We start from the raw sequence: 224,001 nt of genomic DNA, 5'->3' as shown, positions 1-224,001 counted from the left end.
CGACACCGGCGGCAATGGCCGCGAACGGGTTGGTGCCCGAGGAGCCGCACAGGCGCACCGTGGAGGTGGAGGCGTTCTGCTCGTGGTCGGCGTGCAGGATGAAGATGCGGTCCAGGGCCTTTTCGAGCACCGGGTTGACCTTGTAGTCCTCGCAGGGCGTGCCGAACATCATGTGCAGGAAGTTGCCGGCGTAGGACAACTCGTTGCGCGGGTACATGAAGGGCTGGCCGACGCCGTACTTGTAGGCCATGGCCACCAGGGTGGGCAGCTTGGAGATCAGGCGGATGGCGGCAATCTCACGATGCTGCGGGTTGTTGATGTCGGTGCTGTCGTGATAGAAGGCCGACAGCGCGCCGATCAGGCCCGTGAGCACGGCCATCGGGTGGGCATCGCGGCGGAAACCGCGCAGGAAGAACTGCATCTGCTCGTGCACCATGGTGTGCTTGAGCACCAGCTTGTGGAAGTCGTCACGCTCGGTGGCGTTGGGCAGCTCGCCCTTGAGCAGCAGGTAGCAGGTGTCGAGGTAGTCGCACTTGGTGGCCAGTTGTTCGATGGGGTAGCCGCGGTACAGCAGTTCGCCCTTGTCGCCATCGATGTAGGTGATGGCCGACTGGCAGGATGCGGTGGACAGGAAACCCGGGTCATAGGTGAACATGCCCGACTGGCCGTAGAGCTTGCGGATGTCGATGACGTCCGGGCCAATGCTGCCCTGGTACACGGGAAGCTCGATGCTCGGGCTGCCGTTGCTGAACGATAGCGTCGCTTTGTTGTCTGCCAGTTTCATTTCCAGTTTCCTTGGGTTGGGTTGCTCGGTGTGGGGGTGTTGGCGTGCGCCCTGCGTCAGCTGCGCTCGCGCAGGCGCGCCAGTACCGCCCTGACGTCGTCGGTGGCGATCTCGCCTTCGGGTTCCTTGCGCCTGAGCAGCAGGTCCAGCAGATCGTTGTCCGACAGATTCATGAGCAGCGTCATGGCGTGAGCATCGCGCACCGTGAGGCGCGCGCCATGACGCTCGAAGAAGCGCTCGATGAACAGATCGTTCTCCACCAGCCCGCGCCGGCTGCGCCAGCGCAGGATGGAGACTTCGCGTTCGTCGAGCAGTGCGTCTTGCGACATTGCTGCCTCAGATGGCGCGGCGCACCATCAGCTCCTTGATCTTGCTGATGGCGGCGGCGGGCTTGAGGCCCTTGGGGCAGACGTCCACACAGTTCATGATGGTGTGGCAGCGGAACAGGCGGTACGGGTCTTCCAGGTTGTCCAGGCGCTCGGCCGTTGCCTGGTCGCGGCTGTCGGCGATGAAGCGGTAGGCCTGCAGCAGGCCTGCGGGGCCGACGAACTTGTCGGGGTTCCACCAGAAGCTCGGGCAGCTCGTCGAGCAGCTCGCGCACAGAATGCACTCGTACAGGCCGTCGAGCTCCTCTCGCTCCTCGGGCGACTGCAGGCGCTCCTTGCTCGGCGACGTGGGCGTCTCGTTCTGCAGGTAGGGCTTGATCGAGTGGTACTGGTTGAAGAACTGCGTCATGTCCACGATCAGGTCGCGAATCACCGGCAGCCCGGGCAGGGGCTTGAGGATGATGTCACCCTTGAGCGTGTTCATGTTGGTCAGGCAGGCCAGGCCGTTCTTGCCGTTGATGTTCATCGCGTCCGAGCCGCACACGCCCTCGCGGCAGGAACGACGGAACGAGATGCTCGGGTCCTGAGCCTTGAGCTTGACCAGCGCGTCCAGCAGCATGCGCTCATGGCCGTCGAGCTCGATCTGCACGGTCTGCATGTAGGGCTTGGCGTCCTTGTCCGGGTCGTAGCGATAGATCTTGAAAGTGCGTTGCATGGTGTGTTTCTTTCGTGGGACTGCGCAGGCTTAGAACGTGCGAACCTTCGGGGGAATGCTGTCCACCGTCAGAGGCTTCATCGTCACCGGCTTGTAGCTCAGGCTGTTGGTGGCGCTGTCCCACAGGGTGTGCTTGAGCCAGTTGGCGTCGTCACGGCCCAGCGGTGCGGTCGGGTGGTCGGCAGGGTGCTCGTAGTCGTACACCGTGTGTGCGCCACGGCATTCGTGACGTGCGGCGGCCGACACCATCGTGGCCTGCGCCACCTCGATCATGTTGTGGATCTCGAGCGCCTCCATGCGCGCGGTGTTCCAGACGCGCGACTTGTCCTTGAGCGTGAGCTGGCTCACCTTCTCGCGGATGGCGGCGATCTTGACCACGCCTTCGTCCATGCCCTTTTGCGTGCGGAACACGCCCGCATGCTGCTGCATGGTCTGGCGGATCTGGTTGCCCAGGTCCTGCGCGTACAGGCCGTCCGTGGACTCTTCGAGCTTGTTCAGGCGGGCCAGGGTGCGGTCGCTGGCGTCGGCCGGAACTTCGTGGTGGTCACCGAAGTTCTTCACGAACTCGACGATGTGCTTGCCGGCGGACTTGCCGAAGACCAGCAGATCGAGCAGCGAGTTGGTGCCCAGGCGGTTGGCGCCGTGCACCGACACCGCGGCGCATTCGCCCACGGCGTACAGACCGTTGACGACATTGCTCTTCTCGCCGTCCCAGGTCACGACCTGGCCGTGGATGTTGGTCGGGATACCGCCCATCTGGTAGTGAATGGTGGGCACGACGGGGATGGGCTCCTTGGTGATGTCCACGTTGGCGAAGTTGTGGCCAATTTCTTCCACCGAGGGCAGGCGCTTCCTGATGGTGTCCGCACCCAGGTGGTCGAGCTTCATCAGGATGTAGTCCTTGTTCGGACCGCAGCCACGGCCTTCCTTGATCTCCTGGTCCATCGAGCGGGACACGAAGTCACGCGGAGCCAGGTCCTTCAAGGTGGGCGCATAGCGCTCCATGAAGCGTTCGCCGTTGCTGTTGAGCAGAATGGCGCCCTCGCCGCGGCAGCCTTCGGTCAGCAGCACGCCCGCGCCGGCCACGCCGGTGGGGTGGAACTGCCAGAACTCCAGATCCTGCAGCGGAATGCCGGCGCGCGCCGCCATGCCCAGACCGTCGCCGGTGTTGATGAAGGCGTTGGTCGATGCGGCAAAGATGCGGCCCGCGCCGCCCGTGGCCAGCAGCACGGCCTTGGCGTGCAGCTCGTACAGATCGCCGGTCTCGAGTTCCAGTGCGGTTACGCCCACGACGTCGCCGGCGCTGTTGCGGATCAGGTCCAGAGCCATCCACTCGACGAAGAAGTTGGTCTTGGACTCGACGTTCTTCTGGTACAGCGTGTGCAGCATGGCATGGCCGGTACGGTCGGCCGCGGCGCAGGCGCGCTGCACGGGCTTTTCGCCGTAGTTGGCCGTGTGGCCGCCGAAGGGGCGCTGGTAGATCGTGCCGTCGGGGTTGCGGTCGAACGGCATGCCGAAATGTTCGAGCTCGATGACGACGTTGGGCGCCTCGCGGCACATGAACTCCACGGCGTCCTGGTCGGACAGCCAGTCGCCGCCCTTGATGGTGTCGTAGAAGTGGTAGTGCCAGTTGTCCTCGTTCATGTTGCCGAGGGATGCCGACACGCCGCCCTGGGCGGCCACGGTGTGCGAGCGCGTGGGGAAGACCTTGGTCAGGCAGGCGACGGACAGGCCGGCGCGCGAGAGTTCGAGCGAGGCGCGCATGCCCGAGCCGCCGGCGCCGACGATGACTACATCGAACTTGCGGACGGCGATATCTTTTTTGGTGTAACTCATGGTCGTGGGAATTCGGTACGAGGGGTTCTCAAATCAGGTGATCCGATCGGCTTACAGGCGCCACAGCACCTGAATGGCCCAGCCACCACAGCTCACCAGCCACAGCGCAGCCAGCGACTGCAGGAAGAGGCGAAAGCCGGCCGGCTTGGCATAGTCGTACAGCACGCTGCAGACACCGACCCAGGCGTGCCAGATCAGCGCGACGATGACGGAGAAGGTCAGCGCCTTCATCCACTGCGGTGCAAAGATCGCGGCCCAGCTGTCGTAGCCGATGGGGCCCTGGATCAGCAGCACCTTGGCCAGCAGCAGCAGCGTGAACAGGGTGATCAGCACCGCGGTGATGCGCTGCACGACGAAGTCGCGCCAGCCGTAATGTGCACCGACCACGGTGCGCTTGTAGCCGTAGGTTGCAGCCATGTGGTTACTCCTTGATTTCGATCAGATCAGTACAGGCCGAACAGCTTGGCGCCGAGCAGCACGGTGAGCACGAGGCTGAAGACGAAGGTGGCCATGGCCGAGCTGCGGCCGAATTCCTTGGTCGTCTTGTGCGTCACGTCCAGCACCAGGTGGCGCAGGCCTGCGCCGAGGTGGTGCAGGAAGGCCCAGATCAGCGCCAGGGCCACGAGCTTGACGAACCAGCCGGGAAACATGCCTTGGCCGTCGAAGGCTGCGACGAAGCGCGCGAACGAGTATTCCGACGACAGCGATGTGTCGAACATCCAGATGATGAAGGGCAGCAGCACCAGCATCAACACGCCGCTTGCGCGGTGCAGGATGGACACGATCGCGGCCGGCGGCATGCGGTACGTGCGCACATCACTGAAAAGGTTGAGGTTGCGGAATTCGGGCCGCTTTTTCTTGACTGGCTCTGTCATGGTGGGTGCTTTCGTGGATGTAACTGCGTTGTAATTGCCGAAGGCGGACAACCCAAAATTCTATTGCAATGCAGCAGACGTGTTGTGCGGGGACTGCGTATACATGGATTTTGGGCGCGGATGTAGGTTGTGTGTCAGCTCAGTTTGTTGTGATAGTGGTGCGTGTCCGTGCGGTACAGGCCGCGCCTGAGCTCCATGGGCACATCGTTGTAGGTGTAGGCCAGGCGCTCCACGCTCAGCAGTGGCGTGGCGGGCGATACATTGAGCCACTGGGCCTGCGTTTCATCGGGCAGGACGGCGCGGATCTTCTCCTCGGCGCGCACCATGCGCACGCCGAAGTCGAGTTCGAACATGGCGTAGGTCGGCCCCTGGTAGTGCGCCATCTGCTCGGCCGTCAGTCCCTTGAAGGCCTGGCCCGGCAGCCAGATGTCCTCGAGGATGGTGGGTACGCCCACGAAGGACAGGATGCGCTTGATCTGAATCACCGAGTCGCCCGCGCGCAGGGCCAGGCTGCGCGCCACCTCGGCGTTGGCGCGCAGCCGGCGGCATTCGAGGATGGTGCGCTGAGCGGGGCCTTCCTCGCGCGCGTCGCCGGCATCGGGAAGCAGCTTCAGGAAGCGGTACTGAACCTGGCGCTCGGCGTGGGTGGCGACAAACGTGCCCTTGCCCTGGCGGCGCGTGACCAGGTTGTCGGCCGCGAGCTCGTCGATGGCCTTGCGCACCGTGCCCTGGCTGACGCGAAAGCGTGATGCCAGCTCCATCTCGCTGGGGATGGCCTCGCCGGGCTTCCATTCGCCCTGCTGCAGGCTCTGCAGTATCAGGCCCTTGATCTGTTGATAGAGCGGGCTGAAGGCGGGCGTGATCACTCCCGCGCCGCCATTGATCTGTGGCGTGCCTTCGGCGTTGATCGGAGGCGGGGATGACATGGTGGTGCGCTGTGTGTCTGGGTTGCCGGTCGGGTGCAATCATATCTTATATAAGACATAAGACAAATTGACCATAGGGGTGATTCGGCAGTAAAATCCACAAGGTTTGCGAGGCATGGACTGCCGGTAGCTGGCGCCGGTGTTGCCTTGTCACCACCTTTTTTGTCACTTCCTTTCTGGAGTTTTTCATGAGCAAGAAGCCCGTTCGCGTCGCAGTCACCGGCGCCGCCGGCCAAATCGGCTATGCCCTGCTGTTTCGCATCGCCTCTGGCGAAATGCTGGGCAAGGATCAGCCCGTCATCCTGCAGCTGCTGGAAATCCCCGACGAGAAGGCCCAGAACGCGCTCAAGGGCGTGATCATGGAGCTCGAGGACTGCGCCTTCCCGCTGCTCGCCGGCATCGAGGCCCATTCCGATCCCATGACGGCGTTCAAGGACACCGACTACGCCCTGCTGGTCGGCGCCCGTCCGCGTGGCCCCGGCATGGAGCGCTCGGATCTGTTGGCCGCCAACGCGCAGATCTTCACCGCCCAGGGCAAGGCACTGAACGCCGTGGCCTCGCGCAACGTCAAGGTGCTGGTGGTCGGCAACCCCGCCAACACCAATGCCTACATCGCCATGAAGAGCGCGCCCGACCTGCCGCGCGAGAACTTCACCGCCATGCTGCGCCTGGACCACAACCGCGCCGCCTCGCAGATCGCCGCCAAGATCGGCTGCGCCGTGGGCGACATCGAGAAGTTGGCCGTGTGGGGCAACCACTCGCCCACCATGTACGCCGACTACCGTTTCGCCACGGTGAATGGCAAGTCCGTCAAGGACACCATCAACGACCATGAGTGGAACGCCAACGTGTTCCTGCCCACCGTGGGCAAGCGCGGCGCGGCCATCATCGCCGCACGTGGCCTGTCCTCGGCCGCCTCGGCTGCCAACGCCGCCATCGACCACATGCGCGACTGGGCCCTGGGCACCAACGGCAAGTGGGTCACCATGGGCATTCCGTCCAATGGCGAATACGGCATCCCCAAGGACGTGATGTTCGGCTACCCCGTGACCTGCGAGGGCGGCAAGTACACCATCGTCAAGGATCTGCCCATCGACGCCTTCAGCCAGGAATGCATCAACAAGACCCTGGCCGAGCTGCAGGGCGAGCAGGATGGCGTGAAGCACCTGCTGTAAAACCATAGCGGCTTGCGCTTGTCTGGCGGGGGATTGAAGGAAATTTGTACTTCAATCCCTTGAGAGGCAAGCGCGAGCAGCTATCAAAAATGATTCTTCGGTAGAGACATGCTGTAGCCATTGCGCCCCCGCAGCCGCAGTCGCCACACCATCTTTTTGTCGATACATCCGCCAGGCCCATGCCCCCCATGCCTCAAGTCGCACCCCATCCCCGAGAGATCCTGCTGGGCGCCCAGGCCGTGGCTCATGTGCTGCCGGTCTGCGACCACTACAGCGGCGTCGAGGTGCGGATGCGCAAGAGCCTGCAGCTGCAGGCCGAGATGACGGCGGAGTTCGGACACTGCGTGTTCGACGTCACGCTCGACTGCGAGGACGGCGCCCCCGTGGGCCGCGAGCGCGAGCATGCCGAGCTCGTGGCCTCCCTGGCCAGCCAGGCGGCGCAGGGCGCCAGGGTTGCCGCGCGCGTGCACACGGTCGACCACCCCGCGTTTGCGCAGGACATGGCCATCATCGCGGGCCAGGCCGGCCAGCGGCTCACGCACATCATGATCCCCAAGGTGGAGTCGGTGGACGATGTGCTCGTTGCAGAGCGCGCCCTCGCCGCCGCCGGGGCAGGGCAGTTGCCGCTGCATGCGCTCATCGAGTCGCCCGCGGCCGTACAGCGCGCCTTCGAGATCGCCGCTCATCCGCGTATCCAGAGCCTGAGCTTCGGCCTCATGGACTTCGTCTCCGCCCATGGCGGTGCGATACCGGCCTCGGCCATGACCTCGGCCGGCCAGTTCGAGCACCCCCTCGTCGTGCGCGCCAAGCTGGAGATCGCGGCCGCCTGCCATGCCAACGGCAAGGTGCCCTCGCACTGCGTGGTGACGGAGTTCAGCAACACCGCCGCCATGCAGGCGGCGGCGGAGCGCGCCGCGCGCGAGTTCGGCTACACGCGCATGTGGAGCATCCATCCGGCGCAGATCCGTCCGATTCTGTCGGCCTTCGCGCCCGAGGATGCCGAGATCGCCCGCGCCACGCGCATCATTTGCGCCGCCATCGACGCCGACTGGGCGCCCATCAGCGAAGACGGCGTGCTGCACGACCGCGCCAGCTACCGCTATTTCTGGCAGGTGCTCGAGCGTGCGCATCAGACAGGTCGCGCCCTGGCGCCGCAGGCGCAGGGCTGGTTTGCCGGCTGAGGGGAGAGTGACCATGCAAGCACCCGTCCGATGCAGGCATTTCGCCGCCACAATCATGGTTTTGTGCATATTTCTGCCGGAGTCATCATGAAAACCCTCGTCGCTACCGCCTTGCTGCTGCTCGCCCCCGCGTGGTCCATGGCGCAGTCCACCAGCAAGCCAGCGCCGGCCGCCAGCGCCAGCAAGCCCGCTGCCAGCAAGACCGTTGCCAAGAAGCCCGCCGCCAAACCGGCCGCCAAGGCGCCTGCGGTTGCCAAGGCCTCGGCCACCAGCAGCCGCACGCGCCTGCACAGCGGCGCCGCGCAGGTGGCCGCGGGCATCGTCGCCGCCGAGGCTGCGCTGACACCCGCAGAACTGGCGATCGCCAGTGAGGTCCATACCGGCCGCATTGCCTGCGAGCTCGGCGCCTATGTCCAGATCGAGGCCGATCCGCAGTCGCCCGGGCGCTTCTTTGTCGAGGGCCGGGGCTTCAAGTACCACATGGCCCCGGTGGTGTCGGCCACCGGCGCGGTGCGCCTGGAGGACCAGCGCGCCGGTGCCGTGTGGATTCAGATTGCCAACAAGTCCATGCTCATGAACCAGAAGCTTGGTCAGCGCATGGCCGATGAGTGCATGAGTCCCCAGCAGGTGACGGTGGCCGAGGGCTTCAAGAGGAATCCGCCCCCCAGTCTGCTGGATTCGCCTGCGAACAAGTAAGAATCCGCCGCCCGCTTGCGGGCCACAGGCATGGGCCGCCCTGGCGGTGAGCCTGCATGTGGCCGGCAGGCGATCGTCCCCACTTTGAAAACCCTGACCTTCCGGAGAAAGAAGACATGCTGCAAGCCTACCGAGCCCACGTCGCCGAGCGCGCCAAACTGGGCATCCCGCCCCTGGCGCTTGATGCCAAGCAGGTCGCCGAGCTGATCGAGCTCATCAAGAACCCGCCGGCCGGCGAAGAGCAATTCCTGATGGATCTGCTCACGCACCGCGTGCCCCCGGGCGTGGATGACGCCGCCAAGGTCAAGGCCAGCTTTCTGGCCGCCGTCGCGCATGGCGACATCCAGGTGGGCCTGATTTCCAAGGCCAAGGCCACCGAGCTGCTGGGCACCATGGTGGGCGGCTACAACGTGCACCCGCTGATCGAGCTGCTCGACGACGCCGAAGTGGCCCAGGTGGCCGCGGACGCGCTCAAGAAGACGCTGCTCATGTTCGACTACTTCAACGACGTGGCCACCAAGGCCAAGGCCGGCAACGCGAAGGCCAAGGAAGTCATGCAGAGCTGGGCCGACGCAGAGTGGTTCACGAGCCGTCCCAAGGTGGCCGAGAAGATCACCGTCACCGTGTTCAAGGTGCCCGGCGAGACCAACACCGACGACCTCTCGCCCGCGCCCGACGCGACGACGCGCCCCGACATCCCCATGCACTACCTGGCGATGCTCAAGAACACGCGCCCCGACGCGGCCTTCAAGCCCGAGCAGGATGGCGTGCGCGGCCCCATCCAGTTCATCGAGGACCTGAAGAAGAAGGGCCATATCGTCGCCTATGTGGGTGACGTGGTGGGTACGGGCTCGAGCCGCAAGTCGGCCACCAACAGCGTGATCTGGGCCACGGGCGAGGACATCCCCTTCGTGCCCAACAAGCGCTTCGGCGGCGTGACGCTGGGCGGCAAGATCGCTCCCATCTTCTTCAACACGCAAGAGGATTCGGGTTCGCTGCCCATCGAGGTTGACGTCTCCAAGATGGAAATGGGCGACGTGCTCGACATCTTCCCGTACGCCGGCAAGATCGAGAAGGCCGGCGAGAAGATCGCCGACTTCAAGCTCAAGAGTGACGTGCTGCTCGACGAGGTGCAGGCCGGCGGCCGCATCAACCTGATCATCGGCCGCGCGCTGACGGGCAAGGCACGCGAGGCCCTGGGGCTGCCCGCATCCACGGCGTTCCGCCTGCCGCAGGCGCCTGCCGAGTCCAAGGCCGGCTTCACGCTGGCGCAGAAGATGGTGGGCCGTGCCTGCGGCCTGCCCGAAGGCCAGGGCATCCGTCCCGGCACCTACTGCGAGCCCAAGATGACCACCGTCGGTTCGCAAGACACGACCGGCCCGATGACGCGCGACGAGCTCAAGGACCTGGCATGCCTGGGCTTCTCGGCCGACATGGTGATGCAGTCGTTCTGCCACACCGCGGCCTACCCCAAGCCTGTGGACGTCAAGACCCACCGCACCCTGCCCGAGTTCATCAGCAGCCGCGGCGGCGTGGCGCTGCGCCCGGGCGACGGCGTGATCCATTCATGGCTGAACCGCCTGCTGCTGCCCGACACCGTGGGCACGGGCGGTGACTCGCACACGCGCTTCCCGATCGGCATCTCCTTCCCCGCGGGCTCGGGCCTGGTGGCCTTCGGTGCTGCCACGGGCGTGATGCCGCTGGACATGCCCGAATCGGTGCTGGTGCGTTTCAAGGGCCAACTGCAGCCCGGCGTGACGCTGCGTGATCTGGTGCATGCCATCCCGCTGTACGCCATCAAGGCAGGTTTGCTCACCGTGGCCAAGGCCGGCAAGAAGAACATCTTCTCGGGCCGCATCCTCGAGATCGAAGGTCTGCCGGACCTGAAGGTCGAGCAGGCGTTCGAGCTGTCGGATGCGTCTGCAGAGCGCTCCGCCGCTGGCTGCACGATCAAGCTCAACAAGGAGCCGATCATCGAGTACCTGAAGTCCAACATCGTTCTGATGAAGAACATGATCGCGGACGGCTACCAGGACGCCAAGACCCTGGCGCGCCGCATCGAGAAGGTCGAGGCCTGGCTGGCCAACCCGCAGCTGCTCGAGGCCGACAAGGACGCCGAGTACGCCGCCGTGATCGAGATCGACATGAACGAGATCACCGAGCCCATCGTCTGCTGCCCGAACGACCCGGACGACGCCAAGTTCCTGTCCGAAGTGGCTGGCACCAAGATCGACGAGGCCTTCATCGGCTCGTGCATGACCAACATCGGCCATTTCCGCGCCGCGGCCAAGCTGCTGGGCGGCCAGCGCGACATCCCCGTCAAGCTGTGGGTGGCGCCGCCGACCAAGATGGACCAGAACGAGCTGATCAAGGAAGGCCACTACGCCGCCTTTGGCACCGCGGGTGCGCGTACCGAAATGCCCGGCTGCTCGCTGTGCATGGGCAACCAGGCGCAGGTGCACGAGGGTGCGACGGTGATCTCCACGTCCACGCGCAACTTCCCGAACCGCCTGGGCAAGAACACCAACGTGTTCCTGGGCTCGGCCGAGCTGTCGGCCATCGCCTCGCGCATGGGCAAGCTGCCGACCAAGGAGGAATACCTCAAGGAAATGGGCGTGATCGATCAGGACAAGGCCAGCGTGTACCGCTACATGAACTTCGACCAGATCGAGGAATACGCCGAGGTCGCCAAGGGCGTGACCGCCTGACGCAGGCGCTGCGTCATCTGCAGCAGGTCGGTCACGCACTTGCCTGTTGCATTCGAGAGTCTCGCAGTCTTGTCGCGTGCGGTAGACTCTCGATCACGGGCCGATAGCTCAGCTGGGAGAGCGCTGCGTTCGCAATGCAGAGGTCGGGAGTTCGATCCTCCTTCGGTCCACCAAAATTCAGCGCCCAACTGTTCTCAGTTGGGCGTTTTCATTTGTGCTTCCCGCATGACACGCGGGGTTCCCGCACATTCTGCGTGTGCGACCGGGGTCCTGTGGTCTGGCAGGAACATCCCCAGTTGCCCTCCGTTCCGCCCTCTCTTCTCTCGAAATCGGCGCTAACTTCTTCGCCGTGGCACACGCACATGGCCTTTCGCGACCATGATTTGTGCGCGTGCCATTGCCATTCGTTGTCGGGCTTGCTTGGAGCAGCAGTCCGTCACGCCAACACTGCCGCCGCGCAAGGCATGGAATACAAGCCTGCACGTTGCTGTGTGACGACGAGTGCCCCGTAGGCTGCCAGTCGAGCCTCGTGCTCCGGCTTGCCCTTGTCCTTCGACTTGATCTTGAACAGATCAATCGGCTTGTCGCTCTTCTGGCCAGCGCGCTGCATGATCCTTTCGCTGTCCACCTCGACTCCCTTGAACGACCACAGCGACTCGAAGACCTTAGCCTGACCATCGGTGAACCGGATCGGCGTGGCCTGCACGTCCGGCAGCGTCGCCCACTTGAAGTCCGCCGAGAATGGCCCGTTCACAGGTGCAGCCGGATCGGTCACTGCTGGCGCTGCAGACGGTGCCGAAGTGATGAACGAGATTCCGCCGCCATAGAACGTGAATCGTTCTTCCAGCGCCAGCCATTCCACACCGGAGCCGAAGGGCGATCCGCGAGTCGTGCGCGGCCTGGGGGTGATGACTCGGATGTTGCTTCCCGCCACCCGGACACGATCCAGCAAGGACGGCTCATGCAGCACTCTCGTCAGGTCTCGGGCCAGCACTACCGGAGAGCTGCGTGCGTTACCGAGCCGCCAAACACCGTCGCCCAAGTCATCGATGTCGTCGCGGCTCTCGATGTCGAGCGCGAGACGCATTTTCTGCCGCAGCCAGTCATCATCCAGGGCTAATGCCGCACCATCGATTGCCTCGACCGGCACCTGGCCACACTCCGGGCAACGGCAGATCCGGCCGCCCCGACCATCACTCCAGACCTGCGCGCGGTGCTGCTGGCAGTGCGGGCAGAGCACAAAAGACTGATCCAACATTGTTGGCCTGACCGCTTTGCCGAGCACAGGCAAAGTCGATACCTCTCGTGGCGACAGCGTGGAACGCAGCACCGGCGTGCCGCCCGCGAACAGGCGGCAAACCAGGGCCCAGGCATCGTGCGTCGCCATTGGTCAGTCCTCGAAAGCGGATGAGGAACTGACTGCGTCGGTCTCCGGCGGCAACTCCTGGGCGCTGAGGGTCTGGCCCTTCTGCAAGATGCCCACCGCAACCAAGTAGCCTTCCAGCTGCGCCTGCATCTTGGCGTCGAACTTGTGCAGGTTCAGCCGCCCTTTGCTGGTCACTTCGATGGTGACCACCTTGGGGCGAGTCCTGCCCGGCTCGGGTGGGTAATAGAGATTGACCTGTGCCGCTGTCACCGCCCACTGACCCTCCAGCGGGCCCGGCAGCTTTTCCTTCAGCAAATCGTGCACCGAGCGTTGCTGGCTGGACTGCATCGCCGTGCATTCGATCTTCAGCGCCGTGTCAGGGCTGAGCAGGGTGAGTGCCTTCAACTGAACCATCGAGAAGCCGTCCTCAAAGGCCTCCGGCACATCGAATCCTGTGCGCAGCATCGACAAATCCAGCGTCGGCGACTTGATTTTGTGAGCGCTCGCTTTCACGCCCAGCACGTGCTCTGCGAAGGCCTCGACCAGCATTTGCTGATACTTTGCGCCGCCGCGCACCAGCGTGCGCACCACACCGGTGGACTTGGCGTACTCCAGCACCATGTGGATGTTGGGGTTGCCGACCCGGCGTTTCAGGGTCGCTCCCTCGAACTCCAGACGCAGCATCGCCATGTCCTTGACATGGACCGACAGTAGGAACACGCCCGGGCTGCGCTCGACCAAGTGCGCCACGCTGCCGTCTCCGCATTGGAGTTCGCGCTTGTAGAAGGCCGCGATGGCGTGACGCAACGCGGTCAGATTGGCATCCGAACCGTTCGGTTGGCGTTTCAGGCCAAGATCGTATTGCTGTGTCTGTTGCCCATGCTGCTCCCAAAAACTGAAGTCATAGGCACGCTCGAACAGTGCCGGGTGGTGGACGTAGAGCCAGAAGGAACGGTGGATGTCACTTGCACACAGCGCCAAACCCGCCAGCGCAGCACCATCGGCCACGGCCGCCTCAAACATCGCCTGCTTACCTGCCGCATCGCCCAACTGAACGCTGGCCATGAGGTTGGCCGTCATCCGGTCGCGGGCAGCAATGTCGGCCCAGACTTTGACCGCTTCGACCAGAAACTGGCTGGTCTCCGGCGTGTCATCCCAGGCAAAGCCATCAGGCACCGGCAGGCTGTGGGTGGTCAGGAAGTCGCGCAGCGTGGCGTCCACCGGCAGCTCGAGCATCACGTCGACAAAGGTCTTCTTCATCTTGATCGTCCTTTCTGGATCGGCGTCGAAGGTCTGCGACCGATGTACGGACTGCTCTGGCCAGCGACTAGGTTACTGAACACGCACCTCGCACAAGTAAAGTAGCGAGATACAAGCGCGATTCTGAACCTCAGATTTCCGCTTGTCAATCAAAGCGGCACATCTAGACCGCATTTGTATCTCGCGGCTATACTGGCGGTCTTGTTTTTGTTAACTGACTGTTTTCCCCTACAGGAGCATCGCTATGGCTTCAGCGTTCGGAGCACGCCTGCGACGCTTACGCGAGGCAAAGAAATTGACCTTGCAACAGGTCGCCGACGAAGTCGGCTGTACCAAGGCGTACATATGGGAACTGGAAATGAAGGACGGTCAGCGTCCCTCTGCTGAACGGGTCCAGGCCCTGGCCAGGGTGCTGGGCGTGACGATGGAGGACATCATGGGCGAGCCCATGCCAGAGGCCCCCGACGCCAGTCCCGAGGACGTGATTTTCTTTCGGACCTACGCGGGTATGACGGAAGACGAGAAGGACCGGGTCCGTAAAGCGCTGAAGATCATCTTCCCCGACAAGAATCTGCCGGAGACGAAAGGATGAGCTCAACGCAGGCACTCACAGGCTCCATCGCCGCCAGCCATGTCCATAAGTGGCTGAGAGCATGGTATGGCTCGGACGTGCCTGAGGCGGTCGATCTCGATGTCGTGCGACGAATGCTTCCGACTACACCCTACGGAAAAGGTGTTCGGGAAATCCGTCCCCCAGTGCAATTTAATGACAATGCTTTCGAGGGCATGCTGGCGCGGGACTCCACCGATCCAGCGCTTTGGGGCATCGCATACAACGGCACGGTTAGCCCCGAGCGCCAGCGTTTCACTATCGCTCACGAACTGGGTCACTTCATCCTTCACCGCGATCAGCGGCAAAGTTTCAACTGCGACAAGGAAAGCGTGTACTCCGGCGCTGACACTATCCGTGTCATCGAACGTGAGGCGGACGACTTTGCCAGCAACCTGCTGATGCCTGGCGACTTGCTGCGCGAGTGGATCTCGAACCAGCGCATCGACTTGCATGTCCTGAGCGCCCTTGCCAAGCGGTTCCAGGTGTCGTTCGAGGCGCTGTGCATTCGGTTCATCAAATTCACCACGCAGCGGGCAATCCTTGTCTATTGGGACAACGGTTTCGTGAAGTACGAATGGCGCAGCAGCAGCGCGGTCAAGACGCGCGCCCGCATTCGGCGCACTGACGATCCGCAGGAACCATTAACCGGCACCCTGGCTGCTGATTCCACCGTCGAGCAGGAGTGGGATGGCACGGAGATGTCTGCCGCGATCTGGTGCCCGGAGGAGGCACCCCACATGAAGTTGCGCGAGTTCAAGCACAGCTACACCACAGGAGATCGCGTCCTGACCCTTCTGCTACTGGAAAGTGCTGAACCACGGTCATGGGATCGGTCTTGGCAAGACGGCGAGAGCTTTGACAGCTATGACCAATTTGTCGCCAACGGCCAGCGTCCCGTTCGGTGATAGCCCAAGTTCTAGACGTAGAGGGAAGCCATGAAAATCGAAGAACAACTGCTGACAGGGTTGAAGGCAGGCGTTGACCGCCATTGGCGCTACACCAAGGAACTCCTACATATCAAGCCAGAGTACCTCCTGACCGTGGCAGTCGCAGATGCGCTCACCGACGGCTTCGGCAACTTTCATGGACTAGATATTCAGATTCGATTGGAGGAACCGACGAAGTCAGTGCTGTTTGATCTCGTAACTAGTTCTGGCGGCTTGAAGAAGTGGTTCAAGGAAGAGAGACCGAAAATCTCCCGCAAGGGCAAAGTCGATATTTTCGTAATCACCGATACGACACGCCATGCGGTCGAGTTAAAGGGGTTCGATCCAAGTGCGCCGGAACTCGAGAAAGATCTCGTTCGGCTCCAGGAACTTCTTGCTGTAAACGACGGCGCTAACAGGCTGGCAAGTTGCCACATCGTGTTTCCAACGCTGACCAATCGCACCCAGTGGATCGAAAAGCGCACGAAGTCAGTCATTGATTCTTCGAAATCAAAGTTTCAGCTGACTCAGGTTAGACACGAAACCGACGAAGACCCTGAGGACGGGATACCTTGCTACTACGCCAACTGTTTGACACTAACCCACAGTTGAGAGTGTTCAAACCCGCGCACTCCCGCTAAATCACGTTACGCGAAGTGCCCTTGGTTTCTAGCATGAGCAGCGTTTTCCATCGGAACGCTTGCCATGACAGAAATCGAACCTATCTCCATTTGCACATCACCTGAACGGCCACGGCACGGGCATCAAGAAATCGCTGATCTCTTGGCTGCCGCGCTGCTGCGCCTTCGTGTCCGCCAATCGCGCGACATCCCCCAAAACAGCGAGCACGTTTGCCTTGGCTTCCCCGGCCAACAGCGCGTGAATGCGAACCCCGATCACAACAACGGAGTTCGCCCATGACAGCACACGCAACCTCACCAACGCCTGCCTCAGTCGCCGCCCGCGTCGCGGCTATTCCCCATCTTTCGATGGATGATCTTTGGGCTCTCTGGGACGACCATTTCGATGAACGGCCAAATCACCACCATCGGGTCTGGTTGGAAAGTCGCCTGGCCTACCGGATGCAAGAGCGCGCGTTTGGCGGTTTGAAACCGTCACTGCGCAAGAAGCTTGAGGAGGTTGGCGAAACCGGCATCTTGCCCAAGCAACTGCGCGGCGATAGCCAACGCCTACTGCCCGGTACCGTCCTGACACGCATCTACGACGACATTGAACATCGTGTGCTGGTGCGCGGATCGAATGATTTCGAGTACCAGGGGCAACGCTTCAAGAGCCTGTCCGCTGTAGCCAAACGCATCACGGGCAGTCACTGGTCAGGTCCGGTGTTCTTTGGCTTGAAGGCACCAGCTTCGAAGAAGGGGGCGGTATGAGCTCAGTGCGTCGAAATCAAACTCCCGCAGTCACACCAAAGAAGCGCTGCGCCGTCTACACCCGCAAGTCCACTGACGAAGGCCTCGATCAGGAATACAACAGCCTCGAGGCACAGCGTGATGCAGGCTTGGCCTTCATTGCAAGCCAACGGCATGAAGGCTGGATAGCTGTCGACGACGGATACGACGACGGCGGCTACTCTGGTGGCAACATGGAACGGCCCGGGTTGCGCCGCCTGATGATCGACATCGAGGCGGGGAAGATCGATACCGTGGTCGTCTACAAAATCGACCGCCTCACGCGCAGCCTGCCGGACTTCGCAAAGCTGGTCGAGGTTTTCGACCGCAACGGCGTCTCCTTTGTCGCAGTCACGCAGCAGTTCAACACCACCACATCGATGGGGCGATTGACGCTCAACATCCTTTTGTCATTCGCGCAGTTCGAACGCGAGGTCACCGGCGAACGCATCCGCGACAAGATCGCCGCCAGCAAGGCCAAGGGCATGTGGATGGGCGGAGTCCCGCCTCTTGGATACGACGTGGTCGAACGCAAGCTCGTCATCAATGAACGTGAAGCCGCGCTGGTGCGTGACATCTTCCGCCGCTATGCCGAGCACGGCTCGGCTGCGCGACTCGTCCGCGAACTGGAAATCGAAGGGCATACCACCAAAGCATGGGTCACCCAGTCCGGCCGGGAGCGATTGGGGCGCAGCATCGATCAGCAGTACCTCTTTACCTTGCTGCGTAACCGCATTTACCTCGGTGAAATCTGCAATCACGAGACGTGGTACTCGGGCCAGCACGACCCCATCATTACTCAAGAATTGTGGGACGCGGCACACGCCTTCATTGAGAGGCGAAAGCAGGCACCGCGCGAACACCGAGCCAAGCATCCGGCACTGCTGGCGGGACTTCTGTTTGCACCGGATGGCCAACGCATGTTGCACTCCTTCGTCAAAAAGAAAAATGGTCGGCAGTACCGCTACTACGTGCCTTACCTGCACAAGCGGCGCAACGCCGGTGCCAGCCTGGCTCCACATACTCCGGACGTGGGCCACCTGCCAGCCGCCGAGATCGAAGATGCCGTGTTGGCGCAAATCCATGCTGCGCTCTCATCGCCGCAAATGCTGATCGCAGTGTGGAGATCCTGCCAGCAGCATCCGGCGGGGTCGACGCTGGACGAGGCACAGGTGGTGGTTGCCATGCAGCGCATCGGTGACGTGTGGTCGCAACTGTTCCCCGCCGAGCAGCAACGGATCACACGGCTGTTGATCGAACGCGTGCAACTACACGGGCACGGACTGGATATCGTTTGGCGGGAGGACGGTTGGATCGGATTCGGTGCGGATATCAGCACGCATCCCTTGATCGAAGAGTCCCAGGAGCGTGTCGAGGAGGCTTTGGCATGAATACCACGACCCACCAGCGCCAGCGCGCCGTCCGCATCGAGGTCGGTGCCGAGGCGCGCAGCTATGTCAGCGAGGGGCAGCGGGTCACCTTGGTGCCCCTGACGATCAAGCGTCGCCAGAATCGGAAGCTGCTGATACCGCCAGCCCCCGAGATCGCGGACCGAATCGGTGGCTTCGATGTGCCGATGATCAAAACGCTGGGCAAGGCCTTCTACTGGAAGCGCTTGATCGACGATGGCACCTACTCCACGACAACGGATTTGGCGCACGCCATGAAAGTAGAGCCGGGCTGGGCTGCCGAGGTCTTGCGCATGACCATGCTGGCCCCCGATATCGTGGAGGCGATATTCGAAGGACGTCAGCCACGCCACTTGAATCTGCACACCTTGCGTGGCCGCCAAGAGCAACTACCGCGCGATTGGGCTGCGCAGCGTCGATTGCTCGGCTTTTCTGACGTCTGATCTGCCTCTAGACACACCCGATGACGGCGAGCCATGTGCTCGCCGTTTGCTTTTCTGCCCTGGGCCATTGGCGAACCAGGAGTTCCGTCGTGGTTCGCCATTGCGTCCCTTAAAGGTTCGCTACCCAAAGTTTGGAATGACACCTGTTACTCAACAACGTCACAGGAGCATTCCATGCAGACACCAACCAGCGGTATCCCCCGGTCGCCACAGCAGGCGATCAACACCATGTCACCCGGTGATCGCCGCGTGCTCAACGAGAACGAGCTCGCGCAACGATGGGGCGTGAGCCCCAAGACTTTGCAGCGCTGGCGCAGTGAGGGTCGCGGTCCACGCTACCTGAAGCTGTCCAAGCGTGTCGGCTACCCGGTCGACGCGATCCTCGAGTTTGAGCGTGAAGCGCTGCACGACTCGACATCCGAACGCGCGGCGGTTTGAGGAGAGATGCGATGAATGACATCACCATCTTCCCCGCCGACATCGCAGAGATGTCCGTAAGCCAGCTGGCCGCATTGCCACCCGTGCAGAAACACGAGATCGACAAGAACCTCGATGCAGCCATCGACTGGCTGAAAAAGGCGCGCACCAAGTTCGACGCGGCACTGGATCAGTGCTACGGCGAGCAGGCACGCACCGCGCTGCGCGAATCCGGCCGTGACTTCGGCACCGCACACATCAGCGATGGCCTGCTGCACCTGAAGTTCGAGCTGCCCAAGAAGGTCAGCTGGGATCAGAAGCAACTGGCTGAGATCGCTGAACGCATCGTCGCCTCAGGCGAGAAGGTTGAGGGTTACCTCGACATCAAGTTGTCCGTCTCCGAATCCCGCTTCACGAACTGGCCGCCTGCCTTGCAACAGCAGTTCGCCGCCGCTCGCACTGTGGATTCCGGCAAGCCGTCTTTCACCCTTTCCATCGATTCGGAGTAATGACCATGAGCACCAATCTCATCGCCTCGCTGCGTCAACAGCTGCCGTCCATCTACGGCGAACACCTCCCTGACGAAATCCGGTATCGCCGCGCGGACGGCAAGGACGTCGTTGTCCCGCTTGATGCCGCCACTGTGGACGAGCTGGCTTTTGCCATCCAGACGGCCAACGCGGAATCGCTGGCGCTCGGTCGCCGCCGCACCGCGCTGGAAGAACTCCACACCGAGGTACGCAAACGTGCCGCGCGTGGAGTCGACCGTATCGCCGACGTGTCGTGGGAGGCCTGATCATGAGCGCGATCCTTCCCTTCCAGTTCGAAGCGCACGCCGTGCGCGTCCAGGTCGATGAACTCGGGCAGCCGTGGTTCAACGCCACCGATGTCTGCGACGCCCTGGAGATGGGCAATCCGTCTCAGGCGATTAAGTCCCACGTCGATGCCGAGGATCTCCAAAAATTGGAGACCCTTACGGCGGGTGGCCGTCAACGCCAAAACCACGTCAACGAGTCGGGGCTTTACGCCCTGATCCTCGGCAGCACCAAGGATGCCGCCAAGCGTTTCAAGCGCTGGATCACCGGTGAAGTGCTGCCTGCAATCCGCAAGACAGGCGCGTATTCCGCCGCCGCCACGATGGCCGCCTTGCCCGCGCCGACCCAAGATCGCGTCACCGCCATCCTGCTGATCGGCGAGGCGGTCGCCAAGGTACCGGGCGTCAAGACCGGCATTGCAATGGCTGCCACGTTGACCTGCATTCAGGAAAACACCGGCCTGACCACGGAAGTGCTGCGCCGCGCTTTGCCTGCCGCCAACGAGCCTATCTGCTCGCTCAACGCCACACAGCTCGGCAAATTGCTGAGTCGCTCAGCCAAAGCCACGAACCAGTTGCTGGCATCCGGCGGCCTTCAGTTCCGCAACGACCGGGACGAGTGGGAGCTGACCGAGGCCGGTGAAGCATGGGCCGAAGCCATGCCGTACTCGCGCAACGGCCACAGCGGCTACCAGATCCTCTGGAATCCCGCGGTCGCGGAACAACTGAAGGAGGTGGCGTGATGTCCCTCCCGATCATTTCCGCGCAGCAGCGCTTGGCCGAACGCAAGGGTGTGAAATTGCTGATGCTGGGCAAGTCCGGCATCGGCAAGACCACCCGGCTCAAAGACCTCGACCCTGCCACCACCTTGTTCCTCGACATCGAGGCGGGCGACCTCGCCGTGGCCGACTGGCCGGGCGACACCATCCGCCCGGCCTCGTGGCCGGAAAGCCGCGACTTTTTCGTGTTCCTCGCAGGCCCGGACAAGTCACTGCCGCCGGAGAGCGCGTTCTCGCAGGCGCATTACGACCACGTCATCGAGAAATTTGGCAACCCGACGCAGCTCGACCGCTACCAGACCTTCTTTCTCGACTCGATCACGCAGCTGTCCCGGCAGTGCTTCGCATGGTGCAAGACGCAACCCGGTGCCACCAGCGACCGTTCCGGCAAACCCGATCTGCGCGCCGCATATGGCCTGCTTGGCCAGGAAATGATCGGCGCACTGACTCATCTGCAGCACGCCCGCGGCAAGAACGTGGTGTTCGTCGCCATCCTCGACGAACGTCTCGACGACTACAACCGCAAGGTGTTCGTGCCGCAGATCGAAGGCAGCAAAACCAGCCTGGAGCTGCCCGGCATCGTCGACGAGGTCGTGACGCTGGCCGAGATCAAGGCCGAGGACGGCAGTACCTACCGCGCCTTCGTCACCCACACCGTCAATCCCTACGGCTTTCCAGCCAAAGACCGCAGCGGTCGCCTCGACCTGCTGGAGCCGCCGCATCTCGGCGCACTGATCGCCAAGTGCGCAGGCCAGTCGCCATTGCCCATGCCCGGCAGCACCGGCATCCCCACCGCAGCAAACACCACCGAATCCAAGGAGTAATCGCCATGTCGTCCAACTATTTTGATTTCCAAGATGCCGATCCCCAACAGTCGGGCTTTGATCTGATCCCCAAGGGTGCTGTCGTGCCAGTGCGCATGACCATCAAGCCCGGTGGCTATGACGATCCGGAACAAGGTTGGGGCGGCGGCTACGCCACCGAATCCTTCGAAACCGGCTCTGTCTACCTCGCCGCCGAGTTTGTCGTCACGGCTGGCGACCATGCCAAGCGCAAGATGTGGAGCAACATCGGCCTGCACTCCAAGAAAGGGCCGACCTGGGGTCAGATGGGGCGAAGTTTCATCCGCGCCGCGCTCAACAGCGCCCGCAACGTCCACCCCCAGGACAACAGCCCGCAGGCCGCCGCCGCGCGCCGCATCCAAGGTTTTCATGAACTGGATGGCCTGGAGTTTCTGGCGCGCGTGGACATTGAGAAGGATGGCAAGGGCCAAGACCGGAACGTGGTCAAGATCGCGGTCGAGCCTGATCACCCCGACTACGCAAAACTGATGGGTGTGCCGCCCAAGGCTCCGGGCAGCGGACATTCCGGCGCTCCGGCGCAGGCGGCTGCGCCTGCGTATCAGGCACCGGCTCCGCAACGCGCACCCGTGACGGGCAAGCCGTCGTGGGCGCAGTGAGGGAGGCCGATGAAATGCTGGGTCTGCAAACGACAGGCCCGGGGGTTCGGCCACACCGACAACCGTCACGGTGTCGGCCATCCCCGGCGCTATCCCATCGACTGGGTGTTCTGCTCGCAACGCTGCCAAAACGCGTTTCACGCGCTGTACGGCAACTGGCTGCGGGTCAAGGAAGGTCGCGTCGACAGCAAGGAGGTCGTCATGATCGATCCGTCTGATGTCGAACTGGCCGCGATGAAGAGGTGCCTCAAGGCCTTCGGCGAGGCCGCGGGCGAGATTGGCTTCACCAAGCCGCTGGGCGACTACTCCGAAGCCGAGGCGCTGCAAGTGATCGACGCCATCGTCACTTGCTACACCGAGGCAATGGTGGCGCACCACGAGGCGAGCAAGTATCCGCCGGTACGCGGCATGACGCCTGCGCCCGACCCTCTGGCCAACCCGTTCGCGGATCTGGAGGACGACCTGCCCTGGGAAGAGCCGAAGGGGAAGAAGCCATGATCGACTTCAACTCCACATCAAGCATCTCCGGTCGGGTCACCTGCCTGGTGGATACGGGCATGCAGCAAGCCCGTGCTCGCCAGTCCGAGCGTCAGTACCTCGGGGCCTCACGTCTCGGCGTGGCCTGTGAACGCGCGCTGCAGTTCGAGTACGCCAAGGCACCCATCGACCACGGGCGTGACACCCCGGGCCGAATGTTGCGCATCTTCGAGCGCGGCCATGTCATGGAGGACTGTATGGTCGCGTGGCTCCGGGACGCGGGCTTCGACCTGCGCACCCGCAAGGCCGACGGCGAGCAGTTCGGCTTCTCGGTGGCCGATGGCCGCCTGCAGGGCCACATCGACGGCGTCATCGTCGGCGGCCCCGATGGCTTCGCCTATCCCGCGCTCTGGGAATGTAAGTGTCTCGGCAACAAGTCCTGGAGCGATCTGGACAAGAAGGGCCTGACTCTCTCCAAGCCCGTCTATGCCGCGCAAGTGGCGATCTACCAAGCCTATCTCGAACTGCACGAGCACCCGGCGATCTTCACGGCACTCAACGCCGACACGATGGAGATCTACACCGAGCTCGTGCCCTTTGACGCAGCACTGGCCCAACGCATGTCGGATCGGGCGGTCAAGGTCATCACGGCGACCGAGGCGGGAGAGCTCCTGCCGCGCGCCTTCCATGACTCGACCCACTTTGAATGCCGGATGTGCGCGTGGCAAGACCGCTGCTGGAGGACACAAGCATGAATACCTCGAATTTGAATCACGTACTGGGCGAGCAGCTGATCGACGTGCGCCAGGCTGCACTGATGTTCAATCTGCCGTCGTATTGGCTCTCACAAGCCAAGGAGCGACAGGAGCGTCGCATTCCGCATTACCGCGTTGGCAAATTGGTTCGCTTCAAACCCAACGAGCTGGAAGCCTGGATCGCTGCGCAGCAGACGTCACACGAGGGTGGTGCCGATGCTTGATTTCAATGACACATCACCACCGGGAGAAACGGGCCGGCGCAACGTCAATGACAGCGAGCGGGACGAGATTCGCACTGAACTGATCGCACGCATGGAATCAGTCCTGACCACGATGTTTCCGGCAGGAAAGAAGCGTCGTGGCAAGTTTCTGATCGGGGACATCCTGGGCAGCCCGGGCGACAGCCTTGAGGTGGTACTCGAAGGCGACAAGGCTGGTCTCTGGACGGATCGTGCCACGGGCGATGGCGGTGACATCTTTGCCTTGATCGCCGCCTACCTCGGGGCCAACGTCCACACCGACTTTCCCCGGGTGCTCGACGAGGCAGCTGATCTGCTCGGTCGTTCGCGATCAGTGCCGGTACGCCGCGCCAAGAAGGAAGCTCCGGTTGATGATCTCGGCCCGGCCACGGCCAAGTGGGACTACTTCGATGCCACCGGCAAACTGATTGCGGTCGTGTACCGCTACGACCCACCCGGGCGCAAGAAGGAGTTCCGGCCGTGGGATGCCAAGCGGCGCAAGATGACTCCGCCCGATCCGCGCCCGCTGTACAACCAGCCGGGGCTGGCGGCCGCTGGTCACGTTGTGCTGGTCGAGGGCGAGAAGTGTGCGCAGGCCCTGATCGCCATCGGCGTGGTGGCAACCACGGCCATGCATGGCGCAAACGCTCCCGTCGATAAGACCGACTGGTCGCCGCTGGCGGGCAAATCCGTGCTGATCTGGCCTGACCGGGACGCGCCAGGCTGGGATTACGCTGACCGTGCATCGCAAGCAATCCTGAACGCGGGTGCGACCACGGTCGCCATCCTGGTGCCACCCGATGACAAGCCGGAAGGATGGGATGCGGCTGACGCCATTCCGGACGGCTTCGATGTGAGGGGCTTCCTCGCCGTCGGCGAGCGGATGCCGGTGATGCGGTCGGTCGAGGAGACGCCACCACCGGATCTGCTGACCGGTGTCGACTGGACTACGGAGGACGGCTTGTCCTCGGCCTTCACACGCCGCTATGGAGAGGACTGGCGCTACTGCGCGCTTTGGGGCAAATGGCTGGTCTGGACCGGCGTGCGCTGGAATCCGGATCAGGTGCTCTATGTGTCTCATCTGGCGCGCGGTATCTGCCGGATGGCGTCACTCAAGGCGGACAGCCCTCGGCTCACAGGCAAGCTGGCCAGCTCCGCCACGATCTCGTCCGTCGAGAAAATCGCACGCTCCGATCCCAAGCACGCGTCCACCGCCGAGGAGTGGGATGCCGACGTCTGGGCGCTCAACACACCAGGCGGTGTGGTTGATCTGCGCACGGGCCGCATGCGACCGCACCGGCGCGATGACCGGATGACCAAGGTGACCACGGCCACACCGCAGGGCGACAGTCCGACGTGGCGCGCATTCCTGGCCGATGTCACAGGCGGCGACGCCGAACTGATTGCCTATCTGCAACTGATGGTCGGCTACTGCCTGACGGGCGTGACCAGCGAGCACGCGCTGTTCTTCCTGTACGGGACCGGCGCGAACGGCAAGTCGGTGTTCGTCAACGTCTTGACCACCATCTTGGGCGACTACGCGGCCAACGCGCCGATGGACACGTTCATGGAGGCGCGCACCGACCGGCATCCGACCGATCTGGCGGGCCTGCGCGGCGCACGCTTTGTGTCATCCATCGAAACCGAACAGGGTCGGCGTTGGAACGAATCCAAGGTCAAGGCCATCACCGGTGGCGACAAGGTGTCTGCGCGTTTCATGCGCCAGGACTTCTTCGAGTACGTACCGCAGTTCAAGTTGGTGATCGCAGGCAACCACAAGCCATCGATCCGCAACGTGGATGAGGCGATGAAGCGGCGACTGCACCTGATCCCGTTCACGGTGACGATCCCGCCCGAACGGCGTGACGGCAGGCTGACCGAAAAGCTGCTCAAGGAACGGGACGGCATTCTGGCGTGGGCGGTCGAGGGCTGCAGCCTTTGGCAACGCCACGGACTGAAGCCACCCGCCAGTGTGGTGTCGGCGACTGAGGAGTATTTCGAGGCCGAGGACGCGCTCGGGCAGTGGATCGAAGAGCGTTGCCTGCTGGCCAAGACCCACCGCGAAGGCGTTTCCGAATTGTTCGCCGACTGGCGTGAATGGGCCGAGCGCGCGGGTGAGTACGTGGGCTCGGTCAAGCGCTTCTCCGAACTGATGGCGGCCCGCAAGTTCGAGAAGTGTCGGCTGACCGGGGGCGCACGTGGGATCACGGGCATAGCCCTCAGGCCCAAGCCGTACAGCCATGGCTACCCCTACCGAGATGACTGAGCAATCCGGGCGAGTGACGGATTTGACGGGTTTCCTGATTGACGCGCTACGCGTGCGCGCACGTAAGGGCTGTTTTCCAATGAACCCGTCGCATCCGTCACTCGCCCCCGAACTGGAGCACGACGATGAACACGACAATCTTGGCCCTTGATCTGGGCACACACACCGGGTGGGCTTTGCTGCACCTGGACGGCACTATCACCAGCGGCACGGAGCACTTCAAGCCGCAGCGATTTGAAGGGGGCGGCATGCGTTTCCTTCGTTTCAAACGCTGGCTCAACGAATTGCTCTCGGCCAGCAACCACATCAACGCGGTGTTCTTCGAGGAGGTTCGACGGCACGCTGGCGTTGATGCGGCGCACGCCTACGGTGGCTTCATGGGACACCTGACCGCGTGGTGTGAGCATCACAACATCCCTTACCAGGGTGTTCCGGTCGGCACGATCAAGAAGCACACGACCGGCAAGGGCAACGCGGGCAAGGACGACATGATCGCGTCCGTCCGCCTGCGTGGTCACACCCCAGTCGACGACAACGAAGCCGACGCCCTGGCCTTGCTGCACTGGGCTGTCGAGACGCAGGAGGTGTGACATGAAGGTGCCGACACCCCAATACCGCTCCCCCCTGGGTCGTCTGCAACCTCAGGCCACGGATCTGGATGCGATCAAGGAACGTGACTGGCGTGACCAACACATCCTGGTGGTCAACGCATCCGACGAACGTCTGGACTTCATCGAGCGCGAGATCGTGCGACGCATCGGTGACCGGCTCTACGGAGGGCGACGCAATGACTAAGTGGACTATCGAGGACGTTGCTGCTCGGTTTGAAGAGGCCGCAAGCACCAGTCGACGGTTGCCTCCTGTTCGAGTGCAGGGTTACTTCAACTGCTGGCCCGCCATTGTCCGAAGCGAATGGGAGACCTTTGCAGCGGACGAGAGGGTGTACCGATCCTTTCCGCCGAGTCCAGAGGCAATTGAACGAATGCTGGAGGTTATGCGCTGGGTGCAGTGGCTCACCATCGAGCAACGTCATCTCGTATGGATGCGCGCGAAGCGCTATGGCTGGCGGGATATCACGATCCGCTTTGCCTGCGACCGCACGACGGCATGGCGGCATTGGCAGCGGGCATTGCAGACGGTCGCAGATCAACTCAATGGTGTGGTGGTCGCGTAGGGTTTTGGCGTGATTTGGCGCGTATGGTCGGGGATGTGCGCCATCACGCGGCAATCAGCGGTTTTTACCCCTGCAACAAAACGACCTGATCTTGCGTAGTATTCATCTATCGTCTGGACAGAGGTGACGGCAGAGGAAGCAGACCAGAAATCAACGGGTCCTTCCCGGCCAAAAGCCAATGCGGGGGGCGACAGCGCGGCGCTTTTTTAGCGTCAGGGTGCGAACCAAGGTTCGCACGGTTCGCAGTTCGCACCCCGTCAGTTCACACCAACCCCAAAACCCGCCCACGGTTGTCGTCGGCGGGTTTTCTATTTTCAGGACACCATCTTTGAATACGCTCAACGTCGAGTACCGCAAGGTCGAGGCGCTGATTCCCTACGCCCGCAACCCGCGCACACATTCCGAGGCGCAAGTCACCAAGATCGCCGCCAGCATCGTTGAATACGGCTGGACGAACCCGGTACTGGTTGATGGCGACAACGGCATCATCGCGGGCCATGGTCGTTTGGCTGCTGCACGCAAGCTGGGGCTGGATCAGGTGCCGGTGATCGAACTGGCCCATCTCACCACCGCGCAAAAGCGCGCCTTGGTCATCGCCGACAACCGACTGGCGCTTGACGCTGGGTGGGATGAGGAGATGTTGGCGCTCGAAATGGCGGAGCTTTCCGAAGCGGGTTTCGAACTGGCGCTGACCGGCTTCGAGAACATCGAGATCGATGCGCTGCTGGCAGATGCCCCGTCGACTGAAGGTGAACCGGCGGCGCAGGATGGTGCAAACGCCGATGAACCCGATACGACCGATGACGTACCTGACACGCCAGTGGTGGCGGTGTCGCGCGAGGGAGATGTCTGGGCCATCGGCTCGCACCGCTTGATCTGTGGCGACGCCACCGACCCAGCCGTGGTCGCCACGCTGATGCAGGGTGACACCGCGCAGCTTTGCTTCACCTCGCCGCCGTATGGCAACCAGCGCGACTACACCTCCGGCGGCATTGCCGATTGGGATGCACTGATGCGCGGTGTGTTCGCACATCTGCCGATGGCGGGCGACGGACAAGTGCTGGTCAATCTTGGGCTGATCCACCGCGACAACGAAGTCATCCCCTATTGGGACGGCTGGCTGTCCTGGATGCGTCAGCAAGGGTGGCGGCGCTTCGCGTGGTACGTATGGGATCAGGGGCCAGGCATGCCCGGCGACTGGCAGGGCCGATTGGCTCCCAGCTTCGAGTTTGTCTTCCACTTCAATCGCAGCACCCGCAAACCCAACAAGATCGTGCCTTGCAAGCATGCGGGCCAGGAATCGCACCTGCGCGCTGACGGGTCGTCCACTGCGATGCGCGGTAAGGATGGCGAGGTCGGCGGCTGGACGCACAAGGGTCAGCCGACGCAGGACACCCGAATCCCCGACTCGGTGATCCGTGTGATGCGTCACAAGGGCAAGATCGGGCAGGACATTGATCACCCGGCCGTGTTCCCCGTGGCGTTGCCGGAGTTCGCCATCGAGTCCTACACAGACGCCGGAGACATCGTGTTCGAGCCGTTCGGCGGCAGTGGCACGACGATGCTGGCCGCGCAGCGCACTGGCCGCATTTGTCGCAGCGTCGAGATTGCGCCGGAGTACGTGGACGTGGCCATCAAGCGCTTTCAGCAAAACCACCCCGGCGTGCCGGTCACGCTGATCGCCACCGGCCAATCTTTCGACGAGATCGCCACTGAACGCGAAATGGAGGTGGCGGCATGAACTGGCTGGCCGACAAGATCGAGCAGTGGCCGACAGCCAAACTGCTGCCCTATGCCCGCAATGCGCGGACGCACTCGGATGATCAGGTGGCGCAGATCGCCGCATCGATTGCCGAGTTTGGCTTCACCAATCCGATCCTTGCAGGCAGTGACGGCATCATCGTCGCTGGGCATGGCCGCTTGGCCGCTGCGCAGAAACTCGGGCTGGAAATCGTGCCCGTGGTCGTACTGGATCACCTGAGCCCGACCCAGCGCCGCGCCTTGGTCATCGCAGACAACCGCATCGCGGAGAACGCTGGCTGGGATGACGCGATGTTACGGATCGAACTTGAGGCCTTGCAGCTGGAAGGTTTCGATCTGGACATCACCGGCTTCGACGCCGACGCGCTGGCCGAACTTATCGCGGGCGACGAGCCGGACAACGAGGGTCAGACCGATGAGGACGCGGTACCGGAGGTTGGCGAGACACCCATCTCGCGCCCGGGCGATGTCTGGATCATGGGCCAGCACCGACTGCTGTGCGGCGACTCGACCGTGGCAGAGAGCTATGCCCGGCTGATGCAAGGCGACGTGGCAGACATGGTCTTCACCGACCCGCCGTACAACGTGAACTACGCCAACAGTGCCAAGGACAAGATGCGCGGCAAGGATCGCGCGATCCTGAACGACAACCTGGGTGACGGTTTCTACGACTTCCTGCTGGCAGCATTGACGCCCTCCGTGGCGAACTGCCGGGGCGGCATCTATGTGGCGATGTCATCCAGCGAGCTGGATGTGCTGCAGGCCGCCTTTCGCGCCGCCGGTGGAAAGTGGTCGACGTTCATCATCTGGGCCAAGAACACCTTCACGTTAGGCCGCGCCGACTACCAACGCCAGTACGAACCGATCTTGTACGGATGGCCCGAGGGTGCGCAACGCCACTGGTGTGGTGACCGCGATCAGGGTGATGTGTGGGCTATCAAGAAGCCGCAGAAGAACGATCTGCATCCGACGATGAAGCCGGTGGAGCTGGTCGAGCGAGCCATCCGCAATTCGAGCCGCCCGGGGAACGTGGTGCTCGATCCGTTCGGTGGTTCTGGCACAACGTTGATTGCGGCCGAAAAGTCAGGCCGCATCGCGCGGCTGATCGAACTCGACCCGAAGTATGTGGACGTGATCGTGCGCCGGTGGGAGGATTTCACCGGCCAGACGGCTATCCGCGAGGCAGCGGACCAGGAATTGTGCGCCAGTTGAATGGCTGGCCGAGCCGCTTGGCCTCTTCTTCCTCGGCGATGCGCCGCAGGATTTGCATCGTGGTGAGATCGCGCGGCAGTGCCGTGCACATCACGCGCACAGCCTGCTCGATGGAGACGTCTGGACGCCGGTTGGCAATCAGCCAACGCAGCGCCTGCTCCCGTTCGTTGGCGGGCGTTTTCATCAGGCAGCCATCTCTTCGCAGATTTCGCAGTGGATCACAAAGCCAGTCAGGTAAGGCAGGCCGCGCGGGATGCCGTACTGCTTGCTGGTCTGGCGGCCAATCGTCCAGCCCATCCAACGTTGGGTGGCGGCGTTGATCGCATCCTGCAAGACTTGGCCTTGGTACAAACCGTTCTGGACGTCGTCGGCAAAGTGGCGTCCGTGGCGACTGTCGAGGAAGGTCCGCACCGATTCGAGGGGCTGGTGGGTGGCGTCCGAAATGGCGTTCATGGCCAGGGGCCATGCGGCGCTGGCGTGTTCGTTCATCGTGCCCCAAAAACCCCAGGCTTCGTTCTGGGTGGTGGGGATCTGGTTGGTGGTCATGGTGTCTTCTCCGGGTTGATCGTTGCGACACCTGTAGTAACGCGCTGTTCGATTGAGAAGCCAAGCTGTTCCTGGCTTCTTTCTCGATCAATTTCGATCACCCGAAACGGGCTACGTAGCGGGCGTAATCACCGCCCTCGGGATTGACGTAGAGGTAAGGGCGTCCGGGAGCAGTGACCTCGACGCAGAGGTAGCCGTCGCCAGTGCCGCCACCCTTGCCACGCAGCCAGTCGCGTGACACCAGCAGGCTGCGCCCAAAGGCGTCGAATTCGGCAGGGGTGAGCTCCTTGGTCTCGGTGACGTAGACCTTGTGCTGGCCGCGACCGCCCAGTTCGCCGAGGTCGGCAGGTTTGCGTGCAAACGGCAGGCGGATACTCAACTCTTCGACCTGGAGGCTTTGACCTGCGAACTGCAGGGTGCGTGGGGTGCGTTCGATGGTGATGGTCATGGTGCTCATGGCGGTTTTCCTGGTATGGCGTCGTCAATCACGACATCTGTATGAACGCGCTGGTGGGGAGAGAAGCCAAGCTATTCATGGCTCCTCTCGCCGTCTTTTTGGCTTTGCCGAAACTCGCTGTGCTCGCTTTCAGGCGATGCGGTAGATCCGCTCGCCACCCTGCGGCTTGTCCGAGACGATGGTCAGGCCAAGTTTTTTCTTGAAGGCTCCGGCAAAGGTGCCGCGCACCGTGTGCGCCTGCCAACCGGTGGCGGTGCAGATCTGGCCGATGGTTGCGCCCTCGGGGCGTTGCAGCATCCGGATCACTTCGGCCTGCTTGCTGTTCTCGCGGGTGCGCGGCTTGACCCACGTTGCTTCGGCGGCGGTTACGGCCGCTTCCAGTTCGGGATCGCTCGCGGCCGCAGGCGCCCCTTCAGCGTTGGCGATGATCCGGTCGAGATTGGCTTCGAACTGACCGATGCCCTTCCTGTTCACGTCGGGACGCGGAATGCCCAGGGCGTCGTAGCCCTCCGCAGCGACAAACCAGTCGGTGCCGTCGGTGGTGATCAGTGCGCGGTTGAAAAGTCCGTCGAGCACCTTCTTGCGTGCGCCGCCTTTGATGTTGTCGGGGAACCAGTCGATCTTGCCGCTGGTGTGTTCAACCGCATGGGCCAGGATCGCGTGCTGGGCAGGGGTCAGTTGGGTGGTGGTCATGTTTTGCTCCTTCGATGTGGTGGACGGTGATGTGATGAACGCGCTGTTCCCAAGTGAAGCCAAGCGCTTTCTGCTTGGCTTCTTCACTTCGCAATCAGGTATTGGCCTTGTCTGACGGGTTGGCATTGCGCCCCTGCTCGAGACCCGCGTTGAAGGCGGCTTCAAGCGCATCGCGTAGGCACCAGACCGCTACATCGTGGAAATCGAGGCTGTCCGAGCGGCGGGTTTCCAGGGTTTCGATGCCCAGCTTGTTTTGCGCGATCTGGGTCAGGAGTTGTTCGAGCTTGCTCATGTCCGTGTCCTTTCATGGTGTTGATGACGAACGTATGAACGCGCTGTTCCAGATGGAAGCCAAGCTCAATCCGCATGAATGACGAACAAATGATTGAAGGTGCCCCGAAGGGGAAATATGGGTATTTCGATTCGTGCCTACGCACGCCACCGAGGGGTGTCCGATGCAGCGGTGCGCAAGGCCATCGCTGCTGGGCGGATCACGCCGGAGGCAGACGGAACGATTGATGCCGAGCGCGTCGACCGCGAGTGGGCGCGCAATTCCGATGCGCCGCGCAATGGCACGGCCACCCGCGCTGTCAAGGTCGCAGTCCCGGAGTCCAGCGGACCTACAGGAGATGGACAAGCAGCATTACCAGTAGGTGGAACGTCCTTGCTGCAAGCGCGGACGGTCAACGAAGTGGTCAAGGCGCAAACCAACAAGGTGCGTCTGGCCCGCCTCAAGGGCGAGCTGGTGGATCGGCCGCAGGCCATCGCCCATGTTTTCAAGCTGGCGCGCTCCGAACGCGATGCCTGGCTCAACTGGCCCGCACGCATCTCGGCACAGATGGCAGCCAAGCTCGGCGTCGATCCCCACACGATGCACATCGCCTTGGAGGCGGCGGTGCGTGAGCACCTGCAGGAGCTGGGCGAGATGCGCCCGAGGGTGGATTGATGGACATGGACTACGAAGGCGCTGCTGAGATTGAACGCGCGTGGCGCGAAGGACTGACGCCCGACCCGCTGCTGACCGTGTCCGAATGGTCGGATCGCCACCGAATGCTCTCCAGCAAGGCATCTGCCGAGCCCGGGCGCTGGCGTACCAGCCGCACGCCGTACCTGAAGGCAATCATGGACTGCCTGTCGCCGACCTCGCCGGTCGAGCGTGTGGTGTTCATGAAAGCGGCGCAGCTTGGCGCGACCGAGATGGGATCGAACTGGATCGGCTATGTGATCCATCACGCACCCGGGCCAATGATGGCGGTGTGGCCGACCGTGGAGATGGCCAAGCGCAACTCCAAGCAGCGGATCGATCCGCTGATCGAGGAGTCGTCCGCACTGGCTGAACTAATTGCACCGGCGCGCAGCCGGGATTCCGGCAACACCATCCTGGCCAAGGAGTTCCGGGGTGGCGTGCTGGTGATGACCGGTGCCAACAGCGCGGTCGGGCTGCGCTCGATGCCGGTGCGGTATCTGTTTCTCGACGAGGTCGACGGCTATCCGTTGGACGTCGAGGGTGAAGGCGATGCGATCTCGCTGGCCGAGGCTCGCACCCGCACCTTCGCGCGGCGCAAGATCTTCATCGTCTCGACGCCGACGATCTCAGGGGCATCGGCTATCGAGCGCGAGTACGAGGCCAGTGACCAACGTCGCTACTTTGTGCCGTGTCCGCATTGCTCGCACCGGCAGTGGCTGCGTTTCGAGCAGCTGAGTTGGGACAAAGGGCAACCGGAGACCGCCGCCTACATCTGCGAGTCATGTGACACCGCCATTGCCGAGCACCACAAGACGTGGATGCTGGAGCACGGCGAGTGGCGCGCGATGATCACCGATGGCACGGGCAAGACGGCAGGCTTTCACCTGTCATCGCTGTACAGCCCGGTTGGCTGGCGCTCGTGGCGGGAGATCGCCGCTGCGTGGGAAGCCGCAGTCAGTAAAGAGTCGGGATCGGCCGCCGCCATCAAGACCTTCAAGAACACCGAGTTGGGTGAAACCTGGGTCGAGGAAGGCGAAGCACCGGACTGGCAAAGGCTGGTCGAGCGCCGAGAGGACTACCGCGTCGGCACGGTGCCGCAAGGCGGCCTGCTCTTGGTCGGCGCGGCCGACGTACAGAAGGATCGCATCGAGGCGTCGGTCTGGGCCTTTGGGCGCGGCAAGGAGTCCTGGCTGGTCGAGCACCGCGTGCTGATGGGTGACACCGCCCGCGACACGGTGTGGAAGCGCCTCGCTGAAATGCTGGCCGAGACCTGGACACACGCCTCCGGCGCGGCGATTCCGCTGGTGCGCTTTGCCTTGGATACCGGCTTTGCGACGCAGGAGGCCTACGCCTTTGTGCGGGCTTGCCGCGATTCGCGTGTGATGGCGGTCAAGGGGGTGCCTCGCGGTGCAGCCTTGATCGGCACGCCGACCGCCATCGATGTCTCGCAGGGTGGCAAGAAGCTGCGCCGGGGCATCAAGGTGTACACGGTGGCGGTCAGCATCGCCAAGCTCGAGTTCTACAACAACCTGCGCAAGAGCGCAGATGTTGGCGAGGACGGATTGACCACGGTGTTCCCGGCCGGGTTCGTCCATCTGCCCAAGATCGACGCCGAGTTCATCCAGCAACTCTGCGCGGAGCAACTGATCACCCGCCGCGACCGCAACGGCTTCCCGGTGCGTGAGTGGCAAAAGATGCGCGAGCGCAATGAGGCGCTCGACTGCTACGTCTACGCCCGCGCGGCTGCATCGGCGGCGGGTCTGGATCGCTTCGAGGAACGTCACTGGCGGGAACTGGAGCGACAACTGGGGCTGGCCAGTCCGCCAGCCCTTGAAACACCTACTGAATCGATCAACGAGGCCACCCAACGCGGTGGCCTCGCTGTTTCTGGCAACCGTAACACCGGTCGGCGCGTGATCAAAAGCCGCTGGCTGTCCTGACACCTCAAGGAGAAAACATGAGTCTTGCTACCCGTATCGAAAGTCTGGTCATCCGCGTCGCGCAGGAGTTCAACGACGTCCGCGCCAAGGCAGGCAACCTGGCCAACCTCACCACCACCGACAAGTCGAATCTGGTCGCCGCCATCAACGAACTGCAGGCCGCCGTGGTGTCCTCGGCGGTGATCGACGATGCGCACATCGCGGCCACGACAACGTACTCGTCCAACAAGATCGTCTCCCTGCTCGATGCGCTCAAGACTGAGATCTTGGGCGGTGCCGATGCTGCCTACGACACGCTGGTGGAAATCCAGCAACTGCTGCAGAACGGCACCAGTGGTCTGGATGCGCTGCTCGCCGCCGTCAACAACCGCGTGCGCTTCGATGCGGCGCAGTCGCTGACCGTGGCCGAGCAACTTCAGGCACGCAGCAACATCGGTGCCGTCGCGGCCAGTGATGTCGGCAATACCGACACTGACTTCGTCGCGGTCTTTGTGGGTGCGCTGGTCTGATGAGCCTCGCATCGCGCATCAGTGCGCTGGCCAGTCGTGTCGGGCTCGAGGTCAAGACCAAGATCGACGCCACCCACCCCGGCGTGGCCCGGGTGTGGGTGTGTTTCGGCTATGTCGGCACGCAGGTCGTCGTGCGCGCATCGCACAACGTGGCCAGCGTGACCCGGACGGCGGCGGGCCGCTACCGCGTGACCTTCGCCGTTGCCATGCCCGACGCCAACTATTGCTGGACGGCGCTTGCCCGCAGCAGCACCAACAGCGGCACGCAGCGCATTGCCATCGTGCGATCCAGCACCGACCAGAAGACCGCCCAGTACGTCGACGTCAGTTGCGCCACCACGTCCGCATCGTTCGACGACTCCTCCGAAATCAACCTTACGGTGTTCCGTTGATGGCCTACACACAAGCACACCTCGACGCACTGGAAGCGGCGCTGGTCAAGGGCGAAAAGCGCGTGACCTTTGGCGACAAGACCGTCGAGTACCGCAGCGTCGATGAACTCCAGGCCGCCATTGCGGCGGTCAAGCGCGACCTCTTCGAGCAGGCCGTGGACACCGGACTGTGGCCCGGCGCGCCACGTCAGATCCGGGTCACCACCGGCAAAGGGTTCTGAACATGCAATGGTTTGACCGAATGCGTAAACGCGTCGGCATGAGTCTGCTTGGGGGCACGCCGTTCTATGACGGTATCGGTGGCGGCCGTCGCGCATTGGCGTGGCAGGTCGGCAATCCCGGTGTAGTCGCAGCACTGGCGTTCACCCAGAACGAATTGCGCGCCAAGAGCCGCGATCTGGTACGCCGCAATGCCTGGGCAGCGGCAGGCGTTGAAGCCTTTGTCTCGAACGCCATCGGCACCGGCATCAAGCCGCAGAGCATGCTGGCCGATCAGCCCCTGCGCGAAGCCATTCATAGCCTGTGGTGGGACTGGTGCGAGGAGGCCGATGCCGCCGGACTGACCGATTTCTACGGGCTGCAGGCCTTGGCCTGTCGCGCCATGCTCGAAGGCGGGGAATGTCTGGTGCGGCTGCGCTATCGCCGCCCGGAGGATGGCCTGCCGGTGGGCCTGCAATTGCAGTTGCTCGAACCCGAACACATGCCAGCCACGCTGAATCAGGAGTTGGCTTCGGGAAACGTCATCCGTGCGGGCATCGAGTTCGACAAGCTCGGACGGCGGGTGGCTTACCACCTGTATCGCTCGCATCCGGGCGATGGCTCACTAGCCCCGATGTCGGGCACCGGTGGCGTGGTGGGCGGTCTCGACACGGTGCGTGTCCCGGCCAGCGAAATCATTCACCTGTTTCGCCCGCTGCGCCCCGGCCAGATCCGGGGCGAACCGTGGCTGGCGCGCGCACTGGTCAAGCTCAATGAACTCGACCAGTACGACGATGCCGAGCTCGTGCGCAAGAAGACGGCGGCCATGTTCGCGGGCTTCATCACGCGTCTTTCACCCGAGGACAACCTGATGGGTGAAGGCCTGCCGGATGCCAGCGGGGCGGCATTGGCCGGGCTGGAGCCGGGCACGATGCAGATCCTGGAGCCCGGAGAGGATGTGAAGTTCAGCCAGCCCGCCGACGTCGGCGCGAGCTATGCCGAATTCCTGCGCATGCAGTTTCGGGCGGTGGCTGCGGCGATGGGCATCACCTACGAAATGCTGACCGGCGACCTGACGCAGGTGAATTACTCGTCGATCCGGGCCGGGCTGCTCGAGTTTCGCCGCCGCTGTGAGGCCATCCAGCATGGCGTGATCGTCCACCAGCTGTGCCGCCCGATCTGGCGTGCGTGGATGGAACAGGCCGCGCTGGAAGGCGCTCTGGTGTTGCCGAAATTCGCCGAGAGGAAGCGCGATTACTTCGCCGCCAAATGGATTCCACAGGGCTGGCAGTGGGTCGATCCCAAGAAGGAATTCGACGCGATGCTGACCGCCATTCGCGCCGGGCTGCTGTCTCGCTCGGAAGCCATCTCGGCCTTCGGCTACGACGCCGAGGACATCGACCGCGAGATCGCCGCCGATAACCAGCGTGCCGATGCGCTCGGTCTGGTCTTCGACTCCGACCCGCGCCACGACAAAGCGCCCCAACCATCGGCATCGGGCGCTCCCATGAATGCGGTCGCCACGGTGGCCGTGCCGCAAGACCAACAGGACAACTGACATGCAACTCGTTCATCTGGCGTCCCGCCTCTACGGGACGCCGCTCCTCATTGCGCGTCCCAAACTCGACGTGATCCTCTCCGTGCTGGGTTCCCGCATCGGCTTACCCGATCTGGACATGGCGATGCCGCTGCCCATGCCGCGCCAGAGCGCCACATCGGGTCAGGCGGGCATTGCCGTCATCCCGGTGGTCGGCACGCTGGTCAGACGTTCGATGGGTATCGAAGCCGCCTCTGGCCTGATGTCCTACGGCGAGATCGAAGCCCGACTGGACGCCGCGCTGGCCGACCCACAGGTGGCGGGCATCCTGCTCGATCTGGATTCACCCGGCGGCGAGGCATCGGGTGTGTTCGAACTGGCCGAGCGCATCCGCGCCGCCAGCACCATCAAGCCGATCTGGGCGCACGCCAACGACGCCGCGTACTCGGCGGCTTTTGCCATTGCGGCTGCCTGCCAGCGCCTGACGCTGTCGCAGACCGCTGGCGTCGGGTCGATTGGCGTGATCGCGCTGCACGTCGACCAGTCGGTGAAGGACGCCAAGGACGGCCTGAACTACACCGCTGTCTTCGCGGGCAGCCACAAGAACGATTTCTCCCCGCACGAGCCACTCACTCGCCAGGCCACTACCGCGTTGCAGGCCGAGGTGGATCGCCTGTACGACATCTTCGTGAATCAGGTCGGCCAGATGCGCGGCATCGACCCGGATGCCGTGCGCGCCACCGAGGCGGGGCTGTTCTATGGCGAGCAAGCGGTGGCAGTGGGCCTCGCCGACGCCGTGATGCCGTTTGATGCGGTGATGACCGAGTTCACCGACGCGTTGGCGGCCAAGCAGCGCTTGGCGCAGCCCGGCGTGGCCCGCGCCTCGCCGCGAAGCCTGTCCACTCAATCCATTTCAAACCCGCCCCGAAGAAAACCTTTCACCCTGGAGAACACCATGACCGACCCCAAAGACGACCACGAAAACCCGAGCCATCCGGCCGACACCGACCCACAGGGCGACCAGCCGCAGACCGACAGCGATCCGCAACCGACGCCTGCCGCCCAAGCCGCACTGGCGCAGTCCTTCGCCAGCGGGCGCGGCCAAGCTCAGGCCATTGCAGAGATGTGCCTGATCGCGGGCCAATCCCAACGCACGGCGGAATTCCTCGCAGCAGGCTTCTCGGAAGCGCAGGTGCGCCGCGCCTTGCTCGACGCCCGTGCCGACCAACCCGAAATTGCCTCGCGTATCACCGCCGATGCAGGAACCAGCCAGCACCCGGAAAACAGTCCGGTGGTCGCTGCCGTCAAGAAACTCACCGCCAAGGAGTAAGCCATGCCCACTGTCTCTCAACCCAAGAATCTCGGCGACCTGTTGAAGTACGAAGCGCCGAATCTCTACTCGCGTGACCAAGACACCGTCGCGGCCGCGCAGAACCTGTCGCTGGGTACCGTGGTGGGCCGCGAAACGGCTACCGCCAAGCTCAAGACCCTCGACCCGAGCGCTTCGGACGGCACGGAAACCGCCGTCGGCGTGCTCGGCAATGACGTCGATGCGACGCTGATTGACCGTGAGGACGCGATCCTGATCGCCCGCCACGCCATCGTCGCGCACGGCGCATTGATCTGGCCGACCGGCATCAGCACTGCGCACAAAGTGGCTGCCATCAAGCAACTCGCAGAACGTGGAGTCCTGGCCCGCGATAGCGCCTGACCCACTTCCAACGCTCCGTTTCACTCCCCCCAAACCCGCCGCTGGCGGGTTTCGTCATTTCTGGAGATCCCAAATGCAGAACCCTTTTGAAAACCCCGGCTTCTCGATGGCCAGCCTGACGGCCGCCATCAACCTCCTGCCCAACCGCTATGGGCGGCTGGAGCAACTCAACCTGTTCCCGGCCAAGCCGGTGCGCACCCGGCAGATCATCGTCGAGGAGTACGCCGGTCGTCTGAACCTGCTGCCCACCCGCGCGCCCGGTTCGCCCGGCACGGTGGGTGAACGTGGCAAGCGCAACCTGCGCTCCTTCGTGATCCCGCACATCCCCCACGACGACGTGGTGCTGCCAGAGGAAGTGCAAGGACTGCGCGCCTTCGGTTCCGAAACCGAAATGGAAGCCATCGGCGGTGTCATGGCCCGCCATCTGGAGACCATGCGCAACAAGCACGCGATCACTCTGGAGCATCTGCGCATGGGGGCGCTCAAGGGCAAGATTCTCGACGCTGATGGCAGTGAACTCGTCGATCTGTTCGACGAGTTCGACATCACTGCGCAATCGGTGTCCTTCGAGTTTTCGACTGCGGCCGACAACGGGCAAATCAAGACTGCCTGCCTCGAGTTGCTGGGCCTCATGGAAGATGGGCTCACCGGCGAGTTCTCGACCGGCGTGCATGTGCTGTGCTCGACCGAGTTCTTCCGGGCGCTGACCACCCACAAGGAGGTCAAGACCGCCTACCAGAACTGGCAGCAGGGCGCAGTGCTGATCAACGACATGCGCTCGGGCTTCAGCTACAGCGGCATCACCTTCGAGGAATACCGTGGCCAGGCGTCCTTTGTGCAGGCCGACGGCACGCTGGGGTCGCGCCGCTTCATTGCCGCAGGGGAAGCCCATGCCTTCCCGGTCGGCACGGTGGATACCTTCGCCACGTACTTCGCGCCTGCGGACTTCAACGAGACCGTGAACACCATCGGCCAGCCGTTGTATGCCAAGCAGGAGCCGCGAAAGTTCGACCGGGGCACCGATCTGCACACGCAGTCGAACCCGCTGCCGATGTGCCACCGCCCGGGCGTGCTGATCAAGCTCGTTGCAGCCTGATGGATGTCGCGACGCTGTACGAAGCGGCCCGCAATGCCGGACTCCTGACCGCCGTCACGGTGGCGGGCACCACCGTGCAATGCGCCTTCCGTGCCCCAGACGAAACCGTGCTGGATGGTTTTGCACTGTCGCGGGACTACCAGATCGACTACCCGGCGTCCTGGCTGACGCTGGCAGCCGGGGACACCGTCGAGGTGGCAGGCAATACCTATCAGGTGCGCGACGTGCGCGCCATCGGCGACGGCACCGAGCGTCGCGCCTCGCTCTCCCAACTCTGAGGAACTCCCCATGAACTCCGTCCGCGAGCGCGTCTTGCGGGAGATCGTCACGCGCCTGGCATCTGGGATTGCCCCGACACCGGTGCTGCGCATGCCTGCCGTGCCGGTCACCCGCGAGGCCAGTCCAGCGCTGCTGGTGTTCGTTGATGGCGACAGCATCACCGCCCACGCCAACCACCTGGTCGACCGGCTGCTGATCGTCCGGCTTGCCGTGGTGGCACGCGGTGCAGATGCCTTCGACGTCGCCGACCAGGCGCTGGTCGCGGCCCACGCGGCAATGCTCGCCGACCCGAATCTGGGCGGTCTGGCTATCGCCGTGCGCGAGATCGACTGCGAATGGGAGTTCGACGACGCCGACGCCGGGGCCGTCGCGCTCCCCGCCCGCTACGAGATCCGCTACCGCACCCATGCCATCGACCTCACCCAAACAGGATGAACCCATGCACATAGAACTACTGAAACCCCATACCCACGCAGGCAAGCGCCTCGCCATGGGTGATCGCCTTGATCTGAATGACGCCAGCGCCCGTTGGCTGATCACACAAGGCACGGCCAAAGCGGCCACCCCAGCCACCGATTCCAAACCCACCCGCCGTGATGCTACGTCTGGTGTTTCCACAACTGCAGCCACCCAAGGAGACTGAACATGGCTTACTTTTCCGGACAAGGCCGCGTCTACATCGGCGCACGCGATGACCTCGGCAATCCAGCAGGACTGACCTTCGTCGGCAACGTGCCCGAGCTGAAGGTGTCGCTGTCGGTGGACACCATCGAGCACCAGGAAGCGCAGTCGGGTCAGCGCCTGACTGACCTCCAGCTCATCAAGACCAAGAAAGGCGAGTTCGCCTGCACGTTGGAAGAGCTGATCGCTACCAACTTGGCGCTCGCGCTCTACGGCACCACGACCACGATCACCCCCGGCACGGTAACTGGCGAACTACTGCCCAACCCTGTCACCCCGGGCAGTCTGTATCCGTTGACCATGCAAAACGTGTCGGCGGTGCAGATCCAGGACTCAGATGCCACGCCAAAGACGCTCCCGGCCAGCCAGTACAGCGTCAATGCCAAGCACGGTTCACTGGTGGTGCTGGATGCCACGTCGGGCGGCCCGTACACCGAGCCGTTCACTGTCGATTACGCCTATGGCGCGGCGCAGAGCACGGCGATGTTCACCCAGCCCTTGCCCGAGCGATGGATTCGCTTCGAGGGGCTCAACACAGCCGACGGCAACCGCGAGGTGGTGATCGACCTCTACCGCGTGGCCATCAACCCGGCCAAGGAACTCTCGATCATCACGGACGAACTGCTGAAGTTCGAGCTTTCGGGCCAAGTGCTGGCGGATCTGACCAAGCCAGTCGGCGGTGATCTCGGTCAGTTCGGCCGTCTGGTGCTGCTGTGATGGACGGCTTCAAGACATTCCCCCCTGAGCCTGTGGTCGTGACGCTGTCCGGCACCGCGCTGGAACTGACGCCGATCCGTCTGGGTGAGTTGCCACGGCTGCTGGCCGTGGTGCGCCCGTTGGCCGAGGAAATCACCAGCGATCCGGACTGGATGGCGCTGCTGGGACGGCATGGCGATGCCGTGCTCGATCTGCTGGCGATCACCACCCGGCGTGAGCGCGCGTGGATCAACGACCTGTCGTTGGAGGACGCCGTGCTTCTGGCCGCCGCCGTGTTCGAGGTCAACGCGGATTTTTTCGTGGCGCACGTCGTTCCGGCGGTTCAGGGCGCGGCTCAGCGACTCGCCCCGACGCTGCGCTCGCTGACGAACTCGGCTGGGACGCTGCCGTCGCCCGTCTGATCCGCGCCGGGCACCGCCTTGGCGACGTGACGGCCTATACGCTCACGCAGGCGCAAGCCTTTCTGGATGTCGACGGACAGATCGAGCGGCAGCAGCTTGCCCAGCTGCTCGGCATTCATGCCGTGGCGGCCCAGGGCGAGAAGCGTGGCATCGAACAACTGCAACGCGATCTGCTCAAGGACTGAAAAACGTGCGCCTGTCACTGACCACCACCGGCCTGCTCGATCCACGCCAGTTGGCGGCTTGGAGCGCCGAGCGGCGTCGCGCCATCCACACTGCCGTCGCCAAGGGCATGCAATCGGGCGGGCGTGAAGTGCGTGATGCGGCGCGATCTGAGATGCGCAGTGCCTTCACCGTCAAGCGCAACAGCTTCATCTCCTCGATGGGCGTGAAGGTGTTCGACAAGAAGCCGGAGCAACTTCCTGCCTTGCTGGTCGGCAGCAAGATTCCTTGGCTCGGCCTGCACGAAAAAGGCGGCACGGTGAGCGGCAATTTGCTGATCCCGCTGCTGCCCGGGCGCATCGGCCCCAAGCGCTTCAAGGCGGTTATTGACGGCCTGATGCGCGCGGGCAATGCCTTCTTCATCGAGAAGAACGGTCGCGTGCTGCTGATGGCCGAGAACATCAAAGAGAACGCCGGGCAGCTGGGCCGCTTCAAGCGTGCCGAGCGTGGTCGTACCGGGGCCAAGCAGATCAAGCGTGGCCAGGAGATTCCCATCGCCGTGCTGGTCAAGCGCGTCGATCTCAAACGACGACTGAATCTGGCGGGTGGCGTGCAACGCGCACTACCTGCCTTGGTGCGGGCGATTCAACAAGAACTGGACAAAGTCTGATGGCAAGCAATCGTGCCCAAATCCTGATCAGTGCCGTCGACCAGACCAAGACCGCTTTCGACTCGATCAAGCGGGGCCTGGGTGGCCTCACCGACACCGCCAAGAGCGTCAACGGCGTGCTGGCCAACCTCGGGGTGGCTGTCTCCGTGGCCGGTCTGATCGCGATGGTGAAATCGGCCATCGACACTGGCGACGCGCTGGACGAGATGTCGCAACGTGTCGGTGTCAGCGTCGAGACTCTGTCGGTATGGAAACCGGCAGCCGAGCAGTCCGGTGTGTCTGGCGAATCGTTCGAGAAGGGGCTGCGCAAGCTGTCCACCACGATGCTGGAAGCCGCGACCGGATCGGAAGATGCCGCTCGCGGATTCTCCGCCGTAGGTATCGAGTTCAAGAACCAGGACGGCACCCTGCGCGCCACCGATCAGGTGCTACTCGATCTGGCCGAGCGCTTCAAGGCCATGCCCGATGGCGCGGAGAAAACCGCGCTGGCCGTGCAACTGTTCGGCAAGTCGGGAGCCGAGCTGATCCCGTTCCTGAATCAGGGGCGCGACGGCATCAATGAGCTCGCCGCTGAGATGCAGGCGCTCGGCGTGCAGATGAGCAGCGAAACGGCGGCGCAGGCGGGCAACTTCAACGATGCCCTCGACAAGCTGAAACTGGCCACCACCAGCATCGGCAACCAGATCATCGCGTCCTTGCTGCCCGCCCTGAACGATATGGCCGGTGGCATGGTCGAGTCGGCCAAGCAAGGCGGCACACTGCGCGCGATCCTGGATGGCGTGGTGCTGGTGCTAAAGACCCTGGCACTGGGTGCCGCCACCGTTGGCAAGGCCTTCGTCGCCTTGGGCGAGGCCATTGGTGCCGGTGTGGCGGCGGCGGTCGAGGCGCTCAAGGGCAACACCGATGGGGCCAAGGCCATCATTGCCGACCTCAAGGGCAATCTGGTCAAACGGCTGGATGAACTGGCGTCCTTTCGTGACAGCCTGTTCGACTCCAAGCCCATCGAGGTCAAGGCACCCAAGATCCAGGCCGATCCGGAACTGCTTCAGCGCCTGACCAAGCCCAAAGCCGTCAAGCCAGCGCAGGACACGACCGGCGCGCAGACAACGCTGATGAAAGCGCAGCTGGACGCCGAGTTCGCGCTGCTCAAGGACGGTCTGAACCGGCAACAAACTGCGCTGGATGCTGCACTCGAAGACCGTCTGGTCTCGGTGCGCGACTACTACACGCAGAAAACGGCTCTCGAACAGCGAGAGGTCGATGCCGAGATTGCCCGCAAGCAGCAGGAGTTGGCCCGCAGTCAGCAAGTTGCCGCCACGGGCAAATTGGAAAACGACCGCTTGAAAGCCAAGGCCGAGGTCGCGAAGGCGGAAGCCGACCTCATCACGCTCAACAACCGGCGCACGGACATCGAGCAGGCCAATGCGCGCAAGGCGGCACAAGCCGAGCGTGAGCTGGCCGATGCCTTGGCACAGGCGCGTGAGGAACTGGCACAGATCACCGGCACGGCGACGGATGCCGACCGGCAAGCAGCCATTGAGCGCAGCTACCGCGATCTACGGGCGCGACTGGCGGCAGAAAGCGATGCCGACGGCGTGTCGCTCGTTGATCGGCTGATCAATGTGAAGGCTGCACAGGCCAATCTGGCTGCGCTTGAAGCTCAGTGGCGGCAAGTCACTGAGCGTCTGCGTAATGCGCAGGAGGCCATTCAGACCCAGCAGCAGGCTGGGCTGCTAACCGAAGCACAGGCGCGTCAGCAGATCGTGGCCTTGCAACAGCAATCAGCCACCGAGATGGAGCGCCTGTTGCCGACCATGCAGCAAGCTGCGCAGGCCATCGGGCCGGATGCGGTGATTCGCGTGCAGGCGTGGCGCAACGAGCTGGATCGCACCAAGCTCACCGTCGATGAAATGGCCCCGCTGTGGAATCGCATCGGCGAGAGCTTTGGTGGCGCGCTCAACGGGATGATCACCGGCGCGCAGACCTGGCGCAGTGCCTTGGCGAGCATCTTCCAGCAGGTAGCCGATGCTTTCCTACAGCAGATCGTGATCCAACCCTTCCAGCAGTGGATCGCCATGCAGGCGCGGATGCTGGCGCTCAAGCTCGGCTTCATCCAGCAGGAACAGACCGTCGATGCGGCGGCCAGCGCCGCCAAGGTCGCGCAAAAGACCACCGAAACCACCGCCGTGGTGTCGATGGATGCGGCCAAGGCGGGAGCCGGGGCTGCAGCGTCGCAGGCTTCCATTCCCTACGTTGGCCCGGCACTCGCGGTGGCCGCGATGGTAGCCATGGTCGCCGCAGTAATGGCGCTCTTGGGTGGCATCAAGAAGTTCGCGGGAGGTGGCCTGGTCTCCGGGCCGGGCAGCGCCACCTCGGATTCGATCCCGGCGCGTCTGTCCGCAGGCGAGTACGTGGTGCGGGCGGCCGCCGTGCGCCAAGTCGGCGTGGCCTTCCTCGACTCGCTCAACGGCTTGTCGGCCGGCCCACGTTTCAAGGGTGGCGAACTGGCCTTCGCAGCGGGCGGGCTGGTACCGGAGGTGAAAGTGCCGCCCGCGCAGCCGCAGATGAATCAGGCGGTGCGCATCGTCAACGCGGTCGATCCGGGCGTGACCCACGACCACCTGCAGTCGCCTGCCGGAGAGAAAGTCATCGTCAACATCATCGGGCGCAATGCACGGGCCATCCGTGCGGCGCTGCAAGGCTGAATTTTCAGGGGAACGTCCAATGGCACTTCTGTTCATCGACGGTTTCGATCACTACGACCCGCAGGCCGTGGACAGCTTTGGCGATCCGTGGCTGGCGCGCGGCAAGGCAGCGTATCTCTCGCCCCAGGCCACCCGGATCAATGGCCGTCGTCCGTCCTCCTATGCCCTTCGATTGCCAGAAGGTTCGGGCGGCGGTTACGTCAAGAACCTCGACGCCACCAAGACCAGCCTGATCGTCGGGGCAGCCATTCGTGTGGTGCCGTACCAAAACACCTACACCGAGCCACTGCTGCTGGGCGTGCGCGATGCCAACTCGCAGGTCGCGCATCTCGTGAAAATCGGCGAGGACGGTCGGCTCAAGCTCTACCGCTGGCAGTACGGCTACGACCAGCTGATCTCTGTGTCGGTGGCAAGTGCTCCCGCACGCGGTTGGCACTACATCGAACTGCAGGTCACGCAAGGCACCAGCAACGGTGTCCTGTCAGTGCGCATCAACGGCATCCTGGCCATCCAGATGACGGCGCAGAACACCATCCAAGGGGGTGGCCAACTGCTCACGGCATTCGTGGGTGCGGTGCCCGGCCAGAGCTGCCCGCTGACCATCGACGTCGACGACTTCTACATCGCCGACACCACCGGCACCATCAACAACACCTTCCTTGGCGACGTGCGCGTCGATGCTTTGCAGGCGCAGGCCGATGGCAGCCTGAACCAGTGGACTGCCAGCCCAGTCGGTACCACCGCGTGGGAAGCAGTGAGCGATGAAGATGAAGCAACGGCGATCAGTGCGCTCAGTGCTGGGCTGCGCCAATCCTTCGATGTCGAGCCGCTGCCGGTAATGGCCACGCCCGCCATCTACGGTGTGCAACTGACCATGCTGGCGCGCAAGACCGACGCGGGGCTGGGCAAGGTCAAAGGACTCGTGGTCAGTGGTGCGCAGAGCGCCGTCAGCACCGACATCGTCCTGCAGGAGCAACTGGCGTGGCAGAGCACGCTGTTCGAGCGCAATCCGAACGGCAACGTGCAGTGGACGGAGGCCGCCTTCAATGCCGCTGAGTTCGGCCTGGAGTCGGCATGACGGAGCGTGTCGTCGTTCAAGACATTGCGGAGGTTTCTAGCAAGCCGACGCCGGGGAACGAACTGCCCGCCTTCCAGGGTGAAGTGCTCTCGCGCGCCACCTTCGGTGCGAGCGGAGCCAGCTTCACGACGGAAACAGCTGTCGCTCCGCTGCCGCCCAATCTGACGGCCAGCCTGCTGGCGGAATCCTTGGCGGGCCCCTGGCCACCCATCGATGCGCCGATCTTTCTGGTCGAAGTGTTGCGCCGGGACACGGCCTCAAGCGCCATCGTCGCCACCGGTATGGATGCCTTTGGCGACCAGCCTTGGCCGGATGCGCAACGCGGCGTGTTTGCCTTCCGTCATGATTGGATGGAGCCCCTCGTCGAACGGCTGGAGTGGCAGACCAGCGTCACGCGGCTGGCCAGTGGCAACGAATCCCGGCAGGCACGCCGACGCGTTCCTCGGCGCTGGCTCACCTACAAGGTGGGCAACGCCCGGCAGACCGATGCCCTGGTGGCCGACTGGATGGCCGATCATCTCGGTCAAATGGCGCTGTGGCCGCTGCCGCAGTACGCGGTGCACCTGACCCAGTCCTGCGAACGTGGCGCACTGGCACTCAATGTGATGGAGGCAGATGGGCGACAGTTCGGGCCACTCTCGGCCAATGTGCATCTGACCTACGACGGGGTGCAGGGCTGGCAGGAAACTGAGAACAATGGCCGCTGGATTTTGATCATCGCCGCCGATGGCTGGCAGATCGCCCAACTCAGCGATGTGGAAAGCGCTCTGCTGTGGCTGATGGAACCGTTGGCACGCGCCGCAGCCGTGGGTAGCACCATCATGCCCTTGGTGTGGGGCAAAGCCATCGATCCGGCGGATCTCACGCAGTGGGTACCCGGCATGGTCGGCGGCAACATTCCCACACAGATCCAGCCTGCGCCACTGCCCGAGCAGGATGTTCTCGATGACCCATGGCTCGACGAGATCCCGGTCTGGCCAGATGGCAACTGGCGTGACGATCCAACGGCCGCAGCGCAAACCACTATCACCCGCCAAGACTTCTCGCCTGCAGATCCGTGGGTGCGCCGGGACGATCCGTGGGCGACGACGACTTTGCAACGGCGCTATCTGGCCAGCTCACTCGATGAAATCGAGATCTGGCGGGCGCGGTTGTGGCGCACCCAAGGCCGTCTGGAAGCCTTCTGGCTGCCCGATGGCTTGGCCCCGATCCTGTGGGTGAACGTCGAAGCCGATCCCGAGGATGGCTTCCTGCGCGTGGATGGCAAAGACATCTCCGCGCGAATCTCGGATTTTTGGCATCGCCCCGCCGCTTGCTTGATCGTGCACCCAGACGGCTATCGGCAGTACGCCCTGACAGCGACCTGCCATCTGGATCAAGGCGGTGTGCTGGTGCTGCGCTCGGGCCTTGACGACTGGGTGCCCGCAGGCAGCCGCGTCATTCGCCTCGTACGCTGCCGCCTCGACCACGATGCCATCGATCTGTACTGGCACAGCCCGACGCTGCTGGAGATCACCCTGACAGCACGTCAGTTGCCCGAACCGCGCGGCAATGACCGTCAAACCTACGAGGGAGAGTAAGCACGATGAGCCAGAACCCATTGCTGGAAGTCGAGCTATACGCCTTCGCCAGCAACAGCGCGCAGTTCTATCTGACGCCGCACGAATTCGATGTTGATCTGGATGGCAACCTCTACAAGAGCCTGGCCTTGGAACGCAACGAACTGGCGCTGGGTGCTGAAGCTGCGAAGGCTGGCTTGGATCTGAAATTGCCGCCGAACTGTGATTTGGTGCGCCACCTGCTCGCCAACTCGCTGACCGGCGACACTACCTCGATCACCCTGCGCATCGGACGGCGCGATACCTGGGGCGACTACTGGTGGATCTCCGGCACGCGCTGGATGGGCCGGGTGCTGGGCGTCGAAGTCGCCGACGATGTGGCTCGTGTTCGCTGCGAATCCGCGCAAGTCAGTCTCAAGCGTATCGGGTTGCGGCGGCTCTACAGCCGCAAGTGTTCCCACGTGCTGTATTCGGCTGCCTGTGGTGCCTCACCGATTTCTGCCAGCGCCTTGGTGAGCAACAGCAATGGCCGTAACGTCGATCTCGACGGTGGCACGCCCGGCAGCGTCAGTGGTGGCTTGGCCGGTGGCTGGCTGCAAACCCCGGAAGGTGCGCGCCACATGATCGTCAATGACTACGGTGGTGGCGTCGAGTTGCTCTATCCGGTGGCCATTGAAGTCGGCACCGAGGTGCTGCTGACGGTCGGCTGCGATCACAGCACGGCCACGTGCGAGTCGCGCTTCGGCAACCTCGACAACTACGGCGGCTTTTCCGCCATCCCGAGCAAAAACCCGTTCTCGACGGGCGTGTTCTGAATCCCTGGAGAAATCGCCATGTGGTACCTCGTCGTCATCGTGGTGGCGGCGCTGGTTTCGGTCGCGCTCGCGCCGAAACCGCCCGAACCCAAACCGGCGTCCCTGTCTGACGTCGATGCCCCCACCGCAGAAGAAGGCCGACCGATCCCGGTCGTGTTCGGCACCGTGCTGTTGCGCGGCTCCAACGTCGTCTGGTATGGCGATCTCGAAGCCGATCCGATCAAGAAGAAAGGTGGCAAGAAATGACCACTCAGACCGTTATCACCATCGATCACGTGCGCGCCGTGGGCCTGTGCGTGAACGGCACGCGTACGTGGTTTGCGCGTCACGACCTGGATTTCCGCGCTTTCCTGCGTGAAGGCTGTGACGCCGAAACCTTGCTGGCCACCGGCGATGCAATGGCCCAACGTGTGGTCGAGCACGCCCGCAATCAATCCAGCCAGCGGGAGCAAGGCTGATGGGTGGCAGCAGCAAATCGCAAACCGTTGGCTACCGCTACCGGATGGGGCTGCATCTGGCCTTGTGCCAGGGGCCCGTCGATGCCGTGCAGGAAATCCAGATGGGTGACCGTACCGCGTGGGGTGATGCCGACCGCGCGCCGCTGTCCACCGGCCACGGGCTGACCAGCCTGAGCATCAACAAGCCAACCCTGTTTGGCGGCGACGAGCGCGAAGGCGGCGTGGTCGGCACCATCGATGTGCTTTCTGGTCATGCCGGGCAAGGACGTAACGACTATCTGATGAGTCGCCTCGGCAGTTCCATTCCGGCATTTCGGGGCGTGCTGTCCTTGGTGGCACGCAAGATCCTGTTCGCGGCCAACAACCCCTACATCAAACCGTGGGCAGTGCGCGTCCGGCGCTTCACGGCAGGTTGGTTCGATGCGCCGTGGATGGAATGGAATGCCGAAGTCCGCACCTGGGATGAAGAAGAAGGCCAGGAAATCAGCGTCGGAATGAACCCGGCACACATCCTGGTGCAGTGCCTCACCGATCCGCACTGGGGCATGGGCTATCCGCAGAGCACCATCGGCTGGAGTTTCTGGAACGCAGCGTGGGCCCTGTCGAGTGAGGGCTTCGGCCTCAATCTGATCTGGACACGGCAGCAGCCCATCGAGAGCTTCATCGGCCAGGTCATCGACCACATTGGCGGCATCCTCTACACCGACCCGGAGCAAGGCACGTTTGAGCTGAAGCTGCTGCGCGACGACTACTGGATCGACAGCCTGCCACAGTTGGGGCCGGACGAAATTGTGCGGCTGGAACGCTTCGAACGTGCCCAGTGGGGCGAACTGCCCAATGAACTGACCGTGGTCTACACCGACTGGCAGACCGGCGGTGATGCTGCCGTCACGGTCGAGAACCTGGCCGCCATCCAGTTGCAGGGCGGCGTGATCAATCAACGCCGCGACTACCCGGGCGTCAACTACGGGCCACTCGCTGCCCGGCTGGCCTTGCGGGATCTGCGCGCCTTGGGGTCGCCCCTGGCCCGAATGAGTCTGACGGTGGCACGCGACACGCTGGAGCGTGCGCCGCTGCCGGGCGATGTATTCCTGCTGAACTGGCCGCGCTTGGGTGTGGATCAGATGGTGGTGCGCGTCACCGGCATCGACACCGGCACCTTGGGTGCGGCCGAGTGGCGCATCGAAGCCATGGAAGATGTGTTCGGGATGAGCAACACCGTGCTGTCGCCACCGCCACCGCACGTCGAGGAGCCGACCATCGAACCTTTGCCGCCCACCGTGGTGCTGGCCGTCGAGGTGCCGTATTGGGAACTGGCCCGGCGTTTGTCGCGTGCAGATCTGGCCTACCTGACCGATACGGACACCTATCTCGGTGCGCTGGCCGCCGCCGGTGGCAGCGGGCAGTTGAATTGGCAACTGGCTACCGGCGCTTCAGGCGGCGACCTCTCTGCCTTGGTGGGCGAGGACTATGCGCCACTGCTGACGCTCGATGCAGCTTTGCCTGCCAGCGAGGTCGATGCCATCGGCGTGCCGGTGACGGCCATCAGCCAGCCGGAGAGACTGGCCGAGGGCGACTACGCCTATCTGGTGGATGCCAGTGGGGCGATTGCAGAGGCCGTTGCCGTCCTGGCCTTCGATGCTGCCAACGCGACCATCGATCTCGCACGTGGCGTGCTCGACACCACACCCCAAGCACATGCCTCGGGGACTCGGTTGATCGGTGTCGGCGAATGGCTGGCATCCGAAGGTGCGGAGCGCGCCCCGGGCGAATCGGTGTTCGTGGGCGCGATTCCTCGCACGTCGACCGATCAGGGCGATCCTGTGTTGGCTGCCAATGGTCAGCCGATGGTGCTGGCCGGTCGGCAGGCTTTGCCATATCCACCCGGTCGCATCCGCCTCAATGGCCAGACCGAGCCTGTCGTGGTGGCTGGTGACCTCACCGTCGCGTGGGCCCATCGCGACCGCACGCAGCAGACCGCCTACCTCGTGCAGCAGGACGAGGGTGATATCGGGCCGGAACCGGGCGTGACCTACACGCTGCGCATCCGCAATCGCAACGGCGCACTGGCTCACACCGAAACGGGTCTGCTCGGCACCGCCTACATCTGGACGGCAGCAGTGGCCGCGCTGGATGCCGGTGCGCTGGGCGACCGCATCACGGTGGAGATCAGTGCCGAGCGCGATGGTTTGAGTAGCTGGCAGCCGCAGGTGCGGGTCATGGATCGCGCGGGCTACGGCCTGCGCTGGGGACAGTATTGGGGAGGTGTGTGATGGAAGCGCCAATGGAACCACGCATCGATGTTCATCTGCTCACCCTGAACGAACCTGCCGAATGGCGTGAGGCCTGTATTGCCAGTCTCGACGGCGCACCGATCCAGTTGCACGTTTTGCCGGGCATTCCGGGTCGCATCGGTGAGGCACGCGCCGCTGGCTATGCACAAGGCACCTTGCCGCTGGTGTCCTTCGTCGATCCCGATGATCTGTACGAGGCCAGCGCCTTCACGCAACTGGCCGATGCACTGGATGCCTGCCCGCAGGCCGTGATGGCCTACACCGACGAGGCGCTGACCGACGAAAACGGCCAGGACATTGCGGTGCGGCGTCTGGCCTACAGCCGTTGGCAACACGCTAACAGCGCCAGCCACGTGCACGGCCTGATCGTGATGCGCCGATCTGCCGTCGAGGCCGTACTCAAGGAAACCACCGACCTCAACAACTTCGCCGACTGGTTGCTGACCCTGCTGGTGGCCAAGCGCGGCGGCGTGCTGTACCTGCCCATCGTTGGGCGTCACTGGCGACAGCACCCGCAGCAAAGCCATCGCACCGGCGATCCCGAAGCTGTCCGGCGCATTCGCCACACATCGAATCTCTGGAGATAAACCATGTCATCAACCGACCCGAACCTGGGACTCAACTACGGCTGGACGCTCGGCGAAAGCGGCTGGGACACCGGCATGGACGCCAACCTCAAGCGCCTCGGCGCGGTGGTCGGCCTGTCCGTGAAAGACCGCGACCTGACCACGCCACCGGCCAGTCCCGCCAATGGCGACCGCTACATCATCCCTGCCGCTGCCACCGGCGTGTGGGCAGGCAAGACCAACCAGATCGCCGTGCGCATCGCCGATGCCTGGGAGTACCACACGCCCAAGATAGGCTGGCTTTGCTACATCGAGGACGAGGTCAAGCTCTCAGCCTACAAGTCCACCGGCTGGAGCGCAGGCCTCGCCATCTGATTTCCCTTCCTTCGCCCCCACCAGAAACCCGCCCCCGAAGCGGGTTTCGCATTTCTGGAGAACGCCAATGACCGAACCCGAACAACAACAGCCTGCGCACGTAGAGAACATGCTGCTCTTGCGCCGCGAGGACTTCGACGAACTGCTGGACCGCGCCGCTGAACGCGGAGCCGAGCGTGTCCTGACCCACCTTGGCCTGGAAAACGGCCACGCCGCACGCGACATCCGCGAACTACGCGACCTGCTCGAAGCCTGGCGCGATGCCCGCCGTACCGCGTGGCAGACCACCGTCAAGGTCATCACCACCGGCATCCTGGCCGCGCTTCTGGTGGGGGCCGCCATCAAGTTGAAACTGATGGGAGGCCCGCAATGATCGAGACACTGCTTGGTGGCCTGCTCGGCGGGGCCTTCCGTCTCGCGCCTGAAATTCTCAAATGGCTCGACCGCAAAGGCGAGCGCGGCCACGAATTGGCGATGCAGGACAAGGCGCTGGAGTTCGAGAAAATTCGCGGCGCGCAGCGAATGTCGGAAATCGGCGCGGGTGCCGACGCAGCGTGGAATGTCGGAGCCATTGAAACCCTACGCGAAGCCGTTCGCTCCCAGGGCGAGAAAACCGGCGTGCGCTGGGCCGATGCACTGAGTTCCAGCGTCCGCCCCATCATCACCTACTGGTTCATGGCGCTGTACTGTGCGACCAAGACGGCAACAGTCGCAGCCGCCGTGACAGGTGGGGCTGGCTGGGGAGTTGCCATCCTGTATGCATGGACGGAGGCCGATCAGGCGCTCTGGGCTGGGGTGCTGAACTTCTGGTTCCTCGGGCGCGTGTTCGACCGGGTGCGGTCATGACCGTGCCGCAGGCCGCTGTCGAACTGGCCAAACGCTTCGAGGGTTTCGAGCGCAAAGTCAGGCGTGGCATCGAGATCACCGCCGTCCCCTACATCTGCCCCGCAGGCTTCTGGACGATTGGCTACGGCCATCTCTGTGATCCGAAGCACCCGCCGATCACTGAGGCCGAAGCAGAGGTCTATCTGGCGCGCGACCTCCAATCGGCACTCGCCGCCACGCTGCGCTACTGCCCGGTGCTGGCCACCGAGTCCGAAGGGCGGCTCGCCGCCATCGTGGATTTCACCTTCAACCTTGGCGCTGGGCGGCTGCAGACCTCGACGCTGCGACGGCGCATCAACCAGCGGGACTGGGCTGCCGCCGCGACAGAGCTGCGCCGATGGGTCTTTGGCGGCGGGAGAGTGCTGCCGGGACTCGTCACTCGGCGCGAGGCGGAGTGCGCGTTGCTGAAATCAATCTTTCATTCTCGCTCAGTCGTGATCACTATCGGAGACGCTGGAAATGTGGATCGCGTTCGCGCCATCGTCGCCAGTAAGATATAAGCGCAGCGCGTAGAGCAGGTCGTGGGTACGGTCGCCTTCTGGCTTCTCGATGGTGATTTGCACGCGGGAAAAGAGGCTGATGTTGGACTGCGCGACGATTTCTGTGACGCGCTCGACTTGCCTGGCCAGTTGCTTGGTGATTTTTTGATGCGGCTGAAGAAGCTTCTTGATTTCGGGATTGGAGGACGCACGGGTGCGAAGCAGGCCGAGTAGAAGTTCCAATGTCCCGGTGGTGACGCGTGACCACTCCTTCCCCCGCACCTGAGCTATTGGTGCGGAATTGATTTTTTCAAAGCGTTCAGTCAAGCCCCTCAAAATATCAGCCAAATCCGACAACGAAAATCGCTCAACAACACTGCGTTCGCGCCATATGGCATAGGCGAAAACACTAAGCGAATCGTTCGTCGGATTCGCCACAAGCTTGGATAACAGGACTTTTTGCCATTGCTCAGAGAGATTGCCAAGCGCGAAGCCGACTGCTTGCGTATTACGGACTTTCTGACTCTCAACCTGTCCGACTATCCACTGAGCGCACTCGTCCGGCGCGTCTTTGTGCATACAGGCCAACAGAAATCGAATCTCATTTTTCACTGCTTCAGGAATGTCGTGCTCTCTCAATAGAGCAACGAGGTACTCACTATTGACCCTCATCGCTGCAGAAAAATCTTTTGGGCATTCTGGGTCGCCAATAGAGCGACCATCCCTCCAAACTTGAATCACGGGAAAGTAAAGCCTCTTGCGTATGCTAGCAATCAGATTTCTTTCTGATTCTTCGTCAAAGTTTTTCAGACGTACTTCATCTTTGTATCTCGGCCCAGCCACTTTCCAGCCAGAGTATTTCCCATCCCGCTCTTGAAGCTCGAATGAAATGCTTTGGCCCTCTGAGAAGTCAGAGTAGTTGGCTTCACGAGAAAAACTATTCTGATGGATGAAGACCGATTCATTGGTGGCGTTGCAGGTGGCAAAGGTGAAGTGCCCCCCTTTTTTGTCGGTCAGCCACTTTTGGGCTATCAGGCCAGTAGTTCTTGGTTTTGGGCGGACATAAAAATCTCGGTCAAGCTGCGCAATCGCGTTCTGCACCCATTCCAGCAAGTCGGAGGCTTCATTGCTGCCGGGTTTTGGGACAAGTCGCAACTCTGCCCAAGTCATCGGATGAGGGTATTCCGGCGCGGGGGCATCGGTGATGATGATTTCTTCCGTGCGCCGCCAAGTAGCGCGGACGGGCGGAAAAGAGTTGTCGCGCGGTGTGAATACGAGCTTATAGGGGTCATCAGCGCCGTATTCAAAGGTCAGGTTCAACTCGCACTCGGCCTTATTTTTCAATGGGAAGGCGGGTGAATCGAGGCGTGCGGAGAAGCCAAGATCGTTGGCGTCGTCGCCAATGTAGAGAGGAAACGAGTAATGCAGCCGACCGTCTGGCAGCGTAAAGGCTTCTTCAACAGGGATGCTGACGGGTTTGCCGCGAGAGGGTTTGACAGTCGTGCCGCGCGAGACTAGTTGGAAGCGTTGCTGACGGCCATTCTTCATCACCTTGATTGAAAGCTCAGGAATTTGGTCGCGCCACAACGGAATGTCGGCCACCTGTTGTTGCAAGGCATGAAGACGGATGCCACCAACAACGGGGCTTTCCGTCAAATTGATACAGAACGCGAAATTCCCGATATCCGGAACACGCTTCAGGTGTGCCGCTTCGATGAATGGAGGTCTTGTCGGGCGAGTCGCATCGCGCCACTGCTCTTTGGCATCCAGCGTGGCGATATCGTAGCCGCTGCCTGTCGGTATTTCTGTTTCCCCGCCTGGGATGACGACCGGCGGGCAGCGCTCCCAATAAAAGCCCTTGGTGATAGGAAGGCGTTTCGCGAGGTCTTTGTCGAACTTGGCGACGACCTTGGTGGCGGTTGTCTTACCGCCAATGGAATCAACGACGACGATGGAGTAACCCTCGCCCGTGATTTTGGCCGGGTCGGCTTGAGCGAACACGGCCGCCACGCTTCGTGGCAGCGGCTCGGCATTAAGGAAACGGGCTCTGTTGCAAAGATTGGCGGCAGTCAGAGGTAGGCTGTCGCTCTGCGCCGATCAGGCGGCTGCTGCGAAATGGTGGTTGAGCATGCCCATGGCCTCCGTCAGCGCCGAGGGCCCAATGCCAAAAGCTCTCTCCACAAGGCGCACCTCGCCCCTGATGCCGGGCTGCAGGCACCAGGGGCGAGCCTGTCCTTTGCGCAGGGCTCGCATGACTTCGAATCCCTTGATCGTGGCATAGGCCGTGGGGATCGATTTGAAACCGCGCACCGGCTTGATCAGTATCTTGAGCTTTCCGTGATCGGCCTCGATCACGTTATTGAGATACTTCACCTGCCGGTGGGCCGTCTCCCGGTCCAGCTTTCCTTCGCGCTTCAATTCGGTGATCGCTGCACCATAGCTCGGCGCTTTGTCGGTATTGAGCGTGGCAGGCTTTTCCCAGTGCTTCAGGCCTCGCAGGGCCTTGCCCAGGAACCGCTTCGCTGCCTTGGCGCTGCGGGTCGGCGACAGGTAGAAATCGATCGTGTCGCCCCGCTTGTCGACTGCCCGGTACAGGTAGGTCCACTTGCCCCGCACCTTGACGTAGGTTTCATCCAGGCGCCAGCTCGGATCAAAGCCACGCCGCCAGAACCAGCGCAGCCGCTTCTCCATCTCCGGGGCGTAGCACTGGACCCAGCGATAGATCGTCGTATGGTCGACCGAAATGCCGCGTTCCGCCAGCATTTCCTCAAGGTCGCGATAGCTGATCGGATAGCGACAATACCAGCGCACCGCCCACAGGATCACATCACCCTGGAAATGGCGCCACTTGAAATCCGTCATCGTTCCGTCCGTCCAATCTCCGCCAAGCATGCTCAAGCTTCACGATTTTTGCAACAGAGCCGCCGCGAGCATGTGGAGCAGATCATGCTGACGGTTGCGGAAGGGAACGAAGCCGCTATAAACCTCTATCAGCGATCGGCTCGTTGCCCTGCGCCGCTCCAAAGCCCGCGACGCAGCGCCGGCAGGCAGAGCAAGTAGAGGGCAGCGCCTGCAATCCATGCCCACCCGTTCCACGTTGTTATAGAAGCCGCATAGATCGCCGTGAAGAGGAGGGGTCCGACGATCGAGGTCAGGCTGGTGAGCGCCGCCAGTGAGCCTTGCAGCTGCCCCTGACGTTCCTCATCCACCTGCCTGGACAACATTGCTTGCAGCGCCGGCATTCCGATGCCACCCGAAGCAAGCAGGACCATGATCGGGAACGCCATCCATCCCCGTGTCGCGAAGGCAAGCAGGATGTAGCCTGTGCCGTCGGCAATCATTCCGAGCATGAGTGCCCGCCTTTCGCCGAGCCGGGCGGCTACAGGGCCGGTGATCATTGCCTGGGCGAGTGAATGCAGAATGCCAAATGCGGCAAGCGAAATGCCGATCGTGGTCGCGTCCCAGTGAAAGCGATCCTCGCCGAAAATGACCCAAAGCGCGGCCGGCACCTGTCCGACAAGTTGCATGATGAAGAAGACCGCCATCAGGGCGGCGACGACGGTCATGCCCCGGGCCCACCGGAACGAAGCGAGCGGGTTGAGAGCCTCCCGGCGTAACGGCCGGCGTTCGCCTTTGTGCGACTCCGGCAAAAGGAAACAGCCCGTCAGGAAATTGAGGCCGTTCAAGGCTGCCGCGGCGAAGAACGGAGCGTGGGGGGAGAAACCGCCCATCAGCCCACCGAGCACAGGTCCCGCGACCATCCCGAACCCGAAACAGGCGCTCATGAAGCCGAAGTGCCGCGCGCGCTCATCGCCATCAGTGATATCGGCAATATAAGCGCCGGCTACCGCCCCAGTCGCCCCGGTGATGCCGGCCACGATCCGCCCGATATAGAGAACCCAAAGGAAAGGCGCCGTCGCCATGATGGCGTAGTCGACAGCAGCGCCGGCCAGCGAGACGAGCAAGACCGGCCGCCGCCCGAAACGATCCGACAGCGCGCCCAGCACAGGTGCGCAGGCAAATTGCATCAACGCATACAGCGCCAGCAGAATGCCATAGTGGGCGGTGACGTCGTTCGAGTGAACCAGATCGCGCAGGAGGCCCGGCAGCACCGGCATAATCAGGCCGATGCCGACAGCGTCGAGCGCGACAGTGCTCAGAATTACGATCAGGGGTCTGTTGGGTTTCACGTCTGGCCTCCGGACCAGCCTCCGCTGGTCCGATTGAACGCGCGGATTCTTTATCACTGATAAGTTGGTGGACATATTATGTTTATCAGCGATAAAGTGTCAAGCATGACAAAGTTGCAGCCGAATACAGTGATCCGTGCCGCCCTGGACCTGTTGAACGAGGTCGGCGTAGACGGTCTGACGACACGCAAACTGGCGGAACGGTTGGGGGTTCAGCAGCCGGCGCTTTACTGGCACTTCAGGAACAAGCGGGCGCTGCTCGACGCACTGGCCGAAGCCATGCTGGCGGAGAATCATACGCATTCGGTGCCGAGAGCCGACGACGACTGGCGCTCATTTCTGATCGGGAATGCCCGCAGCTTCAGGCAGGCGCTGCTCGCCTACCGCGATGGCGCGCGCATCCATGCCGGCACGCGACCGGGCGCACCGCAGATGGAAACGGCCGACGCGCAGCTTCGCTTCCTCTGCGAGGCGGGTTTTTCGGCCGGGGACGCCGTCAATGCGCTGATGACAATCAGCTACTTCACTGTTGGGGCCGTGCTTGAGGAGCAGGCCGGCGACAGCGATGCCGGCGAGCGCGGCGGCACCGTTGAACAGGCTCCGCTCTCGCCGCTGTTGCGGGCCGCGATAGACGCCTTCGACGAAGCCGGTCCGGACGCAGCGTTCGAGCAGGGACTCGCGGTGATTGTCGATGGATTGGCGAAAAGGAGGCTCGTTGTCAGGAACGTTGAAGGACCGAGAAAGGGTGACGATTGATCAGGACCGCTGCCGGAGCGCAACCCACTCACTACAGCAGAGCCATGTAGACAACATCCCCTCCCCCTTTCCACCGCGTCAGACGCCCGTAGCAGCCCGCTACGGGCTTTTTCATGCCCTGCCCTAGCGTCCAAGCCTCACGGCCGCGCTCGGCCTCTCTGGCGGCCTTCTGGCGCTCCTGCTGCGGCGTCCGCTCGTGGGCCGTGGCGCGGGTCCGCGCGCCGGCCTCGTGCGCCTGGCGCTCGCGGGCGAGGTCCAGGGCGGCCGTCTTCACGTTCTGCCTTGCGCAGATGAGATAGATCTAGCGTGGACTCAAGGGCTCTGTTGCAAAGATTGGCGGCAGTCAGAGGTAGGCTGTCGCTCTGCGCCGATCAGGCGGCTGCTGCGAAATGGTGGTTGAGCATGCCCATGGCCTCCGTCAGCGCCGAGGGCCCAATGCCAAAAGCTCTCTCCACAAGGCGCACCTCGCCCCTGATGCCGGGCTGCAGGCACCAGGGGCGAGCCTGTCCTTTGCGCAGGGCTCGCATGACTTCGAATCCCTTGATCGTGGCATAGGCCGTGGGGATCGATTTGAAACCGCGCACCGGCTTGATCAGTATCTTGAGCTTTCCGTGATCGGCCTCGATCACGTTATTGAGATACTTCACCTGCCGGTGGGCCGTCTCCCGGTCCAGCTTTCCTTCGCGCTTCAATTCGGTGATCGCTGCACCATAGCTCGGCGCTTTGTCGGTATTGAGCGTGGCAGGCTTTTCCCAGTGCTTCAGGCCTCGCAGGGCCTTGCCCAGGAACCGCTTCGCTGCCTTGGCGCTGCGGGTCGGCGACAGGTAGAAATCGATCGTGTCGCCCCGCTTGTCGACTGCCCGGTACAGGTAGGTCCACTTGCCCCGCACCTTGACGTAGGTTTCATCCAGGCGCCAGCTCGGATCAAAGCCACGCCGCCAGAACCAGCGCAGCCGCTTCTCCATCTCCGGGGCGTAGCACTGGACCCAGCGATAGATCGTCGTATGGTCGACCGAAATGCCGCGTTCCGCCAGCATTTCCTCAAGGTCGCGATAGCTGATCGGATAGCGACAATACCAGCGCACCGCCCACAGGATCACATCACCCTGGAAATGGCGCCACTTGAAATCCGTCATCGTTCCGTCCGTCCAATCTCCGCCAAGCATGCTCAAGCTTCACGATTTTTGCAACAGAGCCTCGCCGTTCTCGACCAGCCGTGCGAAGTGCTCAATGCTCTGGCGGCCGATGAAGGCATCGAGGATTTTTTGCTGGTGTTCGGGCAGTAGCTTGTTCTTGTTGCCGCTGCGTACGAACTCGGCACTGGCATCGATAAACAGCGTAGCGTTATCGTGCTTGGATTTCTTCAGGACGATGATGCAGGTGGCAATCGTGGTGCCGAAGAACAGGTCGGGCGGCAGCTGGATCACGGCATCGACATAGTTGTTGTCGATGAGGTACTGGCGGATTTTTTGCTCCGCACCGCCGCGATAGAGCACGCCGGGAAACTCGACAATCGCCGCCGTGCCGTTGACCGCCAGCCAACTCAGGATGTGCAGGGTGAAGGCGAGGTCGGCCTTGCTCTTGGGGGCGAGCACACCCGCAGGGGCAAAGCGCGGATCGTTGATGAGAAGCGGGTTGGCATCGCCATCCCATTTGATCGAGTACGGCGGATTGGAGACGATGGCTTCAAACGGCTCGTCATCCCAGTGCGCTGGATCGGTAAGCGTGTCGCCATGGGCGATGTGGAACTTTTCGTAGTTCACATCGTGCAGGAACATGTTGATCCGGCACAGGTTGTAGGTGGTCAGGTTGATCTCCTGCCCGTAGAAGCCCTGGCGCACCGCGTCATGACCCAAGACCTTCACGAAATTGAGCAGCAACGAGCCGGAGCCGCAGGCGGGGTCGTAGACCTTGTTGACCTCGCTTTTGCCGACCACGGTGATGCGGGCCAGCAGTTCGGAGACCTCCTGCGGCGTGTAGAACTCACCGCCCGACTTGCCAGCGGTGGAGGCGTACATCTGCATCAGATATTCGTAGGCGTCGCCGAACAGGTCGATGGTGTTTTCCGTAAACCCGCCATCGTTGCTGGCCAACGGCAGGTCGCCGATGGCGTCGAGCAACTTGACCAGTTTTTCGTTGCGCTTGGCCACGGTGGGGCCGAGCTTGCTGCTGTTGACATCGAGGTCATCGAACAGGCCCTTGATGTCGTCCTCGGAATCGCTGCCCGTAGCCGAGCCCTCGATGTCGGCAAAGATGCGGGAGAGTGTTTCGTTGAGGTTGGCGTCATGCCGGGCGCGGGCGCGCACGTTGGCAAACAGTTCGGACGGAAGGATGTAAAAGCCTTTTTCCTTCACCGTCTCGGCGCGACCGAATTCGGCATCGTTATCTGAGAGTTTTGCGTAGTCGAAGTCCGGGGTGCCCGCGCGGCGCTCCTGCTCATTGAGGTAGCTGGTCAGGTTCTCCGAGATGAAGCGGTAGAACAGCATCCCGAGCACGTAGGTCTTGAAGTCCCATCCATCGACGCTGCCACGCAGGTCATTGGCGATGCGCCAGATGGTTTTGTGCAGCTCGGCACGTTCGAGTTCTTTGTTGTTGCTCACGATGTCAAACCTCCCGCCGTTACCGCAGCAGCAGGAAGGCTGTTGTCAGCTGCAATCTCAAGATTCCAATGCGTGCTCAATACGTTTACAAGGCGCTTTTGCCGTGCAGTCAGCAGCGTGGGCGTCCACTCGCTTTCCGATCTGACTTCCTGCGTCAGCACGAAGGGTGAAGCGGTGCCCTTGCCTCTGAAGTAGGCATCTTTCTTCTTGGCAAAGTCGTAATTGCTGGCAGACGAGTTCTTGTTCCTATCCAGCGGAACCAGATTGGCCAAACGGTGCGTCCAGCCATCGCGCTCGTCTTCATCCGGGAACCACTTGATCCAGTCCGAACTGTCGGGCGGTGTTTGCGGCAGGACGTGCTCCAGCGACACGGCATCTTGAAGCTGCACGCCGGGCGCGCGCACCAAGGACTCAAGACGCAAGACGAGCGCCATCCGTGCCTTGGGCAGATCGTCGTACACGTCTCCATCGAGTGCCGCGACGAACTTGCGCTTTTGCGCGTCTGTCAGTGCCAGCGTGGTGAGCGCAACCAGATTTCCCTTGAAGGTCTCCGGTTCGATTTCCTTGGTGAGCGCAGCGTAGGTTTCGATGCGCTCGTTGATGCCGACCTTGGTGACCAGCAGGAAGTAGGTCAGGCGTTCCAGTGACTGGAAAAATTCGGCAAGCAGTTTGGGCTGCTGCCGGAAGCGCTTGAAATAAACAAGTGCTGGGGGCACCCAGTCCTTGAAGTCCACACGATTGAGCCACGACAAGTGCTCGTTGATGGTTTCAGCGTGCTCGGTGGCCTCGAAGTCGGCATCGCGCACGAAGTCCCACACTTCGGCATAGGGTTTGATGACCTTGTCGACGAGGTCGATAGGGGCCTTGTACTCGGTGACGTGCTCCTGGAACTCCTTGACCAGGATGTACTTCTGCTTCTTCTTGGCATAGATGCTGCGAATGTGGCCAAACAGGTCACCGAAGGCGTCACGACCCAGTGAGCTTTCGATCCGGCTCCACTCTTTCGCGTATGCGCGGCTTTTGACTTCGCCTGCCGTGGTACGGATCAGGCCAAGCACCTGCGCCTTGATGATGTCGATAGGCGCGAGGTCGAGCCCCCGATTGTTGAGTACGGAGAAGATGCGGTATGCGGCTTCGAGGTCGGGCGTGGAGATGACAACCAGCGAACAGTCGTTGGCGAGGAACTGCCACAGCGCAATGAGGTCGGCAGGCGGAAGCGCCTTGGCCTTTTCGAGCAGCAGCGTGGCGTTTTCACGGTAACGTAGACGGCTGTCTTTCAGCTTGTCCGTACTGGCGACCAACTGTGCGATGCCACCCGGTTCCTGAATGTTGGTGCGGAAGAAGTCGGCATCCTCCTCGCGAGCTGTCAGGCGGTACTCGTTCTTCTCGCCAAGACTGACCTTGCCCTTTTTGTAGAGGAAGTCGGTGATGTCGTCTGCAGCATCCGGCATCACGGTGCGCAACACGGCGAATAGCATCGTGAGCGTGGACAGGCGTTGCTGGCCGTCGACCACCGATGACTTCGGGTCCCGGTCGTTCTTGATCAGAACGATGCTGCCCAGGAAGTATTGGCTGCTGGCCCCCGAGACACGCGCGTCCTGCATCGCCGAGTACAGATCATCGAACAGCTCTGTGGCCTGCTCGGTTGTCCAGGCGTAGGGGCGCTGGTAGTCCGGAATCTCGAACTGGTAGCTGCCTTCGAAGATCTCCCGGATCAGTTTGTCGTGGGCTTCAAGTGTCTTGGCCATTGGTATTCTTCTTTCCTATCGTTTCTTTGGGCCGCTCGGGGCTTGGTAGCCTGGGGCCAGCTTGGCGTTCTCGACGCCGTACAGCGCCAGCGGATCGCTGAGCCACAGGCGGTACTGTTCTTCCTTGAGACGGTGGTCGGGCGAGCAGTCCACGCTCCAGCGCAGCAGCATGTACCCCGCAACGGCGGCACGAACGCGCATCCGGATCGAGCCGTCGGTCATCCCATAGTCCATCTTGATGATCTCGGGGCGTTCAAGGCGCGGGTGCGGCACGAAGTCCATCTCGACGATGCGCGTCCACTGGATGTCGTTGTCCGGCCGTTCGTTGACCTGTGGCTCCTCGTCGAGCAGCGTTGGCGCTTCGATGCGGGTGACGACGAAATCCCGAAACTCTCCGCTCTTGCGATCAAAGGCCCGGACGTGCCAGCGCAGGCCGGTATCCACCAGCGCAAAGGGCACGATGACCCGCTCGGACTCTCCGCTGCTCATCGAGTGGTAGCGAATGGCCACTGGCCGCTTGGCGTGGATGGCTCGGCAGACCGGGGCCAGCACATCCATCCTGGGGGTGCTCAGTGCGGTGGGCGACTCGCACGGCAGCAGCGGTTGCGTTGCGCCGTTCGCACCATCGCCGAAGCCCAGAGCTAGGGCCGACAGCACGCGCTGCGATGCGTGGTCGAACAGCGGGGAGAACGCCTGCCCGATCCGGTAGATCTTGTTGCTACCGTCAAAGGTGATGTTCTGTGGCGCGATTTCCCGGTACAGCGCCAAGTCGCGTGTCGCGCCTGCCGGAGCCACGCCGAAGCGCTCAATCAGGTCCGGGCGACCGATCTCACCGAAGAAGTAGAGCCGGAAGTCGATGTAGGCCAGCCGCTCGCGCTGGGCGTGGCTCAAGCTCTCGACGCGCTGGGGTTGAGTCACCGAAGGCTCCTCATCCAAGGCGGACGACCAAAAGACTGCGATTGGTGTTATGTTTGTCCATTGCTAGGAGGTTCATGTCATCAAACTGATGACATTATGCGCCACAACTTGGATTGCAACAACACAAACGTAGTCACGCCTCAGGAGGCTAGTTCGATTCCGTGTTTGAGGATTGAACTGCAGACGATTTGCGGCTAATGACAGTAAGTAAATGCGCGGGGGCACTTATTCTTACCGCAAGCTCGCCCATCGTATATAATCCGGCCCACGGTGACCTTGCTCGCAAGGCAGGGCGGTTTCCTGTAACGGGGAACTACACCACCAGACGTGAAGATGAAGGCCGCCAAGGGCAACCCCTTGGCGGCCTTTTTCATTGGCTCCCGTATTCGTGTGCCAAGTGTGTACGGGGACAGGGGTCGTCAGCCCGACCGGGGCCGCGGCACCGAGGGGTAAATGCGGTTTGCGTGCCGGACGTTGCCGCTTGTCATTGGCCCTTGGCGGAATAGAGCGACGGCAGGCTCCCTGTCGACCTGCAATCCACGGACTACGGCCTGGCGAAGTCGGGGATGCGAAAGCGTTTGCGGTATGCACCGGGCGCCATGCCGGTCGTGCGCTTGAACAAGCGTCGGAAGAATGCGGCGTCTTCGTAGCCCACGCGCCAGCTGATCTCGTCCACCGGTGCGTCGGTGCGCTCGAGCCGGCGCTTTGCGTCTTCCACGCGCAGCCGTTGCACGTAGTCGATCGGCGTCAGCCCCGTCGCGATGACAAAGCGGCGCTTGAAGGTGCGCTCGGCGAGCCTGGACTGGCGGACCATTTCATCCACGGCGTTGGCGATGGCAAAGTGATTCGCGAGCCAGCGCTGAGCTGTCGCGATCTCGGCGTCGCCATGGTCGAGCTTTCCCTCGAAGATCATGAAGGGTGTCAGACCGTCCTGATGCCATTGAAGCGCAAAGCGGCGTGCGAGCTCCTGTGCGTCGGCGGCTCCGACGAAGCGCGCGATCAGATACAGCGCAAGGTCGTGCCATGTATTGGATGCGCCAGAGCTGATCAGCTCCTCGTGATCACCGGCAACCACGAGCACCAGCTCCGGATGCGTTCGCACCGCGGGAAACGAAGCGCGGAACTGGCGCGCGTAGTCGAAATGCACGGTCGCATCCCTGTTGTCGAAGAGTCCGGTCTCGGCGAGCAGGAAGATGCCCGTGCAGGCCGAGCACAGCAGCGCACCATGCGCATGCATGCGCCGTACCCATTCGACGATGGGCGCGTAGCGCCCCTGGGTCCAGCCGGATTCAAGCACCCACAGTGACGGCACGATGACGATGTCCGTTTTTTCAATCGTGTCGATTGCGCGCTGTACTTCCACCGGCACGCCGCTGGTCAGCGTCAGCCGCCCGGCAGCTTGGCCGACCACCTGCACACAGAGTCCGTCTCCGAGGGAAGGGTCGGGTGGACGCAGCAGGGCCGGTGCGCGCAGCACGTCGAACAGCCCGGCCAGTGTCGATACCGCAGCTTCGGGCAATGCGACGAGCGAGACATGTCGGGGTGTCGGGCCCGAGCCATGGGCGGGTGAAGAGTCGGGTGAGGGCATGATCCAGGCATCCACTGCTGGCACGAACGAACCGATTTCGGGCCATTTCGCCACTGCTCCAATGCGCCGTGATTCACGACGATAGGGCTACTCCAAACCAACCTTGAGAGTAGCACCATGAGTACCGAAACCATCAACACTGCGAAACTTGAAAACTTTGCCGCGCGCGCGATCGGCGACATCGCCTCGGCGTACACGGGGGTCATGGTTGGCCTCGGCAGCAAGCTGGGGCTGTACCGCACGCTTGCCGGCGCCGGACCGATGACTTCGCGGGAGCTTGCTCGCCGTAGCGGTTGCGCCGAGCGCTACGTGCGTGAATGGCTCAATGCCCAGGCCGCGAGCGGTTACATCGACTACCACGCGAGCGGCGAGGCCTACGAGCTGTCTCCCGAGCATGCGCTTGTGCTTGCTGACGAGGAAAGTCCCGCCTACATCCCCTATGCGTGGGAGTTGCCGGCGTCGATGTGGGCCGATGAGGAGAAGGCGCTGGAGGCATTCCGAACCGGGCGCGGCGTCGCCTGGGGAGAACATGACGAGCGTATGGCATGTGGCGTCGCAGCGTTCTTTCGCAACGGCTACAAGGCCAGCCTGGTGCCGCACTGGCTGCCCGCGCTCGAGGGCGCCGTGGAAAGGCTCGAAGCCGGTATCGCCGTCGCCGACATCGGCTGCGGTCATGGCCATTCCACCCTGCTGATGGCGGAGGCCTACCCGAATTCGCGCTTCTACGGCTTCGACACGCATGCGGCCTCCATCGCCGCAGCGCGCGAACACGCACGCGCCGCGGGTCTTGACGGGCGAGTGCACTTTGAGGTGGCGCGTGCCAATGACTATCCCGGCCATGGCTACGGCTTGATCTGCTTTTTCGACACGCTGCACGACCTCGGTGACCCTGTCGGCGCGGCGCAGCACGCGGCAGACATGCTTGCTCCCGACGGTTCGGTGATGCTCGTCGAGCCATACGCCGGCGATCATGTCGAAGACAACCTGACGACCGTCGGCAGGCTGTACTACGGCGCGTCGACAATGATCTGCTGCGCGCATGCGATCTCCGAGGGCGGGCGCCTCGTCCTCGGGGCCCAGGCGGGGCCGGAGCGACTGGCCGAGGTGTTTCGCAAGGCCGGCCTCAGCCGATTCCGGCGCGCCGCAGAGACGCAGTTCAACCTGGTCATGGAGATCCGGCGCTGACCGACCTGGGTTTGGGGCCGTCGTACACAGAAGGGCCGACGGCCAAAAGGAAAAGGCCATCGCGACATGCATCGCGATGGCCTTGAGTGGCTCCTCAACCTGGGCTCGAACCAGGGACCTACGGATTAACAGTCCGGCGCTCTACCGACTGAGCTATTGAGGAATGTTCGGTTTTCTTGACGTTCCCTTGTGCAATTGCAAGGGCTGTACGGTGGCTCCCCGACCTGGGCTCGAACCAGGGACCTGCGGATTAACAGTCCGTCGCTCTACCGACTGAGCTATCGGGGAACAAGCCTTAGATTATATACATAAAACCTGGGGCGGCCGGAAATCTTGCGGCGCGCAGACGTTGCAAGTCTTCATCGCTCGGGTTCGGGGCGCAGCCACAGCCAGGTGAGCACGCAGGCCATGCTCACGCAGCCACTGACTGCGGCCCAGAGCGGGATGTCGATCAGCAGCAGCACGATGGCACACAGCGCCATCAGGCCCGAAGCGCTCCACTTGGCGTGGCGGCTGACCCTGCCGCCGTTGTGCCAGTTGCGCAGCATGGAGCCAAAGAGCCGGTGGTGCCAGAGCCAGCGGTACAGGCGCGGCGAGCTGCGTGCCGCGGCCCAGCCGGCCATGAGGACGAACACCGTGCTGGGCAGGCCGGGCACGATGACGCCTATCACCCCCAGGGCCAGGCACAGGCCGGCGAACAGCAGCAGCAGCCAGCGCGCCACGGCGGGCAGCGGGGGCTGCTCGGGGACGGGTGGGACGGGCTCGGGAGGCTGCGCCATGCTGGCTATTGTGCCGGTCTTGCGCGGGGGTATGCTCCATGGCCCGGATGCCATCAAGCTCTTTGGCGCACCATTGCCGCCAGCGTTTACCGACATGACCCAGCGCACCATCTTGAAGATGGGTGACCCGCGCCTGCTGCGCGTGGCCCGCCCCGTGACCGAATTCGATACCGACGAGCTGCGCGCCCTGCTGGCCGACCTGCTCGACACCATGCAGGCCGCCAACGGCGCGGGTCTGGCGGCGCCGCAGATCGGCGTGGATCTGCAGGTGGTGGTGTTTGGCTCCGATGCGCCCAACCCGCGCTACCCCGATGCGCCCATCGTGCCGCGCACGGTGCTCATCAATCCGATGGTCACGCCCATGGGCGAGGAGGAGCAGCTCGACTGGGAGGGCTGCCTGTCCGTGCCCGGCATGCGCGGCATGGTGCCGCGCTGGCAGACGGTGCGCTACACCGGGTTCGACATGCGTGGTGCCCCCATTGACCGTACCGTGAGCGGCTTTCATGCGCGCGTGGTGCAGCACGAATGCGACCATCTGTGGGGCATGCTCTATCCCATGCGCATGCGCGACTTCACGCGGTTCGGCTTCACCGAGGTGCTGTTCCCCAACCTCGATGCAACCGAGGATTCCTGAGGCGAAATATGCCTCCAGCGCCCTCTGGAAAAGCGCGAGCAGCTATGATTTTTGATTGTTTCTTGCCGGGCACTTGTGGATGGACTATTGATCGGCCAGGGCCTCGAGCAGTTCGGTCTCTATGCGTATCTGCTGCACATTGCTCTGCAGCTCGGGGCCCTGCACCAGAAAGGTGTCCTCCACGCGCTCGCCCAGGGTGCTGACCTTGGCCAGCTGCACGCTCAGGCCGTGGCGCGAGAGCACGCGCGCCACCATGTACAGCAGGCCGGCGCGGTCGCTGGCCGAGATGCTGATGAGCCAGCGCTGTGCCTTCTCGTCAGGGCGCAGCGTGATGCGCGGTGCGATGGGGAAGCTTTTCACGCGTCGGGAGACGCGTCGGCGTGTGGGCTCGGGCAGCGGTCCCTCGGCCTCGATGGCCTGCTGCAGGTCGTTTTCGACCAGGTGGATGAGCTCGCGGTAGGCGCCGGGCTGGCTGGTCGCCACGACCTGGAAGGTGTCCAGCGCATGGCCGTTGTGCGCCGTGTGCACGCGCGCGTCCAGGATGGAGAAGCCCGCGCGGTCGAAGTAGCCGCAGATGCGCGCGAACAGGTCGGCCCGGTCGGGCGCGTAGACCAGCACCTCCAGCCCCTCGCCGGCCAGCGACAGGCGCGCGCGCACGATGGCGCGGGTGCTGCCCACATGGCGCGAGAGGTGGCGCGTGTGCCAGGCGATGTCGGGCGCCTCGTGGCGCATGAAGTAGCTTACGTCCAGCGTGTCCCACAGGCGCTTGTGCGCCTCGTGGGGCAGGGCGCTCAGGGCCAGCAGGATCAGCGCCTCGCGCTTGCGCGCCTCGATCTCGGCGGCGGGGTCGGGCGCGCGGCCGCCCAGCACGCGCAGCGTGGCGCGGTACAGGTCCTCGAGCAGTTTGCCCTTCCAGGCGTTCCAGACCTTGGGCGAGGTGCCGCGGATGTCGGCCACGGTGAGCAGGTACAGCGCGGTGAGGTTGCGCTCATTGCCCACGCGGCGCGCAAAGGCCGCGATGACGTCGGGGTCGGACAGGTCCTGCTTCTGCGCCACCTGGCTCATGGCCAGGTGCTCGCGCACCAGGAATTCGGCCAGGCGCGCGTCGTCGCCGTTGACGCCATGCTGGCGGCAAAAGCGCCGCACCTCCTGGGCGCCGATCTCGGAATGGTTGCCGCCGCGGCCCTTGCCTATGTCATGGAACAGCGCCGCCAGGTACAGGATCCAGGGCTTGTCCCAGCCCGCGGCCAGCTGCGAGCAGAACGGGTACTCATGGGCGTGTTCGGCCAGGAAGAAGCGCCGCACGTTGCGCAGCACCATGAGGATGTGCTGGTCCACGGTGTAGACGTGGAACAGGTCATGCTGCATCTGTCCGACGATGCGCCTGAAGGGCCAGAGATAGCGCCCCAGCACCGAGGTCTGGTTCATGAGCCGCATGGCATGCGTGATGCCCGAGGGCTGGCGCAGGATCTGCATGAACAGCGCGCGGTTGACCGGGTCGCGCCGAAAGCCCGCGTCCATCACCGCGCGTGCGTTGTACAGCGCGCGCAGCGTGCGCGCCGACAGGCTCTTGAGCGCAGGCGAGCTCTGGTAGAGCAGAAAGGTCTCCAGAATGGCGTGTGGGTGGCGCTCGTACAGGTCGTCGCTGGCCACTTCCACGAGACCGGCCTTGTCGTAGAAGCGCTCGTTGATGGGGCGCAGCTCCTGCGTGCTGGGGTTGAGCCGCTCCTCCAGGCCCAGCAGCAGGATCTGGCTGAGCTGCGACACGGCCTTGGCCGCCCAGTAGTAGCGGCGCATCAAGGTCTCGCTCGCGCGCATGGGCAGGCCCTGGCCCTCGGGCGGCGTGGAGCGGTAGCCAAAGCTTTCGGCCACGGCGGTCTGCAGGTCGAACACCAGCCGGTCCTCGCGCCGCCCGGCCAGCAGGTGCAGGCGGGCGCGTATCAGGTAGAGCAATGCCTCGTTGCGCTCGATCTGCTGCACCTCGAACGGCGTGGCCAGGCCGCTGGCGGCCAGCTCGCGCCAGCTGCGCCCCAGGCCCGCGGCGCGTGCCACCCACAGGATGAGCTGCAGGTCGCGCAGGCCGCCGGGCGATTCCTTGCAGTTGGGCTCCAGCGCGTAGGGCGTGTCCTCGTACTTGGTGTGGCGCTGGCGCATCTCCAGCGTCTTGGCGACGAGGAAGGCGCGTGCGTCCATCTGCGCGTCGTAGCGCTGGCGAAACGCGTCGAACAGCGCCGCGTTGCCGCACAGCAGGCGCGACTCCAGCAGGGCCGTCTGCACGGTCACGTCGGCGGCCGACTCGCTCAGGCATTCGCTCACGGTGCGCACGCTCGAGCCAATGCTCAGCCCCGCATCCCAGCAGCTGCCGATGAAGGCCTCGATCGGCTGGCGCGTCGCCTCTTCCGTGGCAAGCGTGCCGTCGGGCAGCAGCAGCAGCACGTCGACGTCCGAATGCGGGAACAGCTCGGCCCGGCCATAGCCGCCCACCGCGACCAGTGCACAGTTCTGGTGCAGGCCGGTCTGGCGCCAGAGCCGGCACAGCACCTGGTCGGTCAGCGTGGAGAGTCGGCGCAGCAGGCTGCGTATGCCGCGCGTGGAGGCACCGCCGACCTGCAGCCGGGCGAGCAGGGCGGCTTTGTCCTGCTGATAGCCGTCGCGCAATGCGGACAGGGGTGCGGCGTCGGTGGCGATGGGCGTCGAGGGATGTGAAGACATGGAGCCGATCAAGCAAGAACCATGCGCATCGGCGTGAGTGCGGGCTCAGGTCGTCGTGGCGCTCACGAACGAGGGCAGGGCGGGCGAGCCCGCGGACAGCGTGAGCACGTCGTAGCCCGTCTCCGTGACCAGCACCGTGTGCTCCCACTGCGCGGACAGGCTGCGGTCCTTGGTGATGATGGTCCAGCCGTCGTTGCCCAACTCCTTGATGTCGCGCTTGCCCAGGTTGAGCATGGGCTCGATGGTGAAGGTCATGCCGGGCACCAGTTCCTGGCCCGTGCCGGGGCGGCCGTAGTGCAGCACCTGCGGGTCTTCATGGAACTTCTGGCCTATGCCGTGGCCGCAGAACTCGCGCACCACCGACAGGCCATGGCCCTCGGCAAACTTCTGTATGGCGTGGCCGATGTCGCCCAGGCGCGCGCCGGGCTTGACCTGCAAAATGCCCAGCCACATGGCGTCGTAGGTCAGGGCCGACAGGCGCTTGGCGGCGATCGAGCATTCACCAATCAAATACATGCGGCTGTTGTCGCCGTACCAGCCGTCCTTGGTGATGACGGTGACGTCCACGTTCACGATGTCGCCCTTCTTGAGCGGCTTTTCGTTCGGAATGCCGTGGCACACCACATGGTTGACCGAGGTGCACAGGTGGCCAGGGTAGGGCGGGTAGCCCGGGGGCTGGTAGCCGACGGTGGCGGAAACGGTGCCTTGGCTGGCCATGCACTCGGCGCCCAAGCGGTCGATCTCGAGGGTGGTGATGCCGGGCTTGATGTGGGGGGTGATGTAGTCCAGCACTTCGGAGGCCAGACGGCAGGCCTCGCGCATGCCGGCAATGCCTTGTGCGTCTTTGATGGTGAAACTGCTCATGGCGTAAATTATCCCATTCGCATCTGTTCCTTGCAGGCGTCGCCAGGCGTGTCAAGGTGGGCGCCGTTAAAATGCCGGGTTACCACGCATACGCGCCCTTGCGTGCGGCGGCCCCATTCAGCGGCCATGCGCGCGCAGCGGCAGCCAAGCCCATTCCTCCCATCATTCCAGGCCGCCATACCGTGACCTTGCACATCACCCAGCTGGAGGGCGGCAATGCCCTCAGCAACTTCCGCGCCCAGCAACTCCTGCCGCAGCTGCAGGCCATCCACCCGAAGATCGAAGGCCTGGCCGCGCGCCATGTGCACCTGGTGGCGCAGGATGACGCGCCCACGCCCGCCGCGCTCGAGCGCCTGGCCGCGCTGCTCTCCTATGGCGACCCGTACGAGGGGCCCCATGACGGCGTGGCGCTGCTGGTCACGCCGCGCCTGGGCACGGTCTCGCCCTGGGCCTCCAAGGCCACGGACATTGCCCACAACTGCGGCCTGGCGCTGCGCCGCGTCGAGCGCATCACCGAATACCGCGTCGCCGTCAAGGGCGGGCTGCTGGGCGGCAAGCCCGAGCTGTCGGCCGAGCAGCTGCAGCAGATCGCGGCGCTGCTGCACGACCGCATGACCGAATCGGTGGTCGCCACGCGCGCCGAGGCCGAGCGCCTGTTCACCGAGCTTGAGGCCGAGCCCATGGCCTTCGTCGATGTGCTGGCCGGTGGCCGCGCGGCGCTCGAGGCCGCCAACAAGGCCTGGGGGCTGGCGCTGGCCGATGACGAGATCGACTATCTGGTGAGCGCCTTCACGGGCCTCAAGCGCAACCCCACGGACGTGGAGCTGATGATGTTCGCCCAGGCCAACAGCGAGCATTGCCGGCACAAGATCTTCAACGCCCAGTTCACCATCGACGGCGTGGCGCAGGACAAGAGCCTGTTCGGCATGATCCGCAACACCGAGGCCTGCTCGCCCCAGCACACCATCGTCGCCTATGCCGACAACGCCTCCATCATGGAGGGCAGCGCCGTCGAGCAGTTTTATGCCAAATTCGACTCCAGCGCAGGCGGTGTAAGCGCACCCAGCTATCAAAAGCGAAGTGGAACCCACCATGTGCTGATGAAGGTGGAGACGCACAACCACCCCACGGCCATCTCACCCTTCCCCGGCGCGGCCACCGGCGCGGGCGGCGAGATCCGCGACGAGGGCGCGACGGGCCGCGGCTCCGAGCCCAAGGCCGGGCTGACGGGCTTCACCGTCTCCAAACTCTGGGGCAGCGAGGTCGGCCGGCCCGAGCACATCGCCAGCCCCCTGCAGATCATGACCGAGGGGCCGCTGGGCGGCGCCGCGTTCAACAACGAGTTCGGCCGCCCCAACCTCTGCGGCTATTTCCGCGAGTACGAGCAGCAGGTGGGGGACGTCACCCGCGGCTACCACAAGCCCATCATGATCGCGGGCGGCCTGGGCACCATCGATGCCCGCCACACCAGGAAGATCGAGTTCCCCGCGGGCACGCTGCTGATCCAGCTCGGTGGCCCGGGCATGCGCATCGGCATGGGCGGGGGCGCGGCCAGCTCCATGGCCACGGGCACGAACGCGGCCGAGCTGGACTTCGACTCCGTGCAGCGCGGCAACCCCGAGATCGAGCGCCGCGCGCAGGAGGTCATCAACCATTGCTGGGCTCAAGGAGCGGACAACCCCATCCTCGCCATCCACGACGTGGGCGCGGGCGGCCTGTCCAACGCCTTTCCCGAGCTGACCAACGACGCGGGCCGCGGCGCGCGCTTTGACCTGCGCGCCGTGCAGCTCGAGGAATCGGGCCTGGCGCCCAAGGAGATCTGGTCCAACGAGAGCCAGGAGCGCTATGTGCTGGCCATCGCGCCGGATTCGCTGGAGCAGTTCAAGGCCTTCTGCGAGCGCGAGCGCTGCCCGTTCGCCGTGATCGGCATCGCCACCGAGGAGCGCCGGCTGGTGCTCGAGGACACGGCCGTGGCCGCGGGCGACCAGAAATACCCCGTGGACATGCCCATGGACGTGCTGCTCGGCAAGCCGCCCAAGATGCAGCGCGACGTGACGCGCGTAGGCCGCGAGCTCGCGCCCATGCAGCTCGACGGCGTGGCGCTGCAGCAGGCCGTGATCGATGTGCTGGCCCACCCCACGGTGGCCTCCAAGCGCTTTCTCATCAACATCGGCGACCGCGCGGTGGGCGGCCTCACGCACCGTGACCAGATGGTCGGCCCCTGGCAGGTGCCCGTGGCCGACGTGGCCGTGACCCTGGCCGACTACCGCGGCTTTGCAGGCGAGGCCATGGCCATGGGCGAGCGCACGCCGCTGGCCGCCATCAACGCGCCCGCCTCGGGCCGCATGGCCGTGGCCGAGGCCATCACCAACCTGCTGGCCGCGCCCATCGACCTGCCGCGCGTGAAGCTCTCGGCCAACTGGATGGCCGCCTGCGGCGAGCCCGGCGAGGACGCCGCTCTCTACGACACCGTCAAGGCCGTGGGCATGGAGCTGTGCCCGGCCCTGGGCATTTCCATTCCCGTGGGCAAGGACAGCCTGTCCATGCGCACGCAGTGGAGCGAGGGCGGGGCGCTCAAGAAGGTCACCTCGCCCGTGAGCCTGATCGTCACCGCCTTTGCCACGCTGCAGGACGTGCGCGGCACGCTCACGCCGCAGCTCGACGCTACGCAAGAGGACAGCACCCTGGTGCTGATCGACCTGGGCCGCGGCAAGGCGCGCATGGGCGGCTCCATCCTGGGCCAGGTGCTGGGCCAGAGCGGCAACGAGACGCCCGACCTCGACGACGCCAAGGACCTCATCGCCCTCGTCAATGCCGTGAACGCACTGCGCGCACAAGGGCTGATCCTGGCCTACCACGACAAGGGCGACGGGGGCCTGCTGGCCACCGTGGCCGAGATGGCCTTTGCCGGCCAGGTGGGCGTGGCGCTCAACGTGGACATGCTCGTCACCGAGGGCGACGGCATTGCCGACAGCCGCATGGACAGCGGTGAGGGCAAGAACTGGGGCGCCCAGGTCAGCGGCCGGCGCGACGCCCAGACCCTGGCCGCGCTGTTCAACGAGGAACTGGGCGTGGTGCTGCAGATCCGCACGGCAGACCGCGCCGCCGTCATGCAGACGCTGCGCGACCATGGCCTCATCCAGTGCAGCCACACCATTGGCAAGACGCGCCCCGCGGCCTCGGCCATCGACGCCGGCAAGGGCGAGCTGCAGATCTGGCGCGACGCCAAGAAGATCTTTGGCGCCAGCCTGTTCGACCTGCACCAGGTCTGGGACTCCGTGAGCTGGAAGATCTGCCAGCAGCGCGACAACCCCGTCTGTGCCGACAGCGAGCATGCCGCCATGGGCGACCCGGCCAATCCCGGCCTGCATGTGAGCCTGGCCTTCGACCCGCTCGAGAACGTGGCCGCGCCCTTCCTGAACCTCGCGCGCCCCAAGGTCGCCGTGCTGCGCGAGCAGGGCGTGAACTCGCATGTGGAAATGGCCTATGCCTTCACCGAGGCGGGCTTCGAGGCCTACGACGTGCACATGACCGACCTGCAGGCCGGCCGCGCACATCTGGCCGACTTTGCCGGCGTCGTCGCCTGCGGGGGCTTCAGCTACGGCGACACGCTGGGCGCGGGCATAGGCTGGGCGCGCTCCATCACCTTCAACGAGCGCCTGTCCGAGGAGTTCCAGCGCTTCTTCGGCCGCGCCGACACCTTTGCCCTGGGCGTGTGCAACGGCTGCCAGATGTTTGCCGAGCTCGCCGACATCATCCCCGGCGCCGAGGCCTGGCCGCGCTTTACCACCAACCAGAGCCACCGCTTCGAGGCGCGCCTGTCCATGGTCGAGGTGCTCGATTCGCCCAGCATCTTCCTGGCCGGCATGGCGGGCAGCCGCCTGCCCATCGTGGTCTCGCATGGCGAGGGCTATGCCAACTTCGCGCGCCGCGGCAACGCGGCCGCCGTGGTGCCGGCCATGCGCTATGTGGACAACCATGGCCGCGCGACCGAGCAGTACCCGTTCAACCCCAACGGCAGCCCCGGCGGCCTCACCGCCGTGACGACCAAGGACGGGCGCTTCACGGCCATGATGCCCCACCCCGAGCGGGCCTTCCGCAACATCCAGATGAGCTGGACGGACCTGGCCGCCACCGGCGGGCTGGAGGCCCTGAGCCCCTGGATGCGCATCTGGCGCAATGCGCGCCGCTGGGTGGGCTGATTTTTTACTACTGAAACAATAGCTTCCAGCGCTTGTACACAAAGGGCTGGAAGCTTTTTTTATTCCAAGGCACTTGTCTGCTCCCGTCCCCGCTCGGTGCTGGGCGCGTGCATGGTGTGGGCATTTCGACACGCTCGCACAAATGCCTATGGACAAAGACATTTGAATATTGATCTGAAGCAAAATTGACCATTTTGCTCATGGGCCTAATGGATTGCACGGGGGGCGTCCCCGTTCAACCAAGGTAGCAAGACCCATGAAAAAGAATCTCCTGGCACTGGCCGTTCTCTGCGCAATGACTTCCGGTGCGGCCTACGCACAGCAACAGGATGGCCAGTGGCTGGTGCGCGCACGTGCCGTGCATCTGGACAGCAGCAACGGTGGCGCAGCGGGCGCGGCCGGCGTGAGCATCAACGACAAGTGGATCCCCGAAGTCGACGTGTCGTACTTCTTCACGCCCAACCTCGCGGCCGAGCTGATCCTGACCTATCCGCAGAAGCACGACGTGCGCCTGTCCGGCGCCAAGATCGGCACCGTCAAGCACCTGCCGCCCACGCTGCTGGCGCAGTACCACTTCACGGGCATGGGCGCGTTCAAGCCCTATGTCGGCGCCGGCATCAACTACACGCGCTTCTCGAGCGCTCACATCGCCGGCGGTGCCCTCACGGTCAAGAAGAGCAGCTGGGGCGGCGCGCTGCAGGTCGGCTTTGACTACGCGCTGGACAAGAACTGGTCCATCAACTTCGACGTGAAGAAGGTCTACATCGACACCACCGTCAGCGGCGGCGTCGGCAAGTTCAAGGTCGACCCCGTGCTCGTCGGCCTTGGCGTGGGCTACCGCTTCTAAACACGCAGCGTCACCCGCCCGAACCCCGCCCTGCCCTTGTGGGCAGGGATGAGGCCAACGGCCCCGGCGGCACCCATTGGGGGTTGCCGCAGGGGCCGTTGCCGTTTCGGAATGAGTCAGCCTCTCAGGGCCGACGGTGGCTTACCCGCGTGGGCATGAACACCGAGGCGCGGTAGTCGCACACCGTCTGGCAGAGCACGGGCAGGGCGGCCGACACGGGCCGACCCGCCAGCAATGCACCCATCTGCGCCGCATCGCGAAACCACCATTCGACGACGGCGTCGTAGTCGTAGCCCGCGGGGCGCTGGGGCTCGACGAGGTTGAGCACGGCCCTGCCGCTGCCGGCCCAGCCGGGGGCGCACAGGCGCAGCGCCTGCGCGAAGTCGGCGTCGGCCACGGCCGGGCGGCGCTTGAGAAACGCCACCAGCACCGCGTCGCCCGCGGCTCCGGCGTGCACGGTCTGCTCCCGCGCCACCAGGGCGCAGTCGCGCACGTAGCGGTCGAACACGCGCGGCTCGTCGGGGCGCATGATGGCCAGGGTCTCGGGGTCGCTCCAGATGGCGTCGGCGCTCTCGCGGTCACGCAGGCGCAGCAGGTTGACGCCGTCGTAGCGGGCGTCTGCGTCGCTGGGCCAGTGCGCATCGAGCAGGCGCACGCATTGCGTCACGCTGCGCACACGGTCCTGCACATTGCGGCATTGCCGCCCGAGGGCCGAATGCTCGCGCCAGGCCTGGGCGAAGTCCTCTGCCGCCAGGCGCGGGTTGCGCCGCGCCAAGTAAATCATCTTCCAGCTGTCGGCGTGCTCAGGCATGGGATTCACGTGGATGGGCATGGGCGGCCGGCACCTGCGCGGCGTCATTGGCCGCGCGTGCGGCCGGAAACAGCGGCAACGCCCGCGCCAGGGCCAGCAGCCCGGGCAGCAGCATGGACACGATGAGCATGAGCGCAATGCGCAGGCCATCGCCGGGCAGCATGCGCTCAATCACATCGGAGAGCCAGCCCGTGAAGATGGGGCCCAGGCCGTTGCCGACCAGCGATCCCACCAGCATGATGGTGGCATGGGCCGTGGCGCGGCGCCGGGGCGGCACGACAAAGCTCAGCGCGGCATAGCAGGGTGCGGCCCACCAGACGACGAAGAAGGCGTAGGCCACCATCAGCGCCGCCGCCGGCCCCACCGCTCCCGCGGGCATGAGCAGATACACCAGGCCGCAGGGCAGGGCCAGGCCCAGGCCCAGCACGGGCACGCCCAGCTGCCAGCGGCCGTCGCGGCGCGCAAGGCGGTCGGCGAGCGTGCCCGACACCAGCGCGCCGATGATGGAGGCCAGCGCGGCCGCACCCGAGATCAGCCCCGACTCCTGCAGCGACAGCCCATGGCGGCGGATCAACAGCGCGTTGTTCCACGAGCCGAAGCCATAGCCGGCCAGCAGCGCAAAGCCCGCGCCGACGATGAGCCAGCGCGTCACTGGCGCATGCCACAGCAGGGCCAGCGCGCCGTGGCGATCGGGCGCGGCGGCGCCGGCGGGCAGTGGGTGGCGCGGCGGCTCCTGCACCGTCCAGCGCAGCAGCAGCGTGGCCAGCAGGGCCGCGAGACCGATGACGCCCATGGTCATGCGCCAGCCATAGCGCTGCGCCAGCCACGACCCGAGCACCAGTGCCAGCAGCGAGCCCAGGCTGGCGCCCGTGCCAAACAGGCTGATGACGCGCGAGCGCTTCTCGGGCGGGTACAGGTCGCTGAGCATGGAGATGGAGGCGGGCGCGCCCCCCGCGTCGCTCACGGCGCCACCGGCGCGCGAGACCAGCAGGGTCCAGAAGCCCGTGGCCCAGGCGCCGGCGGCCCCGAGCAGTGCGCCCGCGCCGCGGCTCCAGGTGAGCACGCGGCGGCGCTCGCCCCGGTCGGCCAGCTTGCCCAGCGGAATGCCCAGCAGCACGAAGCTGAGCGAGAAGCCCAGGCCCGTGACCAGGCCGATCTGCAGGTCCGTGAGGCCGAACTCGGCCTTGACCGGCTGCAGCAGCACGGCCAGGATCTGCCGATCCATGAAGGCCAGGGCCGACAGCAGCGTCAGCAGCATCAGGGTGTAGCTGCGCCGGCGGGCGGCGGCCTCGGGGGGCATGCTCACTTCGGTTGGTACTCGCGCTTGACGGCGTTCTTGAGCAGCTTGCCCGCCGGGTTGCGCGGCAGCGCGGTGTCGCGCAGGTGCACGACCTGCGGCACCTTGTAGGCCGCCAGGCGCGCGGCCACATGCTGGCGCAGCTCCTCGCTGCTTGCCTGGGCGCCGGCGCGCAGGTGCACCACGGCGACCACGGCCTCTCCCGTCTGCTCGTCGGGCTGGGCAAAGACCACGGCATCCTCGACGGCCGCGTGCTGCAGCAGGCAGGACTCGACCTCGGCCGCGGCGATCTTCTCGCCGCTGCGGTTGATCACATCCTTGATGCGGTCGACGATGCGCAGGAAACCGTCGGCGTCGATGTGGCCGACATCGCCGGTGCGAAACCAGCCGTCGCTCATCGCCGCCTGGGTGGCGCGCGGCTGGTTCCAGTAGCCGTTCATCACGGTCACGCCGCGCAGCCAGATCTCGCCATCCTGCCCTGCGGGCTGGGGCTCGCCGAACACATCGGCGATGCGCAGCTCCATCAGGGGCGAGACCGTGCCCGCGCATTCGGGGCGCAGCGCAAACAGCGTGCCCGAGGCGCCAGCGCCCACGCCGTTGGTCTCGGTCAGGCCAAAGCCTATGCCGGAGAGCGAATCCGGGCGCGCGGCCAGCGTGGCCTCGATCAGGCGTTGCGACAGGCCCGCGCCGCCAAAGCCCAGGCCCATGAGCGAGCCGCTGACGGCCGGGTCGTGGAAGGCGGGCTGGTTGAGCAGCTGCTGCACCATGGAGGGCGCGCCGTTGAACTGCGTGACCTTCTCGCGCTGGATCAGCTCCATGGCCAGCGCCGGATCCCAGCGGTACATGAGCACCAGGCGCCGGCCGTGGCGCAGCGCGGCCAGCAGCTGCGCGTGCAGGCCACTGATGTGAAACAGCGGCACCACGGTCAGCGTGGTGGGCGTGAGGCCAGCGGCCATGAACTTCTGCACCGCCTGGGGCGACGTCATGCCGGCGAGCGCACCGATGTAGTCGATGTTGAACAGCGCCTGGCACACGGCGCGCTGGTTCGATTGCACGCCCTTGGCCTGGGCTGATGCGCCAGAGGTGAACAGGATCAGCGCCGGGTCGGTGGCGGCGAGTGTCGGCGGCTTGAGAGCCGGGCCGCCGGGCGCGACCAGGTCGGCCCAGCGCACGCTGCCCTGGTCGCTGTCGACCACGGTGCTCTGGCAGCCCTCGGGCAGCGGGTGCTGGGCCAGACGGTCCAGGCGGTCCTGGTCGCAGACCAGCCAGCGCGGATTGAGGTCGCGCAGGCTGGTGCTCAGTTCCTCGCCCAGGCCAAAGCTGTTGAGCGGCGCGGGCACGGCGCCCACCAGCGCGGCGGCGACAAAGGCCACGGCCCATTCGGGGCGGTTGCGCAGCGCAATGGCCACGATGTCGCCGGGCTTCATGCCATGCTCCTGCTGCCAGCGTCCGGCCAGGGCATCGACGGCGGCGAAGAAGCGGTCGAAGGTCCAGCGGTCCTCGCCATAGACCATGAACTCGCGCGCGCCATGGGCGCGGCCGGCGTTGATGAGATCGGGCAGGGTGCGAAAGGCGTTCTTGTAGGCCTTGGCCGGGTGGCCCAGGTGCTCCACCTGTTCGAGTTCAAACGGGGCCCCGGGGGCCACGAGTTGCGCGCGCGCCTGGTGTGCGCGCTCTACCAGTTCCGATGCATTCATGACGGTCAAAATCCTTTCAGGCGGGCGTAGCGGTCGCGGTGGTACAGGGTGTCGCCCAGCGTCTGGCCGATGACGCGGGCGCGCTTCAGAAACAGGCCCAGGTCGAACTCGTCGGTCACGCCAATGCCGCCATGCAGCTGCACGGCCTCGTTGAGCAGGCGCTCGCACAGGTCGTTGGCGCGCACCTTGGCCAGGCTGGCGAGCAGGGGCAGCTCGCTGCTGTCCTCGTCGATGGCCGAGAGCGCGGCGCGCACGCAGCTGTCGAGCAGCTCCACCTCGCAGTACAGGCGCGCCACGCGGTGCTGCAGCGCCTGGAACGAGCCAATCGGCACGTCGAACTGCACGCGCTCCTTGAGGTAGGCCACGGTGCGTTCGAGCACCTCACGCGCAATGCCATGGGCCTCGGCCGCAAGGCAGATGCGCGCGCAGTCCAGGGCACGCTCGAGCGCGGTTGCGGCATCGTGCAGCTCTAGGCGCGCGTCGGCGGGCAGCTGCACGGCGTCGAGGCGCACGCGCGCATGGTTGTGGCTGTCGGCCATGTGCAGCGGCGTGACGGTGACGCCGGCCGCGGCGGCATCGACGATGAACAGCGCGGCCTCGCCCGCGACCTGCGCGGCCACGAGCAGCCAGCGCGCGCCCACGCCGTCGATGACGAACCATTTCTCGCCATCGAGCCGCCAGCCGTCGCCGCTGGCTTGGGCCGTGGTCTTGAAGCCCTGCGGCAGGTGCCGCTGCGACTCGTCGATCGCGAGCGCCAGGCGCCCGTCGCCCGCGGCCAGCAGCGGCCACCAGCGCTGCTGCTGCGCGCCGTCCTGCAACTGCAGCAGCAGCTCGGCCGCCAGCACGCTGTGCGAGAGCAGGGGCAGGGCCGCGAGGTGGCGGCCCATGAGCTCAAAGATGGCGCCCAGGCCCGCATGGCCCATGGCCAGGCCGCCGGCGGACTCGGGCAGGGCGGCGATGGGCCAGCCCAGCTCCACGGCCTGCTGCCACAGCGCGGCGTCGTAGCCCAGGGGGGCTGCGTCGTCGCGCAGGGCGCGCTGGCGCGCCACGGGGGATTGTTCGGCGATGAAGGCCAGCGCGCTCTCGCGCAGCATGGTCTGTTCTTCGGTCAGCAAAAAGCCCATGTCAGTTCTCCGGCAGGCTCAGGCGGGCAGGCCGAGCACGCGCTTGGCGATGATGTTGAGCTGCACCTCGCTGGTGCCGCCGCCTATGGTGTAGGTCTTGGTCAGCAGCCACTGGCGGCAGATGTCGTGCTCGAGGGCCGTGAAGTCTTCGCCCTCCCAGGACAGGCCGTTCAGGCCCATGACCTGCACCAGCAGCTCGTACTTGGCCACCTCCTGCTCGGTCTGCACCAGCTTCATGATGGCGGCCGGGCCGCTCACGTCCTGGCGCGCCATGGCCTGGGCCGTGACGCGCTGGTGCGTGAGCGCAAAGGCATGGGCGTCCATGAGCTGCGCGGCCAGGCGGTCGCGCCACACGGCGGCCTGGGCCGGCGCGGCCTCCTGCAGGTAAGGCCGGGCCACGGCCAGCGCGTCGTGCGAGGGCGCGCCGCCCTCGGCAAACTTGGACATGGCGGCGCGCTCGTGCTGCAAGAGCTTCTTGGCCACGGCCCAGCCCTCGCCCTCGGGGCCGACGAGCTGGCGCACGGGCACGCGCACGTTGTCGAAGAACACCTCGCAAAAACTCGACTTGCCGCTGATGAGCTCGATGGGCTTGACGCTCACGCCGGGCGCGTGCATGTCGATGAGCACAAAGCTGATGCCCTGCTGCTTGCGTGCGCTGGCGTCGGTGCGCACCAGGGCGTACATCCAGTCGGCCTGGTCGCCATAGGACGTCCAGATCTTGGAGCCGTTGACGATATAGGCCTCGCCATCGGCGTCCTGCACGCGCCTGGCCGAGGTCTTGAGGCTGGCCAGGTCCGAGCCCGCGTTGGGCTCGGAGAAGCCCTGGCACCAGCGGCGCTCGCCACGCATCATCGGGATGAGGTGCTCGCGCTTTTGCTCCTCGGTGCCCACTTCGAGCAGCACCGGGCCCAGCATCCACACGCCCAGGTTGTACTGGGGCTGGCGGCAGGACAGGCGCGCCATTTCCTCCTCGACGATGCGCGCCTGTTTGGGTGTGAGGCCGCCGCCGCCATACTCCCTGGGCCAGCCGGGGGCGAACCAGCCGCGCTCGCGGCAGCGCTCGAACCACAGGCGCTGGTCCTCGTTCTGGAACTGCAGGCGCGAGCCGCCCCAGACCATTTCCTCGGCCACGATGGGCCGGCGCATGCTGGCCGGGCAGTTGGCCTCGAGCCAGGCCGCGACTTCGGCGCGGAAGCTGTTGTTGTCACTCACTCGTGTGTCTCCGAAAAATCGTAGGCCTGCGGCATGCCCTCCACCACCGGCATGCGCTCGAAACGATGGCAACCGTCGTCATGCAGCCAACGGCGTATCAGCCCCTGCTGGCGCAGCCAGTTCAGGTGGGCAATGGACTCGCCCATGGCCATGAGGTCGTCCATGGCGCCGCGCCGCTTGGGGAACTGCACCTGCATCAGCTCCCAGGCCGTGGCGGGGCCGCGCTCCTGCAGGCTGCGCAGCAGCAGGTCGAACTGCTGGCCGTGGTGGGCGTGCAGCTCCTGCACACGTGCGTGCAGGCCGCGAAACACGCCCTGGTGCGAGGGCAGGATCAGCGTGTCCTCGGCCAGCTGCTTGAGGCGGTCGAGCGAGGCCAGCCACAGGCCGAGCGGGTTGGCTTCGGGCTCGAAGGGCGTGACGAGCACGTTGGATGTGATGCGCGGCAGCAGCTGGTCGCCAGCGAGCAGGATGCGCTCGCTCGCGTTGTACAGGCACACATGCTCGGGCGAATGGCCCTCGCCCACGACGACCTGCCATTCGCGGGTGCCAATCGTGAGCCGGTCGCCGTCGCGCAGGCGCCGGTAGCACTGCGGCACGGGCGGCGCGAAGGAGTTGCGCCGCAGGCCGCCGAACATGTGCTCGATCTGCTCGGCGCTCAGGCCCGCGCGCAGATAAAAGCCCTGGTGCAGCGGCGGCAGCGGGTCGGGTGGCGGCGCGGCGTAGTGGCGCAGCATGAAATATTCGCCGTGGCTCATGTACAGCTCGGCGTCGAAGCGCTCCATGATCCAGGCGGCCAGGCCCGCGTGGTCGTGGTGGCTGTGCGTGCACACCAGGCGGCGGATCGGCAGGCCATCGAGGCGTGTGGCGGCGATCTGCTCCCACAGCGCGCGGCCGTCGGGCAGGTTCAGGCCGGTGTCCACCACCGTCCAGCCATCGCCGTCGCGCAGCAGGTAGACGTTGATGTGGTCCAGCGCCATGGGCATGGGCATGCGCGCCCAGAGGATGCCGGGCGCCACCTCGACCACCGAACCGTCGGGCGCGGGCGCGTTGAAGGGGTAGTCCAGCGCCGCGCTGGCGCGCTGGCGCTCGATGCGGCGGATGGGTGCGGGGGCGGCCGTCATTGCCGCCTCAGCCCCGCAGCGCCCGGGCCACGGCCTCGGCCGTCAGCGGCACGTAGGTCTGGGACGCGTCGTCGCGCACGAACAGCGGGTCCTTGACGATGGCGGTGTCGAAGCCCTCGCGCTGCAGGTCGACCTTGCGCAGCTTGTAGTTGCCAGTCATGTCGGCCGCGGCCGGCAGGCGCACGAACAGCGGCGCGGCGTAGCGCGGCAGGCGCTCCATGGCGAGCTTCCAGAAGGCCGCGGGGTCGAACTCGCTGCCGGGCAGCAGCACCACGGCGGCCATGCCGGCGCGGCCGTCGTTGTCGGGTACCTTCACACCGTAGATGGTCAGCGCCTCCAGGCCGGGGTAGTCGCCAAGCACGTCGGCCACCTCGGTGGTGGAGACGTTCTCGCTCTTCCAGCGGAAGGTGTCGCCGATGCGGTCCACGAACCAGCAGTAGCCATGCTCGTCGCAGCGCAGCAGGTCGCCCGAGGACCACCAGGCGTCGCCCTTCTGGAACACGTCGCGCAGGATCTTCTTCTCGGTCGCCTCGTGCGAGGTATAGCCCTCGAAGCGCCCGCCTATGGCCTCGGGATGCTGCACGATCATGCCGATGGCCTCACCGGGCTCGTTCACGCTGGCGAGCTGCAGAAAGCCGTTTTCGTCACGCGGGTGGCTGTCGGTCTCCACGTCGTAGCGCACCAGGCGCAGATTGGTCTTTTCCCAGAACGGCACGCGGCCGCACGAGCCGGGCCAGTTGTCCAGGTTCAGCGTGTTGGTGTTCGACTCGGTCGCGCCCCAGCTCTCGATGATCTGGAACTGGTCACCAAAGCGCTCGGTCCACTGCTGCCAGACCTCGGGCGCCATGCCCGTGCCCGAGAGCTTGCGCAGGCTGTGGTTCTTGTCGTCGGGGCTGGGCGGGGCGCTGAGCAGAAAGCGGCAGATCTCGCCCACGTACTGCGCCACGGTGATCTGGTGGCGGCGCACATCGGCCCAGAACGCGCTGCGGCTGAACTTGCGCCGCACCACCACGCGCGCGCCGCCGGCCAGCGCCGTGGAGCCGGCCGACATGGACGCCGCGCCGTGGTAGAGCGGCAGAAAGCAATAGAAGCAGTCCGCGGGCGTGATCTCCAGACTGATGCGCATCACGTCGCCCGCCATGAGCCAGCGGCCGTGGCTGACATGCGCGGCCTTCGGCAGGCCCGTGGTGCCCGAGGTGAAGATGTACAGCGCCGTGTCGCCGGCCGTGATGCCCTCGCGCCACTGCGCGGGCGGGTTGTGGGCGTCGGCCTGGTCCGCGAGCCGCTCGAGGTTCTGGCTGCACAGCGCGCGCAGGTCACCACTGGCGGGCTGGGCCGCGTCGGGCCAGAGCCAGTAGTCAAGGCCCGCGGGCAGGTCCTGCACGGTCTGGGCAAAGTTCTTCAGGCATTCCTCGCCCACCACCACATGCGTGGCGCCCGTGACCTGCAGCGCGTGGGCCAGTGGCTTGCCGCTCACATAGGTGTTCAAGAACGCCACCTTGGCGCCGATCTTGGTCAGCCCCCACCAGACGAAGAAGAAGGCCACGCGGTTTTCCATGGCCAGGGCCACCACGTCGCCCTTCTTCACGCCCAGGGCGCGCGCGGCGTGCGCCACCTGGTTGATGCGGCGGTTGGTCTCGGCGTAGCTGTAGCTCGCGTCGCCCTCCTGCAGAAAGGGCAGGTCGGCGAACTGCTCGGCCTGCTCCTGCAGCCGGTCGGCGATGGTGTAGGGCAGGGAGGCGCGGTAGCGCGCGCTGGCCTGGCTGCGCAGGTCCAGCTTGGCCTGCGTGACCTCGCGGGGTACGGGTTGGGCTGTGTGGTTCATGCTGTCTCCCTGGCTTGTCGTAGGGGGCAGAGGCGTCAGCGCACCGGGCGCGGCATGCCCAGGCCGAACTGGGCGATCAGCTCGCGCTGGATTTCGTTGACGCCGCCGCCAAAGGTGTTGATGGTGTTGGCGCGGATCTCGTACTCGAGCTCGCCGAGCAGGTAGGAGGCGCTGCTGCCCGCGCGCACCAGGGCGCTTGAGCCCACGATGTCCATCAGGCGGCGCAGGATCTCGAGCACGCTCTCGGTGCCATAGACCTTGGTGGTCGAGGCCAGGGCCACGTCCATGCCGCCGGCCTCCAGGTCGGCCGCGATGCGGAAGTTGGTGATGCGCATGGCCTCCAGGCGCGTGTAGCACTCGGCCAGCGAGCGGCGCACCCAGGGCTGGTCGATGGCGCGCTGGCCCTGCTCGTCGCGCGCCTTGGCCCAGGCCAGCACCTTGGCAAACGGGCCGAAGACCTTGTCGGACCATGAGCCCAGGCCCAGGCGCTCATGGTTGAGCTGCGCGGTGATGAGCTTCCAGCCGCCGTGCAGCTCGCCCACGAGGCGCTCGGCGGGCACCTGCACGTTGTCGTAGTAGGTGGCGGCCGTGTAGTTGCCCACGGTCTCGATCAGCGTGTGCGAGAAGCCGGCCGCGCTGGTGTCGGCAATCATGATGGAGATGCCCTTGTGGCGCGGCAGGTCCGCACTGGTGCGCACGGCCAGCCAGATGTGGTCGGCCGACTCGATGCTCGAGGTCCACAGCTTGCTGCCGTTGACGACGAAATGGCCCGTCTGCAGGTCGCCCTCCAGGCGCGCCTGGGTCTTGAGCGTGGCCAGGTCCGAGCCCGCCTGGGGCTCGGAGTAGCCGATGGCGAACAGCGTCTCGCCGGCCGCGATGCCGGGCAGGAACTCGGCCTTCTGCTTCGCCGAGCCATGGGCCATGAGCGCCGGGCCCACGGTGCTGATGGTCACGAAGGGCAGGGGGGCACCGGCGATGTTGGCCTCCTCGAAGAAGATCAGCTGCTCGGTGGCCGACAGGCCCTGGCCGCCGTACTCCTTGGGCCAGCCCACGGCCAGCCAGCCGTCGCGGCCCATCTGGCGCACGATCTGGCGGTACTCCTCGCCGCCCTCGGCGCCGCGCATGCGCACGCGCAGCTCGGGCGTCATCAGGGCGTTGAAATAGTCACGCACGCGCAGGCGCAGGCGGTGCTGCTCGGGGGTGAGATCGACAAACATGGGCTGGGGCCGCTTTCTTGTGCAATGGGGGCAGGCAGGGGTAGTCGTGATTACTACGTTGTTGATAGCTGCTTGCGCTTATCTGGTATGGGTTGGAGCCTGATTTGACTAAATAAGCCGGCCTTGGCTGCCCGCCCCCCGCGAGGGGCGGGTGGCGCATCAGGCCGCGCCCAGAATCAAACCGCTGGTGGGCACGCCGGTGCCGGCCGTGACCAGCACATTGCGTACGTCGGCCACCTGGTTCACGGCCGTGCCGCGCACCTGGCGCACGGCTTCGGCCACGCCGTTGAAGCCGTGGATGTAGGCCTCGCCGAGCTGCCCGCCATGGGTGTTGATGGGCAGCTTGCCGCCGCGTGCGTGGTGGCCGGCGCGCACGAATTCCTTGGCCTCGCCGCGCGGGCAGAAGCCGAATTCCTCGAGCTGCGCGAGCACAAAGGGCGTGAAGTGGTCGTAGATCACCGCGGTCTGGAAGTCCTGCGGGCCGAGGCCCGACTGCGCATACAGCTCGCGGGCGACCACGCCCATCTCGGGCAGGCCGGTGATGTCCTCGCGGAAGAACGAGGTCATGCTCTGCTGGCCCTCGGTGATGCCCTGCGAGGCGGCCTTGATGACCACGGGCCTGTTCTTCATGTCGCGTGCGCGCTCGCTGCTGGTGATCACCATGGCCACGGCGCCGTCGCTTTCCTGGCAGCAGTCGAGCAGGTGCAGGGGCTCGGCGATCCACTTCGATGCCTGGTGCTCGGCCAGCGTGATGGGCTTTTGGTAGAAGAACGCGGCAGGGTTGGTGGCGGCAAAGTCGCGCACGGCCACGGCCACGCGGCCAAAGTCCTCGCTGGTCGCGCCATAGCGGTGCATGTAGCGGCGCGCAAACATGCCCACCCAGGCCGCCGGCGTGTGAAAGCCGTGCGGCATGTACCAGCCGTAGTTCACGTTGTCGAAGATGGGCGTGCTGCCGAAGCCGTAGCTGCCGGTGCCGAAGCGGTACCAGCTGCGCTCGTTCATGGCGCGGTAGACCACGACGGTCTTGGCCAGGCCCGTGGCCACGGCCATGGCGGCGTGCAGCACCGGCGCGCAGGCCGCGCCGCCGCCATGCGGGATCTGCGAGAAGAACTTGACGCTCTTGGCGCCCAGCAGGCGCGCGATCTCGTACTCGGGCACCTTGTCCACGCTGTAGGAGCTGAAGCCCTCGACCTCGCTCGGGTCTATGCCGGCGTCGGCCAGCGCGGCCAGCGTGGCCTCCATGGCCAGGCGCAGCTCGGTGCGGCCGGAATTCTTGGAAAACTCGGTGGCGCCCAGACCGACGATGGCGGCGCGGCCGGAAATGTTCGGTTCACTCATTGCTTGTCTCTCCTGCGCTGTCGCTGTGGTCGGTCAGGCCAGGCCCACGCGCACCGTGCCGGTGACGTGGTTGCCGTACTGGTTCTTGCCCTTGAGCGTGACCTCGACCGTGCGGTCGCTCTCGCGCTTGTCGGTCACGCTGCCACTGAAGGTCATGGTGTCGCCGGGGTAGTTGGGCGCGCCCAGCTTGATCTTGAGGTCGCGCAGGGGAGCACCGGCGCCGCCGGCCCAGGACTCGACGAAGCGCTGCACCAGACCGTTGGTGGTCAGGATGTTCATGAATACATGGGGCGAGCCCAGGGCCTGGGCGGCGTCCTTGTCCATGTGGCCGGGGAAGTAGTCGCGCGTGGCGATGGCGCCGCCGGCGATCAGCTGCACCGTGATCGGCACGGCCAGAGTGGGCAGTTCGTCGCCCAGCAGCACGTCATTGAAGCGGCGTTGCTCAGAGTTCATCTTCGGCGAGGTCATATTTCCATCCCAGGTTGTCGTTGTCGGCCAGCCAGTCGCCCAGGGCGGCCAGGTGGTGCTCGGAGCCGCCCAGCGCGACGGCCAGCGCGCGGCTCCAGTAAAGGAAGCGGTGGATCGGGTAGGTCACATCGACCCCCATGCCGCCATGCACGTGCTGCGCGACGCGCCCCACGTTCAGGCCCGTGTCGTTGGCCAGGGCGCGCACGGCGTGGGCCTGGGGCTTGGCGCCCAGGCCCGCATCCAGGCGGTAGACGAGCTGCCAGAGGCTGCTGCGCAGGGCCTCGAGCGCGATGTGGCCGTCGGCCATCTGCCCGGCGACGAGCTGAAAGCTGCCAATGGGGCGGTCGAACTGCTTGCGCTCGCTCACGTATTCCACGGTGCGGCGCAGCTGCTCGGCCGTCACGCCCAGCTGAATGGATGCCAGCGCGGCGATGGCGCGCGGCTCAAGCCAGGCGATGGCCGCGGGCGGCAGCACGGCGTCGTCCGCGAGCGCCACGCCATCAAACTGCAGGTCGGCAATCTCCTGGTGGTGCTGGCTCTGGCCCGGCGTGCGTGTGATGCCCGCGGCATCGAGCGCGAGCCAGACCAGGCGCGGGCCGTCCTCGGCCTGGGCGACGAGCAGTGCGTGGCGGGCAGCAGCCGCCAGCGGCACGGCGGGGCTGCTTCCCTGCAGGATCCAGCCGTCCACCCGGCGCGCCAGGCGCAGCGTGCAGCCACGCGACTGCGCCAGGCCCGCGAGCGAGACGGCGGCGATCTCGCCCGCCATCAGGGCGGCCAGGGCCGGCTGCAGGGCGGCGCCGCCAAAGCGCGCCAGCGTGGCAGCGGCGAGCTGCTGCTCCCACAGCGGCACCAGGGCCAGGGCGCGGCCCTGTTGTTCGAGCACGGCCATGAGCTCGGTCATTCCCAGGCCCAGGCCGCCATGCTCCTCGGGCACGGTGATGCCGTGCAGGCCCGCGGCCACGCATTGCTGCCACAGCGCCTGCTGGTAGGGCGCGCCCGAGGTGTCGTGCGCGCGCAGCTGGTCGTCGCTGCAGTAGTCGGCGAACAGGCTCTGCGCCATGTCGGCGAAGGCGCGCTGGTCTTCGGTGAGTTGAAAGTCCATGGCGCTGGCCTCAGGCGGCGATGGGGCGGAACTGCGGCAGCACGAGCTCGCCGTCGTTGAAGGCGTTGAACTCCACCTGCACGCGCTGGCCTATCTGCACCTCGGAGCTCTTGATGCCGACGATCTGCGCGATCAGGCGTGTGCCCTCGTCGAGCTCGATCAGGCCCACGGGGTTGGGGTATTCGAACGGCGGCACCTCGGGGTAGTGCATGACGACGAAGGAGTACACCGTGCCCTTGCCGCTGGCCTCGACCGTGTCCCACTCGAAGCTGTGGCAATGCGGGCAGACCGGGCCCGGCGGGTGGCGCAAGGTGTTGCAGCCCTTGCAGCGCTGGATGAGGAGCTTGCCCTCGCGCGCGCCGTCCCAGAAGAAGCGCGTGTCGTCGCTGATGCCGGGGGCCGAGCGCGGGATGGCCTTCGGCTTTGCAGCGGGCGCGTCCGTGGCCGGCTTGACCGGGTTGGCCGGGCGGAACTTGAAGACGCGAAACAGCAGTTCGCCGACCTTCTCGTCCGGGGCGCCTTTGGCCTCGCCCTGCGAGAAGTAGCTCATGATGAGCGTGACGAAATAGCCCGTGCCCAGGCCCGTGGTCTTTTCCTCGCCCACGCTGTCCAGGCGCGTGGTGTAGTAGAGCTTCTCGCCCTCGCGCAGATAGCGCTCGAACGTCAGTTCGGAGTTCACGGCGACGACCGAGGGGAAGCCCTGGGCCTCGATGAGCTTGAGCGCCTCGTAGGGGTTCTCGGTGGTGGAGCCGGGCGGGTAGTTGTTGGCCACAGGCCCCTCCATGCACCACACCTGCAGCATCGCCGGCGGGGCGAGCACATTGCCATCCTCGTCGTACGGCACCTCGGTGCCCATGAGCTCGCACCACTGGCGAATCATCGGCGCGTTGACCGGGTCCCAGGCGTACACGCGCCCGTATTCCTTGCCCACCAGGGCGCGGACTTCTTGCATCCATGCGGGTTCAGCCACTGTTAGCTCCTTTGTCGTTCGGTGTGGTCGCAGGGTCAGGACTGACCATGCGGGGTGGTGTTGTGGGCTGCGGCCAGAAAGGCCGGCCGCTCGCCGCCGCCGTGCAGCAGCAGGTTGCTGCCGCTCATGTAGGACGCCTGGGGCGAGGCCACGAACAGGCAGGCGTTGGCGATGTCCTCGGGCTCGGCCAGGCGCCCCGCGGGAATGGTGGCGGCGACGTTGGCAATGCCCTGCTCGTCGCCGAAGTGCAGGTGCGACTGTTCGGTGCGCACCAGGCCCGGGCTGACGGCGACCACGCGCACCTTGGGCGCCCACTCCACGGCCAGCGATGAGGTGAGACTCAGCACCGCCGCCTTGGCGGCGCCATAGGCCGCCGTGCCGGGCGAGGGGCGCAGCGCGCTGATGCTGCCGATCAGCACGATCACGCCGCCGCTCTCCTGCTGCTGCATCACGGCATTGGCCGCCTGCGCCATGTGCAGCGCGGCCAGCAGGTTCAGGCGGATCACGCCCTCGTGAAAGCGCGGCGAGACGGTGGCGGCGTCCACGGCCGGGCTGCCGCCGGCGTTGTGCACCACCACGTCCAGTCGCCCATGGCGCTGCACGATGGTCTGCACCAGCGCCTGCAGGGCCGTGGCCTCGCGCACGTCGCAGGCCTCGAACTCGGCGCTGCGCGCGCCGTGGCTGGGCAGCTGCTCGGGCTGCTGGCGCGCGCACACCACCACGGTGGCGCCTGCGGCCAGAAAGCCCTCGGCAATGGCCCGGCCTATGCCCTTGGTGCCGCCGGTGACGAGCACGACCTGTTGTTGATAGTCCTGTTGCGGGTTCATGGAGGAGAAATATAGAAATCCACCCCCGGTCCAGATACGTCCAATCGGACGATGCCGCGTCACCCCTGCGAAACGACCATCACGCCGTCCCCGTCGACCACCTGTGGTGGCCGGCGGCTATCAAAATTGCCAACCCATCACTGGCCTGGCGCCCAGCCAGGAAGCGCCCATGCATGTTGCTGTCGATGAATATCTTGTGACCGATCTGTGTACGCCCGAGCTGCGCGTGCAGCTGCTCGACGGCGGCGTGGCCCTGGTCACGCTGCACCGGCCCGAGGCCACGAATGCGCTGAGCCTGCCGCTGCAGGCGGCGCTGTCGCGCGCCTTCACGGCGCTGGCCGAGGACGAGCGCGTGCGCGCCATCGTGCTGACCGGCGGCGACAAGGTCTTTGCCGCGGGCGGCGACATCAAGAGCATGGAGGGCTGCGGCCCCATAGAGATCATGCGGCGTCACACCGAGCGCGTGTGGGCGCCCATCGAGCGCTGCCCCAAGCCCATCATCGCCGCCGTGTGCGGCTACGCCTTCGGCGGCGGCGCCGAGCTGGCCATGCACTGCGACATCATCCTCGCGGGCGAGGGCGCAAGCTTTGCACAGCCCGAGATCCGCATCGGCATCATGCCCGGCATAGGCGGCACGCAGCGCCTGGTGCGCGCCGTGGGCAAGTTCAACGCCATGCGCATGCTGCTGTCGGGACGGCCCGTGTCGGCGCCCGAGGCGCAGGTCATGGGCCTGGTCAGCCAGGTGCTGCCCGACGCCGAGGTGCTGCCCGAGGCACTCAAGCTTGCCGCGCTGATCGCCGCCATGCCGCCGCTGGCGGTCATGCAGATCAAGGAAGTGGTGCTCGCGGGCATGGACGCGTCGCTGGATGCGGCGCTGATGCTCGAGCGCAAGGCCAATCAGCTGCTGTTTGCCACGCAGGATCAAAAGGAGGGCATGCAGGCCTTCATAGAGAAGCGCAAGCCGCGTTTCGAGGGGCGGTGATGGGCCCCAAGTGCGGCTAGGGAAACCGCCTAGTCCTGTTTGACGATGAGTGTGGAACCAGAGCAACCCACAATCATTCGCACCATGCATGCCAGTGGCCCTGGGGGTGCATGAGCTCAACCCCGCAAGGGCCATGGAACTCGGTCGGCACATGTGCCGGCGATCGCAGGAATTTGACGACAAGGAGACGATGATGAAGATGACCGTAAAGCCCAGCGTGCTGGCCGTGCTGGCCCTGGGCCTGATGGCCGGTGGCGCAGCCTGTGCCAAGGCCTCGCCCGAAGAGGTGGACAAGCTGGGCAAGTCCCTGACCTGCACCGGCGGTGAAAAGGCCGGTACCGCCAGCGGCGTGCCCGAGTTCACGGGCAAGTGGCTGGGCACGCCTCCGGGCATCGACTACAAGCCCCATGTGGGCCAGCATCCCGTCGATCCCTACAAGGACGAGAAGCCCCTGTTCACCATCACGGCAGAGAACCTGTCGCAGTACGCCGAGCGCCTGACCGATGGCCAGAAGGCCTTGTTTGCCAAGTACCCCAAGACCTACCGCATGCCGGTCTATCCGGGTCATCGTGACTTCCGCTTCCCGGACTTCGTCTGCGAATCGGCCAAGAAGAACGCGCAGAACGCCGTGATGGCTGCATCCGGCATGGGCGTGGAAAACGCCGTCAAGGGCGCGCTACCCTTCCCGATCCCGAAGACGGGCCTGGAGCTCGCGTTCAACAACCTGCTGCCGTTCCGCGCCTTCAATGAGAACACCATCCGCGACAACGCCAACGTGCTGGCGGACGGCACGGTGGCCTGGGGACGCATGTACAACCGCAGTCTGGATCTGCTCGATGCGCCCTCTGAGGCAGGCAAACCCCTGGTCGGCCTGATGGCGCAGGGCATGAACGTGACCATCCTGCCCGAGCGCGACAAGGGCACGGTGTCCGTGAACGCCGAGCCGGTCGACTTCGGCAAGGACAAGCGCCTGACCTGGAGCTATGACCCCGGCACGCGCCGCGTGCGCCAGGTGCCCGAGTACGGCTTTGACCAGCCCATGGGCGGCACCGGCGGCAAGATGACCATCGACCAGGATCGTTTGTTCAATGGCTCGCCCGTGCGCTACAATTGGAAGATGGTGGGCAAGAAGGAAATCTACGTCCCCGCCAATTCGTACAAGATCCACGCGAACACGGTCAAGTACGCCGACCTGCTCAAGCCCGGCCACGCCAACCCTGACTTCATGCGCTATGAGCTGCGCCGCGTCTGGGTGCTGGAGGCCACGCTCAAGGAGGGCTATCGCCACGTGTACGGCAAGCGCGTGCTGTTCATCGACGAGGACACGGGCCAGGCCCTGGTGAGCGACTATTTCGACGCACGTGGCCAGCTGTGGCAGCATGCGCTGATCAACTACTACTACGCATTCGACGCCAATACCTTCCACGCCGGCACGAGCTTCTACTACGACCTGAACTCCGGCGGCTACGCGGCCTACAACCTGTTCCAGGAGCGCCCCATCGGCCCGATCCTGAACAAGGGTGACTTGACACCTTCGATGTTCACCCCCGAGGCTGCGCGCAACGCAGGTACCTGACGAGGCATTGAGCTCGCCGCACGCACCGCGGCGGCCCACCATGCGCCCACCCTTGCGGTGGGCGCTGTGTTTTCTGGGGTTGGCTCGCCGTCGTGATGCGCGTCTCGTCCGATGCTCGAGGCGCCGGCGACCGCTTGAGATCGGCCATTGGAACGGCAGGCGCGCATGGGATTGCAGGGCCCCTCCAGGGGCGCCTGCTTTCCGGTTACTCGGCGCTCATGTTGTTCGGGCCGAAGATGGCGCGCATCGATTGAATCTTCCCGGACTCGTCGAAGCGGAACACGTCGATCGGTCGAATCGCGGTATTGCGGCCTTGCCAGTGCAGGCGCACGCAGAACGCAAATGCCGCTTCGTTGGCGGCCGCGCGGATCGGGCCTTCCAGGGTCACGTCGAGCTTGAGTGCAAGGGATTGGGCGTAGAACGCCCGGATCGCGGCGAGCCCACGGTGTACGGGACTGCCCACGGGGTCCTCGACCGTACCGTCCTCGGCGTAGAGGGCAACTATGGCCTCCAGATCGCCCGCGTTCAGTGCCGCGATGTAGCGGCGCACGACGGCTTCCATGGCTTGTGCGGTGTTGTTGTTCATCCGTCTGCCGTGATCAGAACTGCGTGGGCCGCACCATGGCATCCATGCCACCGTCGACGAACAGCTGCGTGCCATGCACGAAGCTGGCCTGTGCACTCATCAGAAAGACCACCGTGGCGGCAATTTCCGCTGGCTCTGCGCGGCGGCCCAGCGGTGCCACGAAGTCCTTGATGGCCTGGGCGTAGCGTGCGTCCTGCAGGCCCGCTTGCAGCAGCGGCGTCTCGACCGCGCCCGGCGCCACGGTGTTCAGGCGCACGCCGGCCTTGCCCCAGGCGGTCGAGCGCTGGCGCACGGCCACGGTGACGGCGTTCTTGGACCCGGCGTAGGCGAGCTGCCCCCCCTTGTCACCCGCACCATCGACGATCTGGCCGGCCTGTGCCTCGTCGCCGGCAGCGAGTGCGGCGGCCAGCGGATTGCGATCCCAGGACAGTTGTGCCGATGCCACCGAGGACACCACCACGGCGGCCGGACTCTGGCCCTTCTGCAGCGCGGGCAGCAGGCCGTCGAGCAGGTCGACCACGCCAAAGTAGTTCACGGACACGGCCCTGGATGCCGGTTGTACCTGCGGGCCGAGGCCGGCGCACAGTACCAGTCCGTCGAGCACGCCACCGGTTTTCTCCAGCGCCTGCTGCAGCACGGACTGGCGGCCGGCCGCGCTGGACAGGTCGCCGCAGATGTCGGCGTTGCGCAGGTCGACGCCGATGACGTGGTGGCCTGCGGCCTGCAATGCGGCCTGCGTGGCCGCGCCGATGCCGGATGCCGATCCGGTGAGCAGGGTGGTGGGCATGGGTACTCCTTGTGTGATGAGAGGGATTGCCAACGTGCCATCACACAACATGCGCACTCCCTGCGCCACATGCAAACGGACGATATGGAGTCGGTGCAACCCGCTGCGGGAAAGCCTCTAGTCTTTATAGACGATGAAGTTTGCAGGTGGGCTGAGAACAATGCGCTCCAGTCGCTGTCATGCGCGTCCCACCCACGTGAATACAAACAAGGAGACAACACTGTGAGTCATAGCACCCAACTCAGGCCGATCGCGGCCGCCGCACTGGCCGCGGTCCTGGCAGGGGGCACCCATGCTGGCGAGACCGTGGAACTGGGCAACGATGTCAAGCTGGACTGGAAGCTGACCGGCACCTATACGGCATCGCAGCGCATGAAGCATGCCGACCCCATTCTTGCCGGCGCCGCGGGCAGCAATGATGGTGACAACAACTTCAGCAAGGGCGCACTCACGGCCAACCGCCTGTCGGCTCTTTTCGAGAGCAAGGTGTACAAGGGCGACAGCGGCTTTGTGCTGTCGGGCAGCACGTTCTACGACGATGTCTATCACCGCACGAACGACAACGACCCCAATTCCAGGACCGTCAACAAGCCGCCACCGTTCAACCATTTCACGAGCCAGGCCAAGCGCTACCACGGTGGCTACAGTCGTTTCCTCGACGTCTATGGCTACACCTCGTTCCGACTCGGTGACAGCCGCGCGACGGTGCGCCTTGGGCGTCATGTGGTGAACTGGGGCGAGGCGACCTTCCTGCCCAACATGGCCCAGGCACAGGGTCCGTTCGACGGCACCAAGGTCGGTGTCCCGGGAACCGAGGTGAAGGACTCGGTGTTGCCAGAGGACCAGATCTCGATGTCCATCGAGATGAACCCGCGCTGGTCCCTGCTGGGCTATGCGCAGTTCGGCTTCCATCCCACGATCGCGCCCGCGCCAGGCTCGTTCCTGAACAGCTCGGACGCGGTAGGCCCCGGCGGCAGCTGCCTGGGGCCCTACACCACGATTCCTCCGGTACCTGCCGTGGGTTATGCGGGCTTCAGCGGCTGCTCCTTCGGGCCGCGCGGTTCCGACATCGAACCCAGCAAGACCGGGCAATGGGGTATTGGCACGCGGTATCGCGTCTCGGACGAAACCGAGGTCGGCGTGTACTTCATGAACTACCACGACCGTACGCCGCTGACGGAGATCAACGCATTCACCCCGGGCTCGCCGATTCCCCCGGCGCTGCAGGCTGCGATGGGCGGGCTCAAGCAGATCGGCAACGGCTCCTATCAGGTGCGCTACTTCGACAACATCAAGCTGCTCGGCGGCACGGTGAGTACCACGTTTGGGCCGGTGTCGGCCTACGGTGAACTGACCTACCGCGATGGCGCGCCGGTGCTGGTCGATGCCGTCATCGATCCGGCCAAGGGCACGACCATGGCGACGGCGACCCGGGCAAAGATCACCCAGCTGAACGTCGGCGGCTTCTACAACATTGGGCGCACGCCGATTGCCGATCAGGTGCAGCTGCTGGCCGAGGTGGCGGGCGTGGCCATCGGCAAGGTCGACAAGCGCGCGGCCGTGGGTTCGGAGTCGTTCCCGCCGGCATACGGCTTTGTGCCCTCGGACAAGCTGTCGTTCCGCTCCAAGAGCGCCTGGGCATTCTCCGGCACCCTGGTGCTGGGCTACCCCGGCATCTTCGAGGGCTGGGACCTGAACGTGCCCATCGCCTATCAGCACCAGCTCCGGGGCCGCAGCCTTGTCGGCGGTGTCGGTGGTGGCCAGGGCGACAGGCGTTACAGCGTGGGGGCCTCGTTCGTCTACAAGGGCAATCTGGCGTTGGGCCTGAGCTACTTCGGCTATCTGGGCAGTGCTTCGCTCGACATGAGGAACAACCGCTTGCTGACCGACCGCGACTATCTGTCCCTGACCATGAAGTACACCTTCTGACGATGATGCGGTCCTCCTGGGTGGCAGTGGCAGAGCGGCCACCCCGGGTCGTCAGGCACTGGCCAGCGCAAGCGGCCAGTGCCCTTTTTTTTGCTGCGTCGGCCGTGGGGTGGTCGTCCTTTTGGACGATGAAAGCTCCAGCGCATTCGTCAGAATGCTGTGCAATGGCCCATACCCGTTGAGAGCGCCACATGGCGCGACGAACTAGGAGACAAGCGTGCGAATACTCGTTGGCCTGACCATGTCGGCCGTAATGGCGGTTGCGGCGGTGCAAGCGTTTTCACCCCGGCATACGCAGCCGCTCGCGGCAACGCGTCTGGCGGTGGAGAAGATTCATTTCAATACGGTTGTGCAGTCCAAGGCCGCCCTGGTGGCAGGGGGTGAACTGGGCAAGCTGCTGTACTCGAGCGACCAGGGCAAGAACTGGACGCCCGCCAAGCTGTCGCAGGATCGCCAGGCATTGATCACCCAGGTGGTGTTTGCCCACGATGGTCTGCGTGGCCTGGCCGTGGGGCATGAGGGCTGGATTCTGCGCACCACCGATGGGGGGCTGAATTGGACCGAGGTGGCCTTCGACGAGAAGAACGGCGAGCCGATCATGAGTGCGGCAAATCTGCACGACGATCGCTGGCTGGCGGTAGGGGCGTTCGGGCGTGCGCTGCAGTCGCAGGACGACGGCAAGACCTGGCAGCCGCTGACGCTGCCCGAAGGGGTCGAGGACAAGCACATGAACCGGGTCGTGGGCTCGGCCGATGGTCGGGACTGGCTCATCGTGGGCGAGCGCGGACTGGTGTTGCGCTCGAAGGATCTGGGCGAGACATGGACTCAGTTGCCCGAGTTCTACAACGGCTCGTTCTACAACGCCCAGCCGCTGGCCGGTGATGGCTGGCTGGTCTATGGCATGCGCGGCAATGCCTATGTCAATCACGGCGGCGAGCAGTGGCAGCGCGCCGCGATTCCGGCGCCCATTTCGTTCTTTGGCAGCGTCGTGCTGCCCGGCGGCCAGATCCTGCTCGTGGGGCAGGGCAGCATGGTGGCGACCAGCGACGATGGCGGTGCGCATTTCAAGCTCCGGCACCTGAGCGGGCGCGCCACGCTGATGGACATTGCGCTGCAGCCCGACGGCACGGGATGGCTGGCCTCCGATGCTGGCCTCATGCCCTACAGCCCCGCAGAGGCATTGCAGCTCAGCGCAACCCAGACGAGCACCGAGGCCAAGCAGTGACGCTGGCGTCCCGCTGACGCGGGGCGGCGCCGATCAGCGCTTGGAGCCGGGCGGCCTCTGAACGCCTGCCCGATCGGTGCGAGGAACTTGGCGGGACGAAAGCTGCGGAATAGAGCGTTCCTGATCTTCAGCGCTTGCGCCTGGAGGGGGTGCCGCCCTTGCGCTTGGGTGCCGCCTTGGCGACCTGGGCGGAACGAGCGGCTGACGACTTGGCGCCGGCGTTTGCAGCACCGAGGCGTACCGGCAGGTACATCACGACCCGTGCTCCGGCCTTGAAGCTGCTGGAGACCTTGAGGTCGTTCCAGTCGGCCACATCCTCTGCCTTGACCTTGTAGCGCCTGGCGATGCTGGCGACCGTGTCGCGCTTGCCCGCGCGCACGCTGGTGCGGCGCGTGACGACTTCGGGCGTGAAGGCGATCTGGCCGTTGTCGGCCACATGCTCGGAGACGTCGGCGCGCGTGCCGGCGGCGCGCGGCACCATCAGCGCCGAGCCGGCCTTGATCATCATGCGCGGCGGGATGCCGTTGAGCTGGCGCAGCTCGGCTTCACTCATGCCGGCGCGCTGCGCGGCGGCCGCCACGCTCATGGTGCTGGGCACGGTCCAGACCGTCCAGCTGGCGTACTGGCCCTCGTCGTAGGCCGCGAGGTTCTTGCGAAACACCTGGGCATTGTCCCAGGGCAGCAGGATCTGCGGCATGCCCGCGGCCAGGATCACGGGCTTGTGCAGCGAGGGGTTGAGCGCGCGAAAGTCCTCCACGCGTATGCCGGCCAGGTTGGCGACCAGCGCCACGTCGATGTCGCGCGTGATGTCCACGCGCTGGAAATAGGGGTGGTTGTGGATCAGCGGCAACTCGGTGTTGAAGCGATCGGGGTCGGCCACGATGTTCTTGACGGCCTGCAGCTTGGGCACGTACATGCGTGTCTCGGCGGGCATGGTCAGCTCGGTGTAGCTCGTGCCCAGGCCCTGCTTCTCGTTGCGTGCAATCGCGCGGGCCACGCTGCCCTCGCCCCAGTTGTAGGCGGCAAGGGCCAGGTGCCAGTCACCGAACATGCCGTACAGCTTCTGCAGGTAGTCGAGCGCCGCGCGCGTGGAGGCCAGCACGTCGCGCCGGTCGTCGCGAAAGGCGTTCTGCTTGAGGTCGAAGTAGGTGCCCGTGGCCGGCATGAATTGCCACATGCCTGCCGCCTTGGCGCTGGAGACGGCCTGGGGGTTGAAGGCGCTCTCGATATAGGGCAGCAGGGCCAGCTCGGTGGGCATGCCGCGCATTTCCAGCTCCTCGACAATGTGGAACAGGTATTTGCTTGAGCGCTCGGTCATGCGCTGCATGTAGTCGGGGCGGGTGGCATACCACTGCTCGCGGTCGTGCACCAGATCGGTCTCCAGATCGGGCATGGCAAAGCCGCGGCGGATGCGATCCCATAGGTCGGACGGCGTGTGGATGCCGGCCACCATGTGCCCGCGTGCGCTTCCCGCGGTGATGGGGGACAGGGGGCCCGAAGGGTAGACCGCGGCCGCGTCGGGGCTGCCCTGCTGGCTTCCCGTGGCCTGGTTGCTGTCGGTGCCGGTGGTGGTGGCGCAACCGGCCAGCCACAACAGGCTGGCGAGCCACAGAAGGTGCAGCAGTCTCATCGGTATTCGTTCTTCCATTGGCGCAGTGCAGCCAGCACCGCGGCGGGGTTGTGTGTGTCGACATGCGTGTCGAAGCGATGCGCGGCCAGGGCCACGGCGGCTTCGCGCGTGCGCAGAAAGGGATTGATGGCGCGCTCCGTCGCCATCTGTGCGGGAAGTGTCGGCCTGCCGGCCTCGCGCAGCGCCTCACAGTGATTCTGGTATTCCTGCAGGGCCTCGTTGCCGGGCTCGACGGCGCGCGCGAACCGCAGGTTGGACAGCGTGTACTCATGCGCGCAGCACACGCGTGTGGGGTCGGGGAGGGCGGCCAGCGCGTCGAGCGAGGCCTGCATCTGCGCGGCTGTGCCCTCGAACAGGCGCCCGCAGCCGCCCGAGAACAGGGTGTCGCCGCAGAACAGCAGCGGCGCGCCATTCATGTCGGCGCAGTAGTAGGCGATATGCCCCGCAGTGTGGCCGGGCACGTCGAGCACCGTGAACCTGAGGCCCAGGACGTTCACCTCGTCGCCCTGGGCCAGGCGCGTGAGCGGCTCGGGGATGTCCTCGCGCGCCGGGCCATAGACCACGGCGCCGGTCGCGTTGCGCAACGCTGTCACGCCACCGACATGGTCACCGTGGTGGTGCGTGACTAGAATCGCCTGCAGCGACAAGCCCATGTCCTGCAGCGCCTGCAGCACCGGCGTGGCGTCGCCCGGATCGACCACGAGCGCATGGCGCGCATCGTGCAGCATCCAAATGTAGTTGTCGGCAAAGGCGGGCAACGGCAGCAAATTCATGAGCGGCGAAATTATAGGTTTACACCACTGGCTTGCCTCCCCCCCGGGGCGCTATCTGCTGGCCTGGGAACAGGAGCGCTACGACGAGCTGGTGGCCGACATCTTTGGCTACCACGCGTTGCAGCTGGGCATGCCGGACCTGGCCGGCCTGCGCGCCAACCGCATGCCACACCGCTGGCTGGCGCTGGGCGCAGAACAGGAGGTGCAGCCCCCTGCCTGCGACGACGCGCCCGCCCTGGCGCTGTGGGCCGAGGACGTGGCGCTGCCGTTTCCCGAGGCCAGTCTGGACCTGGTCGCCATGCCCCATACGCTGGAGCTCAGCAAGGATGCGCATGCCGCGCTGCGCGAGGTCTACCGCGTGCTCGTGCCCGAGGGCCGCGTGGTGATCAGCGGCCTCAACCCCTGGAGCCTGTGGGGCCTGCGCCAGTGGCGCGCCCGCCTGTACCAGCGCTGCGGGGGCGGCGGGCAGCTCTACCTGCCCGACGTGGGCGAGTTCATTGCGCCCGGGCGGCTGCGCGACTGGCTGCGCCTGCTGGGTCTCGAGCTCGAGTCGATGAGCTTTGGCTGCTATCGGCCGGCCTCGGGCAGCGAGCGCTGGCTCGAGCATTACGGCTGGATGGACGGTCTGGGCGCGCGCTGGTGGCCGATACTCGGGGCCGCCTATGTGATCGTCGCCGTCAAGCGCGTGCCCGGCATGCGGCTGCTTGAGCCCGCGTGGCGCAGGGCGCCCAAGGCCGCTGCCGCCCAGGTGCAGGTGGCGCGCAGGCATTGAGTGCCCACCGTGCGCGGTGGGTGGTTGGTTTTCTCAGGAGTTTTTTTTGAATCAGGTCGTGATCTATACCGATGGTGCCTGCAAGGGCAACCCGGGCCCCGGCGGCTGGGGCGTGGTGCTGCGCTCGGGCGCGCTCGAGAAGGAGCTGTTTGGCGGCGAGCTGGGCACCACCAACAACCGCATGGAGCTCATGGCCGTGATCCAGGCCCTGGCCGCGTTGAAGAAACCCTGCGAGGTGCGGCTCTACCTGGACAGCCAGTATGTGCGCAAGGGCATCACCGAATGGATTGGCGGCTGGAAGAAAAAGGGCTGGCGCACGGCGGCCGGCCAGCCCGTGAAGAACGTCGAGCTGTGGCAGCGCCTGGACCAGCTGGCGCACCAGGCGGGCCACCGCATCGAGTGGCATTGGGTCAAGGGCCATGCGGGCGACCCCGGCAACGAGCGCGCCGATGCCCTGGCCAACCAGGGCGTGGAGCAGGCACTCGGGCGCTGACCCTGGCTCTGACCCTGGAGCCGATCAGGCCAGCGCGCGCATCGCGTCGGTAAGCTCCTGCTGCGCCTGCGGGCGCACCAGGCGTGCGACCTCCTGGCCGTTCTTCAGAAAGATCAGCGTGGGCCAGAGCTTGACGCGGTAGCTGCGCCCCAGCGGCCGGCCCGGGCCGTCCTCGACCTTCAGGTGCTGCACCCCGGCCTGGTCCTTGAGGGCCTCTTCGATGAGCGGCTGGGCGCGCTGGCAATGGGTGCACCAGGGCGCGCCAAATTCGAGCACGGTGGCGCCTTGCATCTGATCGACCGCGTCGCGCGTGGGTGCTTCGGCCAGGTGTTGTGCGTGGTAGGGCATTTGTTCAGTTTCTCCTCAGATCACTCCGTCGAACATCATCACATCGACCATGTCGCCCGCGGCGACGTCGCCCTGCCCATGGTGCAGCACGATCAGGCCATTGGCCTGCACCATGGAGCTGAGCATGCCCGAACCCTGGTGGCCCGTGCTGCGCACCTGCAGCCGGCCGTCGGCCGTGCGGCTGACCACGCCGCGCTGGTACTCGGTGCGGCCGGGCTTCTTGCGCAGCGCCTCGGTGCAGGTCGCGCGCAGCGGCGGCGGGCCGGCGCGCGTGCTGCCCATCATGCGCAGCAGGGCGGGGCGCACAAAGGCCAGAAAGCTGACCATGGCCGCCACCGGATTGCCCGGCAGGCCAAACAGCATGCAGCCGCCGGAATCTTCATTTTGATAGCTGCTCGCGCTTGCTGGCTGGGCGCTGGAGGTCGATTCTGCTTGTAAATCTGCGTGGATGCGCCCGACCGCCATGGGGCGGCCCGGGCGCATGGCGATGCGCCAGAACACCACGTCGCCGAGCTGCTTCATCATGCGGCGCGTGTGGTCGGCGTCGCCCGCGCTCACGCCGCCGCTGGTGATGATGGCGTCGGCCTGGCCGGCCGCGTGGCGCAGCGCGGCCTCGAGCGATGCGGGCTCGTCGCGCACCACGCCCATGTCGATGACCTGCACGCCCAGGCGCGTGAGCAGGCCCAGCAGCGTGTAGCGGTTGCTGTCGTAGACCGCGCCCGCGCGCGGCGGCTCGCCCAGGCTCAGGAGCTCGTCGCCCGTGGAAAAGCAGGCCACGCGCAGGCGCCGGTACACCGTCACCGATGGAACGCCCAGACTGGCGGCCAGCCCCATCGCCGCGGGCGTGAACGGCTCTCCCTTGGCCAGCGCCACACGCCCCTGCATGAGGTCTTCGCCCGCCAGGCGCCGGTTGGCGCCGCGGCGCAGCAGGTCGGCCGCGATGAGGATGCAGCCGTCGGCGTCGGTGCGCGTGAGCTCGAGCGGCACCACGGTGTCCAGCCCCGCGGGCATGACGGCGCCGGTCATGATGCGCACGCATTCGCCCGCGTCCACCGGGCCCGCGCCGGCCTTGCCGGCCAGGGCCGTCGCGCCCACGGGGCGCAGCCGCAAGGGCTGGCCGGGGGAGAGCGCGGCCCCGTCGAAGGCATAGCCGTCCATGGCCGAGTTGTCGTGCGGCGGCACGCTGATGGGCGAGATGAGGTCCTGCGCGAGCACGCGGCCCAGGGCGTCGAGGAGGCCGACCTCCTCGGTCTCGGTGATGGGCGCGACGAGACGCTCGAGAAACGCGCCCACGGCGCTCGCGCGCAGCGCCTCGGGGTCGTAGTCGGGGAGTTCGGCGGCAATCTGCGCGGTGCGTGTCATGGCATGGCCTTGGGTTGCTGGCCCTCGAGCGCGTGCAGCTCGGCCAGGGTGTTGGTGTTGCGAAAGGCCAGCGGGTCGTCGCCGGGCCGGTCGAAATGGGCGAAGGCGCAGCGCTGCTCGCGCGCCCATTGCTCGACCTTGCGCCCGCCCCGCTCGGTGAAGCGCTCGAGGCTTTCGCGCAGGCTGGCGCGCAGCAGGCAGAACACGGGCTGATTGCGCAGGCGCGTGCCGCCGTCGGCCTGCGGCTCGGGCGCGCAGGCCATGGCGAGGTCGGCCCCCGCGGCGGCGGCCGCGTCGGCCAGGCGCCGGGCCAGGTCGGTGGGAAACAGCGGCGTGTCGCAGGGCACGGTGAGCAGCCAGTCCGTCGTGCAATGCGCGAGGCCGGCGAGAAAGCCCGCCAGGGGGCCCGGGTAGTCGGTCAGGTCGTCGGGCCAGACGGGCACGCCCATCGCCGCGTAGGCCGCGAGATTGCGGTTGGCGTTGATCATGACGGCGCCCACCTGGGGCGCGAGCCGCCTGAGCGCGTGCAGCGCCAGCGGCTGGCCGCGAAACTGCTGCAGGCCCTTGTCCACGCCGCCCATGCGCGTGCCGCGGCCGCCGGCGAGGATGAGGCCGGTGATGTCCTGCGGATCCGTCATGCGTGTCGATCTGTGTCCCGAAACTGTGCCATGGGACATCAGCCGCCGATGTAGCTCATCTCTATGCGCCGGCCGCGGCCCGTGCCCTGATCGGGCGGCAGGCTCGCGCGCAGCTCGGAGTAGCGGTCCGTGCGCTGGTGCCAGATGTCGCCGATGGCGGCGCTGATCTGCGCGTCGCTGGCGCCGCCGCGCAGCAGCCGGCGCAGGTCCCAGCCCTGGGTGGCAAACAGGCACAGGTACATGCGCCCCTCGGTGGACAGGCGCGCGCGGTTGCAGTCGCCGCAGAAGGCATGTGTCACGCTGCTGATGGCGCCGACCTCGCCCAGCCGCGGGTCGTGGCGGCCGTCGGGGCCGGCCCAGCCCCAGCGCTGGGCGGTCTCGCCGGGGCTGCTCGCCGCGAGCGGCACCAGCGGCCAGCGCTTCTGCAGGCGCGCGATGACCTGGTCGGAGGGCAGAACCTGATCCATGCGCCAGCCGTTGGTCGCGCCCACGTCCATGAACTCGATGAAGCGCAGCGTGATGCCCGTGCCGCGAAAGTGCTGCGCCATGGGCAGGATCTCGTGGTCGTTGGTGCCGCGCTTGACCACCATGTTGACCTTGGTGCGCTCAAAGCCCGCCGCGCGCGCGGCCTCTATGCCGGCCAGCACCTCGGCGACCGGGAAGTCCACGTCGTTCATGGCGCGAAAGACCTCGTCCTGCAGGCTGTCGAGGCTCACGGTCACGCGCGAGAGGCCGGCGTCGCGCAGGCTCTGCGCCTTGCGCGCGAGCAGCGATCCGTTGGTGGTGAGCGTGATTTCGAGCGACTGGCCGTCGGCGCCGCGCAGCGCGGCCAGTTGCGCGATGAGGCGCTCGATGTTCTTGCGCAAGAGCGGCTCGCCACCGGTCAGGCGGATCTTGCGCACGCCATGCGCCATGAACAGGCGCGCCAGGCGCGTGATCTCCTCGAAGCTCAGCAGGTCGGCATGCGGAAGGTACTGGTAGTCCTTGCCGAACACCTCCTTGGGCATGCAATAGGTGCAGCGGAAGTTGCAGCGGTCCGTGACGCTGATGCGCAGGTCGTGCAGCGGCCGGCCGCGCGTGTCGCGCAGCAGCCCGGTGGGGGCGGGCCAGTCGCTGCTGCGCAGGGGTGGCTGCAGCGCGCCGGCCTGGCGCGAGGGCTCGATGATGTTGATGGTGCGTTCACCCATGCGGAGATTGTGCCGCAGCCGCTCGCCGCCGGCGCCAGGAGCACCAGGGGCGGCAGGGGATTGGGCCGGGCGCCGTCGCCGGCTCTCAGACGCAGCGCGCGCCGTCGACCTCCAGGCAGATGCCGCTCACGAACGCGGCCTCGTCGCTCGCCAGGTAGAGCGCGGCGTTGGCCACGTCGAGCGCAGTGGAAAAGCGCCCCAGCGGAATGGTGGCCAGAAACCTGGCGCGGCGCGCCTCGTCCACGGGACCGCCGGCAAACTCGGCGGACAGGCCGGTGTCGGGGTTGAACACGGGGTTGATGCAGTTGACGCGGATGTTGTCCGGCCCGAGCTCGGCGGCCATGGACTTGCTCGTGGTGATGACCGCGCCCTTGCTGCCGTTGTACCAGGTCAGCCCCGGGCGCGGGCGTATGCCGGCCGTGGAGGCGATGTTGATGAAGCAGCCGCCGCTGCCGCCCGGGTTGGCACGCATGGCCGGCACGCCGTGCATGGCCGAGAGGTAGATGCTCTTGACGTTGACGGCGTAGAGCCGGTCGAACTCGGCCTCGCTCACCTCGAGCAGCGGGCGGTTTCTGTGCGTCCAGCCGGCGTTGTTGACGAAGACATCCAGCCGCCCGTGGAGCGCGAGGGCACGCGCCACCAGCTGCCGCACCTCGGCGCCCTGCGTCATGTCGGCATGCTGGTAGTCGGCCACGCCCCCGTCCGCGCGGATCTGCTGCGCCACGCGCATGCCGGCCGCGTCGTTGATGTCGTTGACGACGACGCGCGCGCCCTCGGCCGCGAGGCGCCGGGCAATGCCCTCGCCAATGCCGCTGCCGGCGCCGGTGACGATGACGGACTTGCCGGGTACGCGCATGGTGTTTGCCTGGTTACTACTGTATGTATAGCTGCCCGCGCTTTGTGGACAAGCGCCGGAGCCTGATTTCACTTGAAGAAATCCAGGCTCCGTCAGTCATGGCGTATGGCCACGGTCTTGAGCGTGGTGAAGCCGTAGAGCGCCTCGAAGCCCTTCTCGCGCCCATGGCCGCTCGATTTGACGCCGCCGAACGGCAGCTCCACACCACCGCCCGCGCCGTAGTTGTTGATGAACACCTGGCCGCTGGCGATGCGCCTGGCCATGCGCAGCTGGCGCGCGCCATCGCGCGTCCACAGCCCCGCCACCAGGCCGAAGGGCGTGCCGTTGGCCAGCGCCACGGCCTCGTCCTCGTCGTGAAACGCCATCGCGGCGAGCACCGGGCCAAAGACCTCCTGCTGGGCCAGGCGGTGCTCGGGCGGCACGTCGCGCAGCAGCGTGGGGGCCTGGTAGAAGCCGGTCTCGGGCGCCTCGTCGACCACCGTACCCTGGGCCACGAGGGGGATGCCGGCGACCTGGGCGTCGGACAGAAAGTCCCACACGCGCTGCTGCTGGCTCTGGCGGATCAGCGGCCCCAGATCCAGGTCCATGGCCGCGGGGCCCACGCGCAGCTGCTCGAAGGCCGCGCCCAGGCGCTCGAGCAGCGGCTCGTAGATCAGCGAGTCGATGAGCACGCGCGAGCCGGCCGAGCAGGTCTGGCCCGCGTTCTGCACGATGGCGTTGATGACCACGGGCAGGGCGGCGTCCAGATCGGCGTCGGCAAAGATGATCTGCGGGCTCTTGCCGCCGAGCTCCAGCGTCACCGGGCAGTGGCGTTCGGCCGCGGCCTGTTGGATCAGCGTGCCTATGCGCGGGCTGCCCGTGAAGCTGATGTGGCGCACGCCCGGGTGGCGCGCCAGGGCATCGCCCACCTCATGGCCGTAGCCCGTGACGATGTTGATGGCGCCCGCGGGCAGGCCCGCCTCGGCCGCGAGCTGGGCCACGCGCAGTATCGACAGGCAGGCGTCCTCGGACGGCTTGATCACGCAGACATTGCCCGCGGCCAGCGCCGCGGCCACGCAGCGGCCGAAGATCTGCATCGGGTAGTTCCAGGGCACGATGTGGCCGGTCACGCCATGGGGCTCGCGCCAGGTGAACACGCTCATGCCCTCCTGGTAGGGAATGGTCTCGCCATGCAGCTTGTCGCAGGCGCCGGCGTAGAACTCGAAGTAGCGCGCCAGCGCGGCGGCGTCGGCACGCGCCTGTTTCGTGGGCTTGCCGCAGTCGCGCTGCTCGATGGCGGCCAGTTCCTCGGCATGCGCGCTGATGCTGGCCGACACGCGCTGTAGCAGTCGCCCGCGCTCGGCGGGGCTGAGCCGGCGCCAGACGCTGTCGTAGCACTGCTGGGCGGCCTGCACGGCGGCGTCGATGTCCTCGGGCGTGCCGCGCTGGATCTCGTCATACGGCTGGCCGTCGGACGGGTCGATCACGGCGATGGTGCGCCCCGAGGACGAGGGCACGGCGGCGTTGGCGATGTGGTGGTGCTGCATGCGGATCATTGTGCCGTGGGATGCCCGCGCCGCACAGAAAATGCCCGCCGGCGGGCGGGCATGCACGACCGTGGCGGCCAGGGCAGGCCTACTGCAGCGTCACCTCGACGCGGCGCGCCTGCGGGCCGCTGCCGGCCTGGATGTCCTCGGGCTTTTGCAGCTGTATCTGCTCGTCGGCCACGCCCAGGCCCTTGAGCAGCGCAGCCACGGCCTCGGCGCGGCGCCTGGCGACCTCGGCGTTGGCCGCGGCGCTGCCGGTGCTGTCGACATAGCCGCTGATCACGGCCTTCCTGCCCGCATTCACGCCACTCACGATGGCGGCCAGCGCCCGCCCGCCGTCGGGATGGGGGTCGGCCTTGCCGGTGGCAAAGTAGAACAGCACCTTGTCTGCCTCGACGACCACGGAGGCCGCGTCGTCCGCCATGGCGGCCGGTGCGATCACTGCCGCAGGGGCGGCCGCGTCGGCGCTCCGCCCCCCGCCATGCATGCCCACCACCAGCGGCACGATGAGCAGGGCGACGATGTTGATGATCTTGATGAGCGGGTTCACTGCCGGGCCCGCCGTGTCCTTGTAGGGGTCGCCCACGGTGTCGCCGGTGACGGCGGCCTTGTGCGCCTCGCTGCCCTTGCCGCCGTGGTGGCCGTCCTCGATGTATTTTTTGGCGTTGTCCCAGGCGCCGCCGCCGGTGCACATGCTGATCGCCACGAACAGCCCGGTGACGATGGTGCCCATGAGCAGGCCGCCGAGCGCCTTGGGGCCCAGCAGCAGGCCCACGACGATGGGCACGGCCACGGGCAGCAGGCTGGGGACGATCATCTCCTTGATGGCGGCGCCCGTCAGCATGTCCACGGCGCGGCCGTACTCGGGCTTGGCGCGGCCTTCCATGATGCCCTTGATCTCGGCGAACTGGCGCCGCACCTCGACCACCACGCTGCCGGCCGCGCGCCCCACGGCCTCCATGGCCATGGCGCCGAACAGGTAGGGGATGAGGCCGCCGATGAACAGGCCCACGATCACCATGGGGTCGGACAGGTCGAACTTCACGGCAACGCCGTAGCTGTCGAGCTTGTGCGTGTAGTCGGCAAACAGCACCAGCGCGGCCAGGCCCGCCGAGCCGATGGCATAGCCCTTGGTCACGGCCTTGGTGGTGTTGCCCACGGCGTCCAGCGGGTCGGTGATGTCGCGCACGCTGCTGGGCAGCTCGCTCATCTCGGCAATGCCGCCGGCGTTGTCGGTGATGGGCCCATAGGCGTCCAGCGCCACCACGATGCCCGCCATGCTGAGCATGGACATGGCGGCCACGGCCACGCCGTACAGCCCGGCGAGCATGTAGGAGACGATGATGGCCGCGCAGACGAAGAGCACCGGCCAGGCTGTGGAGCGCATGGATACGCCCAGCCCGGCGATGATGTTGGTGCCATGGCCCGTGGTGGAGGCCTGGGCGATGTGGCGCACGGGCGAATACTGCGTGCCGGTGTAAAACTCGGTGATCCAGACCAGCGCCGCGGTCAGCACCAGGCCCGTGGCGCAGGCACCGAACAGCCGCATCTGCGCGCCCGAGCCGCCGAGCGCGTTGTCCGGGATCACCCAGCTGGTCACGAACCAGAAGGCGACGAGCGACAGCAGACCGGCGATGGCCAGGCCCTTGTAGAGCGCCGGCATGACGTTCTTCATGCCCGGGCTGGCCTTGACGAAGAAGCAGCCGATGATGCTGGCCACGATGGACACCGCACCCAGCGCCAGCGGATAGGCCACGGCCGCCGCGGGCGCGGCCGCCACCAGCAGCGCCCCCAGCACCATGGTGGCGATGAGTGTGACGGCATAGGTCTCGAACAGGTCGGCCGCCATGCCGGCGCAGTCACCCACGTTGTCGCCCACGTTGTCGGCAATCACGGCAGGGTTGCGCGGGTCGTCCTCGGGGATGCCGGCCTCCACCTTGCCCACGAGGTCGGCGCCCACGTCGGCGCCCTTGGTGAAGATGCCGCCGCCCAGACGCGCGAAGATGGAAATCAGCGACGAGCCGAAGGCAAAGCCGATCAGCGGATTGAGCGTGGCCGACAGCGCCGCGTTCGCCCCCGCCTGGCCGAGCAGAAACCAGGCAAAGCCGGTCACGCCCAACAGGCCCAGTCCCACCACCAGCATGCCGGTGATCGCCCCGCCGCGAAACGCCACATCGAGCGCCGGCCCCATGCCCTGCGTGGCCGCCTGGGCCGTGCGCACGTTGGCGCGCACCGAGACGTTCATGCCGATGAAGCCGCAGGCACCCGAGAGCAGGGCCCCGATGACGAAGCCGATCGCCGTGCGCGTGTCCAGGAACAGGCCTATGAGCACGGCCAGCACCACGCCCACCAGGGCGATGGTCTTGTACTGGCGCGCCAGATAGGCCGCGGCGCCGGTCTGTATGGCGCCGGCGATCTCCTGCATGCGGGCGTTGCCCGCGTCCTTCGACAGAATCCAGCTGCGGGCCCAGATGCCGTAGGCCACGGCAACGAGTCCGCAAACCAGAGCCAGGATGAGAGGGGCAGTCAGTGCTGAGGTGGAACCAGCCATTCGTTATCTCCATCATTGGTTGTGCTCGGACGGGAAGCGCAACGCGGGCGGTGGTGCTTCCCCCTGCGTTGCTTCCTCGTCATGCCGCTGCCGCTTGCGGGCTGAAGCGCTGGAGACGATTGGCCAACGAAGTCAATTTACCGCCAAATGCTGCACTGCAAGCTGGCTGCAAGCAGCCTGGGCCTAAAATCCAGGGTTAATCCCAGGCCGCCGGTCCATCCGCCGCAACGGCGCGGGAGTCACGCAGATCAACCACCACAATCCCCAACCATGTCGCTGAACAACGTCAAGCCCGGCAAGAACATCCCCGAAACCTTCAACGTGGTCGTCGAGATTCCCGCGGAAGCCGACCCCGTCAAGTACGAGGTGGACAAGGAGTCCGGCGCCGTCTTCGTGGACCGCTTCCTGACCGTGGCCATGTACTACCCGTGCAACTACGGCTACATCCCCCAGACCCTGTCGGGTGACGGTGACCCGGTGGACGTGCTGGTGATCACGCCGTACCCGCTGCTGCCCGGCGTGGTCGTGCCCTGCCGCGCGCTTGGCATCCTGAAGATGGAGGATGAGGCCGGCATCGACGGCAAGGTGCTCGCCGTGCCCACGACCAAGATCCTCAAGATGTACGAGAACTGGAAGACCGTGGAGGACGTGAACCCCATGCGCCTGAAGGCCATCAGCCATTTCTTCGAGCACTACAAGGACCTCGAGGAGGGCAAGTGGGTCAAGGTGCTGGGCTGGGACGGCATCGACGCCGCGCACAAGGAAATCGTGGACGGCGTTGCCAACTACCAGAAGTCCCTGGGCTGATCGCCGCCGGTCTGTGGCGTTCGATGGGCGCACGCACGGGCCACCAAAGGAGCCGCCGCAAGGCGGTTTTTTTGTTTCACGATGACTCCAGCCCGACATTTCGCTGGACTGCGCTGTAGCCCGATACAGCAGGTTTATCAATAACTTACGCGCGTCCATTATATGCCGGTGCTTTCCGAAACCTGACCCGGCTTCCGCTCTCATGGCTCCCATGTGGCTCTTGGAAATCGGGTCTTCCAAGGAGTCATCATGGCAAAGATCAAGCTCACCAAGACCGCCGTCGAGACGGCGCAACCCCAGGCGCAGGCCGTCGAACTGCGGGACACCGTGGTGCCCGGCTTCCTGTGCAAGATTACACCGGCGGGCCGCCGCGTGTTCATGCTCCAGTACCGCACGAACGCGGGCGAGCGACGCAAGCCCGCCCTGGGCCTGTTCGGCGAACTGACTGTGGAGCAGGCCCGCGTCATGGCGCAGGCCTGGCTGGCCGAGGTTCGCCGGGGTGGCGATCCTGGTGGCGCCAAGGCCGAGGCGCGCAAGGCGCCCACGATGGCCGAGCTGTGCAAGAAGTTCATGGAGGACTACTCCAAGAAGCGCAACAAGCCCAGCACTTGGCGCGGCTATCAGGCGGTCATCGACCGATGCATTGTCCCGATGCTGGGCCGCAAGAAGGTGGCTGACGTGAAGCGCCCCGACATTGCCGGGTACATGGAAAAGCTCTCCTACAAGCCCACCGAGGCGAACAAGGGCTTCGCCATCCTGCGCAAGATGTTCAACCTGGCCGAGGTGTGGGGCTTCCGCCCGGACGGCACCAACCCGTGCCGCCATGTTCCGATGTATCCGCCCGGCAAGAAGACCCGCCTCATCGTGGACGATGAAATGGTGCTGATCTTTCGCCAGTTGGAGACGCTGGAGGCGGAGGGGCTGGAGAACTACGTCATTCCGCTGGCGATCCGCCTGCAATTCGAGTTCGCGGGCCGCCGCTCCGAAATCTGCACGCTCGAATGGGACTGGATCGACCTCGCAAACCGGCGTGTGATGTGGCCTGACAGCAAGACCGGCGGCATGTCCAAGCCCATGAGCGCGGAAGCCTATCGGCTGCTTTCGACGGCGCCGCGTCGGGAAGGCAGTCCGTATGTCCTGCCGTCGCCCAACGACCCGACCCGGCACCTGACCTTCGGCGAACACTATGGCGGCTGGTGCCGGGTGCTCAAGGCCGCCGGCGTCCCGCACGTCGGAACGCATGGCATCCGCCACCGCTCGGCGACGGACATTGCCAATTCGGGTGTGCCTATCAAGGTCGGCATGGAACTGACCCAGCACAAGACCGTCGCGCAGTTCATGCACTACGTCCATACCGAGGACAAGCCCGTGCGCGATGCAGCCGAGCTGGTGGCCAGCCGGCGTCAAGCCATCACCGGGGCACGGCGAACTGATCCGGTGGAAACAGCGACTACCTAAGCCAACTTCTTGCGATTCATACCCGAACGGATATAATCATGATTCAGAAGCGCAAGATGCTGTACTGGGAAGGCTCCTCGAAGAAGGACTTCAAGAAGTTTCCCATCGACGTACAGAAGGACATGGGTGTGGCGTTGTTCATCGTCCAGTTGGGCAGCACGCCACATTCGGCAAAGCCCTGGAAGGGGTTGGGCCCCGGTGTGTATGAATTGGTGGAAGACCACCGGAGCGATACCTTCCGGGCGGTCTATACAGTGAAGATGGGCGATGCGGTACATGTACTACATGCGTTCCAGAAGAAGTCTAAGTCCGGCATCGCCACACCGCAGCCGGACGTGGAACTGATCGAGAAGCGGTTGAAGGCCGTGCTGGCCCGTCACAAGACGAGCGGGAGATAAACGATGAAGCGTAGTGACCATTCGCAAGGCACTGACAACGTGCTGCGAGATTTGGGCTTTGACGATGCTGAAGAGCTTTCGGCAAAGGCAGCGCTCGCGCTCAAGCTCAATGAATTGATTGACCATCGCGGCCTGAGCCAGACGGAGACTGCTGCGATCACGGGCATGACTCAACCAAAAGTGTCCCAAGTCCGCCGCTACAAGCTCCAGAACATTTCACTGGAACGGCTGATGCAGGCACTGGTGTCACTGGATCAGCGTGTGGAGATTGTGGTGCAGCCTGCGCAGCGTACTCATTCGGCGTGCATTACGGTTGCCGCATGAGTCGGTGGGGTCTGCATAGAGGGGGATGGGGAGAATGAAGTTTGCTTATGAAGATTTGAGCGACGATCAGTTTGAGGTGCTGATCGTGCTCTTGTGCCAACGCTTGCTCGGTATCGCCGTTCAGGGATTCGCAAAAGGGCCGGATGGCGGGCGTGACGCAAAATTCGTCGGCACGGCGGAACTGCACCCCAGCAAGGCCGCCCCGTGGGTAGGCACAGTCATTGTTCAGGCCAAGCATACCAACGGGTACAACCGCAGCTTTTCGGAACTGGATTTCTACAGCACATCTAGCAGCAACACGGTGGTCGGCAAAGAAGTACCACGCATCAAGAAACTGCGCGATGCCAAGCAACTCGACCACTACATGCTGTTTGCGAATCGCCGCCTGACCGGCAATTCCGAGACAGAAATCCGTGACCACATCGCCGCCGAATGCGGCGTCCCTGCTTCGTCTATCTATCTTTGCGGCCTGGAACAACTAGAACTGTGGCTGAAACGCTTTCCAGAAGTAGCCCAGGAGGCGAATTTGGATGCGGTGGACTCACCGCTGATTGTCAGTCCAGATGATCTTGCAGAGGTTGTCCAGGCGCTAGCACGTCAGAAGGATGGCCTCACGGCGTTACTCGACGACCCGCCCACCGTGCGCGTGACGTATGAGGAAAAGAACACGCTCAACAATATGACGGCAGCGTATGCGAAGGAGCAGCGGCGTAAATACCTTAAGGAAACGGCGCAAATTCGTACTTTCCTGGCTGCACCAGAGAACATCGAATTGCTGCGCATGTACGAATCTGTGGTCGATGAGTTTCAGCTCAAGATCCTTGCGAAGCGCAAGGACTACCAGACCTTCGACGAGATCATGGAGTATCTGGTGGATCTGCTGTTCAATCGTGACCCGGTTCTTCGGCAGCACGCCCACAAGCGACTGACGCGAGCCATTCTTTTCTACATGTATTGGAACTGCGATATTGGGGAGGTGGATGATGCTGCGGCCAACCAAACACTCACACCCTGATCGCACGGTCATTAATGTTTCTCTGCTGCTCCTGTCGCGGCTGAAAGATCGTCGCGTCGATGAGTACGATGTACTGCGCAAATTTGCAAAGAAGCACGTTGTGGGTGGCGACGTGCTTTTCCTGCCTGCGCTCAATTTTCTTTATCTAATGGGCTTGGTTGAATATCGCCCCAAGACTGACGCAGTGGAATACGTGGGGCCAAATGAAGCTATCTAAACTCTATTCCAACAAGCCGGATGTGTTCGAGCCCGTGGACTTTGCTCCTGGGCTGAATGTCGTCATGGCTGAAATCCGACTGCCGGAGAATCGAAACAAGGACACCCACAATCTTGGGAAGACCACGCTGGGGCGTCTTTTGGACTTCGGCTTCCTGGCTGGCAAAGACCCTAAGTTCTTCCTTTTCAAGCATTTTGACTTGTTCAAGGATTTCGTCTTTTTCCTTGAAATTGAACTGGAGGATGGTTCTTTCATCACGATCCGACGCAGCGTAGAGGACGCAACCAAGATCGCCTTCAAGCAGCATGAAGCAGGCCACCAAGATTTGTCGGCGTTGGCGCTCGCGGAATGGGGGCATCGGGACGTTCCTTTTGAACGTGCACGCGAACTGCTTGACGGCCTGCTCGACTGGCGTGCTCTCAAACCGTGGTCTTACCGCAAGGCGCTTGGTTACCTGCTTCGGTCGCAAGAGGATTTTCGTGAGGTTTTCCAACTTCGCAAGTTCGCCTCCAAACATGCTGACTGGAAGCCATTTCTTGCACATCTTCTGGGCTTTGACGCCAAGCTCATCGCTGACCACTATGCGAAAGAGCACGAACTTGCCAAAAAACAGGAGACAGCGCAAACCATTAAAAATGAACTAGGAGGTTCGGTCGAGGACATCAGCAAAATTGAAGGCATTCTTCTGCTTAAGCAAAAGGACGCAGAGAAGAAGCAAGTGCTGCTGGATGCTTTCGATTTTCGTGCCCAAGACAAGGATCGCACCAAGAAGGTGGTTGATGAAGTCGATGAGCGAATCGCGGCGCTGAATTCGGAACGCTATTCCTTGAGTCAAAATAGGAAGAAGGTGCAGGCATCGTTGCAGGAAGATCAAATTCTTTTCAGTCCCGATGAGGCGCAGAGGTTGTTTGGCGAAGCTGGCGTGTTGTTCCAAGGGCAGATCAAGAAGGATTTCCAGCAGTTGATCGCTTTCAATCGGGCTATCACGGATGAGCGCCGCGGCTACCTCCAGGAAGAATTTGCGGAAATCGAAGGAGAGTTGAAGCGGGTGAGTGCAGAGCTGAATGTGCTAGGGAAAAAGCGTTCGGAAATGCTCTCCTTTCTGAGCGGGACGGATGTTTTCACCAAGTACAAGCAGCTCTCGGATGAGATGGTGACATTACGCGCGGACATCACATCGTTGGAGCATCAGAAAGGCCATTTGCATCGCCTCCAGGAGTTGCGTACAGAGATTCGATCCTTGACGGAAGAGCGTGACCATTTGCAGGCACGGATTGAAGCCGACGTGGACAAGCAGAACTCCGATCAGGCAAGCCTGTTCTCCACGATTCGCGTTTTCTTCAGCGAGATTGTTGAGGAAGTCATTGATCGCAAGGCGCTGTTGAGCGTGGCGATCAACCAGGTAGGTCATCTGGACTTCAAAGCGGAAATTCTCGATGGATCAGGTAACGCCACCAGTGCTGACCTGGGGCATACATACCGCAAGCTGCTGTGCGTTGCCTTCGATATGGCCGTGCTGCGAGCGCACCTGGGCGAGAAGTTTCCGCGTTTTGTCTATCACGACGGAGTGTTGGAGTCGCTGGACGACCGAAAGAAAGAGAACTTGCTGACGGTTGTACGTCGCTATGCAGATTTAGGGTTGCAGCCGGTCATCACGTTGATTGACTCCGATTTGCCAGTACGAGCAGAAGATGATGCCCCTGTTTTTACAGCAAGTGAAATCGTCGTCACGCTGCACGATGAGGGGGATCACGGTCGAATTTTCAAGATGAGAGGGTGGTAACTCAATCCTCATTGGTTCACGCGATCAGTCAAGCCATCCTTCTAGCATTCAATGTGATGGCTTGTGCGCGTTAAGCAGGTCGATTGTCGTATCACTGGTACGACAATTCAGATACAGAAAATCTTCCCTCTATAAGCATCCGAGCGTCCCGGCGTACCGCCGTCGGGCTCGCGGGCTGCGCCCCGCGCCTCGTTCCGAGTCGCGGCCATTCGGCTTTGATCCCTGACGCCTCCGGCCAGTGAGGGCCTGCGCGCTCCGCTTGCCGCAAACCCCGTGTGCAGAGGTAGTGGTGAGGGGGCGGTCTTGCTGTGTCCCTTCACCGTATCACGGCGGTCTTGCCGTCAAGGGCGGCGCGCGCTGGTGCGCGCTTGCGTCCTGGCGGCCGGCTGCGCCCCCTGACTGCTGCGCTGCGCCGTGACTTCGACGGTTCCGGGCAATTCCGCCCTTGCAACCGGAGAGCAGTCATGAATGACAAATCACACGTTTCCCTCGAACAGCACGTTTGCCTGGTCTGCGGCACGGCGTTCGATACCGGCGCGATCCTGCTGGACAAGCGCCTGCGCGCAAGCATGGAGCGTCACACGGCGACAGGCTGGGGCCTGTGCCCCGAGCATCAGAAGCTGTCCGATGACGGCTTTGTCGCGCTGGTCGAATGCGATCCGCAGCGCAGCGGCTCGCAGGCTGGCGGGCGCATGAAGCCCGAGCAGGCGTATCGCACGGGTCGGCTGGCGCACCTGCGGCGCACGGTGTTCGCCCAGGTGTTCAACGTGCCGATCGAGGACAGGCAGGCTTGCGTGTTCGTAGAGCCTGGCGTGATCGACCAGTTGCAGTCGATGACGGCGCCGGCGGCGAGCTGATCGCGCCGCGCTGCCTTCGGTGCGTCGTCCCTGCGGGGGCGGCGCACCTTTCTTTTTGCTGCGCCCGGCGTCGATACCTTCGCGCCTGTGGCGCTGCGCACTTCGCTTGCCTCCAGGGGAAAGCCCTGCGGGCTATCCCCGCCGCACAGGCTTGGCGCCCCTGAACACCGCCGACCCGGCTGCGCCGGATCGGCCAGACAGCATCCGCAGCAGATCCACGATGCCTTGCGTGCGCTCGTCCTGACCCTGTTGTCCATTCGGATTTGAAGTCTGGGCGTCCCCGGCCACCTGGGAGATGGCCGGTCGCGCTGTCGTGCTGCGCATCGAGCCGCCTGCGGCGTCTCGCCCCTGTCGGGCTTCCATCGTTCCCTCGCTCCGCTCGGCTGACGCCTCCGGCCCGGCTTCCAGATCCGGGCCTGCGCGCTTCGCTTGCCGTGCGGTCGGCGTGGAAGGTGCCTGTTGCCTTGTCCAGCCGTCTCCCCTGACTTCATCACCTTGTCCGCGACTGTAGCCCGCTCCCGTGTGCCATCAAGGCGCGCAGGGCCGTGTCCTCGGCTGCGCCTGCGGGCCGCACCAACCCTGCGCTTTTCTCCTTGACGGCCCCCGTCCGCGCGCTCCTGACCGTCGCGGGCGATGAACTCAGGAAAGACGGTGGCAACAGGGCCAACCGGGTTCCTCGTGCCGACCGCACCGAACAGCCACAAAGGCTGGGCTCCGAATCTTGGAATCCGGTGTGCGTGAACAGCAAACCTCTTTTTGTCAGGAGAAAGACCATGCAACTCGCTTCCCGTTTCGCTTCCCATTCCCCCGCGCTGCGTTCCGACTATCCCCTGTCGGATGACCAGATTCACCGTGTAGCGCCGTCCATCTTTGCGGATGCCCCGCATGAGAGCCGTTCGCAGCGGTACGCCTATATCCCCACGGCGGCAGTGTTGACCGAGCTTCGCAAGGAAGGGTTTCAGCCCTTCATGGTGACGCAAACCCGTGTGCGCGATGAAGGCAAGCGCGAGCACACGAAACACATGCTGCGCCTGCGCCATGCCAGCCAGATCAACGGCGCGGAAGCCAACGAAATCATCCTGCTGAACTCGCACGATGGCACCAGCAGTTACCAGATGCTGGCGGGCCAATTCAGATTTGTTTGTAGCAATGGCCTTGTCTGCGGCGACACCGTGGCCGATGTGCGCGTCCCCCACAAAGGCGACGTGGCGGGCCAAGTCATCGAAGGCGCTTTTGAGGTGCTGCGCGGTTTCGACCGTGTGCGCGATTCCCGCGATGCCATGCGCGCCATCACGCTGGACGAAGGCGAGGCCGAGGTGTTTGCCCGCGCCGCGCTGGCCCTCAAGTACGACGACCCGAACAAGCCCGCGCCCATCACCGAAAGCCAGATTCTGATGCCGCGCCGGTTTGAAGACCGCCGCCCCGACCTGTGGAGCGTGTTCAACCGCACGCAGGAGAACTTGACCAAGGGCGGCCTGTCCGGGCGCAGCTCCAACGGACGTCGCCAGCAAACCCGCCCCGTGCAAGGCATTGATTCCGATGTGCGCCTCAATCGCGCCCTCTGGATGCTGGCCGATGGCCTGCGCCAGTTGAAAGCCTGACCCGTCCCCCGCAGGAGGGGCGGTTTCCCCTCCATTCCCTTGTTTCACTCGATTGGAGAACCACCATGAACGCCATCACCTACACCGAAGCCCGCGCCGTCAATGCCGCCGCCGCAATCCCGCTGGAAGCTGCCGACCCGACCAAGAACCTGATTCTGGTTCCGCTGTCGCGGCTGGTGCTGCGCCCCACGGGCCGCAACGTGCGCAAGACCTCGCGCATGTCCATCCCCGAGCTGGCCGCATCCATCCAGCGCGTGGGCCTGCTGCAAAACCTGATCGTCATCCCCGCCAGCGATGGCGAGCATTACGAAGTCGTGGCCGGTGGCCGACGCCTCGCAGCTTTGAAGCTGCTGGCGAAAAAGCACCGCATCGCCAAGGATTGGGAGGTGCCTTGCTTGCAAGTGGCCGACGGTACGGCCCGCACCGCCAGCCTCACCGAGAACGTGCAGCGCGAAGCCATGCTGTTGATTTCCACGCAGAAGTGACCCACTAACCCCCAGGATTTCCATCCAAACCTGACCCACGTACTAACCCTAACCTGCTGCTTTGTTGAGCAGCAGGAGACCAGGAGTGATAGACGTGGCAACACTGAGTGTCATCAGGCGCTGGGCCCTGCGAGAGCAGCTGTCCATCAGGGAGATCGCCCGCCGCACGGGCCTCTCGCGCAACACCATCCGCAAGTACCTGCGCGCAGGCGAGGCCGAGCCGCACTATGCCAAGCGGGTCAGTCCATCCAAGCTAGATCCCTTCGCCTTGAAGCTCGCCGGCTGGCTCAAGACGGAAGCTGGCCGATCCCGCAAGCAGCGGCGCACCATCAAGCAGATGTACCTGGATCTGCAGGCGCTCGGTTATGGCGGCTCCTACAACCGTGTGGCGGCCTTCGCCCGCCTCTGGCACGAGCAGCGCCTTGTGGCCCAGCAGACCACTGGCCGCGGCACCTTCGTTCCCCTGACCTTCGGCCCGGGTGAGGCCTTCCAGTTCGACTGGAGCGAGGACTGGGCTGTTCTCGCTGGCGTGCGCACCAAGCTGCAGGTAGCCCACTTCAAGCTCAGCCACAGCCGAGCGTTCTACCTGCGCGCCTACCCCCTGCAGACGCACGAGATGCTGTTCGATGCCCACAACCATGCATTCGTAGTCCTGGGTGGCGTGCCCCGTCGAGGCATCTACGACAACATGCGCACCGCTGTAGACCGGGTGCGCCGTGGCAAAGAGCGCGACGTCAATGCGCGCTTTGCGGCCATGGTCAGCCACTTCCTGTTCGAGGCCGAGTTCTGCAATCCGGCGTCGGGCTGGGAGAAGGGCCAAGTGGAGAAGAACGTGCGCGATGCCCGCCATCGCCTGTGGCAGGTGGTGCCGCCATTCCTAAGCCTGTCCGATCTCAATGCCTGGCTTGAAGAGCGCTGCGTGGCGCTGTGGCACGAGATCGAGCACGGCAAGCTGCCGGGCACCGTCGCGGATGTCTGGGCTCAAGAGAAGGCAACCTTGATGCCGATGCCCCGGCCCTTCGATGGCTTTGTGGAGCACACCAAGCGCGTCTCACCCACCTGCTTGGTCCACTTCGAGCGCAATCGCTACAGCGTGCCGGCGCCGTATGCCAATCGACCGGTGAGCCTGCGGGTCTATGCCGATCGCCTGGTGGTCGCTGCCGAAGGCCAGATCATCTGTGAACACCAGCGCCTGATCGAGCGCAACCACCATGGCGCTGGGCAGACCGTCTATGACTGGCGCCACTACCTGGCGGTGCTGCAGCGCAAACCAGGAGCTTTGCGCAACGGCGCCCCATTCCTGGAGCTACCAGCGGCCTTCAAGCGACTGCAGGCCACCTTGCTCAAGCAACCCGGCGGCGACCGGGAGATGGTGGAGGTACTGGCTCTCGTGCTGCACCACGATGAACAGGCTGTGCTCGCTGCAGTGGAGTTGGCACTGGAGTCAGGGGCTGCCAGCAAGACGCACATCCTGAACGTGCTGCACCGCTTGCTGGACGGCAAGCCCGCTCCAGCACCGGTCACATCGCCGCAGGCCCTCAAGCTGGCGGTGGAACCCCAAGCCAATGTGCGTCGTTACGACCAATTGAGGGAGGTGCGCTATGCGTCATGACCCTGCCATCGCTTCTATCGTGATCATGCTGCGCGAGCTCAAGATGCACGGCATGGCCCAGGCGGTTGCGGAGCTGGCCGAGCAAGGTGCACCGGCCTTCGACGCCGCACAGCCCATCCTGTCCCAACTGCTCAAAGCCGAGACCGCCGAGCGCGAAGTGCGCTCGGTGGCCTACCAGATCAAGGTGGCCAGGTTCCCTGCATACCGGGACCTAGCGGGCTTTGACTTCAGCCACAGCGAGGTTAACGAGGCACTGGTACGCCAGTTGCACCGCTGCGAATTCTTGGAGAACGCCAACAACGTGGTGCTGGTGGGTGGACCGGGTACGGGCAAGACCCACATTGCCACGGCCCTCGGGGTGCAAGCCATTGAGCACCATCACCGCAGGGTGCGGTTCTTCTCCACGGTGGAGCTGGTCAATGCACTGGAAGAGGAGAAGGCCCAGGGCAAGCCGGGGCAGATCGCGCACCGCCTGGCCTATGCTGACCTGGTGATCCTGGATGAGCTGGGCTACCTGCCGTTCAGTACGTCAGGAGGAGCTTTGCTGTTCCACCTGCTGTCCAAGCTGTACGAGCGCACGAGCGTCGTGATCACCACCAACCTGAGCTTTAGCGAGTGGGCCAATGTGTTCGGAGATGCCAAGATGACCACGGCGCTGCTGGACCGGCTCACGCATCACTGCCATATTCTGGAAACCGGCAACGACAGCTACAGGTTCAAGAACAGCTCCGCACAGCAATCACCACAGACCACCAGAAAGGAGAAGGCGGCCAAGAACTTATCCACAACGTGAGCGTGAAGCTCACGAACCAGGGTGGGTCAAGATTCGATGGAAATGGTGGGTCAGCTTTGCATGGAAATCAACAGTGAGGATGCCGAGAGCGACGACGAAGGCGAAGACGGAGACAGCGAGGGGCAGCCCAAGACCGCCGCCATGTCCGACCGGCTGGCGCAGCGGTTGAGCGCCCACCGTACCGCCGCGCTGCAAATCGAAGTCGCCCGGCATCCGCAAGTGGCGCTGGCCGCGCTGGTGCATGGCATGGTGCAGACCGTCTTGCAGGAAAGCCACTACGGCCCCCGTCATGATGCGTTGCCGCTGGGCGTGAGCCTGAAAGTGCAAGACCGGCTGGAAGGCATGGCCCCGGACTGGCCGGAATCGCCTGCTGCCGTGGCGCTGCGCGAGTTGCAACAGGTGGCGGGCGAAGCCTTGCCGCAGGACAGCACCGAACTGTTCGCCGCGCTGCTGGCGAAGTCGCAAGACGAACTCGTCAAGCTGCTGGCCGTGTGCGTGGCCTCCACGGTGGACGTGGTGATGCCCCGCGCCACGCCGCACCAACCCGGCGCGGAACTGGCGCAGGCCGTGGGCCTCGATATGGCTGCATGGTGGCAGCCGACCGCAGAAGGCTACTTCAAGCACGTTCCCAAGGCCGTGATTCTGCAAGCCGTGGGCGAGTACGCGCCGGACTCCATCAACCGGCTGGCGAAACTGAAGAAGGCCGATATTGCCAGCGAAGCCGAGCGGCTGGCCGATGGCACCGGCTGGATGCCTGCCATCTTCAAGGCCGAAGGCCCGGAAGCTGTGCCGGAGGAAGCGCAGGCGCAGGATGCCCCGAAGGATGCCGAGGCAATGGCGGATGAAACCGCCTTGGCGCTGGCCGCTTGACCCGCGCCGACAGCAAGCGCCCCGGCCTCGACCGGGGCGCTTTGCGTTGTGTGGCGGCTCATCGAGACGAAGGAATGACCCGACCAGCACCGCGCCCAGGCCGGTTCCGCCCTGGGCGCGGTGAACAGCAAAATCCGGGCGCGGCAGTGGCCGCGCCCGGTGTTCAAGGCCAACAGCCGAACCAGAACGCCGCCGCCTTCGCTGTAGCTCAGGCGGCGGCGTTAGAGGTGTCAGCCCCGGAAGGAGGCTGCCACCAGCCCTGGCAGCGCCTCCAGGTATGGGTGGCTCATGAGCTTCGAGCTGGAGGCGTCAATCGTGATTACCTCGCCCGTTCCTTCATCGGCAAAGATTCCAACCGCAGGTGTCACCGCAAATAGGGTGAAGCACCCGAACAGATCAACGGAAGTCACCACACCAACGCTGGGCATGACGGCACAGGTGATGGCATGTTCAGCGTGTCTTGCAGAACGAGCAAACCCGGGCGGTAGCGGCTGGAACGCGGCGCCGGCAATCTTGGTGCGAGCCAGAGCCTCATCACTCTCGGCCATCATCGCAGCCCGTAGCTGCTGACCACTTGGCCCTGTGATTGCCTCGTCACCGAAGATTTTCACTGTCGTGAGATAGGCGATTTTGAACAGTTGCCGCCGGATCATGAGCATGTCGGCGACCAGCCGCATGTTCAGTTGAGGCTGTCCCTGGCTTGTTTCTGCCCCAAGTTCGACGGCGATGCCCTTCTTTGCGTAGTTCGCTGCAATTTGGTTCGCCATCTGTCGGGCTGCATCACCAAAGCCGCGAACACCGATCACTCGCCCCTCGCTGTCGGTGTCCACTGGCTGATGGAACTTCAGATCCAGACCGTTCTGCGAGAACGTAGCTCTCACATCCTCGCCGCTACCGTGGACAGTTCCATTCACGGCTGCTTTGACGTTGCCAGACCGGGAGACCACTCCCTGAGACATAGCCAAAAAACGAACCATCGGATCGTTGACTGTCGGCTCGTCGATGAGGTCATTCATCCGACTGTTTTCAGCGGCTAGCGCGCGAACCGTGAAGCTGGCGGGAGCCCCCAGAGCCACGGGAAGTATGTGCTCGTCGTTGCTTTCTCCCGATGCGAGCGGCGTCAGGGCATATGGGCAAAGTGTCTGAGTCATCGTTAAACGTGTTGGAGTTGTTGTCTGCTATACGCTGGCACTGATTCCGAAAGCTCTATGGTGCCCGATGCTGGTTGTTTTGGGCGTGTCGGCGCAAGCGCCGCCGGGCTTTCGGGCTGCGCCCCGTGCCGTCTGTGTCGTCACGGCCATTCGGCTTCAATCCCTCACGCCTTCGCGCCTGCGGCGCTGCGCGCTTCGCTTGCCTCCGGGGAAAGCCCTGCGGACTATCCCCGCCGCGCGACGCTTGGCGCCCCTCGATACCGCCGAACCGGCTGCGCCGGATCGGCCCGGCCAGCGCCCCGCCGCGATGGACGGGGCGCTGGCGAACACGCTGGCACTTGCTGCGGCAGGTTGTGCAAATGCGTGCCGTCCTCAACGCTGGCAGTTCGTACCCATCACGTCCACGAAGGACGGTTCACGGACAACCCGCCCGGCATCGCTATGGAGCTTCCACGCCACGCCTCAACACCGGCGCCGCAAGGTGCGGTGGGGGCGTTCTCGCTTGTCATTGGGTGGTTGACTTGGCCCGCGTCAGCGGGCGAGCCGGAGCAGCCTTCGTGCGGGGATGCCGAGCCGGCCCTATCTCCTTGCGGTGCGGTTCGGCCCAAGGCGTCCTTGTGTTGTTGTGAATCCTGGCGGTGGCGCGGCTGCGCCTCGGGCTTCATGGCTGCAACCGTCCAGCGAAAACAATTTCCCCTCTGCTGCGCAGATTCCTCGCGGGACAAATTCTTTTCGCCTCCCGGCTCTCCACTGCGTTTCGACCGCAAGCGGTGCAGCCAGCCCGTCCCCCGCCGGCCGGATCACAACAAGGACGCGATGGGCGCGAACCTTGTTCCACCAAAAGGAGTTTCATCATGGCCAACATCGGCACCTTCACCGCAGACAAAGACGGCTTCACCGGCACGCTTCGCACCCTGACGCTCAACGTCAAGGTCAAGCTGGTGCCCAACGACAAGGGCGACAACGAGAAGGCCCCTGACTTCCGCCTGCAGGCCGCCAGCCACGACATCGGCGCGGCGTGGAAGAAGACCAGTGAGGCCGGGCGGGAGTACATCTCCGTGACCCTCGACGATCCTTCGTTCCCGTCCACTGTCTACGCCCGCCTGATCGAAGGCGAGAACGGCACGCACGACCTGATCTGGTCGCGCAGCAAGCCCCAGGCGGCGTAACCGCCGCCCGCAGCGCCCCGCTACACGGCGGGGCGCTGCGCTGTTCGTTCGTCCCGAACGCAGCCGCCGCAGGCAGTGCCCCATATCGGGCTGCGTTTCCCTGTCTGGATATGGCGTCTACGGTTGCAGTCAGGACATGGCGTGTCGGTGCGATGCACCGCCGGGCTTTACGGGCTACGCCCCGTGCCGTCTTTGCCGTCACGGCCATCCGGCTCCAATCCCTCACGCCTTCGCGCCTGCGGCGCTGCGCGCTTCGCTTGCCTCCGAGGGAAAGCCCCTGCGGGCTATCCCCGCCGCGCTGGGCTTGGCGCCCCTCGATACCACCGAACCGGCGGCGCCGGATCGACCCGGCCAGCGCCTACGGCTGCTGGGCCGCCGCTGCGAGCTGGCTTTCAGCCTCGCTCATCAGCACGGCCGTGCTGCATTCGAGCGCGCTGGCGATCTTGAAGATGATCGCCAGCGTGGGCATGTGCTCGCCACGCTCGACCTTGCCCATGTGCGAACGCTCGACACCGGCCAGGTGCGCCAGCGACTCCTGCGCGATGCCGCGTTCCGTCCGCAACGCGCGCACCGCCGCGCCGAAGGCTTGCGCCAACTCGGCATCGTAGGTGGTGGCGCCGGCCGGTCGGCCGCGCTGGATGGATCGCTTCTGCATGGACAGAAGCGTCGAGTCGCAGCACAATTAAAACCACGTTATCTTTAACTCTTTCATCAACGCCTCACTGTTTTGTGTTTTTACGGAAATACGCATCCGTGCCTCTGCGGATTTCCACAAAGGCGCAAAGCCACGAAATCACAATCGTGCTTTTTCTCAAATCCGCCGATGCGGCTTTGCGTTTTCACGCTTGGGCGGATTTGTGAATTGGGAATAGACCGCCATGAAGCCACTCATCACCGAGGACGAGCGCCAGCGCCTGCTGGCCCACGGTCAAGCCCGTGCCGACGGTCAGGCCGGCGACCCGCTGCCCGTGGTACGCCTGTTCACCCCGGACGCGCACCTCACCTGGCGGCTCGCTTCGCTCGACCCGGCAGACGGCGATACGGCCTACGGCCTGATCGACCTAGGCCTGGGGATGCCCGAGCTGGGCACCGTGAAGCTGTCCGACCTGGCATCCATCGTCGGGCCGCGCCAGCAGCCCGTGATGCGGGATCGGTATTTCCAGGCGGTGCGGCCTTTGTCGGAATACCTGCGGCTGATGCAGGAAAACGGCGGCATTGTCGATTAAGCCGTTCGTGTTCTGGCGCAGCCGGACGTATTGAGACTATTTCCGTCGCAATTCGGATTTGTCCGGTCTCAATTCGCACTCTTGCATGAAGCCGAGGCTTTGAGACGGAAACGGTCACGATCTTTGGCGCTGGCTACGGCACCTTGATTTGTGCCGCGTGACGTTCTTGGACTGCGTGGCCGTCGTATTCGGACGCATTGCGCAATACCCCGGAGCCAATCGGTCTTTGACACTTGATGTTACAGCTTAATAAACAGACTCGGACGATGTTTTGATGTGGACGCGGTAGCTCCGTTCTGAATGCCCGTGACGACGTTCCTGCAATTCGACGGGAGCTGGCGTCATGGTCAATCCACACCATATCGCGCACTGGTATCCGACCGCCGCGTACCTCTACATCTTGTGCCTGGACACGCTCGCACTGGCCTGGGAGTACCTGCGCCGTCATCCCGACTACCGGCTCGACTGGCTGCGCCACCGTCGCCGGTCGCAAACACATCAGGCCACGCAACAGGCGGCACTTCGCTGGGGCTTGCGCTTGCTGGAAGACCCGGCCCTGGATGCGCGCGACGCGCATCCGGCCTGGCTTCCCGGCCACGATGCCGTAGTTCAGCTCCATCCCGATGCCGACCCGCCACCCGATGCGCTGACCTTCACGTTCTGGCACATCCCTGGCCACAAACAATTGCTGCATGACGGCAAAGGGCTGGCGCTGATCGCGCGCAGCCCCGGCCATTGCGCGCGCTTCGCGCTGGCGCCCGGCCTGGAAGACGGCATGGCTGTCGCCTATGCCAATCGCGGAAGTGGCGGTGGCGCTGCTGCGCCTACGCGCAGCGCGACGCTGGCCACCGCCAGGCCCCGGCCAGCACCGGCAGCGATGCTGGAGCTGCACACCCTGCAGGCGCTCGACGCGACCCTGGCGGGCGCGTCCTTGCGCGAGGTGGCCGAGGGCCTGTTCGGTGCCGACGCCGTGGCGGCCGACTGGCACGCCGACGGCGACTTGCGTGCCCGCGTGCGTCGCATGGTGCGCCGGGGCAATGCGTTGATGCGCGGCGGCTATCGCCGCCTAGCACAACTACCGCCGCTTGAGAAGGGACGTTTTGATGGGGATGCAAAACGTCCCTGAGCAGCGGAGCTTCGTTTTCTGAGACTGCCTCCATCCGGTTGCGCTGTGTGGCCGGAGCTTCAAAACCGATGGAGGTTCATCTCATGCGTCCCGCTCCTTTGCGGCCTGCCGCCGCTGTCTCAACTGCTGCCGCGCAGCCCCAACGCTATCTGACCAACGACGAAGCCGCCGAATACCTGCGCCTGTCGCCGCGCACGCTGGAAAAGCAGCGCGTGATCGGCGGCGGCCCGCGCTTTCGCAAGTTCGGCCGGCGCGTCATGTACGCCGTGGCCGACCTCGATGCCTGGGCCGCCGACCGCAGCTTCGAGACGACTTCCGATCCCGAATACGCCGAGCACCACTCGGCCGACAGCCGTGCGCGCTGACCACTGGAGCGCGGGAGGCCATCGCCATGTCCAGCCCTGCGCTGCCGTCCCGGCAGCGGCCGTTGCAAGAGCGCGAACAGCTCGACCTGTTCCGCGCCTTGCCCGGCGACATGGCGCCGCGCGACAGCCAGGACTTGATGGCCTTTCCGTTCTTCTCGCTGGCGAAGTCGCGGCGCGTCGCGCCGATCGACTTCCGGGCGGGGAACGTCACGATCCGCGTGGAAGGCACGGCCGAGCATGGCATCGCCACGATTTGGGACGCGGACGTGCTGATATGGGCGGCCTCGCAGATCGTGGAAGCCCGCGACGCGGGCTTCCGCTCGTCGCGGCTGATGCAGGCCACGCCCTACGAGATCCTGCGGTTCATCGGGCGCGGTACGTCGCTGCGCGACTACCAGCGCCTCAAGGCCGCCCTCGACCGGCTGCAATCGACCACGGTGGCCACGTCGATCCGCGAGACGACCGGACGGCGCCTGCATCGCTTCTCGTGGATCAACGAGTGGAAGGAACTGGCCGATGCCAAGGGCACGCCCTTGGGGCTGGAGCTGATCTTGCCGGACTGGTTCTATGCCGGCGTCGTGGACGCCGCCCTGGTGCTGACCATCGACCCGGCGTATTTCCGGCTGACGGGCGGCATCGAGCGCTGGCTGTACCGGCTGGTGCGCAAGCACGGTGGCCGACAGCCGGGCGGCTGGCAGTTCGATTTCCGACACCTGTATCGGAAATCGGGCAGCGCTACGCGCTTCTCGGACTTCGCCTACGACCTGCGCACGCTGGTCGCGCGGCAGTCGCTGCCGGGCTACGCCCTGGGCATCGAGCGGATGCCGGACAACGGCGCCGAGCTGCTGACCTTTCGGCCCGTGCCATACACGGCACGGGGATAAACGGTGCGCAACTTGTGGACGGGCTCGTGCTATCAGGAGTACGAGGTGTCGTGCTATCGGGAGTACGGCTATCGTGCTATCAGGAGTACGAATCGGCCGCAAAGCCAATAACGGCGCGGGTTTGCGGCCCCTCTAACTTCCCTAACTTAAAACCTCTAACTGGTAGTAGAAGCGCCGCGCCACGGTGGACAACCATCACTCGGCCACAAGCGCAGCAGCAAAAGCCCGGCTTTCCAACACGGAGGGCCGCGCCATGATCGTCGCTCTGCTCAACCAGAAAGGCGGCGTGGGCAAGACCACGCTCGCCACGCACATCGCCGGCGAGCTGGCGATGCGCGGCCAGCACGTCGTCCTGCTGGACGCCGACCCGCAAGGTTCATCGCTGGACTGGACACAGCGCAGAAGCCAGCAAGGCTTGCCACGGCTGTTCAGCGCCTTGGGCCTCGCACGCGAAACGCTGCACCAAGAGGCGCCAGAACTCGCCAGGCGGGCCGATCACGTCATCATCGACGGCCCGCCACGCATCGCGGCACTGGCGCGCTCCGCGCTGCTGGCGGCCGAGCGCGTGCTGATCCCCGTGCAGCCCAGCCCCTACGACCTGTGGGCCAGCGCCGAGATGGTGGCGCTGATCCGCGAGGCGCAAGTCTTTCGGCCTGCGCTGCGCGCGGCCTTCGTCATCAATCGGCGCGTCAGCACCACCGTCATCGGGCGCGAAGCACGCCAGGCGCTGGCCGAACAGCCGCTTCCTGCGCTGCGCTCGGAAGTGCATCAACGCATCGTTTTCGCCGACAGCGTGACCGCTGGTCGGCTGGCACGCGAGACGGCACCGGACAGCGCCGCCGCCCGCGAAATCACGGCGCTGGTCGATGAACTGCTGCGGTGGCCGTCATGACCACGAAACCACCGTCCAACGGCAAACGCACTGCCAAGCGCGTCGGTATCGGCGCGCGTCCGCCCGCGAATCCTCACGCCGAGGCGTGGATTCGCCAAGGCGACGCCGATGCGCTGAACAAGGGCGATCTCTACACCGCCCGCCTGACCCTCGACATCACGCCCGCCATGCGCTCGCGCATCAAGGTGTCGGCCTTCACGCAGGGCGTGACCGTGGCCGACCTGCTGCGCGGCCTGCTGGAGCGGGAGTTTCCAGAACACCGCAGGGAGAACACACCATGACGGCATTCGCTTCGCCTGTCTGCGCGCCTGCCACTGGCGCGGCCACGGCTGCGCCTCGACCGGCATCCGCCGCGCTCGCTGGCCAGGCGGCCCGCGTACCGCTGACGCGGGTTGCGCTGGCCTACATCGACCAGCGTTTCGACCTCTATCTGCGCTTCGGCGAGCCGGCGCGCATCCTTCGCCTCGACCAATGGCGGCGCTGCGCATTGTTCTTGCCTGGCGCGATGCTCTGCCGCATCCGCTGGCAGGCCAATGCTTACGGCACGATCCGCTGGCTGCTCATGGTGATGCAGGCTTGCACGCCGCTGGATGGCGCGCAGCGCATCCCCGGCGTGCAGCCCGGCGCACGCCTACTGCTGCACGCCGAGGGCGAGAACTCGGTTCGTGCCGTGCTGGCCCGCATCGACGCCATCGAGGCGCTGGGCATCGCGCCCGCCGACGCCTCGCCCGCGTACTGGCGCACGCTGGGCAATCGGCTCGCTGCGCGCCTGCCGCTGCCCGACTACAGCGCCGAGCGGCACGCCGCCTGGCTGGCCGGGAGGGCGCTGCCATGACCACGGTTTCTGCTGGCGGCACGGTGCCGCGTCCTCGTTCGCGCTTGCGCGCTCGCATCGCCTTGGCGGGCTTGTCCGCCTGCGGCCTCGCTGCGCTGGCCTGGGCGTCCTTCGTGCATCCGCTGCCGCGCCTGACCTACAACCCGTCCGACAGCGTGGCGGTCGGCTGGTATCGCGTCGATCTGCTCGACCATCGCGCCGACTCGCTGCCCCCGGCCTTGCCGGTGGGCAGCATCGTCCTGACCAGACTGCCACCCGATGCCACCACGCTGGCTGCGCGTCGCGGCTATCTGCCGGCCCGCATTCTGTTGCTCAAGCGCGTGGGAGCTATCGCGCCGCAGACGGTGTGCGTGGCCGGTGGCGTTCTGAGCATCGACGGCGTGCCTTCGGCCGCCTTGCTGCCCGCCGACCGGCTGGGCCGTCCGCTGCCGTCCTGGGCGCAGTGCCGGCAGCTTCGCCCCGGCGAACTGTTCCTGCTCAGTGTCACCAGTCCGGCGTCGTTCGACAGCCGGTATTTCGGGCCGGTCAGCGCATCCGCCGTGATCGGAGTCGCGCATCCGGTGTGGTTGGAGACACGTCCATGATCGCCGCCGATTCGCTGCGCATCATCGTGCTATCAGGCGTGTCGATCCGGTGGCGTTCCGTGTGTCGTCGCGCGTGCAGAGCGAGCGCATCCGCGCTGCACTTCGCGCTGCCTTCGGCGCAGCCATCCACCGTGCAGGCGTCTTGCCTTGAACGCGCCCAGCCTGCGGCCATCGGCGCGTTCGCCGGCGCGCTGCCCGCTAGCAGCGCAGCGCCACCGGGCCGCCGCTGCCCGCAGCGCCAGCGAGGGGCAAAGGCGGAAGGCAAGACAAAAGGACGCGGCACTGGCCCGCGTCGAAAACCAGTCTGCACGTGGGGGTGGCGCGGCACGGAGCGGCTTTGCCGCCGTGCCGCGTGGGGCGCGAGGCCCGCGCCAATGCAGGCATGTCCGCGTGCTTTCGCACGACAGGACACGCCCCAGCTTTCAGGGAGCACAGCCATGAGCGACCGCCGCGATGACGATTTCCGCGTGCGCCCCAGCGCCCCGAAGAACCGGGGCAAGGGCCAGGGGCAGAGCTTCGTCTCCAAGGTGCTCAAGCAGGCGGGCAAGGCCAGCAGCGGCAAGTCCACGGTGCGCCGTCCGGCGTCGGCTCATGGCACCGGCCAGCGTCCCGGCTCGCGCCTGGGGCGCGGCCACACGGCAGCTCGATTCGCCGGGGCGAGGCTGACGCCCATGTCCCGGCGCGTGACCATCAAGACCTTGCTGGTGAATCACCAGCGGGCCAGCCCGCAGTCGCTCGCCAAGCACCTGCGCTACATCGAGCGCGATGGCGTGGGCCGCGACGGCGAGCCGGGCCAAGCCTACGGGCCGCAGACCGATACCGCCGACCTCGACGCCTTCAAGGAACGCTGCGCCGACGACAGGCACCATTTCCGCTTCATCCTCTCGCCCGAAGATGGCGCGGAACTGGAAGACCTGCGCACCTACACGCGGCACCTCATGGGCCGCATGGAGGCCGACCTGGGCACGGGCCTCGACTGGGTGGCCGTAAACCATTGGAACACCGACAACCCCCATACCCACCTGATCGTGCGCGGGCGCGATGACACCGGCAAAGACCTCATCATCGCGGGCGATTACATCGCCGACGGCTTCCGCCACCGGGCCGCCGAACTGGCGACCGAGTGGCTGGGGCCGCGCACCGAGCTGGAGATCCAGCAGACCTTGCAGCGCGAGGTGGCGCAAGAGCGGTGGACGAGCCTGGATCGCACCTTGAAGCGCGAGGCCGGCGAGGATGGCCGCGTGCAGATCGAACGCTTCAACGAGCCGAACTTGCAACGCCAGCGCCTGCTGCTGATTGGCCGCCTGCAACGCTTGCAGCGCCTGGGCTTGGCCGACGAGACGCAGCCGGGCGCCTGGGCCGTCCATGCCGATGCGGAGAAGACCCTGCGCGCCCTGGGCGAGCGTGGCGACATCATCCGCACCATGCAGCGGGCAATGAGTGGGAAGCCGCGCGAACTGGCGGTATTCGAGCCTGGAGACAATGGCAGAACCATCCTCGGGCGCGTGGCCGCGAAGGGGCTGGCCGACGAACTGCGCGACCGGGGCTATCTGGTCATCGACGGCGTGGACGGCAAGGCCCACTACGTCGCCCTGAACGCCCGCGACGAGCTGGCGAACTACCCGACCGGGGCCGTGGTGGAGGTGAAGGGATCGACCGACGTGCGCGCGGCCGACAGGAACATCGCCGCGCTGGCGAGCGATGGCCTGTACCGCACCGATCATCACCTGGCCGTGGCGCAGGGGCAGGCCGCACCGGGCCGTGACCCGCAGGAGGTCGTGGCCACCCATGTGCGCAGGCTGGAAGCCCTGCGCCGGGCTGGCATCGTGGAGCGCGTGGCCGAAGGGCTATGGAAGGTGCCGGGCGACCTGCCAGAGCAAGGCCGCCGCTACGACGCGCAACGGCTGGGCGGCGTGGCCGTGGAGCTGAAATCGCACCTGCCCATCGAGCGGCAGGCGCGCGTGATCGGGGCCACCTGGATCGACCAGCAGTTGATCGACGGCGGCTCGGGCTTGGGCGACCTGGGCTTTGGTGGCGAGGCCAAGCAGGCGATGCAGCAGCGCGCCGACTTCCTGGCCGAACAGGGGCTGGCCGTGCGGCGCGGGCAGCGTGTGATCCTGGCGCGCAACCTGCTGGGCACGCTGCGCAACCGGGAACTAGCGCAGGCCGCGAAGGACATTGCCGGCGAAACCGGCCTAGAGCATCGCCCGGTGGCCGACGGGCAACGCGTGGCCGGCATCTACCGGCGAAGCATCATGCTTGCCAGTGGGCGTTATGCGATGCTCGACGACGGCATGGGGTTTTCGCTGGTGCCGTGGAAGCCGGTGATCGAGCAGCGGCTGGGGAAGCAACTGGCCGCGACGGTGCGCGGCGGCGGGGTGTCATGGGAGATTGGGTGGCATCGGGGGCCAACCATTTCTTGAGTCAAGGTAATGCCACAAGCCGGCGGAAAAAATTAGATCCTATTCATTGATGATTGATCAATCCAAAGCGTTTCCAAAGGTTGGGATGTCAGAATTAAAATTTTCTGTAATTGCGGATACATGGTCACATTCAAAGGCACGCTATCGCTTATCTGGATTGATGGTTTCCGACCAGTACCGCATGCGCCTTCCGCAGAATTTGGGGCAAATCCACGATGAAGAGAATAATTTGGACGTTCTGGGTTTTTGCGCTGGCATTGAGCGCTCTATGGTTTTTTGCCGATACGCTGTGGCCTGCACAGTCCAACTACTTCGCCCTGCGGACGGTATGGATTCAATACAGCGGCGTACTGGCCATCGGCACGATGTCCGTGGCGATGGTGCTGGCCACGCGCCCTGCGTGGCTGGAGCCCCGCTTGAACGGACTGGACAAGATGTACCGCCTGCACAAGTGGCTCGGCATAGCCGCTCTGGCCGCCGCAACAGTGCACTGGCTGTGGGCGCAGGGCACCAAGTGGGCCGTGGGCTGGGGCTGGCTGACGCGCCCGGCGCGCAAGCCCCGCGCAGAGGCTGATTCAATGGGCTCCATTGAATCGGCGTTGCGCGGCTGGCGCGGGCTGGCCGAAGACTTGGGCGAATGGGCCTTCTACGCCGTCGCGGTGCTACTGGTACTGGCGTTGCTCAAGCGCTTTCCATACCGGCTGTTCGCCAAGACGCACCACTGGATGGCAGCGATCTACCTGGTGCTGGCCTTCCACACCTTGGTGCTGGTGCAGTTCACCTACTGGGCGCAGCCCGTGGGCTGGGCTTTGGCTATGCTGCTGGCGAGCGGCACGGTATCGGCGGTGTGGGTGCTGCTGGGCCGGATCGGCGCGCAGCGCACCGCGCGCGGCGTTATCGAGTCGCTGCAAGCCTACCCGGCGCTGAATGTGCTGGAAACCACCCTGCGGATGGATCCGGGTTGGCCCGGCCACCGGCCCGGGCAGTTTGCCTTCGCTATGTCCAACCCGAAAGAAGGCCCGCACCCCTACACGCTGGCCTCAGCCTGGGTGCCGGAAGACCGGCGCATTACCTTCATCACCAAGGCGCTGGGCGACCACACCCGCCGGCTGCCTGAGCGCCTACGGGTCGGCGACCGGGTAACGGTCGAGGGGCCTTACGGCTGCTTCACTTTCGACGACGGGCGTGCCCGCCAGATCTGGATCGGTGCTGGCATCGGCATCACGCCGTTCATCGCGCGCATGAAGTTCCTGGCGCAGCACGAGGGCCAGGACGCACGTCCCATCGATTTGTTTCATCCGACGAGCGACGTTGATCCGAAGGCCATCGAGAAACTGCGCGCCGACAGCCAGGCGGCCGGCGTTGCGCTACACCTGTTCATCGACAAAAAGGACGGTCGCCTGACAGGTGAGCGCCTGCGTGCCATGGTGCCGGGTTGGAAAGACGCCAGCGTCTGGTTCTGCGGCCCCACGGCCTTCGGCCGCGCGTTGCGCGCCGACCTGCTGGCCCAGGGGCTGGAGCCGGAGGCGTTCCACCAGGAGCTTTTCGAGATGCGCTGAATGGAAGAAAGCATATGCGCGTATTGATCGTGGAAGACTCGCAAACGCTGGCCGAAGCCCTGAGCCAGAGCCTTCAGTCGGAAGGCTATGCCTGCGATACAGCAGCCGATGGCGTGTCCGCGCTGAAGTTTCTTGCCAGCTACCGGTACGACGCCATTATTCTGGACTTGATGCTGCCCCGGCTGGACGGCTTTGGCGTGTTGCGCGCATTGAGCCGGGAGGCCCATGCCGCACCGGTGTTGGTGCTCTCCGCGCGCGAGTTGCTCGACGACCGGGTGCGGGCCTTGGATGCGGGTGCCGATGACTACCTGACAAAACCCTTCGAGCTGGCCGAACTGCTGGCTCGCCTGCGGGCGCTGGTGCGGCGTCCGCCGCAACGGGACGTTCCAGTTCTGCGCCACGGCGATCTGGAAGTCGATCCGCGCTCGCGCACCGCGAGGTTCAAGGGCATTGATCTTGGGCTCACGCCGAAGGAATATGGACTACTCGACTTGCTGCTGCGTCGGCGCGGCGCCACGCTGTCGCGCCCGCAGATTTTTGAACATTTGTACGACAGCCGCAGCGATGCATCGGACAAGGTGGTGGAGGTGATTGTCAGCACCTTGCGAACCAAGCTCGCCCAGTGCGGCCTGGATGAACTGATCGTGACACGACGTGGCTTCGGCTACATACTGCCCTGAACGATGGTACGTCCCGATTCCGAAGCCCTCTCTGATACGAGTCAAGGCAGATCCTGGTCCTTGCAGCGGCGGCTGGCTGCCAGCCTCGTGATCTGCATTGGAGGAACCTTCGCGATCCTGTTTCCCGTCCTCGACCACTGGATCGACCACGAAATCTACCGACGGATGGATACCACCCTGATGCAACGATCAGCGGCGGTGGGGCGCGTGCTGCAGGAGTTGGATGCGAGAAAGCTCGAAAGCCTCATGCCGGAATACGAGCCTGGCGGGCATACCGAGTTCTTCACGATCTTCGATCCGCAGACCCACCGGGCCTTGCTGCGTTCGCCCAGCAGTGCTGGGGCCGAGCTGGCGCTTGGACCGGTGGAGCAAGGCACCCCACGCTACTACGACGTGATACTCCCGGACGGCCACGCGGGCCGCGCGCTGGCGACGCGCGTGCCGGTAAGAGGTGAGGAATCTCGATTGCTGGTTGTGGCAACAGAACGTCGGGATTGGGATCAAACCGAGCGGCGCATCCACTTCACGCTCCTGGGCGGTATCGCACTGGCGACGCTCCTGGCCACAGGCCTGGCGCTGCTCATGGTTCGGCGCATCGTGGTCATGCTGGAGCGCGTCGGCGTGCAACTGGCCGACCTGCGTTCGGATCGGCCGATTGCGCGGATCGGAGCGGACTTTCCACGCGAACTGCGGCCGTTTGCCGAAGCCTTCAATCAGGGCTTGCATCACCTGTATGCGGCCATTGCCCGCGAGCGCCGCTTCTCCCGCGACGTGGCCCACGAGTTGCGCACGCCCCTGGCAGAAATCCGCATCAGCGCAGAAAGCGCTTTGATCGATGCCGACCCGACCCGAATCCAGCACGCCCTAAATGCAACGATCCAGGCCAGTTCACGCATGCAGCGCAGTGTGGACACTCTGCTGTTGTTGGCGCGGCTTGAATCCGGCCAACACACACTTGCGCTTGATCCTCTGGATCTAACAGCTTTGCTGGAAGAGTTACTGGCGGGATTCAACGTCCAGCAAATGGCGCCCAAGTCACCCATCCGCGTGACTTTGCCTGAATCGGCATGGGTGCAAAGCGATCAGGGCGTGATCGAACGCATCGTCTCCAACCTCTTGCGCAATGCCATCGAATACGCGCCCGAAGGCGACGACATTCAATGTCGGCTGGAGCGCGTGGCTTCCGGCTGGATGCTAACCATCGTCAACACAGCTCCCAATTTGCAGGCATCCGATCTGGATCAATTCGGCCTTCGCTTCTGGCGAAAGGATTCCGAAGGCGGCACGGTGCATCATGCCGGACTGGGGCTGGCGCTTGCGCTGGCGCTCGCACATGCCATAGACCTGCCGCTGGCGTTCTCGCTGGCCAACGGCCGCCTGTCCGCCCGGCTTGGCCCCTGGTCGCCGCTGCTCTGAGATGGATGCAGCGGTGCCGTTATCTACACGGCAGTACCGAACACGGCCCCCACGCCCGCTGTCACCGCCATGGCCAATGTGCCCCAGAACGCGACGCGCAGCGCACTTTTGAAGAGCGGCGTACCACCCACGGCAGCGGCCGCAGCGCCGAGCAGGGCCAGGAAGACAATCGCCGTCGCAACGATCCAATAGAGCAGACTCTGCTCTGTATGCGTCTGGTGAACCCATCTTGAATCGGCAGCTGTAATCAAGGATCGTCCCCACGAAGGAGATCGTGGAGACGATGGAACGATTGATCGATGATGATCGCCGGCTGCGGCGCGAGTACAGCGCAGCTTTCAAAGCGTCGGTGTTGGAGCAGACCCGTGAACGCGGAGCGTCGGTGGCCGGCGTTGCCTTGCGTCATGGCCTGCATCCGAACATGGTGCACCGCTGGTTGCGCGAGCAGCGCCAGATACGTGAACAGGGCCAGCTGAGCACACCAGCCTTCGTGCCGTTGCTGCCTCCTGCTGCAGTCGCTGACGAGCACGTCGCTGTGCCTGGTATACCCGCCCCAACGCCGGCGAACGACGCTGGCGAGGCCATCCGCATTGAGGTGCAGCGCGCTGGAACCACCGTCACAATGAACTGGCCGGTGACGGCTGCGGCGCATTGCGCCCAGGCGCTGCGCGAATTGCTGCGGTGATCCGCACATGATCAGGATAGATGCGGCCTGGCTGGCCACCGCACCGCTGGACATGCGCGCAGGCACCGACACGGCCCTGGCGCGGGTGATCGCCACCTTCGGCGCGGCCCACCCGCACCATGCCTACGTCTTCGCCAACCAGAGAGCCAATCGCCTGAAGGTGCTGGTGCACGACGGCGTGGGGCTGTGGCTGGCTGCGCGTCGGCTGCACCAGGGCAAGTTCGTCTGGGCACCTGCAGGCAGCCCGAACGTGGCGCTGGAACACGCCCAGCTCAACGCCCTGGTGCTGGGCCTGCCCTGGCAGCGCCTGGGCTCGCAAGGCGCCATCAGCGTGATCTAAATCGTCGGTGTCAGGGCCAGCCATGGCAATCGGCAGATGTGCCAATGGTCCCATCAGTGCGGGACAGGCACACTGCCAGCCATGGTGATCGATGAGCAAGCCCTGAGCGAACTGGATGCAGAACAACTGCGCGAAGTCACCCAGCGCCTGCTGGCCGAACTGCGTCACCAGCGCGCCCTCAACGAGAAGCTCACCTATGAGTGCGCGCTGCTCAAGCGGCTGAAGTTCGCCGCCCAATCCGAGCGGCACAGTGCCGATCAGAGGAGCCTGCTAGAAGAAGAGCTCGACAGCGATCTGGCCGCCGTCCAGCAGGAGATCGAGCAGTTGCGACCGGCTCAACCTGCCACCGACAAACAGCAGCCCAAGCGCACGCCGCTGCCGGCGAACCTGCCCAGGCGTGAGATCCGCCACGAACCCGAATCCACCACCTGTAGCACGCCCGGTTGCGGCTGCCGGCTCTTGCGCATCGGCGAGGACGTGGCCGAGAAGCTGGACTACGTGCCCGGCGTCTTCACGGTGGAGAGGCACGTGCGAGGCAAGTGGGCGTGCGCGAAGTGCCAGACCATCACCCAGGCACCGGTGGCTGCCCACGTCATCGACAAAGGCATCCCGACGGCCGGCCTGCTGGCCCAAGTGCTGGTGGCCAAGTACCAGGATCACCAGCCCTTGTACCGGCAGGAGAACATCTTTGGTCGCGCCGGCCTGGCGATTCCAAGATCCACCCTGGCGCAGTGGGTAGGCACCTGCGGTGCGCGGCTGCAACCGCTGGTCGATGCCCTGAAGGCCGAGGTGCTCGGCCACCGGGTGTTGCACGGTGATGAGACCCCGGTGGCCATGCTCAAGCCGGGCAGCGGTAAAACGCACCGGGCCTACCTGTGGGCCTATGCCCCGGGAGCGTTTGAAGCCACGCGGGCCGTGGTCTATGACTTCTGCGAGTCCCGCGCCGGAGAACACGCCCGCGCCTTTCTGGGGGACTGGCGCGGCAGCCTGATCTGTGACGACTATGCCGGCTACAAGGCCAGCTTTAGCCAGGGCGTGACCGAAGCCGGTTGCCTGGCACACGCCCGGCGCAAGTTCTTCGACCTGCACGCAGCGGGCAAGAGCCAGATCGCCGAATTGGCCCTGATGCAGTTCGCCCGGGTCTATGAGATCGAACGGCAAGTTCAGCCCCTGGCGGCACCAGAGCGGTTGCAGGTGCGCCAGCAGCACAGTCGGCCCATTCTGGACGCGTTGCACCAGTGGATGGTGCTGCAACGCCAGCAGGTGGCGGGCAACTCGGCGACGGCCAAGGCGCTGGACTACAGCCTCAAGCGCTGGGCAGCGCTCACGCGCTTCGTCGATGACCCGCAGCTGCCGCCGGACAACAATTGGATCGAAAACCAGATCAGGCCTGTGGCCCTGGGGCGCTCGAACTGGTTGTTCGCCGGCAGCTTGCGCGCGGGCCAGCGGGCGGCCGCCGTGATGAGCCTGATCCAGTCAGCGCGCATGAACGGGCACGACCCATATGCCTATCTCAAGGATGTGCTGACCCGGCTGCCCACGCACAAGGCCAGCCGGATTGAAGAACTGCTGCCGCATCGCTGGCAACCCATCGATATCTGATCATCAGCCATGGCCGCCAGCGGCGGTCAACATGGGTTTGCCGTGCGCTTACTCTGCTCTGGCGCCAACAGAACCACGGCCAGCGGCATGGCCGCACCCACGGCGAAGCTTCCTGCGGACGCTATGGCGGCTTGCAGCGGGCGAGCGCTCAAGGTTTCAGAAATGCCCAATTCATCGCGCGCGTGCGCGCCCAGCGCATCATGCGCCATCAATTGCGTGGCGACCTGATCCGCGAGTCGATGATCCAGGCCACGCCGGACGTAGATGGCTGTCAGTTCCCGGTGCTCTGCTTCCGGACTGTTCTTCAGTTCATCACGTTCCCGCGCCAGGTCTGCCTTCTCCGTATCAGCTTGTGAATAGACCGATACGAATTCGCCTGCAGCCATGGACATGGCACCGGCTACCAGCCCCGCGATGGCCGTGGTCATAATGCTGGCATGGCTTGCATGGGCCGCAGCCACGCCGGCGACCAGGCTGGCCGTGGAAATAATGCCGTCATTGGCACCCAGAACAGCGGCGCGCAGCCATCCGATATGTTCAGTGCGATGACTTTCAGGGTGAGCGCGATGGTGGAATTTTGTCATTGGAAAATCAAACCCATGTGAAGCAATCTGAGGCCAGCAGTTCAGGGGTGATGACCGGGAAGCATGCGAACCAGAGTGTTGTCACGCATGACGTAGTGGTGCAACAGCGCCGCCATCGCATGCAATCCGATCAAGACATAGCCCAATGTCGCCAGCGCCTCATGGACATCCTTGAGTTGGCGAGACAGAGCGACATTGGCATCGATCAGAGAGGGAATCGGCAAGCCAAACAGAATGATCGGCTTGCCTGCCGCGCTCAAGGTGAGCCACCCGAGCAGCGGCATGGCGAGTATGAAGATGTAGAGCGCATAGTGCATGGCATCCGCGAGCGTGGCCTGCCAGCGTGGCATGGGTGGTCGGATAGCGGGCTTCGCTCCCGCCTGGATGCGCACCCAAATGCGGATCACGACGACCGCCAGAACACCCAGGCCCAGCAGGTAGTGCGAGGATTTCATAGCGTCTCTCAAGGAGCTGCCCTTGGGTGCCAGTCCGCGCAGTTCCATGCTCGCATAGACCGCGATGATGAGGAGCACGGTCAGCCAATGCAGTCCTATGACAAAAGGACTGAAACGGTATTCGGAATTTCTGATGCTCATGGTATATGGCTCCGACGTTTCAGATAGTAAAGGCGCACCGCTGGCATATCAGAGCAGGTTACTGAAAAATCAGTTTATCGATTGCTTGCTGCTCAAAACAGGCGTTTCGCCAAAATACATCGTACTGAGCAAATTTCGTTTTCTCCAAAGCTTTCTCAAAGCTTCACCGAGGAAGATGAGTCGATCTTTAAGTAAGAGATCGACAGCATGTTTCGCCTCGCCAACTTCGCGCACCGCTTCATCTGCGACGGATTCTCAATCCACGCTGTGTGCTCGCTACTCTGTTCTACGTCGTTTGGGGCGGCACAAACATGAGCTTCTCGACCTTGAAAGCGGCGGGCACTTCCAGCCGAACCAAGACCCTGGCCCTGTCCGCCATCGGTGTGACGGCTCTGGCTACCGCAGGGTACGGCTGGTGGGCTTGGACAACGCAGCAGACAACCGTAGCCGATAAAGACGCGAGCGAGGCTGTCGCCCAACCGAACGCTGGCGGCGTTCGCCTCAACGCCTCTCAGCTTCGTGCGCAGGGTGTGGAAACCGCACTCGTCAAGGATGCCGCAGTGATACCGCTGGATGGCTTACCCGCCCAGACGGTGGCACCACTCTCGACCAGCGCGCAGGTCGTGGCGCCATATGGCGGTGTGGTGACGCGCGTTCTGGTCGATGAAGGCGCCTCAGTGCGCCAAGGACAGGCGCTGGCGCGCATCCAGAGCAAGGACGTTCTGACGTTACAGGCTGATCTGGCGCGTGCTCGCACCGAAGCGGCGGTAGCCGCGGCGCAGGCCCGGCGCGATGCCGCGCTCTTGGCCGAGGGCATCATCCCAGCCACGCGCAACGAGCAAACCCAGGCGCGCGCGGCGGCTGCGCAAAGTACGTTGCAAGAGGCCAATGGCGCTCTTGCGCGGCTTCGACCCGTTAGCGGCGGGCAGGCCGGCGAGTATGAATTGCTGGCGCCTTTGTCCGGGCGGGTGATGCGTCGTCACCTGAGCCTCGGGCAGGCGGTCGCGCCGCTCGACATCGCCTTCATAGTGGCTCAGCCTGGCCCGCTGGATGTCAGCGTCGCGGTTCCGCTGCGCTGGCGCTCGGATCTCCACCCCGGCTTGGAAGTACGTCTTCCCGATGGCACGACCGCTCGCGTGACGGCTGTTGGTGGCGACACTGACCTCAGTAGCCAGAGCCTGCGGGTACGTGCCCGCGTCGATGCCGATCAGGCAGGGGCAGACCGCTATGCGGCCGGGCAGCAGATCAGTGTCGCGCTGTTGCTGCCAGCATCGCAGGGCACCTTGAGCGTGCCAACGTCCGCACTGCTGCCAGCGGGCAGCGGCCACGTGCTCTACGTTGCGGAACCGACATCGCAAGACAAGCAAGGCGACCTGCGCGTCCGCGCCGTTCCAGTGCAACTGCTGGGGCAAGACGAATCAGAGGCGTCAAGCGCCGTGCGTGCCGTCTCGCCAGACACTGCGCCGCTTGCGGCAGGCATGCAGGTCGTCGTGCGCGGTACGGCACTGCTCAAATCCATGATTCCATTGCAATGAGGGGCGACCACGCATGTTGTCCCGTCTGATTGAGTTTTCCCTGCGCCAACGCGCGCTGGTGCTGCTCGGCGTGCTGGCTTTGGCGGGCGCGGGCCTGGCGGCCTTCCTGCAATTGCCGATCGACGCCTATCCGGACATTTCTCCAACGCAGGTCAAGATGATTATCAAGGCCCCTGGCATGACGCCCGAGGAGGTGGAGTCACGCGTGATCACGCCGCTGGAGATGGAGTTGCTCGGCGTGCCGCGAGGCGTGATGCTGCGCTCCACCGCCAAGTACGCCATCGCGGACATCACGCTGGACTTCGCCGAAGGCAGCGACATCTACTGGGCGCGTCAGCAAGTGGCCGAACGCTATGCCGGCGTTTCGGGCAGCCTGCCCGAAGGCGTCAGCGGCGGGTTGGCGCCGATTTCGACACCGCTGTCGGACGTGTTCATGTTCACCATCGAAGGCGGTGGCCTCACGTTGAGCGAGCGCCGCGCCCTGCTGGACTGGACGCTGCGCCCGGCCCTGCGCACGCTGCCCGGTGTTGCTGATGTCAACGTGCTGGGTGGAGAAGCCAAGAGCTTTGCCGTGGTGCCGGATCGTGCACGGCTTTCCGCTGCGGGCCTCAGCTTCTCTGATGTCATCACGGCGATCGGCCGCAACAACCGCAATGACGGTGCGGGCCGCCTGGATGCAGGCGAAGACACGCTGATCGTGCGCGCTGAAGGCGCGATCCACACTTTGGACGATTTGTCCCGTCTGATCCTGCGCGCGGGGGCCAATGGCACGGCCCCAGTTCGCCTGGGCGACGTGGCCCAGGTGCGCATCGAAGGCGTGACGCGCTATGGCGCCGTCACCCGGGACGGCGCGGGCGAAGCGGTGGAAGGCATCGTGGTGGCGCTGCGCGGGGCCGATGCCTCGGCGCTGGTCAAAGCTATTCGAGCGCGGCTGGACGAGGTGACTCCCAGCTTGCCGCCCGGCGTCAAGGTGGTGCCGTTTTATGACCGCAGTACGTTGATCGAGCGCGCTGTGGGCACGGTGGAAAGCGCCTTGCTGGAAGCGACGGTACTGGTTGTCATCCTGCTGCTTCTGTTCCTCGGCGAGCTGCGCGCCGCGCTGGTGGTGGCGGTGATGCTGCCGCTGGCGGCGCTGGGTACCTTCTTGCTGATGCGCCTTGTCGGCATGAGCGCTAACTTGATGAGCTTAGGGGGCCTCGCAATCGCCATCGGCATGCTGGTGGACGCTGCCGTAGTGGTGGTGGAAAACGCCGTCAGTCGGCTCGACCCGCACGCACCCAGTGCGCACCAGCCGCGCCTGCACCGCATATTCGCGTCGGCGCGCGAGGTCGCCGTGCCCGTGGCCTCCGGCATCCTCATCATCTGTCTGACCTTCATGCCCCTGCTCACGCTGCAAGGGTTGGAAGGCAAACTGTTCGTGCCGGTGGCGCTGACCATCGTGTTCGCCCTGGGCGTCTCGCTGCTGCTGTCGCTCACGTTGGTGCCGGTGCTTGCCTCCCTGCTGCTCAAGGAACACGCGCACACCGAGCCGTGGGTGATGCGCTGGGCCACGCGCCTGTACCAACCGCTGCTGGAGGCTGCGCTTCACCACCCGCTACGCGCATCGGCGGTCGCCATCGCGGCCCTGGCATTGGGTGTGGTGGCCTACCTCGGCACGGGCAAGGCGTTCATGCCGACGATGGACGAGGGCGATATCCTGCTGCAACTGCAAAAACCGCCGTCCATTGGGCTGCAGCGCTCGCTAGAGATTGACCTGGCGGTGCAGAAGGCCATCGGTACGGCGGTGCCCGAGGTGCGGCACAGCATCGGGCGGGTGGGCTCCGACGAGCTGGGGCTCGACCCGATGGGCCTGAACGAAACCGACCTGTTCATGCAGCTCGCACCGCGCAAGGATTGGCATGCAGCTAACAAGGACGCGTTGAGTGCCGAGATACGCAAGGTGATGGATGCCTTCCCCGGCCTGGAATTCGGCTTTACCCAGCCCATCGAGATGCGCATCTCGGAAATGCTCACCGGCAGCCGGGGCGACGTGGCCGTCAAGCTGTTCGGCCCTGATCTGCAAACACTGGGCGATCTGGCGCAGCGCATGGCCGCTCGCATCGAGAAAGTGCCCGGTGCGCGCGACGTGCTCACCCAGGCCAGCGACAGCGTGGAATACCTGCAGGTGAAGGTGGATGCGCAGGCCGCAGGCCGCGCCGGGCTGGCCGTGACACAGGTTCAGGACGAGTTGCGCGCGCAGCTCGAAGGCGTGCCGGCCGGGCTGGTGATCGAGCCGGACAGGCGCACGCCCATCGTGGTGCGCGGGGATGCCCGGCTGCGCGGATCGGCCGAGCGGTTCAAGGACTTGCAACTCGCCCGTGGCGATCAGGGCGAAATCCCCCTGGCCTCGCTGGCGCGCATCGCCACCACCGATGGCCCCGTGCTGGTGCGGCGCGAGAACGGCTCGCGCTTCGCGCTGATCCAGTCCAGCGTGAGCGGGCGCGATCTGGTCGGCTTCGTGGATGAAGCGCGTGCCGCCGTGGCGCGCGACGTGCCGCTGCCGCCCGGCTACCGCGTCGAATGGGGCGGCCAGTTCGAGAACCAGCAGCGCGCGGCGGCCCGCCTTGGCATGGTGGTGCCGGTGGCCCTGGCGTTGATCTTCTTCGTGTTGTTCATGACCTTCGGCTCGGTGCGGCAGGCCGCGCTCATCCTCGGCAACGTGCCGTTTGCCATGGTCGGCGGCGTGGCGGCGCTGTGGCTGTCGGGGCAGTACCTGTCGGTGCCTGCTTCGGTCGGCTTCATCGCGCTGCTGGGCATCGCCGTGCTCAACGGATTGGTGCTGGTGACGCACTTCAACCACTTGCACGCGCTAGGCCTGCCCATGGAACAGGTGGTGCGCGAAGGTTCGTTGCGACGGCTGCGCCCAGTGCTGATGACGGCTTCCATCACCGCCTTTGGCCTGGTGCCCCTGCTGCTGGCCAGTGGCCCTGGCTCTGAGATCCAGCGCCCACTCGCCATCGTGGTGATTGGCGGACTGGTCAGCTCCACGGCGCTGACCCTGGTCCTGCTGCCGGTGCTGTACCGGCGATTCGGCCAGGCCATCTCCTCACAACAAGGAGTCCGCGCATGAACGGATTGAAAGAAGCGCAACTGGTGCGCCTGAATCTGGTGTTTCCACCCACGCTCGAAGACGCCGTCACCGATGCCCTGATGGCCGACCCGGTGCTGCCAGGGTTCACCCTGTTGCACGCAGAAGGGCATACCGGCGACTTCGCGCGCGCGTCCATTCGCGAGAAGGTTCGCGGCCGTGTGGATCGGCGTGTCATCTGGGTGTTGATCGAACCCGAACGGCTGGAACAGGTTCTGGCGCATCTGCGCCAGCGCATCGCATCGAGCGACGTGCGCTGGTGGGTGGAGCCGGTGTTGGCAAGTGGAAGACTGGTATGACGAATAAAAACAAAGGATGCAGCCTGGTACTACCGACTGGTGCCGTCATGGTGGCCATCGCGGCTTTGACATTCCATCCCGCGCAAGCGCGTGCCGATGATCTCTCCTGGCTGCCTGCGCAGGCGCAAGTCGAAACGGCGATGAAAACCCAGCCGGTCGTGAATGCCGCAGCCGCTCGCTTGAACGCGGCGGCTGCCACGCAAAGCGCCCTTGAAGCCGGTAGTCACGAATTTGAACTCAGCAGCGGCCTACAACGCCGCAACGTGACCAACGAAGCGCGCCGCTACAACGAATGGGAAATCCAGCTCAGCCGTGCTGTTCGCCTGCCGAACAAGGCGCGTCTGGATCGGGACATCGGCAGCAGCACCCGCAGGGTGGCCGACATGCGCCTTGAAGATGCCGAGCACCAAATGGCAAGGCGACTGTTGGAAGTCTGGGCCGGATGGCTGCGCAGTTTCGTCGTAGCCGACGAGATGCAAGCGCAGGAAAAGTTGCTTATTCGTGAGCAGGAAGCAATGGCCCGGCGCGTGGCCCTGGGCGATGCCGCGCGGCGGGACAGCGACGTTCTGCAAGCCGAGCTTGCAATGCTTGCAGCCCAGGTCAGCGCTGCGCGCGACGCAGAACGGGCAGCGCGTCAAACGGTGGTGATCGAATTCCCCGGCATTGAGATTCCCGCCCGGCCATCCACGCTGCCAGATCCCGCTCCCTTACCAGGAGGCTCACAGGACTGGCTGGCGCGTATCGTGCGGCAGAGCGTCGAAATCGGCATTGCAGATGGAGAGGCGGCCCGTCTTGCCAAGGTGGCTGAGCGCGCCCACGCCAACCGCACGCCCGACCCCACAGTCGGGGTACGCATGATGTCTGAACGCGGCGGGGCGGAACGTGTCATTGGCGTTGTCCTGACGGTGCCATTTGGCACAGACTATCGCAGTGCAATGGCTGCCACGGAAAGCGCCAACGCGGCGGCCGCAGAGGCGGAGGCGCTCGGCGTGCGGCGCGCGGTGGAGCAAAGTGCGTGGGTCGCCGCGCAGGCTGTTGACAGCAAGCGCACGCAGTGGCAGTCATTCGCGCAGGCGCTGGCCGCGCAGACCACGGCCAGCAACCACACGCGGCGGGCTTGGGAACTGGGAGAGGCCGCCTTGGCCGAATACCTCTTGACGTTGCGCAACCTGCGCCAGACACGACTCGCCGAGGCACAGGCTCGCGTCGATGCGCTGCAAGCGTCAGCACTGGTGCGTATCGATGCGCATGCGCTGTGGCATTCGAAGGAGGCACATGTCGATGCCCCCCAATGAATTCCGACTACTGGGCAACGCCCCACCATCCAACGCACCATTCGCACCTCGATTCTTAATCACTCATCTAGCGCTACCAGCGGGTGCGGCGCTGATCATAAGCAGTCTATTGATGGATGGCGGTGGGGACTTCTGGGTCGCCGATCATCTCTATCGCTTGCAGGGCAGCCGATGGGCTTTGCGAGATGCCTGGCTAACCAACAATCTGCTGCATCGGGGAGGAAAGAATCTTTCCACCTTGCTGGCAATTGCGGTTGCAGCAACGTGCATCTGGGCTTGGAGAAAAAAACGTAGCAACAAATGCGCGGCATACCTACGCTGGCCGCTACTGTATCTTTTTTGTGCGTACTTGATAGGGGCACTGACGGTTTCGGCGCTGAAATCGTTCACTAACATGGATTGCCCTTGGAACTTGGTGCGCTATGGCGGAGCGCGAGTGTTTGTGGGCCTGTTTGAAACACGCCCGCTCGGTATGCCCCGCGGTGTGTGCTTTCCCGCAGGGCATGCAAGTGCCGGATATGCATGGGTCAGCCTATATTTCTTTACCTTGATGGTTCGTCCTGCCTGGCGTTGGATGGCCTTGGCCGCAAGTTTGATGATAGGTGCCATCTTTGGATGGACCCAGCAGGTGCGCGGAGCCCACTTCCTTTCCCATGACTTGTGGACGCTCCTGATTTGTTGGGTCGTTGCCTTGGGTCTTTTCATGGTCTGGCAACGCTGGTTTGTTGATGGCTCAGGCGATGTCCATTCATCGGGGTTCCAAGCATGAGAACTTTCAAACAGGCTCTCGGTATGGTGCCGCGATTCAGAACTGCAAACCTCAAGAACCTAAGCCATTGGCGACCACAATGCAGCGTCGAGTGGCTGATCTTGATGACCAGTATTTTCTTTGCACTGGCCTGCAATGGTCTATTTTGGAGTAGCGCCTTAGGCATCCAGTCCAGCTTACGCATGGGCACATCCGTACTGCTGTTTTTGGTGGGAATTCATAGTCTGCTGTTGAGTTTGATTGTGTGGCGCTGGAATGCCAAGGTTTTACTTGCGGTGCTGTTTGTTGCCTCTGCCCTCGCGACACACTACATGCGCAGCTTTCATATCTACCTCGATTCGAGCATGTTGCGCAATGTTCTAGCCACAGACTTCAAGGAAAGTCGCGAGCTACTGACGCCTGCATTGATTGCTCCACTAAGCCTGCTGGCAGTAGTGCCGATTATTTTGCTTTGGCGAATCCGATTGATCGGGCGTACTTGGCTGAAAGCAACCGTGTGGCGTATGGGATTGATGCTGTTTTCGGCACTGATGATTTCAGGTGGTGCCATGCTGTCATTTCAGGACATGTCCGCACTGATGAGAAATCATCGCGAAGTTCGATACTTGATTACACCGGGAAACTATTTGGTGGGCTTGCCAAAGGCACTGAAAGGTTCCTCTATCACGCAATCCGCTGAAAAAAAAACCATTGGAGCCGATGCCGTCGCAACAGTCAGGCCCGAAGGCAGTCGGCCACGTTTATTAGTCTTCGTCGTAGGTGAGACGGCTCGCGCCCAAAACTGGGGATTGAACGGCTATGCACGCGAAACAACGCCTCAATTGACTCAGATGGGTGTGATCAATTTCTCCGACATGCACTCCTGTGGAACTAACACCGAGGTTTCTGTGCCTTGCATGTTCTCGTCCTTTGGTCGCCGAAACTACGATGAGGACAAGATTCGCTCACACCAATCCTTACTGCATGTTCTGGAGCGCGCCGGTATTACCACCTTGTGGAGGGATAACCAGTCAGGCTGCAAAGGGGTGTGCGATGGTCTCGAATATCAACACCTAGGGAGTGCACAAAGTCCCTCTTTATGCGTTGATGGTCGGTGTTTCGATGAGATTTTGCTTGAAGACTTACCAGCTCAGGCTCGAAAAATTCCCGGTGATCGTGTGATTTTTTTGCACCAGCTTGGAAATCATGGCCCGAGCTACTTTCAACGATACCCAGCAGCGTATCGCAAATTCATCCCAACATGCGACACACCGGAAATGGGGAAATGCACCCGCGAACAGATCGTGAATAGCTACGACAACGCTATTCTCTACACAGATCATTTCCTAACCCAAGTCATCAAAAAATTGCAGGGGCTTTCCGACTACGACACAGCTATGATATTCGTCTCGGATCACGGCGAATCCCTGGGCGAGAAGGGACTTTTTCTGCACGGTATGCCTTATTCGATTGCTCCACAAGAGCAGACTCGTGTTCCTTTGGTTATGTGGTTCTCTTCAACGTTTACGCAAAGTCGCGGGCTGAATATTGGCTGTTTGAGTGCGCGAGCCCGCTCTTATGCGAATCACGACGCATTGTTTCCGTCTGTCTTGGGGCTAATGCAGGTTAAAACAATTGAGTACGACAAGAATTTCGATTTTTTCTTTGGCTGTGATGATAAGAATATGTAAGAGTTATTCTCATGAAAGATGAAAAACACACGGTCACAACTGCGCCCTTGTCCGCATTCGAAAATAAACAAAAATCTCGCCGAGGAATATTGAGAGTTTGGCATGCATCCCATTACTCAATTCAGGGATTGCGCGCTGGATGGAATGAGCCGGCCTTTAGACTTGAGTCAGTACTTTCCTTTGTGTTGGTCCCATTGGCCTTCTGGTTGGGGCGGGGCTGGGTGGAGGTCGCTCTTCTCTCAGGAAGTATCCTTATTTTGATGGTTGTGGAGCTGCTCAATACTGCTGTGGAATCGGCGATTGATCGTATTGGCCCTCAATGGCATGAGCTATCAAAGCGTGCAAAGGACATGGGAAGCGCTGCCGTGCTGTTAGCCACTTTGTTGACCGGGGGGGTTTGGCTGTCAGCACTCTGGCAAAGGCTAATTAATTAGCCGCGCAAATGAAATTAGACGAATTAAAGTGGAGTGAGCACAATGGAGCTTCGACATCTTCGCTGTTTTCTCATCGTTGCGGAGGAGCTTCATTTCGCTCGCGCCGCTGAACGACTACATATCGACCAATCTCCACTTTCACGCACTATCAAAGAATTAGAAGAGGAACTTGGTGCTCGTTTATTCATTCGTACTACCCGAAGCACTCAACTAACCCGTGCCGGGCGACAGCTTTTGGAGCATGTCCCGCGCATTTTTACCGCATTGGATCAGGCCCGTGATGGCGTCAAGTCAGCCACCAACGGATTTTTAGGCCAGTTACGCATTGCCTTGTCTGATGTGTCTGATGGTGTAACACCCGCACGATTGTCAACTTTGCTGGCGCGATGCCGTGAAGAGGACCCTGAAGTTGAGATACGTCTGTTTGAGGTGCCGCTCGGGCTGCAGATCAAGGGTTTGCATGAAGATCTGTATGACGTAGGTTTTTCGATGGCAGAGGATGGAGGCGATGGTATCTTGGTCACACCTGCTTGGGAAGATGAACTGATGGTAGCGGTGCCTGCTCGCCATTCGCTACTTGCCCATAAGCGTGTCCCGCCGGAAGAGGTACTACGTCACCCGTTGGTGCTCGGCGACCCCGCGGTGTGCGAAGGCCATGCTCGCCAAGTCGATCGTTTCCTCCGCAAACTCAATCAGGAGCCATTGATAGTCCAGCGCGTAGCGACCTTTGACGTGATGATGGCTTTGGTATCTGCCGGTCTGGCTTTGGGCCTGGCAGGCACGGCGCATATAGCATCCTGCCGAGAGTTAGGCATCGTAGGTCGTCCGTTGGCGGGCAAGCCGCCAATGCTGAGTACCTATCTGCTGTGCCGTGATGCGGAGCCTTCTCAGATGCTGGCCCGGTTCATCGAACGAGTGACCTTCATTGATTCAGCGGATCACCTGAACACCGGCGAAGGATCTCCTCCTACCCGATGAAAGGACTGGAACCATGAACAAAGTGCTGCCGCTGATGATGATGACCGCCACGCTGACCGCATGTGGCCAATCCCAACCTTCGGAAACCGTGGACTACCTTGTGGCCCATCCCGACCGCATCAAGGAACTCCAGCGCCAATGCAAGGAGGATCGCGCAAAGGTCAGTGATGAACTCTGCGTGCGCGCGGCCGAAGCCGCCAACCGACGCTTCTTCGGTGATCGGCCGGAGCAAAAGACGAAGTAACGTCCGCTGCTGTCGTATCGCTGCGACGAAGCTCTCACTATTACCTCCATACGCCACAACGCGCCCGCGTTCGCGGCGTTTTTATTGTCTTCGCCCCTGCAAGAAATCTGGCCTTTTCAGCCTGAATTACCGCCATAACGGCCTTTGACCGGCCTGCGCACGCGCCTTGATCCTCCGTGCTGCGGCACCTCCGTGTGCCGTGATTGGAGGCAAGGTCATGCAAGGGACGAACGTGCTGTTCGGTCAGATTGCCGTTGTATTCGGCATCGTGATCGCCGGCGTGTGGGCAGCCACACAATGGACGGCAGCAGCCCTTGGCTATCAAGTACGCCTTGGCTCGCCCTGGTTCGATTTCCTGGGCACGCCGGTCTACCACCCGTGGCGGCTGTTCGAGTGGTGGTTCTTCTTCGACGCCTACGCGCCCCGTGTTTTTGACATCGGTGGTGCGATTGCCGGTGGCAGCGGCCTTGTCGCCGTGCTGGTCGCCATCGGCATGTCGATCTGGCGTTCGCGCCAATCACGCCTCGTCACCACCTACGGCTCGGCACGCTGGGCGAACGCGGATGACATTCGCAAGGCTGGGTTATCGAGCCCGGCGGGCGTCTTCCTTGGCCAACACCACGGCCAGTACTTGCGGCACGAAGGCCCGGAACACGTCCTGACCTTCGCGCCGACGCGCTCCGGCAAGGGCGTCGGCCTGGTGGTGCCGACGCTGTTGAGCTGGCCGGCGTCCGCCGTCGTCCACGACATCAAGGGCGAAAACTGGCAGATCACTGCCGGCTGGCGCTCGCGCTTCTCGCACTGCCTGCTGTTCAACCCGACGGATGCGAAGTCGGCGGCCTACAACCCGCTACTGGAAGTTCGACGCGGCGCGCACGAGGTGCGCGACGTACAGAACATCGCGGACATCCTGGTCGATCCCGAAGGCGCGCTCGAACGCCGCAACCATTGGGAGAAGACTTCGCACGCGCTGCTGGTCGGCGCCATCCTGCATGTGCTGTACGCAGGCGAAGACAAGACGCTGCGCGGCGTAGCGAACTTCCTCAGTGATCCGGCTTGCCCGTTCGAGGTGACGCTGCACCGGATGATGACCACGCGGCATCTGGTGAGTGTGGAAGGTGGTGGCCCGCATCCGGTCGTCGCCTCGGCTGCGCGTGAAGTCCTGAACAAATCCGACAACGAACGCTCGGGCGTGCTGTCCACGGCCATGTCGTTCCTTGGCCTGTACCGCGACCCGACGGTAGCCGAAGTCACGTCGCGCTGCGATTGGCGCATCGCCGACCTGATCGCCGCCGAACATCCGGTGTCGTTGTACCTGGTGGTGCCGCCCTCGGATATTTCGCGCACCAAGCCGCTGATCCGTCTGATCCTCAACCAGATCGGGCGGCGCCTCACCGAATCGCTGGACGGCTCCGACGGCATCGAGCGCCGTCACAAGCTACTGCTGATGCTCGATGAGTTCCCGGCCCTGGGGCGCCTGGATTTCTTCGAGACGGCCTTGGCCTTCATGGCGGGCTACGGCATCCGCAGTTTCCTCATCGCGCAAAGCCTGAACCAGATCGACAAGGCGTATGGGCAGAACCACTCGATTCTGGACAACTGCCATGTCCGGGTGACGTTCGCCACGAACGACGAGCGCACGGCCAAGCGCATCTCCGAAACCCTCGGCACCGCCACCGAGCTGCGCGCGCAGCGCAACTACGCCGGCCACCGGCTCGCGCCGTGGCTGGGGCACCTCATGGTGTCGCGCCAGGAGACGGCCCGCCCGCTGCTCACGCCGGGCGAGGTGATGCAGCTACCGACCGACGAGGCCGTGGTGATGGTATCCAGCGTGGCACCGATCAAGGCCAAGAAGTTGCGCTATTACGCGGACACCAATTTCAAGCGCCGCGTGCTGAAGCCGCCTGTGCTGGCTGCCGGGCGCTATGCCGATGTTCCTCCGGCACGCGCTGACGATTGGAGTGGCCTGGCGATTCCCGCTGTTCCAGCCGCCCCGGCTACCGAAGCCGTCGAGGGCATCGGCAGCGCCGACGACGGCGGCCCACGCCGCCAGCCCGAGCTTTCCGAAACCGTCGCCTACGACCCCGAGTTGGCCACCAGCACTGCCGACCTCGGCCTGCTCGATGACGACGACCTGCCGCTTCCCCTTCCTCGCCAGCTTGATCCGGCCATGCAGCGCACGGCCCGGCTGGCATCCCTCGACCCCAACGACGGAATCGAGCTATGAGCCACTACCGCCTGAATCTCTTTATCCAGCCCGAGCACGCCCAGCGGCTCGATGAACTGGCCGCCAAGAAAGGCGTGTCCAAGTCATCCATCGTCGCAGCGGCGCTCGCATCGTGGCTGTCGCCCGATGCGGCCGACCAGCGCGAGGCGGCCATCGCCAAGCGGCTGGATCGCCTGTCGCGCCAGGCCGAACGCATCGAGCGCGACCAGAACATCGCCATCGAAACGCTGGCGCTATTCATCCGCTATTACCTCACGGTCAGCACGCCGATTCCCGAGGCGCACCAAGACGCGGCCCGCGCCCAGGGCAAGGCGCGCTTCGAGCAGTTCACCGAGCAGCTTGGCCGCCACCTGCTGCGCGGACGCAGCCTGGTGCGTGACGTGGTGGAGGAGTTGCATCCCGACATCACGACCATGGCGGATGCGGCGGTACGGGCCGAAACGCAGGAGCGTGTGTCATGAGCGCCGTTCCCCAATCCATGACCACCGCCGCGCTCGACCGGCGCATCCAGATGCTGCGCACGGCGATGGGGCCGTTGATCGCCGCTGCGCTCGAAGACCCGGACGTGGTGGAAATCATGCTCAACCCGGATCGCACCCTCTGGGTGGATCGCCTGTCCTCGGGGCGCGCGCCGATGGGCGTGGAGATGCCCGAGGCAGATGGCGAGCGAATCATCCGCCTGGTCGCGGCCCACGTCGGTGCAGAAGTCCATCGCGGCCAGCCGCTGCTATCGGCCGAGCTGCCCGAAACCGGCGAACGCTTCGAGGGCATCTTGCCACCCGCCGCTCCGGGGCCGGCCTTCGCGCTGCGCAAGCGCGCCATCGGCGTGATCCCGCTGGAGCGGTACGTCGTGGACGGCATGATGACCGCTGCCCAGGCGGGCTTTCTGGTACGCGCCGTGCGCGAGCGCCAGAACGTCCTGATCGCCGGGGCCACCAGCAGCGGCAAGACTACGCTCGCCAATGCCTTGCTCGCTGAAATCGCTGCCACCGGCGACCGCGTGCTGGTGCTCGAAGATACGGTAGAGCTGCAATGCGCAGCCCGTGACCACGTGCCGCTGCGCACCCGCTCCGGCGTGGTGTCCATGACCGAGCTGGTGCGCTCGTCCATGCGCCTGCGACCTGATCGCGTCGTCGTCGGCGAGGTGCGCGGTGCCGAGGCGCTGGATCTCATCAAGGTGTGGGGCACCGGCCACCCCGGCGGTATCGCCACGATCCATGCGGGTTCCGCGCTGGGCGCACTGCTGCGCATGGAACAACTGATTCTCGAAGTGGCGGTGAACCCGCCGCGTGCGTTGATCGCCGAGGCGGTCAACGTGGTGATCCACATCGCCGGACGCGGACGCAAGCGCCGCATCGAGAGCATCGCCCGCGTCGTCGGCTTCGACGGTGTGTGCTACCAACTGGCGGACGCGCTGGAAACGCCGTTTCCCGAACTGCCGCTATTTCCCGAGGCCGCACCCGCTGCGGCGACTTCCCCGTCCCCTGACCAACTTGGAGAACTGCCATGACGCAGATGATCGTTCCTGCTTTCCGTTTTTCTGCAAATCCGGCTTTGTGCCTCGCACGGCTGCGCAGCCTGGCCCGCCCTGCGGCACAAGGGCTGATGCTGGCCGCGCTGCTGCTGTTCCTGGCCGGAACCGCGCAGGCCGCCGGTTCCTCGATGCCGTGGGAAGGCCCGCTGCAATCCATCCTCGAATCCATCCAGGGGCCGGTGGCGCGCATCGTCGCGGTCATCATCATCATCGCCACGGGCCTCGCGCTCGCGTTCGGCGACACGTCGGGCGGCTTTCGCAAGCTGATCCAGATCGTGTTCGGCTTGAGCATCGCCTTCGCCGCCTCCTCGTTCTTCCTGTCGTTCTTCAGCTTCTCCGGCGGGGCTGTCGTATGAGCGCGCCGGATAGCTTCGCGGTCGGGTTCGAGGTGCCTTTGCATCGCTCGCTCACCGAGCCGATCTTGCTGGGCGGCGCACCGCGCACCGTGGCGATTGCCAACGGCACGCTGGCCGCCGCCGTCGGGCTGGGCCTGCAATTGTGGATTCCTGGCGTCGTGCTTTGGATCGTCGGCCATTCGCTGGCGGTATGGGGTGCGCGCGTCGATCCGCAGTTCATGGCCGTGTTCGCCCGGCACATCAAGCACCGTCCGCTGCTGGACGTGTGAGGGGACGCCACCATGCTGAACCTCGCCGAATACCGCCAGCGGCCCGCGCTGCTGGCCGACTGGCTGCCCTGGGCCGGACTGGTCGCGCTGGGTGTCGTCTTGAACAAGGACGGTAGTTTCCAGCGCACGGCCCGGTTTCGCGGGCCTGACCTCGACAGCGCCACGCAAGGCGAGCTGATCGCCACGTCGGCCCGCTTGAACAACGCGCTGCGCCGGCTGGGTTCGGGCTGGGCGCTGTTCATTGAGGCCGAGCGCCGCACCGCTGCCGACTACCCGCACTCGGAGTTTCCCGAGCCGCTGTCGTGGCTGGTGGACGAAGAACGCCGCTCGGCCTTCGAGGATACCGGCCATCACTTCGAGAGCGGCTATCACCTGACGCTGGTGTATCTGCCGCCCGAGGAATCCCGCGCTCGTGCCGCCAAGATGCTCTACGAGAACACGCCGACGAATGGCGTGGACTGGCGCGAGCGGCTGCAAGCCTTCGTCGCGGAAACGGATCGGGTCTTTGACCTGCTCGATGGCGTCATGCCGGAAATCGCCTGGCTGGACGACAGCCAGACGCTGACCTATCTGCACTCGACCATCTCGACGCGACGCTATCGCGTCGGCGTTCCCGAGGTGCCGTTCCACATTGACGCGCTGCTGACCGACTCGCCGCTGGTCGGTGGCCTGGCCCCCATGCTGGGCGACAGGCATCTGCGCGTGGTGTCGGTGCGCGGTTTCCCGACCTCGACCTGGCCGGGGATTCTGGACGACCTCAACCGCCTGGGATTTGGGTATCGCTGGAGTACGCGCTTTCTGTGCCTCGATAAATCCGAGGCGGAACGGGAATTGGTGCGCTTGCGCCGCCAGTGGTTCGCCAAGCGCAAGAACGTCATCGCGCTGCTGCGCGAAACGATCTTTCAGCAGGAAAGCCCGCTGGTCGATACCGACGCCAGCAACAAGGCCGCCGATGCCGACGCCGCCTTGCAGGAGCTGGGCAGCGATCAAGTCGCCTTCGGCTACCTGACGGCGACCGTCACCGTCATGGACGAAGACGCCGCCGTGGCCGACGAGAAGCTGCGCATGGTGGAGCGCGTCATTCAGGGGCGCGGGTTCGTCACCATCCCCGAAACGCTCAATGCCGTGGATGCCTGGCTGTCCTCGCTTCCCGGCAACGCCTACGCGAACGTGCGCCAGCCCATCGTCTCAACGCTGAACCTGGCGCACATGATGCCGGTATCGGCGGTATGGGCCGGGCCGGAGAAGAACGACCACCTGGGCGGCCCGCCGCTGATCGTCACCCGCACCGATGGCGCGACGCCGTTCCGGCTGGTGACGCACATCGGCGACGTGGGCCACACGCTGGTAGCGGGGCCGACCGGCATGGGCAAGTCGGTCTTGCTCGCCACGCTGGCGATGCAGTTCCGCCGCTATCGCGGCTCGTGCATCTTCGCCTTCGACATGGGGCGCTCGATGCGAGCCACCATCCTCGGGCTGGGTGGCGAGCACTACGACCTGGGCACGGACGGCGAAATCGCCTTCCAGCCGCTCGCCCGCATCGACCACGAGGGCTACCGCACCTGGGCCGCCGAATGGATCGAAGGGCGCTTGCTGCACGAAGGCGTGGCAGTCGGCCCCGACGAGAAGGCGGCCATCTGGTCGGCATTGGGAAGCCTTGCCGGTGCGCCGTTAGAGCAGCGCACGATGACGGGCTTGTCGGTGCTGCTGCAATCGAACGCGCTGCGTCAGGCGCTCGCGCCCTATGTGCTGGGCGGCGCGCACGGCAAGCTGCTGGACGCCGACCACAACCGGCTGGGCATGGCCGACGTGCAGTGCTTCGAGATGGAGGAGCTGATGCACAGCAAGGCCGCCGTCATGGCCGTGCTGCACTACCTCTTTGCGCGCTTCGACGAACGCTTTGACGGTGCACCCACGCTGCTGATCCTTGATGAGGCATGGCTGTTTCTCGATGACCCGGTGTTTGCCGCACGCATCCGGCAGTGGCTCAAGACGCTGCGCAAGAAAAACGTCAGCGTCATCTTCGCCACGCAGAGTCTGGCCGACATCAAGGATTCGAGCATCGCGCCAGCAATCATCGAGAGCTGCGCCAGCCGCATCTTCCTGCCGAACCCACAGGCGACCGAGCCGCAGATTCGCACGATCTACGAGGGTTTCGGACTGAATTCGCGCCAGATCGAGATCGTCGCCACCGCGCAGCCCAAACGCGACTACTACTACCAATCCCGCCTCGGCAACCGCCTGTTCGACCTTGACCTGGGGCCGGCGACGCTGGCCTTCGCGGGCGCTTCCACGCCGCAAGACCAGCGCGACATGGACGCGGTGCTCGCCGCAGCCGATGCCAGCTCCGCAGCGTCTTCCCCGTTCGCAGCCGCCTGGCTGCGCCATCGCGGCCTCGATTGGGCGGCCGACCTGCTGCCCTCATTCCCCGGCCTCGCGCCGGGCTCCGTCCGTACCGCCAACCACTCACAGGAGAACCAGCCATGAAACTGCATACCCCCAAGCTCGCCGCATTGACCGCAGCCTGCGTGCTCGCCTTCGGCATCGTGCAGCCCGCGCACGCGCTGTTCGGCGTCGGCGACATCGTGCTCGACCCGACCAATCTGGTGCAGAACACGCTCACCGCCGTTCGCACCTTGGAGCAGATCAACAACCAGATCCGCCAGCTCCAGAACGAAGCGCAGATGCTCATCAACCAGGCCCGCAACCTGGCAAGCCTGCCGTCCAGCGTGGTGGGCCAGTTGCGCGCGAACCTGGCGACCACCCAGCGGCTTATCGCGCAGGCCAAGGGCCTGGCCTACGACGTGACGAGCATCGACCGCGAGTTTGCGCGCCTGTATCCCGAGAAGTACGCCGCCACGGTGAGCGGCAATCAGATGTACCTCGATGCACAGGAGCGTTGGAAAAACACGCTCAACGGCTTGCAGACCACCATGCAGATGCAGGCACAGGCATCGCAGAACCTGAGCGACGACGAAAGCTTGCTGGCCGACCTCGTGGGCAAGAGCCAGTCGGCAGAAGGCGCGTTGCAGGCGATGCAGGCCATGAACCAGTTGCTCGCCCTGCAAGCCAAGCAGTCGATCCAGACGCAGCGGCTCCAGATCACACAAGACCGGGCCGCTTCGCTGGAGCTGGCGCGGCAGGCCGCGGCCACGGAGCGCGGGCGCGAGGTGACGCGCCGCTTCCTGGGTGAAGGCACGCCGTACACGCCGCAGCCCGTCAATTTCTACAACCGCTGAGGGGGACGGCCATGAAGAACGCGCCCGTCCTGTTCGCTCTCGCGTCCCTGCTGGCCAGCTGCGACCGGCCGCCTTCGGTGGATGCGCTGGCCGCCGACCCGTCCCGGCTGCACGCGCTGCGCACGCAATGCTGCGCGGGCGAGCACGGCGGCGCGTTCTGCGCGCAGGTGGCCCAAGCCGACCTGCGCCGCTTTCTCTCCGGCAAGGCCGGCCCCGGTGAGTACCAGACGCTCGCTGACCTGCCGCCGATTCCGCCCAGCTTCGATGAACCCGCCAATGACAACGGGCTTGGGCAGGAGAACTCGCCATGAATGACGTGACCATCATCGACCGCTTCCTCGATACGTTCTCGCGCTACATCGACTCGGGCTTTGGCCTGCTGCATGGCGAGGTGGCGTTTCTGACTGCCACGCTGATCGTCATCGACATGACGATCGCCGGCCTGCTCTGGGCGATGGGCCATGCCACCGGCCAGGGCGAGGACGTGATCGCCAAGCTGATCCGCAAGGTGCTCTACGTCGGCGCCTTCGCCTACATCATCGGCAACTTCAACTGGCTGGCCGGCATCGTGTTCCGTTCGTTCGCGAGCCTGGGCCTGACGGCAAGCGGCTCGACCTTGAGCATGGAGAATTTCCTGCAACCGGGCAGGCTGGCCAAGGTCGGCATCGACGCCGGGGCGCCGATCCTCAAACAGATCGGCGACATGGCGGGATTCCCCGAGGTGTTCGTGAACATCACGCCCATCGTCGTGATGTTCCTCGCGTGGCTGATCGTCCTGCTGTGCTTCTTCGTGCTGGCGATCCAGCTTTTCATCACGCTGATCGAGTTCAAGCTGACGACGCTGGCGGGCTTCGTTCTGGTGCCGTTCGCGCTCTGGAACAAGACCGCGTTCCTCGCTGAAAAGGTCTTGGGCAACGTGGTGTCGTCGGGCATCAAGGTGTTGGTGCTGGCCATCATCGTGGGCATCGGCTCGGGCCTGTTCGCCGAGTTCCAGGTGCAGCCAGCCGAGCCGTCCATCGACCATTCGGTCGTCGTCATGCTGGCCTCGCTGACCCTGCTGGCGCTGGGCATCTTCGGGCCGGGTATTGCGACCGGGTTGGTTTCAGGTGGCCCGCAGCTTGGCGCGGGCGCGATGGCCGGTGCCGCGCTGGGCGCGGCCGGCGCTGCGGTTGCCGTGGGCGCAGCGGCCACGGGCGTCGGTGGCGCCGTCGCAGCCGGCGCACGCATGGCCCCGGCTGCGGCCAAACTGGCCGGCAGCGGTGCTCGCGCGATGGCATCGACCGCCGGCGTGGGCAATGTCGCCAAGACCGGCGCGCAAGCCGCCGGGCAGAAGGTTGCCGATGGCGCACGCTCGATGAAGGAGCGTGTCGCTGCCGCCTTCCGGCCCGATGACGCCGCCGCGTCTGGCGGCCCGCAGGGCGCAGCCGATTCCGCAGCGCCTGCCGCTGCCGAACAGCCCGCCTGGGCCAAACGCCTGCACCGCAGGCAGCAACTCACCCACGCCGCGACCACCGCCGCCCACACGCTGCGCGGTGGCGATGGCGGCAGCTCCAGCCAAGGCCCGAGCCTGCGCGATTCCGATTCATAAGGAGACGAACCATGCGATTCAAAAGACCCCAAGTGCGCTACGCCGACACGCCGCAGCCAGCCACGCCGTACCAAGCCGCCGGCCAGGTGTGGGACGAGCGCATCGGCTCGCCGCGCGTGCAGGCGAAGAACTGGCGCTTGATGGCCTTCGGCTGCCTCGCGCTCGCGCTGCTGATGGCCGGTGGCCTGGTCTGGCGCTCGGCGCAGTCCATCGTCACGCCCTATGTGATCGAGGTCGATCAGGCTGGGCAGGTGCGTACCGTGGGCGAAGCCGCCACGCCGTACCGGCCCAGCGATGCCCAGGTGGCCTACCACCTGGGCCGCTTCATCGGCCTGGTGCGTTCGCTGTCCATCGACCCCATCGTGGTGCGGCAGAACTGGCTCGATGCCTACAACTACACCACCGACAAGGGCGCCGTGGTGCTCAACGACTACGCCCGCATGAACGACCCGTTCGCGCGCATCGGCAAGGAGTCGGTGACGGTGCAGATCACTTCCGTGACCCGCGCCAGCGACACGTCGTTCAACGTGCGCTGGACGGAGACGCGCTACGTCAACGGCGCACTGGATCGCACCGAACGCTGGAACGCGGTGATTTCCATCGTGCAGCAGACCCCGCGCACCGAGCAGCGGCTGCGCAAGAACCCCTTGGGCATCTACGTCAACGGCCTGTCGTGGAGCCGCGAACTCGATTCATCCGAAGGAGCCAAGCCATGAATCCGTATTTCCGTAAATCCGTTTTGCCGCTGATCCTGCTGGCAACAAGCGTCTTGTTTGCAGGCTGCGCCACGCAAGGCACGCCGCCGCCGGTCATCTCGCTGGATGAGCCCGTGCAGGCCCAGCCGCTGCCCGAGGCACCGAAGCCGGTGGAGGTCGTGACCGTGCCCGAGGTGTTGCCGATGCCGGCGCAGATGAAGCCTGTAGCGGACGCCAAGCCTGCGGCGGAGCCCGCCGACGAAACCGTGCGCGTAGCCCGCGCCAATGCCGAGGCGCGCATTGCGCCCACGCGCGAGGGCTACGTCAATGCCATTCAGGTCTGGCCCTTCACTGATGGCGCACTGTACCAGGTCTATGCGGCCGTGGGCCGCGTGACTGTGATCGCGCTCCAGCCGGGCGAAGAACTGGTGACGGTCGCCGCTGGCGATACCGTGCGCTGGATCGTGGGTGACACATCGAGCGGCAGCGGCGATGCGCTGCGCGTCAATGTGATGGTGAAGCCCATCCGTTCGGGCCTGAAGACCAATCTCGTCATCACGACCAGCCGCCGGACGTACCTGCTGGAGCTGACCTCGACCGAGAAGACGTGGATGGCCTCGGTGTCCTGGGAGTACCCCAAGGACAAGATGCTGGCCCTGCAGCGCCAGGCGCAGGCAGCGAGCGCCGCTGCGCCGGTCGATACCGGCTTGTCGCTGGAGAAGATCCGTTTCCGCTACGCGGTCAGCGGCAGCAATCCGCCGTGGAAGCCGCTGCGCGCTTTTGATGACGGGGAGAAGGTCTACATCCAGTTCCCGCCGGGCATTGCCCAGGGCGAGCTGCCGCCTCTGTTCGTGATCGGCGCGCAGGGTGACGGGCAGTTGGTGAACTACCGATTCCGCTCCCCGTACTACATCGTGGATCGGCTGTTCGGCGCGGCCGAACTGCGCCTGGGCGGGGACAAGAGCGACGTGGTGCGGATCGAACGCACGGATGGCACGCGGAGGAACTGACCATGAGCCAGGACGACATTTCTGACCATGCCGCGCCGCAGGCCGGCAAGGTGGCGCCCGAGGCAATGGCGCTGCGCGCGCAGCCGCGCCCGGTCACGCGCCTGAACCGGCGCACGTTGGCCATCCTCACCGGCGGCCTGTCGGTCGCCGTGCTCGGCGCCACGATCTGGTCGTTGCAGCCGCATCGGCGCAATGCGGGCGAGCAGACCGAGCTGTACAACGTGGATCGCGTGTCCAAGTCCGAAGGGTTGGACGGCCTGCCTTCGGACTATTCCAAGCTGCCGCCGAAGGTGCCGGAGCTGGGGCCGCCGTTGCCGGGCGACCTTGGCCCGGCCATCGTGAAGTCTCAGCAGCCCGTGACACCGACCTATGCGCCGCCGGGCCACGACCCGGAGGATGCGCGGCGCAAGGAGGCCGACGCTGCGGCGGCCTCGACGGTGTTCTTCCGCGCGGGCCAGCAGGGCAAGGCCGCAGCGCCTGCCGCTACGGCTGTGCCGGGCGGCGCCTTGGCGGGCTTCGACCCGCTCGCCGCTGGGCCAGCCTCGACGGCGGCCCAGCCATCCGACCCGACTGCCGTGCAAAACCGGCAAGACCAGAAAGAGGCTTTCCTGAAAGGCGGTTCTACGGAAACTCGCAATTCCGGCAATCTGCAAATGCCGGCCTCGCCCTACCAGGTGATGGCCGGAACGGTGATCGCGGGCGCGCTGGTGACGGGCATCAAGTCCGACCTGCCGGGCGACGTGATCGGCACGGTGACGGAGCCGGTCTACGACTCGGCCGCGGGAAAGTTCCTGCTGATCCCGCAGGGCTCGCGCATCCTGGGCAAGTACAACAGCCAGGTGAGCTATGGGCAGAGCCGCGTGCAGGTGGTGTGGAACCGCATCATCCTGCCCGACACGTCTTCGCTGAAGCTCGACAATCTGGCAGGCACCGACCCGGCCGGCTACGCCGGCCTGGAGGATGGGGTCGATTGGCATTGGGATCGCGTCTTTGCCGGCGCGGCGCTGACCACGCTGCTGGGCGTAGGCGCCGAGTTGGCCGCACCACAGAACCGGCAGAACGGCAACCGCGTCATCATTGCCGGACAGGGCAGCTTGCAGGACAGCGTGAACCAAGTCGGTCAGGAGATGACCCGGCGCAACATCAACATCCAGCCGACGCTGACCGAACGGCCGGGCCTGCCGGTTCGCATCATCGTCAACCGCGATTTGGTGCTGCGGCCGTACCAGCCGCTTTTCTTCAACAGGGGGGCAATGCGATGAGCACGACCAAGAAGCTGCGGCTGGGGCCGCTGCCCAATACCGAGAGTGTCAAGCTGACCTTTGCTTGTCCGGCCAGCTTGAAGGCCGACCTCGACCGCTACGCCGCGCTGCACGCGCAGGCGTATGGCGAGGTTGTAGATGTCGAGAAGTTGATCCCGCACATGCTGGAGGCATTCATGGCGGGGGATCGTGGATTCAGGAAAGGAACGAGCGCCAAGGTCGTCCCTCAGAAACAGACCTGACGACCTTGTCGTTCCGGGGGGCAGTTGGGCTACTATGGAGAAAGGCAAGTCGGCCTGCTGTTGGGAAACGTACCCGATGCAACGCGCCCCGGCTTTCTCCCTCGTCGCTCTTATGTGGCACCTAGCCCACAACGCAGCAGTCAATCCAAACTGCCCGAAACAGAGCTAACCTAACGTCCCATATAGAGTTTCAAGCCCTGGGCAATTTTCACTCAGGGCTTGACACGAGAAATTTTTTGTGCCTGCGTGAGTCGCCGTGCCGTGCCCTAGGGCGCCAATGAGGTAACGGAGCCAAGAGGAATGATTGTGAATATTGGTAACTTGCGAACTGTTATGCTACGGAATCTGCCATGAACGTTCCGGAGTCCCCCATGTCGTCTGCTCTCGCCGCCCAGCGCCCCGCCCATTCCACCGCTGCCGGTGCAGCGGCGGAGTTCCTGACCTTTCGCCTGGGCGAGGAGGAATACGGCATCGACATCCTGCGTGTGCAGGAGATCCGCTCCTACGAGCAGCCCACGCGCATGGCCCATGCGCCGGAGTTCATCAAGGGCGTGATCGACCTGCGCGGTGTCATCGTGCCCATCATCGACCTGCGGCTCAAGCTTGGCTGCGCCCAGGCCGAGTACACGGATTTCACCGTCGTCATCATTCTCAACGTGGCGGGCACGGTGCTGGGCGCAGTGGTCGACGCGGTGGCCGACGTGGTGGCGCTTCCGGCCGAGGCCATCAAGCCCGCGCCGCATTTCCAGGGCCAGGTGGATGCCTCCTTCGTGCGCGGCATCGCCACGGTGGACAAGCGCATGCTCATCGTCATGGATATCGAGTCGCTGCTGAGCAGCGCCGAAATGGGCCTGTTGCAGCAGGCCACCGCGACTGCCTGAGAGGCTGCGAGCCGGTGCGTCAGCCGGCCTGGCGGAACGGGTTGCGCCGCTGCAGATCGGCGAGGTATTGCGCCATGCCCTGGCCCTCGCGCGCCAGATAGCGGTCCACGGCGTCGGCGAACGCCGGGTGGGCCAGCCAGTGCGCGCTCTGGGTGGGCACGGGCATCAGGGCGCGCGCCATCTTGTGCTCGCCCTGGGCGCCGCCCTCGAAGCGCCGCACGCCGTGGGCGATGCACCAGGCAATGGGCTGGTAGTAGCAGGCCTCGAAGTGCAGGCAGTCCACGCGCTCGAGCGCGCCCCAGTAGCGGCCATAGGCAATGTTTTCTGATTCATTCTGGCCGTTTGCGCTTGTCTGTAAAGCGCTGACAGCTATCAAACTGCTAGCTATTGCGCGGCCCGCACGCTCGGCCACGAACAGCACCCAGGCCTCGGGCATGTGCTCCTGCATGCACGCGAAGAAGTCGCGCGTCAGATAGGGCGGGTTGCCATGTTCGAGGTAAGTGCGCTCGTAGCAGCGGTAGAAGAAATCCCAGTCGGCGGCGGCTATCTCTCGACCGCGCAGCACGCGAAAGCCGACACCGGCCTCGCGTACGCGGCGGCGCTCCTGGCGGATCTTCTTTCGCTTGTCCTGGTTCAGCGTGGCCAGAAAGTCGTCAAAGTCGGCAAACGGCTGCGTGCCCCCGGGCCGCTGGTTGTGCCAGTGGAACTGCACCTGCGCGCGCACCATCAGGCCAGCCGCGCGAGCTGCGGCCAAGTCTCCCTCGGCCGCAAACAGCAGGTGCAGGGACGAGAGTCTCGACTCGCCCGCCCAGGCCAGGAGCGCGCGCATGAGCGCGGTGCGCGCCTCATCGCTGCGCGCCAGCAGGCGCGTGCCGGGCACGGGCGTGAAGGGTACGGCGACCACGGCCTTGGGGTAGTAGGGCAGGCCGTGGCGTTCGTGCGCCTCGGCCCAGGTCCAGTCGAAGACATATTCGCCCCAGGAATGCGACTTCACGTAGAGCGCGCAGGCCGCGTGCAGCGTGCCTGCGCGCCAGAGTGTGAAAAAGCGCGGCGCCCAGCCGGTGCGCGCCGTGGCGCTGCCACTGGCCTCCAGCGCCGCCAGATAGGCATGGCGCATGAAGGGCGTGGGCCGGGGCTGCAGCGCCAGCAGCGCGTCCCAGGCGGCGGCGTCGACCTGGGAGGCCTGCCCGTGCAGGCGCAGTTCGTAGTCGGTGGGCGGGGTGGACAAGCTCGTGGTGTTCATCGTGCAAAGGGCGATGATGGCGCCAAAACCGTGGCCCCGCGTGGCCTGGGGCCTGCGGGCATAATCGACCGCGTTCTTTTCTCCTCGCCCTATGTCCTTCGTCATCAGCATCGCCCAGCTCAACTTTGTGGTGGGCGACGTGCCGGGCAATGCCCGCAAGATCATTCAGGCCGCACAGCAGGCCCATGCCGGCGGTGCCCGGCTCTTGCTCACGCCGGAGCTGGCGCTGTGCGGCTACGCGGCCGAGGATTTGTACCTGCGCCCCGCATTCTTGACGGCCTGCGAGCAGGCCCTGGCCGAGATTGCCGCGGCCACGGCCGCGCTGCCCGGGCTGGCGCTGGTGGTGGGCCACCCGCAGCGCATGCGCGAGGCGGTGGCCGAGGTCGATCACAGCCTGTGCCACAACGCCGCCAGTGTGCTGCGCGCGGGGCGCATAGAGCAGACCTACGCCAAGCAGTACCTGCCCAACTACGGGGTGTTTGACGAGCGCCGCTACTTCGTGCCGGGCGAGGGCAGCTGCGTGTTCGAGGTGGACGGCGTGCGCATGGGGCTGTTGATCTGTGAGGATGCCTGGTACCCCGAGCCCGCACGCCGCGCGCGCGAGGCGGGCGCGCAGATGCTGCTGACCATCAACGCCTCGCCCTACCACCTGGGCAAGGGCGCCGAGCGCGAGCAGGTCATGCGCGAGCGCGTGCGTGAGACCGGCCTGCCGCTGGTCTACGCCCACCTCGTGGGTGGGCAGGACGAGGTGGTGTTCGAGGGCCGATCGTTTGCGCTGAACGCCGATGGCAGCGTGGCCGCACGTGCCCCGGGTTTTGAGGAAAAAATGCTGTTTGCCCAGGTGCAGCAAGCGCAAGCAGCTATCACTATGGAAGCGGACGTGGCGCCCGCCGAGGGCTGGGAGGCAGAGCTCTGGTCCGCCCTGGTGCTGGGCGTGCGCGACTATGTGGGCAAGAACGGCTTTCCCGGCGCGCTGCTCGGACTGTCGGGCGGCATCGACTCGGCCCTGGTGCTGGCGATTGCCGTGGACGCGCTGGGCGCGGGCCGCGTGCGCACGGTGATGATGCCCTCGCCCTATACGGCCGACATCAGCTGGATAGACGCGCGCGACATGGCCGAGCGCCTCAAGGTGCGCCACGACGAGATCGCCATCGCGCCTCAGTTCGAGGCCTTCAAGACGGCGCTCGCACCGCTCTTTGCCGGCCGGGCGGAGGACACGACCGAGGAGAACCTGCAGGCGCGCATCCGTGGCACGCTGCTCATGGCGCTCTCCAACAAGTTCGGCAGCGTGGTGCTGACCACGGGCAACAAGAGCGAGATGGCCACGGGCTACTGCACGCTCTACGGCGATATGGCGGGCGGCTTTGCCGTGATCAAGGACGTACTCAAGACGCGCGTGTTCGCGCTGGCGCGCTGGCGCAACGCCAACGACCCCTATGGTACGGGTGCCAATCCCATCCCCGAGCGCATCATCACGCGCCCGCCGAGCGCCGAGCTGCGTCCCGACCAGAAGGACCAGGACAGCCTGCCGCCCTACGAGGTGCTGGACGCCATCGTCGAGCGCTACATGGAGAACGACGAGCCGCTCGAGGACATCGTGCGCGCCGGCTTTGCCCGCGCCGACGTGGAGCGCGTCACCCGCCTCATCCAGGTGAACGAATACAAGCGCCGCCAGGCCCCCGTGGGCGTGCGCGTCACGCGCCGCAGCTTCGGCAAGGACTGGCGCTACCCCATGACCAACAGGTTCAGGGCCTGAACCTGACCCGCCCCCTGTTTCCACTATTCCAGGAGTTCCCACCATGCAAATGATCACCGCCGTCATCAAGCCCTTCAAACTCGAGGAGGTGCGCGAGGCACTGGCCGAATGCGGCGTGACGGGCCTGACGGTGACCGAGGTCAAGGGCTTTGGCCGTCAGAAGGGCCATACCGAGCTCTACCGCGGCGCCGAATACGTGGTGGACTTTCTGCCCAAGGTGAAGATCGAGGTCGTGGTGCGCGATGACGACGTGGACCGCTGCGTGGACGCCATCGTGGCCGCGGCGCGCACCGGCAAGATCGGCGACGGCAAGATCTTCGTGAGCCCCGTGGCGCGTGTGGTGCGCATACGCACGGGCGACCTCGACGACGCGGCGGTGTGAAGGCCGACCGGATTTTCTAGATCACATCGCGCAGGGCGCCGGTGCTGGCGTTCAGGCCGGCATCCTGCACCAGTGCGGCGAGCAGCGCGCCGGGCTCGGTGCCCGTGCGTATCAGACCCATCTGCCATTCGCCCATCAGGCCGTTCTTCACGGCGTGCTCCATGAAGCCCATCAGGCCTTGGTAATAGCCATCGGTGTCGAGCACGCCTATGGGCTTGTCGTGGTAGCCGAGCTGGCGCCAGGTCCAGACCTCGAACAGCTCCTCCAGCGTGCCGATCCCGCCCGGCAGTGCCAGAAAGGCATCGCTGCGCTCGGCCATCATGGCCTTGCGCTCGTGCATGCTCGTGACGATGTGCAGCTCGTCGCACAGGTGGTTGGCCAGTTCCTTGTCGACAAGCGCCTGGGGGATGACGCCGACCACGCGTCCGCCGGCCGTGCGCGTGGCCTCGGCCACGGTGCCCATGAGGCCGCTGCGCCCGCCGCCATAGACGAGTTGCCCGCCATGCGCGCCTATCCAGCGGCCCACGGCCACGGCGGCTTCGGTGAACAAGGGGTTGTCCCCGGGGCGTGAGCCCAGGTAGACGCAGATGGAGAAGGCGGGGTCAGCCATGAGAAAACCTTTGGTAGAGCGCGGCGGCCCAGACGGCGCCGCACAGCAGCAGACTCAGCAGCACGGCCGCGCTGCCCATGTCTTTGGCGCGTTTGGACAGGTCGTGCAGCTCGGGGCCGATGCGGTCGATCGCCGCCTCTATGCCTGAGTTGAGCAGCTCGGTGATCAGCACCAGCATCACGCTGCCCGCGAGCATGGCCACCTCCACCCAGCTGCGCCCGAGCCAGAGCGCCAGCACCAGCAATGGGGCGCCGAGCATGGCCTCCAGGCGAAAGGCCTTCTCACCCCAGCCCGCGCGCAGCCCGGCGAGCGAATAGGCCGTGGCGTGCCACAGGCGGTTCAGGCCGGTGCGCTGCTTGTGGGGGTGTTGTGCATCAGACATGGGAGCCTTCGCGGCCTGTCGGGCAGGTCGTCAGTTCTTCTTGCGTGGCGTCGGCAGCTCGAGATGCACCAGGCGCGTGCCGGCGAGCGCATCGTGCCAGAACTGGCGCTGCGGATGGAGCCGGCTGGCCGCCGCCCAGAGCAGCACCCACAGCACCTGCAGCAGCAGGGTGGTGAGCACGGGCACACCCGCCGCATAGGCAGCCAGGGGCGGCAGAAACCACAGCCAGCACAGCACATAGCGCAGCAATGCGCGCGTCTGGCTCAGGGGGCGGCCCTGGGCGTCGACGACCCTGATATGCCAGGTCTTCATCGCCAGCGTGTAGCCGCGCGACCAGAACCAGACGAAGTAGATGCTGAAGACGACGAACAGAAAGCCCTGCAGCGCATGGCGGTTGTCCAGCGCATGGCGCGTCTGCGTCAGCGTGCTGAAGAGGTAGCCGGCGATGAACACCACGCCAAACAGCAGCATGCCCTCATAGAGCCAGCAGGCCATGCGGCGCAGCAGTGGCGGCGCCATGCCATTGGCTGCGCCGGCGACGGTGCTGCCGGAGTGGGGGGCGCCTGAAGAGGTGGAGCGGGACATGCAATGAGAAACGCGGCAGGCCTCGGCCTCGAGGGCACTGTAGGGGTGGATGGATGGAACGACCGAATCTTATCCGGGTGTGTACAGCGGCGGATTGTCGCGCCGGGGCTCGGCCGGGGCTTCGGCGGGCGCCGCCGCCGGCTCCAGTGGCGGCAGGGGCGTGGACACGGCCGAGGGCACAACGATCGGCGCCGTTTCCACCTTGACCGGCGCCGGCGGCAGCGCGGGCGCGGGTGGCTGGATATCGGCCGGTGGCACGATCTTGGGCGGGTTGGGCGCTGCGGGTGGGGCGCTCGCAGCCGCGGGTACGCGGGCCAGCTTCTTGGGCGGAACCGGGCGCACCGCGGTGGCCGCGCCCTTGGGCCTGGGCGCGGCCTTGGCCGCGAGGCGGGCCTTTTCTTCCTCGCTCAGCGCCTGGTAGGCCTCCCATTGCGCGCGCCGCGTATCGGCGGGCAGCCTGGCGGCCGCGGCGTAGTTGAGCCGCGCCTGGCTGCGCTGCTGGGCACTGAGGCTGGCCCAGTCGGTGATGCGCTCGAGCATCTTGGCCTGCTCATCGGGCGAGAGGGCGTGAAAGCCCGCAGCGAGATTGAGCCAGTTGCGCTTTTGCACCTCGCTGAGCAGCGCCCAGCGGTTGGCCAGCGGGTACAGGGCCTCCTTTTGCCGGGTGGTGAGGGAGGACCAGGGCGGTCCCACCTCGGGCTGCACGACGGGGCGCGCGCCACCGTGCGCCTTGAGCCGGCCACCACCGAGCGCCTGCACCGGTACGGGCGTGCTCGGCGCCACCCGGGTATAGACCGCCATCCACCAGCCGCCGGCGGCGAGCAGGCCCAGCAACACAAAAGCCAGCACGAATGCTGGCACTGTGCGCGTGATGTTGCGGGTACGGGATGCGTGCATGCAGGCGCGGCTACGCCGAATGGGGATGGTCAGGGAGTTTGGCTCGAGGTCTTGAGGAACTGCGCAAAACCTGGATCGGTGTAGGCGGCCGGAGGGAGGTCGCCCGTCAGCAGGGCCGCGTCGACTTCCGCGATCTCATGCGTGATGGTGGCATCCTGCTCGGTGTTGACGACGAACACGCCGATGACCATGGCCGCCACGGGAATGGCCGAGATCAGCGCACGCCACCAATTGCCGCCCTCGCCACCCCAGCCGCTCAGGCTTGCGCTGTGGCCGCTGGCCTGAATCTGTGTCGCGGCCTCGGCATGGCGCACCGTCTCCACCATGGGGCGCTTGCGCCTGGCCAGGGCCTGCATGCGCGCGGCGCGCAGGCGCTCCGTGATGTCGTAGGGCAGGTCGGCGTTGCCGTGCGTCAGATGCGCAGCCACGCGGCGCGCATAGGCGTCCGCCGCCTCGGCGGCCTGCAGGGTCGGTTCGGTGGTGCGATTCATGGCACGATTCCTTTGGCCTTGAGGGCCTTGCTGAGCGTCTGGACGGCGCGAAAGCAGTGGGTCTTGACGCTGCCCTCCGAGCAGCCCATGGCGGCTGCCGTTTCCGCGACGTCCATTTCCTCCCAGTAACGCATCAGAAACGCTTCGCGTTGACGCGCGGGCAACAGTTGTATCTCGGTCTCAATCGCTTGTAAAACCTGTGTCTGCCGCAGGGCATCCTCGGCACTCTGCGCCGCGTCGCCTTCGGGCTTGCCCGCGTGGACTTCCAGCAGATCGAAATCCGCCCCGTCCTCGCCCGGGCCCTCGAAGTCGCTCATGCTGGAAAACAGCGCGTTGCGAGTCTTCTGCCGGCGGAACCAGTCCAGCGTGCAGTTCGTGAGAATGCGCTGAAACAGCATGGGCAGCTCGCCCACGGGCTTGTCTCCATAGTGCTCGGCCAGCTTGAGCATGCTGTCCTGGACGATGTCCAGGGCCGCTTCCTCGTTGCGGACGTGGTAAAGCGTGCGCTTGAACGCGCGTTTGTCCACGCTCTTGAGGAAGTCGGAAAGCTCTTGTTCGGTTGCCAAAAGACGATAGGCCGGAGACAGGCCGGTTGATGCGGTGCAGCGGGCGTGAGCCCCGTCGCGAAGGGCGGATTATGGCATTGGGGTGGTATTTTTATCGTTGCCATGCGCAAGACTGTGTGTGCAGTGCAATAATCGCGGCTGCAGTTCAAAAAGGCAAACGGGTCCCGGTTCGGCGTCACACTCATCTCGCCCATGGCCGAGGCCTTAAGTTCCAAGTCGGCTTCACAAGAGCGCGCACGAGGGGCACCCAAGGTTTTTCGTCAGAGAAATTCGCAAAGGTTGATCATGGAAATCTCCAAGGCCGAACTCCACTCGGCAGCACAGGCCGCTCGCGGCAACCACTCCCACGCCTCCGGCTCCCAGGAACTCATGGGTGCCGAAATCCTCGTCAAGGCCCTGCAGGCCGAGAACGTGCAGTACATGTGGGGCTATCCCGGCGGCGCCGTCCTCTACATCTACGACGCGCTCTACAAGCAGGAACCATTCAGCATGTGCTGGTGCGCCACGAACAGGCGGCCGTGCATGCGGCCGACGGCTACGCCCGCGCCACGGGCGAGGTGGGGGTGGCGCTGGTCACCTCGGGCCCGGGCCTGACGAACGCCGTGACGGGCATTGCCACGGCCTACATGGATTCCATCCCCATGGTCATCATCTCCGGCCAGGTGCCCACGCCCGCCATCGGGCTCGACGCCTTCCAGGAATGCGACACCGTGGGCATCACGCGCCCCATCGTCAAGCACAACTTCCTGGTCAAGGATGTGCGCGACCTGGCCATGACGCTGAAGAAGGCCTTCCACATCGCGCGCACCGGCCGCCCCGGCCCCGTGGTGGTGGACATCCCCAAGGATGTGTCGTTCAAGAAGACGAGCTTTCACGGCTATCCGCAGAGCGTGGAGATGCGCTCCTACAACCCCGTCAGAAAGGGCCATGCGGGCCAGATCCGCAAGGCGCTGCAGCTGCTGCTCACGGCCAAGCGCCCCTATATCTATACCGGCGGCGGCGTGCTGCTGGGCAATGCCACGGCCGAACTGCGCACCCTGGTCGACCTGCTGGGCTACCCGGTCACGAACACGCTGATGGGCCTGGGGGGCTTCCCGGCGACCGACCAGCGCTTCCTGGGCATGCTTGGCATGCACGGCACGATCGAGGCCAACAACGCCATGCAGAACTGCGATGTGCTGCTGGCCGTGGGGGCGCGCTTTGACGATCGCGTGATCGGCAACCCCAAGCATTTCGCGCAGAACGACCGCAAGATCATCCACATCGACATCGACCCGTCAAGCATCTCCAAGCGTGTGAAGGTGGACATTCCCATCGTGGGCGATGTCAAGGAGGTGCTGTCCGAGCTGATCTCCATGATCCGCGAAACCACCCAGCGTGCCGACGCCGGCGCGCTGGCCGCGTGGTGGAACCAGATCGAGGCCTGGCGCGGCCGCGACTGCCTCAAGTACGACCGGGGCAACACCGAGGTCATCAAGCCGCAGTACGTCATCGAGACGCTGTGGAACATGACGAAGGACGCCGACGCCTACATCACCTCCGACGTGGGCCAGCACCAGATGTGGGCCGCGCAGTTCTACAAGTTCGACGAGCCGCGCCGCTGGATCAACTCGGGCGGTCTGGGCACCATGGGCGTGGGCATTCCCTACGCCATGGGCATCAAGCTCGCCAAGCCCGAGTCCGAGGTGTTCTGCGTGACGGGCGAGGGCTCGGTGCAGATGAACATCCAGGAGCTGTCCACCTGCCTGCAGTACAACACGCCGATCAAGATCCTGTCGCTGAACAACCGCTACCTGGGCATGGTGCGCCAGTGGCAGGAGATCGAGTACTCGGGCCGCTACAGCCACAGCTACATGGACGCGCTGCCCAACTTCGTGAAGCTGGCCGAGGCCTATGGCCATGTGGGCATGCTCATCGAGCGCCCGCAGGACGTGGAGCCCGCGCTGCGCGAGGCGCGCAAGCTCAAGGACCGCACCGTGTTCCTGGACTTCCGCACCGACCCGACCGAGAACGTCTTCCCCATGGTGCAGGCCGGCAAGGGCATTACCGAGATGCTGCTGGGATCTGAAGATCTCTAAGGCAAATCGGCATCCAGCGCTTGCCAGTCAAGCGCGAGCAGCTATTCTTTGAATAGCATTTCTTTGACGAATCTATTGTTCGCCGAGCCAGGTGCTTACCGGCACCTGGGGAGGGCGACGAAAAGAGGAATCGCACATCATGAAACACATCATTGCCGTTCTGATCGAGAACGAGGCCGGCGCCCTGTCGCGCGTGGTGGCGCTGTTTTCGGCGCGTGGCTACAACATCGAGTCGCTGACCGTGGCGCCGACGGAAGACCCGTCGCTCTCGCGCATGACGATACAGACCACGGGCTCGGACGATGTCATCGAGCAGATCACCAAGCACCTCAATCGCCTCATCGAGGTCGTGAAGGTGGTGGACCTGACCGAGGGCGCCTACACCGAGCGCGAGCTCATGATGGTCAAGGTGCGCGCTGTGGGCAAGGAGCGCGAGGAGATGAAGCGCATGGCCGACATCTTCCGCGGCCGCATCATCGACGTGACCGACAAGAGCTACACCGTGGAGCTCACGGGCGACCAGTCCAAGAACGACGCCTTCCTGCAGGCCATAGACCGCACGGCCATCCTGGAGACCGTGCGCACCGGCGCGAGCGGCATTGGCCGCGGCGAACGCATCCTGCGCGTGTAGGACAATCCACCGTTTTCCCCATTTTTTCGAACCAGATTTCAACCGGAGCCAACATGAAAGTTTTCTACGACAAAGACTGTGACCTGAGCCTGATCAAGGGCAAGACCGTGGCCATCATCGGCTACGGCAGCCAGGGTCATGCACACGCCCAGAACCTGAACGACAGCGGCGTGAAGGTCGTGGTCGGCCTGCGCAAGGGCGGCGCCTCCTGGCCCAAGGTCGAGAAGGCTGGCCTGACCGTGATGGAGGTCAATGACGCCGTGAAGGCGGCCGATGTGGTCATGATCCTGCTGCCCGACGAGCAGATCGCCGAGGTCTACAACAACAACGTCGAGCCGAACATCAAGCAGGGCGCGTCGCTCGCCTTCGCCCATGGCTTCAACGTGCACTACAACCAGGTCGTGCCGCGCGCCGATCTGGACGTGTGGATGGTCGCGCCCAAGGCCCCCGGCCACACCGTGCGCAACACCTACACCCAGGGCGGCGGCGTACCCCACCTGGTCGCAGTGCACCAGGACAAGAGTGGCCGCGCCCGTGACCTGGCCCTGTCCTACGCCATGGCCAACGGCGGCGGCAAGGCCGGCATCATCGAGACCAGCTTCAAGGAAGAGACCGAGACCGACCTGTTCGGCGAGCAGGCCGTGCTGTGCGGCGGCGCCGTCGAGCTGATCAAGATGGGCTATGAGACCCTGGTCGAGGCCGGCTACGCCCCCGAGATGGCCTACTTCGAGTGCCTGCACGAGCTCAAGCTCATCGTGGACCTGATCTACGAAGGCGGCATTGCCAACATGAACTACTCGATCTCGAACAATGCCGAGTTCGGCGAGTACGTGACCGGCCCCGAGGTCATCAACGAAGAGTCGCGCAAGGCCATGCGCAATGCCCTGAAGCGCATCCAGAACGGTGACTACGCCAAGATGTTCATCCAGGAAGGCCGCCTGAACTATCCGTCGATGACGGCCCGCCGCCGCAACCTGGCCGCCCACTCCATCGAGCAGGTCGGTGGCCAGCTGCGCGCCATGATGCCCTGGATCGCCAAGAACAAGCTGGTGGACCAGACGCGCAACTGATGCGTGCGCGGCGCGGCTCTGGCCCGCGCCGATGCAACTGCCAAGGCCACCTCGGTGGCCTTTTTTGCGTGCTGCGGGTCGGGGCTACACTGCCCCCTCCCGCGCACCCTGCAGGGTGTGTTTTTACTATGAGTTATGTAGCTGCTTGTACTTGTGTACAAAGCGCTGGAGGTCGATTGAATGCATGATGGCAACGAAGCCGCCGAAGTCGCCGAGGTGCTGGTCCACAAGCGCCGCAAGGGCATTTATGTGTTGCCCAACCTGTTCACGCTGGCGGCCCTGTTCGGCGGGTTCTATGCCATCGTCATGGCCATGAACGGGCGCTTCGAGCTCGCCTCCATCGGCGTGTTCTGCGCCATGGTGCTCGACAGCCTGGACGGCCGCGTGGCGCGCATGACGAACACGCAGAGCGCCTTTGGCGAGCAGATGGATTCGCTGTCCGACATGGTGTCGTTTGGCGCCGCGCCCGCGCTCATTGCCTACATCTGGGCGCTGCAGGGCCTGGGACGCTGGGGCTGGATTGCGGCCTTCGTCTACTGCGCCTGTGCGGCGCTGCGTCTGGCTCGCTTCAACGTGAACACGGGCGTGGTGGACAAGCGCTACTTCCAGGGCCTGCCGTCGCCCGCGGCCGCGGCGCTGGTCATGGGCTTCATCTGGCTGCTCACCGACGCCGGCGTGCATCCGGGCCAGCCGGTGCTGGGCCTGTCCTGGCAGCACATCACCTGGGTGATGTTCGGCTTCACGCTCTACGCGGGGCTGACCATGGTCACCAATGTGCCGTTCTACAGCTTCAAGGACCTGCACATGAAGAAGAGCGTGCCCTTTGCCGTCATCGTGCTGATTGCGCTGGGCATTGCCGTGGTCAACATCCACCCGCCCACGGTGCTGTTCGGCATTTTTGTGCTCTACGGTCTGTCGGGCTATGTGCTCTATGCCTGGCGCAAGGCCAAGGGCCAGCAGACCAGCGTGATCAGCACCTCGACCGACGAGCCGGACGAGCAGGGGCTGCACCACTGAACCCTCATTCCGCGTCGGGCTGCATGTCGGGCGCGGCCTGCTGGAAGGCCGGCAGCTGCTCGCAGGCCTCGACGATGCGGTTGATCGTGGGGTAGGCATCCAGCGCGCAGTTGAAGCGCCTGGCGTTGAATACTTGAGGCACGAGGCAGCAGTCGGCCAGGCCGGGGCTTTCGCCATGGCAGAAGCGCCCCGTCTCGTTGCCGCGCGTCAGCGTGTCCTCCACGGCCTGCAGGCCCAGTGCCACCCAGTGGGCGTACCAGGCGTCCTTTTGGGCGTCGGATATGCCTAGGTTGCGCTTGAGGTACTTGAGCACGCGCAGATTGTTCAGGGGATGGATCTCGCAGGCCACCATCTGCGCCAGGGCGCGCACGCGCGCGCGGCCCAGGGCATCCTTGGGCAGCAGGGCGGGGCCGCCCTGGGTTTCGTCGAGGTACTCGATGATGGCCAGCGACTGCGCCAGCACCGGGCCCTCGGCAGAGAGCTGCAGCGCCGGCACCAGCCCCTGCGGGTTGGCGCTGCGAAAGGCGTTCGTGTGCTGCTGGCCACCGTCCTTCAGCAGGTGCACAGGGATGGTGTCATACGCCAGCCCCTTGAGGGCCAGCGCAATGCGCACGCGGTAGGCGGCCGAGCTGCGAAAGTACGAATAGAGCTTGAGCATGGTGCGCCTCAGGCGGCCTTGGCGGTGTTCACCTGGTTCTCTATGGCGCCGAAGATGCTCTGGCCCTCGGCATCGAACATCTCGATGCGCACCTTGTCGCCATGCTTCATGAAGGGCGTGATGGGCTTGCCCTGCTCTATGGTTTCGTAGGTGCGCACCTCGGCCAGGCAGCAGTAGCCCACGCCGCCGTTGGCGATCGACGAGCCCCACAGATTGCCCTGCTTGTTCGACACCGTGCCCGAGCCGACGATGGAGCCCGCGCACAGCGTGCGCGTCTTGGCCACATGGGCGACGAGCCGGCCGAAGTCGAAGGTCATGTCCACGCCCGCGTTGGGCTTGCCGAAGAGCTGATCGTTGAGGTGCACGACGAGCGGCAGGTGCACCTTGGCGTCCTGCCAGGCGGCGCCCAGCTCGTCGGGCGTGACGGCCACGGGGCTGAAGGCGCTCGCGGGCTTGCTCTGGAAGAAGCCAAAGCCCTTGGCGAGCTCGGCAGGGATCAGGTTGCGCAGGCTCACGTCGTTGACCAGCATCACCAGACGGATGGCCTTGGCCGCCTGCTCGGGCGTGGCGCCCTGGGGCACGTCACCCGTGACCACGGTGACCTCGGCCTCGAAGTCGATGCCCCAGGCCTCCTGGGCCACCACCTCCCCGCGCGGCGGGATGAATCCGTCGCTGCCGCCTTGGTACATCAGCGGGTCGGTGTAGAAGCTCTCGGGCACCTCTGCATTGCGCGCGCGGCGCACCAGCTCCACATGGTTGATGTAGGCCGAGCCGTCGGCCCATTGCCAGGTGCGCGGCAGCGGGCTGTGGCAGGCGGCTTGGTCGAAGGCCTCGCCCTCGATGGCGCCGCTGTTGAGGGCCTCGTAGACCTGGCGCAGCTGCGGCTCCACGGTGGCCCAGTCATCGAGCGCGGCCAGCATGGTGCGCGCAATGGCGGGAACGGCGCGGCAGCGCTTGAGGTCCCGGCTGACGACGACCAGCGTGCCGTCGCGGCCGCCTTGCTGCAGGGTTGCGAGTTTCATGGTGTGACTCCTTTGCTTATGGTGTGTGACGTGTGGGGCGATCGGCTCATGCCGACTGCGACGCGGTGCGGGTATTGTCCGGCGTGCGCGGACGGTGGATGTGGCGCTGCACCAGCGCCAGCGCGACCAGGGCAGCCACCATGGCATAGCCCAGCAGCGACAGGTAGCCGGAGGCGCCGTTGGAGGTGATGATGGCAGCGCCGGCAAACGAGCTCAGGATGGCCCCGAGGCGGCCGAAGGCCAGGCCCGCGGCCGTGCCCGTGGCGCGAATCTGCGTGGCGTAGACATGGGCACAGAGCGCATACATGGGGGCCTGCACGCCGTTGACGAACATGCCGTGCACGCCCAGGCCCAGCATCAGCAGACTTGCGTCTCTGTGAAAGTCCACGCCCTTGAGCAGCAGAGCGCTTGCAGCCGCACCGGCGCAGGCCAGCATCAGCGGCCAGCGCGAGCCGAAGCGCGCCATGGCCCAGGCGCAGCCCAGGGCGCCGAGCACGCCGCCCAGGTTGTAGGCCGTCAGTCCGGAGCTGGCCATGGACACCGGCAGGCCTTCTGCCGTGAGCATGGAGGGCAGCCAGCTGAAGGCGCTGTAGGACGCCAGCATGACCATGAAGAAGCCCATCCAGATGGCCAGGGTGTCGCGCGCCAGACCGTCCTTGAACAGCGCGCCGAAGCCTGCGCGCTGCTGCTGGCCCACCAGCTGCTCCGCGGCATCGACGAAGCCGGCATCGGCCGCCGTGGGGCGCTGCATGCGGGTGAGCAGCGCGCGCAACTGCGGCCATTGGGCGCTGTGGCGTGCCATCAGGCGCGGCGACTCGGGTAGGCGGGCCAGCAATACCAGGCTGTAGGCCAGGGGCAGGGCACCGCCAATCCAGAACATGGCGCGCCAGCCCAGGCTGGGCAGCACGGTACTGGCAAACAGGCCGGCCAGCATGCCGCCCAGCGGATAGCTCACGATGGTGGCGGTGACGGCGATGGTGCGGTAGCGCAGTGGGGTGAACTCCGCCGTCAGCGTGGAGGCGCTGGGAAGGGCGCCGCCAATGCCCAGACCGGCAATGAAGCGCAGCATGGTGATGGCGAGGATGTTGGGTGCAAAGCCGATGGCGATGGTGGTGGCGCCGAACAGCGCCACGCTGGCGGCGATGACGAGCCGGCGTCCGATGCGGTCGGCCATGTAGCCAGCGAACGCGCTGCCCAGCGCCATGCCGATCAGGCCCGAGGCCACGGCCGGGGCGAAGGCGCTGCGCTCTATGCCCCATTCCTTGATGATCACGGGAATGGCAAAACCGATGAGCTGGCCATCGAAGCCGTCGAGGATGATGGACAGCGCGGCCATCAGCACCACCCACTTCTGCAGGCTGCTGAAGGGGCCATGGTCGAGTGTGTGGCCTATGTCTACGGCTGACGCGTGCTGCGTGCGGGGCATGGGGTGTCTCCTGGGGCGGGTGCTTGCCGCACCCTTGGTGTGTCTGTTCTGCTGCATTGGGCGCAGCAACGCCCGGCACAGGGCGCCTGGGCGCCTGTGCTTGGGCAGGTTGGGAAAGCGGTGGGCTGCCTCAGCCCACGGCGGGCTTCAGTGCGGGCCTACGCGGCCCGAGCCGTCGTGCATCCAGCGTGCATGCTCGGGCGCCTTCTTGGTGCGGTCCCATTCATTGAGCATGTCCCACTTCACGTCGTCGAGCGCCTTGTCCATCTGCGGCGTGGCCGTGTTGACGGCCAGTTCCAGACGGTGGCCCGAGGGGTCGCGGAAGTAGATTGACTGGAAGATGGTGTGATTGGTGGGGCCAATGACCTGGATGCCGTCGGCCTCCATCTTGGCCTTCACTTTCATCATGGTGTCGATCGAATCGACCTTGAGCGCCAGATGCTGCGTCCACGAGGGCGTATTGGCATCCGAGGGCGCGATCATCTCGGGCTTGGTCGGCAGCTCGAAGAAGGCCAGGATGTTGCCGCCGCCGATGTCGATGAAGATGTGCATGTACGGGTCGGGCTCCTTGGTGGAGGGCACCTCGTTCTCCGCAATCGCCAGGATGAAGTTGGCGTCCAGGTATTTCTGGTACCACTCCACGGTTTGCTTTGCGTTCTTGCAGCGGTAGGCGACATGGTGGACGCCGTTCAGAAAGGCCATGGTTGTCTCCTTGGATGGTTGTGGGTCAGTCGTTGAAGGGTTTGCGCGCAATGGCCATGGCCTCGCGCAGCACGGTGATGTCGCCGATATGGTTGGCCAGCAGCAGCACCAGGCGTGCGTTCACGGCCAGGCTTTGCTCGTCGCTCAATCCCTGGTGGGTGTCGATCAGGGCCTCGTAGAAGTCGTCGCCGGGCGAGTAGGCCTGGAAGTAGCGCTTGCCGGGTTCCTTGAGGTGGGGTTCGGTGATCAGGGGCATGGTGTTGTCTCCTTGTTGGTCTCAGGCGTTGCCCGTGGCACGGGCCACGGCGGCGCGTACCTGGGCGGCGTCCAGCTGGCGCCAGCGCGCGGCCACATGCTGGTCGGGGCGCAGCAGGTAGCAGGTGCCGTGCTGCATGTCGTAGCGGCTGCGGATCGCTTCTTGCGCGTCGATCAGCGTGGGCAGTGGCGCGGGGGCCTGGCCACGGGCGGCGACCACGGTCGCAAGCACGGGTATCGGGGCATCGGCCAGCGCGGCCAGGGACTGGACGGTGGCGGCGTCCAGGCTGCCCGCGTCCTCCACGTAGTACAGCAGCTGGAACTGCGAGTCCATGCCGGCGAGCAGCCAGCTGCCGCGGCCGCCCTGCACGGGAGCGTCGTCCATGGGGGCGCCGGGAATCATGTTGCCGGCAAAGGCATCGGCATCGGGCGTGTTCAGTGGTGATTCGACGAGCCAGGTGGGCACCGACAGGCGGCCCGAGTTGACCAGGGCGCGCGCAAACGGGTAGTCCTGCGCGAGCTCGAGCACCGCGTTGCGGAAGGCCTTGCTGGTCTTGCTCTTGGGCGTGATGAAGTCGGTCGAGCGCGTCGAGTTCATGATGTTCTCGTCGGCGGCATAGCAGCGCTCGGCGCTGTAGCTGTCCAGGAGCGATGCGGGCGCCTTGCCGTCGAGCACGAGCTTGAGCTTCCAGGCCAGATTGTCCGCGTCCTGGATGCCGCTGTTGGCGCCGCGTGCGCCAAAGGGCGAGACCTGGTGCGCGGCGTCGCCCACGAAGAGCACGCGGTTGTGGTTGAAGCGTCCCATGCGTCGGCACTGGAAGGTGTAGACGCTGACCCACTCGAGCTCGAACTCGCGCTCGTCGCCCAGCATGGCCTTGATGCGCGGGATGACGTTCTCGGGCCTCTTCTCGACCTCGGGGTCGGCGTCCCAGCCGAGCTGGAAGTCGATGCGCCAGACGTTGTCCGCCTGCTTGTGCAGCAGCACCGACTGGTTGCGGTGAAACGGTGGGTCGAACCAGAACCAGCGCTCGGCCGGGTAATCGGCCTTCATGACCACGTCGGCGATCAGGAAGCGGTCCATGAAGATCTTGCCCTCGATATCGAGGCCCAGCATGCGGCGGATGGGCGAGCGCGCGCCGTCGGCCACCACGAGCCAGTCGGTCGTCAGGGTGTAGGCGCCGTCGGGCGTCTCCACGCGCAGCGTGGCCTTCTCGGCGTCCTGCTCCACGGCGATGACGTTGTTCTTGAAGCGTATCTCCAGGTTGGGCAGCGCGCGGGCGCGCTGGACCAGGTAGTCCTCCAGGTAGTACTGCTGCAGGTTCACCATGCCGGGGCGCTGGTGGCCTTCCTGGGGGCGCAGGTTGAAGTGGAAGACCTCGCCCTCGCCAAAGAAGGTGCGGCCCACGTCCCAGGACGTGCCCTTGTCCACGCAGGGCGTGCCACAGCCCAGGCGGTCAAGCACCTCAAGCGTGCGCTTGGCATAGCAGACACCGCGCGAGCCGATCGACACCGTGTCGTCGTTGTCCAGCAGCAGCACGCGCTGGCCCTGCTGCGCCAGGTCGATAGCCATGGTCAGGCCCACGGGGCCCGCACCGACCACCACCACGGGGTAGTGGCCGTCGCGCTGCTCTGCCAGTTCGGGCGGGCGCACGTAGTCAAACTTGGGGTAGGTGTAGGTCTTCAGCATTTGTCTCTTGAATCCTGTAGTGATGCCAAAAATGGCCCCTGGCGCTTGTCAGTAAGGCGTGGGTAGCTATTGTTTTTGTGGCTTCAACCCTGCTGAAGTGCGTGCCACATCTGCTGGTCGCGCTCGGCCGTCCAGATGCGCGGATCGCGGATGCCACTGGCCTCGTCGTGGGCCCGCGTCACGTCAAAGGGCAGACAGTGCTCGTAGATGAAGACCTGGCCGAACTTCGGATCCATGGCCTTGCGCGTGTGCTTCATGCAGGCGTTCAGGTCCATGCCCTGGGCCACGGCTTGCTGCGCGCTCTGGTAGAGGGTGGAGACGAAGTCGCGGGTGTAGGCCAGGCCCTTTTGCACTGCGGCGGGCGTCATCAGCGCCGGGCCGCGGCCGGGCACGAGCTTGTCGAAGTTCATGGCGGCCAGGTTGTCCAGCGTCTGCGGCCAGTCGGCCAGGTAGGCGTCGCCGGTGTAGCAGGCTGCGTCGGCCTCGACCAGGTCGCCCGAGAAGCAGATGTTCTGGCTCGGGATATAGACGATGGCATCGCCCTTGGTGTGGCCGCGGCCGACCTGCTTGATGCGTACCTCGAGCTTGCCGAGCCACAGCACCATCTCGCCCTCGAAGGTCATGGTCGGCCAGGTCAGGCCGGGCACGCTCTCGACGGCCTGGAACAGGCGCGGGAAGCGTCCGATCTCGGAGTCCATGTCCTGCTGGCCGCGCTCGACGATGAGGTCGTAGGTGTCGCGGCTGGCGATGATCTGCTCCAGCCCCTCGTTCTTGTACCCCGAGGCGCCGAGCACGCGCACGGCGTGGTAGTGGGTCAGCACCACGTACTTGATGGGCTTGTCGGTGATCTCGCGGATCTTGGCGATCACGCCCTGCGCGGCCACGGGCGTGGCCGTGGCGTCGATGATCATGCAGCCGTCGTCGCCAATGATGACGCCGGTGTTGGGGTCGCCCTCGGCGGTGTAGGCATAGGCGTTGTCGCTGAGTTTTTCCCAGCTGACCTTCTTTTCCTCAAGATCGGCCTGGGAGGCAAATTTTTTTTCACTCATGGGTTGCTCCTGTGATGTTTCGTGGTATGGGCTGTATTAAAGATCGTTTGGATTTATTATTCAAACGGTTTTTTGTGATTCATTTATAGGAATAACTTATGAATGTGACACTGCGTCAGCTGTCCGCGTTCGTGGCCGTGGCTGACACCGGCAGCTTCACGCTGGCGGCCGAGCGCCTCTTCATCACCCAGTCGGCCCTGAGCGGGCTGATCAAGGAGCTCGAATCCATCCTCGGCCTGCGCCTGTTCGACCGCAGCACGCGCCGCCTGCGCCTGTCGGACACCGGGCGCGAGCTGTATCCGCAGATCGAGAAAATCCTGAACGACCTGGGCGGCGTGATCAGCGAGGTCGGCAACCTCAAGGCGCTGCAGCGCGGCAGCGTGCGTGTGGCCGTGCCGCAGCTGCTGGCCTGCACGCTGCTGCCCGATCTCATGGCGGAGTTCCGCGAGCAACACCCGGGCGTGCAGCTGCGCCTGGTCGACTGTGCCGTCGAGAGCGTGATGGCGCGCGTGTTCTCCGGCGAGGTGGACATGGGCCTGGGCCCGGAGCGCGATGCCAATTCCGACATCGACGCCGAGCAGCTGTTCTGCCTGCCCTTCATGGCCGTGATGCCGCCGGGCCATGCGCTGGCGTCACGTGGCGACCTGCAGTGGCCCGACCTGTCCGGGCAGTCCCTCATCACGCTGCAGGGGCAGTTCACCGAGCTGCTCGTGACCGACATGGGCGAGGCCGCACGCAATCTGCACAAGGAGGCCTTCATGCAGGTGACCTTCATGACCACGGCGCTGGCGCTGGTGCGCGCGGGCCTGGGGATTACGCTGTGCATGCCCTATGCGCGCTCGCTGGTCGAGCAGTTCGGGCTGGTCATGCGCCCCGTGGGCGATCCGGTGGTGGAGCGCAGCTTCTGGATCTTCACGCGCCGGGGCAGGGCGCCGACGCCTGCGGCGCAGGAGTTCCGCCGTTTTCTCGAGGCGCGGCTGAAGAATTCACTTTTGTGCTAGAGTTGCCCGCATGTCGTTCCTGTCCCTAGCGCTACTACTGAACTTGTCCCACGGGCAGGCAGGGTAGCGCGCGTACAGTCCTACACATACACACCTACTTCCACGGCCCGTAGCACCAGCGACGGGCCGTTTTTGTTTTCCTCGGGGTCGCTGGAGCACAGACCGGATTCATATCCTTGTTCCATGAAAGAGAGTGCCCCGATGCTGCAGAACCCCGCCGCCAAGTACCGCCCCTTTGCCCCCGTGCGCCTCACGGATCGCCGCTGGCCCGATGCGGTGATCACCAAGGCGCCCATCTGGTGCAGCGTGGATCTGCGCGACGGCAATCAGGCCCTGATCGAGCCCATGGACATCGCGCGCAAGATGCGCATGTTCGAGCAGCTCGTGAAAATCGGCTTCAAGGAGATCGAGGTCGGCTTCCCATCGGCCTCTCAGGTCGAGTTCGACTTTGTGCGCAAACTCATCGAGGAAGACCGCATCCCCGACGACGTAACCATCCAGGTGCTGACCCAGGCGCGCGAGCCCCTGATCCGCCGCACCTTCGAGGCGCTCGAGGGCGCGCCGCGCGCCATCGTCCACCTGTACAACGCCACGGCGCCGGTGATGCGCCGCGTGGTGCTGGGTATGAGCGAGGACGAAATCGTGGCCCTGGCGACCGAGCACGCGCAGATGTTCAAGGACATGGCCGCGCGCCACCCGGCCACGGACTGGACCTTCGAGTATTCGCCCGAGATGTACTCGGACACCGAGCTTGCATTCTCCGCGCGCGTGATCGACGCCGTGACCGCCGTCTGGCAGCCTACGCCGCAGAAGAAATGCATCATCAACCTGCCGACCACGGTCGAGCATTCCACGCCCAATGTCTTTGCCGACATGGTGGAGTGGACGCACCGCCATGTGCAGCGCAGGGACAGCATCGTGCTGTCCGTGCACCCGCACAACGACCGCGGCACCGGTACGGCCACGGCCGAGCTGGCCCTCATGGCCGGCGCCGACCGCCTCGAGGGCTGTCTGTTCGGCAATGGCGAGCGCACCGGCAACCTCGACGTGGTCAACGTGGCGCTCAACATGTACACCCAGGGCGTGTCGCCGGGGCTCGATTTCTCCGACATCGACGCCATCCGCAGCACGGTCGAATACTGCAACCAGCTGCCCGTGCACCCGCGCCACCCCTATGTGGGCGACCTGGTCTACACCTCGTTCTCGGGCTCGCACCAGGACGCGATCAGGAAGGCCTTTGCCGCGCGCCGCGAGGGCGATGTCTGGGACATGCCCTACCTGCCGATAGACCCCAAGGACCTGGGCCGCAGCTACGAGGCCGTGATCCGCGTCAACAGCCAGTCGGGCAAGGGCGGCATCGCCTATCTGCTCGAGAGCGAATACGGCCTGCAACTTCCGCGCCGCCTGCAGATCGAATTCAGCCAGACCGTGCAGCGCGAAATGGACGCGAGCGGCAAGGAACTCACGGCCGATGACCTCTGGGGCCTGTTCGAGCGCGAATACCGCCTGCAGTCCGTGGCGGCGCCCGCCTACCGCATGCAGGAGCAGGAGGAGGGCTTTTCGCTGAGTGCCAGCCTGCACTGGCAGGGCGAGCGCATGGCGGTCGAGGGTGAGGGCACGGGCCCCATCGACGCCTTCGTGCAGGCCATGTCGGCCGCGCTCGAGCGCGAGGTCCGCGTGCTCGACTACAGCGAACACGCCGTGGGCGAGGGCGCCGGCGCCAAGGCCGTGGCCTATGTCGAGATGCGCATCGACGGGCGGCACACGGTGTACGGCGTGGGCATGGACGCCAACATCGTCTCGGCCTCCATGCGCGCCATTCTCTCGGGCCTGCAGCGTGCACCACAGACGCAGGCCGCAGTCGCTTAAAGTTCTCGTTTTCGCTTCCACGACAGAAGGCACACCATGAGCTCCGACAAACTCATCATCTTCGACACCACCTTGCGCGACGGCGAGCAGTCGCCCGGCGCCAGCATGACGCGCGACGAGAAGCTGCGCATCGCACGCCAGCTCGAGCGCCTGAAGGTGGACGTGATCGAGGCCGGCTTTGCCGCCAGCAGCAATGGCGACTTCGAGTGCGTGCAGGCGATCGCGCGCGCCATCAAGGATTCCACCGTGTGCTCGCTCTCGCGCGCCAACGACCGCGACATTGCGCGCGCGGCCGAGGCGCTCAAGGACGCGCAGCGCGGGCGCATCCACACCTTCATCGCCACCAGCCCGCTGCACATGGAGAAGAAGCTGCGCATGACGCCCGAGGAGGTGCTCGAGCAGTCGCGCCTGGCCGTGCGCTTTGCGCGCAACCTCATGGAGGACATCGAATTCAGCGCCGAAGACGGTTACCGCAGCGACATCGACTTCCTCGCGCGCGTGTGCGAGGTGGTGATCAACGAGGGCGCGACCACCATCAACATCCCCGATACCGTGGGCTATGCCATCCCCGAGCTCTATGGCCACTTCATCAAGACGCTGCGCGAGAAGGTCCCCAACAGTGACAAGGCCATCTGGAGCGTGCACTGCCACAACGACCTGGGCATGGCCGTGGCCAACAGCCTGGCCGGCGTGAAGATCGGTGGCGCGCGCCAGGTGGAGTGCACCATCAACGGCCTGGGCGAGCGCGCGGGCAACTGCTCGCTCGAGGAGATCGTCATGGCCGTCAAGACCCGGCGTGACTACTTCGGCCTGGACGTGGGCATTGACACCTCCCAGATCGTGCCCGCGAGCAAGATGGTCAGCACCACCACGGGCTTCGTGGTGCAGCCCAACAAGGCCGTGGTGGGCGCCAATGCCTTTGCGCACGCGAGCGGCATTCACCAGGATGGCGTGCTCAAGGCGCGCGACACCTACGAGATCATGCGCGCCGAGGACGTCGGCTGGAGCGCCAACAAGATCGTGCTGGGCAAGCTCTCGGGACGCACGGCGTTCAAGCAGCGCCTGCAGGAGCTGGGCGTGGTGCTCGAATCCGAGGGCGAGATCATGGCCGCCTTCGCCAAGTTCAAGGATCTGGCCGACCGCAAGAGCGAGATCTTCGACGAGGACATCCTGGCCCTGGTCAGTGACGAGAGCGTGACGGCCGAGAAGGAGCATTACGGCTTCATCTCGCTCGCCCAGCACAGCGAAACCGGTGAAATGCCGCATGCCGAGATCGTCTTCACCATCGGCGGGCGCGAGGTGCGCGGCCTGTCCGACGGCAACGGCCCGGTCGATGCGTCGCTCAAGGCCATCGAGAGCCAGGTCAAGAGTGGCGCGGAGATGGTGCTGTACTCGGTCAACGCCATCAGCGGCAACACGGAAAGCCAGGGCGAGGTGACGGTGCGGCTGCAGAACAGCGGTCGCATCGTCAACGGCGTTGGCGCCGACCCGGACATCGTCGTGGCCTCGGCCAAGGCTTACTTGAGCGCGCTCAACAAGCTGTACAGCCACACGGACCGCGTTGCCGCGCAGGGCTGACTGCCACACGTCACCATCACCGTGCAAGGGGGAAAAGTACCCTCCCTAGTTTATAATTCAGACGATCAATGAAGAAGGCCGTGCAAGGTGTTGATCTTGCGCGGCTTTTTTTAATTCTATAAACTCGCGTACAGTTTTTTACGTTCGGAGCCTCAGATGCACGCGCGCCTTCGCATCGCCTCTCGCCTTTCCCGTGCCGTCGCCTTCCTGGCTCTTGGTCTGGCGCTGGCCATTCCCCAGGTCGAGGCAGCTCAGCGCAAGCCTGCGGGGGCCAAGAAGGCTGCGACCGTATCCAAACGCGTCGCGGTCAAGCAAAAGCACAAGTCGACGGCTTCGAAATCCACGCGCGTGTCTGCGCGCAGCGCCCGCGCTCCGGTGCGCATGGCGGCTGCCGTGCCGGCACGCCCATCGTTCGGGCAGCTCGCGGGCCTGCATCAGGTGGATGATCCGCTCGACCTCAAGTCCAGCGTGGCGCTGGTCATGGACCAGGACACCAAGGAGGTGCTGCTGAGCAAGAACGACCATGCGGTGCTGCCCATTGCCTCCATTACCAAGCTCATGACGGGGCTGCTGATCTCGGAGGCGCACCTGCCCATGGACGAACCCATCACCATCACCCAGGACGATGTGGACACCGAGAAGGGCAGCGGCTCGCGCCTGGTCGTCGGCACCACGCTCACGCGCGGCGAGATGCTGCACCTGGCGCTGATGTCGAGCGAGAACCGTGCGGCCCACGCGCTGGGCCGCACCTATCCGGGCGGGCTCGATGCCTTCGTGCAGCGCATGAACGCCAAGGCCAGGCTGCTGGGCATGACCGAGACGCGCTATGTCGAGCCCACGGGCCTGTCCAGCAAGAACCAGTCCAGCGCCCATGACCTGGCCACGCTGGTGAACGTGGCGCATGGCGATCCGCTGCTGCGCGAGCTCTCCACCTCTCCGGGCCATGAGGTCCAGGTGGGCAGCCGGGTGCTGCAGTACAACAACACCAACCGGCTCGTGAAGAATCCGGCCTGGGACATCGGCCTGCAGAAGACGGGCTACATCTCCGAGGCGGGGCGTTGCCTCGTGATGCAGGCCCAGGTGGCGGGCCGCAAGCTGATCATGGTGTTCCTGGATTCGGCCGGCAAGTTCAGCCGTCTGGCCGACGCCGAGCGCGTGCGCTCCTGGGTGGAAAAGCTGCCCCCGGTCGGCAGCGGCGGCGCCCATGTGAGCGCCGTGGTCGCAGGGCCCAGGAGCTGACCCCGCGGCTGCTCACCGCCGCTCAGGCAGTACCCGAGAGTGATGTGCGCTGGCCCGTGGTATAGCCCAGGGCCAGCGAGATCTCGTGGGCGGCAGCCTGCAGCTTGGGCAGCCAGCCGTCGTCGAGCCGGTCGGCGGGCGCCGAGATCGACAGGCCGGCCACGAGCTGGCCCTGGTCGTCGAATACCCCCGCCGCCATGCAGCGCACGCCGAGCTCCAGCTCCTCGTTGTCGCGCGCCACGCCGTATTGCCGCGCCTTGCCCAGTTCCCGCTCCAGCGTCGCCAGCTGTGTGATGCTGTTGCGCGTGTGGCCGGGCAGGCCCGTGCGCGTGGCATAGGCGCGCACGCGCTGCGGGTCGTCCGCGGCGAGAAACAGCTTGCCCGTCGACGTCAGGTGCAGCGGCGCATGCCCGCCGATGGCGCGCACCACCTGCATGCCCGAGCGCTCGCTGTAGGCGCGTTCGACGTAGACGATCTCGTCGCCCTGGCGCACGCTCAGGTTGACGGGCTGCTGGATCAGCTTGTGCAGCTGGCGCATGGGCGCCATGGCCGCGTCGCGCACCGACAGGCGCGCCTTGACGAGGTTGCCCAGCTCCAGCAGCCGCATGCCCAGGCGGTAGCTGCCCGACTCGGGCCGGTCGACGAAGCGGCCTATGGTCAGGTCGTTGAGGATGCGGTGGGCGGTGGAGGGGTGCAGTCCCGTGCGCTCGCTGATCTCCTTGAGCGAGACGGATTCCTCTTTCGAGGCCAGCACGTCGATCAGTTGGAACATGCGCTCGAGCACCTGGACATTGGGCTTGGCATGCATGTCGACCGGGTTCTTCTTCATGGTGATGAAAACGGTTACCAATCGTTCATTTTATCTGGTGAAAAGAATCTCTGCAGACGACGAGGCCCGGCACCGCCGTGGCAGTGCCGGGCCTCGTTCCCGGATGGATCAGGCCGCTGGCCTGAGCGAGGTCAAGACACGCTGAGCTGTGCGAACTCGCGCTGCACCGCGCCATGGGCCTGGCGCATGCTCGTGGAGGGTGAGCTGCTGAGCACGCTGACCACCATCACCGCGATCCAGCCCAGGATGAAGCCGGGCACGATCTCGTACAGGCCCAGCCAGCCGAACTGCTTCCACACCAGCACCGTGACGGCGCCGGCGACGATGCCCGCGAGCGCTCCCGCGCGCGTCATGCGCTCCCACCACAGCGACAGGATGATCACCGGCCCGAACGCGGCGCCAAATCCGGCCCAGGCGTAGCTGACCATGCCCAGCACCTTGGACTCGGGGTTGCTGGCAATGCCGATGGCCACGAGGGCCACCACCAGCACCATGATGCGGCCGACCCAGACCAGCTCCTGCTGGCTGGCGTTCTTGCGCAGGAAGGCGCGGTAGATGTCCTCCGTCAGCGCGCTCGAGCACACCAGCAGCTGGCACGACAGCGTGCTCATCACCGCGGCGAGGATGGCGGCCAGCAGGGCGCCGGCGATCCAGGGGTTGAAGAGCTGCTTGGAGATTTCCATGAACACCGTCTCGGCATTGGCGTTGACCGCGGCCGCGCCGCCCTCGTGCAGCGCGAAGTAGGGGATGCCGATGAAGCCCACGGCCACCGCACCCACGAGGCACAGAATCATCCAGGTCATGCTGATGCGCCGCGCGGCGGGAATGGTCTGCACCGACGAGGCCGCCATGAAGCGCACCAGGATGTGCGGCTGGCCGAAATAGCCCAGGCCCCAGGCCAGCAGCGAGACGATGCCGACAAGGCTGGCGCCACGCATCATGTCGAACTTCTCGGGCGCCACGATGGCATGCCAGTCCTGCCCCGGCTGCAGCTGGCCCTGCACGGCCAGCCAGGCGATCACGGGGGCGAGGATGAGCGCGGTGATCATGAGCGAGGCCTGGATGGTGTCGGTCCAGCTCACGGCCAGAAAGCCGCCGATCAGCACATAGGCGATGGTGCAGGCCGCGCCCACCCACAGCGCGGTGGTGTAGGGCATGCCGAACATGTTCTCGAACAGGCGCGCGCCCGCGACCACACCCGAGGCGCAGTAGAGCGTGAAGAACACCAGGATCACCAGGGCGGTGACGATGCGCAGCAGATTGCCCTTGTCCTCGAAGCGGTTGGCCAGGTAGTCGGGCAGCGTGAGGGCGTTGCCCGCGCGCTCGGTGTACAGGCGCAGGCGCGCCGCCACCAGGCGCCAGTTGAGGTAGGCGCCGGCCACGAGGCCGATGGCGATCCAGGCCTCGGACAGGCCCGAGACATAGACCGCGCCGGGCAGGCCCATGAGCAGCCAGCCGCTCATGTCCGAGGCGCCGGCCGACAGCGCCGTGACGAAGCTGCCCAGGCTGCGCCCGCCCAGGATGTAGTCCGACAGGTTCTTGGTGCCGAGGTACCCCAGGGCGCCGATGCCGAGCATGGCGACCAGGTAGATGGCGAACATGATCGCCGTGGGGTCGTTCCAGGAAAGTTGCATGGTGAAATCTCTATGGTTTTTATAGCTTCCGGCGCTTGTTGGGCAAGCGCTAGAGCCAGTTTTTAATCAAATATCGATAAGCCTGTCGTCATCCCCTCTATCGCGGGGATGACGGGGCGGTGGTCAGGCGCGACTCATATGCGCCGCCGCCCGCACCGCCCTGTCGTGAATGGCCGCCTCACGCCATGGTCATGAGCTGGGCGTTGCCGCCCGCGGCCGCGGTGTTGGTGCTGATGGACTGCTCGTGCACCAGCGCCGCGAGGTCGTAGCCCAGGCCTGCGGCGAGCTCGTCGCTGCTGCGGCTTTCCACGCGCACGATGGCGCCCTCGCGCGCGGCGACCAGCGCACCCACCTGCAGCAGGGCGTCGCCGTCACCTTCGAACAGCAGGGCCGTCACCGGTGTGCTGGCGTCCTGCAGGCTTGCGGCATCGGCGCGTCGCAGCAAGTCCTGGCCGGCCGCGCCCAGGGCAGCGGCGATGGCCTCCCAGGCGGCGGCGCACCCGGAGTCGCCCTGGGACAGCACCACATGGCAGCGGTTGCCGCTGGCCAGCGCCGCGGCCAGCTGGTGCACCAGGCCCAGCGGTGTGCGCGGCAGGGCCCACACGGGGCCGCGCGGCAGCAGGCGGTAGCGGTTGGACTCACCCGTGGGGCCGGGCAGCAGCCAGCTCGCGCCCTGGCGCGAGGCGGCCAGCGCCGCATCACAGGCGGCGCGCGCCAGCGCGGCATCCACGTCGGGCAGGGCCGTCTGCTGCAGGCGCGCGAGCAGTTGCAGCGTGGGCTGCTGCGCGTGATCGACCTCGGAATGCGGCAGCGCGGCCAGCGCGGTGTTGGGCGCGCCCTGCACCAGGCGGTGCAGGTAGAGCGGCCCACCGGCCTTGGGGCCCGTGCCCGACAGGCCCATGCCGCCAAAGGGCTGCACGCCCACCACGGCGCCGATCACGTTGCGGTTCACATAGAGGTTGCCGGCCTGCACGCGCTCGCTCAGGTGGGCAATGGTCTCGTCGATGCGGCTGTGCACGCCAAAAGTCAGGCCATAGCCCGTGGCGTTGATGCCGTCGATGAGGGCGTCGAGCTGCTCGCGCTGGAATCGGATGACATGCAAAACCGGGCCAAACACCTCACGGGTCAAGCGCGACGTACTATCAATTTCAATGATGGCCGGGGCCACGAAATGGCCGTTGAGTTGGCCATCCTGGCGCTGCACGCGCGTGACCTTCTGGCCCGCGTCCTGCATGCGCTGGATATGCGCCTCGATCTGCGCGCGTGCCTCGCCGTCGATCACGGGGCCGACGTCGGTGCTCTGGCGGTCGGGGTTGCCCATGGTCCATTCCTGCAGCGCGCCGTGCAGCATGGCCAAGGTGCGATCGGCCACGTCCTCCTGCAGGCAAAGCACGCGCAGCGCCGAGCAGCGCTGGCCGGCCGAGTCGAAGGCCGAGGACAGCACGTCGGCCACCACCTGCTCGGCCAGGGCCGAGGAGTCCACGATCATGGCGTTCTGCCCGCCGGTCTCGGCGATCAGCGGTATGGGGTGGCCGCTGGGCGAGAGGCGGGTGCTGAGCTGGCGCGCGATCAGGCGCGCCACCTCGGTCGAGCCGGTGAACATCACGCCCGCGACCTGCGGGTGCGCCACCAGGGCCGCGCCCACGGTCTCGCCGCGGCCGGGCACGAGCTGCAGCGCGCCCTGGGGCACGCCGGCCTCGTGCAGGATCTGCACCATGGCCGCGGCCGTGAGCGGCGTCTGCTCGGCCGGCTTGGCCAGCACGGTGTTGCCCGCGGCCAGGGCCGCGGCCACCTGGCCGCAGAAGATGGCCAGTGGGAAGTTCCAGGGGCTGATGGCGAGGATGACGCCGAGCGGGCGCTGTGCGGCGTTGTCGAACTGCGCGGCCACCTGGGCGCCGTAGTAGCGCAGGAAGTCCACGGCCTCGCGGATCTCGGCCACGGCGTTGGGCAGGGTCTTGCCGGCCTCGCGCTGGATCAGGCCCATGAGCGGCTGGCTGCGCTGCTCGAGCAGGTCGGCCGCGCGGGCCAGCGCATCGGCGCGCGCGGCCGGGGGCGTGCCGGCCCAGATGGGCGCGGCCTGGGCGGCGCGCTCGGCGGCGGCCTGGGCCTCGTCGGCGCTGGCCTCGCGCACCCAGCCCACGATGTCGGAAAGCTCGGCCGGGTTGCGCAGCGGCTCCCAGCCCGGCGTCTGCGCCGGGTTGGCGGGCAGCGGGGTCTGGGGCGCAGCGGCCAGATAGGTCTGGCGCGTGCTGTAGAGCAGGGCGGCGGCGAGCGATGCGAGCTGCTGCTCGTGCGCCAGGTTCAGGCCCTGGGAGTTGGCGCGCGCCAGCCGGCCCTCGCCCGCGAACAGGTCGTGGGGCAGGGCAATGCGCGGGTGCGGTGCGCCCAGGCGGCCTTCGTCTCGGGCGATGGCGAGTACGTCCTCGACCGGGTCGCTCACGAGCTCGGCCACGGGCACGCTGGCGTCACCGATGCGGTTGACGAACGAGGTGTTGGCGCCGTTTTCCAACAGGCGCCGCACCAGGTAGGCGAGCAGCGTCTCGTGACTGCCCACGGGGGCGTAGATGCGGCAGGGGCGCGCGAGCTTGCCCTCGGCTGCGGGGCCGGTGACCTGCGCGTACAGCGGTTCGCCCATGCCATGCAGGCATTGAAACTCGTACTGGCCGCTGTAGTAGCTACCGCCCACGCTGGCGGCCAGCTGGTAGATGCTGGCGAGCGTCTGGGCGTTGTGCGTGGCGAACTGCGGGTAGACGGCGTCGGGCGCCTCCAGCAGCTTTCTCGCGCAGGCCAGGTAGCTCACGTCGGTATAGACCTTGCGCGTGTAGACCGGGTAGCCGGCCAGGCCGTCGAGCTGGGCGCGCTTGATCTCGCTGTCCCAGTACGCGCCCTTGACCAGGCGGATCATGAGGCGCCGGCGGCTGCGCCGCGCCAGATCGATCAGGTATTCGATGACATGCGGGCAGCGCTTTTGATACGCCTGCACCACAAAGCCTATGCCGCTCCAGCCCTTGAGACTGGGCGCGGCGCACAGCGCCTCCATCAGGTCGAGCGAGAGCTCCAGGCGGTCGGCTTCCTCGGCGTCGATGTTCATGCCGATGTCGTACTGCTTGGCCAGTTCCGCCAGGTGCAGCACGCGCGGCAGCAACTCGCCCATCACGCGGTCGTACTGCGCGCGCGAATAGCGCGGGTGCAGGGCCGAGAGCTTGATGGAGATGCCCGGGCCCTCGAAGATGCCGCGCCCGGCCGAGGCGGCGCCAATGGCGTGGATGGCCTGCTCGTAGTCGCGGAGGTAGCGCTGGGCGTCGGCTTCCGTCGCGGCGGCCTCGCCCAGCATGTCGTAGCTGTAGCGAAAGCCCTGGGCCTCGTATTTGCGGCTGTTGGCCAGGGCCTCGGAGATGTTCTGGCCGGTGACGAACTGCTCGCCCATGAGCTTCATGGCGCGGTGCACGCCCTGGCGGATCAGCGGCTCGCCGCCCTTGCCGATGACGCGCGTGAGCGCAGACGACAGGCTCTTCTCGCTGTTGGTGGAAGTCAGCTTGCCTGTGAGCACCAGGCCCCAGGCGGCGGCGTTGACGAAGAGGGACGGCGAGCGGCCCACATGCGACTTCCAATCGCCCTTGCTGATCTTGTCGCGAATCAGCGCGTCGCGCGTGGCCTTGTCGGGGATGCGCAGCAGCGCCTCGGCCAGGCACATCAGCGCCACGCCCTCCTGGCTGGAGAGCGAAAACTCCTGCACCAGCGCGGCCACGCCGCTGGTCACGGGCGCGTCGCGCAGGCCCTGCACCAGGCGCGTGGCCAGCTCGCGCACCTTGGCGGCCTGGGCCTCGTCCTGCGTGCGTGCCAGCGGCAGCAGCGCGGGCAGGCATTCGGTCTCGGGCCGATGCCAGGCGGCCGTGATGGCGGCGCGCAGCGGCGTCTGCGGCAGGATGGACTGGGCGAAGGCGAGGAAGGGTTGCGCCTCCTGCGGGGCGGTGGGTTGCACCTCCTCCCGGCCGTCCTCGGGCGTGGCCTCGTCGGCGCCGAGGACGCGGATGGTGGTCGCGCCGCGCTCGAGCGCGTCCACATATTGGACGACGGCCTGCTTGATCAGCCAGTGCGGTGTGCGGTTGAGATTCTGCGCGGCGTTGCGAATGCGCTCGCGCAGCAGGTCATCGACCTTGATGCCAACGGTAGTGCTCATGATGCGAATAGGTGCAACCAATAGTGGTCGCGACTATCGCAAGGTTGCGCTTTTATGACTACAGGGTAAACCCTTGAACGAATGTTTGGGTTTACCTGTTGTTGCAAAGCACCGCTGGCGTCTGCCCCAGGCGGTTCTCAGGTGGCCCTCAGGCGGTCTTCTGCGCGAACGACCAGGCCAGCTGCGCCAGGGGGCGGGCCGTGGCGCCGGCGGCACGGGCCTGGGCGCTGGCCGCGGTGCCGGCCTCCACGCGCTTGGCGATGCCCTGCAGGATGGCGGCGATGCGGAACATGTTGTAGGCGAGGTAGAAGTTCCAGTCCGCCAGCAGGCCGTCCACGTCGGCGATGCCCGTGCGCGCGCAGTAGCGGCGGATGTAGTCCTCTTCCTCGGGGATGCCCAGCGCCTTCAGGTCGCAGCCGCCTATGCCGCGCGAGAGCGATGCGGGGATATGCCAGCTCATGCAGTGGTAGGCGAAGTCCGCCAGCGGGTGGCCGAGCGTGGACAGCTCCCAGTCGAGCACGGCGATCACGCGCGGCTCGGTGGGGTGGAACATGAGGTTGTCCAGCCGGTAGTCGCCGTGCACGATGGCCACGCGGCTGTCGTCGCGCGCGCTCGCGGGCATGTGCGCGGGCAGCCAGTCCATGAGCCGGTCCATCTCGGCGATCGGCTCGGTGATGGAGGCCTGGTACTGCTTGCTCCAGCGGCCGATCTGGCGCTCGAAGTAGTTGCCGGGCTTGCCATAGTCGGCCAGGCCCCGCGCGGCGAAGTCCACCGAGTGCAGCGCGGCGATCACGCGGTTCATCTCGTCGTAGATGGGGCCGCGCTCGGCCTGGCTCATGTCGGGCAGGGTCTGGTCCCAGAGCACGCGGCCCTGCATGAACTCCATGATGTAGAAGGCGCGGCCGATGACGGATTCGTCCTCGCACAGCGCCAGCATCTGCGGCACGGGCACGCCGCTGCCCGCCAGGCCACGCATGACGGCGTATTCGCGCTCTATGGCATGGGCCGAGGGCAGCAGCTTGGCCACCGGGCCGGGCTTGGTGCGCATGACGAAGCTGCGTGTGGGCGTGACCAGCCTGTAGGTGGGGTTGGACTGGCCGCCCTTGAACATCTCCACCGTGAGCGGCCCGGCAAAGTCCGGCACATGCCGCTGCAGCCAGGCGCCGAGGGCGGCCGTGTCGAACGCGTGCTGGTCGGAGACGGGGCGGGTGCCGATGAAATGCTCGAACTGGCTCATGGGTGGCAATGTCCTTGGGGTGATGGTGATGGGTTCAGGCGGCGGTCTCGGCGATGCGCAGCAGCGCGTCGCGCTCGCGTACCACCAGGCCGCCCGGCTCGATGCGGATGGCGCCCTCGCGTTCCATGGCCTTGAGCTCCTGGTTCACGCGCTGGCGCGAGGCGCCCAGCAGCTGGGCCAGCTCCTCCTGGGCCAGCTGCAGGCCGATGCGGATCTCGCTGCCGTCCTGCAGGCTGGGCACGCCATAGCTGCGCACCAGGTGCAGCAGCTGCTTGGCCAGGCGCGCGCGCAGGGGCAGGGTGTTGAGGTCTTCCACCAGGCCGAACAGCTGGCGTATGCGCCGCGCCTGCAGGCGCAGCATGGCTTCGTAGAACTCGGTGTGCTGGGCGAGGATGTTCTTGAAGTCCGCGCGCGAGACGCTGAGGATGGTGGTGTCGCCATGGGCGTAGGCGTCGTGCGTGCGCCGGTCGCCGTCGAACAGCGCCACATCGCCGAACCAGATGCCCGGCTCCACATAGGTCAGCGTGATCTGCTTGCCCGACAGCGAGGTCGAGCTCACGCGCACCGCGCCGCGTGCGCAGCCGATCCAGCCCTCGGGCTGGTCGCCGCGCGCCGCCAGCAGGGCGCCGTCCTTGTAGCGTTTGACCGTGGCGCATCGCAGTATGTCGTGGCGCAGGGAAGGGGAGAGGGAGGAGAACCAGCGACCGTTGTTGATCGCCTCGCGTTCCTCCATGGTAAGAATCGGTTCGTCCATGGTCTGTCGTTTACGTGACGCGGTGGGGACTATTGTCGTGCCGGGCAGGGGCGGGCCGGCGTGGGGCTGTCGCATGGGTGTCCCCTGGCCCGATGGGGGAGCCTCCGCCCCACCATCAGGGCACACGGATATATGGTGAAAATTGCCTCTGGCGCTTTGTGGAAAAGCGCTGAAAGCTATTGTTTTGAGAGTGTTTAGAGGCCCAGCCCGCGCGCCCCGTCAGGGCTCTTCGTGCATCAGGCTCAGGCCGATGGCACCGCGCCTGCGCAGCCAGGGGCTGGGGCGGTAGCGCGGGTCGCCATAGACGGTCTGCATGTTGAACAGCACCTCCAGAATGCTGCTCGGCCCCCAGCGGTCACCCATGGCGAGCGGCCCGAGCGGGTAGCCCAGGCCCAGGGTGACGGCCGTCTCCAGGTCCCTGGGGCTGCAGATGCGCTGCTGGCAGATGTCGGCGGCGATGTTCACGATGGTGGCCACGACGCGCTGCGTGACGAAGCCGCCCGAGTCGCGGATCACGCTCACGGCCTTGCCATCGCGCGCGAACAGCGCATGCGCGGCGCGGCGCATGTCCTCGCGCGTGGCCGGGTTGGTGGCCAGCACGCGCCGGCGCGTGGCGGCGTCGTCGATCAGCATGTCGATGCCAATGGTGCGCGTGGGATCGAGGCGCTCGACCACGGCCACCGTGGTCACGTCAAAGCCCAGCGGCGCCACCAGCGTCAGGGCGCCGGCCGAGGGCGAGGCGCCGGTCTCGATGCGCGCGCCCAGGTTCTTGAGCAGTTGGTACAAGTCGGCGCGGCGCGCCGCGCGCGGCGACACCCAGACCGGCGGCGGCTCCGCCACCTCGGGCGCGGCGGGCTCGGCGGGCAGTTGGGCCACGCCATCCACGTAGCGGTAAAAGCCCTCGCCCGTCTTGCGCCCGAGCAGGCCGCCGGCCAGGCGCTGCGCCGTGATCGCGCTGGGGCGAAAGCGCGGCTCCTCGTAGTACTGGTGGTAGATGGACTCCATGGCCGGGTGCGAGACGTCCAGTGCCGTCAGATCCATGAGCTCGAACGGCCCGAGCCTGAAGCCCGCCTGGTCGCGCAGGATGCGGTCCACCGTCGCGAAGTCGGCCACGCCCTCGCTCACGATGCGCAGCGCCTCGGTGCCAAAGCCGCGTCCCGCGTGGTTGACGATGAAGCCCGGTGTGTCCTGCGCCATCACCGGCGTATGGCCCATGGCGCGCGCGTAGTCGGCCAGGCGCGTGCAGATGGTCGGGTCGGTGCGCAGGCCGGCCACCACCTCGACCACCTTCATGAGCGGCACGGGGTTGAAGAAATGAAAGCCCGCCACGCGCTCGGGGTGGCGCAGCGGCGCGGCCACGGCCGTGATCGACAGCGACGATGTGTTGCTCGCCAGCACCGCATGGGGAGCGACGAGGGCCTCCAACTCAAGGAGCAGCGCCTGCTTGGCATCCAGGCGCTCGACGATGGCCTCCACCACCAGATCGCAGGCCGCCAGCTCGTGCAGCGCGGCCACGGGCACCAGCCTGGCAAGCCACTCGGTCACCTGGGCGGGCGTGATGCGTCCCTTGTCGGCAAGACGCTGCCATTGCGCATGGATATCGGTCCGGGCGGCATCGGCCGCCCCGGGTTTGGTGTCAAAAAGATACACCGTGCTGCCCGATTGGGCCGCTATCTGCGCGATTCCGCGCCCCATGGCGCCCGTGCCGACGATGGCTGCCGAGTGAAAGCTCACATTCATGGTCAAATCATCCAAAGGTGTAGGGACAGGCCGCGGTTTGTGTCAAAATCCATAAACATTTTGAAACCATTGTGAATATGCGTAAGCTACTAACAGGTGTCTGCTTATGCACCGCGGCGTCGGGTGTGGCGGCATTGTCGCTGGGGCCGAGCCGCGGCGCAGTGGTGCTGGGTTCGCCCGTCGATCTGATGTTCGAGGTCCGACCCGACCCGGGCCAGGACCTGGCATCGTCCTGCCTGTCGGCCCAGATGGTGCTGGGATCCCAGCGGCTGTCGGACGCGCGCGTGCAGGTGACGCCCATGCTCGGCGGGCCCTCGCCCATGGTGCGCGTGCAGACGCGCGTGGCGGCCGACGAACCCGTGCTCACCGTGACGCTGGCGGCCGGTTGTCAGGGGCGTGTGACGCGGACCTACACCTTCCTCGTCGATCCGCCGGCATCGGCCGCCGCCACGCCCGGGGCCGTCGACCGCACCGTCGCGGTCGCCCCGCGCCTGTCGGGCGGCGCCGGCTTCGCTGCTGCCGTCACTCCCGCCATTGCGGAGAACCGGCCGCGCGACCTGGCCGGCCGCGTGCCGGCGCAAAACGCAGATGGGCAGGCTGCGGCAACAGCGGGCGGCAGCGCCCGGCCCCAGACCGGCCGCCAGGCAGCGGCTGCGCAGACGCCGGCCGCGCGCCCGCGTGTGCGGACGCTGGCCGCGGCGCCCCAGGCGGCTCCCACGGCCGGCCCGCGCCTGCTCGTGGAGCCGCTGGACCTGTGGCTCGATACACCGCTGACCCTGCGCCTCACGCGCAACGAGAACCTGACGCTGTCGCCCGTCGACGAGGGCCGGCGTGCAGAGGCGGCCGCGCTGTGGAAGACGCTCAGCGCCTCGCCCGAGGACCTGCAGCAGGCCATGGCCCAACTCGACCGGCTGCAGGCCGACGCCAAGGCCCACGCCGCGCAGCTTGCGGCCGAGCGCGCGACGGCGGCCGGGCTGCGCGAGCGCCTGGAGCAGGCGCAGCGCGAGCGCTATGGCGCGGGCTGGGTCTATGGGCTGGGCGGCCTGCTGGCGCTGGCCGTAGGCGGCATGGCATGGCTGCTGCGGCGCCAGCGCGGCGAGCGCGAGCGCGCATGGAGCGATTCCGTGGCGCGCAGTGCGGCCGGCAATGGCGGTGGCGTGGTGACCCAGGGGCCCGACGGGCAGGAGCATTGGCAGGTCGAACCCGACGCGGCCGACACCTGGATACCCAGCGCGCCGCTGCCCGAGCAGGAACACCTGCACCTGCCCGTGGATGCACCGGACACCATTCCGGTCGAAGCTGCGGAGCCTGAGCCGCCCGCGCCCGCACCCCGGGTGCAGCGCGCGCAGCAGATCGCACCGCCCGAGGCGCTGTTCGACATTCAGCAACAGGCCGAGTTCTATATCTCCATTGGCGAGCACGAGCAGGCCATCGAGGTCCTTCGTGCCTATATCCAGGAGCAGGGCGACGCCATGCCCTGGGCCTATCTGGAGGCGCTGCGCCTGTTCCACATGCTCGGGCGCCCCGAGGACTTCAGGCGCCTGCGCGCGCAGTTCGAGGAGCGCTTCAACGTGCGCATCCCCGACCTGGCGCAGTTCCACGACAGCGGCCGCACGCTGGAGGACTATCCCGAGGCGCTCGCGCAGATCGAGGCGCAATGGTCCTCGCCCGAGGCGATGGCGGTGCTCGACGGCTTTCTGTTCCGGCGCGACCATGAGCGCGTCGGCGAGAGCTTCGACCTCGCGGCCTTCGACGATCTGCTGCTGTTGCTGGCCATCGTGCAGACCACGCCCGCACATCTGCGCGGCGCGCCGCCACCGCGCGCGCGCACCACGCCCAGGGCGGGCCATGCCGCGCTGCCGGCCGACCGCAGCCTGGACTCCATCGCCGGGGATTTGTCGCTCATGCCCTCGGGCTACGACGGCGTGGCGCCCGAGCCCGTGCTGGACGTGGACCTGTCGCAGGCGCGCGTGCCCGACATCGCCCTGGGGGGCGGGCCGGGCATCGATGACGACGGGCTTGACCTGCGCCTGGAGCTCGCTCAGATGGACCCCAAGCGCCCCTGAGCGCCGCCCTCAGCCCCCGAGCGCCGCCATCAGCCGCGCGGCCGCGGCCTCGGGATCGGCGGCGTTGACGATGGCGCGCACCACGGCCACCGAGCCCACGCCCGTGGCCAGCACCTGCGCAAATTGTTCCAGCCCTATGCCGCCGATGGCCACCTGCGGATAGCCGCGCATGAGTCGCGCATAGGCAGCCAGGCGTGCCACGCCCTGGGGCACGGTGGCCATCTTCTTGAGCGTGGTCGGGAACACCGCGCCCATGGCGATGTAGCTCGGGCGCGCCGCGTCGGCGCGCAGCATCTCGGCGTAGCCATGGGTGCTCACGCCCAGGCGCAGGCCGCTGGCGCGCAGCCGCTCGAGGTCATCGGGCGCGAGCGCGTCCAGATCCTCCTGGCCCAGGTGCACGCCGTAGGCGCCGGCGGCGATGGCCTCGCGCCAATGGTCGTTGATGAACAGCAGCGCGGGCGTGCCGCGCACGGCCTCGACCGCGGCACGCACCTCGCGCGCGATGGCGGCGGCGTCGCCCGACTTGTAGCGCAGCTGCACCGTGGGCACGCCGGCGCGCGCCATGCGGCCCACCCAGGCCGCGTCGGGCAGCACGGCATACAGGCCCAGCGCCTGCGGGCAGGGCGCGAAGGCGTTGGCATGCGGGCGCGGCTGCAGGCCGAAGTCCTGCGGCGCGTCGGGCCAGTGGGCGGCGTCGAAGGCGCCCAGGCGCCGCGTCTGCGCGGCCCAGGCGCGCGCCAGGCATTCGGCGTCCTGGGCGATGAAGCCCAGGGTGCTGCAGGCGGCGAGAGCCGCGCGGTAGACGGGCTCGTCCGACGCAGGGGGCGGCGCGGGCTGGGCCGGGAAGTCGGCAAAGGCCGCGCCATGGCTGTCGATGATGGCCCGCTCCATGTCTGCGATGCCGGGCTGGGTCGTGCTCATGGTCAGGCCTTGTCGTGGTGCCAGAATGGCGTGCCCAGCACCGGGGTGCTGGGCTGGGCGCTGTGCTGCTGCTCCATGGCGCCGGACAGGCGCGCCGCGCGGCCCGCGGCCACGGCATCGGCAAAGGCCCCGGCCATGGCCACGGGGTCCTGCGACAGGGCCACGGCGGTGTTCAGCAGCACGCCGTCAAAGCCCCATTCCATGACCGTGCAGGCGTGCGAGGGCAGGCCCAGGCCCGCGTCCACCAGGAGCGGCACGGTCAGGCGCTCGCGCAGCAGCTGCAGCGCATAGGGGTTCATGGGGCCGCGGCCCGTGCCTATGGGCGCGGCCCAGGGCATGACGGCCTGGCAGCCCACGTCGATGAGGCGCTGGCACTGCACCAGGTCCTCGGTGCAATAGGGCAGCACCTGAAAGCCGTCCTTGATGAGGATGGCCGCGGCCTCCACGGTCTGCTGGGTGTCGGGCTGCAGCGTGTAGTCGTCGCCTATGACCTCGAGCTTGATCCAGGGCGTGTCGAACACCTCGCGCGCCATCTGCGCCGTGGTCACGGCCTCCTGCACGCTGTGGCAGCCCGCGGTGTTGGGCAGCACGGGCACGTTCAGGCTCTTGAGCAGGCCCCAGAAGTTGTTGCCGGCATTCGTCGCGTTGATGCCCTGGCGGCGCAGCGAGGCCGTGACCATGGCGGGCCGGGCGCGCTGCACGGCGGCCTCGAGCACGGTGGGCGAGGGATAGCGCGCCGTGCCCAGCAGCAGGCGGCTGGCAAAGGTCTGGCCGTAGAGGACGAGCGGGTCTGGGGCGGTGGCGGTGGTGGTGTTCATCATTCGATCTTCAATTGGGCTCGGTAGCGATATCTGTTGGCCCCGTCATCCCCGCGCAAGCGGGGATCCAGGAGCCACACCAGGCAGTTGATTCGTCACTGCTGTGGATCCCCGCTTGCGCGGGGATGACGGTGGGTTTTGCAAGCATCGCGTGTCATCAAGAGGTATCGCTAATTTATCCTTCAATTTGATAGCTGCTTGCGCTTGCTGAATAAGGGCTGGAGGCTGATTTGATTCGAAATCGCCTAGCCGCCGGTGACGGGGGCGATGACCTCCACCTGGTCGCCCTCGTGCAGCGGGTGGCTGGCGTACTGCGTGCGCGGGACGAAGACCGTGTTCACGGCCACGGCAAACGGTGGCGTGGGCGCGAGCGCGGCGAGCGCGTCCTGCACGCTGGCCGGCTCGGGCAGCTCGGTGGGCTGCTGGTTGATGAAGACGTTCATGCAAAGGCGGGGCCCTCGAGGGCCAGTTCGAACTCGGAGGCGAGCGGCGATTGTCCCCGGTTCAGCAGCTCGAGCGCCACATCGTGCAGCGCGGGCGCCTCCATGAAGCCGTGGCGGTACATGCCGTTGATCTCCAGCACGCGCGGCCGGGCGATGCGGATGGCGGGCCGGTTGTCGGGCAGGGTGGGGCGGCACTGGGTGTTGAGCTCGAGGATGCGCGCCTCGGCAAAGCCGCTGTGGATGGTGTAGGCGGCCGACAGCAGCTCGAGCGCCGAGCGCACGCTCATGGCCGAGCGGTCGTCGGATTCGATCTCGGTCGCGCCTATGACGAACATGTGGTCCTGCTTGGGCGCCACGTAGATCGAGTAGCGCGGGTGAACGAGGCGCGTGGGGCGCGCGAGCGTGACCTCGGGCGCGTGGATGCGCACCACTTCGCCGCGCACGCCGCGCAGCTCGCGCCACTGCGCGCGCGCGCCCAGGCCGCGGCAGTCGATGAGCCAGTCGCAGTCGCCGGCCGTGCCCGGCGCGAAGTCCGTCACCTCGCGCGGGCTGTCGTAGTGCAGCTCCACGCCCAGCTGCCGCATGGCCAGCGTGAGCGCGGCAAACAGCTGGCGGTTGTCGAGCTGCCCCTCGCCGGGCAGCAGCAGGCCCTGGGCGAAGCGGCCGGCCAGGCCCGGGTCGGCCGCGGCCAGACCCGCGGCGTCGAGCGGCTGCATGGCGGGCAGGCCGGGTACCTCGGCGCGCTTGTGCTCGAACAGGCCGCGCAGGCGCGCGGCGTCGCCCGCGTCCTGGCGGTGCCAGACGATGAGCGTGCCCTCGCGCTGCCAGTACACGGGCGCGGGCAGCGGCGCGATGAGCTCGGGCCAGCGCTCGAGCGCATGCTGGCCCATGCGCACGATGCCGGGCTCGGCCACCACGGATTCGGCCAGCGGCGCCACCATGGCCGCGGCCACATGCGCGGCCGCCGCCACGCCCGACGGGCCGCCCGCCTCGTAGACGCGCACGCGATGGCCCTGGCGCGCGAGGCTGGTGGCCATGAGGCTGCCCAGCAGGCCTGCGCCCAGGATGGTGATGGAGGAGGAGGGAGAGAGCAGCTGCTGCATGGTGTCTTGTCCGCAAACCAATCGAAACCGTGAATGGACAAGACAGGCGCCGGAGCAGGTGCTGCGGTTGAAAACTCCCCACGCCAGCATGACCTGGATCGGGTGCGGAGGGTGTTTCTCAGTCGCCCAGTGTGGCTGGGGACACCCCTGTTTCGTCCGTGGACGGGGATTACAGCACAGCAGCCAAGCCCCTGGCCTTGACCTGGGACAGAGCCTGCTTCCGCCATAATTTTTGCCATGAACCACAACCCTCCTGCAGCGCCACGCTACGTGCGCGTACTGACGATCGCCGGCTCCGACAGCGGGGGCGGCGCGGGCATACAGGCCGACCTCAAGACCTTCAGCGCGCTGGGCTGCTTCGGCATGACGGCGATTACCGCCATCACGGCGCAGAACACCGAGGGCGTGCGCGCCATCCACGGCGTGCCGCCCGACATGCTGCGTGCGCAGATCGATGCCGTGGTCGAGGACATAGGCGTCGATGCCGTCAAGATCGGCATGCTGCACGCGCCCGAGGTGGTGCAGGTGGTGGCCGACGCCATCCGCCGTCACCGCCTGCCCAACGTGGTGCTGGACCCGGTGATGGTGGCCACCAGCGGCGACCGCCTGATCGCCGAGGAGACCGTGGCCGTGCTGGTGCGCGAGCTGTTCCCGTTGGCCGCGCTGGTCACGCCCAACTTGGACGAGGGCGGCTGGCTGCTGGGCCGCCCGATCACGCGCGAGGAGGAGCTGGACGCGGCCGCCGGCGACCTGCTGGCGCTGGGCGCGCGCGCCGTGCTGCTCAAGGGCGGCCATCTGCCGGGCGAGCGCGTGGTCGATCTGCTGGCCCTGCCCGGCGGCGAGCGCCACCGCCTGGCCTCGGCGCGCATTGCCACGCACAACGGCCATGGCACGGGCTGCACGCTGTCCTCGGCGATTGCAGCGCATCTGGCGCGCGGCCTGCCGCTGGTGCAGGCGGTGCAGGAGGCGCGCCGCTACATCCTCGGCGCCATTGAGGCCGGGGCCCATGTGCGCACGGGCCGGGGCCATGGGCCGCTCAACCATGGCCATGCGCCGGTGGCGCAGATCGTCGTGTAGCTCAGGCGGGAGCCTCTGACCGCGCTGGGCTCGCACAGCTTGCCCCGGCCTGCCCAGGAACGTTCACACCTTTTCTGAGGCCGCGGCGCCGCGCACCCGCCGCGCGGGAAACAGCGCGCTGAATTCCGAGCCCTGGCCCAGCACGCTGCGGATCTGCAGCGTGGCGCCGTGGCGCTGCAGGCTGTGCTTGACGATGGCCAGGCCCAGGCCCGTGCCGCCAGAGTCGCGCGAGCGGCTGCGGTCCACACGGTAGAAGCGCTCGGTCAGGCGCGGCAGATGCTCGGGCGCGATGCCCGGGCCGCTGTCGCGCACGGCAAAGCGCGCGCCGCCGTCGGGCAGGCATTGCCAGTCCACGCTGATGCTGCCGCCCGCGGGCGTGTAGCGCACGGCGTTGCCGATGAGGTTGGAGAGCGCGCTGTGCAGCTCCTCGGGGTTTCCGGCGAGTGCGCCGCATTGCGCGAGCTGCTGTGCCGTGGGAAACGTCAGGCGCTGGGGTGGGGCGCCCGCTGGCGTGACCTGCGCCGACAGCGTGCGCGCCTCCTGCTCGCAGCGGGCGAGCAGCTGACGCACGTCGGTCCAGTTGTCCAGGCCCGGCAGCGCGCTGCCCTCCAGACGCGAGAGCGTCAGCAGGTCCTGTACCAAGTGCTGCATGCGCTGGGCCTGCTGCGCCATGAGGGCGAGGTAGCGCGCGCGCTCGTCCTCCTCCAGCGGCAGGGTCTGCAGGGTTTCGACAAAGCCTGCCAGCACCGTGAGCGGCGTGCGGATCTCGTGCGAGACATTGGCGACGAAGTCGCGCCGCATGGCGTCGGCCTGCTCGACCTGTGTGATGTCGCGCGAGAGCATGAGCCTGCGCCCCTCGCCATAGGGATGCAGGTGCACCGACAGGCGCACCGGGTGTGTGGATGTGCTGGCGCTCCCGGTCAGCTGCACGTCTTGCCGGAAATCGCCCGCGGCGAGATAGGCGCTGAACTCGGGCGCACGCAGCAGATTGCCTATCGACTGCATGAGGTCGCGCTCGGCGTCCAGGCCGAAATGCTCGGCCGCCGTCTGGTTGCACCATTCGATCTGGCCCCGCGCGTCGAGCAGGATGACGCCGTTGGGCGAGGCCTGCAGCGCCTGCAGAAAGGCCTGCAGGCGCGCATCGCTCGCGGCCACGTGGCGTTCGTGCTGGCGCAGCAGCCGGCGCGTGCGGTCCAGGGCCTCGCCCCACAGGCCGCGCACGCCGTGCAGCACCGGCGGCTCGCCCTGCTGGCGCAGCCAGGCCAGCACGCGCAGGCCGCGCCAGCCCTGCCAGAGCCAGTACAGCCAGGAGCCCAGGGCCACGCCCGCGGCCGCGCCCCAGGGCCCGCCCGCCCAGGCACCCGCCGCGCCGCACAGCAGCTGGACGCAGAGCAGGGTCAGCGCAAGCAGGAACATGATGAAAAATCGGCCTCCGCCCAGTGATGACGGGCGCTTACAGCTATCATTTTTGTTGGTGCTCCTGGGCCGTGATGCGATAGCCCGCGCCGCGCACGGTCTCGACCATGGCGGCGGCCTCGCCCAGGGCCTCGCGCAGGCGCTTGACGTGCACGTCCACGGTGCGCTCCTCGATGTAGACATGGTCGCCCCAGACCTTGTCGAGCAGCTGGCCGCGGCTGTGCACGCGCTCGGCGTTGCGCATCAGGTAGTGCAGCAGCTTGAACTCGGTGGGGCCGAGCTTGAGCGGCTGGCCCGCGTGGCTCACGCGGTGCGTGGCCGGGTCGAGCGAGAGCGCGCCGATGGCCACGCTCTCGCCGCTGTGCTCGGGCGCGCGCCGGCGCAGCACGGCGCGGATGCGCGCGAGCATTTCCTGGGTGGAGAACGGCTTGGTGATGTAGTCATCGGCGCCCGCGTCCAGGCCGGCGATCTTGTCCGGCTCGTCGCCGCGGGCGGTCAGCATGATGATGGGCACGGCGCGCGTGCGCGGGTGGCCGCGCCATTTGCGCGACAGTTCCAGGCCGCTCTGGCCCGGCAGCATCCAGTCGAGCAGGATCATGTCGGGCAGCACGGCGTCGAGCTCGCGCTGGGCGCTGTCGCCGTCCTCGGCCCAGATGGGCGCGAAGCCGTTGTGGCGCAGGTTCACGGAAATCAGCTCGGCAATCGCCGGCTCGTCCTCGACGATCAGGATCGTGGGCAGCTTTCTCATTGGATGGTGGATTCGATGTCGGCGACGGGGCGGTGGCGCACGTCCTTGCCCTCGACGAGGTAGATGATGAGCTCGGCGATGTTCTTGGAATGGTCGCCGATGCGCTCTATGGCCTTGGCCAGGAACAGCAGATCGAGGCTGGCCGAGATGGTGCGCGCGTCCTCCATCATGTAGGTGATGAGCTTGCGCACAAAGCCGTCGAACTCGCGGTCGATGAGGTCGTCCTCCTTGAGGATGGCGACCGCCGCCTTCACGTCCAGGCGCGCGAACGAATCGAGCGCCTTGCGCAGCAGGCCCGAAGCCAGGTCGGCCGCCACGCGCAGGTCGGAGCTTGGCAGCGAGCGCGCCGCGCCGCTTTCGATGATGGAGCGCACCATGCGCGCCATGCGTGCGGCCTCGTCGCCCATGCGCTCGAGGTTGGCCGTGGCCTTGGAGAAGGCCATCAACAGGCGCAGGTCGCGCGCCGTGGGCTGACGCCGCGCGATGATGGTGATGAGCTCGTGGTCGATGTCCACCTCCATCTGGTTGACGCGGCTTTCGATCGACTCGACCTGCGCGGCCGCCTCCAGGCTGAAATGCGAGAGCGCGGCAATCGCCTCGCGGATCTGCGATTCGACGAGGCCCCCGAGCTCCATCACGCGGGCCGAGACCTGGTTGAGTTCGCTGTCGAACTGGGTGGAGAGATGTTTGTCTGTCATGGTGTTCTTTCTTGACTCCCTCTCCCCCTTGGGGGAGAGGGTGGGGGTGAGGGGGGCGCAGCGCCTCTTGCCGAGACCCTCACCCCCGCCCTCTCCCGCACGCGGGAGAGGGAGTTCCGCTGTCAGCCAAAGCGGCCCGTGATGTAGTCTTCCGTTTCCTTGCGCTGGGGCTTGAAGAACATCTGCTCGGTGGCGCCGAACTCCACGAGGTCACCCAGGTACATGTAGGCCGTGTAGTCGCTGCAGCGCGCGGCCTGCTGCATGTTGTGCGTGACGATGACGACGGTGTAGTCGTTCTTGAGCTCGGCGATCAGCTCCTCGATTTTTGCCGTGGAGATGGGGTCGAGCGCCGAGCAGGGCTCGTCGAGCAGCAGCACCTCGGGCAGCACCGCAATGCCGCGCGCGATGCACAGGCGCTGCTGCTGGCCGCCCGACAGGCCCGCGCCGCTTTGCGTGAGCTTGTCCTTGACCTCGTTCCACAGTGCGGCCTTTCTGAGCGCCCATTCGACGCGCTCGTCCATGTCGGACGCGTTCAGGTTCTCGAACAGCTTCACGCCGAAGGCGATGTTGTCGTAGATCGACATCGGGAACGGCGTGGGCTTCTGGAACACCATGCCAACCTTGGCACGTATCAGCGCCACGTCCTGCTTGGACTGCAGCAGGTTCTCGCCGTCCAGCACGATCTGGCCCTCGGCGCGCTGCTCGGGGTAGAGCTCGAACATGCGGTTGAAGGTGCGCAGGAGCGTGGACTTGCCGCAGCCCGATGGCCCGATGAAGGCCGTGACCTTCTTCTCGGGGATGTCCAGGTTGATGCCCTTGAGCGCGTGGAACTTGCCGTAATAGAAGTTCAGGTCACGCACCGCGATCTTGGAGGGCACGGCGGGGGGGGTGGTGGGGGGCATGAATGTCTTCCGGAAAAGAAGGGGTTACTTTTGACGGGTCAGCACGCGCGCCAGGATGTTCAGGCCCAGCACCGCGACGGTGATGAGGAACACGGCCGCCCAGGCGAGCTGTTGCCAGTTCTCGTAGGGGCTCATGGCGAACTTGAAGATGGTCACGGGCAGGTTGGCCAGCGGCTTGGACAGGTCGCCGCTCCAGAACTGGTTGTTCAGCGCGGTGAACAAGAGCGGCGCGGTCTCGCCCGCGATGCGCGCCACGGCCAAGAGCACGCCGGTGATCACGCCGGCGCGGGCGGCGCGCAGCGTCACCATGGTGATGACCTTCCACTTCGGCGTGCCCAGGGCGTAGGCGGCCTCGCGCAGGCTGGCGGGCACGAGCAGCAGCATGTTTTCCGTCGTGCGGATGACCACGGGCACGACGATGAGCGCCAGGGCCACGACGCCGGCCCAGCCGGAGAAGCTCTTGAAGCGCACCACGACCACCGTGTAGACGAACAGGCCGATGACGATGGAGGGCGCCGACAGCAGGATGTCGTTGACGAAGCGCGTGGCCGGCGCCAGCCAGCCGCGCTTGCCATATTCGGCCAGGTAGATGCCGGCCAGAATGCCGACGGGCGTGCCCACGAAGGTGGCCAGCAGCACCATCATGAACGAGCCGTAGAGCGCGTTGGCCAGGCCGCCGGCCTCGTTGGGCGGGGGCGTCATCTCGGTGAACAGCGACAGCGACAGGCCGCCCAGGCCCAGGCGCAGCGTCTCCCAGAGAATCCACACCAGCCAGAACACGCCGAAGGCCATGGCGGCGAGCGACAGCGTCAGCGCCACCCGGTTGACGCGCTTGCGCGCCGCGTAGCGCCGGCCGCGTGCCTGCTCCAGTGCGGCCCGGCTCAGCAATTTTTGTGACGTGGTGGCGGCATTCATGCGCGTGCTCCTTCGGCCTTCTGCAGGCGGGAGAGCAACAGCTTGGAGGCCGACAGCACCACGAAGGTGATGAAGAACAGCACCAGGCCCAGATAGATCAGCGACGCCTGGTGCAGGCCCTCGCCGGCCTCGGCGAACTCGTTGGCCAGGGCCGAGGTGATGCTGTTGGCGGCCTCGAACACCGACAGCGAGGCGAGCTGGTTCATGTTGCCGATCACGAAGGTCACGGCCATGGTCTCACCGAGGGCGCGGCCCAGGCCGAGCATGATGCCGCCGAGCACGCCGGCCTTGGTGTAGGGCAGGACGACCTTCCAGATCACCTCCCAGGTCGTGGCGCCCAGGCCGTAGGCCGATTCCTTGAGGAGCGCCGGAGTCACCTCGAACACATCGCGCATGACCGAGGCGATGAACGGAATGATCATGATCGCGAGGATGATGCCGGCCGACAGAATGCCTATGCCCACGGGCGGGCCCGAGACCAGCGCGCCCAGATAGGGCACGCCCGAGAGCAGGTTCTGCAGCGGCTGCTGCACCCAGGTGGCCAGCAGCGGGCCGAACACCATCAGCCCCCACATGCCATAGACGATGGAGGGCACGGCGGCCAGCAGCTCGATGGCCGTGCCCAGCGGGCGCTTGAGCCAGGCAGGGGACAGCTCGGTGAGGAACAGCGCGATGCCAAAGCTCACGGGCACGGCGATGAAAAGGGCGATGGCCGAGGTGGCCAGCGTGCCGTAGATCATCACCAGGCCGCCGTAGTCGTTCTGCACGGGGTCCCAGGCGCTGCTCGTGAGAAAGCCCAGGCCATAGGTGGTGATGGAGGGCCATGCCCCCACCACGAGAGAAATCAATATGCCCAGCAGCGTGGCCAGCGTGAGCAATGCGGCCGATCGTGCGAGCCAGGCAAAGAGGCGGTCGGCCATGCTGTTGGAGAGCACCGGCCCGCGCGCGGGGGGCAGGGTCTGGCCGGAGCCGGACTGCCGCACGGGCTGCGGCATGGGGGGGGCGGTCAGCGTAATGGACACGGGAATGCCTTTGTGGTCTTGCATGGTGCGGCGGCGGGCGCGATGTGCGCGCCCGCCGCCTGCGGATTATTTCAGCGCGACCGGCGCGGCAGGCGCGACCGGCTTGCCCGCGCCGTCCTTGATCTCGCCCCAGGACTTGTAGATCAGCTCCTTGACGCTGGCAGGCATGGGCACATAGTCCAGGGCGTCGGCCGTGGCGTCGCCGTTCTGGTAGGCCCATTCGAAGAACTTGAGCACCGTGGCGGCCTGCGCCGGCTTGTCCTGGTTCTTGTGCATCAGGATGTAGGTGGCGCTGGTGATGGGCCAGGAGGCCTCGCCGGGCTTGTTGTTGAGCACCTGGTAGAACGAGCGCGACCAGTCCGCGCCCGCGGCAGCGGCCTTGAAGTTGGCGTCGCCCGGGCTCACGAACTTGCCGGCCGCGTTCTGCAGCTGCACGTAGTTCATCTTGTTCTGCTTGACGTAGGCGTACTCCACATAGCCGATGGAGTTGGGCAGGCGGCCCACGAAGGCGGCCACGCCCTCGTTGCCCTTGCCGCCCGCGCCCGTGGGCCAGTTGACGGCCGTGCCTTCGCCGACCTTGGCCTTCCACTCGGGGTTGACCTGGCTCAGGTAGTTGGTGAAGGCGTTGGTCGTGCCCGAGCCGTCGGCGCGGCGCACGGGGGCTATCGTTGCGTCGGGCAGCTTGACGCCGGGGTTGAGCGCGGTGATCGCCGGGTCATTCCACTTGGTGATCTTGCCCAGGTAGATGTCGCCGAGCACGGCGCCCGAGAGCTTGAGCTCGCCGGCCTTGATGCCCGCGATGTTGACCACCGGAATCACGCCGCCGACCACCGTGGGGAACTGCAGCAGGCCCTTCTTGGCCAGTTCCTCATCGGTCAGCGGGGCATCGGAGGCGCCGAAGTCCACGGTCTTGGCATCGATCTGCTTGACGCCCGCGCTCGAGCCCACGGACTGGTAGTTGATCTTCACGCCGGTGGCCTTGTGGTAGTCGGCCGCCCACTTGGAGTACAGCGGCGCGGGAAAGCTGGCACCTGCGCCCGTGGCTTCCTGGGCCATGGCATGGGGCAGCACCGAGGCCGACAGCACACCGGTGACCAGAACGCGGGACAAGGAAAACTTCATGTGGAAACCTCTGCGGTTGTGGAAGGAATGCCGGCGACTGTAGGCAGGCTTTGTGACGGCCGTATGACATGCGGGCGTCGCTCTCAGGGGTTGAAACAAACAGGAAAAAACGGCATTTGCGCTTTACAGACAAGCGCGTGCAGCTATCACAAAAATAGTGAAAGGCAGGTCCATGAGGCTGCTGTCATGAAGTTTTCACAGGCGCTGCCTACGCTGCGCGCAGCCCGTGAACGTGAAAGACGACCATGACCTTCGACAACACCGATGAACTGTTGCAGCGTATCGAGAGCGACCTGCTCGACGGCCTGGACGAGGAGCTGGAGCTGGAGATCGAAGACCGCCCGCCCTCGGGCGTGGGCGCCCAGGACGGCGGCCCGCCCCGGCGCGAGGCCCATGAGCGGCGCGTGGCCTACTTCAAGGAGTTGTTTCGCCTGCAGGGCGAGCTCGTGAAGCTGCAGGACTGGGTGGCATCGACGCGGCAGAAGGCCGTCATCGTCTTCGAGGGGCGCGACGCCGCGGGCAAGGGCGGTGTCATCAAGCGCATCACCCAGCGCCTGAACCCGCGCGTGTGCCGTGTCGTGGCGCTGCCCGCGCCCAACGACCGCGAGCGCACGCAGTGGTACTTTCAGCGCTACGCGGCCCACCTGCCCGCGGCCGGCGAGATGGTGCTGTTCGACCGCAGCTGGTACAACCGCGCCGGGGTCGAGCGCGTCATGGGCTTTTGTTCCGACGAGGAGTACGAGGAGTTCTTCCGCTCCGTGCCCGAGTTCGAGCGCATGCTGGTGCGCTCGGGCATACGCGTCATCAAGTACTGGTTCTCCATCACCGACGAGGAGCAGCACCTGCGCTTTCTCGGGCGCATCCACGACCCGCTCAAGCAGTGGAAGCTCAGCCCCATGGACCTCGAGAGCCGCCGCCGCTGGGAGGACTACACGCGCGCCAAGGAGGCGATGCTCGAGCAGACGCATATCCCCGAGGCGCCCTGGTGGGTGGTGCCGGCCGACGACAAGAAGCAGGCCCGGCTCAACTGCATCAGCCACCTGCTGTCGCAGTTCCCCTACGCCGAGGTGCAGCGCCCCCAGGTGCTGCTGCCCGAGCGCGTGCGCAACGCCGACTACATCCGCCACCCGGTTCCGCCGGACATGCTGGTGCCGCAGCGGTATTGAGGCGGCGCGCGCTCCCGGGCTGCTATCCTGCGCGGCATGGTTCAACGTGTCGATGCAGCGGCCTTGGCCGCAGCCTGTGCCGGTCCCCATCACCAGTCTCCGTCACCAGTCCCCGTCAACAGTCCCCGTCATCCCCGCGAACGCGGGGATCCACCGCGGTGACGAAACGACGGCCGCGTCGCACCTCGATCCCCGCCTGCGCGGGAATGACGGGTGTGGCGCACCCGGTGGCACCTCGATCGCGTTCGCTGGGATGACGGCCATTGCCGACACTGCACGGCACATCTTCCACAAAGTTCATTGAGTCATTCAACGCCCGTGGGGGCGCAACACCATGCAAGAAGGAACATTGCTCGCTGCCGTAGACCTCGGCTCCAACAGCTTTCGCCTCGAAATCGGCCGCTACGAGCATGGCTACATCCAGCGCGTGCACTACCTCAAGGAAACCGTGCGCCAGGGCGCGGGGCTCGATGAGGACCGCAACCTCAGCGCCCAGGCCCTGCAGCGCGGCTGGGACTGCCTCGAGCGCTTTGCCGAGCGCCTGCAGGGCGTGGCCCCCGCGCAGGTGCGGGCCGTGGCCACGCAGACCCTGCGCGAGGCGCGCAACCGCGACGAGTTCATCGCGCGCGGCAGCGCGCTGCTCGGCCACCCCATCGAGGTCGTCAGCGGCCCCGAGGAGGCGCGCCTGATCTACCAGGGCGTGTCGCATCTGCTGCCGCCCTCCGAGGAGCGGCGCCTGGTGCTCGACATCGGAGGGCGCTCGACCGAGCTCATCCTGGGCCGGCAGTACGAGGCGCAGGACATGACCTCGCTGCGCCTGGGCAGCGTGGCCTGGTCCACGCGCTTCTTTGCCGAGGGCCAGCTCACCGAGCGCGCCTTCGCGGACGCCCAGACGGCCGCCAGGGCGCAGATAGACGAGGTGCAGGCGCTGTTTCGGCGCTCGCTCTGGGACGTGGCCTATGGCTCATCGGGGACGGTCGGTGCCGTGGGCGACATCCTGGCCCAGTGCGGCCGCACGGCGGGACGCATTCAGCGCGCGGACCTGCTCTGGCTGGAGCAGCAGCTGCTGCGCGCGGGCCATGTGAGCCGCGTGCAGCTCGCCGGGCTCAAGGACGACCGCCGTCCCGTGATCGGCGGCGGGCTGTGCGTGCTGCGGGCGCTGTTCGACGCGCTCGATATCGAGGAGCTGCAGGTCGCCCAGGGCGCGCTGCGCCAGGGCGTTCTCTACGACATGGTGAGCCGCGAGTCCCCCGCGACGGACCTGCGCTCGGCCGCCGTGGCGGCCCTGTCGCGGCGCTTCTGTGTGGACGAGGCCCAGGCCCGGCGCGTCGCCGACGTGGCCATGCGGCTGTTTGCACAGGTGGCCCCCGGCCAGGATGCCGTGGCCCAGCAGCTGGGCTGGGCCGCTGAGCTGCACGAGCTCGGCTGCCGCATCGCCCACAGCGGCTATCACCGCCATGGCGCCTACATCCTCGAGCACACCGACGCCGCGGGCTTCGCCCAGGGCGAGCTCGAGGCCCTGGCACGCCTGGTGCGCGCGCACCGCGGCAAGCTGCGCAAGCTCGAGCTGGACTGGGAGGACGCGGGCTTCATGCTGCAGCTTGCCTGCCTGCGCCTGGCGGTTGCCCTGTGCCACGCGCGCTGCATGCCCGACATGCAGGGCATGGAGCTCGTGCGCCGCGGCCAGCGGCTGCAGTTGTGCACGCGCGCGGGCTGGGCCGCGGCCTATCCCCAGTCGGCCCATCTGCTGCGCGACGAATGCGAGGACTGGCAGCGCACGCCCTGGGCCGTGGGCGTGCAGGACTGAAAAAGGCGCGCAGCCAATGCTCCCTCTCCCGCACGCGGGAGAGGGTGGGGGTGAGGGAGAAGGCCCACGCCAGGCAAGCGCGGGGTGCCATGAACGGCGTTTACAGATAGTTGGGCGTCATCACGGCGAGCAGCACGGTTTCGCTCTGCTCGAGGCGCTGGCGCTGGCGCAGCCACCAGACCGAACCCTTGCGTATGGAACAGGCGCCGCTGCCCATGCCCAGCAGCCGGGCAGCCGTCTGGCCCAACTGGGGCTGGTGGCCCACGACCAGCACGGCGCCCTTGGCCCGGGGCCATTGCACGAGTTCGAGCAGGTCCTCGGGCAGGCCGCCGGGCAGCAGCTCGGCGCGGCGCTTGAACTTGCGCTTGAGCGCCAGGGCCGTCTGCTCGGCACGCAGGGCCGGGCTGGACATGACGCGCAGGCCGTCGGGCAGCTGGCGATCGAGCCATGCGGCCATGCGTGCGGCCTGTTTTTCACCGCGCGGCGTCAGGGCGCGGGTGAGGTCGTCCTGGCCTTCGCGGCCGTCATGTGCCTCGGCGTGACGCCACAGGATGAGGTCCATCATTTGCGCTTCTTGCGGGCTGCCTTGGGCGCCTGCGCGTAGCGCGCCATGAGCGCGGCCTGCGCGCCCGCGCCGTCCGGCGTGCAGGCGGGCGGGGTGTAGCGGCCGTCCGGGCCTTGCAGCCATGCGCCTTGGTCGTCGTGCAGGTAGGCCGTGAGGCATTCGTCGATGATGCGCTGGCGCAGCGCGGGGTCGGTGACGGGCCAGGCCAGCTCCACACGGCGCAGCATGTTGCGGTTCATCCAGTCGGCGCTCGACAGGTACAGGTCCTCATGGTCGCCCGCGCCGAAGTAGAACACCCGCGTGTGCTCGAGAAAGCGCCCGATGACCGAGCGCACGCGGATGTTGTCCGTGACGCCCGGCAGCTGCGCCGGCAGCATGCAGGCGCCGCGCACGATGAGGTCGATGTGCGCGCCCTGCTGCCCGGCACGCACCAGGGCGCGCATCAGGGCCTCGTCGGTCAGGGCGTTCATCTTGAGCACGATGCGCGCGTACCGGCGCTCGCGTGCGGCCTGGCCGACTTGGTCGATCTTCTCGAGCATGCGCCTTTGCAGCTGGAACGGCGCGAGCATGAGTCGGCGCAGCCGGGGCGGGCGGTTCTGGCTGGCCAGGTGGTTGAAGACGCCATCCATGTCGGCCGTGATGTCCTCGTCGGCCGTGAGCAGTCCCAGATCGGTGTACAGGCGCGCCGTGCGCGGGTTGTAGTTGCCGGTGGACAGGTGGCCGTAGCGGCGCAGCGTGCGCCCCTCGCGGCGCGTGACGAGCAGCATCTTGGCGTGGGTCTTGAGGCCGACCACGCCGTACACCACCTGCGCGCCTATGGCCTCGAGGGCCTCTGCCCAGTTGATGTTGGCCTCCTCGTCAAAGCGGGCCTTGAGCTCGACCACGGCCATGACCTCCTTGCCGCGGCGCACGGCCTCGCGCAGCAGCTCCATGAGCTCGGAGTCGGCGCCCGTGCGGTAGATGGTCTGCTTGATGACGAGCACGTCGGGGTCGTTGACGGCCTCGCGCAGAAAGGCGAGCACGGCGTCGAAGCTCTCGAAGGGGTGGTGCAGCAGCAGGTCGCGTTCGCGCATCTGCTCCATGACGGGCATGCCCGCCACCATGGCCTGGGGCCAGGCCCCGCGCCAGGGGGGAAACAGCAGCGCCGCATTGCCCGCGAGGTCCACGAGCTGCGACAGGCGCACGAGGTTCACCGGGCCGGGCACGCGAAACACGGCCGCGGGCGCGAGGCCGAACTGCGTCTGCAGGAAGTCCGAGAGAAAGCGCGAGCAGCCCGCCGACACCTCCAGCCGCACGGCCTGGCCGAAGTGGCGCTGCTGCAGGCCCTGGCGCAGGGCGGTGCGCAGGTTGCGCACGTCCTCCTCGTCCACGGCCAGGTCGGAGTGGCGCGTGACGCGAAACTGCGAGAACTCCGTCACCTCGCGGCCCGGGAACAGCTCCTCGAGGTGCGCGCGGATGACGCTCGAGAGCAGCACGAACAGCTGCTCCTTGGGCGGCGCCACGCGCGCGGGCATGCGGATGACGCGCGGCAGAGCGCGCGGCACGCGCACGATGGCGACCTCGTTGGCGCGGCCAAAGGCATCCTGGCCTTTGAGGCGCACGATGAAGTTGAGCGACTTGTTGGCGACGCGCGGAAACGGATGGGCCGGGTCCAGCCCCACGGGCACGAGCAGGGGGCGCACCTGGCGCTGGAAGTAGTCCTGCACCCAGCGGCGCTGCTCGGCGTTGCGCTCGCCATGCGAGACGATGCGCAGCCCCTGCGCGGCCAGGGCCGGTGTCAGGGTCTCGTTGTAGAGCCGGTACTGGCGCGCCACCAGACTCTGGGCATGGGCCATGAGCGCCTCGAACGCGGCGCTGGTGACGGCGCCGGCCGCGTTCTCGCCATGGGGGCCATGGGTGCCATGGGGACCGGGGCTGTGCGCGGCGGCGCGCACCTCGAAGAACTCGTCGAGGTTGGAGGAGACGATGCACAGGTAGCGCAGCCGCTCGAGCAGCGGCACGTCGGCGCGCTCGGCCCAGTGAAAGACGCGCTCGTTGAAGGCCAGGATGCTCTGGTCGCGATCGAGGAAGCTCAGCCGCGCCGGGGGCGCAGGGGGCGTTGCGGCCGCCGGAGGAGCGGGTGGGGTTGCGGCCGTCGGGGGCGGCAGTTCTGCGGGCTGCAGGGGAACGGTGGCGGCCTCGACGCGTTCGGCAGCGGCGAGGGGATCGGGAGGCGTGAAGGAGAGCATGTATCAGGCTGCGGAGAGCGACCTGACGAGTATCGAAATGACATGTGTCAATACGATGACATTTTCATGGCATCGCCGTGACAGCCGCGTGACGAGGTGCTCAGCTGTCGCCTGGCGCCACGCCCAGCAGGTCCTGCAGCCGCCTGCTGCTGGTCGTGTATTCCAGCGGGATGCTGCCGCCGGCCAGCCATTCGGCGGCGCCGAAGGCGGCCAGCGTGGCCTCGTGAAAGGCGCTCACGATGAGCTTGCGCTTGCCGGGGTAGCTGATGGCGTCGCCCACGGCGTAGATGCCGGGCATGCTGGTGGCCATGGTGGCCGGGTCCACCACGAGCTGCTTGCGCTCAAGCTGCAGGCCCCAGTCGGCAATTGGCCCCAGGCGCGGCACCAGGCCCAGGCGCACGACGAGGCGGTCGGCGGGTATCTGCCGCGGCTGGCCGTCGGGGGTGATGATTTCCAGCGCCGCAAGCCGCTCCTGGCGTTGCACGATGGCGCTGGCCACGCCGACCGCGACCTCGATGCGCCCGGCCGCGCGCAGCGCCTGCAGTTCCTCGAGCAGCGCGGGTGGGGCCTCGAACTGGTCGCGCCGGTGCTGCAGCGTGACATGCGCGGCGCGCAGCGCCTCGGGCGCCGTGGCGCAGGCGATGGCCTGCCGCACGGCCGCCTCGCCGCCGCCATGCACTAGCACGCGCAGGCCCGTCAGGCGGGTGTCGGCGGCCAGCGCGTGCAGCATCTGCGTGCCGGCAAACGCCTCCAGGCCGGGCAGCTTGAGCGCGCGCGGCTCGAAGGCGCCCACGCCGCTGGCGATGAACACTGCGCGCGCATGCAGCCGCGTGCCATGGGCGCCGGCCACGAGAAAGCCCCCCTGGGCCAGGGGCTCGATGTGGTTGACGCGCTGGCCCAGGTGCCAGCCGGGTGCGAACGGGCGGATCTGCGCGCACAGGCGCTGCACCAGCTCATGGCCGGTGCAGGCGGCCATGGCCGGAATGTCGTAGATGGGTTTGTCGCCGTAGAGCTCGGCGCATTGCCCGCCCGCGAAGGGAAGGGCATCGAACAGATGCGTGCGCAGGCCCTGCAGGCCGAGCTGAAAGACCTGGAACAGGCCGGCCGGGCCCGCGCCGATGATCACGGCATCGGTTGTTGCGGGCGCGTTGCCTGCGGCGGGTTGCATGAAGGGGGCCTGGATCAGCGCTCCAGATGTTGCAGCTTGCCCGGCGTGCCGTTCCACTCGTCGGCGTCGGGCAGGGCGGCCTTGCGCTTGGTGATGCTCTTGAACTTGGGCGTGAGCTCGGCGTTCAGCTTGATGAAGGACAACTGGTCGCTGGGCAGGTCCTCCTCGGCAAAGATGGCGTTGGCGGGGCACTCGGGCACGCAGACGGCACAGTCGATGCACTCATCGGGGTCGATCACGAGGAAGTTCGGGCCTTCGCGGAAGCAGTCCACCGGGCACACATCCACGCAATCGGTGTATTTGCACTTGATGCAGTTTTCGACAACGACGTGGGTCATGGGATCTCTGTAGGTATAGCTATTGGGTGTAACCCGCAATTCTAGGGCCATGGTCGTCCCGAGAGGCGGGACGACCATGCCTGTGGCGCGGAAACATTGACGGCAGTCAAGCCGCGAGGGGCCTATCGCACGAGCACCGCGCCCGCCGTCTTGTGGCTGGCCGTGTCGACCAGGATGAGCGAGCCCAGCACGCGTGCGCGCTCAAACGGCGCCGCGGGCAGGGGCTCCTGCAGCAGCAGTTCCACATGGCCTATGGCGTTGGGCGCAAGCTGCTCGGCCTGCTGCTCGGCCAGGGTGTGGATGTCGAGCTGGTGCACCACGCGGCGCACCTTGGCCTTGACCCAGCGGTGGCCATGCAGCGCCCAGTACACGCGGCCGACGACCAGGGGCTCGTCGTCCATCCAGGCGACGGTGGCCTCGATCTCGCGCCGCGCGGGCCAGGGGCTTTGCGGCGCGGGGGTGTCGAAGTCGTCCTCGGTGGCCTGCACGGCAGCGGGCGCGGCCAGCAGCCAGTCGCCGCGCGAGACGTCCACCTCGCGGTCGAGCACTATGCCCGCCGACAGACCCGCGGCCACGTCCTGCGGGCGGCGCGCGTGGTCGAGCACCTGGGCGATGCGTGCGCTCTGGCCGCTGGGGAAGACCTGCACCTGCGCGCCCACCTGGGCGCCGCCGGCGGCGATGCGGCCCCAGAACACGCGCCGGCCCTGGGAGGTGTCGGCCGAGGAGGAGGCGGACTTTTCCACCCACTGCACGGGGAAGGCCAGGGGCAGGGCGGTGTCGGCGGGCTGGTTGGGCAGGCGCTCGAGGATTTGCAGCAGGCTCGGGCCCTCGTAGCCGCCCCAGCCGGGCTCCGGCGTGACCACGTTCCAGCCCTTCAGGGCCGAGACGGGCACGGTGGCGGCGACCTCTATGCCCGCCTCCTGCGCAAAGCGCGCGAGCGCGGCGCGGATATGGGCGAAGGCCAGGGCCGGGTCGGCCACGGCGTCGAGCTTGTTCACGGCGAACACCAGCGAGTGCACGCGCAGCAGGTGCACCAGCAGGCTGTGGCGGCGCGTCTGTGCGAGCAGTTGCAGGGCGGGGCTTTGCCAATCGAGCTTGGTGGCATCGACCAGCACCACGGCCGCGTCGGCCTGCGATGCGGCCGTGACCATGTTGCGCGTGTACTGCTCGTGGCCGGGGGCGTCGCCGATGATGAACTTGCGCTCCTCGGTGGCGAAGTAGCGGTAGGCCACGTCGATGGTGATGCCCTGCTCGCGCTCGGCCGACAGGCCGTCGGTGAGCAGCGCGAGATCCACCTCGCCCGAGCGCGTGACGCCGGCGATGTGGTCCTGCAGCACGGCGCGGCTGTCGACCAAGAGGCGCCCGATCAGCGTGCTCTTGCCGTCGTCCACGCTGCCGCAGGTGATGAAGCGCAGGGCGGATGCATGGTCATTTATGCCGTTGGCGCTTGCCTGGAGCGCGCCGGTAGCTATCGTAGTCATAGTGTTCGTGCTCATCAGAAATACCCGTCCTTCTTGCGCTTTTCCATCGAGGCGTCGCTGGTCTTGTCGTCCATGCGCGTGGCCCCGCGCTCGCTGACCTCGGCCGCCAGGGTCTCGACGACGATGTCTGCGGCGCTGGCGGCCGGGCTCTCCACGGGGCAGGTGCAGGTGATGTCGCCCACGGTGCGAAAGCGCACGGTGCGGGTCTCGATCTGTTCGCCCTCCTTGGCCGGCGTCAGCGGCGTGACGGGCACCAAGAGGCCCCGGCGCTCGACCACCTGGCGCTGGTGGGCGTAGTACAGGCTGGGCAGGGCGATGTTCTCGCGGTCGATGTATTGCCAGACGTCGAGCTCGGTCCAATTGCTGATCGGAAAGACGCGGAAATGCTCGCCCGGCGCCAGGCGCGTGTTGAACAGCGTCCATAGCTCGGGGCGCTGGGCCTTCGGTTGCCATTGGCCAAAGCTGTCGCGGTGCGAAAAGATGCGCTCCTTGGCGCGGGCCTTTTCCTCGTCGCGGCGCGCGCCGCCGATCAGCGCGTCGAAGCGGAATTCCTCGATGGCCTCGAGCAGCGTGACCGACTGGTGCACGTTACGGCTCTCGCCGGGGTGGGACAGGCGCACCGTGCCGCGCGCCATGGAATCCTCCACGCTGCGCACGATGAGCTCGGCGCCCAATTCTTTAGCGCGAAAGTCGCGGAAGTCGGTCACCTCGGGGAAGTTGTGGCCGGTGTCGATCATCAGGAGCGGGTAGGGGATGCGGCCTGTGCCAAATGCCTTCTCCGCGCACTTGAGCATGACCAGCGAATCCTTGCCGCCCGAGAACAGCAGGGCCGGGCGCTCGAAGGCGGCGGCGACCTCGCGCAGGATGAAGATGGTTTCCTCCTCGAGCGCATCGAGGTGGCGGTTGCTCAGGTGGTGGGCGGCGGGTTGCAGCACGGCGGTGTCGGTACGGGCGTTCATCGTTGGGTTTCCGGCGGTGGGGTCAGTGGGCGAGGTGAAGACCGCATTCGCGCTGTTCTTCGCCCTTGGTCGGGTCCACGTAGTCGAAGTTGTTGGGCAGGCCGTGCGCCTTGCAATATTCGTGCAGGTCCTTGGAGGACCAGTGCAGCAGCGGCGCCACCTTGATGAGCCCGTCGGGGTTGATGGAGACGGGCTGCATCTGCGCGCGCACGGCGCTGTCGCTGGCGCGCAGGGCGGTGAACCACACCTGGGGTGCCGTCTCGCGCAGGGCGCGGGCGAAGGGTTCGAGCTTCACTTCCTGCGTGAACGCGGCATGGCCCGGTGCGCCAATGGCGGGCGTGGGGCCGTCCACGGCCTCGCGGTGGGCGCGGCTGCGCAGCGGCAGGTAGATCTTGAGGTTCAGCCCGAGCAGGCGCGTCACCTCGTCGGCATAGCGGTAGGTCGCCTCGGTGTTGTAGCCGTTGTCCATCCAGACCACGGGCACATCGGGCTGCACGCGCGTGACCAGGTGCAGGATCACGGCCTCGAAGGGGCGAAAGTTCGTCGTGACGATGGCTTTTTTGCCCAGGCCCAGGGCCCAGGCGACCAGGGCCGAAGCGTCGTGGCCGAGCTCGGCGTTGATGCGGTCGAGGTCCATATCTTGTGCGTGGCTCATGCGGCCTCCCGGGCAAACAGGGGGCGGGGTTCGTGCACGTCGCCTTGGTAGAAGGCGGCGAAACGCTCGAACTGGCGCTGGGCGGCGCTGGCGTTCACGCCCTCGGCGAGCACGGCGCTGGAAAAACCACTGCGGTGCATGTGTACGAGCTGGTCGATCAGCACGTCGCCCGTGGCGCGGATGTCGCCCGCGAACTTGTAGCGCCTGCGCAGCAGCAGGGCCTGGCTGTAGGCGCGGCCGTCGGTGAACTTGGGGAATTGCAGCTCGATGCGCTCGACGCCCTCGAACGCGCCGCTGGCGGCCAGCTCGGCCAGGTTGGCGTCGTTGGCAATTTGCAAGGTTTTTTCGGCTTCAGCGCTTGTGGGGAGAGCGTCGCTAGCTAGTATTTTCATAGTCA

The 224,001-nt window shown here is 65.5% G+C and carries 220 protein-coding genes, 3 tRNA genes, 5 pseudogenes and 1 riboswitch (1 of these 229 only partly in view); of the genes and pseudogenes, 132 read left to right on the top strand and 96 right to left on the bottom strand.

All coding sequences use genetic code 11. The features are described from left to right. From gltA to ABUE11_RS12415, 7 genes are all read right to left on the bottom strand, one after another. A protein-coding gene (gltA, locus tag ABUE11_RS12445; RefSeq protein ID WP_367065543.1) for a citrate synthase crosses the window boundary here: on the bottom strand, positions 1–784 show its 5' portion. It extends 512 nt beyond the left edge of the window; the window shows 784 of its 1,296 coding nt (coding positions 1–784); the start codon lies at positions 782–784; its stop codon lies beyond the left edge, outside the window. Positions 785–840: 56 nt separating this feature from the next. After that, the gene (locus ABUE11_RS12440; protein WP_367065542.1) at positions 841–1,113 is read right to left on the bottom strand and encodes a succinate dehydrogenase assembly factor 2; all 273 of its coding nucleotides are present in this window, start codon (positions 1,111–1,113) and stop codon (positions 841–843) included. A 7-nt stretch (positions 1,114–1,120) separates the two neighbouring features. Beyond that, positions 1,121–1,825, bottom strand: a complete 705-nt coding sequence (locus ABUE11_RS12435; protein WP_367065540.1) for a succinate dehydrogenase iron-sulfur subunit — start codon at positions 1,823–1,825, stop codon at positions 1,121–1,123. A gap of 30 nt (positions 1,826–1,855) precedes the next feature. After that, positions 1,856–3,661 carry a succinate dehydrogenase flavoprotein subunit gene (gene sdhA, locus ABUE11_RS12430; RefSeq protein ID WP_367065539.1) on the bottom strand — a complete coding sequence of 602 codons (1,806 nt, stop codon included), beginning with the start codon at positions 3,659–3,661 and terminating at the stop codon, positions 1,856–1,858. A gap of 51 nt (positions 3,662–3,712) precedes the next feature. Continuing rightward, positions 3,713–4,078: a succinate dehydrogenase, hydrophobic membrane anchor protein gene (sdhD, locus tag ABUE11_RS12425; protein WP_367065538.1), complete on the bottom strand. Its 366-nt coding sequence runs from the start codon at positions 4,076–4,078 to the stop codon at positions 3,713–3,715. Positions 4,079–4,104: 26 nt separating this feature from the next. Beyond that, the gene (sdhC, locus tag ABUE11_RS12420) at positions 4,105–4,536 is read right to left on the bottom strand and encodes a succinate dehydrogenase, cytochrome b556 subunit (protein WP_367065537.1); all 432 of its coding nucleotides are present in this window, start codon (positions 4,534–4,536) and stop codon (positions 4,105–4,107) included. 134 nt (positions 4,537–4,670) lie between these two features. Next, on the bottom strand, positions 4,671–5,462 hold the full coding sequence (locus ABUE11_RS12415; RefSeq protein ID WP_367065536.1) for a GntR family transcriptional regulator: 792 nt from the start codon (positions 5,460–5,462) through the stop codon (positions 4,671–4,673). 188 nt (positions 5,463–5,650) lie between these two features. Between ABUE11_RS12415 and ABUE11_RS12410 the strand changes: the two genes are divergently transcribed. The 5 genes from ABUE11_RS12410 to ABUE11_RS12390 all read left to right on the top strand — a co-directional run bounded on the left by ABUE11_RS12410 (position 5,651) and on the right by ABUE11_RS12390 (position 11,395). Further along, positions 5,651–6,637, top strand: coding sequence for a malate dehydrogenase (locus ABUE11_RS12410; protein ID WP_367065534.1), 987 nt, complete (start codon positions 5,651–5,653; stop codon positions 6,635–6,637). 188 nt (positions 6,638–6,825) lie between these two features. After that, on the top strand, positions 6,826–7,818 hold the full coding sequence (locus ABUE11_RS12405; RefSeq protein ID WP_367065533.1) for an aldolase/citrate lyase family protein: 993 nt from the start codon (positions 6,826–6,828) through the stop codon (positions 7,816–7,818). Between the two features lie 87 nt (positions 7,819–7,905). Further along, positions 7,906–8,514, top strand: coding sequence for a hypothetical protein (locus tag ABUE11_RS12400; protein ID WP_367065532.1), 609 nt, complete (start codon positions 7,906–7,908; stop codon positions 8,512–8,514). Positions 8,515–8,630: 116 nt separating this feature from the next. Then, complete coding sequence (acnB, locus tag ABUE11_RS12395; protein WP_367065530.1) at positions 8,631–11,222, top strand: bifunctional aconitate hydratase 2/2-methylisocitrate dehydratase; 2,592 nt, start codon at positions 8,631–8,633, stop codon at positions 11,220–11,222. A 97-nt stretch (positions 11,223–11,319) separates the two neighbouring features. After that, positions 11,320–11,395, top strand: a tRNA-Ala gene (locus ABUE11_RS12390). 263 nt (positions 11,396–11,658) lie between these two features. Here the strand turns inward: ABUE11_RS12390 and ABUE11_RS12385 are convergent. Both ABUE11_RS12385 and ABUE11_RS12380 read right to left on the bottom strand, forming a co-directional pair. Continuing rightward, positions 11,659–12,609: a hypothetical protein gene (locus ABUE11_RS12385; protein WP_367065529.1), complete on the bottom strand. Its 951-nt coding sequence runs from the start codon at positions 12,607–12,609 to the stop codon at positions 11,659–11,661. A gap of 3 nt (positions 12,610–12,612) precedes the next feature. After that, positions 12,613–13,848, bottom strand: coding sequence for a hypothetical protein (locus ABUE11_RS12380; protein WP_088861538.1), 1,236 nt, complete (start codon positions 13,846–13,848; stop codon positions 12,613–12,615). 244 nt (positions 13,849–14,092) lie between these two features. On the opposite strand from ABUE11_RS12380, the gene ABUE11_RS12375 reads away from it, so the two are divergent. From ABUE11_RS12375 to ABUE11_RS12270, 22 genes are all read left to right on the top strand, one after another. Beyond that, positions 14,093–14,440: a helix-turn-helix transcriptional regulator gene (locus ABUE11_RS12375; protein WP_088861537.1), complete on the top strand. Its 348-nt coding sequence runs from the start codon at positions 14,093–14,095 to the stop codon at positions 14,438–14,440. After that, on the top strand, positions 14,437–15,366 hold the full coding sequence (locus tag ABUE11_RS12370) for an ImmA/IrrE family metallo-endopeptidase (protein WP_197736073.1): 930 nt from the start codon (positions 14,437–14,439) through the stop codon (positions 15,364–15,366). Before ABUE11_RS12375 ends, ABUE11_RS12370 begins: the two co-directional genes overlap by 4 nt. A gap of 30 nt (positions 15,367–15,396) precedes the next feature. Then, positions 15,397–15,999, top strand: coding sequence for a hypothetical protein (locus ABUE11_RS12365; RefSeq protein ID WP_088861536.1), 603 nt, complete (start codon positions 15,397–15,399; stop codon positions 15,997–15,999). Positions 16,000–16,092: 93 nt separating this feature from the next. Further along, on the top strand, positions 16,093–16,308 hold the full coding sequence (locus tag ABUE11_RS12360) for a hypothetical protein (protein ID WP_081201542.1): 216 nt from the start codon (positions 16,093–16,095) through the stop codon (positions 16,306–16,308). Then, positions 16,305–16,778 (top strand): DUF2924 domain-containing protein, encoded by a 474-nt coding sequence (locus ABUE11_RS12355; protein WP_088861535.1) that lies wholly within the window; start codon positions 16,305–16,307, stop codon positions 16,776–16,778. Before ABUE11_RS12360 ends, ABUE11_RS12355 begins: the two co-directional genes overlap by 4 nt. Then, complete coding sequence (locus tag ABUE11_RS12350) at positions 16,775–18,187, top strand: recombinase family protein (RefSeq protein WP_088861534.1); 1,413 nt, start codon at positions 16,775–16,777, stop codon at positions 18,185–18,187. Before ABUE11_RS12355 ends, ABUE11_RS12350 begins: the two co-directional genes overlap by 4 nt. Next, the gene (locus ABUE11_RS12345; RefSeq protein WP_088861533.1) at positions 18,184–18,648 is read left to right on the top strand and encodes a hypothetical protein; all 465 of its coding nucleotides are present in this window, start codon (positions 18,184–18,186) and stop codon (positions 18,646–18,648) included. Before ABUE11_RS12350 ends, ABUE11_RS12345 begins: the two co-directional genes overlap by 4 nt. 174 nt (positions 18,649–18,822) lie before the next feature. Further along, complete coding sequence (locus ABUE11_RS12340) at positions 18,823–19,086, top strand: helix-turn-helix domain-containing protein (RefSeq protein WP_020200569.1); 264 nt, start codon at positions 18,823–18,825, stop codon at positions 19,084–19,086. Positions 19,087–19,097: 11 nt separating this feature from the next. Continuing rightward, a complete protein-coding gene (locus ABUE11_RS12335) occupies positions 19,098–19,574 on the top strand; it encodes a hypothetical protein (protein WP_088861532.1) in 477 nt (158 codons plus the stop codon). A 5-nt stretch (positions 19,575–19,579) separates the two neighbouring features. Further along, positions 19,580–19,861, top strand: coding sequence for a hypothetical protein (locus tag ABUE11_RS12330; protein ID WP_088862017.1), 282 nt, complete (start codon positions 19,580–19,582; stop codon positions 19,859–19,861). A gap of 2 nt (positions 19,862–19,863) precedes the next feature. After that, positions 19,864–20,622, top strand: a complete 759-nt coding sequence (locus ABUE11_RS12325) for a BRO family protein (RefSeq protein WP_088861531.1) — start codon at positions 19,864–19,866, stop codon at positions 20,620–20,622. Beyond that, the gene (locus tag ABUE11_RS12320) at positions 20,622–21,482 is read left to right on the top strand and encodes an ATP-binding protein (RefSeq protein ID WP_172622982.1); all 861 of its coding nucleotides are present in this window, start codon (positions 20,622–20,624) and stop codon (positions 21,480–21,482) included. Before ABUE11_RS12325 ends, ABUE11_RS12320 begins: the two co-directional genes overlap by 1 nt. Positions 21,483–21,487: 5 nt before the next feature. After that, on the top strand, positions 21,488–22,117 hold the full coding sequence (locus ABUE11_RS12315) for a hypothetical protein (RefSeq protein ID WP_088861529.1): 630 nt from the start codon (positions 21,488–21,490) through the stop codon (positions 22,115–22,117). A gap of 9 nt (positions 22,118–22,126) precedes the next feature. Next, complete coding sequence (locus ABUE11_RS12310; RefSeq protein ID WP_088861528.1) at positions 22,127–22,615, top strand: DUF6511 domain-containing protein; 489 nt, start codon at positions 22,127–22,129, stop codon at positions 22,613–22,615. Next, positions 22,612–23,349 (top strand): hypothetical protein, encoded by a 738-nt coding sequence (locus tag ABUE11_RS12305; protein WP_088861527.1) that lies wholly within the window; start codon positions 22,612–22,614, stop codon positions 23,347–23,349. The genes ABUE11_RS12310 and ABUE11_RS12305 overlap by 4 nt, the downstream gene beginning before the upstream one ends. Beyond that, positions 23,346–23,573, top strand: coding sequence for a helix-turn-helix domain-containing protein (locus tag ABUE11_RS12300; RefSeq protein ID WP_024958067.1), 228 nt, complete (start codon positions 23,346–23,348; stop codon positions 23,571–23,573). Before ABUE11_RS12305 ends, ABUE11_RS12300 begins: the two co-directional genes overlap by 4 nt. Further along, positions 23,566–25,857: a phage/plasmid primase, P4 family gene (locus tag ABUE11_RS12295; RefSeq protein WP_088861526.1), complete on the top strand. Its 2,292-nt coding sequence runs from the start codon at positions 23,566–23,568 to the stop codon at positions 25,855–25,857. Before ABUE11_RS12300 ends, ABUE11_RS12295 begins: the two co-directional genes overlap by 8 nt. Positions 25,858–25,982: 125 nt before the next feature. Then, on the top strand, positions 25,983–26,447 hold the full coding sequence (locus ABUE11_RS12290) for a crossover junction endodeoxyribonuclease RuvC (protein ID WP_088861525.1): 465 nt from the start codon (positions 25,983–25,985) through the stop codon (positions 26,445–26,447). 1 nt (position 26,448) lies between these two features. After that, positions 26,449–26,652: a hypothetical protein gene (locus tag ABUE11_RS12285; RefSeq protein ID WP_367065528.1), complete on the top strand. Its 204-nt coding sequence runs from the start codon at positions 26,449–26,451 to the stop codon at positions 26,650–26,652. Further along, positions 26,645–27,031 (top strand): DUF6362 family protein, encoded by a 387-nt coding sequence (locus ABUE11_RS12280; RefSeq protein WP_088862016.1) that lies wholly within the window; start codon positions 26,645–26,647, stop codon positions 27,029–27,031. The genes ABUE11_RS12285 and ABUE11_RS12280 overlap by 8 nt, the downstream gene beginning before the upstream one ends. 328 nt (positions 27,032–27,359) lie before the next feature. Then, entirely contained in the window at positions 27,360–28,772 is a 1,413-nt protein-coding gene (locus ABUE11_RS12275) for a site-specific DNA-methyltransferase (RefSeq protein ID WP_088861523.1), read from the top strand. Then, positions 28,769–30,004 carry a site-specific DNA-methyltransferase gene (locus tag ABUE11_RS12270; protein ID WP_088861522.1) on the top strand — a complete coding sequence of 412 codons (1,236 nt, stop codon included), beginning with the start codon at positions 28,769–28,771 and terminating at the stop codon, positions 30,002–30,004. The genes ABUE11_RS12275 and ABUE11_RS12270 overlap by 4 nt, the downstream gene beginning before the upstream one ends. On the opposite strand, the gene ABUE11_RS12265 is transcribed toward ABUE11_RS12270, so the two are convergent. The 5 genes from ABUE11_RS12265 to ABUE11_RS12245 form a co-directional block, all read right to left on the bottom strand. Beyond that, positions 29,964–30,188, bottom strand: coding sequence for a hypothetical protein (locus ABUE11_RS12265; protein ID WP_088861521.1), 225 nt, complete (start codon positions 30,186–30,188; stop codon positions 29,964–29,966). The genes ABUE11_RS12270 and ABUE11_RS12265 overlap by 41 nt on opposite strands. Next, positions 30,188–30,550 (bottom strand): hypothetical protein, encoded by a 363-nt coding sequence (locus ABUE11_RS12260; RefSeq protein WP_088861520.1) that lies wholly within the window; start codon positions 30,548–30,550, stop codon positions 30,188–30,190. Before ABUE11_RS12260 ends, ABUE11_RS12265 begins: the two co-directional genes overlap by 1 nt. A gap of 97 nt (positions 30,551–30,647) precedes the next feature. Continuing rightward, on the bottom strand, positions 30,648–31,007 hold the full coding sequence (locus tag ABUE11_RS12255; RefSeq protein ID WP_088861519.1) for a hypothetical protein: 360 nt from the start codon (positions 31,005–31,007) through the stop codon (positions 30,648–30,650). 129 nt (positions 31,008–31,136) lie between these two features. After that, a complete protein-coding gene (locus ABUE11_RS12250; RefSeq protein ID WP_088861518.1) occupies positions 31,137–31,700 on the bottom strand; it encodes a DUF3489 domain-containing protein in 564 nt (187 codons plus the stop codon). 94 nt (positions 31,701–31,794) lie between these two features. Further along, positions 31,795–31,992, bottom strand: a complete 198-nt coding sequence (locus tag ABUE11_RS12245; RefSeq protein ID WP_055451284.1) for a hypothetical protein — start codon at positions 31,990–31,992, stop codon at positions 31,795–31,797. A gap of 117 nt (positions 31,993–32,109) precedes the next feature. Here ABUE11_RS12245 and ABUE11_RS12240 point away from each other — a divergent pair, with 117 nt between their 5' ends. From ABUE11_RS12240 to ABUE11_RS12105, 28 genes are all read left to right on the top strand, one after another. After that, a complete protein-coding gene (locus ABUE11_RS12240) occupies positions 32,110–32,646 on the top strand; it encodes an elements of external origin (RefSeq protein ID WP_088861517.1) in 537 nt (178 codons plus the stop codon). Next, positions 32,646–34,607, top strand: a complete 1,962-nt coding sequence (locus ABUE11_RS12235) for a phage terminase large subunit family protein (protein WP_088861516.1) — start codon at positions 32,646–32,648, stop codon at positions 34,605–34,607. The genes ABUE11_RS12240 and ABUE11_RS12235 overlap by 1 nt, the downstream gene beginning before the upstream one ends. Before the next feature lie 17 nt (positions 34,608–34,624). Further along, positions 34,625–35,116 carry a hypothetical protein gene (locus ABUE11_RS12230; RefSeq protein WP_088861515.1) on the top strand — a complete coding sequence of 164 codons (492 nt, stop codon included), beginning with the start codon at positions 34,625–34,627 and terminating at the stop codon, positions 35,114–35,116. Beyond that, positions 35,116–35,508 (top strand): hypothetical protein, encoded by a 393-nt coding sequence (locus tag ABUE11_RS12225; protein ID WP_088861514.1) that lies wholly within the window; start codon positions 35,116–35,118, stop codon positions 35,506–35,508. The genes ABUE11_RS12230 and ABUE11_RS12225 overlap by 1 nt, the downstream gene beginning before the upstream one ends. Continuing rightward, positions 35,508–35,729, top strand: a complete 222-nt coding sequence (locus ABUE11_RS12220; RefSeq protein WP_009521720.1) for a phage head-tail joining protein — start codon at positions 35,508–35,510, stop codon at positions 35,727–35,729. Before ABUE11_RS12225 ends, ABUE11_RS12220 begins: the two co-directional genes overlap by 1 nt. Before the next feature lie 2 nt (positions 35,730–35,731). After that, positions 35,732–37,264 carry a phage portal protein gene (locus tag ABUE11_RS12215; RefSeq protein WP_088861513.1) on the top strand — a complete coding sequence of 511 codons (1,533 nt, stop codon included), beginning with the start codon at positions 35,732–35,734 and terminating at the stop codon, positions 37,262–37,264. 1 nt (position 37,265) lies between these two features. After that, complete coding sequence (locus ABUE11_RS12210) at positions 37,266–38,573, top strand: S49 family peptidase (protein WP_088861512.1); 1,308 nt, start codon at positions 37,266–37,268, stop codon at positions 38,571–38,573. Between the two features lie 3 nt (positions 38,574–38,576). Then, positions 38,577–38,954 (top strand): head decoration protein, encoded by a 378-nt coding sequence (locus tag ABUE11_RS12205; RefSeq protein ID WP_088861511.1) that lies wholly within the window; start codon positions 38,577–38,579, stop codon positions 38,952–38,954. Between the two features lie 73 nt (positions 38,955–39,027). Continuing rightward, positions 39,028–40,050: a major capsid protein gene (locus tag ABUE11_RS12200; protein ID WP_020200538.1), complete on the top strand. Its 1,023-nt coding sequence runs from the start codon at positions 39,028–39,030 to the stop codon at positions 40,048–40,050. Then, positions 40,050–40,328 carry a hypothetical protein gene (locus ABUE11_RS12195; protein WP_088861510.1) on the top strand — a complete coding sequence of 93 codons (279 nt, stop codon included), beginning with the start codon at positions 40,050–40,052 and terminating at the stop codon, positions 40,326–40,328. Before ABUE11_RS12200 ends, ABUE11_RS12195 begins: the two co-directional genes overlap by 1 nt. 10 nt (positions 40,329–40,338) lie before the next feature. Then, on the top strand, positions 40,339–40,764 hold the full coding sequence (locus tag ABUE11_RS12190) for a hypothetical protein (RefSeq protein ID WP_088861509.1): 426 nt from the start codon (positions 40,339–40,341) through the stop codon (positions 40,762–40,764). A 4-nt stretch (positions 40,765–40,768) separates the two neighbouring features. Continuing rightward, a complete protein-coding gene (locus ABUE11_RS12185) occupies positions 40,769–40,972 on the top strand; it encodes a hypothetical protein (RefSeq protein ID WP_088861508.1) in 204 nt (67 codons plus the stop codon). 2 nt (positions 40,973–40,974) lie between these two features. Then, positions 40,975–41,727, top strand: coding sequence for a hypothetical protein (locus tag ABUE11_RS12180; RefSeq protein ID WP_056931665.1), 753 nt, complete (start codon positions 40,975–40,977; stop codon positions 41,725–41,727). Next, entirely contained in the window at positions 41,727–42,128 is a 402-nt protein-coding gene (locus tag ABUE11_RS12175) for a hypothetical protein (RefSeq protein WP_088861507.1), read from the top strand. Before ABUE11_RS12180 ends, ABUE11_RS12175 begins: the two co-directional genes overlap by 1 nt. Positions 42,129–42,154: 26 nt before the next feature. Then, entirely contained in the window at positions 42,155–42,313 is a 159-nt protein-coding gene (locus tag ABUE11_RS12170) for a hypothetical protein (RefSeq protein WP_172622981.1), read from the top strand. 5 nt (positions 42,314–42,318) lie between these two features. Beyond that, on the top strand, positions 42,319–42,960 hold the full coding sequence (locus ABUE11_RS12165) for a DUF6441 family protein (RefSeq protein WP_088861506.1): 642 nt from the start codon (positions 42,319–42,321) through the stop codon (positions 42,958–42,960). Next, positions 42,960–45,665, top strand: coding sequence for a phage tail protein (locus ABUE11_RS12160; protein ID WP_088861505.1), 2,706 nt, complete (start codon positions 42,960–42,962; stop codon positions 45,663–45,665). Before ABUE11_RS12165 ends, ABUE11_RS12160 begins: the two co-directional genes overlap by 1 nt. Positions 45,666–45,684: 19 nt before the next feature. Next, a complete protein-coding gene (locus ABUE11_RS12155) occupies positions 45,685–46,743 on the top strand; it encodes a hypothetical protein (RefSeq protein ID WP_088861504.1) in 1,059 nt (352 codons plus the stop codon). Continuing rightward, positions 46,740–48,323 (top strand): hypothetical protein, encoded by a 1,584-nt coding sequence (locus ABUE11_RS12150; RefSeq protein ID WP_088861503.1) that lies wholly within the window; start codon positions 46,740–46,742, stop codon positions 48,321–48,323. Before ABUE11_RS12155 ends, ABUE11_RS12150 begins: the two co-directional genes overlap by 4 nt. A gap of 5 nt (positions 48,324–48,328) precedes the next feature. After that, positions 48,329–49,117 carry a DUF2163 domain-containing protein gene (locus ABUE11_RS12145; protein ID WP_088861502.1) on the top strand — a complete coding sequence of 263 codons (789 nt, stop codon included), beginning with the start codon at positions 48,329–48,331 and terminating at the stop codon, positions 49,115–49,117. 18 nt (positions 49,118–49,135) lie between these two features. Next, the gene (locus ABUE11_RS12140) at positions 49,136–49,363 is read left to right on the top strand and encodes a hypothetical protein (RefSeq protein WP_009521704.1); all 228 of its coding nucleotides are present in this window, start codon (positions 49,136–49,138) and stop codon (positions 49,361–49,363) included. Then, positions 49,360–49,575, top strand: coding sequence for a hypothetical protein (locus ABUE11_RS12135; RefSeq protein WP_172622980.1), 216 nt, complete (start codon positions 49,360–49,362; stop codon positions 49,573–49,575). The genes ABUE11_RS12140 and ABUE11_RS12135 overlap by 4 nt, the downstream gene beginning before the upstream one ends. Beyond that, positions 49,575–51,848: a phage tail protein gene (locus ABUE11_RS12130; RefSeq protein WP_088861501.1), complete on the top strand. Its 2,274-nt coding sequence runs from the start codon at positions 49,575–49,577 to the stop codon at positions 51,846–51,848. Before ABUE11_RS12135 ends, ABUE11_RS12130 begins: the two co-directional genes overlap by 1 nt. 11 nt (positions 51,849–51,859) lie before the next feature. Further along, positions 51,860–52,456, top strand: a complete 597-nt coding sequence (locus ABUE11_RS12125) for a hypothetical protein (protein WP_088861500.1) — start codon at positions 51,860–51,862, stop codon at positions 52,454–52,456. A 3-nt stretch (positions 52,457–52,459) separates the two neighbouring features. Continuing rightward, entirely contained in the window at positions 52,460–52,810 is a 351-nt protein-coding gene (locus ABUE11_RS12120; protein WP_088861499.1) for a DUF2793 domain-containing protein, read from the top strand. Positions 52,811–52,877: 67 nt separating this feature from the next. Next, positions 52,878–53,183 (top strand): DUF6127 family protein, encoded by a 306-nt coding sequence (locus tag ABUE11_RS12115; protein ID WP_088861498.1) that lies wholly within the window; start codon positions 52,878–52,880, stop codon positions 53,181–53,183. Then, complete coding sequence (locus tag ABUE11_RS12110) at positions 53,180–53,656, top strand: hypothetical protein (protein ID WP_088861497.1); 477 nt, start codon at positions 53,180–53,182, stop codon at positions 53,654–53,656. The genes ABUE11_RS12115 and ABUE11_RS12110 overlap by 4 nt, the downstream gene beginning before the upstream one ends. Further along, positions 53,653–54,195, top strand: a complete 543-nt coding sequence (locus tag ABUE11_RS12105; protein ID WP_088861496.1) for a lysozyme — start codon at positions 53,653–53,655, stop codon at positions 54,193–54,195. Before ABUE11_RS12110 ends, ABUE11_RS12105 begins: the two co-directional genes overlap by 4 nt. On the opposite strand, the gene ABUE11_RS12100 is transcribed toward ABUE11_RS12105, so the two are convergent. From ABUE11_RS12100 to tet(A), 3 genes are all read right to left on the bottom strand, one after another. Next, the gene (locus tag ABUE11_RS12100) at positions 54,124–56,175 is read right to left on the bottom strand and encodes a cold shock domain-containing protein (RefSeq protein WP_232054654.1); all 2,052 of its coding nucleotides are present in this window, start codon (positions 56,173–56,175) and stop codon (positions 54,124–54,126) included. The two genes, ABUE11_RS12105 and ABUE11_RS12100, sit on opposite strands and share 72 nt — an antisense overlap. A 96-nt stretch (positions 56,176–56,271) precedes the next feature. Next, positions 56,272–57,036 (bottom strand): IS6-like element IS6100 family transposase, encoded by a 765-nt coding sequence (locus ABUE11_RS12095; protein WP_001389365.1) that lies wholly within the window; start codon positions 57,034–57,036, stop codon positions 56,272–56,274. 128 nt (positions 57,037–57,164) lie between these two features. Further along, a complete protein-coding gene (gene tet(A), locus ABUE11_RS12090) occupies positions 57,165–58,364 on the bottom strand; it encodes a tetracycline efflux MFS transporter Tet(A) (protein ID WP_000804064.1) in 1,200 nt (399 codons plus the stop codon). A gap of 105 nt (positions 58,365–58,469) precedes the next feature. Between tet(A) and tetR(A) the strand changes: the two genes are divergently transcribed. After that, positions 58,470–59,120: a tetracycline resistance transcriptional repressor TetR(A) gene (gene tetR(A), locus ABUE11_RS12085; RefSeq protein ID WP_000164043.1), complete on the top strand. Its 651-nt coding sequence runs from the start codon at positions 58,470–58,472 to the stop codon at positions 59,118–59,120. A 31-nt stretch (positions 59,121–59,151) separates the two neighbouring features. Here tetR(A) and ABUE11_RS12080 read toward each other — a convergent pair whose 3' ends face one another. From ABUE11_RS12080 to ABUE11_RS12055, 6 genes are all read right to left on the bottom strand, one after another. Further along, positions 59,152–59,394, bottom strand: a complete 243-nt coding sequence (locus ABUE11_RS12080) for a transposase (protein ID WP_000844627.1) — start codon at positions 59,392–59,394, stop codon at positions 59,152–59,154. Positions 59,395–59,491: 97 nt separating this feature from the next. Continuing rightward, the gene (locus tag ABUE11_RS12075; protein ID WP_001389365.1) at positions 59,492–60,256 is read right to left on the bottom strand and encodes an IS6-like element IS6100 family transposase; all 765 of its coding nucleotides are present in this window, start codon (positions 60,254–60,256) and stop codon (positions 59,492–59,494) included. A 39-nt stretch (positions 60,257–60,295) separates the two neighbouring features. Further along, complete coding sequence (locus tag ABUE11_RS12070) at positions 60,296–61,720, bottom strand: type I restriction-modification system subunit M (RefSeq protein ID WP_367065520.1); 1,425 nt, start codon at positions 61,718–61,720, stop codon at positions 60,296–60,298. After that, complete coding sequence (locus tag ABUE11_RS12065) at positions 61,717–63,468, bottom strand: DUF262 domain-containing protein (RefSeq protein WP_088861486.1); 1,752 nt, start codon at positions 63,466–63,468, stop codon at positions 61,717–61,719. The genes ABUE11_RS12070 and ABUE11_RS12065 overlap by 4 nt, the downstream gene beginning before the upstream one ends. Positions 63,469–63,483: 15 nt before the next feature. Further along, positions 63,484–64,386 carry a YafY family protein gene (locus ABUE11_RS12060; protein ID WP_197736070.1) on the bottom strand — a complete coding sequence of 301 codons (903 nt, stop codon included), beginning with the start codon at positions 64,384–64,386 and terminating at the stop codon, positions 63,484–63,486. 544 nt (positions 64,387–64,930) lie between these two features. Further along, entirely contained in the window at positions 64,931–66,028 is a 1,098-nt protein-coding gene (locus ABUE11_RS12055; protein ID WP_367065518.1) for a helix-turn-helix domain-containing protein, read from the bottom strand. 63 nt (positions 66,029–66,091) lie between these two features. Between ABUE11_RS12055 and ABUE11_RS12050 the strand changes: the two genes are divergently transcribed. Then, a complete protein-coding gene (locus ABUE11_RS12050) occupies positions 66,092–67,159 on the top strand; it encodes a class I SAM-dependent methyltransferase (protein ID WP_367065517.1) in 1,068 nt (355 codons plus the stop codon). Between the two features lie 87 nt (positions 67,160–67,246). Here ABUE11_RS12050 and ABUE11_RS12045 read toward each other — a convergent pair. The 3 genes from ABUE11_RS12045 to ABUE11_RS12035 all read right to left on the bottom strand — a co-directional run bounded on the left by ABUE11_RS12045 (position 67,247) and on the right by ABUE11_RS12035 (position 67,938). Then, positions 67,247–67,322 (bottom strand) — tRNA-Asn (locus tag ABUE11_RS12045). Between the two features lie 49 nt (positions 67,323–67,371). Beyond that, positions 67,372–67,447: transfer RNA gene (locus tag ABUE11_RS12040), tRNA-Asn, on the bottom strand. Positions 67,448–67,518: 71 nt separating this feature from the next. Continuing rightward, entirely contained in the window at positions 67,519–67,938 is a 420-nt protein-coding gene (locus ABUE11_RS12035) for a YbaN family protein (protein ID WP_367065516.1), read from the bottom strand. Positions 67,939–68,032: 94 nt separating this feature from the next. Here ABUE11_RS12035 and def point away from each other — a divergent pair, with 94 nt between their 5' ends. Next, positions 68,033–68,572: a peptide deformylase gene (gene def, locus ABUE11_RS12030; protein ID WP_367065515.1), complete on the top strand. Its 540-nt coding sequence runs from the start codon at positions 68,033–68,035 to the stop codon at positions 68,570–68,572. A gap of 84 nt (positions 68,573–68,656) precedes the next feature. Here def and ABUE11_RS12025 read toward each other — a convergent pair whose 3' ends face one another. Further along, positions 68,657–71,284, bottom strand: a complete 2,628-nt coding sequence (locus ABUE11_RS12025; RefSeq protein ID WP_367065514.1) for a [protein-PII] uridylyltransferase — start codon at positions 71,282–71,284, stop codon at positions 68,657–68,659. A 45-nt stretch (positions 71,285–71,329) separates the two neighbouring features. Continuing rightward, a complete protein-coding gene (map, locus tag ABUE11_RS12020; protein ID WP_367065513.1) occupies positions 71,330–72,148 on the bottom strand; it encodes a type I methionyl aminopeptidase in 819 nt (272 codons plus the stop codon). A gap of 182 nt (positions 72,149–72,330) precedes the next feature. Here map and purL point away from each other — a divergent pair, with 182 nt between their 5' ends. Together purL and ABUE11_RS12010 are read left to right on the top strand one after the other, a co-directional pair. Then, entirely contained in the window at positions 72,331–76,350 is a 4,020-nt protein-coding gene (gene purL / locus ABUE11_RS12015) for a phosphoribosylformylglycinamidine synthase (protein WP_367065512.1), read from the top strand. Between the two features lie 256 nt (positions 76,351–76,606). Next, a complete protein-coding gene (locus tag ABUE11_RS12010; protein ID WP_367065511.1) occupies positions 76,607–77,197 on the top strand; it encodes an OmpW family outer membrane protein in 591 nt (196 codons plus the stop codon). 124 nt (positions 77,198–77,321) lie between these two features. On the opposite strand, the gene ABUE11_RS12005 is transcribed toward ABUE11_RS12010, so the two are convergent. The 13 genes from ABUE11_RS12005 to ABUE11_RS11945 all read right to left on the bottom strand — a co-directional run bounded on the left by ABUE11_RS12005 (position 77,322) and on the right by ABUE11_RS11945 (position 92,206). Further along, positions 77,322–78,008: an EthD domain-containing protein gene (locus ABUE11_RS12005; RefSeq protein ID WP_367065509.1), complete on the bottom strand. Its 687-nt coding sequence runs from the start codon at positions 78,006–78,008 to the stop codon at positions 77,322–77,324. After that, positions 78,001–79,308 carry an MFS transporter gene (locus ABUE11_RS12000; RefSeq protein ID WP_367068813.1) on the bottom strand — a complete coding sequence of 436 codons (1,308 nt, stop codon included), beginning with the start codon at positions 79,306–79,308 and terminating at the stop codon, positions 78,001–78,003. The genes ABUE11_RS12005 and ABUE11_RS12000 overlap by 8 nt, the downstream gene beginning before the upstream one ends. Positions 79,309–79,310: 2 nt before the next feature. Then, on the bottom strand, positions 79,311–81,002 hold the full coding sequence (locus ABUE11_RS11995) for a class I adenylate-forming enzyme family protein (RefSeq protein WP_367065508.1): 1,692 nt from the start codon (positions 81,000–81,002) through the stop codon (positions 79,311–79,313). 5 nt (positions 81,003–81,007) lie between these two features. Continuing rightward, positions 81,008–82,126 (bottom strand): acyl-CoA dehydrogenase family protein, encoded by a 1,119-nt coding sequence (locus tag ABUE11_RS11990; RefSeq protein ID WP_367065506.1) that lies wholly within the window; start codon positions 82,124–82,126, stop codon positions 81,008–81,010. A gap of 18 nt (positions 82,127–82,144) precedes the next feature. Continuing rightward, entirely contained in the window at positions 82,145–83,338 is a 1,194-nt protein-coding gene (locus ABUE11_RS11985; RefSeq protein ID WP_367065505.1) for an acyl-CoA dehydrogenase family protein, read from the bottom strand. Next, a complete protein-coding gene (locus ABUE11_RS11980) occupies positions 83,335–84,459 on the bottom strand; it encodes an MBL fold metallo-hydrolase (protein ID WP_367065504.1) in 1,125 nt (374 codons plus the stop codon). Before ABUE11_RS11980 ends, ABUE11_RS11985 begins: the two co-directional genes overlap by 4 nt. A gap of 7 nt (positions 84,460–84,466) precedes the next feature. After that, complete coding sequence (locus tag ABUE11_RS11975) at positions 84,467–86,284, bottom strand: long-chain-acyl-CoA synthetase (RefSeq protein WP_367065502.1); 1,818 nt, start codon at positions 86,282–86,284, stop codon at positions 84,467–84,469. Between the two features lie 35 nt (positions 86,285–86,319). Beyond that, positions 86,320–87,501, bottom strand: coding sequence for an acyl-CoA dehydrogenase family protein (locus ABUE11_RS11970; RefSeq protein ID WP_367065501.1), 1,182 nt, complete (start codon positions 87,499–87,501; stop codon positions 86,320–86,322). A 159-nt stretch (positions 87,502–87,660) separates the two neighbouring features. Beyond that, positions 87,661–88,839 (bottom strand): lipid-transfer protein, encoded by a 1,179-nt coding sequence (locus tag ABUE11_RS11965; RefSeq protein ID WP_367065499.1) that lies wholly within the window; start codon positions 88,837–88,839, stop codon positions 87,661–87,663. A gap of 33 nt (positions 88,840–88,872) precedes the next feature. Then, a complete protein-coding gene (locus ABUE11_RS11960; protein WP_367065498.1) occupies positions 88,873–89,292 on the bottom strand; it encodes a MaoC family dehydratase in 420 nt (139 codons plus the stop codon). Then, positions 89,282–90,409 carry an acyl-CoA dehydrogenase family protein gene (locus tag ABUE11_RS11955; protein WP_367065497.1) on the bottom strand — a complete coding sequence of 376 codons (1,128 nt, stop codon included), beginning with the start codon at positions 90,407–90,409 and terminating at the stop codon, positions 89,282–89,284. The genes ABUE11_RS11960 and ABUE11_RS11955 overlap by 11 nt, the downstream gene beginning before the upstream one ends. 10 nt (positions 90,410–90,419) lie before the next feature. Further along, a complete protein-coding gene (locus ABUE11_RS11950) occupies positions 90,420–91,379 on the bottom strand; it encodes a Zn-ribbon domain-containing OB-fold protein (protein ID WP_367065496.1) in 960 nt (319 codons plus the stop codon). A 35-nt stretch (positions 91,380–91,414) separates the two neighbouring features. Further along, the gene (locus ABUE11_RS11945; RefSeq protein WP_367065494.1) at positions 91,415–92,206 is read right to left on the bottom strand and encodes an SDR family oxidoreductase; all 792 of its coding nucleotides are present in this window, start codon (positions 92,204–92,206) and stop codon (positions 91,415–91,417) included. A gap of 169 nt (positions 92,207–92,375) precedes the next feature. Between ABUE11_RS11945 and ABUE11_RS11940 the strand changes: the two genes are divergently transcribed. Together ABUE11_RS11940 and ABUE11_RS11935 are read left to right on the top strand one after the other, a co-directional pair. Next, positions 92,376–93,188: an enoyl-CoA hydratase gene (locus ABUE11_RS11940; protein ID WP_367065493.1), complete on the top strand. Its 813-nt coding sequence runs from the start codon at positions 92,376–92,378 to the stop codon at positions 93,186–93,188. A gap of 193 nt (positions 93,189–93,381) precedes the next feature. Further along, complete coding sequence (locus ABUE11_RS11935; RefSeq protein WP_367065492.1) at positions 93,382–94,764, top strand: DUF1329 domain-containing protein; 1,383 nt, start codon at positions 93,382–93,384, stop codon at positions 94,762–94,764. 205 nt (positions 94,765–94,969) lie between these two features. Here the strand turns inward: ABUE11_RS11935 and ABUE11_RS11930 are convergent, their stop codons facing one another. Next, positions 94,970–95,350 carry a steroid Delta-isomerase gene (locus ABUE11_RS11930; RefSeq protein WP_367065491.1) on the bottom strand — a complete coding sequence of 127 codons (381 nt, stop codon included), beginning with the start codon at positions 95,348–95,350 and terminating at the stop codon, positions 94,970–94,972. 13 nt (positions 95,351–95,363) lie between these two features. After that, on the bottom strand, positions 95,364–96,137 hold the full coding sequence (locus tag ABUE11_RS11925; protein ID WP_367065490.1) for an SDR family oxidoreductase: 774 nt from the start codon (positions 96,135–96,137) through the stop codon (positions 95,364–95,366). Between the two features lie 222 nt (positions 96,138–96,359). Here ABUE11_RS11925 and ABUE11_RS11920 point away from each other — a divergent pair, with 222 nt between their 5' ends. Beyond that, positions 96,360–98,066: a DUF1302 family protein gene (locus ABUE11_RS11920; protein WP_367065489.1), complete on the top strand. Its 1,707-nt coding sequence runs from the start codon at positions 96,360–96,362 to the stop codon at positions 98,064–98,066. A gap of 217 nt (positions 98,067–98,283) precedes the next feature. Next, on the top strand, positions 98,284–99,291 hold the full coding sequence (locus tag ABUE11_RS11915; protein WP_367065487.1) for a YCF48-related protein: 1,008 nt from the start codon (positions 98,284–98,286) through the stop codon (positions 99,289–99,291). A 127-nt stretch (positions 99,292–99,418) separates the two neighbouring features. Here ABUE11_RS11915 and ABUE11_RS11910 read toward each other — a convergent pair whose 3' ends face one another. Both ABUE11_RS11910 and gloB read right to left on the bottom strand, forming a co-directional pair. After that, a complete protein-coding gene (locus ABUE11_RS11910; RefSeq protein ID WP_367065486.1) occupies positions 99,419–100,921 on the bottom strand; it encodes a transglycosylase SLT domain-containing protein in 1,503 nt (500 codons plus the stop codon). Further along, positions 100,918–101,694 carry a hydroxyacylglutathione hydrolase gene (gene gloB / locus ABUE11_RS11905; protein ID WP_367065484.1) on the bottom strand — a complete coding sequence of 259 codons (777 nt, stop codon included), beginning with the start codon at positions 101,692–101,694 and terminating at the stop codon, positions 100,918–100,920. The genes ABUE11_RS11910 and gloB overlap by 4 nt, the downstream gene beginning before the upstream one ends. Between gloB and ABUE11_RS11900 the strand changes: the two genes are divergently transcribed. Both ABUE11_RS11900 and rnhA read left to right on the top strand, forming a co-directional pair. Beyond that, complete coding sequence (locus ABUE11_RS11900) at positions 101,693–102,466, top strand: methyltransferase domain-containing protein (RefSeq protein WP_367065483.1); 774 nt, start codon at positions 101,693–101,695, stop codon at positions 102,464–102,466. The genes gloB and ABUE11_RS11900 overlap by 2 nt on opposite strands. Before the next feature lie 46 nt (positions 102,467–102,512). Further along, on the top strand, positions 102,513–102,959 hold the full coding sequence (gene rnhA / locus ABUE11_RS11895; protein WP_367065482.1) for a ribonuclease HI: 447 nt from the start codon (positions 102,513–102,515) through the stop codon (positions 102,957–102,959). A 24-nt stretch (positions 102,960–102,983) separates the two neighbouring features. Here the strand turns inward: rnhA and ABUE11_RS11890 are convergent, their stop codons facing one another. The 7 genes from ABUE11_RS11890 to ABUE11_RS11860 form a co-directional block, all read right to left on the bottom strand. After that, complete coding sequence (locus ABUE11_RS11890) at positions 102,984–103,307, bottom strand: thioredoxin family protein (RefSeq protein ID WP_367065481.1); 324 nt, start codon at positions 103,305–103,307, stop codon at positions 102,984–102,986. Positions 103,308–103,322: 15 nt separating this feature from the next. Then, positions 103,323–104,669 (bottom strand): gephyrin-like molybdotransferase Glp, encoded by a 1,347-nt coding sequence (glp, locus tag ABUE11_RS11885; RefSeq protein WP_367065480.1) that lies wholly within the window; start codon positions 104,667–104,669, stop codon positions 103,323–103,325. Then, the gene (gene mobA, locus ABUE11_RS11880) at positions 104,666–105,307 is read right to left on the bottom strand and encodes a molybdenum cofactor guanylyltransferase MobA (protein WP_367065479.1); all 642 of its coding nucleotides are present in this window, start codon (positions 105,305–105,307) and stop codon (positions 104,666–104,668) included. The genes glp and mobA overlap by 4 nt, the downstream gene beginning before the upstream one ends. A gap of 38 nt (positions 105,308–105,345) precedes the next feature. Next, on the bottom strand, positions 105,346–106,494 hold the full coding sequence (moaA, locus tag ABUE11_RS11875; protein ID WP_367065478.1) for a GTP 3',8-cyclase MoaA: 1,149 nt from the start codon (positions 106,492–106,494) through the stop codon (positions 105,346–105,348). Between the two features lie 85 nt (positions 106,495–106,579). Further along, entirely contained in the window at positions 106,580–107,350 is a 771-nt protein-coding gene (locus ABUE11_RS11870) for an SDR family oxidoreductase (RefSeq protein ID WP_367065477.1), read from the bottom strand. A 92-nt stretch (positions 107,351–107,442) separates the two neighbouring features. Continuing rightward, on the bottom strand, positions 107,443–108,876 hold the full coding sequence (locus tag ABUE11_RS11865; RefSeq protein WP_367065476.1) for an aldehyde dehydrogenase family protein: 1,434 nt from the start codon (positions 108,874–108,876) through the stop codon (positions 107,443–107,445). 88 nt (positions 108,877–108,964) lie between these two features. Beyond that, entirely contained in the window at positions 108,965–111,427 is a 2,463-nt protein-coding gene (locus ABUE11_RS11860; RefSeq protein WP_367065475.1) for a sodium-translocating pyrophosphatase, read from the bottom strand. A gap of 270 nt (positions 111,428–111,697) precedes the next feature. Here ABUE11_RS11860 and ppa point away from each other — a divergent pair, with 270 nt between their 5' ends. The 13 genes and pseudogenes from ppa to ABUE11_RS11795 form a co-directional block, all read left to right on the top strand. Further along, positions 111,698–112,234, top strand: a complete 537-nt coding sequence (gene ppa, locus ABUE11_RS11855; RefSeq protein ID WP_367065474.1) for an inorganic diphosphatase — start codon at positions 111,698–111,700, stop codon at positions 112,232–112,234. Positions 112,235–112,483: 249 nt separating this feature from the next. Next, positions 112,484–113,692: a site-specific integrase gene (locus tag ABUE11_RS11850; RefSeq protein WP_063598476.1), complete on the top strand. Its 1,209-nt coding sequence runs from the start codon at positions 112,484–112,486 to the stop codon at positions 113,690–113,692. Between the two features lie 38 nt (positions 113,693–113,730). Then, positions 113,731–114,090: a type II toxin-antitoxin system RelE/ParE family toxin gene (locus ABUE11_RS11845; protein WP_063598477.1), complete on the top strand. Its 360-nt coding sequence runs from the start codon at positions 113,731–113,733 to the stop codon at positions 114,088–114,090. Between the two features lie 3 nt (positions 114,091–114,093). Further along, a complete protein-coding gene (locus ABUE11_RS11840) occupies positions 114,094–114,414 on the top strand; it encodes a helix-turn-helix domain-containing protein (RefSeq protein ID WP_063598478.1) in 321 nt (106 codons plus the stop codon). 34 nt (positions 114,415–114,448) lie between these two features. Next, the gene (locus ABUE11_RS11835; protein WP_063598479.1) at positions 114,449–115,429 is read left to right on the top strand and encodes an ABC-three component system protein; all 981 of its coding nucleotides are present in this window, start codon (positions 114,449–114,451) and stop codon (positions 115,427–115,429) included. After that, positions 115,398–115,646 (top strand): ABC-three component system middle component 8, encoded by a 249-nt coding sequence (locus tag ABUE11_RS11830; RefSeq protein WP_012249080.1) that lies wholly within the window; start codon positions 115,398–115,400, stop codon positions 115,644–115,646. The genes ABUE11_RS11835 and ABUE11_RS11830 overlap by 32 nt, the downstream gene beginning before the upstream one ends. Beyond that, positions 115,633–117,429: a DUF2326 domain-containing protein gene (locus ABUE11_RS11825; protein ID WP_063598480.1), complete on the top strand. Its 1,797-nt coding sequence runs from the start codon at positions 115,633–115,635 to the stop codon at positions 117,427–117,429. Before ABUE11_RS11830 ends, ABUE11_RS11825 begins: the two co-directional genes overlap by 14 nt. 464 nt (positions 117,430–117,893) lie before the next feature. Next, positions 117,894–118,286 (top strand): hypothetical protein, encoded by a 393-nt coding sequence (locus ABUE11_RS11820; protein WP_063598481.1) that lies wholly within the window; start codon positions 117,894–117,896, stop codon positions 118,284–118,286. A gap of 773 nt (positions 118,287–119,059) precedes the next feature. Next, on the top strand, positions 119,060–119,887 hold the full coding sequence (locus ABUE11_RS11815) for a DUF932 domain-containing protein (protein WP_063598482.1): 828 nt from the start codon (positions 119,060–119,062) through the stop codon (positions 119,885–119,887). A 65-nt stretch (positions 119,888–119,952) separates the two neighbouring features. Continuing rightward, positions 119,953–120,348, top strand: a pseudogene (locus ABUE11_RS11810) (ParB/Srx family N-terminal domain-containing protein); the annotation flags it as partial. Between the two features lie 109 nt (positions 120,349–120,457). Next, entirely contained in the window at positions 120,458–121,984 is a 1,527-nt protein-coding gene (istA, locus tag ABUE11_RS11805; protein ID WP_367065473.1) for an IS21 family transposase, read from the top strand. Further along, positions 121,974–122,777, top strand: a complete 804-nt coding sequence (gene istB / locus ABUE11_RS11800) for an IS21-like element helper ATPase IstB (RefSeq protein WP_367065472.1) — start codon at positions 121,974–121,976, stop codon at positions 122,775–122,777. Before istA ends, istB begins: the two co-directional genes overlap by 11 nt. 78 nt (positions 122,778–122,855) lie before the next feature. Continuing rightward, a pseudogene (locus ABUE11_RS11795) lies at positions 122,856–123,647 on the top strand (chromosome partitioning protein ParB); the annotation flags it as partial. 230 nt (positions 123,648–123,877) lie between these two features. Here ABUE11_RS11795 and ABUE11_RS11790 read toward each other — a convergent pair. Continuing rightward, entirely contained in the window at positions 123,878–124,663 is a 786-nt protein-coding gene (locus ABUE11_RS11790) for a hypothetical protein (RefSeq protein ID WP_155739997.1), read from the bottom strand. 989 nt (positions 124,664–125,652) lie between these two features. On the opposite strand from ABUE11_RS11790, the gene ABUE11_RS11785 reads away from it, so the two are divergent. Then, positions 125,653–125,967, top strand: a complete 315-nt coding sequence (locus ABUE11_RS11785; protein ID WP_063598485.1) for a DUF736 domain-containing protein — start codon at positions 125,653–125,655, stop codon at positions 125,965–125,967. A gap of 358 nt (positions 125,968–126,325) precedes the next feature. Here the strand turns inward: ABUE11_RS11785 and ABUE11_RS11780 are convergent, their stop codons facing one another. Then, positions 126,326–126,622, bottom strand: coding sequence for a helix-turn-helix transcriptional regulator (locus ABUE11_RS11780; RefSeq protein ID WP_063598486.1), 297 nt, complete (start codon positions 126,620–126,622; stop codon positions 126,326–126,328). Between the two features lie 223 nt (positions 126,623–126,845). On the opposite strand from ABUE11_RS11780, the gene ABUE11_RS11775 reads away from it, so the two are divergent. From ABUE11_RS11775 to ABUE11_RS11720, 12 genes are all read left to right on the top strand, one after another. After that, the gene (locus ABUE11_RS11775; protein WP_063598487.1) at positions 126,846–127,193 is read left to right on the top strand and encodes a DUF2958 domain-containing protein; all 348 of its coding nucleotides are present in this window, start codon (positions 126,846–126,848) and stop codon (positions 127,191–127,193) included. 343 nt (positions 127,194–127,536) lie between these two features. Further along, complete coding sequence (locus tag ABUE11_RS11770; RefSeq protein ID WP_063598488.1) at positions 127,537–128,319, top strand: DUF2285 domain-containing protein; 783 nt, start codon at positions 127,537–127,539, stop codon at positions 128,317–128,319. An 83-nt stretch (positions 128,320–128,402) separates the two neighbouring features. Further along, positions 128,403–128,684 (top strand): helix-turn-helix domain-containing protein, encoded by a 282-nt coding sequence (locus ABUE11_RS11765; RefSeq protein WP_013721771.1) that lies wholly within the window; start codon positions 128,403–128,405, stop codon positions 128,682–128,684. 26 nt (positions 128,685–128,710) lie between these two features. Beyond that, positions 128,711–129,568 carry a replication initiator protein A gene (locus ABUE11_RS11760; protein ID WP_367065470.1) on the top strand — a complete coding sequence of 286 codons (858 nt, stop codon included), beginning with the start codon at positions 128,711–128,713 and terminating at the stop codon, positions 129,566–129,568. A 253-nt stretch (positions 129,569–129,821) separates the two neighbouring features. Further along, positions 129,822–130,460 carry a ParA family partition ATPase gene (gene parA, locus ABUE11_RS11755; protein WP_367065469.1) on the top strand — a complete coding sequence of 213 codons (639 nt, stop codon included), beginning with the start codon at positions 129,822–129,824 and terminating at the stop codon, positions 130,458–130,460. Continuing rightward, entirely contained in the window at positions 130,457–130,741 is a 285-nt protein-coding gene (locus ABUE11_RS11750; protein ID WP_063598490.1) for a hypothetical protein, read from the top strand. The genes parA and ABUE11_RS11750 overlap by 4 nt, the downstream gene beginning before the upstream one ends. Further along, positions 130,738–131,295, top strand: coding sequence for a DUF2840 domain-containing protein (locus ABUE11_RS11745; protein ID WP_063598491.1), 558 nt, complete (start codon positions 130,738–130,740; stop codon positions 131,293–131,295). Before ABUE11_RS11750 ends, ABUE11_RS11745 begins: the two co-directional genes overlap by 4 nt. Beyond that, positions 131,292–131,879: a S26 family signal peptidase gene (locus tag ABUE11_RS11740; protein ID WP_063598492.1), complete on the top strand. Its 588-nt coding sequence runs from the start codon at positions 131,292–131,294 to the stop codon at positions 131,877–131,879. Before ABUE11_RS11745 ends, ABUE11_RS11740 begins: the two co-directional genes overlap by 4 nt. 437 nt (positions 131,880–132,316) lie before the next feature. Beyond that, positions 132,317–134,302: a relaxase/mobilization nuclease and DUF3363 domain-containing protein gene (locus tag ABUE11_RS11735; RefSeq protein ID WP_201395369.1), complete on the top strand. Its 1,986-nt coding sequence runs from the start codon at positions 132,317–132,319 to the stop codon at positions 134,300–134,302. Between the two features lie 215 nt (positions 134,303–134,517). Then, entirely contained in the window at positions 134,518–135,861 is a 1,344-nt protein-coding gene (locus tag ABUE11_RS11730; protein ID WP_063598493.1) for a ferric reductase-like transmembrane domain-containing protein, read from the top strand. A 14-nt stretch (positions 135,862–135,875) separates the two neighbouring features. Further along, entirely contained in the window at positions 135,876–136,541 is a 666-nt protein-coding gene (locus tag ABUE11_RS11725) for a response regulator transcription factor (protein ID WP_012204578.1), read from the top strand. A 3-nt stretch (positions 136,542–136,544) separates the two neighbouring features. Continuing rightward, positions 136,545–137,957, top strand: coding sequence for a histidine kinase dimerization/phospho-acceptor domain-containing protein (locus ABUE11_RS11720; RefSeq protein ID WP_063598494.1), 1,413 nt, complete (start codon positions 136,545–136,547; stop codon positions 137,955–137,957). 23 nt (positions 137,958–137,980) lie between these two features. On the opposite strand, the pseudogene ABUE11_RS11715 reads toward ABUE11_RS11720, so the two are convergent. Next, positions 137,981–138,163: pseudogene (locus ABUE11_RS11715) on the bottom strand (VIT1/CCC1 transporter family protein); the annotation flags it as partial. Positions 138,164–138,240: 77 nt separating this feature from the next. Between ABUE11_RS11715 and ABUE11_RS11710 the strand changes: the two are divergent. The 3 genes from ABUE11_RS11710 (at position 138,241) to ABUE11_RS11700 (ending at position 140,584) form a co-directional block, all read left to right on the top strand. Beyond that, the gene (locus tag ABUE11_RS11710; RefSeq protein WP_060853058.1) at positions 138,241–138,642 is read left to right on the top strand and encodes a transposase; all 402 of its coding nucleotides are present in this window, start codon (positions 138,241–138,243) and stop codon (positions 138,640–138,642) included. A gap of 7 nt (positions 138,643–138,649) precedes the next feature. Continuing rightward, positions 138,650–138,982 carry an IS66 family insertion sequence element accessory protein TnpB gene (gene tnpB, locus ABUE11_RS11705; protein WP_060853057.1) on the top strand — a complete coding sequence of 111 codons (333 nt, stop codon included), beginning with the start codon at positions 138,650–138,652 and terminating at the stop codon, positions 138,980–138,982. Positions 138,983–139,063: 81 nt separating this feature from the next. Continuing rightward, positions 139,064–140,584, top strand: coding sequence for an IS66 family transposase (locus tag ABUE11_RS11700; protein ID WP_060853056.1), 1,521 nt, complete (start codon positions 139,064–139,066; stop codon positions 140,582–140,584). Between the two features lie 56 nt (positions 140,585–140,640). On the opposite strand, the pseudogene ABUE11_RS11695 reads toward ABUE11_RS11700, so the two are convergent. Together ABUE11_RS11695 and ABUE11_RS11690 are read right to left on the bottom strand one after the other, a co-directional pair. After that, positions 140,641–141,168: pseudogene (locus ABUE11_RS11695) on the bottom strand (VIT family protein); the annotation flags it as partial. Between the two features lie 41 nt (positions 141,169–141,209). After that, positions 141,210–141,764, bottom strand: a complete 555-nt coding sequence (locus ABUE11_RS11690) for a cytochrome b (protein WP_063598496.1) — start codon at positions 141,762–141,764, stop codon at positions 141,210–141,212. Between the two features lie 311 nt (positions 141,765–142,075). Between ABUE11_RS11690 and ABUE11_RS11685 the strand changes: the two genes are divergently transcribed. The 23 genes from ABUE11_RS11685 (at position 142,076) to ABUE11_RS11575 (ending at position 165,418) form a co-directional block, all read left to right on the top strand. Continuing rightward, entirely contained in the window at positions 142,076–143,299 is a 1,224-nt protein-coding gene (locus ABUE11_RS11685) for an efflux RND transporter periplasmic adaptor subunit (RefSeq protein WP_063599495.1), read from the top strand. A gap of 13 nt (positions 143,300–143,312) precedes the next feature. After that, the gene (locus ABUE11_RS11680; protein WP_063598497.1) at positions 143,313–146,408 is read left to right on the top strand and encodes a CusA/CzcA family heavy metal efflux RND transporter; all 3,096 of its coding nucleotides are present in this window, start codon (positions 143,313–143,315) and stop codon (positions 146,406–146,408) included. After that, positions 146,405–146,725 carry a DUF3240 family protein gene (locus ABUE11_RS11675; protein WP_062168876.1) on the top strand — a complete coding sequence of 107 codons (321 nt, stop codon included), beginning with the start codon at positions 146,405–146,407 and terminating at the stop codon, positions 146,723–146,725. Before ABUE11_RS11680 ends, ABUE11_RS11675 begins: the two co-directional genes overlap by 4 nt. Continuing rightward, positions 146,722–148,020, top strand: coding sequence for a TolC family protein (locus ABUE11_RS11670; protein WP_231113295.1), 1,299 nt, complete (start codon positions 146,722–146,724; stop codon positions 148,018–148,020). Before ABUE11_RS11675 ends, ABUE11_RS11670 begins: the two co-directional genes overlap by 4 nt. Continuing rightward, positions 148,001–148,789 (top strand): phosphatase PAP2 family protein, encoded by a 789-nt coding sequence (locus ABUE11_RS11665; RefSeq protein WP_231113296.1) that lies wholly within the window; start codon positions 148,001–148,003, stop codon positions 148,787–148,789. The genes ABUE11_RS11670 and ABUE11_RS11665 overlap by 20 nt, the downstream gene beginning before the upstream one ends. 104 nt (positions 148,790–148,893) lie before the next feature. Next, on the top strand, positions 148,894–150,459 hold the full coding sequence (locus ABUE11_RS11660; RefSeq protein WP_236598183.1) for a phosphoethanolamine transferase: 1,566 nt from the start codon (positions 148,894–148,896) through the stop codon (positions 150,457–150,459). Between the two features lie 11 nt (positions 150,460–150,470). Next, complete coding sequence (locus tag ABUE11_RS11655) at positions 150,471–150,893, top strand: diacylglycerol kinase (protein WP_081255828.1); 423 nt, start codon at positions 150,471–150,473, stop codon at positions 150,891–150,893. A gap of 42 nt (positions 150,894–150,935) precedes the next feature. Beyond that, the gene (locus ABUE11_RS11650; RefSeq protein WP_081255829.1) at positions 150,936–151,871 is read left to right on the top strand and encodes a LysR family transcriptional regulator; all 936 of its coding nucleotides are present in this window, start codon (positions 150,936–150,938) and stop codon (positions 151,869–151,871) included. A 13-nt stretch (positions 151,872–151,884) separates the two neighbouring features. Then, a complete protein-coding gene (locus ABUE11_RS11645) occupies positions 151,885–152,115 on the top strand; it encodes an EexN family lipoprotein (RefSeq protein ID WP_063598501.1) in 231 nt (76 codons plus the stop codon). Between the two features lie 217 nt (positions 152,116–152,332). Beyond that, on the top strand, positions 152,333–154,342 hold the full coding sequence (locus tag ABUE11_RS11640) for a conjugal transfer protein TraG (RefSeq protein ID WP_063599498.1): 2,010 nt from the start codon (positions 152,333–152,335) through the stop codon (positions 154,340–154,342). Beyond that, entirely contained in the window at positions 154,339–154,803 is a 465-nt protein-coding gene (locus ABUE11_RS11635) for a hypothetical protein (RefSeq protein WP_063598502.1), read from the top strand. Before ABUE11_RS11640 ends, ABUE11_RS11635 begins: the two co-directional genes overlap by 4 nt. Then, complete coding sequence (gene trbB, locus ABUE11_RS11630) at positions 154,800–155,852, top strand: P-type conjugative transfer ATPase TrbB (protein WP_063598503.1); 1,053 nt, start codon at positions 154,800–154,802, stop codon at positions 155,850–155,852. Before ABUE11_RS11635 ends, trbB begins: the two co-directional genes overlap by 4 nt. Further along, positions 155,849–156,232 (top strand): TrbC/VirB2 family protein, encoded by a 384-nt coding sequence (locus ABUE11_RS11625; protein ID WP_063598504.1) that lies wholly within the window; start codon positions 155,849–155,851, stop codon positions 156,230–156,232. The genes trbB and ABUE11_RS11625 overlap by 4 nt, the downstream gene beginning before the upstream one ends. Then, a complete protein-coding gene (locus ABUE11_RS11620) occupies positions 156,229–156,501 on the top strand; it encodes a VirB3 family type IV secretion system protein (RefSeq protein WP_063598505.1) in 273 nt (90 codons plus the stop codon). The genes ABUE11_RS11625 and ABUE11_RS11620 overlap by 4 nt, the downstream gene beginning before the upstream one ends. A gap of 12 nt (positions 156,502–156,513) precedes the next feature. Next, positions 156,514–158,988 (top strand): conjugal transfer protein TrbE, encoded by a 2,475-nt coding sequence (gene trbE, locus ABUE11_RS11615; RefSeq protein ID WP_063598506.1) that lies wholly within the window; start codon positions 156,514–156,516, stop codon positions 158,986–158,988. Then, complete coding sequence (gene trbJ / locus ABUE11_RS11610; RefSeq protein ID WP_063598507.1) at positions 158,985–159,740, top strand: P-type conjugative transfer protein TrbJ; 756 nt, start codon at positions 158,985–158,987, stop codon at positions 159,738–159,740. Before trbE ends, trbJ begins: the two co-directional genes overlap by 4 nt. Positions 159,741–159,751: 11 nt before the next feature. After that, positions 159,752–160,051: a hypothetical protein gene (locus ABUE11_RS11605; protein ID WP_063598508.1), complete on the top strand. Its 300-nt coding sequence runs from the start codon at positions 159,752–159,754 to the stop codon at positions 160,049–160,051. Then, positions 160,048–161,328: a P-type conjugative transfer protein TrbL gene (gene trbL, locus ABUE11_RS11600; protein ID WP_063598509.1), complete on the top strand. Its 1,281-nt coding sequence runs from the start codon at positions 160,048–160,050 to the stop codon at positions 161,326–161,328. Before ABUE11_RS11605 ends, trbL begins: the two co-directional genes overlap by 4 nt. An 11-nt stretch (positions 161,329–161,339) precedes the next feature. Further along, complete coding sequence (gene trbF, locus ABUE11_RS11595) at positions 161,340–162,044, top strand: conjugal transfer protein TrbF (RefSeq protein WP_201395370.1); 705 nt, start codon at positions 161,340–161,342, stop codon at positions 162,042–162,044. After that, positions 162,041–163,033, top strand: a complete 993-nt coding sequence (gene trbG, locus ABUE11_RS11590) for a P-type conjugative transfer protein TrbG (RefSeq protein ID WP_063598511.1) — start codon at positions 162,041–162,043, stop codon at positions 163,031–163,033. Before trbF ends, trbG begins: the two co-directional genes overlap by 4 nt. A 2-nt stretch (positions 163,034–163,035) precedes the next feature. Beyond that, positions 163,036–164,295, top strand: coding sequence for a TrbI/VirB10 family protein (locus ABUE11_RS11585; RefSeq protein WP_063598512.1), 1,260 nt, complete (start codon positions 163,036–163,038; stop codon positions 164,293–164,295). Next, positions 164,292–164,537 carry a DUF2274 domain-containing protein gene (locus ABUE11_RS11580; RefSeq protein WP_063598513.1) on the top strand — a complete coding sequence of 82 codons (246 nt, stop codon included), beginning with the start codon at positions 164,292–164,294 and terminating at the stop codon, positions 164,535–164,537. Before ABUE11_RS11585 ends, ABUE11_RS11580 begins: the two co-directional genes overlap by 4 nt. Positions 164,538–164,908: 371 nt before the next feature. Further along, positions 164,909–165,418, top strand: coding sequence for a chemotaxis protein CheW (locus ABUE11_RS11575; protein ID WP_367065467.1), 510 nt, complete (start codon positions 164,909–164,911; stop codon positions 165,416–165,418). Between the two features lie 19 nt (positions 165,419–165,437). Here the strand turns inward: ABUE11_RS11575 and ABUE11_RS11570 are convergent, their stop codons facing one another. Next, positions 165,438–166,661 (bottom strand): GNAT family N-acetyltransferase, encoded by a 1,224-nt coding sequence (locus tag ABUE11_RS11570; RefSeq protein WP_367065466.1) that lies wholly within the window; start codon positions 166,659–166,661, stop codon positions 165,438–165,440. Positions 166,662–166,752: 91 nt separating this feature from the next. On the opposite strand from ABUE11_RS11570, the gene ABUE11_RS11565 reads away from it, so the two are divergent. Both ABUE11_RS11565 and ABUE11_RS11560 read left to right on the top strand, forming a co-directional pair. Then, on the top strand, positions 166,753–168,417 hold the full coding sequence (locus ABUE11_RS11565) for an NAD+ synthase (protein WP_367065465.1): 1,665 nt from the start codon (positions 166,753–166,755) through the stop codon (positions 168,415–168,417). Positions 168,418–168,460: 43 nt separating this feature from the next. Further along, on the top strand, positions 168,461–168,799 hold the full coding sequence (locus ABUE11_RS11560) for a P-II family nitrogen regulator (protein ID WP_367065464.1): 339 nt from the start codon (positions 168,461–168,463) through the stop codon (positions 168,797–168,799). A 16-nt stretch (positions 168,800–168,815) separates the two neighbouring features. On the opposite strand, the gene ABUE11_RS11555 is transcribed toward ABUE11_RS11560, so the two are convergent. From ABUE11_RS11555 to ABUE11_RS11530, 6 genes are all read right to left on the bottom strand, one after another. Continuing rightward, on the bottom strand, positions 168,816–169,409 hold the full coding sequence (locus ABUE11_RS11555) for a TIGR00730 family Rossman fold protein (RefSeq protein ID WP_367065463.1): 594 nt from the start codon (positions 169,407–169,409) through the stop codon (positions 168,816–168,818). After that, positions 169,402–169,791, bottom strand: a complete 390-nt coding sequence (locus ABUE11_RS11550; protein WP_367065462.1) for a diacylglycerol kinase — start codon at positions 169,789–169,791, stop codon at positions 169,402–169,404. The genes ABUE11_RS11555 and ABUE11_RS11550 overlap by 8 nt, the downstream gene beginning before the upstream one ends. 30 nt (positions 169,792–169,821) lie before the next feature. Next, a complete protein-coding gene (locus tag ABUE11_RS11545) occupies positions 169,822–170,310 on the bottom strand; it encodes an RDD family protein (RefSeq protein ID WP_367068812.1) in 489 nt (162 codons plus the stop codon). A gap of 135 nt (positions 170,311–170,445) precedes the next feature. Continuing rightward, positions 170,446–171,273, bottom strand: coding sequence for a DUF3106 domain-containing protein (locus tag ABUE11_RS11540; protein WP_367065460.1), 828 nt, complete (start codon positions 171,271–171,273; stop codon positions 170,446–170,448). 29 nt (positions 171,274–171,302) lie between these two features. Then, positions 171,303–171,764, bottom strand: coding sequence for a DUF3619 family protein (locus ABUE11_RS11535; RefSeq protein WP_367065459.1), 462 nt, complete (start codon positions 171,762–171,764; stop codon positions 171,303–171,305). Continuing rightward, on the bottom strand, positions 171,761–172,330 hold the full coding sequence (locus ABUE11_RS11530) for an RNA polymerase sigma factor (RefSeq protein WP_367065458.1): 570 nt from the start codon (positions 172,328–172,330) through the stop codon (positions 171,761–171,763). The genes ABUE11_RS11535 and ABUE11_RS11530 overlap by 4 nt, the downstream gene beginning before the upstream one ends. A 285-nt stretch (positions 172,331–172,615) precedes the next feature. On the opposite strand from ABUE11_RS11530, the pseudogene ABUE11_RS11525 reads away from it, so the two are divergent. The 4 genes and pseudogenes from ABUE11_RS11525 to pssA all read left to right on the top strand — a co-directional run bounded on the left by ABUE11_RS11525 (position 172,616) and on the right by pssA (position 177,126). After that, positions 172,616–174,408: pseudogene (locus ABUE11_RS11525) on the top strand (acetolactate synthase 3 catalytic subunit). 139 nt (positions 174,409–174,547) lie between these two features. Further along, positions 174,548–175,039, top strand: coding sequence for an acetolactate synthase small subunit (gene ilvN / locus ABUE11_RS11520; protein WP_013518619.1), 492 nt, complete (start codon positions 174,548–174,550; stop codon positions 175,037–175,039). Between the two features lie 53 nt (positions 175,040–175,092). Further along, on the top strand, positions 175,093–176,109 hold the full coding sequence (ilvC, locus tag ABUE11_RS11515; protein ID WP_367065456.1) for a ketol-acid reductoisomerase: 1,017 nt from the start codon (positions 175,093–175,095) through the stop codon (positions 176,107–176,109). 180 nt (positions 176,110–176,289) lie between these two features. Continuing rightward, positions 176,290–177,126 carry a CDP-diacylglycerol--serine O-phosphatidyltransferase gene (pssA, locus tag ABUE11_RS11510; protein ID WP_367065454.1) on the top strand — a complete coding sequence of 279 codons (837 nt, stop codon included), beginning with the start codon at positions 176,290–176,292 and terminating at the stop codon, positions 177,124–177,126. A 4-nt stretch (positions 177,127–177,130) separates the two neighbouring features. On the opposite strand, the gene maiA is transcribed toward pssA, so the two are convergent. The 7 genes from maiA to ABUE11_RS11475 form a co-directional block, all read right to left on the bottom strand. Beyond that, positions 177,131–177,784, bottom strand: coding sequence for a maleylacetoacetate isomerase (gene maiA, locus ABUE11_RS11505; RefSeq protein WP_367065452.1), 654 nt, complete (start codon positions 177,782–177,784; stop codon positions 177,131–177,133). Between the two features lie 8 nt (positions 177,785–177,792). After that, positions 177,793–178,806, bottom strand: a complete 1,014-nt coding sequence (locus ABUE11_RS11500; RefSeq protein WP_367065451.1) for a fumarylacetoacetate hydrolase family protein — start codon at positions 178,804–178,806, stop codon at positions 177,793–177,795. A 46-nt stretch (positions 178,807–178,852) separates the two neighbouring features. Then, positions 178,853–180,232 (bottom strand): MFS transporter, encoded by a 1,380-nt coding sequence (locus ABUE11_RS11495; protein WP_367065450.1) that lies wholly within the window; start codon positions 180,230–180,232, stop codon positions 178,853–178,855. Between the two features lie 147 nt (positions 180,233–180,379). After that, entirely contained in the window at positions 180,380–180,934 is a 555-nt protein-coding gene (locus ABUE11_RS11490; RefSeq protein WP_367065449.1) for a VOC family protein, read from the bottom strand. A gap of 25 nt (positions 180,935–180,959) precedes the next feature. Continuing rightward, complete coding sequence (locus tag ABUE11_RS11485) at positions 180,960–181,190, bottom strand: DUF2783 domain-containing protein (protein WP_367065448.1); 231 nt, start codon at positions 181,188–181,190, stop codon at positions 180,960–180,962. 21 nt (positions 181,191–181,211) lie between these two features. After that, positions 181,212–182,876: an FAD-dependent oxidoreductase gene (locus ABUE11_RS11480; RefSeq protein ID WP_367065447.1), complete on the bottom strand. Its 1,665-nt coding sequence runs from the start codon at positions 182,874–182,876 to the stop codon at positions 181,212–181,214. An 83-nt stretch (positions 182,877–182,959) separates the two neighbouring features. Continuing rightward, a complete protein-coding gene (locus ABUE11_RS11475; protein WP_367065446.1) occupies positions 182,960–183,925 on the bottom strand; it encodes an MBL fold metallo-hydrolase in 966 nt (321 codons plus the stop codon). Between the two features lie 98 nt (positions 183,926–184,023). Here ABUE11_RS11475 and ABUE11_RS11470 point away from each other — a divergent pair, with 98 nt between their 5' ends. The 4 genes from ABUE11_RS11470 to ABUE11_RS11455 all read left to right on the top strand — a co-directional run bounded on the left by ABUE11_RS11470 (position 184,024) and on the right by ABUE11_RS11455 (position 189,612). Continuing rightward, entirely contained in the window at positions 184,024–184,926 is a 903-nt protein-coding gene (locus tag ABUE11_RS11470; protein ID WP_367065445.1) for a LysR family transcriptional regulator, read from the top strand. 201 nt (positions 184,927–185,127) lie between these two features. Next, entirely contained in the window at positions 185,128–186,795 is a 1,668-nt protein-coding gene (leuA, locus tag ABUE11_RS11465) for a 2-isopropylmalate synthase (RefSeq protein WP_367065444.1), read from the top strand. Positions 186,796–186,831: 36 nt separating this feature from the next. Next, complete coding sequence (locus ABUE11_RS11460; protein WP_367065443.1) at positions 186,832–188,373, top strand: 2-isopropylmalate synthase; 1,542 nt, start codon at positions 186,832–186,834, stop codon at positions 188,371–188,373. Positions 188,374–188,529: 156 nt separating this feature from the next. Beyond that, positions 188,530–189,612: a serine hydrolase gene (locus ABUE11_RS11455; RefSeq protein ID WP_367065442.1), complete on the top strand. Its 1,083-nt coding sequence runs from the start codon at positions 188,530–188,532 to the stop codon at positions 189,610–189,612. A gap of 22 nt (positions 189,613–189,634) precedes the next feature. Here ABUE11_RS11455 and ABUE11_RS11450 read toward each other — a convergent pair whose 3' ends face one another. From ABUE11_RS11450 to ABUE11_RS11425, 6 genes are all read right to left on the bottom strand, one after another. Beyond that, the gene (locus ABUE11_RS11450; RefSeq protein ID WP_367065441.1) at positions 189,635–190,441 is read right to left on the bottom strand and encodes an IclR family transcriptional regulator; all 807 of its coding nucleotides are present in this window, start codon (positions 190,439–190,441) and stop codon (positions 189,635–189,637) included. Positions 190,442–190,572: 131 nt separating this feature from the next. After that, positions 190,573–192,075, bottom strand: coding sequence for a sodium/proline symporter PutP (gene putP, locus ABUE11_RS11445; protein WP_367065440.1), 1,503 nt, complete (start codon positions 192,073–192,075; stop codon positions 190,573–190,575). Positions 192,076–192,253: 178 nt separating this feature from the next. Then, entirely contained in the window at positions 192,254–196,258 is a 4,005-nt protein-coding gene (gene putA / locus ABUE11_RS11440; protein ID WP_367068811.1) for a trifunctional transcriptional regulator/proline dehydrogenase/L-glutamate gamma-semialdehyde dehydrogenase, read from the bottom strand. Between the two features lie 145 nt (positions 196,259–196,403). Continuing rightward, complete coding sequence (locus ABUE11_RS11435) at positions 196,404–197,492, bottom strand: phosphotransferase family protein (RefSeq protein ID WP_367065439.1); 1,089 nt, start codon at positions 197,490–197,492, stop codon at positions 196,404–196,406. A gap of 34 nt (positions 197,493–197,526) precedes the next feature. Then, positions 197,527–198,246: a Crp/Fnr family transcriptional regulator gene (locus ABUE11_RS11430; RefSeq protein ID WP_367065438.1), complete on the bottom strand. Its 720-nt coding sequence runs from the start codon at positions 198,244–198,246 to the stop codon at positions 197,527–197,529. A 219-nt stretch (positions 198,247–198,465) separates the two neighbouring features. Then, the gene (locus ABUE11_RS11425) at positions 198,466–199,986 is read right to left on the bottom strand and encodes a 3-hydroxyacyl-CoA dehydrogenase (protein WP_367065437.1); all 1,521 of its coding nucleotides are present in this window, start codon (positions 199,984–199,986) and stop codon (positions 198,466–198,468) included. A 125-nt stretch (positions 199,987–200,111) separates the two neighbouring features. On the opposite strand from ABUE11_RS11425, the gene ABUE11_RS11420 reads away from it, so the two are divergent. Beyond that, positions 200,112–202,052 (top strand): hypothetical protein, encoded by a 1,941-nt coding sequence (locus ABUE11_RS11420; RefSeq protein ID WP_367065436.1) that lies wholly within the window; start codon positions 200,112–200,114, stop codon positions 202,050–202,052. 9 nt (positions 202,053–202,061) lie between these two features. Here ABUE11_RS11420 and ABUE11_RS11415 read toward each other — a convergent pair whose 3' ends face one another. From ABUE11_RS11415 to ABUE11_RS11400, 4 genes are all read right to left on the bottom strand, one after another. Beyond that, a complete protein-coding gene (locus ABUE11_RS11415; protein WP_367065435.1) occupies positions 202,062–202,973 on the bottom strand; it encodes a thiamine phosphate synthase in 912 nt (303 codons plus the stop codon). 2 nt (positions 202,974–202,975) lie between these two features. Continuing rightward, the gene (locus ABUE11_RS11410) at positions 202,976–203,791 is read right to left on the bottom strand and encodes a thiazole synthase (RefSeq protein ID WP_367065434.1); all 816 of its coding nucleotides are present in this window, start codon (positions 203,789–203,791) and stop codon (positions 202,976–202,978) included. A 245-nt stretch (positions 203,792–204,036) separates the two neighbouring features. Continuing rightward, positions 204,037–204,234, bottom strand: coding sequence for a sulfur carrier protein ThiS (thiS, locus tag ABUE11_RS11405; protein WP_367065433.1), 198 nt, complete (start codon positions 204,232–204,234; stop codon positions 204,037–204,039). After that, entirely contained in the window at positions 204,231–205,337 is a 1,107-nt protein-coding gene (locus tag ABUE11_RS11400; RefSeq protein ID WP_367065432.1) for an FAD-dependent oxidoreductase, read from the bottom strand. The genes thiS and ABUE11_RS11400 overlap by 4 nt, the downstream gene beginning before the upstream one ends. Positions 205,338–205,395: 58 nt before the next feature. Beyond that, positions 205,396–205,496, bottom strand: a riboswitch (TPP riboswitch). 78 nt (positions 205,497–205,574) lie between these two features. Here ABUE11_RS11400 and thiD point away from each other — a divergent pair. Next, the gene (thiD, locus tag ABUE11_RS11395; RefSeq protein ID WP_367065431.1) at positions 205,575–206,414 is read left to right on the top strand and encodes a bifunctional hydroxymethylpyrimidine kinase/phosphomethylpyrimidine kinase; all 840 of its coding nucleotides are present in this window, start codon (positions 205,575–205,577) and stop codon (positions 206,412–206,414) included. A 63-nt stretch (positions 206,415–206,477) separates the two neighbouring features. On the opposite strand, the gene phoR is transcribed toward thiD, so the two are convergent. The 7 genes from phoR to pstS form a co-directional block, all read right to left on the bottom strand. Next, complete coding sequence (gene phoR, locus ABUE11_RS11390; RefSeq protein WP_367065430.1) at positions 206,478–207,830, bottom strand: phosphate regulon sensor histidine kinase PhoR; 1,353 nt, start codon at positions 207,828–207,830, stop codon at positions 206,478–206,480. A gap of 46 nt (positions 207,831–207,876) precedes the next feature. Then, positions 207,877–208,578 carry a phosphate regulon transcriptional regulator PhoB gene (phoB, locus tag ABUE11_RS11385; RefSeq protein WP_367065429.1) on the bottom strand — a complete coding sequence of 234 codons (702 nt, stop codon included), beginning with the start codon at positions 208,576–208,578 and terminating at the stop codon, positions 207,877–207,879. Then, entirely contained in the window at positions 208,575–209,276 is a 702-nt protein-coding gene (gene phoU, locus ABUE11_RS11380) for a phosphate signaling complex protein PhoU (protein ID WP_324427053.1), read from the bottom strand. Before phoU ends, phoB begins: the two co-directional genes overlap by 4 nt. A gap of 122 nt (positions 209,277–209,398) precedes the next feature. Next, a complete protein-coding gene (gene pstB / locus ABUE11_RS11375; protein ID WP_367065428.1) occupies positions 209,399–210,178 on the bottom strand; it encodes a phosphate ABC transporter ATP-binding protein PstB in 780 nt (259 codons plus the stop codon). A gap of 24 nt (positions 210,179–210,202) precedes the next feature. Beyond that, positions 210,203–211,093, bottom strand: a complete 891-nt coding sequence (gene pstA, locus ABUE11_RS11370; RefSeq protein WP_367065427.1) for a phosphate ABC transporter permease PstA — start codon at positions 211,091–211,093, stop codon at positions 210,203–210,205. Next, entirely contained in the window at positions 211,090–212,088 is a 999-nt protein-coding gene (pstC, locus tag ABUE11_RS11365; protein WP_324427058.1) for a phosphate ABC transporter permease subunit PstC, read from the bottom strand. The genes pstA and pstC overlap by 4 nt, the downstream gene beginning before the upstream one ends. A gap of 93 nt (positions 212,089–212,181) precedes the next feature. After that, complete coding sequence (gene pstS / locus ABUE11_RS11360) at positions 212,182–213,237, bottom strand: phosphate ABC transporter substrate-binding protein PstS (protein WP_367065426.1); 1,056 nt, start codon at positions 213,235–213,237, stop codon at positions 212,182–212,184. A gap of 245 nt (positions 213,238–213,482) precedes the next feature. Between pstS and ppk2 the strand changes: the two genes are divergently transcribed. Together ppk2 and ppx are read left to right on the top strand one after the other, a co-directional pair. Next, positions 213,483–214,403 carry a polyphosphate kinase 2 gene (ppk2, locus tag ABUE11_RS11355; RefSeq protein ID WP_367065425.1) on the top strand — a complete coding sequence of 307 codons (921 nt, stop codon included), beginning with the start codon at positions 213,483–213,485 and terminating at the stop codon, positions 214,401–214,403. A 334-nt stretch (positions 214,404–214,737) separates the two neighbouring features. Continuing rightward, positions 214,738–216,210 carry an exopolyphosphatase gene (gene ppx, locus ABUE11_RS11350; RefSeq protein WP_367065424.1) on the top strand — a complete coding sequence of 491 codons (1,473 nt, stop codon included), beginning with the start codon at positions 214,738–214,740 and terminating at the stop codon, positions 216,208–216,210. Between the two features lie 100 nt (positions 216,211–216,310). Here ppx and ABUE11_RS11345 read toward each other — a convergent pair whose 3' ends face one another. The 8 genes from ABUE11_RS11345 to ABUE11_RS11310 all read right to left on the bottom strand — a co-directional run bounded on the left by ABUE11_RS11345 (position 216,311) and on the right by ABUE11_RS11310 (position 223,996). Further along, a complete protein-coding gene (locus tag ABUE11_RS11345) occupies positions 216,311–216,775 on the bottom strand; it encodes a histidine phosphatase family protein (RefSeq protein WP_367065423.1) in 465 nt (154 codons plus the stop codon). Beyond that, entirely contained in the window at positions 216,772–219,003 is a 2,232-nt protein-coding gene (ppk1, locus tag ABUE11_RS11340) for a polyphosphate kinase 1 (RefSeq protein ID WP_367065422.1), read from the bottom strand. Before ppk1 ends, ABUE11_RS11345 begins: the two co-directional genes overlap by 4 nt. Positions 219,004–219,103: 100 nt before the next feature. Further along, the gene (locus ABUE11_RS11335; RefSeq protein ID WP_367065421.1) at positions 219,104–220,171 is read right to left on the bottom strand and encodes an NAD(P)/FAD-dependent oxidoreductase; all 1,068 of its coding nucleotides are present in this window, start codon (positions 220,169–220,171) and stop codon (positions 219,104–219,106) included. Positions 220,172–220,185: 14 nt separating this feature from the next. Next, on the bottom strand, positions 220,186–220,509 hold the full coding sequence (gene fdxA, locus ABUE11_RS11330; protein WP_367065420.1) for a ferredoxin FdxA: 324 nt from the start codon (positions 220,507–220,509) through the stop codon (positions 220,186–220,188). A 122-nt stretch (positions 220,510–220,631) separates the two neighbouring features. Beyond that, positions 220,632–222,005, bottom strand: coding sequence for a GTP-binding protein (locus tag ABUE11_RS11325; RefSeq protein ID WP_367065419.1), 1,374 nt, complete (start codon positions 222,003–222,005; stop codon positions 220,632–220,634). Then, positions 222,005–222,949, bottom strand: a complete 945-nt coding sequence (cysD, locus tag ABUE11_RS11320; protein WP_367065418.1) for a sulfate adenylyltransferase subunit CysD — start codon at positions 222,947–222,949, stop codon at positions 222,005–222,007. Before cysD ends, ABUE11_RS11325 begins: the two co-directional genes overlap by 1 nt. 22 nt (positions 222,950–222,971) lie before the next feature. After that, positions 222,972–223,604, bottom strand: coding sequence for a phosphoadenosine phosphosulfate reductase family protein (locus tag ABUE11_RS11315; RefSeq protein ID WP_367065417.1), 633 nt, complete (start codon positions 223,602–223,604; stop codon positions 222,972–222,974). Further along, entirely contained in the window at positions 223,601–223,996 is a 396-nt protein-coding gene (locus ABUE11_RS11310) for a DUF934 domain-containing protein (RefSeq protein WP_367065416.1), read from the bottom strand. The genes ABUE11_RS11315 and ABUE11_RS11310 overlap by 4 nt, the downstream gene beginning before the upstream one ends. Between the last annotated feature and the right edge of the window lie 5 nt (positions 223,997–224,001).

The organism is Oryzisolibacter sp. LB2S (genome assembly GCF_040732315.1).
GTDB lineage: Bacteria > Pseudomonadota > Gammaproteobacteria > Burkholderiales > Burkholderiaceae_C > Alicycliphilus > Alicycliphilus soli.
This window is presented reverse-complemented; position numbering and strand designations above follow the sequence as displayed.

Coding starts and splice junctions, on each gene's coding strand:
- ABUE11_RS12440 (WP_367065542.1), bottom strand. CDS start 1,113: ATGTCGCAAGACGCACTGCTCGACGAACGCGAAGTCTCCATCCTGCGC.
- ABUE11_RS12435 (WP_367065540.1), bottom strand. CDS start 1,825: ATGCAACGCACTTTCAAGATCTATCGCTACGACCCGGACAAGGACGCC.
- sdhA (WP_367065539.1), bottom strand. CDS start 3,661: ATGAGTTACACCAAAAAAGATATCGCCGTCCGCAAGTTCGATGTAGTC.
- sdhD (WP_367065538.1), bottom strand. CDS start 4,078: ATGGCTGCAACCTACGGCTACAAGCGCACCGTGGTCGGTGCACATTAC.
- sdhC (WP_367065537.1), bottom strand. CDS start 4,536: ATGACAGAGCCAGTCAAGAAAAAGCGGCCCGAATTCCGCAACCTCAAC.
- ABUE11_RS12415 (WP_367065536.1), bottom strand. CDS start 5,462: ATGTCATCCCCGCCTCCGATCAACGCCGAAGGCACGCCACAGATCAAT.
- ABUE11_RS12410 (WP_367065534.1), top strand. CDS start 5,651: ATGAGCAAGAAGCCCGTTCGCGTCGCAGTCACCGGCGCCGCCGGCCAA.
- ABUE11_RS12405 (WP_367065533.1), top strand. CDS start 6,826: ATGCCTCAAGTCGCACCCCATCCCCGAGAGATCCTGCTGGGCGCCCAG.
- ABUE11_RS12400 (WP_367065532.1), top strand. CDS start 7,906: ATGAAAACCCTCGTCGCTACCGCCTTGCTGCTGCTCGCCCCCGCGTGG.
- acnB (WP_367065530.1), top strand. CDS start 8,631: ATGCTGCAAGCCTACCGAGCCCACGTCGCCGAGCGCGCCAAACTGGGC.
- ABUE11_RS12385 (WP_367065529.1), bottom strand. CDS start 12,609: ATGGCGACGCACGATGCCTGGGCCCTGGTTTGCCGCCTGTTCGCGGGC.
- ABUE11_RS12380 (WP_088861538.1), bottom strand. CDS start 13,848: ATGAAGAAGACCTTTGTCGACGTGATGCTCGAGCTGCCGGTGGACGCC.
- ABUE11_RS12375 (WP_088861537.1), top strand. CDS start 14,093: ATGGCTTCAGCGTTCGGAGCACGCCTGCGACGCTTACGCGAGGCAAAG.
- ABUE11_RS12370 (WP_197736073.1), top strand. CDS start 14,437: ATGAGCTCAACGCAGGCACTCACAGGCTCCATCGCCGCCAGCCATGTC.
- ABUE11_RS12365 (WP_088861536.1), top strand. CDS start 15,397: ATGAAAATCGAAGAACAACTGCTGACAGGGTTGAAGGCAGGCGTTGAC.
- ABUE11_RS12360 (WP_081201542.1), top strand. CDS start 16,093: ATGACAGAAATCGAACCTATCTCCATTTGCACATCACCTGAACGGCCA.
- ABUE11_RS12355 (WP_088861535.1), top strand. CDS start 16,305: ATGACAGCACACGCAACCTCACCAACGCCTGCCTCAGTCGCCGCCCGC.
- ABUE11_RS12350 (WP_088861534.1), top strand. CDS start 16,775: ATGAGCTCAGTGCGTCGAAATCAAACTCCCGCAGTCACACCAAAGAAG.
- ABUE11_RS12345 (WP_088861533.1), top strand. CDS start 18,184: ATGAATACCACGACCCACCAGCGCCAGCGCGCCGTCCGCATCGAGGTC.
- ABUE11_RS12340 (WP_020200569.1), top strand. CDS start 18,823: ATGCAGACACCAACCAGCGGTATCCCCCGGTCGCCACAGCAGGCGATC.
- ABUE11_RS12335 (WP_088861532.1), top strand. CDS start 19,098: ATGAATGACATCACCATCTTCCCCGCCGACATCGCAGAGATGTCCGTA.
- ABUE11_RS12330 (WP_088862017.1), top strand. CDS start 19,580: ATGAGCACCAATCTCATCGCCTCGCTGCGTCAACAGCTGCCGTCCATC.
- ABUE11_RS12325 (WP_088861531.1), top strand. CDS start 19,864: ATGAGCGCGATCCTTCCCTTCCAGTTCGAAGCGCACGCCGTGCGCGTC.
- ABUE11_RS12320 (WP_172622982.1), top strand. CDS start 20,622: ATGTCCCTCCCGATCATTTCCGCGCAGCAGCGCTTGGCCGAACGCAAG.
- ABUE11_RS12315 (WP_088861529.1), top strand. CDS start 21,488: ATGTCGTCCAACTATTTTGATTTCCAAGATGCCGATCCCCAACAGTCG.
- ABUE11_RS12310 (WP_088861528.1), top strand. CDS start 22,127: ATGAAATGCTGGGTCTGCAAACGACAGGCCCGGGGGTTCGGCCACACC.
- ABUE11_RS12305 (WP_088861527.1), top strand. CDS start 22,612: ATGATCGACTTCAACTCCACATCAAGCATCTCCGGTCGGGTCACCTGC.
- ABUE11_RS12300 (WP_024958067.1), top strand. CDS start 23,346: ATGAATACCTCGAATTTGAATCACGTACTGGGCGAGCAGCTGATCGAC.
- ABUE11_RS12295 (WP_088861526.1), top strand. CDS start 23,566: ATGCTTGATTTCAATGACACATCACCACCGGGAGAAACGGGCCGGCGC.
- ABUE11_RS12290 (WP_088861525.1), top strand. CDS start 25,983: ATGAACACGACAATCTTGGCCCTTGATCTGGGCACACACACCGGGTGG.
- ABUE11_RS12285 (WP_367065528.1), top strand. CDS start 26,449: ATGAAGGTGCCGACACCCCAATACCGCTCCCCCCTGGGTCGTCTGCAA.
- ABUE11_RS12280 (WP_088862016.1), top strand. CDS start 26,645: ATGACTAAGTGGACTATCGAGGACGTTGCTGCTCGGTTTGAAGAGGCC.
- ABUE11_RS12270 (WP_088861522.1), top strand. CDS start 28,769: ATGAACTGGCTGGCCGACAAGATCGAGCAGTGGCCGACAGCCAAACTG.
- ABUE11_RS12265 (WP_088861521.1), bottom strand. CDS start 30,188: ATGAAAACGCCCGCCAACGAACGGGAGCAGGCGCTGCGTTGGCTGATT.
- ABUE11_RS12260 (WP_088861520.1), bottom strand. CDS start 30,550: ATGACCACCAACCAGATCCCCACCACCCAGAACGAAGCCTGGGGTTTT.
- ABUE11_RS12255 (WP_088861519.1), bottom strand. CDS start 31,007: ATGAGCACCATGACCATCACCATCGAACGCACCCCACGCACCCTGCAG.
- ABUE11_RS12250 (WP_088861518.1), bottom strand. CDS start 31,700: ATGACCACCACCCAACTGACCCCTGCCCAGCACGCGATCCTGGCCCAT.
- ABUE11_RS12245 (WP_055451284.1), bottom strand. CDS start 31,992: ATGAGCAAGCTCGAACAACTCCTGACCCAGATCGCGCAAAACAAGCTG.
- ABUE11_RS12240 (WP_088861517.1), top strand. CDS start 32,110: ATGGGTATTTCGATTCGTGCCTACGCACGCCACCGAGGGGTGTCCGAT.
- ABUE11_RS12235 (WP_088861516.1), top strand. CDS start 32,646: ATGGACATGGACTACGAAGGCGCTGCTGAGATTGAACGCGCGTGGCGC.
- ABUE11_RS12230 (WP_088861515.1), top strand. CDS start 34,625: ATGAGTCTTGCTACCCGTATCGAAAGTCTGGTCATCCGCGTCGCGCAG.
- ABUE11_RS12225 (WP_088861514.1), top strand. CDS start 35,116: ATGAGCCTCGCATCGCGCATCAGTGCGCTGGCCAGTCGTGTCGGGCTC.
- ABUE11_RS12220 (WP_009521720.1), top strand. CDS start 35,508: ATGGCCTACACACAAGCACACCTCGACGCACTGGAAGCGGCGCTGGTC.
- ABUE11_RS12215 (WP_088861513.1), top strand. CDS start 35,732: ATGCAATGGTTTGACCGAATGCGTAAACGCGTCGGCATGAGTCTGCTT.
- ABUE11_RS12210 (WP_088861512.1), top strand. CDS start 37,266: ATGCAACTCGTTCATCTGGCGTCCCGCCTCTACGGGACGCCGCTCCTC.
- ABUE11_RS12205 (WP_088861511.1), top strand. CDS start 38,577: ATGCCCACTGTCTCTCAACCCAAGAATCTCGGCGACCTGTTGAAGTAC.
- ABUE11_RS12200 (WP_020200538.1), top strand. CDS start 39,028: ATGCAGAACCCTTTTGAAAACCCCGGCTTCTCGATGGCCAGCCTGACG.
- ABUE11_RS12195 (WP_088861510.1), top strand. CDS start 40,050: ATGGATGTCGCGACGCTGTACGAAGCGGCCCGCAATGCCGGACTCCTG.
- ABUE11_RS12190 (WP_088861509.1), top strand. CDS start 40,339: ATGAACTCCGTCCGCGAGCGCGTCTTGCGGGAGATCGTCACGCGCCTG.
- ABUE11_RS12185 (WP_088861508.1), top strand. CDS start 40,769: ATGCACATAGAACTACTGAAACCCCATACCCACGCAGGCAAGCGCCTC.
- ABUE11_RS12180 (WP_056931665.1), top strand. CDS start 40,975: ATGGCTTACTTTTCCGGACAAGGCCGCGTCTACATCGGCGCACGCGAT.
- ABUE11_RS12175 (WP_088861507.1), top strand. CDS start 41,727: ATGGACGGCTTCAAGACATTCCCCCCTGAGCCTGTGGTCGTGACGCTG.
- ABUE11_RS12160 (WP_088861505.1), top strand. CDS start 42,960: ATGGCAAGCAATCGTGCCCAAATCCTGATCAGTGCCGTCGACCAGACC.
- ABUE11_RS12155 (WP_088861504.1), top strand. CDS start 45,685: ATGGCACTTCTGTTCATCGACGGTTTCGATCACTACGACCCGCAGGCC.
- ABUE11_RS12150 (WP_088861503.1), top strand. CDS start 46,740: ATGACGGAGCGTGTCGTCGTTCAAGACATTGCGGAGGTTTCTAGCAAG.
- ABUE11_RS12145 (WP_088861502.1), top strand. CDS start 48,329: ATGAGCCAGAACCCATTGCTGGAAGTCGAGCTATACGCCTTCGCCAGC.
- ABUE11_RS12140 (WP_009521704.1), top strand. CDS start 49,136: ATGTGGTACCTCGTCGTCATCGTGGTGGCGGCGCTGGTTTCGGTCGCG.
- ABUE11_RS12135 (WP_172622980.1), top strand. CDS start 49,360: ATGACCACTCAGACCGTTATCACCATCGATCACGTGCGCGCCGTGGGC.
- ABUE11_RS12130 (WP_088861501.1), top strand. CDS start 49,575: ATGGGTGGCAGCAGCAAATCGCAAACCGTTGGCTACCGCTACCGGATG.
- ABUE11_RS12125 (WP_088861500.1), top strand. CDS start 51,860: ATGGAACCACGCATCGATGTTCATCTGCTCACCCTGAACGAACCTGCC.
- ABUE11_RS12120 (WP_088861499.1), top strand. CDS start 52,460: ATGTCATCAACCGACCCGAACCTGGGACTCAACTACGGCTGGACGCTC.
- ABUE11_RS12115 (WP_088861498.1), top strand. CDS start 52,878: ATGACCGAACCCGAACAACAACAGCCTGCGCACGTAGAGAACATGCTG.
- ABUE11_RS12110 (WP_088861497.1), top strand. CDS start 53,180: ATGATCGAGACACTGCTTGGTGGCCTGCTCGGCGGGGCCTTCCGTCTC.
- ABUE11_RS12105 (WP_088861496.1), top strand. CDS start 53,653: ATGACCGTGCCGCAGGCCGCTGTCGAACTGGCCAAACGCTTCGAGGGT.
- ABUE11_RS12095 (WP_001389365.1), bottom strand. CDS start 57,036: ATGACGGATTTCAAGTGGCGCCATTTCCAGGGTGATGTGATCCTGTGG.
- ABUE11_RS12075 (WP_001389365.1), bottom strand. CDS start 60,256: ATGACGGATTTCAAGTGGCGCCATTTCCAGGGTGATGTGATCCTGTGG.
- ABUE11_RS12065 (WP_088861486.1), bottom strand. CDS start 63,468: ATGGCCAAGACACTTGAAGCCCACGACAAACTGATCCGGGAGATCTTC.
- ABUE11_RS12050 (WP_367065517.1), top strand. CDS start 66,092: ATGAGTACCGAAACCATCAACACTGCGAAACTTGAAAACTTTGCCGCG.
- ABUE11_RS12035 (WP_367065516.1), bottom strand. CDS start 67,938: ATGGCGCAGCCTCCCGAGCCCGTCCCACCCGTCCCCGAGCAGCCCCCG.
- def (WP_367065515.1), top strand. CDS start 68,033: ATGACCCAGCGCACCATCTTGAAGATGGGTGACCCGCGCCTGCTGCGC.
- ABUE11_RS12025 (WP_367065514.1), bottom strand. CDS start 71,284: ATGTCTTCACATCCCTCGACGCCCATCGCCACCGACGCCGCACCCCTG.
- map (WP_367065513.1), bottom strand. CDS start 72,148: ATGAGCAGTTTCACCATCAAAGACGCACAAGGCATTGCCGGCATGCGC.
- ABUE11_RS12010 (WP_367065511.1), top strand. CDS start 76,607: ATGAAAAAGAATCTCCTGGCACTGGCCGTTCTCTGCGCAATGACTTCC.
- ABUE11_RS12005 (WP_367065509.1), bottom strand. CDS start 78,008: ATGCCTGAGCACGCCGACAGCTGGAAGATGATTTACTTGGCGCGGCGC.
- ABUE11_RS12000 (WP_367068813.1), bottom strand. CDS start 79,308: ATGCCCCCCGAGGCCGCCGCCCGCCGGCGCAGCTACACCCTGATGCTG.
- ABUE11_RS11995 (WP_367065508.1), bottom strand. CDS start 81,002: ATGAATGCATCGGAACTGGTAGAGCGCGCACACCAGGCGCGCGCGCAA.
- ABUE11_RS11990 (WP_367065506.1), bottom strand. CDS start 82,126: ATGGGCTTTTTGCTGACCGAAGAACAGACCATGCTGCGCGAGAGCGCG.
- ABUE11_RS11980 (WP_367065504.1), bottom strand. CDS start 84,459: ATGACGGCCGCCCCCGCACCCATCCGCCGCATCGAGCGCCAGCGCGCC.
- ABUE11_RS11975 (WP_367065502.1), bottom strand. CDS start 86,284: ATGAACCACACAGCCCAACCCGTACCCCGCGAGGTCACGCAGGCCAAG.
- ABUE11_RS11970 (WP_367065501.1), bottom strand. CDS start 87,501: ATGTTTGTCGATCTCACCCCCGAGCAGCACCGCCTGCGCCTGCGCGTG.
- ABUE11_RS11965 (WP_367065499.1), bottom strand. CDS start 88,839: ATGAGTGAACCGAACATTTCCGGCCGCGCCGCCATCGTCGGTCTGGGC.
- ABUE11_RS11960 (WP_367065498.1), bottom strand. CDS start 89,292: ATGAACTCTGAGCAACGCCGCTTCAATGACGTGCTGCTGGGCGACGAA.
- ABUE11_RS11955 (WP_367065497.1), bottom strand. CDS start 90,409: ATGGACTTTCAACTCACCGAAGACCAGCGCGCCTTCGCCGACATGGCG.
- ABUE11_RS11945 (WP_367065494.1), bottom strand. CDS start 92,206: ATGAACCCGCAACAGGACTATCAACAACAGGTCGTGCTCGTCACCGGC.
- ABUE11_RS11940 (WP_367065493.1), top strand. CDS start 92,376: ATGCATGTTGCTGTCGATGAATATCTTGTGACCGATCTGTGTACGCCC.
- ABUE11_RS11935 (WP_367065492.1), top strand. CDS start 93,382: ATGAAGATGACCGTAAAGCCCAGCGTGCTGGCCGTGCTGGCCCTGGGC.
- ABUE11_RS11930 (WP_367065491.1), bottom strand. CDS start 95,350: ATGAACAACAACACCGCACAAGCCATGGAAGCCGTCGTGCGCCGCTAC.
- ABUE11_RS11925 (WP_367065490.1), bottom strand. CDS start 96,137: ATGCCCACCACCCTGCTCACCGGATCGGCATCCGGCATCGGCGCGGCC.
- ABUE11_RS11910 (WP_367065486.1), bottom strand. CDS start 100,921: ATGAGACTGCTGCACCTTCTGTGGCTCGCCAGCCTGTTGTGGCTGGCC.
- ABUE11_RS11900 (WP_367065483.1), top strand. CDS start 101,693: ATGAGCGGCGAAATTATAGGTTTACACCACTGGCTTGCCTCCCCCCCG.
- gloB (WP_367065484.1), bottom strand. CDS start 101,694: ATGAATTTGCTGCCGTTGCCCGCCTTTGCCGACAACTACATTTGGATG.
- ABUE11_RS11890 (WP_367065481.1), bottom strand. CDS start 103,307: ATGCCCTACCACGCACAACACCTGGCCGAAGCACCCACGCGCGACGCG.
- glp (WP_367065480.1), bottom strand. CDS start 104,669: ATGACACGCACCGCGCAGATTGCCGCCGAACTCCCCGACTACGACCCC.
- mobA (WP_367065479.1), bottom strand. CDS start 105,307: ATGACGGATCCGCAGGACATCACCGGCCTCATCCTCGCCGGCGGCCGC.
- moaA (WP_367065478.1), bottom strand. CDS start 106,494: ATGGGTGAACGCACCATCAACATCATCGAGCCCTCGCGCCAGGCCGGC.
- ABUE11_RS11870 (WP_367065477.1), bottom strand. CDS start 107,350: ATGCGCGTACCCGGCAAGTCCGTCATCGTCACCGGCGCCGGCAGCGGC.
- ABUE11_RS11865 (WP_367065476.1), bottom strand. CDS start 108,876: ATGCAGCACCACCACATCGCCAACGCCGCCGTGCCCTCGTCCTCGGGG.
- ABUE11_RS11860 (WP_367065475.1), bottom strand. CDS start 111,427: ATGGCTGGTTCCACCTCAGCACTGACTGCCCCTCTCATCCTGGCTCTG.
- ppa (WP_367065474.1), top strand. CDS start 111,698: ATGTCGCTGAACAACGTCAAGCCCGGCAAGAACATCCCCGAAACCTTC.
- ABUE11_RS11850 (WP_063598476.1), top strand. CDS start 112,484: ATGGCAAAGATCAAGCTCACCAAGACCGCCGTCGAGACGGCGCAACCC.
- ABUE11_RS11845 (WP_063598477.1), top strand. CDS start 113,731: ATGATTCAGAAGCGCAAGATGCTGTACTGGGAAGGCTCCTCGAAGAAG.
- ABUE11_RS11840 (WP_063598478.1), top strand. CDS start 114,094: ATGAAGCGTAGTGACCATTCGCAAGGCACTGACAACGTGCTGCGAGAT.
- ABUE11_RS11835 (WP_063598479.1), top strand. CDS start 114,449: ATGAAGTTTGCTTATGAAGATTTGAGCGACGATCAGTTTGAGGTGCTG.
- ABUE11_RS11830 (WP_012249080.1), top strand. CDS start 115,398: ATGCTGCGGCCAACCAAACACTCACACCCTGATCGCACGGTCATTAAT.
- ABUE11_RS11825 (WP_063598480.1), top strand. CDS start 115,633: ATGAAGCTATCTAAACTCTATTCCAACAAGCCGGATGTGTTCGAGCCC.
- ABUE11_RS11820 (WP_063598481.1), top strand. CDS start 117,894: ATGAATGACAAATCACACGTTTCCCTCGAACAGCACGTTTGCCTGGTC.
- ABUE11_RS11815 (WP_063598482.1), top strand. CDS start 119,060: ATGCAACTCGCTTCCCGTTTCGCTTCCCATTCCCCCGCGCTGCGTTCC.
- istB (WP_367065472.1), top strand. CDS start 121,974: ATGCGTCATGACCCTGCCATCGCTTCTATCGTGATCATGCTGCGCGAG.
- ABUE11_RS11790 (WP_155739997.1), bottom strand. CDS start 124,663: ATGAATGACCTCATCGACGAGCCGACAGTCAACGATCCGATGGTTCGT.
- ABUE11_RS11785 (WP_063598485.1), top strand. CDS start 125,653: ATGGCCAACATCGGCACCTTCACCGCAGACAAAGACGGCTTCACCGGC.
- ABUE11_RS11780 (WP_063598486.1), bottom strand. CDS start 126,622: ATGCAGAAGCGATCCATCCAGCGCGGCCGACCGGCCGGCGCCACCACC.
- ABUE11_RS11775 (WP_063598487.1), top strand. CDS start 126,846: ATGAAGCCACTCATCACCGAGGACGAGCGCCAGCGCCTGCTGGCCCAC.
- ABUE11_RS11770 (WP_063598488.1), top strand. CDS start 127,537: ATGGTCAATCCACACCATATCGCGCACTGGTATCCGACCGCCGCGTAC.
- ABUE11_RS11765 (WP_013721771.1), top strand. CDS start 128,403: ATGCGTCCCGCTCCTTTGCGGCCTGCCGCCGCTGTCTCAACTGCTGCC.
- ABUE11_RS11760 (WP_367065470.1), top strand. CDS start 128,711: ATGTCCAGCCCTGCGCTGCCGTCCCGGCAGCGGCCGTTGCAAGAGCGC.
- parA (WP_367065469.1), top strand. CDS start 129,822: ATGATCGTCGCTCTGCTCAACCAGAAAGGCGGCGTGGGCAAGACCACG.
- ABUE11_RS11750 (WP_063598490.1), top strand. CDS start 130,457: ATGACCACGAAACCACCGTCCAACGGCAAACGCACTGCCAAGCGCGTC.
- ABUE11_RS11745 (WP_063598491.1), top strand. CDS start 130,738: ATGACGGCATTCGCTTCGCCTGTCTGCGCGCCTGCCACTGGCGCGGCC.
- ABUE11_RS11740 (WP_063598492.1), top strand. CDS start 131,292: ATGACCACGGTTTCTGCTGGCGGCACGGTGCCGCGTCCTCGTTCGCGC.
- ABUE11_RS11735 (WP_201395369.1), top strand. CDS start 132,317: ATGAGCGACCGCCGCGATGACGATTTCCGCGTGCGCCCCAGCGCCCCG.
- ABUE11_RS11730 (WP_063598493.1), top strand. CDS start 134,518: ATGAAGAGAATAATTTGGACGTTCTGGGTTTTTGCGCTGGCATTGAGC.
- ABUE11_RS11725 (WP_012204578.1), top strand. CDS start 135,876: ATGCGCGTATTGATCGTGGAAGACTCGCAAACGCTGGCCGAAGCCCTG.
- ABUE11_RS11720 (WP_063598494.1), top strand. CDS start 136,545: ATGGTACGTCCCGATTCCGAAGCCCTCTCTGATACGAGTCAAGGCAGA.
- ABUE11_RS11710 (WP_060853058.1), top strand. CDS start 138,241: ATGGAACGATTGATCGATGATGATCGCCGGCTGCGGCGCGAGTACAGC.
- tnpB (WP_060853057.1), top strand. CDS start 138,650: ATGATCAGGATAGATGCGGCCTGGCTGGCCACCGCACCGCTGGACATG.
- ABUE11_RS11700 (WP_060853056.1), top strand. CDS start 139,064: ATGGTGATCGATGAGCAAGCCCTGAGCGAACTGGATGCAGAACAACTG.
- ABUE11_RS11690 (WP_063598496.1), bottom strand. CDS start 141,764: ATGAGCATCAGAAATTCCGAATACCGTTTCAGTCCTTTTGTCATAGGA.
- ABUE11_RS11685 (WP_063599495.1), top strand. CDS start 142,076: ATGAGCTTCTCGACCTTGAAAGCGGCGGGCACTTCCAGCCGAACCAAG.
- ABUE11_RS11680 (WP_063598497.1), top strand. CDS start 143,313: ATGTTGTCCCGTCTGATTGAGTTTTCCCTGCGCCAACGCGCGCTGGTG.
- ABUE11_RS11675 (WP_062168876.1), top strand. CDS start 146,405: ATGAACGGATTGAAAGAAGCGCAACTGGTGCGCCTGAATCTGGTGTTT.
- ABUE11_RS11670 (WP_231113295.1), top strand. CDS start 146,722: ATGACGAATAAAAACAAAGGATGCAGCCTGGTACTACCGACTGGTGCC.
- ABUE11_RS11665 (WP_231113296.1), top strand. CDS start 148,001: ATGTCGATGCCCCCCAATGAATTCCGACTACTGGGCAACGCCCCACCA.
- ABUE11_RS11660 (WP_236598183.1), top strand. CDS start 148,894: ATGACCAGTATTTTCTTTGCACTGGCCTGCAATGGTCTATTTTGGAGT.
- ABUE11_RS11655 (WP_081255828.1), top strand. CDS start 150,471: ATGAAAGATGAAAAACACACGGTCACAACTGCGCCCTTGTCCGCATTC.
- ABUE11_RS11650 (WP_081255829.1), top strand. CDS start 150,936: ATGGAGCTTCGACATCTTCGCTGTTTTCTCATCGTTGCGGAGGAGCTT.
- ABUE11_RS11645 (WP_063598501.1), top strand. CDS start 151,885: ATGAACAAAGTGCTGCCGCTGATGATGATGACCGCCACGCTGACCGCA.
- ABUE11_RS11640 (WP_063599498.1), top strand. CDS start 152,333: ATGCAAGGGACGAACGTGCTGTTCGGTCAGATTGCCGTTGTATTCGGC.
- ABUE11_RS11635 (WP_063598502.1), top strand. CDS start 154,339: ATGAGCCACTACCGCCTGAATCTCTTTATCCAGCCCGAGCACGCCCAG.
- trbB (WP_063598503.1), top strand. CDS start 154,800: ATGAGCGCCGTTCCCCAATCCATGACCACCGCCGCGCTCGACCGGCGC.
- ABUE11_RS11625 (WP_063598504.1), top strand. CDS start 155,849: ATGACGCAGATGATCGTTCCTGCTTTCCGTTTTTCTGCAAATCCGGCT.
- ABUE11_RS11620 (WP_063598505.1), top strand. CDS start 156,229: ATGAGCGCGCCGGATAGCTTCGCGGTCGGGTTCGAGGTGCCTTTGCAT.
- trbE (WP_063598506.1), top strand. CDS start 156,514: ATGCTGAACCTCGCCGAATACCGCCAGCGGCCCGCGCTGCTGGCCGAC.
- trbJ (WP_063598507.1), top strand. CDS start 158,985: ATGAAACTGCATACCCCCAAGCTCGCCGCATTGACCGCAGCCTGCGTG.
- ABUE11_RS11605 (WP_063598508.1), top strand. CDS start 159,752: ATGAAGAACGCGCCCGTCCTGTTCGCTCTCGCGTCCCTGCTGGCCAGC.
- trbL (WP_063598509.1), top strand. CDS start 160,048: ATGAATGACGTGACCATCATCGACCGCTTCCTCGATACGTTCTCGCGC.
- trbF (WP_201395370.1), top strand. CDS start 161,340: ATGCGATTCAAAAGACCCCAAGTGCGCTACGCCGACACGCCGCAGCCA.
- trbG (WP_063598511.1), top strand. CDS start 162,041: ATGAATCCGTATTTCCGTAAATCCGTTTTGCCGCTGATCCTGCTGGCA.
- ABUE11_RS11585 (WP_063598512.1), top strand. CDS start 163,036: ATGAGCCAGGACGACATTTCTGACCATGCCGCGCCGCAGGCCGGCAAG.
- ABUE11_RS11580 (WP_063598513.1), top strand. CDS start 164,292: ATGAGCACGACCAAGAAGCTGCGGCTGGGGCCGCTGCCCAATACCGAG.
- ABUE11_RS11575 (WP_367065467.1), top strand. CDS start 164,909: ATGTCGTCTGCTCTCGCCGCCCAGCGCCCCGCCCATTCCACCGCTGCC.
- ABUE11_RS11570 (WP_367065466.1), bottom strand. CDS start 166,661: ATGAACACCACGAGCTTGTCCACCCCGCCCACCGACTACGAACTGCGC.
- ABUE11_RS11565 (WP_367065465.1), top strand. CDS start 166,753: ATGTCCTTCGTCATCAGCATCGCCCAGCTCAACTTTGTGGTGGGCGAC.
- ABUE11_RS11560 (WP_367065464.1), top strand. CDS start 168,461: ATGCAAATGATCACCGCCGTCATCAAGCCCTTCAAACTCGAGGAGGTG.
- ABUE11_RS11555 (WP_367065463.1), bottom strand. CDS start 169,409: ATGGCTGACCCCGCCTTCTCCATCTGCGTCTACCTGGGCTCACGCCCC.
- ABUE11_RS11550 (WP_367065462.1), bottom strand. CDS start 169,791: ATGTCTGATGCACAACACCCCCACAAGCAGCGCACCGGCCTGAACCGC.
- ABUE11_RS11545 (WP_367068812.1), bottom strand. CDS start 170,310: ATGGCGCCGCCACTGCTGCGCCGCATGGCCTGCTGGCTCTATGAGGGC.
- ABUE11_RS11540 (WP_367065460.1), bottom strand. CDS start 171,273: ATGCACGCATCCCGTACCCGCAACATCACGCGCACAGTGCCAGCATTC.
- ABUE11_RS11535 (WP_367065459.1), bottom strand. CDS start 171,764: ATGAATCGCACCACCGAACCGACCCTGCAGGCCGCCGAGGCGGCGGAC.
- ilvN (WP_013518619.1), top strand. CDS start 174,548: ATGAAACACATCATTGCCGTTCTGATCGAGAACGAGGCCGGCGCCCTG.
- ilvC (WP_367065456.1), top strand. CDS start 175,093: ATGAAAGTTTTCTACGACAAAGACTGTGACCTGAGCCTGATCAAGGGC.
- pssA (WP_367065454.1), top strand. CDS start 176,290: ATGCATGATGGCAACGAAGCCGCCGAAGTCGCCGAGGTGCTGGTCCAC.
- maiA (WP_367065452.1), bottom strand. CDS start 177,784: ATGCTCAAGCTCTATTCGTACTTTCGCAGCTCGGCCGCCTACCGCGTG.
- ABUE11_RS11500 (WP_367065451.1), bottom strand. CDS start 178,806: ATGAAACTCGCAACCCTGCAGCAAGGCGGCCGCGACGGCACGCTGGTC.
- ABUE11_RS11495 (WP_367065450.1), bottom strand. CDS start 180,232: ATGCCCCGCACGCAGCACGCGTCAGCCGTAGACATAGGCCACACACTC.
- ABUE11_RS11490 (WP_367065449.1), bottom strand. CDS start 180,934: ATGGCCTTTCTGAACGGCGTCCACCATGTCGCCTACCGCTGCAAGAAC.
- ABUE11_RS11485 (WP_367065448.1), bottom strand. CDS start 181,190: ATGCCCCTGATCACCGAACCCCACCTCAAGGAACCCGGCAAGCGCTAC.
- ABUE11_RS11480 (WP_367065447.1), bottom strand. CDS start 182,876: ATGCTGAAGACCTACACCTACCCCAAGTTTGACTACGTGCGCCCGCCC.
- ABUE11_RS11475 (WP_367065446.1), bottom strand. CDS start 183,925: ATGAGTGAAAAAAAATTTGCCTCCCAGGCCGATCTTGAGGAAAAGAAG.
- ABUE11_RS11470 (WP_367065445.1), top strand. CDS start 184,024: ATGAATGTGACACTGCGTCAGCTGTCCGCGTTCGTGGCCGTGGCTGAC.
- leuA (WP_367065444.1), top strand. CDS start 185,128: ATGCTGCAGAACCCCGCCGCCAAGTACCGCCCCTTTGCCCCCGTGCGC.
- ABUE11_RS11460 (WP_367065443.1), top strand. CDS start 186,832: ATGAGCTCCGACAAACTCATCATCTTCGACACCACCTTGCGCGACGGC.
- ABUE11_RS11455 (WP_367065442.1), top strand. CDS start 188,530: ATGCACGCGCGCCTTCGCATCGCCTCTCGCCTTTCCCGTGCCGTCGCC.
- ABUE11_RS11450 (WP_367065441.1), bottom strand. CDS start 190,441: ATGAAGAAGAACCCGGTCGACATGCATGCCAAGCCCAATGTCCAGGTG.
- putP (WP_367065440.1), bottom strand. CDS start 192,075: ATGCAACTTTCCTGGAACGACCCCACGGCGATCATGTTCGCCATCTAC.
- ABUE11_RS11435 (WP_367065439.1), bottom strand. CDS start 197,492: ATGAGCCAGTTCGAGCATTTCATCGGCACCCGCCCCGTCTCCGACCAG.
- ABUE11_RS11430 (WP_367065438.1), bottom strand. CDS start 198,246: ATGGACGAACCGATTCTTACCATGGAGGAACGCGAGGCGATCAACAAC.
- ABUE11_RS11425 (WP_367065437.1), bottom strand. CDS start 199,986: ATGAATGTGAGCTTTCACTCGGCAGCCATCGTCGGCACGGGCGCCATG.
- ABUE11_RS11415 (WP_367065435.1), bottom strand. CDS start 202,973: ATGAGCACGACCCAGCCCGGCATCGCAGACATGGAGCGGGCCATCATC.
- ABUE11_RS11410 (WP_367065434.1), bottom strand. CDS start 203,791: ATGAACACCACCACCGCCACCGCCCCAGACCCGCTCGTCCTCTACGGC.
- thiS (WP_367065433.1), bottom strand. CDS start 204,234: ATGAACGTCTTCATCAACCAGCAGCCCACCGAGCTGCCCGAGCCGGCC.
- ABUE11_RS11400 (WP_367065432.1), bottom strand. CDS start 205,337: ATGCAGCAGCTGCTCTCTCCCTCCTCCTCCATCACCATCCTGGGCGCA.
- thiD (WP_367065431.1), top strand. CDS start 205,575: ATGAACCACAACCCTCCTGCAGCGCCACGCTACGTGCGCGTACTGACG.
- phoR (WP_367065430.1), bottom strand. CDS start 207,830: ATGTTCCTGCTTGCGCTGACCCTGCTCTGCGTCCAGCTGCTGTGCGGC.
- phoB (WP_367065429.1), bottom strand. CDS start 208,578: ATGAGAAAGCTGCCCACGATCCTGATCGTCGAGGACGAGCCGGCGATT.
- phoU (WP_324427053.1), bottom strand. CDS start 209,276: ATGACAGACAAACATCTCTCCACCCAGTTCGACAGCGAACTCAACCAG.
- pstB (WP_367065428.1), bottom strand. CDS start 210,178: ATGCCCCCCACCACCCCCCCCGCCGTGCCCTCCAAGATCGCGGTGCGT.
- pstA (WP_367065427.1), bottom strand. CDS start 211,093: ATGAATGCCGCCACCACGTCACAAAAATTGCTGAGCCGGGCCGCACTG.
- pstC (WP_324427058.1), bottom strand. CDS start 212,088: ATGCCGCAGCCCGTGCGGCAGTCCGGCTCCGGCCAGACCCTGCCCCCC.
- pstS (WP_367065426.1), bottom strand. CDS start 213,237: ATGAAGTTTTCCTTGTCCCGCGTTCTGGTCACCGGTGTGCTGTCGGCC.
- ppk2 (WP_367065425.1), top strand. CDS start 213,483: ATGACCTTCGACAACACCGATGAACTGTTGCAGCGTATCGAGAGCGAC.
- ppx (WP_367065424.1), top strand. CDS start 214,738: ATGCAAGAAGGAACATTGCTCGCTGCCGTAGACCTCGGCTCCAACAGC.
- ABUE11_RS11345 (WP_367065423.1), bottom strand. CDS start 216,775: ATGATGGACCTCATCCTGTGGCGTCACGCCGAGGCACATGACGGCCGC.
- ppk1 (WP_367065422.1), bottom strand. CDS start 219,003: ATGCTCTCCTTCACGCCTCCCGATCCCCTCGCCGCTGCCGAACGCGTC.
- ABUE11_RS11335 (WP_367065421.1), bottom strand. CDS start 220,171: ATGCAACCCGCCGCAGGCAACGCGCCCGCAACAACCGATGCCGTGATC.
- fdxA (WP_367065420.1), bottom strand. CDS start 220,509: ATGACCCACGTCGTTGTCGAAAACTGCATCAAGTGCAAATACACCGAT.
- ABUE11_RS11325 (WP_367065419.1), bottom strand. CDS start 222,005: ATGAGCACGAACACTATGACTACGATAGCTACCGGCGCGCTCCAGGCA.
- cysD (WP_367065418.1), bottom strand. CDS start 222,949: ATGAACGCCCGTACCGACACCGCCGTGCTGCAACCCGCCGCCCACCAC.
- ABUE11_RS11315 (WP_367065417.1), bottom strand. CDS start 223,604: ATGAGCCACGCACAAGATATGGACCTCGACCGCATCAACGCCGAGCTC.
- ABUE11_RS11310 (WP_367065416.1), bottom strand. CDS start 223,996: ATGAAAATACTAGCTAGCGACGCTCTCCCCACAAGCGCTGAAGCCGAA.